We start from the raw sequence: 178,642 nt of genomic DNA, 5'->3' as shown, positions 1-178,642 counted from the left end.
AGGCCGCGCCTGAGGTCGGGGCCGAGTGTGTGGATCACACCGGAGACCTCGTGGCCGACGGTGACCGTGTCGGAGGTGGCGAACAGCGGGACGAGGGAGCCGTCGAGGAGGTGGACGTCGGAGAGGCAGACGCCGGCGGCCTTGACCTCGATGAGGACCTCGCCCGGGCCCGGCACGGGGATCGGGACCTCTTCCACGGCGAACTTCTTGCTGTCCAGGTGGAAGCGTCCGGCGAGCATGGTGTCCATGGTGATCTGCTTTCTGTGAGAGGCACCGCCCGGTGGTTCGGGCCAGTGGGTGCTGTGTGGTGTCTGGGGGCTTGGGTAGCCGGGAGGCGTACGGCCGGCAGCGGGGGGTGCCGCACGCCTCCCGGCGGCTGGGGGACAGCGCGCCTTGACGGCGTGCGACGGTCAGGCGAAGACGTCCTGCTGGTAGCGCTCGTCCGCTTCGAGCTGGGCGAGCCACTGCTGGGCGGTCTCGTCGTCGCTGCCGGTCTTCTGACGGTGGATGGCGGCGAGTGCCTCGCGGACGGCGGGGGCCATGCGGCGGCCGTCACCGCAGACGTAGATGTACGCGCCGTCCTCGATGGCCTGCCACACCGTGTCGGCGGCGTTCGCGATGGCGTTCTGCACGAACCGGGCCGGGTGGCCGGTCACCGCGGAATAGGCGGTGTGCACCTGGGCGATCCCGGCCTGCTGCCAGTCCTGCATCTCCTGCTTGTAGAAGTAGTCGTGCTCCGGGTGGCGGCAGCCGACGAACACCTGGGACAGGCCGACCTGGGTGCCGTTCGCGTGCTGTGTCGCCCGCTCCTCCAGGAAGCCGCGCAGTGGAGCGATGCCGGTGCCCGGTCCGATGAGGATCAGCGGCGTGGCGGGGTCGGCCGGCGGGGCGAACGTCGGGGAGGGCACGCGGACGTAGCCGTAGACGACGTCCCCGGGCTCCAGGCCCGCGATGTAGGCGGAGCAGGTGCCGCGGTACTGGCCGTCGCCGGACAGGGCCGGGCCCTCCAGCAGGCCGACGGTCAGGCGCACATGGCGCGGGTTGGCCGACGGGGCGGAGGAGATGGAGTAGAAGCGCGGGCGGATCGGGCCCGTCATCTCCAGGAACACCGCCAGCGGCAGCTCGACCGCGGGGAAGCGCTCCAGCAGGCCCAGCACCGAGAGCCGCTTGCCGAGGATTTCCTTGCTGTAGCGCTCCTCGGCCTCCTCCGTGTCAGCGGTGTACGCCTGGAGCTGCGGCCGGGTCCACGGGCACTCGGTGTACTCGGCCAGCGTCTGGATCTGGGACCGGGTGGCCACGTCCTGCAGCTCCAGGAACTCGGTGAGCAGGATGCCGGCGGTGACCGGAGTCCCTACCGGCAGGTGGGTGCGGCCACCGGCCGGCTGGTCGAGCCGGAGCACCTGGTCGTAGTCGACGCCGAGGCGCCTCAGCGCACGCTCCACCAGGGCGAGTTCGTTCTTGGCGAAGACGGCCAGGTGGTTGCCGGTGTCGTAGGTGACGCCCTCGGGCAGCTCGAAGGTGATGGACTTCGCGGACGGGCGCGGCGGCTCGATGCTGAAGTCCCACAGTCCGGTCGCGTCGGCCACGAGCTCGTCGTTGGTCACCACGGTGAGCGGGTACGCCTGCTCGGAGACGATGGCGGGACGTATGTCGGACTCGGTGAGCAGCTGGACCTGGTAACGGGGGCCGCTTGCCTGGGAGGTGTCGGCGGCGTACTCCTCGGCAAGGGTGGCCCACAGGTTGCCCATCCACCGCGTGGCCATGCCGTCGAAGTCACCGGCGGCGTCCGCGATGCCGCGCTCGACGACCGGGGTGGCGCCGGCGGCCAGCAGACCTTCCTCGATCCGCTTGGGGAATGCCTGGTAGGTGGCCACCCATTGGGTGTTGCCGGCGCCCAGCAGCGCGTACCGCACATTCGACAGCGAGCCCTCGGGCAGCCCGGCGGCGAGCAGGTCGTCGAAGCGCTGGGCGTTGTCGGGAGCCTTGCCGTTGTAGCTGGCGGCGACGACGGCGAGCAGGCCCTCGGAGGGCAGGTTGTCACCCAGCTCGTCCAGGCTCACCAGCGTTGTGCCGAAGCCGGAGCGCTCGCCGCGGTCGGCGATGGTGCGCGCCAGGTCCTCGCACGAGCCGAGGCTGGAGCCGTAGGCGACGGTCAGGTTCACCCCGACACCGCTGACCGCTGCCTGCGCCTGCGTGTCGCCGGTCTGCAGGTCGGCGGCGCCGAAGTCGGTCCGCTGGTGGTCCTGACGCTTGCGGACGACCAACTGAAAGTCGCCGGGCTTGCGCGTCAGCGCCTCGCGGACGTCCATCTTGTAGTCGGTGGTGTCGGAGAACCTGAACTTCTGCAGCACGAGCGCCAGGGCCAGGCGGGCCTCGGTGAGCGCGAACTGCCGGCCGATGCAGGCACGCACACCGTTGCCGAACGGCTTGTAGGCGTGCGGGTGCTGCTGGGCGCGGTTCTCCGGCAGCCACCGGTCGATGTCGAACTCCTCCGGCCGGTCCCACGCCTTGGGGTGGGAGTGCAGCGCGCCCATGAGGATGTTGGCCCTGGTTCCCTTCTTCAGCTCGTACCGGTCGCCGATGACGGTGTCGTCGATGGGCGCCTTGGCGATCAGCGGGATCGGAGCCCACAGGCGCAGGGTCTCCTCCAGGATCCGCGGGATCACGTCGAGCTGCATGATCGTGTCGTAGTCCGGGACCGTGTCACCGGGCAGCAGGCGGTCGACCTCGGCGTACGCCTGCGCCAGCACGTGCGGGTTGCGCATCAGCGAGTATGTGGCGAACGACAGCAGGCCACTGGTGGTCTCGTGACCGGCGATCAGGAAGGTCACCACCTGGTCGCGGACGTTGTCGTCCGCCAGGAGCTTGCCGGTCTCCGGGTCGGTGGCCTCCAGCATCAGGCCGAGCAGGTCCTCCTCGCCGGTGCCCTTCCCCTCGCGGCGCTCCTTGATCACGCTCTCGACCAGGTCGCGCATCAGCTGGATGTTCTGGCGGTACTTCCTGTCGTCCGCCTTGCGGAGCTTGGTCATCATCGGCAGCTCCTGGGAGCGCCGCATCGACTCGATCAGCGCCTCCAGCAGCGAGTTGAGGAAGGGGTGCAGTTCCTCCTTGTCGAAGGACTTGAACCGGTAGCCGAAGCCGGACAGGGCGATGGTGTCCAGGGTGAGCCGGGTGTAGTCGTCGGTGATGTTGACCGGCTGACCCTCCCGGCGCTCCCACTTGCCGACGAGGTTCTGGGCGATCTCCAGCATCTGCCCGAAGTAGGTCTTCATGGCCCGCTGGCTGAAGGCCGGCAGCAGGATCCGGTGGGCCATGGCCCATTCCTCTTCGTGCTGGTGGGCCGTGAACAGGCCCGCCCCCGTGTAGTCCCGCACATGGCTCAGCGGCGTCTTGTCGATCTGCTTGAAGAACCGCGTCTCGTCGCAGACCTCGGCCACCAGGTCCGGGTCGTAGACGAAGACCTGCTCGATGCCGGCGATGTCCATGCCATAGATGCCCTCGGGGAACTGCTTGGACAGCTCACCGAAGTACTCCACCGGATTGGTGTCGGGGATCTGCGGCGTGTTGCCGAGGAGGGGGGTCCCCCGCGGGGACCGGATGGGGCGAAGGTCGTTCGCGGAGTGCGTGGTCATGTCTTGCTCCTCTGCGTGGAGGGGTGGGCAAGGGCGCGCTGCGCAGGTCGATGCTGTGGCGCCGTACGGAAACATACGCCGTACGGAATTAGTACCGTACGGCGTATGGAAATGTGAAGCAAGCCCGGCCGCCCTAGCGGGCGCTGTGATTCAGGTCATTTCCATACGGCGTACGAAACTGATACCGTACGAGGTATGGAAAATAAGGTGAGACGCCCCCCGCGGGGAACGAGGAAGAGAGACGTGCCTCTGACCGAGGCCGGGATCTACGCCGCCGCCCTGCGGCTCATCGACGAGGACGGGGTCGAGGCGCTCACCATGCGCAAACTCGCCACCGAGCTCGACGCGAACCCGATGTCGCTGTACCACCACGTGCCGAACAAGGAAGCCGTGCTGCGTGGCGTGACGAGAATGGTCGGCGCCCAGTTCCGCACCGTGACACTGGAGGACGCGCCCTGGCAGGAGCGGATCCGCCTGCTCGCAACGGACTTCCGGACCCTGGCGCACCGTCACCCCAAGCTGATGGCCTACTCGTTCAGCCACCAGCCGGACTTCATCCAGCCCGACGACCCGTTCTGGACCGCGCTCACCGCGATCGTGGCGGCCGCCGGGGTACCGCGGTCGAAGGCCCCGGAGATCGCCGCGCTGATCGCCGCCGTCGTCGTCGGTGTCCTCGCCGCCGAACTCAACGGCGCTCTCCGCCAGTGGTCGACCCTCAAGCCCCACGGCCCTGAAGCCGACGAAGACGGGGCCGCGGACGCACACCCTGGCTCTACGAGTGCGGCCCCTGAAGGCCCTGACCAGGACCACATGTTCCGCCTCGTGATGGACACGCTGATCACGGGCCTGGAAAGCCGGCTCGCCGGCGATCCGGACGGCCGGGGCGCCGACCTCTGAGCCAGTCATCCTGAGGCGCTGCGCCCAGGCACTGCCGCCTGAGGCGCGCCCGCGGTCGGGCGATCTCAGGCTGCGACACACGGGAGCCCCCCCGTCACATCGGGTGAGACCGCCCGGCGGGGTGGTTCCATATCGAGCCTCTACACGGCAGCCGTATGCCGGCGCTGCACCGTGAAATGGCCGTGGTCGTCGGCTTGTTCCTGGTCTCTCTCCTGAAGGGGGAGACCGTCGGCCGTTCTTTTCTCTCTTCCTCCGTCCCCCATCCGCTGTTCGGAGGGCTGCCCCCATGTCCCAGAACGCCACGGTCGCTGCTTGCGGCGCCGAGACCACAGCTGAGAATGTGCCCGACCTGTCGCACCAGCGCCGCTGGTGGATTCTGTTGGTCATTTCCCTGTCGATGCTGATAGGTGTCCTCGACGGCACCATCGTGAACATCGCCCTGCCGTCCGCCCAGCACGACCTGGGCTTCTCGGACGCCGACCGGCAGTGGGTGGTCACCGCCTATGCGCTGGCCTTCGGCAGCCTGCTGTTGCTCGGCGGCCGGGTCGCGGACCTGGTCGGGCAGAAGGTCACATTCCTGGTGGGGCTGGCCGGCTTCGCGACCGCTTCCATGGTCGCAGGCGCGGCGAACGGTTTCCTCATGCTCGTCATCGCGCGCGCCGTCCAGGGCCTGTTCGCCGCACTGCTGGCCCCGTCCGCCCTGTCGCTCCTGATGACCACCTTCACCGAGCCGCGCGAGCGGGCGAAGGCATTCACCGTCGCGGGCTCGATCGCCGGTGCAGGCGGAGCCATCGGCCTGATCCTCGGCGGCGTGCTGACCCAGTACCTGGACTGGCGCTGGACCATGTACGTCAACGTGATCTTCGCGGGGTTGGCGTTCGTCGGCGGTGTAGCCCTGCTGCACCGCACCCCGCGCGATACGTCCTCGAAGCTCGATGTCCCCGGCACCGTGCTGGTTACCATAGGGCTGTTCTGCCTGGTCTACGGATTCTCGAACGCCGAGACGCACGGCTGGGGTTCGCCGGCGACCTGGGGCATGCTGGCGGTCGGTGCCGTACTGGTGGCCGTCTTCGTGTGGTGGCAGACCAGGGCGGCGTATCCGCTGCTGCCGCTGCGGGTCTTGCTGGACCGCAACCGCGGCGCCTCCTTCGCAGCCCTCTTCGTCAGCGGCGCGGGCATGTTCGGCGTGTTCCTGTTCCTGACCTACTACCTGCAGCAGAGCCTCGGTTACAGCGCCCTGAAGACGGGCTTCGCCTTCCTGCCCATGATCGTGGCCTCGTCGTCCGCCTCCGCCGTGGCCAACAACGTCCTGGTGCGGCGCATAGGACCGAAGCCGGTGGTCCCGCTGGGCATGGCCATTGCGGCCGCCGGGCTGATCTGGATGACCAAGCTGGACCTGAACAGCGGATACGTGGCGCAGGTACTGCCCCAGCTGGTGCTCGTCGGCATCGGGCTGGGCACGGTCATCGCGCCCGCGATGAGCCTGGCCACCTCCGGTGTGGAAGCGGCCGACGCCGGAGTCGCGTCCGCCGCCGTCAACACCGTCCAGCAGGTGGGTGGGTCCATCGGTATCGCCCTGCTCAGCACGATGGCATCCGACGCAGCCACCGGCTACCTCGCCGGCCGCAACCGCAAGGATCCCGGCGTCCTGGCGCAGGCCGGCCTCGCGGGCTATTCCACGGCCTACTGGTGGTCGGCGGCCGTCTTCGTCACCGGCCTGGTCGTCACAGCCCTGCTCTACCGCCGGGGTGTGCCCCAGCAGGGCGAGAACGCCGCACCTGTCGTGCACATGTAGGGGGCAGGAAGTGCCGACGGTATCAAGCATCCCGACGGGATGCCCGGCTGGCCCGCGTGGAGCGTCGCAGATCATCTCGGCATGATGCCGTGCCCAGGGATCGACAGGTCCTACCTGTCGATCTCCTCGCCTGGCGTGCACTTCGGGGACCACAAGAAGGCCCGCGCCCTCGCAAGTGAGGTCGATTAGTTCGGCGCCCGGGTCCGCAGGGAGGACCCGAAGCGGTTCGGTCTCTCCGCCTCCTTGCCCCTGCCGGACGTCGAGGGCTCGCTTGCAGAGGCCGCCCACGCGCTCGACGTCGTCGGTGCGGGCGGATTGGTGGTGGAACCAACCACCATGCCCACTACCTCGGTGACCCCGGTTCGAGCCGCTCTGGGAGGAACTCGACCGCCGCAGCGCCGTCGTCCACGTTCACCCCACCTCAGCGCCCCACGCCGACGAGCTTGCTCTTGGCCGGCCACGACCGATGCTGGAGTTCCTCTTCGACATCGCCCGCACTATAAGCGACCTGCTCCTGCAAGGAGTCCTCGCCCGCCGTCCGCGGATCAGCTGGATCTTGACACACGGCGGAGGTGTGCTGCCGCTGCTCGCCGACCGGATGGAACTCTTCCGCGCGCACGTCGGCGGAGGCGCCGTCGACGCGCCGAGCGCCGTCCAGCAGCTCGGCCTCCTCTGGTACGACGTGGCCGGCACGCCCTTTCCGCGCCAGATCCCGGCCTTCGACGCGACCTTCGGCACCGAGCGTCTCCTGCATGGCTGCGACTATTGCTGGACACCCATCGACGCGGTGCTCGCTCAGGTCGCCACCGTCGACTCCGCGCTGCAGCTGTCCGCCACGTCACTACCTCACCTCACCACCGGCAACGCCGGCAACTTGTGCGGCACCGGTCATGAGCAATTGGGTCTGACGACCGCGGTCGCCACGACAGCACCGCGGTCCGCGCCGGGTCGCCGCAACGGTGCACGACGCCGACGAGCACTTCATCACCGCTGCCCTGCTAGACATCCCCGATCAGGGCCCGCAGGCCGAGACGCTTAGCTGCGGCCATCCCCCGCCCTGCTGATCTGTGGAGACCAGGTGACCGTCTTGCACTCCCGCAGGCCCGGGCCTCCGTTGGGCCTGTGCGCCCTCTGTGTCAGGAAGGACAGCACCGACCCGTTCACCTTGGAACCTGGTGACATGGTGCTGCTCTACACCGACGGCGTGATCGAAGCCCGCTCACCCGCCGGAGCCTTCTACACGCTCGCCAACGGGTCGCCTTCTTTCCCGCCTCAAGCCCCGACGCGCTGCTGCACCACATTCACCACGACCTGCTCGCATACACCGCAGGGCGACTCACCGACGACGACGCTTTCCTGATCATCGAACGCACCCCCTCGCGTCATCTGCACCGGCCGCACCTCATGTCAGGTGCCGAGGGAACTGCTCCCGTGATGAGACCTGTTGGACGCCGGCCGCCATGGCCGAAGCATCCGGTCGCGCGAGAACCCTCAGCGCAAGGGTGAGTCGGCGGTGGGCGTCAGTGCGGTATCGGTGACGCCGACGATCTGGCTGAGGTCGAAGCCCTCCATGTCGGCGCGGAATTCCGGGCTGGCCAGATACGCCAGCAGCCGCTCCTGCACGTCGTCGCCGTCCCGGTAGGAGACGAGGGCGTACAGCTGGGGCGTCTCACTGCCGGGAGCAGCGGGTACCGTCCAGATGCCGTGCGTGGTGATCCGGTGCTTCGACATGCCGGGGATGTGCTTGGACCAGATGTTCTCGTAGGCGACGAGCGCCTCAGGGCTGCACAGCGTGTAGACACGAAGCTGGTACTGGGACATGAACAGTCGATCCTTTTCTGTCTGAGCATGATGATCAGTGGTCAGCTTTGCGAGAGCAGGTATGCCAGTTCGGCCTCCCAGTCGATGCGCTCCGACTCGGTGCCCCGTGGCACCACGGTCTCCGTGCGCTCCAGGAAGGTCTTGACGTCGTGTACGGGGACCTCGACAAGGGCGGTGCCCGCGCGAGACCCCAGAGCGATGTACATCGCGGGGTCACCACGGTTGGCGGCCGACCAGATACGGACGTCCCCATGACCTGCGAAACCGTTCAGGCCGTCGGCCAGAAGGTCACGCCCCAGGACCCATTCGACCGGCTCGTCGCTGTGGACGAAAAAAGCGGCACGGACGACGTAGGGATCAGCAGGCTCGTACCGCAGCCGCATGCACAAGGGCTGTGAGTAGGTGCGCGAGACGACGAGCTGCGCGGTCACCGCCCGAACCACGGTCCTCGAAGACTCCATGGGCATTCACTCCAAGGCACCCCCCTTGCCTCGGCTGCGGCTCCGGCGCTCGTGGCGACAAGCACGCATCGAATCAGGAGGTGTTCAGCGGGGCCCGGGCGCCGGACGGCATCGGCGGACCGTGCGGGTCGTGGCGTCGCAGCAGTTGAAGCGACGCGCGCCTGTGGCACGTGGTGGTGCCGCAGGCAGGTTCAGAGGGGGCAGGGAGCAGGCCCTCGCTCAATCGGCCGCCTGGGCGGCGGGCAGGGGACCACTGATCCGTGACCAGCGGTCGCATCCCCGCCGCCGACAGGCATCAAGGTGAGAGAACCAGCCTCCGCTCAGGGGCACAGACGGGACCTGTCTTACCAGTCACCGTGGTTCCGGCCGTAGTGGTCCCATCCGTAGGAGTCCCAGCCACCGTGGTTCCGGTAGTAGTGGTCCCAGTCGAAGTAGTCCCGGTCACCGCGGTTCCAGTCGTGCTGGTCCCAGCCCCGGCCGTCGCTCTCGTAGCGGTTCCAGTCGTACCGGTAGGACCTGTCGGACTTCCACTCGCGCCGCTCGTCGTCCCAGCGGTAGCAGCGACCGTCGCGGCTGTGCCAGAGGGAGCCGGCGACATGGTCGTCGTGGTGCCAGCCACGCTCTGCGTCCCAGCAGTAGCCCTGCTCGATCAGGTAGCCCACGCCGTGGTCCCAGCGGTAGTCGGCGGGGTTGACCTCGGCCGACCGCTGGACGTGTACGGAGGCGGGAGTCGCGGCCGAAGCGGTGCCCCCGGCACCGACAACGGCGACACCCGCGACCGCCACGGAGGAAACGGCGACAGCAATCCGCTTCGTGAGCTTCTTCATGATCTTTCCTTCCGGTTGGTGCGGTCTGCACCAACGGCTGCTTTTGCAGGCGATGTGTAGCGCCTGGCGTTGTGTGGCGTTGTCCGTCAAGCAGTTCCATACGTTGTACGGAATCACCCTGCCAGGATAACCATACGACGTATGGAAATGGCCTGGCGGTGACAGTGACGCGGGTCACTCGGACCACTCCTCTCCTTCCCCCTCGCCCTGCTGGCCCGAATACCAGCTCCCGACTACAAGGCATGCAGGCACCCGGGTCTGGCCCCATGCTGGAGAGGAGGGGGGTGTGACAACGGAGGAAGAAGTGGTGGAGATGCGGACCGTTGTCGACCTCACACGTTGCCAGGGCTATGCGCAGTGCGTGTTCCTCGCCCCTGAGGTGTTCGAGCTGCACGGGGAGGAGGGGCTGCTGTACGCCACGGCCGTCCCGGACGACCAGGTGGAGCGGGTACGTCAGGCCGCGGCGGCGTGCCCGGTGCAGGCGATCCTCCTCGGGGAAGAGGTGAGCACCGGTGCCCGGTGACCTGAAAGACGGCCGCATTGTCATCGTCGGCGCGTCGCTGGCCGGGCTGAGAGCAGCGGAGGCGCTGCGCGAGGAAGGGTTCACGGGTTCACTGACGGTGGTGGGGGACGAGCCCCATGGGCCCTACGACCGGCCGCCGCTGTCCAAGCAGGTGCTGCTCGGGCAGGCGACGGCGGACACCCTCGAGCTGCCGATGCGCCGGGACCCGGACGCCGAGTGGCGCCTCGGCGTGCGCGCCACCGGTGTGGACCTGCTGGCGAAACGGGTACTGCTGGGAGACGGTGAGTCGCTGCCGTACGACCGGCTGCTGATCGCCACCGGGACCCGGGCACGGCCCTGGCCCAACCCGGAGGAAGGCGCCCTGGACGGGGTGTTCACCCTGCGCACGCGGGAGGACGGCGCGGGGCTGGCCGAGCGGCTGGCCGCGAGACCGGAGCGGGTACTGGTGATCGGCGGCGGCTTCACCGGCTCGGAGATCGCCTCGGCCTGTCGGGAACTGGGCCTTGAGGTGACCGTCGCCGAACGTGGTCCCGCACCCCTGGTGGGCGCGCTCGGCGGCACCCTGTCCAAGCTGGCCGCCGTCATGCAGCGCAACCACGGCGTGGACCTGCGCACCGGGGTGACGGTCACCGCCCTGAACGGCAACGGCAGCTTCACGGGCGCGCAGCTGTCCGACGGTAGCCGCGTCGAGGCGGACGTGTGCGTCGTGGCGCTGGGCGCGATCCGCAACGTGGAGTGGCTGGCGGAGTCCGGGCTGGCGGCGGGTCCACGCGGCATCGCCTGCGACGCAGGCTGCCGGGCCTTCAACATGTACGGGATCGTCACCGATGACGTCTTCGTGGCCGGTGACGTCTCGCGCTTCCCCCACCCGCTGTTCGGCTACCAGATGCTGTCCCTGGAACACTGGGGCAACGCCGTCGAGCAGGCCGAGGTGGCCGCCCACAACATGGTCAACCCGGGGCCGCTGCAGCGCCCGCACCTGGCCATCCCGGTCTTCTGGTCGACCCAGTTCGGACTCAACATCAAGTCGGTGGGCGTCCCCACCTACTCCGACCACGTGGTCATCGCCCAGGGCTCCCTGGAGGCACGCCGGCTCGCGATGGTCTACGGATACAAGGGCCGGGTCACCGCCGCCGTCACCGTCGACATGGCCAAGTCGCTCGACTACTACCGGCACCTGATCGAGACCGCCGCTCCCTTCCCGCCCCCGCCCGGCGCACAGGACCGTGCGATCGCCGCCGACATCACGATCCCCTCCGCCGTACCGGACCCCTCCGTGCTGTCCCACGGCCCGACCGTCGCACTCACCGGTCACCTTCCCGACCGCCGGCTGACGGTGGTGTAGCCCACATCCCGCCCCCTACGAGGAGCCACCATGGACTCCGCGACCTTGCTGGCACGGATCACCGACTACGCCAGCCGCCCCAACCCCTATCCGCTGTACGCGGAACTCCGCGAGGCCGGTCCTGTGGTGCCGCAGGCCGACGGCAGCTATCTGATCGGCACCTACCACCACATCGCCGCTCTGCTCCACGACCCACGGATGAGTGCCGATCCCCGCACCCGCGGCGAGGTGACCCACAAGCCGCCGTTCCTGCGGCTCGACGACCCCGAGCACCACAGGCTGCGCACGCTCGCCATGCGGCCCTTCGGGCCTCCGCACAGCCCAGGCCGGGTCGACGGCATGCGCGGTGAGATCGACCGGATCACCAAGGAACTGCTGGAGCCCTTCGAGGCGGGCCGGCAGATCGACATCGTCGACGACTTCGCCTACCCGCTGCCCGTCACCGTGATCTGCCGCCTGCTCGGCGTGCCGCACGAGGACGAGCCGCTCTTCCGGACCTGGTCCGACGCGATCGTCGCAGCCGCCGACGTCAGGCCCGACGACGACTCCACCGAGCCGGACAAGGCCGGCGACCAGGCACGGATGGAGATGGGCGGCTACCTTTTGAACCTGGCCGAGCAGCGGCGTGGCAAGCCAGGCGACGACATGCTCTCCGCCTTCGTCAACGAGCCGGACCCGGCCCTGCGGCTCACCCAGGAGGAACTCGCGGAAACCGCCGTACTGCTCCTCATCGCCGGACACGAGACCACGGTCAACCTGATCGCCAACGGCGCCCTCACCTTCCTACGCCAGCCCGAGCAATTGGACCGGCTGCGCCGGGAACCGGAGCTGCTACCGCGTGCGGTGGAGGAACTGCTGCGCTACGAGCCCCCGGTCCATATGCGCGAGCGCATCCCGCACGCCGACGTGGACGTCGCCGGTACGCCCGTCCCCCAAGGCGCCTCCGTGATCCTGGCCCTCGCCTCAGGCAACCGCGACCCCCAGCGGTTCCCCGACCCCGACCGGTTCGACCCCACCCGCCCAGACAACCAACACCTCGGCTTCGGCAGCGGTATCCACCTCTGCTACGGCGGCCCCTTGGCCCGTGTCGAGGCTTACGCCGCGCTCGGCGCGCTGCTTCCCTATCTCGCGACGGCAAGCCTGGTTCAGGACCCGCCCCCCTACCGCCAGAACGCTATGCTCCGCGGCCCCCGCCACCTGTCCATCCAACTGTGAGGCCGCGTCAACGGCAGACAGCACATCGCCTTCACGCCGCAGCGGGAAGCGGCCGCCGGGCGAGGTCACGGGCCTCGTCCGCGGAGACGCCAAGCATGTGCAGGAGCGTCTCGGCCATCTTTGCGGCTGCATGGTCCCTGTCGGCCTCGGGCTGATGGAACCAGAGCTGCAGGAGCGCCAGCAGGCTGCCGTTCAGCACGGTCAAGGCGATCATCGGGTCGACCACGGTGAAGCGGCCAGAAGTCATGCCCTGCTCCACGTCGTGTCTCGCGCGCGGAGCCAGTCCGCAGCCGGCGCATATGCGGCCGAGCCCGCTGTGGCAGAGAATCCGCATGATCTCCGGGTGTGAGCTGGCCATGCGTGCGCTGAGCCGCATGCCGGCGGCGAGGCGCTCGGCGGGGTCGTCGACGCCGTACAGATGTTTGTCGACGGCTCGGGCGAACTCCTCCAGTGCATCGGCCACGGCTGCGTCGAACAGGTCCGGCTTGGACGTGAAGTGGTTGTAGAACGAGCCGAAGCCCACGTCGGCGAGCTCCGCGATGGTCCGGATGCTGGCGCTCGTATCGCCCGAATCGGCCAGGAGCTGCCGCGCGGCGCGGACGAGTGCCTGCCGGGTCTCGGCCCGACGGCGTTCGAATCGATTCCTGGGTGAGGCTGACATCGGCATACACCGCACACAAGGTCACCAGTTCTGATGGATTCATCATCGCGCTGCCGCTGCGAATTGTCCAGCCGGAACCTTGCCGGACCCCAACTTCGCCGCCCCGGGGTCAGTGATTGCAGCGGCGACAGAGGCCGCCTCGCCTCCCCCGTCGCACTGCATGGCCATATTTGATTGAACAATCAGTTTCGGTGGCCTTGACGATGAAGCGGTCGTATCTGACTATTTCATCAGAAGTGGGCAAACGGTGTAAGGGTGGCGGATGCCGGGCTGCGGGTCACAGGGCAGCGGCGGAGGTCGCCCGCTGCACCGCAAGGCTCCCGCTACCCCCGGGGTCTCCGCCTCCTGCCCATCACCGTCCACCACGGCTACAGACCGGGCGGCCGCGCCCGCATGCCGGCACTCCCTCACCTCCGAACTGAAGGGGATCAACCACGATGACGCATACCGACCACACGCCACTCGCCAAGTCGGTGAGCCCCGGCGAGATACCGGACTCGGCGATAGCGGTGATCAATGCGGACGGGACGGTGGCGGCCTGGACGCAGGCCGCTGAGCGACTTGTCGGGTACTCGGCCGCGGAAGTGGTGGGCCGATCCGCCGCGCACGTGCTACCGCCCCCTGAGGAGGCCCGAATGGCTTCGCTGTTCGCCGAGCAGCGCCGTGCCCAAAGTGGCTGGTCCGGCACCGCCGCGGTCCGCCACCGCGACGGCCACACGCTCAAGATGTCGCTGCGGGTCTCGCTGTTGTGGGGACAGGACGCCGGCACCCGGTGGCTGGTATCCGTGACCGACATAGGCGCCCTGTCCTCGGAGCCTGCCAACGGACCGGTGCGGGAGTCGCTCCTCGCCCATGCACCGATCGGCATCGTGGTGTATGACCCACAGCTGCGCTGTACCTGGGTGAACGACGCCATGGAGCGCCACGACGGCATTCCCCGTGACCGGCGCTTCGGACGCCGTCTGAAGGACTCGCTGCCCGCCGTGGAGGCCGAAGCGCTCGAGGTGGTGATGCAGCAGGTGCTGCAGAGCGGTACCACCATGGTCCACGAATACCGGGCGTGGCCGCTGTCGGACGGGCGCCGCGAACATGCGTTCTCGGCCTCGTTCTTCTGCCTCCAGGACGCGGACGGCACGCCCCTGGGAGTGTGCTCCATGACCGTGGATGTCACCGGGAACCGGCGGGCGCGCGAACGCCTTGCCATCCTCAGCGAGGCGAGTACGCGCATCGGCAGCACCCTCGACGTGATGCAGACCGGGCAGGAACTGGCCGAGCTCGCCGTGCCCCTGCTGGCCGACCACGCCCTCGTCGATCTGGTCGAGTCGGTTCCCTTCGGCGTGGAACCCTCGGCACGGATCGGCACGACGAGCAGCCGCCCGCCGCTGCTGCGGCGTGCTGGTCTGGCCTCCATCGACCTGGGACTCCTGGAGTTGCCGTGGGTGAGGGAAGAGGTGATCCACACCCACCCGAGCTCATCGTTCGCCGTCGCCCTGCGCACGGGCAGGTCTCACCTGGAGCCGGTGCTCGACACCCAGGCCGGTCCGTGGGTCGACCACGACCCGGTGCGGGCGCAGAAGGTGCGGGACAGCGGCGTCCACTCCTTGATGGTCGTGCCCATCCGTGCGCGGCGCTGCGTGCTGGGCCTGGCGCTGTTCGGCCGCTCCGAGGAACAGACGCCGTTCCAGGAGGACGACCTGCTCCTCGCCGAGGAGCTCGTCACCCGGACCGCGCTCAGCCTGGACAACGCCCTGCAGTATGCGCGCGAGCGCACCGCGGCCCTCACCCTGCAACGCGACCTGCTGCCCCACCGGGTGCAGGGTGGTGCCGCCGTCGAGGTCGCCTCGCGCTATGTGCCGGCCGACATGGACCACGGCGTGGGCGGTGACTGGTTCGACGTGATCGAGCTGTCCGGCGCGCGGGTGGCCCTCGTCGTCGGCGATGTGGTCGGACACGGCATCAACGCCGCGGCGACCATGGGCAGGCTGCGCACGGCCGTGCGCACGCTCGCGGACCTCGACCTGCCCCCGGACGAGTTGCTGACGCACCTCGACGACACGGTCCGGCGGCTGAACGACGAGGACACCGACGACACCGACCAGGCCCCCGCGGTGGTGGGCGCCACCTGTCTGTACGCCGTCTACGACCCGGTCACCCGGCGGTGCACCATGGCGCGGGCCGGGCATCCGCCGCCCCTGATCGTCGGCGCACAGGGCCGGGTCACCGTCCCCGACCTGCCCGCCGGAGCCCCGCTCGGCCTCGGTCTCGGCCTGGTCCCCTTCGAGTCCGTGGAACTGGAACTGCCCGAGGGAAGCGTGCTCGCCCTCTACTCCGACGGGCTGGTCGAGTCCCGGGACGAGGACATCGACGCCGGCCTGCGCCGTCTGAGCGCCGCCCTGGCACAGCCGGGCGCATCCCCGGAGGACATGTGCTCGCGAGTGATGGAGACCTTGCGCAGTCACACACCGGCCGACGATGTCACCTTGCTCCTTGCCCGGACCCGCGCGCTCGAGCCCACCCAGGTCGCCTCCTGGGACCTGCCGAACGAACCGGTCACCGTCACAACAGCCCGGCACCTGGCCGCCCGTCAGCTCAGGGAATGGGGTCTGGAGCCGCTCGTGACGCCCGTGGAGTCGATCGTCAGCGAACTGGTCACCAACGCCATCCGCCACGGCGGCGGACCCAGCCGCCTACGGCTCATCCAGCACCGGGTGCTGACGTGCGAGGTCTTCGACAGCAACACCGGCCAGCCACGCTCCCGCCATCCCGGCGATCTCGACGAGCACGGCCGCGGCCTCCAGCTGGTCGCCCAGCTCTCGCGCCGGTGGGGCTCCCGCTGCGCAACGGACGGCAAGGTCGTCTGGGCTGAACAGGACCTGCCCGCCAGGGCCGGTGCCCTGTGACCCGTCGGCGAGCCGCGCGCGACAGGGGTCGTCCGCGCGTGTCGGTCTCTCGTAGCCGCAGGGCTCTTACCAGGAAGCCAGCGTTATGGATCACCCAGTGAATGGTGAAGACGCCGACTCGGTAGGCGCCTCCCAAGCAGCTATGAGTTGTCTTTGGTGCCGGTCCCGGCCGGGATGTCCCCCCTTACGGCCGGCAGTCGCGGTGCTGGACGACCGAGGCGTGGTGGTGGGGCGGACCAGGACAGCAGAGGATCTGACGGGGTTACACGCCGATGACGTCCACGGCCGCCCCGTGCGGCCCTGCTCTTCGCCGCAGTGGCCGCAGCCGTGGTGATGAGGCGACTTGCCAGGTCCTGAGCGTTGCCTCATCGCACGGTCCACCGTCCTCAGTGGGTTTCGGATTGAGGAGTCGGCCATGGAGCCTTCGGAGAGGTATCGAAGACCGGCCACTCCTCGTGAAGTTCGGCCGAAACCGCCTAGGCATCCACCTCGTGGCCGAGTCGAGGGGAAGCCGGCGAGGATCTCGCGCAGTGCCTACAGGATTTGTGACCAGCGGCTTACAAGGGAGGGTCTGAGGGCGTTCCTGCAATGGCCAACGAAGGACTGCCGGGATGGCGGACCACACGGCTGTCCGTCAAGGTCGGTCACGAGTGGACGAAGAGTCAACGTACTGTCAGCCGGTCCAGGCCAGGTTGAGCGCCGGTTCGTTCGAAGCCATCCGGCAGTGATCGAGTCACGCCGTTGTGCCGGGATCGATGGGACGGTGGCGCAGTGCCGTCCCGGACGGGGGTCTGACTCATGAGATCTATGACCGAAGTGTCCAGTCACAGGCTTGTCGACTGTCGTTGCGGGATGGCGCCTGCAGGTACCGAGCCACAGGGCGTGTCCCAATAGGGGCCTTACCGAGTTTCAGGCGCCATCACGGTTCAGACCGCCCGAGCAGGCCGGTGCCATCCACCCTAGCCAGCACGTCACCACGAGGGAGGCGAACCATCATGACGACCCGACAGCGCAGCACCTCCTCGAGCACGGATCCGCCCGTTCGGCGCGAGGTCGTCCTGGGCGTGGACACGCACGGCGAGGTGCATGTTGCCGCCGTGATCTCCCCGCTCGGGAAGATCCTGGGAACGGAGTCCTTTCCCGCGACGGCGGCCGGCTACCGGCAGTTGCTCGTGTGGGCCCGCAAGCGGGGTACGGTGCGCCGGGCCGGTGTGGAGGGCACCGGCACCTTCGGTGCGGGCCTGTCCCGCTACCTGCTGGCCCAGCAGATTCAGGTCTTCGAAGTGAACCGGCCCGACCGCTCGGCCCGCCGGCTGCTCGGGAAGTCGGACCCGCTCGACGCTCAGGCCGCCGCGCGAGCGGTGCTCAGTGGCCGCGCCCGGGCCCGGGCCAAGTCCGGCGACGGTCCGGTGCACAGCGCCCGGATCTTCAAGCTGGCCAAGGACTCCGCGGTCAAGGCCCGTACCCAGGCGATCAACCAGCTCAAAGCCGTTCTGGTTATCGCCGATCCCGCACTGCGGGAACGACTTTCCAGTCTGGGCAACCGCGAGCTGTTCCGCACCTGCGCACGCCTCGGGCCAAGCGACGGTGAGGACGGCGAGAACGCGGTGGCCCAGGCCACCCACATGACCCTGAGAATGCTCGCGGAGCGTATTGAACAGCTCACCGGGCAGATCAATGAGCTGAACCAACGCCTGACCCAGCTCGTCGAACACCACGCCCCGCAGCTGCTCGTACCGGTGGGCATCGGCCCGGACAGCGCAGTCACCTTGCTGATCACCATGGGAGACAACCCCGAGCGACTGAACACTGAGGCATCCTTTGCTGCCCTTTGCGGAGTCAGCCCCGTCGAGTATTCGTCGGGCCGTCGGAGCACGCGCCGGCTCAACTATGGCGGCGACCGGCAGGCCAACGCCGCCCTGCTCCGCATCGTCTTCACCCGCCTGCGCCACGACCCCCGTACCCAGGCGTACTACGAACGCCGCACCCAGGAAGGCAAGACCCGACGCGAGATCATCCGATGCCTCAAGCGATATGCCGCCCGCGAGGTATTCAACCTGGTCAGACCGGTTTCCCGCGCCCCCGCGTTATAGGGGCGTCCGTGAGACGTGAGAGGGTCTGGGGCGTGAGTGAGACACCCCCGAACACCCTGCAATACCGCTTTGACGGGCCAGAAGACGCTCCGGTCCTGATCCTGGGTCCCTCACTGGGTACCACATGGCACATGTGGGACCGCCAGGTACCGGAGCTGGCCAAGCAGTGGCGGGTCTTCCGGTTCGATCTGCCCGGTCACGGCGGCGCCCCCGCGTACCCGGCCGGATCGGTCGCCGAGCTGAGCGCCCGGCTGCTGGCGACGCTGGACGCGCTCGGCGTACAGCGGTTCGGCTACGCGGGCTGTGCGCTGGGCGGCGCGATCGGCATCGAGCTGGCCCTGCGCCACCCCGCCCGGCTCGCCTCCCTCGCGGTGGTCGCGGCCTCGCCCCGGTTCGGCACGGCCGACGAGTTCCGCCAGCGCGGGGTGGTCGTGCGGACCAACGGGCTCGACCCGATCGCCCGGACCGCGCCCGACCGCTGGTTCACCGGCGGGTTCGCCGCCGCGCAGCCCGCGATCACCGAGTGGGCCGTGCAGATGGTCCGCACCACCGATCCCGGCTGCTACATCGCCGCCTGCGAGGCCCTGGCGTCCTTCGACGTACGGCCCGAGCTGGGCCGGGTGGGGGTGCCGACCCTGGTGCTGGTCGGCTCCGACGACCAGGTCACCGGCCCGGCCGAGGCCCGCACCCTGGTCGCCGGCATCCCGGACGCCCGGCTCGCGGTCGTCCCCGGCGCCTCCCACCTGGTGCCGGTGGAGCAGCCCGCCGCCGTCACCGACCTGCTCGTCCACCACTTCTCCACCGCCTGGCAGCAGCCCTACGACACCGGCCAGACCGCCCTTCCGGGCATGCCGGCCGTCCCGGTCCCGGCCGCCGCGCCGCAGCCCGCGCCGGTCGCCGAGATCGCCCCCGCCGCCGTACCGGAGGGGCCCGCCGGGCAGCCGGACCGGTACCAGACCGGGCTGAAGGTCCGCCGCGAGGTGCTCGGCGACGCCCATGTGGACCGGGCGCTGGCACAGGCCGGCGAGTTCTCCGGGGACTTCCAGGAGTTCGTCACCCGCTACGCCTGGGGAGAGATCTGGGACCGGCCCGGCCTGGACCGCCGTACCCGCAGCTGCATCACGCTCACCGCGCTGGTCGCGGGCGGCCACCTGGAGGAGCTGGCCTTCCACACCCGGGCGGCCCTGCGCAACGGGCTCACCCCGGACGAGATCAAGGAAGTGCTGCTCCAGGCCGCCGTCTACTGCGGGGTGCCGGCCGCGAACAGCGCGTTCCGGGTGGCCCAGCAGGTGATCCGGGAGGAGACCACGCCCGCCGAGTAGCGCCGCGGGCGGCCGCAGACGGCAGGATGGGGAGACATGAAGCTCACGAAGAAGTCCCACGCCTGCGTCCGCCTGGAGAAAGAGGGGCAGACCCTCGTCATCGACCCGGGCGGGTTCTCGGAGGAGGACGCCGCCCTCGGCGCGGACGCGATCCTGGTCACGCACGAGCACCCGGACCACTTCGACGAGTTCCGGCTGCGAGCCGCCATGGAGAACAACCCGGCCGCCCGCATCTGGACGCTGAAGTCGGTCGCCGACCAGGTCGAGGCGGCCTTCCCGGGCCGGGTGCACACCGTCGGGCACGGCGACACCTTCACCGCCGCCGGTTTCGACGTCCAGGTCCACGGCGAGCTGCACGCGGTGATCCACCCGGACATCCCGCGCATCACCAACGTCGGCTACCTGATCGACGGCGGGAAGGTGTTCCACCCCGGCGACGCCCTCACCGTGCCCGGCCAGGCGGTCGAGACGCTGCTCGTGCCGGTGATGGCCCCCTGGAACAAGATCTCCGAGGTGATCGACTACGTCCGCGAGGTGGGCCCGCAGCGCGCGTACGACGTCCACGACGCCCTGCTCACCGACCTCGCCCTGCCGATCTACGAGGGTCACCTCGGCCGCCTGGGCGGCACGGAGCACCAGCGGCTCCACCCCGGGGCGTGGACCGAGGTCTGAGCACGCGGACCGGCGTTGTCGGACCCTCCAGGTAGGTTGTGAGGCATGCGCATCGCTACCTGGAACGTGAACTCGATCACCGCCCGCCTTCCCCGGCTGCTGGCCTGGCTGGAGAGCAGCGGCACCGACGTGCTCTGCCTCCAGGAGGCCAAGGTCGCCGAGGAGCAGTTCCCGTTCGACCAGCTCCGCGAGCTGGGCTACGAGGCCGCGGTCCACGCGACCGGCCGGTGGAACGGCGTGGCGGTGCTCTCCCGCGTCGGCATCGAGGACGTCGTCAAGGGCCTGCCCGGCGACCCGGGCTTCGACGGTGTGACCGAGCCGCGCGCCGTCTCGGCGACCTGCGGCCCGGTCCGCGTCTGGTCGGTGTACGTGCCCAACGGCCGCGAGGTCGGCCACCCGCACTACGCGTACAAGCTCCAGTGGTTCGAGGCGCTGAAGGCCGCCGTGTACGGCGACGCGCAGGGCAGCCGCCCGTTCGCGGTGCTGGGCGACTACAACGTCGCGCCGACGGACGACGACGTCTACGACCCTGCCGCCTTCGAGGGCTCCACCCATGTCACCCCGGCCGAGCGTGCCGCGCTGGCCGCCCTGCGCGAGGCGGGCCTGGACGACGTCGTGCCGCGCCCTCTGAAGTACGACCACCCGTTCACCTACTGGGACTACCGCCAGCTCTGCTTCCCGAAGAACCGGGGCATGCGCATCGACCTGGTGTACGGCAACCAGCCGTTCGCCAAGGCCGTCAAGGATGCCTACGTCGACCGCGAGGAGCGCAAGGGCAAGGGCGCCTCCGACCACGCGCCGGTAGTGGTCGACCTGGACGTGTGATGCCACGCTGGGTCCATGAACCTTCCGTTCCTGGGCCCCCGGCACGCGAAGAAGGCGGAAGAGGCGCTCCGCGCCGACCCCGAGGCGGTCGCCGCGCTGCTCTCCGAGTGCGAGCTGCTGCGCTCGCAGGCGGACCGGGCGGGCGTCCGTCTCGACGACACCCCGGCCTCCCTGGAGGCCCTGGACCAGATGGTCCCGCGCTGGCGGGACGACCCGGAGATCCTGCCCTGGCTGGGCCACGACGCCGGGCTGTACCTGGGCACGGTCGTCGTGCGCACCGTACCCGGCGCCGCCTGGCTGATCCGGCCCGACGGCGAGCCCGTCGTACGCCTCGCCTCCGGCCGTGCGGTGGAGGTGGTGCCGGCCGGGGAGGCGTGGGCGGTGAGCGGGGTTCCCGAGCTGTCCCAGTGGTACGCGGAGATCGCCGAGACCTGACACCCGCTGCCCCGGATGCCCCTGTTGGCGTAAATACGGCTATTGCCCGGAAGGTGCGTGTCGTTCCTCAGCTCCGCTGTCGTCTGGATAGGTTGCGCACCAGGACACAGCCGAGAGTGGGTGGGCCTGCGGATGGCCGTCGATCCGTTGATCGAACTGCGGAACGTCAACAGCACTACGGGGAGCTGCACGTCCTGCGGGACATCGACCTCACCGTCGGCCGGGGGGAGGTGGTCGTGGTCATCGGCCCGTCCGGATCGGGCAAGTCGACACTGTGCAGGACGATCAACCGGCTGGAGACCATCGAGTCCGGCACCATCCTGCTCGACGGGCAGCCGCTGCCCGCGGAGGGCAGGGCCCTCGCCCGGCTGCGCGCCGAGGTCGGCATGGTCTTCCAGTCGTTCAACCTCTTCGCCCACAGGACGGTCCTGCAGAACGTCTCCCTCGCCCAGGTCAAGGTCCGCAGGCGCGGCAAGGGCGACGCCGACCGCCGCTCCCGGGAGCTCCTCGACCGCGTGGGCCTGCTGAACCAGGCCGACAAGTACCCCGCCCAGCTCTCCGGCGGCCAGCAGCAGCGGGTGGCCATCGCCCGCGCGCTCGCCATGGAACCCAGGGCGATGCTCTTCGACGAGCCCACCTCAGCCCTGGACCCGGAGATGATCAACGAGGTGCTGGAGGTCATGCGGCAGCTCGCCCGGGACGGCATGACCATGATCGTCGTCACCCATGAGATGGGCTTCGCCCGTGCCTCCGCCAACCGCGTCGTCTTCATGGCCGACGGCCGGATCGTCGAGGACCGCAGCCCGGACGAGTTCTTCACCAACCCGCGCAGCGACCGCGCCAAGGACTTCCTCTCCAAGATCCTCACGCACTGACCGGGGGAGTGCCAGCCGTGTTCCGTCCCACCCGTGTGCCCCGCGCCCTGTGCGCCCTGCTGGCCGTGCTGGCCGCCGCCTGCGGCAAGGAGGGCAGCCCGCCCGGCAAGGGCCCGGCGCCCGAGAAGCTCCCGCACTACCAGGTGGCCCGGGATTTCCGCCTGCCCGCCTCTTTGACCTGGACCCGGGCGAAGAAGCGCGGTTACGTCGTCGTCGGCGCCAAGGAGGACCAGCCCTACCTCGCCGAGAAGGACCCGGCGACCGGCACCTACTCCGGCTTCGACATCGAGATCGCCAGAATGATGTCCGCCTCCCTCGGCTTCCCGCCGCAGACCGTCCGCTTCCGCACGATCGCCTCCGCCAATCGCGAGACCGCCCTGCAGAACGGCCAGATCGACTACTACGTCGGCACCTACACCATCAACGCGGGCCGCAAGAAGCTCGTCGGCTTCGCCGGCCCCTACTACCTGGCCGGTCAGTCGCTCCTGGTCCGCAGGGACGAGGACGACATCCACGGCCCGCAGGACCTGGCGGGCAAACGCGTCTGCTCGGCGGCCGGTTCCACGCCGTACCAGCGCGTCAAGGCCGACTACCCGCAGGCGGTCCTGGTCGCCTACGACACCTACTCGGTCTGTGTGGACAACCTGCTCACCTACCAGGTCGACGCCGTCACCACCGACGACGCCATCCTGATCGGCTACGCCGCCAAGGCCCCCCGCGAACTCAAGGTCGTCGGCAGGCCGTTCTCCGAGGAGCCGTACGGCATCGGCGTCCCGCACCGCGACAACGCGCTGCGCCTCGCCCTCGACGACGCCCTGGCGGCCCGGGAGAGGAACGGCGACTGGAAGAAGGCGTACGACGCCACGCTCGGCCTGTCCGGCGTGCCCGCACCCAGACCTCCCGCCATCGACCGCTACCCGGCGAGCTGACCGAGGACGGCATGAACGTACTGACCGACAACTTCTCCACCTACGGCGACGGTTTCCTCGGCACGCTCCAGCTGACCGTCTACGCCTCCCTGCTGGCCCTCGCCCTGGGCTTCCTGATGGCGTCCTTCCGGGTCGCCCCCGTCGCCTCGCTGCGGGTCTTCGGCACCGTGTGGGTCACGGTGCTGCGCAACACCCCGCTCACCCTGCTGTTCTTCGCGGTCCTGCTCGGCCTGCCCCGCTTCGGACTGGTCCTGCCCTTCCAGGTGTTCGCCGTCCTCGCCCTCGGCTGCTACACCTCGGCGTTCATCTGCGAGGCGCTGCGCTCCGGCATCAACACCGTGCCCAAGGGGCAAGGGGAGGCGGCCCGCAGCCTCGGGATGACCTTCGGGCAGACCCTGTCGCTGGTGGTGCTGCCGCAGGCGTTCCGGTCCGTGATCCCGCCCGTCGGCTCCACCCTCATCGCGCTCGCCAAGAACTCGGCGATCGCCGGCGCGTTCAGCGTCACCGAACTGCTCGGCACCTACAAGACGCTCAACGAACTCGGCTACGACATCGTCTGGACGTTCGTCTGGATCGCCGCCGGCTATCTCGTCATCACGCTCGCCATCAGCGCCCTGTTCAACGTGCTGGAGCGGACCTGGGGAGTGGTCCGATGACCGAGGCCACCGCGCTCTACGACGTCCCGGGCCCGCGCACCCGCCGCCGGCACGCCCTCTACGCCGTCCTGTCCACCGTCGTCATCCTCGCGCTCCTCGTCTGGATCCTGTACCTCCTCTTCGCCACCGGCCAGTTCACCTCCACCAAGTGGATGCCCTTCGCGTACGAAGGCATCCAGGAACTGCTGCTGCGCGGACTCGGCAACACCCTCAAGGCGTTCGCCCTCGCGGCCGTCCTCTCCCTCGCCCTCGGCGGGCTGCTGGCCACCGGCCGGCTGTCGGACCACCGGCCGGTGCGCCTGCTCGCCACGGTCGTCGTGGAGTTCTTCCGCGCGATGCCCGTCCTGGTGATGATCTTCTTCATCTTCGTGGCGCTGAAGGTGCAGCCGCTGCCCGCGCTGGTCACCGGGCTCACCCTCTACAACGGCTCGGTGCTCGCCGAGGTCCTCCGCTCGGGCGTGAACGCCGTCGAACGCGGCCAGGGCGAGGCCGCGTTCGCGCTCGGCATGCGCAAGACCCAGGTCATGGCGCACGTCCTCGTCCCGCAGGCGGTGCGTGCCATGCTGCCCGCCGTCATCAGCCAGCTGGTGGTCGCCCTGAAGGACACCTCCCTGGGCTTTCTCATCACCTACGAGGAGTTCCTCCACGCGGGGAAGCTCATCGCCTCCAACCTGGACTACGATTTGCCGTTCATCCCTGTGGTGATGGTGATCTCGCCGATCTACATCGGGATGTGCATGCTGCTCTCCTGGTTCGCCGACCGGGTGTCCCGGCGGGAGCGGCGCAGCCCCAGGACCAAGGGGGTGGCGGTCGCCGCTCCCGGGCCGGGGGCGCTGCTGCCGGGTGGGGTGCCCCCCACGGCCCCGAAGGCATGAGGGGGGCGGCAGTTCAACGGGCCAGGCTCGTCCGGCGGCAGCCGGAGATCACTGCTCGCCGAGCGGGACGGACACGTACGACGGGTCGTCCGAGGGCGAGGAGAAGGTCAGCTGCGCGCCGGACGGGTTGTGCTCGGCGTAGAGCGGGTCGACCGTGTCGACCACCAGCGCGAGGCGGTGCCCGGCGGGGACGTCGTAGGCCGTGGAGAACAGGTCCAGGTCGACGGCGAACGGCTCGCCGGGCGTCCGCCCGTGCCAGGTGAAGGGCGCGTGCGTGACGAGCTTGCCGATGCCGAGCGGGCCCACGTCGTACAGGTAGGCGATGAGCGTGCCGCTCTCGCGGGTCGGGGTGAGCGTGGTGTGCAGGGTGGCCGTGCCGCGCACCCGCTGCGCGGCGCCGTACCGCTCCGACTGCCACACGGCCGCCCAGCGGCGCGGCAGCAGCGGCAGGGAGGCGGTGGGCGGCAGCTGGGCGACCTGGTCCAGGATGCTGGAGAGGAAGACGATCCCGCCGTCCGCGCTGGAGTCGACGTTCGCGTGGATGGTGGGCGAGCCGGTGAGTGCGAGCTTGCGCCGGGTCGCGGTGACCGACTTCCAGTCCGGGTAGCCCTCGTACTCCCCCGCGCCACGGGACTTCAGCCGGACCGGCTGCTCGCGGGCGACGCCGTTGTCGGCGCCCGCGAGGTAGTGGTCGAACCAGCGCCGGGTGTCCGTCCACACGTCGTTGGGCAGCCCGAACAGACCGGTGAGCTCGGGTGTCGCGTGGTCGCCGGGGCGCAGTTCCAGCCGCTTGGGGACGGTCAGCCTCTCGTAGAAGGAGGCGTACTGGTTCGCCGGGAACACCGTGTCGCCCCAGGCGTTGGCCAGCATCACCGCGGCGCCGTTCTTGTTGAGCTGGTCCACATAGGTCGTGGCGGAACGTTTCCTCCCCCAGTCGATCATCTCCTGTTCCTTCGACAGGTTCGACGAGTACAGGTTGTCGAAGATGGCGCGCAGTTCGGGGCTCTCGCGGCCGGTGAGGGTGGCCGCGCCGTCCAGCACGGCCGCCGCCTGGAGGTGCTGGGTGCGGCCCGAGTAGATGGAGTCGATCAGGTCGGCCCACCCGCTGAGCGCGGCCACGGCCTTGACCCGCTTGTCGCGGGCGGCGGTGAGCAGGCTGATCCCGGCGCCGTACGACACCCCGGCCATGCCGATGTGCTCCGGGTCGGCCGGGGTGTGGGCGAGGGCCCAGTCGATCACCTTGGAGGCGTCCGCTGTGTCGGGCGGACCGGCCACTTCTATCCGGCCGCCGGACTGCCAGAATCCGCGCACGTTGTAGGTGAGCACCACATAGCCGGAGTCGGCCAGCTTCTGGGCCTGGGCCAGGTACTCCACCTGGGGCAGGCCCCAGCTCGTGGGCAGCACGATGAGCGGATAGCGGCGTGAGCCGTCGGCGCCCCCGGGCGTGAGGACGTTGGCCTTCAGTACGGTGCCGCCGTCGCCGGTGATGTCGACGAACCGGACGCTCGGGGCGGCCTCGGCGGCCGGCGCAAGTCCGACGGCGGAGCCGGCGAGCAGGGCCGCCGAGACGGCTCCGGCGGCGGAGGCGCGCAGCGCGGTGCGACCGTGTCCCATGGGTCACTCCTTCACTCGTGTCCGTGCAAAGTGACCTGACGGTAACCGCGCCCTCTTACCGCAAGTAACCCGTCGGTAAGTTACGTGCGGGTAAAGATTGTTGAAGCGTCACTCGGCGGTGGCGGGGGCGGGCTCCGGCAGCGGTGTCCGCGCCGCGCGCGTCACGTCCGCGACCAGCTCGACCACATCCGGGCCGTACGCCTGGGAGTTGACCACCTTCAGCAGCAACACGAACGAGCCGCCGCCGTACTTGCGGGCCAGCCGCTCGTGATGGCGGGCGAGATAGCGGGTGGCCGCCTGGTTGGTGATCGCCCGCTGGCCGCAGAAGAGGAACACCGGGCGGGTGTCCCGGCCGCCGTCCGCGGTGAGCCGGGCGAGCAGCACGTACTCGCTGCGGCCGCCGTCCATGCGGTACTCCTCGCCACCGATCCGGAAGGCGCCGACGTCCGGGCCCGTCGCGGCCTCCGCGTTCATCCGCACCCCGGGCAGCAGGGAGGACAGGTGGGCCTCCATCCGGCGGTTGGAGGCGGGACCGCCGAGGCAGAACTCCGTGCGCTCGCCGAACCCCTGCTGGGCGGCGTCGTGCGCCACCACCCGCGCGTGCGCGTTGCAGTCCTTGATGAGGGCCGACAGTTCCAGCAGGGCGAACACGTCGTGCCGCATCACCGACAGCTCCGGCCCGCCCGCGTTGCGGTTGACCACCAGCAGCGACTCGGCATGGTCCGGCAGCCCGAAGAAGGCCTGCTTGCGGCGCAGCCGGCGCTTCCACAGGTACGTCCGGGCGGCCCAGCCCAGCGCGGCCGAGACCCCCGCGGCTATCACCCCGAGGACGATGTTGCGCACGTCGTCGTTCATGGCCGCGCATGGTAGCGGGCCCGGGCGACGGCCACGGTGCGCAGGCGTACTGTCGGTAGTACCGGTCATCCGGTTACGCTGCGCGGACTTGTCCCGACGGGAGGTACGGATGGGTCGTCCAGGCACGCGGAAACTGGCGGTTCTGGCGGTCTCGGCCGCCGTGGTGTCGGTGGGGGCGGCGGCGCCACCCGGTGCGACGGCGAACAGGACGCCCGCGAAGGTCCCGGTGGCCGTCGGCTACGGCGGTGCCGTCGCCAGCGTCGACGCCGACGCCTCCGCCGCCGGCATCGAAGTGCTCAAGCACGGCGGCAACGCGGTGGACGCGGCCGTCGCCACCGCCGCCGCGCTCGGCGTCACCGAGCCCTACTCGGCCGGAATCGGCGGAGGCGGCTACTTCGTCTACTACGACGCCAAGTCCCGCACGGTGCACACCGTCGACGGGCGCGAGACCGCGCCGCTGAGCGCCGACGCCGACCTGTTCACGGAGAACGGCAAGCCGCTCGCCTTCGCCGACGCCGTCAGCAGCGGGCTGAGCGTCGGCACCCCGGGCACGCCCGCCACCTGGCAGAAGGCGCTGGACCAGTGGGGCAGCAAGCGGCTCGGCACGCTGCTGAAGCCCGCCGAGCGCCTGGCCCGCGACGGCTTCACGGTGGACGACACCTTCCGGGCGCAGACCGCGTCCAACGAGACCCGGTTCCGCTACTTCCCGGACACCGCCGAGCTGTTCCTGCCGAACGGCCGGCTGCCCGTCGTCGGTTCCACGTTCAAGAACCCCGAACTCGCCCGCACCTACGAGCAACTGGGCCGGCAGGGCATCGGCGCGGTCTACCGCGGCGACATCGGCGACGACATCGTCAAGACGGTCGAACACCCGCCCGTGGACCCCGCCTCCGGCTGGAACGCCCGCCCCGGCAAGCTGGCCGAGAAGGACTTCGCCGTCTACCGCGCCAAGCTCCAGGCGCCCACCAGGACGTGGTACCGCGGCCTGAACGTGTACTCCATCGCCCCCTCCTCCTCCGGCGGCACCACGGTCGGCGAGGCGCTCAACATCCTTCAGAACACCGACCTGTCCAAGGCGAGCGAGGTGCAGTACCTGCACCACTTCATCGAGGCCAGCCGGATCGCCTTCGCCGACCGCGGCCGCTGGGTCGGCGACCCCGCCTTCGAGGACGTGCCGACGAAGGAGCTGCTGTCCCAGCGGTACGCCGACTCCCGTGCCTGCCTGATCAAGGACGACGCGGTCCTCACCAGCCCGCTCGCGCCCGGCGACCCCCGGCACCCGGCACCCTGCGGCCAGGGCGGTACGGCGGCCCCGACGACGTACGAGGGGGAGAACACCACCCACCTCACCGTGGCCGACAAGTGGGGCAACGTCGTCGCCTACACGCTCACCATCGAGCAGACCGGTGGCAGCGGCATCACCGTCCCGGGCCGGGGCTTCCTGCTCAACAACGAGCTGACCGACTTCTCCTTCGCCCCGGCCAACCCGGCCGTGCACGACCCGAACCTGCCCGGCCCGGGCAAGCGCCCGCGCTCCTCGATCTCCCCGACGATCGTCCTGGACCGGCACAACAGGCCGGTCGTGGCGCTCGGTTCACCCGGCGGCGCGACCATCGTCACCACCGTGCTGCAGACGCTCACCGGATTCCTGGACCGAAAACTGCCCCTGGTGGACGCGATCGCCGCACCCCGCGCCAGCCAGCGCAACGCGGCCCGGACCGAGCTGGAACCCGGGCTCTACGACAGCGACCTGCGCAGGCAACTGGAGGCCATCGGGCACTCCTTCAGCCTCAACCCGGAGATCGGCGCGGCCACGGGCGTGCAGCGGCTGCCGGGCGGCAAGTGGCTGGCCGCCGCCGAGAAGGTACGGCGCGGCGGCGGTTCGGCGATGGTGGTGGACCCGACGCGCTGACGGCCGGGGCCGCCCGACTCAGAGTTCGGGCGCGGGCGGCCGGTCCGCTTCCGTGCGGAAGTCCAGCCGCCCGTCCCGCGCGTCCACCGTCACCCGGCTGCCCTCGGAGATCGTGCCGTCGAGCAGCAGCCGGGACAGCTGGTTGTCCACCTCCCGCTGGATGGTGCGGCGCAGTGGCCGGGCGCCGTACTCCGGCTGGTAGCCGCGCTCGGCGAGCCAGTCGACGGCCGCGCTCGTGAACTCGACCGAGACGCCCTGCCCGTCCATCAGCCGCCGGGTGGTCTCCAGCAGCAGATCGGTGATCTGCCGCAGCTGCTCGCCCGTCAACTGCCGGAACACCACGATCTCGTCGATCCGGTTCAGGAACTCCGGCCGGAAGTGCTCGCGCAGCGGCCGCAGGATCTGCTCGCGCCGCGCCTCCTCGTCGGCGTCCGCGCCACCCGGCCCGAACCCGATCCCGGCACCGCGCCGGGTGATCGCCTCCGAGCCGAGGTTGCTGGTCATCACGATGACCGTGTTGGTGAAGTCCACGGTCCGGCCCTGCGAGTCGGTGAGCCGGCCGTCGTCGAGCACCTGGAGCAGGATGTTGAAGACGTCCGGGTGCGCCTTCTCCACCTCGTCGAGCAGCAGCAGCGAGTACGGGTGCCGGCGCACCACCTCGGTGAGCTGACCGGCCTCCTCGTGGCCGACGTACCCGGGCGGGGCGCCCACCAGCCGGGAGACGGTGTGCCGCTCCTGGTACTCGCTCATGTCCAGCCGGACCATCCGGTCCTCGCTGCCGAACAGCGCCTCCGCCAGCGCCCGCGCCAGCTCGGTCTTGCCGACGCCGGTCGGGCCGAGGAAGAGGAAGCTGCCGATGGGCCGGTTCGGGCTGGCCAGCCCCGCGCGGGAGCGCAGCACCGCCTCGGACACCACGGCGACCGCCTCCTCCTGGCCCACCACCCGCTGGTGCAGGTGCTGCTCCAGGGCGAGCAGCCGCTCCTTCTCCTCCTGGGTCAGCCGGCTGACCGGAATGCCGGTCTGCCGGGACACCACCTCGGCGATGGCCTCCGCCGTCACCTCCAGGTCCTGGCCCTCGTCGGCCTTGTCCCCGCCGGTCACCTGGGCGATCCGCTGCTTCAGCTCACCGATCCGGTCGCGCAGCTGCTTCGCCTGCTCGTAGTCCTCGTCCGCGACCGCCTGGTCCTTGTCCCGGACCAGCTGCTCGATCTCGCGCTCCATCGCGCGCACGTCCGTGCCCTTGGTCCGGGCACCGAGCCGGACCCGCGCGCCCGCCTGGTCGATCAGGTCGATCGCCTTGTCCGGCAGCCGCCGGTCGGTGAGGTACCGGTCCGACAGCTCCACGGCGGCGACCAGCGCCTCGTCGGAGTAGCGGACCTGGTGGTGGGCCTCGTACCGGTCCCGCAGCCCGCGCAGGATCTCGATCGTGTCCTCGGCCGTCGGCTCGGGCACCAGCACCGGCTGGAAGCGGCGGGCCAGCGCCGCGTCCTTCTCGATCCGGCGGAACTCCTCCAGCGTGGTCGCGCCCACGATGTGCAGCTCGCCGCGGGCCAGCGCCGGCTTGAGGATGTTCCCGGCGTCCAGCGCGCCGCCCTCGCCGCCGGAGCCCGCGCCCACGACGGTGTGCAGCTCGTCGATGAACACGATCAGCCGGTCGGAGTGGGCGCGGATCTCCTCCACGATGGTGTTGAGGCGTTCCTCGAAGTCGCCGCGGTATCGGGTGCCGGCCACCACCCCGGTGAGGTCCAGGGCGACCACCCGGCGGCCCGCCAGCACGTCCGGGACCTCCCCGTCCGCGATCCGCTGGGCCAGGCCCTCCACGATCGCCGTCTTGCCGACGCCCGCGTCACCGATGAGCACCGGGTTGTTCTTGCCGCGCCGCGACAGCACCTCGATGGTCTGCTCGATCTCCGTCTCCCGGCCGATCACCGGGTCGATCCGGCCCTGCCGGGCCATGTCGGTCAGATCACGGCCGTACTTGTCCAGGGTCGGCGTGCCGGTGGGCCGCTGGCGCTGCCGCTCCGGGCGGGGCGGCGCGCTCTCCGGGGCCTCCGGCGGCAGGCCGCCCGCCGAGAACCGGGCCGCGTGCAGGATGTGCCCGGCCGCCGAGTCGGGATTCGCCGCCAGCGCGCTCAGCACGTGCTCCGGGCCGATGTACCCGGCGCCGCTCGCCCGCGCCATGTCGTGCGCGTCCAGCAGGGCGCGCTTGACCGCCGGGGTCAGCGACAGCGAGGTCGGCGGCGGTGCCTCGCCCGGCGGGTGCTGGACCGGGCCCGCCCGGTCGTCGATCTCGTGCGCGAGCGAGTCAGGGTCCGCGCCCGCCCGGCTCAGCAGGCTCCGGGTGGGCTCCGACGACACGGCCGCGCGCAGCAGGTGCTGGGTGTCCAGATCCCGGCTGCCGTGCTCGGCCGCGTACTGGGCGGCTCCTCTGACCAGCTCCCGGGCCGGCTGGCTGAGCAGGCGGCCGATGTCGATGTGGCGGGGCCCGGGGGCACCGGCACCGCCCGTGCCGCCGAAGAAGCGGGCCAGGAATTCACCGAAGGGGTCAGGAGGGTAGCCGTTGGTCATCGCGTGGGTTCCTTCGCTGACGACATGCGGAGCGGCCGGGTAACCCGGGGGCGGGTTGCTCATGCCCACGATGACACGATCCGTGGGGGTGGGCATGTTCGCCCAGTGGGGTGGGGGCCGGTCCGGGACGGCGGCCGCGCGAGCGTCGTGGTGGCCCGCGACCGCGAAGCGGAGCCGCACGCCGTGCACGGCCCCGCGCCTCTCCGGTGACTTCTCGTGCCGTCACGCCTCGGGGCCGGTTCTCCGTGACCGCCGTGCCAATTACCATACCGGTATTTGAATGGGGGAAGGGTGTGGGGTGGTATTAGAATGGGCCGCATGGTGCGCACCCCCCTCACCCCCGAAGAGCGTGAACGCGGCGAACGGCTCGGGCAGTTGCTGCGGACCGCGCGCGGCGACCGGAGCATGGTCGAGGTCGCCGCCGAGGCGGGCGTGTCGGCCGAGACGCTGCGCAAGATCGAGACGGGGCGGGCGCCGACGCCGGCGTTCTTCACCGTGGCCGCGCTGGCCCGCGTCCTCGGCCTGTCCATGGACGACCTGGTCGCCCGGTGTGCCCTGGTGGCCGTCTGAGGGGCCCGTGCGACGGGGTCGGACGCGCAACGGTCAAGATCCCGCAATGAGCGGTCCGCGTGCTGCCGGAAAACTCTCTGTAGCAAGCCCGTAACACGACTGGTGTTGCCTACCCGGACGAAAGTGCCGGCGGTCGGGCGGGAGCTGGACGATGGCTGTGGATCGACTCTCCGGTCGGGTACGGGAGTTCGCGAGCTACCTGGACGCTCTGCTGGCGCGCCTCGATCCGCGCGGCGGCTGGAACGGGGTCTTCTGGCAGCGGGACCCCGACGGCATGCGCGCCTGCCTGGACGGACGGGAAGTACCGCCGTGGGACGTGGTGGAGGCGCTGCTGGAGGACCTCGGCGCGCTGTACGGCCCCGCCGCCGCGGGGGCCGAGCGGGAACGGGCCCGCGCCCTGCACGCCGCCGCGGTCACCGCGTACGACGCCCGGCCCGGCGCCCGGGACGCCCTGGCCGACCGGCTCGACGTCATGCTCCGCGAGCAGCGGTACGCCGCGGAACGTCATGCCGGACTGAGCCGCCGGCTGTCCACGCCGGTCCCCGGGGACCAGGCCGACGCCCTCCGGCTCGACCTCGCCTGGGCCCACGACGACCACACCCGCGCCACGTCCCGCTGCGCGGAGCTCCGCGCCCGTTTGGAGGCGCTGGACCGGCGCACGGGCTCCGGGGGAGGGAGCGCGGCCGGGGGCTTGCGCGGGGCTGGGGAGTCGGGTGCCGGGCGGGGCGTAGGTGGGGAGTCGGGTGCCGGGTTGCCCGTGGGCCGTCCTCACGTCGCCGCCCCTGACGCCGCCGTCCGTCCTTCCCGCGCCGTTCCGCCCGCGGCTCCCCGTCCCCGGGCCGCAGTGGCCCCCCGAGGAGGCCCGCCACGGCGTCGTGCCGCCCGCTTCGGCCCCCTGGGCGCCCGCTCCTGACGTGCCCCCTGCACCGGCCCCCGGCGCAGGTGCCGGTGCCCGAGACGGAGGTTCCTCCTTGCCGGGTGCCTCGGCGCTCGTCTCGCCCGGCGCCACCCCCTCGCACACCCGCACCTCCGCCGGCCCCGTCCCCCGCCCCCCGAACCCCGCAAACGCCGCCGTGGCAGTGCCCGGTTCGCCGGGGTCGTCGAGGACGAGGAGGCCTCGCCCGTCGTCGTACCGCAGGCTTCCGGGGGTGTCGGGGCGGACGGCGGGGCGCGGTCACCGCGAGGGGCCAGGTTCGCCGGAGTCGGGGAGGTGGCGGAACCACCGGTGCCGGACGGAGCGGTCGTGGACGAGGGTGCCCGGGAGGCCGTCGACGGGGTCGTCGGGCGGCTGGCGCGGTTGCGGGCCGAGGGGCGGAGCGGTGAGGCCCACGTGGTGCTGGTCGAGGCCGCGCGGTGGCCCGTGGGCCGGCTGCCGCTGCTCGCGGACGCCCTGCACCGGGCCGGGCTCGGCGCCGACTGGGCCACGCTGCTGTGGGAGGCCGCCGCGCTGCCCGCCGAGCGGCTAGTCGCCGCCGCCGACGCGCTCACCGCGGCCGGCCGGGACGGCGACGGCCGGCAACTGCTGCGGCAGGGCGTGGCCCGGCCGGCGGAGCACATCGGCGCGGCCGTGCTGCGGCTGGAGGACGAGGGCAGACGGCGGGAGGCGCGGACCCTGCTCGACGCCCACGTGCGCGTCCGCACCGCCGAGGAGGCCGCCCGGTGTGTCGCCGCCGACCCCGGGCGCCTGGTGCCCCTGCTGCTGGAGGCCGCGCTCGCCGTCTCCGACGAACGGCACTGGGACCTCGTGCACGCCCTGCGTGTCGCCGGGTACCACGCGTGACGGGTCCGGGTGGGTAGTGTCCTGATGTGTCACGATCCGCGCCCCGGGCCGGGCCGGCGGCTCACCCGCAGGGGTGCGAATCGAGATCCACTCAGCGGGTTAACGGCGATGGTCTTGGCAAGGGCCGCGCGGAGGCTTACTTTCGTCCCTCTACGGCCTGCTCTACGGGCGTAGAGGCTCTGACGTCGTGTCGAAGGAGCAGCTCATGACCAACGTCGTCCGCGCCGCTCTGGTCCAGGCCACCTGGACCGGCGACACCGAGTCCATGGTCGCGAAACACGAGGAGCACGCCCGCGAGGCGGCCCGCCGGGGCGCGCGGGTCATCGGGTTCCAGGAAGTCTTCAACGCCCCCTACTTCTGCCAGGTCCAGGAGCCGGAGCACTACCGCTGGGCCGAGCCCGTGCCCGACGGCCCGACCGTGCGCCGGATGCGGGAGCTGGCGCGCGAGACCGGCATGGTGATCGTCGTCCCGGTCTTCGAGGTCGAGCAGTCCGGCTTCTACTACAACACCGCCGCCGTGATCGACGCCGACGGCACCTACCTCGGCAAGTACCGCAAGCACCACATCCCGCAGGTCAAGGGCTTCTGGGAGAAGTACTACTTCAAGCCCGGCAACCTCGGCTGGCCCGTCTTCGACACCGCCGTCGGCAAGGTCGGCGTCTACATCTGCTACGACCGCCACTTCCCCGAAGGCTGGCGGCAACTCGGGCTCAACGGCGCCCAGTTGGTCTACAACCCGTCCGCCACCCACCGGGGCCTGTCCGCCTACCTGTGGCAGCTGGAGCAGCCCGCCGCGGCCGTCGCCAACGAGTACTTCATCGCCGCCATCAACCGGGTCGGGCAGGAGGAGTACGGCGACAACGACTTCTACGGGACGTCGTACTTCGTCGATCCGCGCGGCCGGTTCGTGGGTGAGGTCGCGAGCGACAAGAGCGAGGAACTCCTCGTGCGCGACCTGGACTTCGACCTCATCGAGGAAGTGCGGCGGCAGTGGGCCTTCTACCGCGACCGCCGTCCCGACGCCTACGAAGGGCTGGTGCAGCCGTGACCGACCTCTACTCCCGCCACCGCAGAGTCCTGCCCGACTGGCTCGCCCTCTACTACGACGACCCGATCGAGATCAGCCATGGCGAGGGGCGCCACGTCTGGGACACCGCCGGCCGGCGGTACCTGGACTTCTTCGGCGGCATCCTGACCACGCTGACCGCGCACGCGCTGCCCGAGGTGACCAAGGCGGTCAGCGAGCAGGCCGGCCGGATCATCCACTCCTCCACCCTCTACCTCAACCGGCCGATGGTGGAACTCGCCGAGCGGGTCGCCCAGTTGAGCGGCATCCCGGACGCCCGGGTGTTCTTCACGACCTCCGGCACCGAGGCCAACGACACCGCCCTGCTGCTCGCCACCACCTACCGGCGCAGCAACACCGTCCTCGCCATGCGGAACAGCTACCACGGCCGGTCCTTCAGCGCGATCGGCGTCACCGGCAACCGCGGCTGGTCCCCGACCTCCCTCTCCCCGCTGCAGACCCTGTACGTCCACGGCGGCGTACGGACCCGGGGGCCGTTCGCCCACCTCGACGATCGGGCGTTCATCGACGCCTGTGTCGCCGACCTGAAGGACGTCCTCGGCCACACCCGGCCGCCGGCCGCGCTGATCGCCGAACCCGTCCAGGGCGTCGGCGGGTTCACCTCCCCGCCGGACAGCCTCTACGCCGCCTTCCGGGAGGTGCTGAAGGAGCACGGCGTCCTGTGGATCGCCGACGAGGTCCAGACCGGCTGGGGCCGCACCGGCGACCACTTCTGGGGCTGGCAGGCGCACGCCCGCAGCGGCCCGCCGGACATCGTCACCTTCGCCAAGGGGATCGGCAACGGCATGTCCATCGGCGGGGTCATCGCCCGCTCCGAGATCATGAACTGCCTGGACGCCAACAGCATCTCCACCTTCGGCGGCACCCAGATCACCATGGCCGCCGGCCTCGCCAACCTCACCTACCTGCTCGAACACGACCTCCAGGGCAACGCCCGGCGCGTCGGCGGCCTGCTCATCGAGCGGCTGCGGACGGTCGGCGCGCAGCTGCCCGGGGTGCGGGAGGTCCGCGGACGCGGGCTGATGATCGGTGTCGAGCTGGTCCGACCGGGCACGGACGAGGCCGACCCGCAGGCCGTCGCAGCGGTGCTGGAGGCGGCCCGGGAGGGCGGGCTGCTCCTCGGCAAGGGCGGCGGGCACAACACCAGCGCCCTGCGGATCAGCCCGCCGCTGTCGCTGACCGTCGCCGAGGCCGAGGAGGGCGCGGCGATCCTGGAACAGGCACTGAGGAGCACGTACTAGAGAACAGGTGTACCGCCATGAGCATCACCTCGGAGTCCCGGCACGTGCTCGAACCCGCCCTCTCCGTGCGCCAGGTGCTGACCCTGGAGCGCGTGCTCGCCGGGGAGCCCGAGGTGGTGGCCGGCGCCGCACAGCTCGACCGGCCGGTGCGCTGGGTGCACGTCGCCGAGGCCGCCGACGTCGGCGTCATGCTCAGCGGCGGGGAGATGGTCCTCACCACCGGTGTGCTGCTCGCCGGGGACGAGGCCCGGCAGGCCGAGTACGTCCGGTCCCTGCACCGGGCGGAGGCGGCGGCCGTCGTCCTCGGTCTCGGCAGGGCCTTCCCCGCGCCGCCCGAGGTGATGCGCCGGGCCGCCGAGCGGTGCGGGCTGCCCATGGTCGTACTGCACCGGCCGTTCCCCTTCGCCGAGCTCACGGAGGAGGTGCAGTCCCGGCTCGTGCGGCGCAAGTTCGCCGCGATCAGCCTGTCGGAGAGCGTACGCACCGCCCTCACCGGGCTGATCACGGCCGGCGCGCCGCTGCAACGGCTGCTCGACGAGGTCGCCCGGCACGGCGGCTGCCCGGTCGTCGTCACCAACCTCGCCCACCGCGTCCTCGGCACGGCGGGGGAGCGGTCCGCGGTGGACGACGTCCTGCGCGACTGGGAGCGGATCGCCCGGCAGGCCGGCGGCACCGCCGGCGACGGCTGGATCCGCGCCGAGCTGGGCGGACGCGGGGAACGGTGGGGCCGGCTGCTGCTGTGCGGCTACCGGGGCGACGCGGCCACCGGACGGCTGCTCGCGGACCGGGCCGCCGAGGCCCTGGTGCTGCACCGGATGCTCGGCGGCTCCCCCGTGCACAGCTGGGAGGAGCAGTCCGCGCAGAGCCTGCTGACCGACCTCGTCTCCGGGGTCGTACCGGCCCGGCAGCTCCTGCCGCGGGCCCGGGCGGCCGGGCTGCCGGTCAACCGGCGGACCTTCGTCCCGCTCGTCGTCCAGGGCCGCACACCCGACCAACTCGACCGGGTGCTGCGCCTGCTGGGGCTGCCCGGCCTCGTCGCAGAGCTCGCCGCCGGCACCGCCACCGTGCTGCTCAGCCTCGCCCGCGACCAGGACGCCGACGCCCTCACCCTCCACTTCGCGACCCGGCTGCGCGCGGCGTCCCCGGCCGTGGTCGCCGCCGCCGGTCCGCGCACCGCGTGGGACGACGTGCCCGCCGGGCTGCGCGAGGCGCGGCACGTCGCCGACGCCGTTGCCGGCTCCTCGGCCGCCCTCGACCTGCCGGCCGTCGTCCGCCTCAAGGACGTCCATCTGCGCGGGCTGATCCGCCTGCTGCGCGACGACCCGCAGGTGCAGTCCTTCGCCGAGCGCGAGCTGGACGGGCTGCTGTGCGACGCCGAACCGGAACTGCTGAACGTCCTGCGGACCTATCTCGCGACGGGCCGCAACAAGTCCCGCACCGCCCAGCTCCACCATGTCTCCCGGCCGGCCCTCTACCGCCGCCTGGAGGCCATACAGGCCCGCCTCGGCGTCGACCTGGACGACTTCGAACAAGCGGCCTCCGTGCACATCGCGCTCCTCGCGCATGACGCGCAACAGGAGTGAAACATGCGACGACCTGCGACAACGGCGGTGAAACATGGGACCGCGCACGCGTGACACGGTGGCACGCCGACCGCCCGCGGACGTGACACGCTGCCCGTCGAACCGGCCCTCCGGGCTTCCTACGCTCACCGCACACCGAGCTAACCGGAGGTCCCGATGAGCCGAGTGATCCGTGCCGCCCTCTTCCAGACCGCCTGGACCGGCGACAAGGAGTCCATGATCCAGGTGCACGAGCAGGCGGCCCGCGACGCCGCCGCGCAGGGCGCCCAAGTCCTCTGCTTCCAGGAGCTGTTCTACGGCCCCTACTTCTGCCAGGTCCAGGACAAGGCGTTCTACGAGTACGCCGAGCGGATCCCCGAGGGCCCGACCGTGCAGCGCTTCCAGGCCCTCGCCCGCGAGCTGGGCATCGTCCTGGTCCTGCCCATGTACGAGGAGGAGCAGCCGGGCGTCCTGTACAACACGGCCGCCGTGATCGACGCGGACGGCTCCTACCTCGGCAAGTACCGCAAGACCCACATCCCGCAGGTCCAGGGGTTCTGGGAGAAGTTCTACTTCCGCCCCGGCAACAGCGGCTGGCCCGTCTTCGACACCGCCGCCGGCCGGATCGGCGTGTACATCTGCTACGACCGCCACTTCCCGGAGGGCTGGCGGGCGCTCGGCCTCGCCGGCGCCGAGATCGTCTTCAACCCGTCGGCCACCTCGCGCGGCCTGTCCCGCTACCTCTGGCAGCTGGAGCAGCCGGCGGCGGCCGTCGCCAACGAGTACTTCGTCGGCGCGATCAACCGGGTCGGCGTGGAGGACCTGGGCGACAACGACTTCTACGGCACCACCTACTTCGTGGACCCGGAGGCCCAGTTCGTCGGCGAGGTCGCGAGCGACAAGGAGACCGAACTCGTCGTCCGCGACCTGGACCTGGCGGGGCTCCGCGAGGTCCGCGACCGCTGGCAGTTCTACCGCGACCGGGCGCCGGGGGCCTACGGACCGCTGACGGCGCCCTGACGGCAACGTTGACAGAAGGAGCAGCATGAGCAGCCGTACCGTCATCCACGGTGGCCTAGTCATCACCGCGTCCGACGAGATCCACGCCGACGTCCTCATCGAGGACTCCCGCATCGCCGCGCTCGCCACGCCCGGCTCACAGAGCTGGAGCGCGGACCGCACGATCGACGCCACCGGGAAGTACGTCATCCCGGGCGGCGTCGACGCCCACACCCACATGGAGTTGCCGTTCGGCGGCACCTTCGCCTCCGACACCTTCGAGACCGGCACCCGGGCCGCCGCCTGGGGCGGTACGACCACCATCGTGGACTTCGCGGTGCAGAGCGTCGGCCGCACCCTGCGCGAGGGCCTGGACACCTGGCACGCCAAGGCCGAGGGCAACTGCGCGATCGACTACGCCTTCCACATGATCGTCTCCGATGTGAACCCCGAGACGCTCAAGGAGATGGACCTGCTCATCGAGGAGGGGGTCACCAGCTTCAAGCAGTTCATGGCCTACCCCGGGGTCTTCTACAGCGACGACGGGCAGATCCTGCGCGCCATGCAGCGTTCCGCCGAGAACGGCGGGCTGATCATGATGCACGCCGAGAACGGCATCGCCATCGACGTGCTGGTCGAGCAGGCGCTCGCCCGGGGCGAGACCGATCCCCGCCACCACGGCGAGGTGCGCAAGGCCCTGCTGGAGGCGGAGGCCACCCACCGGGCCATCAAGCTCGCCCAGGTGGCCGGCGCGCCCCTGTACGTCGTGCACGTCTCCGCCATGGAGGCCGTGGCCGAGCTGTCGCGGGCGCGCGACGAGGGGCTGAACGTCTTCGGCGAGACCTGCCCGCAGTACCTGTTCCTGTCCACCGACAACCTGGCCGAGCCGGACTTCGAGGGCGCCAAGTACGTGTGCAGCACGCCCCTCAGGCCGAAGGAGCACCAGGCCAGGCTGTGGCAGGGCCTGAGGACCAACGACCTCCAGGTCGTCTCCACCGACCACTGCCCCTTCTGCTTCACCGGCCAGAAGGAACTGGGCCGCGGTGACTTCTCCAAGATCCCCAACGGACTGCCGGGCGTGGAGAACCGCATGGACCTGCTCCACCAGGCGGTCGTGGACGGACACATCTCCCGTCGCCGCTGGATCGAGATCGCCTGCGCCGCCCCGGCCCGGATGTTCGGCCTGTACCCGAAGAAGGGAACCATCACCCCGGGCGCCGACGCGGACGTCGTCATCTACGATCCGCACGCCGAACAGGTGATGTCCGCCGAGACCCACCACATGAACGTCGACTACTCGGCGTACGAGGGCAAGCGCGTCACCGGCCGCGTCGAGACGGTCCTGTCACGCGGCGAAGTCGTCATCGACCAGCGGGAGTACACCGGACGCGCCGGGCACGGCGTCTTCACCCCGCGCTCCACCTGTCAGTACCTCACCTAGGAGTGGCGCCCATGGACTTCGGACTCGTCCTCCAGACCGACCCGCCCGCCTCCCGGGTCGTCAGCCTGATGAAACGGGCGGAACGCAACGGCTTCCGCTACGGCTGGACCTTCGACTCCGCCGTGCTCTGGCAGGAACCGTTCGTGATCTACAGCCAGATCCTGGCGAACACCCAGAAGCTCACGGTCGGCCCGATGGTCACCAACCCTGGCACCCGCACCTGGGAGGTCACCGCCTCCACCTTCGCCACCCTCAACGACATGTTCGGCAACCGCACCGTCTGCGGCATCGGCCGCGGCGACTCCGCGATGCGCGTCGCGGGCCGCAGACCCAACACCCTCGCCCGGATCAGCGAGGCCATGAAGGTCATCCGCGCCCTCGGCCGGGGCGAGGAGGCCGACCTCGGCGGTACCAAGATCCGCTTCCCGTGGATCAAGGAGGGCGCCGAACTCCCCGTCTGGATGGCCGCGTACGGACCGAAGGCGCTGAAGATGACCGGCGAGGAGGCGGACGGGTTCATCCTCCAGCTCGCCGACCTGTACCTGACCGAGTACATGGTGAAGGCGGTCAAGGACGCGGCGGCCGAGGCCGGGCGTGACCCGTCCGAGGTGACGATCTGCGTCGCCGCCCCCGCCTATGTCACCGAGGACGACTCGCCCGAGGCCCTGGCGCACGCCCGCGACCAGTGCCGCTGGTTCGGCGGCATGGTCGGCAACCACGTCGCCGACCTGGTCGCCAGGTACGGCGAGCACTCCGCGCAGGTCCCCGCGGAACTCACCGACTACATCAGGGCCCGGCAGGGCTACGACTACGCCCACCACGGCCGCAGCGGCAACCCGGACACCGCGTTCGTGCCCGACGAGATCGTGGACCGGTTCTGCGTCATCGGCCCGGTCGAGAAGCACATCGAGAAGCTGACCGCGCTGCGCGCCCTGGGCGTCGACCAGTTCGCGGTGTACGACATGCACGACGCGCAGGAAGCCACCATCGAGGCCTACGGCCACCACGTCATCCCCGCCGTCAACTCCTGACCCCCGTCCACGCGCTACGAGTCCCCCCACGCCCCCTCTTGGTCTCCCCTCCCCGGCGCCTGGGGAGGGGGCTGGTGCCCGCACGGCCATCCCGATCCGCCTCTCCCCGATTGGCCAGCCCATGACCGACACCGCTCCCACGGCCAGACCGATATCCGGCCAGGTCACCCTTCCCGACGGGCGCGTGGAACTCGCCCCCGGCACCCCGCCGCCCAGCGGCCCCTACGCCAACCAGGACCTGCTCCCGGTCCCCGTGGCCGGGCGCACGTGGACGACGTACAACTTCTCCGCCCTGTGGGTCGGCATGGCCCACAACACCGCCTCCTGGACCCTCGCCTCCGGCCTGATCGCGGTCGGCATGGACTGGAAGCAGGCGGTGTTCACCATCGCCCTCGCCAACCTGATCGTGCTGGTGCCGATGCTGCTCACCGGGCACGCGGGCCCCAAGTACGGCATTCCCTTCCCGGTCTTCGCCCGCGCGTCCTTCGGCGTGCGCGGCGCCAACCTGCCCGCCGTCGTACGGGCGCTGGTGGCGTGCGGCTGGTTCGGCATCCAGACCTGGATCGGCGGCGAGGCGATCTACTTCCTCGCCGGGAAGCTGATCGGCGACGGCTGGAAGAACGCCGGGCACATCGGCGGCCACGCCTGGACGATGTGGCTGTCCTTCGCGATCTTCTGGGCGATCCAGGTGGCCATCATCCACCGCGGCATGGAGACCATCCGCCGCTTCGAGAACTGGGCCGCGCCGTTCGTCCTGGTCGGCGCGTTCGTGATGCTGTGGTGGATGAGCAGCAAGGCCGGCGGCGTCGGGCCGCTCTTCGACCAGCCGTCCGAGCTCGGCTGGGGCGGCGACTTCTGGAAGCTGTTCTGGCCCTCCCTCATGGGCATGATCGGCTTCTGGTCGACGCTGTCGCTCAACATCCCCGACTTCACCCGCTACGGCAGGAGCCAGCGCGCGCAGACCTGGGGCCAGGCCCTCGGCCTGCCGACCACGATGACCCTGTTCGCGTTCCTGTCCGTGCTGGTCACCTCCGGCTCGCAGGCCGTGTACGGCGAACCCGTCTGGGACCCGGTGCAGCTGGCGGCGAAGACGGACAACGTGGCCGGTCTGCTGTACGCGCTCGTGACCGTCCTGGTGGCCACGCTGTCCGTGAACATCGCCGCCAACCTGGTCTCCCCGGCCTTCGACTTCTCCAACGTCGCGCCCAGGAAGGTGAGTTTCCGCACCGGCGCCCTGATCACCGCCGTCCTCGCCGTGCTGATCTGCCCGTGGAAGCTGTACTCCGACCCGAGGGGCTACATCTTCACCTGGCTCGGCCTGGTCGGCGGCCTGCTCGGCACGGTCGCCGGCATTCTCGTCGCCGACTACTGGCTGCTGCGCCGCACCCGCCTGGACCTCGGCGACCTGTACCGTCCGGGCGGCCGGTACTGGTACGCGGCCGGCTGGAACTGGCGGGCGGTCGTCGCCTTCCTGGCGGGCGGTGTCCTCGCGATCGGCGGCGCGAGCCTCAAGCCCCTGGCCGACGGCCGCCCGATCCCCGCCCTGGCGCCCCTCGCGGACTACGGCTGGGCGGTGGGCCTCGGCACCTCCCTGGTGCTCTACCTGACCCTCACCCTGGCCTCGGGGCGGCGCGCCGACGGCTGAGCGGACCGGCATCGTCATGGGGGCGCGGCGCCCGGGCAGTCGTCGACCACGGTCAGGGCCTCGGCCCGGGCCGGCCGACCTGAACACCGGCGTACGGCGCAGGGACCGGGCTCGGGCCGGGACTCGACCACCGGCGTGCCGCGCACAGGGGCGGCCCCCATCACCGGCCACCGGCCGGGCTGGTCCGGACGGCGTCGCGGGATCAGCCCCGGTCGGCGCCCAGCGCGGCCACCGCCGACTTCGCCGCCTTGATGGCACCCTTGTTGATCTCGTCCGTACCGGGGGCTTTCTTGCTCTCGAAGTCGCTTCCGTTGTAGGTGACGACGACGAGGGCGTTGGCGGCGCGGACCAGCACCACGCCCTCACGGGTCTGCTGGCCGTCCTCCGTGGTGAGGTTCACGACGGAGTAGGCGCTTTCCCCGAGCCCGGGGACGACCCCGCCGCCGCTCTTCTCGGCGACCCGCTGCTCGTACTCCTTCTTCGCCTGCTGGTCCGACTCGCTGATCTCGAAGGACACGTCGAGCCAGCGGTAGTCGTAGCCCTGGAGCGCGTTCCAGGAGCAGGTGCGGCGCAGTGCGGTGTCCGTGGACGGGATCTCCTTGCCGGCCGTCTTCGCCCCGGGAACCAGGGACTTGACGGTGCCGGCGGGCACGGCGGAGCAGGGGGCGGGCGCGGTGCTGTACGTCTTCGCCGCCGTGGTGGACGACGGCGCGGCGGCGGAGGACCCGGCGGGCGTCTTCTGGGCCGTCTGGTGCCCGGCGGAGGCCGGCGGCGCGGCCGGGCCGGACGACAGCGCCCAGCCGGCGCACGCGAGCACCGCGACCGGCGTCAGGCGCGCGGTGAGAGCGAGCGGCAGAGGAAGGGAACGCACAGCGCACTTCTCGTGGGGGAGGGGGTGCGGAGGGGGTCCGCATGGTGGACGGGGACGACAGTGTCACACGACTCCCGGTGGGGCGGAAGTGCCAACTCGCTGCGTACCCGCCCGATCACGGCCGCGTGTTCACGAGGTACTGCTTGGCCCGTTATGCCCCCCGGCCGGCCGCGGGCACCACGAACCGCCGACGGCCGCCGGCACGGCACGGGGTGCGGTTACGGCACCCGCGCCGTCCACTCCGGCGACGAGAACTTGGTGCGCGCCAGCTCCTCTGCCCGCGCCAGCTCCTCGTCGGTGACCTTGCCCTGCGCCAGGCCGTAGCGCGCGCGGAAGGAGGCGATCATCCGGTCGATGACGGCCTCGCGCGGCAGCCCGGTCTGCCGCCGCAGCGGGTCGACCCGCTTCTTCGCGCTCCTCGTCCCCTTGTCGGACAGCTTCTCCCGCCCGATCCGCAGCACCTCGACCATCTTGTCCGCGTCGATGTCGTACGACATGGTCACGTGGTGCAGTACGGCACCCGGGCCGCCGCCGGGGCCGACGATCCGCTTCTGCGCCGCGCCCGCGATCTTGCCCTGGTCGGTCGCGATGTCGTTCAGCGGCTGGTACCAGGCCCGGATGCCCATGTCGCCGAGGGCGCCCAGCACCCAGTCGTCCAGATAGGCGTAGCTGTCCTGGAAGGACAGGCCCTGCACGAGGGACTCGGGCACCGACAGCGAGTAGGTGATCGTGTTGCCGGGCTCCACGAACATCGCGCCGCCCCCGGAGATCCGCCGCACGACCTCGATGCCGTGCCGGGCGGCGCCCTCCGGGTCCACCTCGTTGCGCAGCGACTGGAAGCTGCCGATGATCACCGCGGGGGCGCCCCACTCCCACACCCGCAGCGTCGGCGCCCGCCGGCCCGCGGCCACCTCGGCGGTCAGCACCTCGTCCAGCGCCATGTGCAGGGCGGGCGACTGCGGGGCCTCGTGGATCAGCTGCCAGTCGTAGTCCGTCCAGTCCGTCGCGTGCGCGAGCGCGCGGCGGACCGCCGTGCCGACGCCCTCCGACGTCAGCCCGTACATCACTGTCCCCGCCGGCAGTGCCGCCTCGATCCGTGCGGCCAGCCCCGCCGCGTCCGTGTCCGCCGGGGCGCCCTCCAGCGCGCGGTTCACCGCCTCCAGTGCCTCGTCCGGCTCCAGGAAGAAGTCACCCGCCACGCGGACGTGCCGCAGCACGCCGTCCTCGACGTCCACGTCCACGACGACGAGCTTGCCGCCGGGCACCTTGTACTCACCGTGCACTGCCTGGGCCTCCGTTCCTCCCGGACGAGATCAACGCGGGAGCCGGCCGCGGTGTTCCCCCGGGCGCCGGTCACGTCCATACGGTCACCCGGGAGAGGCGGCCCGCCAGGAGAGGGCCCGACGACCGGCAGGAGCGTCCGCCGGGCGCCGGGCCGGGAGGGCGCGGGGCACGGCCCGCCGGCCCCGGACGGAACGAATCCGCCGGTCCCGGTCGTCCGGCTCAGGCCGCTGTGAGGTGCACCGGGGGAGCCGGCGACCGGCGACGACGCTGCGGGGCCTCGCGCCTAGGCGGCGATGCGGTCGTTGACCAGGCGGAGCAGTTCGCCGAGGGTGCCCACCTCGGTGATCTGCTCGTCCGGCACGACCACCCCGTGCTCCACCTTGAGCCGGGTCGCCGTCTCGATGAGCGCCAGCGAGTCGTAGCCGAGGTCGTCCAGCGGCATGTCGGCGAGGTCGTCGGGCACCTCGGCGAACTCCCCGCCGCCGGCGCAGGAGACGAGGATGCCGTGCAGTTCGTCGATGGTCATCGGTTCGGGCATGGTCGGATTCCGTTCTGGGCGAGGTGGATGACGACTGCGGCGTTGAACCCCCAGCGGCCCCGGGCCAGGACCAGCGCGGTCTCGACCGCCGCCGGGCGGGGCTCACCGACGACGAGGTCGAGGCCGTAGTCGTCGGGCGGCGAAACGGCCTCGGAGGTCGGTGGGATCACCCCCTCCCGGATGCTCATCAGGGCCGCGACGACGTCGAGGACCCCGCCGCCGGAGAAGAGCCTGCCGGTCAGGGACTTGGGCGCGGTGACGGGAACGCCGCCGGCCCCGAAGAGGTCCCGCAGGGCCTCCGCCTCGGCCCGGTCCAGCGCGGGCAGGCCCGCCGCGTCGGCGAACACGACGTCCACCGCGTCCGGGCCGATCCCGGCGTCCGCCAGGGCGAGCCGCGCGGCCCGGCCGAGGCCCGGTGGGCGTCCGGTGCCGGGGGCCGGGTCGAACGTGGCCGCGTGGCCCGCGATCTCGCCGTAGACACGGGCCCCTCGGGCGCGGGCCGCCGCCGGGTCCTCCACGACGCAGATCGCGCCGCCCTCGCCGGGCACGTAACCGGCCGCGTGCCGGTCGAACGGCCGGTACGCGGTGGCCGGGTCGGGGTCGAGGCTGACCCGCCCGCCCGCCAGGTGCGAGGCCCAGCCCCACGGGTCGAAGGCGGAGTCGACCCCGCCGCACACCACGAGCGGCACACCGGTCCGGGCCACCCGCCTGGCCTGCCCCAGCGCGTCGAGCCCGCCCGCCTGTTCGGCGACCAGCGCGATGGACGGGCCGCGCATCTTGTGCCTGATGGAGATCTGGCCGGTGTTCACCGCGTAGAACCAGGCGAACGACTCGTACACGCTGACGTGTTCCGGCCCGAGGCTCCAGAGCTTCTTGAACTCCCGGTGGGTGAAGTCGAAGCCCCCGGAGGCGTTGGCCGTGACGACGCCCATGTCGTAGTCCCTCAGGGCGGACGTGTCCACTCCCGCGTCCTCGATGGCGTCCTGGGCGGCGATCAGCGCCAGGCGGGTGGAGACATCGGTCTGCGCCATCAGGGTGCTGGGCAGGTGCTGGGCCGGGTCCAGCCCCTCCACGAGGCCGGCCAGCCGCGCCGGATAGCCGGAGGTGTCGAACCGGTCCAGCTCCCTGATGCCGGTGCGGCCGGACAGGGTCGCCGCCCAGAACTCCTTGAGGCCGACACCGTTCGGTGCGACCACACCCACACCGGTGATCACGGTCATGACGCCTCCCGGTCCGGCCGGGTCAGGACCATCGCGCTCTGGAAGCCGCCGAAGCCGCTGCCGACCGTCAGCACGGTGTCGGTGCGGTGCTCGCGGGCCACGTTCGGCACATAGTCCAGATCGCACAGCGGATCGCTCACGTGCAGGTTCGCCGTCGGCGGCACCGTGTGGTGCGCCATCGCCAGCAGCGAGGCCGCGATCTCGACCGAGCCGACGGCGCCGAGCGAGTGCCCCACCATCGACTTGATCGAGCTGATCGGCGTCTTGTACGCGTACTCGCCGAGGCTCCGCTTGAACGCCGCCGTCTCGTGCCGGTCGTTCTGCTTCGTCCCCGAGCCGTGCGCGTTGATGTAGTCCACCTCGGACGGGTGAACCCGCGCCTGGCCGAGCGCGGCGCGGATCGCCTCCGCCATCTCCCGGCCGTCGGCCTTGAGGCCGGTCATGTGGTAGGCGTTGCAGCGGGTGGCGAAGCCGCCGACCTCCGCGTACGCCCGTGCGCCGCGCCGCCGGGCGGCGGTCAGCTCCTCCAGTACGAAGAAGGCCGCGCCCTCCGCGAGCACGAACCCGTTGCGGGTGCCGTCGAACGGCTTGGACGCGTGGGCGGGGTCGTCGTTGTAGGTGGTGGTCGCCTTGATCGCGTCGAAACAGGCGACCACGATCGGGGTGATGGGGGTGTCGGTGGCCCCCGCGATCATGACGTCGGCGCTGCCCTCGCGGATCAGCGAGACGGCGTGCCCGACGGAGTCGAGCCCGGAGGTGCAGCCGTCCGAGACCATCGTGACCGGCCCCTCGGCGCCGAACGCCCAGGCGATCTCGGCCGGCATGATGCTCGGCACCATGTGGTCGAACATGTGCGGCGAGAGGTGGTCGGGCGACATCTCCCAGTTCCTGCCCGCGTCGGACAGCACCAGGTACTCCTGCTCCAGGCTGGTCGCCGCCGCGACCGCGCTGCCCAGGCTGACCCCCGTCCGGTACGGCGACAGCGCGTCCAGATCGATGCCGCTGTCGGCCACCGCCTCCCTGGCGGCGACCACCGCGAGCTGCGTGGCGCGGTCCATCCGCCGTACCTCACGGGGGGTGAGCCCCTCCTCCGCCGCGTCGAAGTCCACCTCGGCCGCGACCTGGGACCGGTAGGGCGAGGGATCGAAGAACGAAATGCGGCGGGTCGCCGTACGGCCGGAGGACAGCAAATCCCAAAAGGCGCCCTTGCCTCGTGATCCTGGTGCCCGCACTCCCATCCCGGTGATGACGACTCGACGATTCATGAGGTGCCACCGGGCACTTTTATGCCGTTCATCTGCGTGGCCTCCGCGCTGTGATGAGGTCTCCGTACGAATTCGCGTCGCTCCGAAAGATAAAGTTCGCAGCTCAACGCTCGCTCAATCCGTGCTCTAAGGCGGGGAGCCGTGGAATGAGCCGGGTGAGACGGATTCCGGGCACGAGGAATCCGGCCGTGGCGGCACCCGGGTGCGCCCCTCGCCACCCGGGTGACGCCGGTCGGGTCACCCGGGCCCGCGGCCCGGCGAGGGCGGCACCGAGAGTCCGCGGGGGCCGGCGGGACGGCGGTCCGCGAGACCGTCAGGAGGTGACGGCCTCGCCGCCGGTGACGTACTCCGCCGCCGCCCGGGCCTGCGCGCGCACGGCCGCCAGGTCGTGGTGGAGCAGGACGCCGTTGCGCTTCACGGCCCGGCCGGCCACCAGCACCGTGTCGACGTTGCCGGGGTGCGCGGAGCTGACCACCGCGCCGATCGGGTCGTGCGCGCCGGCCAGGTTCACGTCGTCGGCCCGCAGCAGCACGATGTCCGCCTGCTTGCCGACCCGTAGCGAACCGACCTCGTCGCCGAGGCCGAGCGCCCGGGCCCCGTCCAGGGTGGCGATCCGGAGCAGATCCGCCGGGGTCAGGTGCGGACCCGGCGCCAGGTAGCTGGTCAGCAGGCCGGCGCGGATGACGGAGAAGAAGTCGCCGCCCACCGTGGTGACGACGTCCACGCCCAGGCCGGTGGTCGTACCGGCCGCACGCAGCCGGCCGATCAGCGGGCCGCCGTGGCCCAGCCGGGCCTCCACCGCCGGGGTGATGGAGACGGCGCCGCCGGAGTCCGCGATCATCGCCAGTTCGTCGTCGGCCAGCGAGTTGCCGTGCACGTAGAGGGTGTCCTGGCGGAGCAGCCCGTTGTCGCGCAGCAGCTCGATCGGCCGCTCGTTGACCGGTCCGCTGGCCACGTGCGTGACGATCGGCAGGCCCAGTTCGTCGGCGAGCTTCCAGTCCGCCTCGACCGCGTCCAGCTTCTGGTTCGACGGGCCGAGCGAGGCCGCCGCCATGCGCAGCAGCGTCTCGCCGGGCCGGATGAGCTCGCGGGCCCGGCGGACCTCGGCCTGGTACTGCGGGGTGAGGAGGTAGCCGAAGACGGCGCGGACGCCGGCCGCGCGCAGACCGTCCAGCGCGGCCTCGGCGTAGTCGAGGTCGAAGCCGGGCACGAAGCCGTCGGGCTTGATGCGGTCGGCACGGGCGTAGGCGAAGTCCTGCACGGTGGTGACGCCCGAGTCGAGGCACTCCAAGGCACCGATCAGGTTGGCCACCCGCACGTCCTCGGGCCGGAACCGGGGACCGATCTGCTGGCGCACCAGCTGGAAGTACTCGGGCAGGTCCACGTCGACCGCGATGGAGCGCAGCACGGCCTGCCAGACGTGGCGGTGGGTGTCCACGAAACCGGGCAGCACGATCCGGTCGGTGGCGTCGATGACGGTCGCCCCCTCGGGGGCGGACAGGTGCGGGCCGACCGCGGCGATGCGGCCGTCCTCGATCAGCAGGTCCCAGCCGGGATGGGCGACCGGCTCGGGCTCCGTGTCGATCACGAGCCCGTTGCGCAGCAGTACGGATTCCACGGCACGCCTCCAGCTCACGAGAAAATGTTTTCCCGGAATCTATAACGGAATTACTGACGCGGGGCAAGGTCGAATGTCCGCACGCCGACTGGTTAGCCATAATTGAGCCCCGCTTTAACGGACTGATCCACCATGTGACCGATGTGGCGAGGGTCGATTTTCCGGATGCCTGGACCGACCTCTTTCCAGCCGGGCGACAATTCCCCGTCGCGCGGCCTTCGGAATTCCTGGCCGTTGTTTCCGGCCGTCGCGTTCTCGGGCCCGCTCGCCGTCATGTCCCGTTCCGGCAGAACCGAGTGGCCGAAGAGGAAAACAGATGCCCGTCATCAGGAGCACACCGTCCGCCGCGGCCGGTGACCAGGGTCCCTCGCCCGTCACCGCACTGCGTGATCTGTCGCTCGCCTCCGCCGCGCCGGCGGCGCTGCGGGCCGCCGTCCGGATCGGGGTCGCCGACGCGCTCGGCGACACCCCCGTGCCGGTCGGCGACCTCGCGGCGGCACTGAAGGTCGACGCCGCGGTGCTGCTGCGCCTGCTGCGCAACCTGCGCTGCTACGGCGTCTTCGACGAGACCGCCGACGGTATCGTGCACACGGCCACCTCCCGGCTGCTGCGCGAGGACGACCCGCAGCGGCTGAAGTACTGGGTCCAGTGGGTCACCGAGCCGTGGGTGTGGGAGCTGTGGCCCGACCTGGAGGCGGCGGTGCGCGACGGCCGAGGCCACTTCGAGGACCGGTACGGCGAGGAGTTCTTCGCCCACCTGCACAGCCGGTGGCAGGAGTCCACCGAGATCTTCAACAAGTCGCAGACGGAGCTGTCCAGGCTGACCTCCGCGGCCATCGCCGAGTCGCTGGACCTGAGCGAGGTGAAGACCTTCGCCGACGTCGGCGGCGGGCGCGGTTTCACGCTCGCGGAGCTGCTGGAGGCGAACCCGCACCTGCACGGCACACTGGTCGACCTGCCGGCCGCGGTCGCCCACCCCGATCCGCGGCTGCGCCCCGGAGGCGCGCTCGCCGGACGCTCCAGTGTGGTGGCCGGCGACTGCCTGCGGGAGATCCCGGTCGAGGCGGACGTCTACCAGTTCAAGAGCATCCTCGAATGGGACGACGAGCGGACCGTGACCGCGCTGCGCAACGCCCGGCGGGCGGGCCGGCCCGGCAGCCGTGTCCTCGTCATCACCAACCTCGTCGACGACAGCCCGGAGATCCGCTATGCCACCGGCATCGACCTGCTGTTCCTGCTCAACACCAACGGCAGGCGGCACACCCGGGAGGGCGTGGCCGGACTCGTGGACCGGGCCGGACTGCGGCTGGAGGGCATCGCCCCGGTGGGCCGGCTCCTGCACGTGGTCGAGACGTCCGTCCCCGAGTGACCCGCGCGGCGCGAACGACCAGATCCGACCCCTCCCACGATCGAGGTGCCACGATGACCACTGACATCGCCCGGCCGGACGCCACGGCCGAGCACACCGCCGACGAGGCGTTCGCCGAGCTGCTGTTCTCCCCCGAGGGACTCGCGGACCCGTTCTCCCGGTACCACCGACTGCGTGAGGCCGCGCCGGTCCACCGCACCTCGATGGGCACCTGGGTGCTGACCCGCTACGACGACGTGGACGAGTTCCTGCGCAGCAAGCTGGTCAACAAGGACATCCAGGTCTACATGGCCGGACGGTTCAGCGGCGACTGGGAACAGCACCAGGCGCTGCGCAAGCTCGCCGCCAACATGCTGTGGACCAACCCGCCCGAGCACACCCGGCTGCGCCGGATCGCCAACCGGGCGTTCACCGAGAAGCGGGTGAACGAGCACCGGGCCTTCATCGAGCGCAGGTTCGACGAGCTGATCGAGCCGCTCGCCGCGGCGGGCGGCGGCGACATCTGCAACGACGTCTGCTTCCCGCTCGCCCTCAGCGTCGTGGCGAACCTCATCGGAGTCCCGCAGGAGGAGGCTCCGCTGCTGCGCGACAAGATCCGTGACTTCCAGCGCACCTTCGAGCCGGGCATGACCGCCACCGAGCTGCGCAAGGCCGACGAGGCGGCGAAGTTCCTGGACGACTACTTCGCCGACCACGTCCGCGGCAAGCAGCGCCGGCCGGGCGACGACCTGGTCTCGGCGCTGATCGACACCGAGGACGAGGGCGAACGTCTCGGTTTCGACGAGCTGGTGCAGATGTGCCACATGATCATCGCCGCGGGCAGCGAGACCACCACCTTCTTCATGACCAACGGCATCCGGCTCTTCGCCGAGCACCCGGACCAGGCGGACCTGGTGCGCGCCGACCCCTCGCTCCTCGACCGGGCGCGGGAGGAGGTGCTGCGCTACATGCCGTCGGCGCACATGATCCCTCGGACGACGACCGCGGCGGTGCGGGTCGGCGGCGTGGAGATCCCGGCCGGCGCGCGGGTCATGGTGTGGATCGCGGCGGCCAACCGCGACCCGGAGCGCTATCCGGACCCGGACAGGTTCGACATCCTGCGTGAGGGGCAGCCCGCGCCGCTGGCCTACGGGCTGGGCACGCACTTCTGCCTCGGCTGGCGGCTGGCGAACCTCCAGGCGCAGGTCGTCTTCTCGTCGCTGCTCACCCGCTTCTCCCGGCTGGAGATCACCGAACCGCTGCGCCACCGGGCGCGGGTCGCCTTCCCGCAGCTGGAGTCGCTGCGGATCCGGTTCCACGAGCACCCGGCGGAGCGTCCGGCGCCGTCCGGCTCGACCGTGCGGTTCCTGTCGGAGGAGTACCTGGCGGAGCTGGAGGCGCTGGCTCCGGCCAAGCAGCCGGAGATACCGCACGTGAACGTCCGGGTGCAGTTCCACGCCACGGACACGCCCGAGGGCCAGGTCGACTACCACCTGCTGATCCGACGGGGCGTCATCGTCAGGGCCGGCCGCGGTGTGATCGGCGACAGCGACCTCGCGATCACCGGGACCTACCGCGACCTGGTCGACTTCCAGGCCGGGGAGCTGCACGCCGCGACCGCCTTCGTCACCGGGCAGTTCCGGGTGACCGGTGACAAGGCGAAGCTGCTGGAGCTGATGCTGGTGCTCCAGTCCGGCTACTACCACCAGTTCGTGGCCGACCTGTGGGCGAAGACGTCATGGTGACGCACACGCTCGTCTTCCACTTCAGCGACGAGATGTCCGAAGCGGACCGCGCGCAGTTCTTCCGCGAGGGTTCCGCGCTGGTCCTCGCCTCCGGGCTGGCGGACTCCTACCGGCACTGGCCGCACGTGCCGCTGCACGACGACGTCGGTGCCGAGGTCGCCCCGGTCTTCGTCCCCTCCGCGATGGCCCGGATCACCTGCCGCGACCTCGGCACGATGCGCGAGCTCTTCGCCCACCCGCCACTGCTGGAGTTCGTCCGCCACTGGCAGTCCAGGTTCCCCTACCAGGCGGTCTCGGTGAACACCGAGGAGTAGGCCCTGTCGTCGAACTCCCGTCGTGCCGTCCGTCCCCCTCACCCACCGGAGCGTCAGACCATGCCGGTCAATCCTCATGCCCTGGGCAACCGCGATCCCCGCTTCGCCGATCAGCGCTGGCTGCTGGATCTGGCCATCGAGCAGTTCGGGCCGGAATGGGACCAGGACCGCCTGCACTACCTGTCGGCTCCGGTCAGCGCCGATCACAAGGGCGCGATCCTGGGGCTGGGGCGCTCGATCCGCAAACTGGACGACTTCACCCGTGAGATGGTCAACCTCGCCCGGCACTTCGAACTCCGCGGTGCGGGGCAGCGGCGGGCCGGGCACACCGCCTCCGCGAGCGACGACCACTTCGCGGCCGCCGTCCTCTACGGCGGCGCCCAGTGGCCCATCTTCGCCAACACCGAGCTCAACGTCGTCCTGGAACAGAAGAAGACCGACTGCTACACCGCCTACGCCGCCGGCGCGGACCACCTCGTGGAACCCGTCGAGGTGCCGTACGAGGGCCGGACGCTGGCCGGCTGGTTCCACCTGCCCCCGGGGCACGAGGAAGCCACCGGCCCGCTGCCGTGCGTGGTGCTGCTCTCCGGGATGGACGGCTTCAAGGAGATGAACGTCTTCGCGAGCGCCGACCGCCACCTGCGCCGCGGCATGGCCGTGCTCACCCTGGACGGTCCCGGCCAGGGCACGTCGCTGGTCCGGGAGATCTGGTACGACCCCGACCGCTACGGACAGGTCGGCACCGCGGCCTACGAGGCGGTCGCGGCCCGCCCGGAGGTCGACCCGGAGCGGGTCATGCTCTGCGGGGTGAGCCAGGGTTCGTTCTGGGTCACCCAGATGGCCGCGGCCGAGCCCCGGTACGCCGCCTGCGCCACGCTGTTCACCTGTTTCGACCCCGGCAACGCCGTCATGTTCGGCTCCGCCTCGCCGACCTTCCGCCAGCGCTTCATGTACATGACCGGCACGTCCGGTGTCGAGGAGCTGGAGGCCAAGGTCGGCACCATGACCGTCGCCGGGCTCAGCAAGCAGATCCACATGCCCTACCTGGCGGTCATGGGCGAGGACGACCCGCTGTGCGACCCCGCGGACACCTACCGGCACCTCAACGACGTGCCCGGCCCCAAGGAACTGCTGTTCTACGTCGGCGAGCACCACGCCCCGGTCACCCGCACCGCGGGCCGCCTCGGCCCCGCCGTCTTCGTCGCCGTCGCCGACTGGCTCGCCGAACGGGCGGCGGGAGAACCGCTCACGTCCCGGCACACCACCGTCGACGCCCGCGGCCGCTCCCACACCGAACCGTGGGGCGGCGAGCGGCACTACACCTACGGTGCCCCCCTCGACCCGCGCACCCTGCTCGGGGACGGCCCCGGCACCGGCCTGTCCTGACCCGACCGTCCCGACCCGGCACCCGATCCGCCCAGCCGTCCTCACCGCTGCCCTGGAGTGCTCATGTCCGCCGCCGCCACCACCGTCTCGGTCATGCTCGCCGCGGTGCTCCTCTTCACCTCCTACGCGACCTTCACCGGCAAGGAGGCCGTCCGCCGGGGCATCGTCGAGGTGGGCTTCCCGGCATCCCTCCTCTGGTTCCTGGGCCTGGCCCAGTGCGCCGGCGCCGTCGGCCTGATCGCGGGGCTGTACTGGTCGCCACTGGCCATCGCCGCCGCCACGGGCCTCGTGCTGTACTTCCTCGGCGCCGTCGGGTCGCACATCCGGGTCGGGCACCCGCGCCGCGCCGGCCTGTCCGCCGCCATCCTGCTCGGCTCCGTCACGGCACTCTGCCTGGTGACGCTGAGCGCCTGAGCGCCGGGTCCGGGCGGCCCCGCCGGTTAGCCAGGCTTGAGCCGGGATTTACGGCGGCCCCGGACCATCGACACGAGCGACGCCGGCACACAGGCGTTCGACCAGCGAATCCCCGATGCTGATGAGGTCATCGTGCACATCTCGAAACCCTTCGTGCTGAAGCCGTCCGAGGCCCGGCCCGGGGCGCCCAGCCCCGAGGACGCGGCCGGCACCGCCTTCAAGACGGCCTTCAAGCTCATCGCCAGCGACACCGACGCCCGGTTCAGCCTCCTCGAATGGCACCTCGACCCGTGGCAGACCGGTCCGGGGCTGCACCAGCACAACTTCGACGAGGCCTTCTACGTGCTGGAGGGCCACGTGGTCTTCCAGGTGGGGGAGGAGCGCCACGTCCTCGGCCCGCGGCAGCTGGCCTGGATGCCCCGGAACACCCCGCACTCCTTCTCCAACGCCGGTGGCGAGCCCGCCGCCGGACTGACCGTGTCCACCCCCGGCGGCCTGGAGAACGTCTTCGCCGCCGCGTCGAGCGACCCCGACGTGCCGCGCCCCGCGTTCCGGTTCGAGGTGGAGCGGCTCGGACCCCCGGTCCGCGCCGAGGGCGCGCCCGAGCAGCCCGAGTGAACGGCACGACCGAGCCAACCCCAGCCGAAGGGATCACTGCAATGACCGCGGACCTCACGTTCGAGCGCTTTCGCGACTACATGGTGGGCCCGGCCAGGTTCATGAACCTGCTGAGCGTCTTCGAACTCGGCCTCATCGACGAACTCCGGGAGCACGGCGCCCTGACCGCGGCCCAGCTCGGCGCCGCCGTCGGGACCCGCCCCGACGCCGTGGAACAACTGCTGCTCCTGCCGGTCAAGGAGGGCTTCGTCGCGCACGACGAGGCGTCCGGCCGGTACTCCCTCGACTCGCTCGCCCGCGTGGACCAGGCGGACGTGCAGCGCCTGCTGACCCTGATGAACATGATCAAGGTGGTCATGCTCCGGCAGGTCTTCTACCTCACCGAGAGCGTGCAGACCGGGACGGTCGTCGGCCTGGAGAAGCTCTACGGGTACCAGGGCAACCTGTACGGAGCCGTCGCCGAGCACAAGGACCTGCGCGAGTCGTGGGCGACGCTGATGGACAACGTCACCGAGTACATCGACACCTGGTTCTTCGCCAACGTCGACATCCCGGCCGGCTCCCGGGTGCTCGACGTCGCCGGCAACACCGGCCTGGGCGCCATCCTGACGTACCGCCGGAAGGAGTCGCCCGGACTGCACGTGACCACCTTCGACCTGCCCGAGAAGGAGAGCGAGTGCCTGGAGAACTTCCGGGCGCACGGCGTCGCCGAGCACTGCTCCTTCATCGGCGGTGACGTCTTCGAGTCCGTCCCCACGGGCTTCGACGTCGCTCTGGTCAAGCACTTCCTGGACATGTTCGACAAGGACCAGGTGTTCAAGATCCTGCGCGGGGTGCACGGGGCGCTGCCGGCCGGCGGGCAGGTCCACATCCTGGTCCCGGTCTACCCGGAGGACGTCAAGGGCGACGACAACGTCGACATCGACTTCTTCCCCGCCTTCTTCCTCGGCTGCACCATGGGCCAGGGCGGCCCGCAGAAGATGTCCACCTACCGCGCCTGGCTGGAGGAGTGCGGCTTCGAGGTGACCCGGACCCTCACCCAGGACCGCGCCACGATGCCGCCCGGCACGTTCGTCGTCCACGGCATCCTGTCCGCCACCAAGACCGCATGACCCGTCCCGTCCGCGTCGCCGCCCATCTGTGGCCCGGCGGCGCCCCCGACTACGCGACCTGGCGCGCGGCGGTGCTGCGGGCCGAGGAGATGGGCGCCGACGCCGTCTTCGGCTACGACCACTTCCACAAGCCGTGGGTGCGCCGCGGCCCGGAGGGCATCGAGATCGCCCCGGTGCAGCCCGACGTCACCAACTTCGAGGGCTGGACGTCGCTCGCGTCGTGGGCGGAGATCACCAGCCGGGTGGAGATCGGCCTGCTCGTCACCGGCATCGGCTACCGCAACCCCGACCTGCTCGCCGACATGGCCCGTACCGTCGACCACATCAGCGGCGGCCGGCTCGTCCTCGGCGTCGGCGCCGGCTGGTACGAGAAGGACTACACGGCCTACGGCTACTCCTACGGGACCCTCAGGTCCCGGATGGACCTCTTCACCGAGGGCGTCCGGCGCATCGAGCACCGGCTGGGACACCTGACCCCGCCACCCCTGCGGAAGATCCCGCTCCTCATCGGCGGCGGCGGTGAACGCCGTACCCTGCCGGTCGTCGGGCGGTACGCCGACATCTGGCACTGCGGACTGGACCTGGAGACCTTCCGCCGCAAGAACGACCTCGTCAAGCAGCACGCCGCGGCGGCCGGCCGGGACGCCGACGCGATCGAGCGGGCCGCCAACTGGAGCGGCCCCGCCCAGGCCGACGCGCTGCGGGCCGAAGGCGTCACCCTCTTCGTCACGGAGGTCAAGCCGACGGACGCCGGGTACGACCTGTCGTCCCTGAAGGACATGGTGAGCTGGCGGGACTCCGTCACCTGAGCCCCCGGCCCCCGCACACGACAGCGGCGCGCCGCCGGCACCGGGCCGGCGGCGCGCCGCTGTCACCACCCCGGTGCTACCGGCGCAGATAGGGGCCGAGCAGCGTCAGGTCGGCCGGGCCCAGCCGGTCGGAGGCGATCTTCGCCTGGTGCCAGTACGGGTACGGCAGCGGCGGGGCGCTCACCTCGTCCAGCCGCTCCAGCTCGGCAGGCTCCAGGACCAGGTCGGCGGCGCGCAGGTTCTGGTCGAGCTGCTCCTCGCTGCGCACACCGATCACCAGCGAGGTCACGGCCGGCCGGGACAGCAGCCAGGCGAGGGCCACCTGCGCCGGGGTCGCGTCCCGGTCCCGCGCGAGGGAAACCAGCGCGTCCACGACGGCGTACAGTCGGTCCTCGTCGCGCACCGGCGGCTCGTCCCAGCCGCTCAGGCGCCGGGAACCCGCGGGCGGCTCCACGCCCCGGCGGTACTTGCCGGACAGCAGCCCGCCGGCCAGCGGGCTCCACGCCAGGACGCCGAGGCCCTGGTCGACGGCGATCGGGAGCAGTTCGTACTCGGCTTCCCGGGCCTGGAGCGAGTAGTGGATCTGCTGGCTGACGAACCGCGCCGTGCCGGTCCGGTCGGAGACCCCGAGCGCCTTCATCAGGTGCCAGCCGGAGTAGTTGGAGCAGCCGACGTACCGGATCTTGCCGGCGCGCACCAGGGCGTCCAGGGCGGAGAGCGTCTCCTCCAGCGGCGTCAGGCCGTCCCACGCGTGCACCTGGTAGAGGTCGATGTGGTCGGTGCCCAGCCGGCGCAGGCTCGCCTCGCACGCCTGGATCAGGTGGTGGCGGGACAGGCCCGCGTCGTTGGGGCCGGTCCCGGTGGGCATGCGGGCCTTCGTGGCGATCAGGGCGCGGTCCAGGCGCCCCTTCATCGCCCGGCCGACGATCTCCTCCGACAGACCGCCGGAGTAGGAGTCGGCCGTGTCGATCAGGTTGACGCCCGCGTCCAGCGCGCGGTCGATCTGCCGGCTCGCCTCGGTGAGGTCGGCCCGGCCCACCTTCGCGAAAACACCGCGCCCGCCGAATGTCATCGTGCCCAGGGTCAGGACGGAAACCCGGAGACCGGAATTGCCGAGCTGTCGATATTCCATGCCCGAGATGCTAGCCGTACGGCCGGTGGACGCATTAAAGCGATGCTGCACGACGGCAATATTCTCGCTGGAGCGACCCCCCGGAACCGCCGCTCACCTGCGCTTCCGTCTCCGGCAGGCCGCTGAACCGCTTTCTGAGCCCTGCTATAGCGGGACCCGTTAGCGTCGTTCCGTCGTTCCGTCGAAAAGGGGCCCGACGTGCTGCGCCCACTGAAATCCATTGCCCTCGCCTGTCTGCGTTCCGTCTGGCGGAACGTGGTGGCCTACGGAGAAATGTGGATCGCCGTTCCGGAGGTTTCCGGGGCCGGGCCCGCGGGCGCGGCGCCCGGGGAGCGCCATCCGGAACGGGTACGCCCCGACATCCCCCTGAGCCGGGCCGAGAGGGCCTGGGAACGCCAGATACGCGACACGGCCTGACGCCCGGGGCGCGCCCGCCCGGGGAGAGAGGACGAGAGGTGGCACATGTGACGCCGGACGTCGGCAGCACGCGCGGACGGGTGGCCGAACTGGGTCTCCTGCGCGCGGAGGCGGAGCGCGGTCCCGGTGACAAGGCGACCGAGGCGCAACGGGCCAAGGGGAAGCTGACGGCGCGTGAGCGCATCGGCCTGCTGCTGGACGAGGGCTCCTTCCACGAGGTGGAGCAGTTGCGCCGGCACCGGGCGACCGGGTTCGGACTGGAGGCGAAGCGTCCCTACACCGACGGGGTGATCACGGGGTGGGGGACGGTGCACGGCCGCACGGTGTTCGTGTACGCGCACGACTTCCGGATCTTCGGCGGTGCGCTGGGCGAGGCGCACGCGGCGAAGATCCACAAGATCATGGACATGGCCGTGTCGGCCGGTGCGCCGCTGGTGTCGCTGAACGACGGTGCCGGGGCCCGCATCCAGGAGGGCGTGTCCGCGCTGGCCGGCTACGGAGGCATCTTCCGGCGGAACACCCGGGCGTCCGGCGTGATCCCGCAGATCTCGGTGATGCTGGGCCCGTGTGCGGGCGGGGCGGCGTACGCGCCGGCGCTGACGGACTTCGTGTTCATGGTCCGCGACACCTCGCAGATGTTCATCACCGGCCCCGACGTGGTGCAGGCCGTGACCGGGGAGCAGATCAGCCAGAACGGCCTGGGCGGTGCGGACGTGCACGCCGAGGTGTCGGGTGTGGCGCACTTCGTCCACGACGACGAGCCGACGTGTCTGGAGGAGGTGCGGTACCTGCTGTCGCTGCTGCCGGCCAACAACCGGGAGAACCCTCCGGCCGCGGACCCGGCGGACCCGGTGGACCGGCGCGCCGAGGCGCTGCTGGACCTGGTGCCCGCAGACGGCAACCGCTCCTACGACATGCGCCGGGTGATCGAGGAGATCGTCGACGAGGGGGAGTACCTGGAGGTCCACGAGCGGTGGGCCACCAACATCATCTGCGCGCTCGCCCGACTCGGCGGGCAGGTGGTCGGGCTGGTCGCCAACCAGCCCGCTTCGCTGGCGGGCGTGCTGGACATCGAGGCGTCCGAGAAGGCGGCGCGGTTCGTGCGGATGTGCGACGCCTTCAACGTTCCGATCGTCACCCTGCTGGACGTTCCCGGGTTCCTGCCGGGAGTGGAGCAGGAGCACGGCGGGATCATCCGGCACGGCGCCAAGCTGCTCTACGCGTACTGCGACGCGACCGTGCCGCGCGTCTCGGTGGTCCTGCGCAAGGCGTACGGCGGCGCGTACATCGTGATGGACTCGCAGTCGATCGGGGCGGACCTGACCTTCGCGTGGCCGACCAACGAGATCGCGGTCATGGGCGCCGAGGGCGCGGCGAACGTGATCTTCCGGCGGCAGATCGCGGAGGCGGACGACCCGGAGGTGATGCGGGCCCGGCTGGTCAAGGAGTACAAGGCCGAGCTGATGCACCCCTACTACGCCGCCGAGCGCGGCCTGGTCGACGACGTGATCGACCCGGCGCGGACGCGTGCCGTGCTGGCGTCCGCGCTGGCCGCGCTCCGCACCAAACACGCGGACCTGCCCTCCCGCAAACACGGCAACCCGCCCCAGTGACCCCCTCCCAGGAAGCCGCCATGCCCTCGTCGCACACGTCCCGAGCACATGCGTCGTCCCCGGCGCCCGAAGGGCGGGAGGCGTCCGCGTCCGCGGACGCGGGACCCGGCGCCGCCTCCGCGGTGGCCGAAGTGGGACCCCCCGCCCTCGCCCCCGCCGCCGGGCAGCCGCTCCTGCGCGTCGAGCGGGGCCACGCCGAGCCCGGTGAACTGGCCGCGGTGGTCGTGGCCCTGCTGGCCCTGGCCCACCCCGCCGGTGCCCGGCCGGTCGAGACCGTCGCGCTGCCGGCCGCCGCCCGGTGGAACCCCGTCCGGACGTTCGCCGCCCCCCACAGCTGGCAGACCGTCGTCTGACGCGCCGCGCACCCCGGCCGCCCCGGCGCCCGCCGACGCGGTGCGAAGCGTCACCTGACGCCCCACCACCCCTCGCCCGCCCGGGAGACGCCCGGTGCCCCGCCGCCCGTTCACCACCGGCCGGGTGCCCATCGCCGGGGCCGGCATCCGCCTCCTCCGGACAGCGACCGGAACCTGCTGCGACCCGTCCATGGACGGACCGCGGCGTGCGGCCCCCTCGGCCGCGGACTGCCCGGCGGCGTCGGGGAACGCGCCGACCGCGTCGGCGCCCCGCGGGCCGCCGCCGGAACCTGACCGGCCGCTCCACCGCCACCGGCCACCCCGCCGCGCCACGCCCCGGTCATCCCGAGTCACCCCGCGGGCAACGAAGTTCCGGCCGGACGCCGGTGCCGCGGCCCGCCCCCTCACCGACAGGAGCATCCCGTGCGGATCGCCGTAGCAGGGTCCATCGCGACCGACCACCTCATGACCTTCCCCGGCCGTTTCCCCGACCAGTTGCTCGCCGACCGGCTGGACAAGGTCTCGCTCTCCTTCCTCGCCGACCGGTTGGAGGTACGGCGCGGCGGCGTGGGCGCGAACATCGCCTACGGCCTGGCCCGGTTGGGGCTGACCCCGCTGCTCGTGGGCGCCGCGGGCCCCGACTTCGCCGAGTACAGCGCCTGGCTGCGGGCCGCCGGGGTGGACACCACGCCGGTGCGGCTCAGCGCCGCGCTGCACACCGCGCGTTTCATCTGCACCACCGACGCCGACCAGAACCAGATCGCCACGTTCTACGCCGGCGCCATGGCCGAAGCCCGCCACATCGACCTCGCCGCCGTCGCCGGGCGGGCAGCCCGTGGCCTGGACGTGGTGCTCGTCGGCGCGGACGACCCCGAGGCGATGCTCCGTCACACCCGCACCGCGCACCGCCTGGGCGTCGCCGTCGCGGCCGACCCCTCGCAGCAGCTCGCCCGGCTGGACCGCGAGCAGGTCCGCCGGCTGGTCGACGGTGCCTGGCTGCTGTTCACCAACGAGTACGAGGCCGCGCTGCTGCGGGAGCGCACCGGCTGGACCGAGCGGGAGGTCCTGGAGCGGGTCGGGCGGTGGGTGGTGACGCTCGGCGCGGGCGGGGTGTCCGTCGCCCGGAGCGGACGGCGCCCGACGACCGTTCCCGCGGTCCCCGTCCGGCGGATCGCCGACCCGACCGGGGCCGGTGACGCCTTCCGGGCCGGCTTCCTGGCCGGTCTCGCCTGGCAGTGGCCGCAGGAGCGGGCCGCCCGCCTGGGCTGTGCGATCGCCGCGGTCGTCCTGGAGTCGACCGGCACCCAGGAGTACGAGCTGGTGGCCGCCGACCTGATCGGCCGGGTCGAAGCCGCCTACGGCACCGCCGAGGCGCGCGCGATCGAGCCCCGTCTGGCCGGCGTCCGCTGATCGCCCCGGCCGCCGCGGCGGGCACGCGGACTGCCGTCTTCCGGTGATGCCCCCGGCGAGACGGCAGACGCGACGCGCTGTGCCGGCCGCTATGTGCTGACCAGGATCTCGTGCTGGAGCCTCCGCGCCTCCGGCGAGGGTTTCAGGCCGAGTTCGGCGTCGAGCACGCAGCGCAGATCGCGGTAGACGGTCAGCGCGTCCCCCCGGCGGCCCGACCGGTGTAACGCCTCCATGAGTTTGATGTAGAACGCCTCGTGCAGGCGGTGGGTGGCGACCAGGGACCTGAGTTCACCGACGATCTCCCGGTGCCGGTTGTTCGCCAGGTCGGCCTCGATCCGCAGCGACACCGCCTCCAGCCTGAGTTCCTCCAGGAGGACGGAGAGGCCGTACAGCGCCGGTCCGGAGGTGATGTCCGCGGGTATCGCGCCGCGGTACAGGTTCAGGGCCTCACGGAGCAGTTCCGCGGCCCGGGTGGGCTGCTTCCGGCGCAGCTCGTTCCTGCTGCGCTCCAGGAGGCTCTGGAACAGGAAGACGTCGACGTGGTCGGCCGGCATGGCCAGCATGTACCCGTCGGGCCGGGTGACCAGCAGCTCCGCGCCGCGGGCGGAGTGGAAGTTCTTGTCGAAGAGCTTGCGAAGCTGGTGGACGTACGTCTGCACGATCGTCTTGACCGTGTTGGGCGGACCGTCGGGCCACAGCTCGTCGATCACGCGCTCCACGCTCACCGTCGAGCCGGCGTTGACGGCCAGGAGTGCGAGGACCTGCCGGAGCTTGGTCGCGGTGATTCTGACGGGCAAGCGGGTGTCGTCGGTTCCCAGGGCGTGGCTCACCTCAAGCGGGCCGAGCAGATTGACCCATATCAGCTCCCCGAGCACTGTGGATTTCCCCCTAGACCTCGGCGTACGTACGGTCGTCCATTTCGGTGTTATGGCCGACCGGCCAAACGCAAAAATACGGAACGGACACGAACCGAGAATTCTGATCCACCATTGAATTCATCAACGGCTGACTGCTCGCTCAAGTATTCGTTTTCGGCTGGAGCCTAAGACCGTCCGAGTAGCCGTGTCAACGAGCGTTCCATGGCGTCGTCGCGGACTCTGTAAAGAGTTTGAAATACGACCAGAGTAGGCGCCTACCCCTGGAATGGTGTTTGCATTCCCATGGCTTCGCAAAGAGTTGGTCGACGGGGAGTGGGGGTCAGACGCGTCGCCAGTCCATCACCACAGAGGCGTGCGGACCCCCGAGGCGGCGCTGCAGCCGCAGCACGCCGTCGTGCAGGAGGGCCTCCCTGACCTGCTCGGTGTTCACCACCCGCCGGTGCGACCCGATGACCACGTGGTGGACGACCGCGTCGCCGCGCAGCCGCCAGCGCCCTGAATACCCGAGATAGTCGTCGGCGGAGCCGAGGTAGGTCGCCGGTGGCACGCCGTCGATTCCGGCCAGTGGCTCGTTCCGCATCAGGCTGGCCGCCATGTACCCATCCGCGTGATAAATCAGCAGACCGTCCGCTTCGTTGCCCAGCGGGCCTTCGCTCGTGGAACCGTCGTCTTCGAGGTAGAAGTGGGACACCAGTCGCCAGACTCCTATCAGGTCCTTTTCGGACAGCATGCGTGCTCCCTGCACCTGGACGAGCCCGACGCCCGCACCGGGAAAGACGGCTGGTGCGCCGGGCTGTCAATCCGAATCCCGATCCCTGACCGACCGGGGCGATCAAGCCACACTGGCGCGATGGGCTAAAAAACCGCTCAAAGAGTGTTAATCGCGTGCGCGGTGACCTTATTACAGTGGGACGGAATTCCGACCGCGGGTGGCACGGTACGCCTCCACATCACCGGCAGCCACCGAGGAGCACCGCATGATCGTCGTCACCACACCCACCGGAAATCTCGGAAGCCAGGTCCTCGCCGCCCTCCTCGGGGCCGGCGCACCCGTCCGCGTGATCGTCCGCGACCCCTCCCGCCTTCCGGCCCGCGTCCGGGCCCGCGTCGAGGTGGTGGCCGGCTCGCACGGCGACCCCGCCGTCGTCGACCGGGCGTTCGCCTCCGCCGACACCGTCTTCTGGGTGGTGCCGCCCGACCCGCGGGCCGAGAGCGTCGAGTCCGCCTTCACCGGCTTCACCCGCCCCGCCTGCGACGCCCTGATCCGCCATGGGGTCCGGCGGGTGGTCGGCATCTCCGCGCTGGGGCGCGGCTTCCCCGGGAAGGCGGGCCTCGCCACCGCCTCCCTGGCCATGGACGACCTCATCGCCGGCACCGGCGTCGGCTACCGCGCGCTGACCATGCCCGCGTTCATGGAGAACCTGCTCGCCCAGGTCCCGCTGATCAGGGCGGAGGGCAGGTTCTTCTCCCTGATCGACGGCGACCGCAGCCTGCCCACCGTCGCCTCCCGCGACATCGCGGCCGTCGCCGTCCGGCTGCTGCTCGACCGCACCTGGACCGGCCGGGACGATGTGCCCGTCCTCGGCCCGCGGGACCTGTCCTTCCACGACGTCGCCCGCATCATGTCCCAGGTCCTCGGCAGCCCCGTGCGCTACCAGCGCCTGGCGCCGGAGGAGTTCAAGGCGGCCATGCTCGCGGGCGGGATGTCCGACGCCATGGCGCAGGGCATGGTCGACATGCTGCTCGCCAAGGACGAGGGCCTCGACACCGTCGAGCCGCGCACCGCGCGGTCCGCCACGCCCACCGATTTCCGGAGCTGGTGCGAGGAGGTCCTGGCCCCCGCCGTGCGGGCCGGCTGACCGGCTCCGTCGGCGTGCAGAGCCGGTTGAGGATTCCTCTAGGCCCGCTGCCTAGCGTCGTTCCCCATGAGGGATGCCGCCCCGCGGCCCGCGGTCGGACGGAGGCGGCGGAGGGCGTCCCCCTTCCGGCGGTGCCGGCCGGCCACGGTCGGCCACCGCTTCCTTCGTGCCGCGGGACGCCGGTGGGCGCCGGGCCGCGGCTCACCGTGACGCGGGGGCCCGCCGTCCGGCCGGGGCACGACACCCCGTTCCGCCGGTCCACCGCCTTCAGCGCGCCCGCCGTGCAGCCCACTACCCGGAGGACAGCATGATCGTGCACACCCTCATCTACCGGTTCCCGCCGGAGGCCGACACGGACGGCATCCGGCAGTTCTTCGACGGGCTGCGCGATCTCGCGATCGGCTCCGGCCTGGTCACGGGCTTCGGCTGGAAGCCGCACGTCCTGCTGCCCGTCGACGAGAAGAGCAAGGGGATGACCGCGACCCACATCGCGCAGTTCTCCTGCGCCGACGTGGCGACCCTGAAGGAGTTCTCCGAGCGGCCCGCCGTGCACGAGTTCATCGGGAAATGGCGCGGAAAGCTCAACTACGAGGCCGCGTACGCGAACCACGAGCAGATGCTGCCGTCGAGCATCGGAAACGGACCTTCCATGTTCCACACCGAGCACACCGTGACCGTCGAGGCGCACGCGGACGTCGTCTACGCCGTGCTGGCGGACATCGAGCGCTACTCCGAGCTGTTCCCGCCCACCGAGTCCTCCACCATGCTGGAGGAGACCGACACCTACCAGATCGCCAGGCTGGTGGTCGACGTCAGCGGGCAGCGGCAGAGCTGGGTGACCCGCCGCGACCTCGACCGCGAGCGCCGCACCATCGCCTACCGGCAGTTGGAGAACGCCCCGATGATCGAGTTCATGGGCGGTGAGTGGCGCGCCCTGCCGCTGGACGAGAACCGCACCCAGCTCGTCATCACGCACGACTTCGCCGCCCGCCCCACCGACGCCGTGCCCAGCCAGGAGGAGGCGTCCCGGCTGCTGCGGGCCGCCGTCGACCGCAACAGCCACGCCGACCTCGACGCGGTCCGCAAGGAGGCCGAGCGGCGCGCCCAGTCCGTCGGAGCGCCCGCGTGAGCAGGCGCCTGATCGACCTGAGCGTGCCGGTGCTGGACGGCCCCAGCGAGGCGACACCGGTCGAGGTGGACCTCATCGACCACGCCTCCGCGCCGGCCGCCCTCGGCCTGACCCCCGAGGACTTCCCCGAGGGCGAGGCGATCACGAACGAGACCGTCACGCTCACCACGCACACCGGCACCCACATGGACGCGCCGCTGCACTACGGGGTCACCAGCGGGGGACGTCCGGCCGCGGCCATCGACGAGGTTCCGCTGGACTGGTGCTACGCGCCGGGGGTCCGGCTCGACCTGCGGCACGTCCCGCCCGGCGCCGGCATCACCGCCGCCGACGTCCAGGACGCGCTCGCGAAGATCCCGCACGAACTCCGCCCCGGGGACATCGTGTTGATCTGGACCGGTGCCGACCGGCTGTGGGGCACCGACGCCTACCGGGCCCACCACCCCGGTATGACACGGGAGTCCACGGCCTGGCTGGTCGAGCGCGGGGTCAAGGTGATAGGCATCGACAGCTGGGGCTTCGACCGGCCCTTCGGTGCCATGATCGGCGACTACCGGGAGACCGGGGACAACGCCTTCCTCTGGCCGGCCCACCTGTACGGACGTGAACAGGCGTACTGCCAGCTCGAAAAGCTCGCGCACCTGGACGAGCTGCCCACGGCCACCGGGTTCACCGTGGCCTGCTTCCCCGTCAAGCTCACCGGGCTCGGCGCGGGATGGACACGGGTGGTCGCGATCGTAGAGGAGCGGTGAGCCGCACCGGACAGGGGAGCGGGGCGCGGCCCGTGACGGGCCGCGCCCCGCTCCTTCGGTGTACGGCGGGCGGTGCGGAACCTCCTCAGCCGGCCTGCGTCTCCGGGAGCGGCACCCACAGCTGGTCGGCGTCACCGGCGGCGAGCCGGCCCCGGTAGACGTCGATCTTGTGGTCGAGGAGCGCCAGGTTCTCCTGCAACTCCGTTATCTTCGCGGCGACTTCGGCGCGGTGCGCCTCCATGAGAGCCAGGCGCTCCTCCTCGTTGCCGTACCCGGCGGCGACGAGTTCGGCGTACCGCCGGATGGTCTTGATGGGCATCCCGGTCGCCCGGAGCTTGGTGCACAGGGTGATCCAGGTCAGGTCCCGCTGGTGGTAGCGGCGCCGACCGCCGGGCGTTCGGTCGACGTCGGTGATGACCAGACCGACACGCTCGTAGTAGCGCAGCGTGTGGACACTGACGCCGGTGCGGCGCGCGGCCTCGGCGATGGTCAGACCTGGGTCGGGCTCGGCCTGCGGGCGAACGGACTGTGATCGCGTGAGCGGCTTGATTTCGAGCACGCTCTAAATTGTACCGTCGGGGACATGAGCGCTTCAACGCGGCCGCAGGCCGTCCCGGGAACGCCCGGAGCGGGGCCGCGAGCAGGGGCGGACTGACAGCGCCCGGGTTCGGTGTCCCGCGGCAGTTCCCGCTCCGGCGGGCCCGCGATCCCTGCGAAGTGTCCAGGAAATCCCGGCGGTACGGCAGTTCCGCCGGCCTGACCGTCGTGCCGGTGCGTCATCGGACCGGGTTCATCCCCCGTCCCCGTCCGACGCGCACCGGCACGGCCCTTGACCCACGTCACCCGCGCTGGTCTGCGGTGGCCTCCGAGTGGATTGGACCCACATGACCGAACTCAGTCCCCAGCGACGGTCGTTGGTGCTGGCTATCTGCTGCGCCAGCATGATCGTCGTCGTCATGGACATCTCCATCGTCAACGTCGCGCTGCCGAACATCCGTGACGACCTGAACGCCTCGGTGTCCAGCCTCCAGTGGACGGTCGACGCGTACACCCTGGTGCTGGCGAGCTTCCTGCTGCTGGCCGGTTCCACCGCCGACCGGATCGGCCGCAAGCGCGTCTTCCTGCTCGGACTCGCCGCGTTCGGGATCGGCTCGCTCCTGTGCGGCCTGGCGCCGGGCATCGGCTGGCTCATCGGTGCCCGCGCGGTGCAGGCCGTCGGCGGCACCATGCTCAATCCGGTGGCGATGGCGATCATCGCCACCACCTTCCCGGAGCCGAAGGAACGGGCCAAGGCCATCGGCGTGTTCGGCTCGATGTCCGGCCTGTCGCTCGCACTGGGCCCGATCCTCGGCGGCGCCCTGGTCGACGCCTTCGACTGGCGCTCCATCTTCTGGATCAACGTGCCGATCGTGGCGGTCGCGATCGTGATGACCGCCCTGTACGTCCCCGAGTCCCGCGCCCCGCGGGCCCGCCGCCCCGACCCCGTCGGGCAGCTCCTGGTGATCCTCATGCTGGGCAGCCTGGTCTACGCGATCATCGAGTCGAACAAGCTGGGCTGGGGCTCGCCGACCATCCTCGCGCTGCTCGCTGTCACCGTGGTCGCCGCGCTCGCCACGGTCGGCTACGAGCTGCGTCGCGCGGACCCGCTGCTGGAGCTCCGGCTCTTCCGCAGCGTGCCCTTCAGCTCGGCGATCCTCATGGCCTTCGGGGCCCTGTGCGCCTTCGGCGCGTTCCTCTTCGTCACCACCCTGTACCTCCAGGAGATCCGCGGCATGTCGGCGCTCAAGGCCGGGCTGTGCGTGCTGCCGGTCGGCCTGCTGATCGTGCTGCTCTCCCCGCGCACCGGCAAGTACGTCGGCGCGCACGGCCCCCGGCTGCCCCTGCTGGTGTCCGGGACCGCGCTGGCGGCCGGCGGCGCCGTGTCCCTGTTCATCGGGCCGTCCACCCCGCTGGTGGCCCTGCTCGCGATCTACCTGCTGATCGGCGTCTTCCAGGGCACCATCAACCCGCCGATCACCAACACCGCCGTCTCCGGCATGCCCCGGTCCATGGCGGGTGTGGCCACCTCCCTCGCCTCCGCCGGCCGGCAGACCGGCACCACCCTGGGCGTCGCCATCGCGGGCACGATCGTGGGCAGCTCGGTGGCCCACGGCGGCACCGCGTACACCCACGCCGAACACAGCGTCTGGTGGCTGCTGGTCGGCCTCGGCCTCGGCATCGTCGCCCTGGCGCTGCTCAGCACCGGCACCTGGGCCAAGGAGACCGCCGCCCGGGCGGCGGCGCTCTTCGAGGAGGTGGACCGGGGCGCGGCTCCCCAGCCGGCGGGCCGCCGCTGACCACCCGCGCGAGGACCGGCCGGGGAGGCACGCGGTGCACGAAAACGGCACCGCGCGCCTCCCCGGCCGTGCATGTCGAAAACGGTGCTGCGGTGCCTGTGGCGGGAGAGCCGGCCAGTAGGAACGGGCGCCGGCCGGAGAAGCGGGTGTTGGCCAGTGGAGCGGGCGCCGGCCAGTGGAGCGGGCGCCGGCCTTAGGAGCCGGTGTTGGCCAGAAGGGCGGGCGCGGCCGGAGGAGCCGGTGTTGGCCAGAAGGGCGGGTGCGGCCGGAGGAGCGGGTGTTGGCCGGAGGAACCGGTGTTGGCCGGAAGGGCGGGCGCGGCCGGAGGAGCGGGCGCCGGGGCACGTGGCGCTGGACGACAGCGCCACGGCGCCACCGTGCCGGGCGGGCCCCGCATCGTCGGTCCGCCCCGGAAGAGGTGCCGCGTCGGCGGCGGTTCGGCGGCGGGGCGCCGTCATGCCGGAGCGCCGTGCGCGAACCACGCCCGTCCCCGTCCGCCCGTCCGACCCTTCGCCCGGACGGTTCCATGCCACCGGCCCCCGCACCGCGTGGCGGACGCCAGCGGCACGGGGGCCGGTCGGGGTGTCGGTGCCTGCCCGCGGCGGACGGCGGCAGGGCTGCGGGGGCCGCGGAGCGGCGCGAGCCCGCCCAACCCGTCGGCGGCCCGCGCGCGGTCAACTGCCCTGGGAGGAGGTGCCGTCGCCGGGCCCGGTGGTGGGAGCATCGGCGCCCTCGGACCTCAGCCGCAGGGGGCGCAGCGCGGCTTCCACGCGCAGCAGTTCGTCCAGCATGGCGGCCGCCGCCTGCTCCATCTCCGCGGTGCCCCGGAACTGCCCGTCCGCGATGTACCGCGGGTGCCAGGGGATGTGGACCCCTTCGAACACCGGCAGCATCCGCAGCGTCGTCACGACCTGCTTGAGCTGCTGCACCGCCCGGGTGCCGGCGGCCACTCCGCCGTACGAGACGAACCCGACCGGCTTGTGGTGCCACTCCTGGTGGAGGTAGTCGATCGCGTTCTTGACGGTGGCCGGGTAGCCGAAGTTGTACTCCGGGGTGACGAAGACGACCGCGTCCGCCGCCTCCACGGTCGCGCTCCATTCCTTGGTGTGCCGCTGGGTGTACTGCCGGAGCCGGGGGATGTTCGGTTCGTCGAGGAGCGGCAGGTCGAGCTCCGCGAGGTCCGCCACGGTCGTGTCGAACCCACCGTGGGCCCGGGTCCGCTCGGCGAACCACCGGGTGATGGGAAGTCCGGCCCGGCCGGGGCGGGTCGAGCCGACGACGATCATCAAGCTGGGCATGGACCCTCGATCCTCCTGCCGGAGTGGCACGGCCCTGTCGCGCGTCACGCGCTGAGCGGGGAAGCGGCCGGCGATTTGCCCTCCGAGGCAGTCAGCACGTCGTGCCGGTAGCTCTCGATGATGTCCAGGTATTCCTTGGCCTCCTGCTGCGGCACCCCGCAGTAGCTCAGCGTGGCGGCTATCTCCAGGGCCACGATGTCGAAGTCCTCTTCCGTCGCGACCATGTCGGCGTGGGCTTCCCGCATATCACGCCCCGGATAGCACTTCGGCCCGCCCGTCTCCTGAATGGACCACGCCGTCACCATGAACTTGAACCCCGCCCGGGAATTCGTCTCGTGCAGTTTCTGCACGTACGGATTCCGGTTGGCGGAGACATTGTCGTAGAGCCTGTCCGTGAGGACGTCCATCACCGCGGCGATACCCATGGTCCCGCCCAGGCGCTCGTAGAGGGAGGGGCTCTGTGCTGACTCCGTCATGAAACTTCTCCTCACGTGATCCGTCGCTGGCACCACACTTCACCCGCCTGCTCAAAATCCGCTCAAGCACCCGGCAACGGCGGACCAGGCCGGTACGCGGGGGTCAGGGCACGAGTACGGTCCGGCGGCCCCGCTGGTCGAGATCCCAGACGTCCCGCACCCGGGCGAGCGGGACCCGGCTGACCTCCAGGCGCAGTTGGCCGCCGGCCAGCAGGTCCAGCACCCGGCCGAGTTCCCGGGCCAGCACCTCGGCGGGGGGAGCGTTGCCCGTACCGCTGCCCACGATCTCCAGCCCGCTGCTGCGCAGCACCTCGGCGGACAGGCTGAGCGTGGGCGCGGCCATCACACCGATCTGGACGAGGCGGGTACGGGAGAACCGCAGCTCCATGTCGGCGGAGCCGAGCGTGCTGATGAAGACCTCGGTGGGGTGCCCCCACAGGTAGTCGAGCACCACGTCGTAGTCGGTGCCGCCGGCGGCCTCGCGCAGTGCGCCGCGCAGCGCGTCGTCGGGCTGGTCGAGCCGGACGACGGCGTCCGCGCCCAGCGCGGGCAGCCCGGCCAGCACCCGCGGGTTGCGTCCTGCGGCCACCACCCGGCCGGCGCCGAGGTGCTTGGCGATCTGCACCGCGAGCTGCCCGGCCACACCGGTCGCACCCAGCACCAGCACGGACTCGCCCGGTCGCAGCTTCGCCCGCCACTCCAGCGCGTTCCACGCCGACACCCCGGGATTCTGCACCGCCGCCGCCAACGCGTCCTCCACGGCGTCGGGAATGGGCGAGCACCAGGCGCGCCGGGTCACCGCCCGCTCGGCCATGGTGCCGCCCGACGACCGGAACAGGACCCGGCTGCCGTCCTCCAGGCGGCCGGCGGCCAGGGAGGCGCCGCACACCGCCGGCAGAGTGGTGGGCGACGAGAAGTGCGTGCCCGCGGCCCGGGCCCGGTCCAGGTTGGTCAGTGGGCAGGCCGTCACCCGGACGACCTCCTCGCCCTCCGCCGCACGCGGTTCCGGCACCTCCTCGCAGCGCGGTGCTTCTCCCACCGCGTGCAGCACCGCCGCCCTCATGGCCGCTTCCGCCCGTCCTGCGAGGACCTGCTGCTCGACATCGTGATCCCTTCCGGACGCCTACAGGGTGCGCTCCGGATCACGGTGCCGCTCCGCGCTAGAAGGACGCTCTACGCACTCGCCAGCGGGACGCCGTACGCACGGGCCGGAACGGCGCGGTACGTGGTCAGCCCACCATCGCCGCCAGCCGCTCCCGGTACCACTCGCCCGGCGTCGTGGCGGTGCGGAACCGTGTCTCGGTGGTGGCGTCGGAGAAGGGGAAGAGCGGTTCGACCGGGGCGTCGTGGCGGGGCATGTGGAAGAACGGGATGCTGATCCGCGCCCCGGTGCGCCCCTCGGCGGGATTACGCACCCGGTGCAGCGTCGACACCCACCGCCCGGCGGTCCAGAACGCCATCAGGTCACCGATGTTGACGACGAAGCTGCCCTCGGTGAAGGGCACCTCGCGCCAGCCGCGCCGCCTCTGCTCGATCTCCAGCCCGCCGGCCCCGTCCTGGTGGAGGATCGTCAGCGTCCCCCAGTCCGTGTGGGCACTTTTGCGCAACTGCCCGGGCAGCGGCGGCTCGGTCAGCGGATAGTAGTAGTTCGCCGCGAGCGTCGACATGCCGTCGTCGATCTTGTCGTCGAAGAAGTGCCGGTCCAGGCCCAGGGCGAGGGCGAACAGGCGGATCACGTCCGTCGCGAGCCGCTCCATGGCCGCCATGTACGCGTGCCACACCGCCCGGAACTCCGGGGGCGTCCCTGGCCAGCGGTTCACGGCTCCCCACGGCGACGCCGTGTTCCCGTCCGGGGCCCGCGACTCCACGGGGCGGTCGCCCCGGACACCGGCGATGAAGACCTCGTTCAGGTCCGGGGGCGCGTTGTTCCCCAGGCTCTTCGCGGCGCTGCCGGCGTCGGCGTACAGGCCGTGCGTGCCCGGGGAGACGGCCACCTCGGCCTTCTCCCCGGCGGGCCGTTCGAAGAACGCGCGCGAGACGGCGTACATGCGGTCGATCAGATCCTGGTCCACACCGTGGCCGACGACGGTGAAGAACCCGGACGTCTCGCAGGCGCCGGTGATGGCCTGGGCGACGAGTAATTCCCCGGCCTTGGTCCGGGTCGCGGACAGATCGATGACCGGCACGTATCCGTCCACCGGTAAGAAGCGATCGGCTGAGCGGGACAATGCTGCTCCTTCTGCGAATGACGAGCCCGTGGCCGGCGCTCGCGGAACGGAACGGCCCGGCCCGCGCGGAGGACCGCCGTCGCTTTCCCGGACCGGCGGGAGGAGAAAGACAACTCCGGAGACAACTACGGATGTTTCCACGGCTGTTCGCGGTGCGTCCAGGCCGGATTTCTCCACGTGTCGGCAAAATGACCGCACCGCGCTCCCGTGCTCCGGCGGCTCCGTGTCCGGAACCCCGGAATCTCCCCACGGACTGTGTGATGGTGGGCGGGCCGACCGACGCCCCCGCACACCGAGGTGAGAGATGACGTTCACGACCCGGCCCACCCTCCAGGGCACCTTCGGCATGGTGTCCTCCACCCACTGGCTCGCCTCCCAGTCGGCGATGGCGGTGCTGGAGGACGGGGGCAACGCGTTCGACGCGGCGGTGGCCGGGGCGTTCGTGCTGCATGTAGTGGAGCCGCACCTCAACGGGCCGGCCGGCGAGGTGCCGATCCTGCTCGCCCCGGCGGGCGGCGCGGTGCGCGTGCTGTGCGGACAGGGCGTGGCCCCGGCGGGCGCGACGGCGGCCCACTACCGGGGGCTCGGGCTGGACCTCGTACCGGGCACCGGACCGCTCGCCGCCGCCGTGCCCGGTGCCTTCGACGCCTGGCTGCTGCTCCTGCGCGACCACGGCACCAAGTCCCTGGACGACGTCCTGAAGTACGCCATCGGCTACGCCGAACACGGACACGCGCCCGTGGAGAACGTCGGCCTGACCGTCGAGAGCGTACGGCGGCTGTTCGAGACGGAGTGGACCTCGTCGGCGGAGCTGTACCTGCCCGGCGGCCGGGCACCGCGCTCCGGCACGCTGCTGCGCAACCCCGCCCTGGCCGCCACCTGGAAGCGGCTGCTGGCCGACACCTCCCGCGCGGGCGGCCGGGAGGCCCGGATCGACGCCGCGCGCGAGATGTGGCGCTCCGGCTTCATCGCCGAGGCCCTGGTACGGCAGTCCCGCCGGCCCACCCTGGACACCAGCGGCGAGCGGCACACCGGCACCCTCACCGAGGCCGACCTCGCCGGCTGGTCGGCGACCTACGAGACACCGGTGACGTACGACTGGAACGGCTGGACGGTGTGCAAGGCCGGCCCCTGGAGCCAGGGACCGGTGCTGCTCCAGCAGCTCGCCCTGCTCCCGGACGAACTGCCCGCCCACGGCTCCGCCGACTACGTCCACCTGCTGATCGAGGGCTGCAAGCTCGCCATGGCCGACCGCGAGGCCTGGTACGGGGACGCCGCCGAGGTTCCCCTCGCCGACCTGCTGTCGGACGAGTACAACGCGGCCCGGCGGGCCCTCGTCGGCGAGAAGGCGGACCACGGGCTGCGCCCCGGCAGCCCCGGCGGCCGTACCCCGCGGCTGCCCGCACGGGCACACACGCGCGTGCCGGCCGGCGCGGAGCACGGCTTCGACCCGATGGGTGCCGGCGAACCGACCGTCGCGAGCCTGCCCGGCGAGCCCGAGGTCGCCGCCGACGGCACGACCCGGGGCGACACCTGCCACCTGGACGTCGTCGACCGCTGGGGCAACATGATCGCGGCCACGCCCAGCGGCGGCTGGCTCCAGTCCAACCCCGTCGTCCCCGAGCTCGGCTTCCCGCTCGGCACCCGTCTGCAGATGACCTGGCTGGAGGAGGGCCTGCCGGGCTCCCTCGCCCCCGGCCGCCGGCCCCGCACCACCCTCACCCCGTCCCTCGCGCTGCGCGACGGCGTGCCGGTCATGGCGTTCGGCACGCCCGGGGGCGACCAGCAGGACCAGTGGCAGCTGCACTTCTTCCTGGCCGCCGCCCAGCGCGCCCCCGTCCGCGGAGGCCTCGACCTCCAGGGCGCCGTCGACGCCCCCAACTGGCACAACGACAACCACCCCAGCTCCTTCCATCCGCGCGGCCGGCACGCCGGCGGCGTGACCGTGGAGTCCCGCATGGACGCCGGGGTGATCGACGAGCTGCGGCGGCGCGGCCACGACGTCACCGTCGGTCCCGCCTGGTCCGAGGGGCGGCTGTGCGCGGTGGCCCGGGACCCGGAGACCGGCGTGCTGTCGGCGGCGGCCAATCCGCGCGGCATGCAGGGGTACGCCGTCGGCCGCTGACGGCCGTGCCCGGGCCCGGCGGGCGGTGCCGATCCCTGCTGTTCACCCCGATTCCACCCCGAGTACACCGAATGCGGGCGGGGATTGTCAGTGGGACGTGCTCTCATGGGAGGCATGATCGAAGAGACGGAAACCACCGACGAGTTTCTCGCCCGCTGCTCGGCCGACGTGGAGGAAGCGGTCCGCAAGGCCGCAGCGGCCGAGATCCTGCCCCGCTTCCGCCGCCTCGCCGCGCACGAGGTCGACCAGAAGAGCGGCCCGCACGACCTGGTGACGGACGCCGACCGCCTCGCCGAGCTGCGGCTCACCGAGGACCTCGGCGCCCTGCTGCCCGGCTCGGTGGTCGTCGGCGAGGAGGCGGTGCACGCCGACCCGGCGGTGTACCGGGCGCTCCAGGACGACGTACCGGTGTGGATCGTCGACCCGGTCGACGGCACTCGCCAGTTCGTGCACGGCGACGACGGCTTCTGCACCCTGGTCGCGCTCGTTCAGCGGGGCGTCGTGATCGCCTCCTGGACCTACGCGGCGGCGCGCGACCAGTTCGCCACCGCCGTCCGCGGCCAGGGCGCCTTCCTCGACGGCGAACGGCTGTTCGCGGGCCCGCCCACCCCCGGCCGGGACCTCGTCGTCGCCACCTCCCACCCGGACTACACCACCGACGGGCAGAAGCGCGCCCTGCGGCCCCTGTGGGCCGACGGCCTCGCCCCGCGCGCGTGCGGCTCGGCGGGCCTGGAGTACCTCGCCGTGGCCCGGGGCGAGCTGGACGCCGTCGCGTTCTCCTGGGAGGCCGCCTGGGACCACGCGGCCGGTCTGCTCCTGGTCGAGGAGGCGGGCGGCACGCACCTCACCCTGACCGGCGAGCCGTTCCGCGTCACCGGCGGCAACGCACTGCCGTTCACCGCCGCCCGGGACGCCGCCACCGCCCGCCGGGTGGCGGACCTGCTGCGCACCGCGTCCTGAGCCCCGGGGCCACCCGGGCCGGGGCGGTGTCGGACCCCCGGCATATCCTGATCGCGAATGGCCATCGGCTGACGAAGGAGTCCGAAGGTGCCGTCGATGCTCGATGCGGTCGTGGTGGGTGCGGGACCGAACGGACTGACCGCAGCCGTGGAGCTGGCCCGCCGCGGCTTCTCCGTGGCCCTGTTCGAGGCGAAGCCCACCGTCGGCGGCGGTGCCCGCACCGAGGAGCTGACCCTGCCCGGCTTCCGGCACGACCCGTGCTCGGCCGCGCACCCCCTCGGCATCAACTCCCCGGCGTTCCGCGCCCTGCCGCTCGACCGGTACGGCCTCGAATGGCTGCACGCCCCGCTGCCCATGGCCCATCCGTTCCCGGACGGCACCGCGGCCGTGCTCTCCCGCTCGGTCGCCGAGACCGCCGCCTCCTTCGGACCGCGCGACGCGGGCGCGTACCGCAGGCTGGTCGAGCCGCTCCTCGCCCACTGGGACACCCTGGTCCGCGACTTCATGTCCCTGCCGCTGACGGCGCTGCCCCGCGACCCCGTCACCCTGGCCCGCTTCGGCCTGGCCGGGCTCCCGCCGTCCACCTGGCTGATGCGCCGCTTCAAGGACGAGCGGGTCAAGGCCCTCTTCGCGGGCCTGGTCGCCCATGTCATGGCGCCGCTGAACGGCCTGGCCACGGGCGCCATCGGACTGGTCTTCGCCCTGTCCGCCCACGCCCGCGGCTGGCCGGTGCCCCGCGGCGGCTCCCAGGCCATCTCCGACGCCCTCGCCGCCTACCTCACCGATCTCGGCGGCGCCGTGCACACCGACTACGAGGTCAAGCGCCTCGACGACCTGCCGCCCGCGCGCGCGTACGTCTTCGACACCTCGCCCGCCGCGCTCGCCCGGATCGCCGGCTTCGGCGACCACTACGCGCGCTACCGCTACGGCCCCAGCGTCTTCAAGATCGACTACGCGCTGGACGGCCCCGTGCCCTGGACCGCGCCCGAGGCCCGCACCGCCGGCACCGTCCAGATCGGCGCGAGCCAGGCCGAGATCGGCACCGCCCTGCGCGCCGCCTCCCGCGAGGGCCGCGCCCCCGACAGACCGTTCATGATCACCGTGCAGCCCAGCCTGGTCGACCCGACCCGCGCCCCCGAGGGCAAGCACGTCTTCTGGGCCTACGGCCATGTGCCGAACGGCTGGTCCGGCGACCTCACCGACGCCATAGAACGCCAGCTGGAGCGCTTCGCCCCCGGCTTCCGCGACCGCGTGCTCGCCCGCGCCACCGCCGGACCCGCCGAGATGGCCGCCCGCAACGCCAACTACGTCGGCGGCGACATCGCCTGCGGCGCGGCCTCCGGACTCCAGCTGCTGCTGCGCCCCAAGCCGACCCTGTTCCCGTACCACACCCCCCACCCGGCCGTCTTCATCTGCTCCTCGGCCACCCCGCCCGGGCCCGGCGTCCACGGCATGTCCGGACACAACGCGGCCAAGGCCGTCTGGCAAAGACTGAGACAGACATGACGGCCCCTCAGCTGAGGCAGACATGACCGCCATCACCCTCGTCCAGGGCGACATCACCCGGCAGCACGCCGACGCCATCGTCAACGCGGCGAACTCCTCCCTGCTCGGCGGCGGAGGCGTGGACGGCGCGATCCACCGCCGGGGCGGCCCCGCCATCCTGGAGGAGTGCCGCGCCCTGCGCGCCTCCCGGTACGGAAAGGGCCTCCCCACGGGCCGGGCGGTCGCCACCACGGCGGGCGAACTGGACGCCCGCTGGGTGATCCACACCGTGGGACCCGTCTGGTCGCCCACCGAGGACCGCTCCGACCTGCTCGCCTCCTGCTACCGCGAGTCACTGCGCGTCGCCGACGAACTCGGCGCCCGGACCGTCGCCTTCCCGGCCGTCTCCACCGGCGTCTACCGGTGGCCGATGGAGGACGCGGCCCGCATCGCGGTGGAGACCGTACGCAACACGCCGACGGCCGTGGAGGAGGCTCGGTTCGTGCTCTTCGACGAACGGGCGTACGAGGCGTTCGCCCGGCAGGCCGGCTGACGGACACCGCCGCCGACCGACCCGGCCGGTCGCCGGGGGGTCACCCGAACGGCGTATCCCTCGATGCGCCGGGCGGCTGCCTGGCCAACGCTCGGAGTGCCCCACGTGCTCCCCGCGAACGCGCGGGATCCGGACGAACGGGGAGGCAGAGAGGACACGCTCATGAGCCAGGCAGCACAGCCCACCGGACCGACCAGCTCGGGCGGCTCGTGGCCGCCGCGGCAGCCCGGCGCCCGCGGCGGCGCCTGGGCGACCGGCGGCGTCACGTTCGCCGGAGTCCTGATGATGTGCAGCGGTCTCCTCGCCCTCTTCCAGGGGATCGCCGCGGTCGCCGGGGACGCCGTCTACTACCGCATCGGCAGCTACATCTACAAAATGAACCTCACCGGCTGGGGCACGATCCACATCGTCATCGGCGCCCTGGTCCTGGCGACGGGCGTCGGCCTGCTCATGGGCATGGCCTGGGCCCGCATCGTCGGCATGGTCCTGGTGGCGTTCAGCCTCGTCACGCAGTTCCTGTTCCTGCCGTACGCGCCCGTCTGGTCACTGATCCTGCTGGCGATCGACGTCTTCGTGCTCTGGGCGCTGGCGTCGCACCGCGAAGCGCCGGCCTGAGACCCCGTAGGCGCCCGGCACGCCAGGCCGGCACGCCAGTCCGTCACGCCAGCTCCCGCAGGGTCCTGCCGAGCAGCGCCACGCCCTGCGCCACGACGCCCGGCGGGGTGGCCGCGTAACCGAGGACCAGACCGGGCGGGCCGGGCGACTGCCGGTGCCAGGACAGCGGCTGGCACTTGACACCGCGCGCGAGCGCCGCCGCCGCGAACTCGGTGTCGGGCGCGTCGGAGGCGTACGTCACCGTCAGGTGCAGGCCCGCCGCCGCCCCGTGCACCCGCGCCCCCGGCAGGTGCTCGGCGAGCGCGGCGATCATCGCGTCCCGGCGCCGGCGGTGGCGTCCGCGCACCAGCCGCAGGTGCCGCTCCAGTTCACCGGACTCCATCAGCCGGGCGAGCACGAGCTGCGGCAGCACCGCGTTGCCCAGGTCGTTGAAGCGCTTGGCGTCGGCCAGTGCCGTGCGGTACCGGGCCGGTGCCACCAGCCAGCCGATCCGCAGTGCCGGCGCGAGCAGCTTCGACACACTGCCCAGGTAGCAGACCCGGTCGGCCAGCAGGGCACGCAGCGCCGGGACCGGGGGCCGGTCGTAGCGGTGCTCCGCGTCGTAGTCGTCCTCCAGGATCAGCCCGCCGTCCCGCGCCCACTCCAGCAGCTCCCGCCGGCGCTCACCGCTGGTCACCACGCCGGTCGGGAACTGATGGGCGGGCGTGAGCAGGACGGCCCGGGCACCGGTCGCCCGCAGCGCGTCGACCCGTACGCCCTCCTCGTCGACCGGCACCGGCGGGGTGGCCAGGCCCCCGTTCCGCAGGTGCTGGCGGGCCCCCAGCGAGCCGGGGTCCTCCACCGCGACCGCCTGGACGCCGTCCGCCCACAGCACCGGGTGCAGTAGGGTGAGCGCCTGCGCGGTGCCCGCGACGATCAGCACCGCCTCCGGTTCCACGCGCACGCCCCGCACACGCGCGAGCCAGTCGGCGACGGCCCGCCGCAGCCGGGGCGCGCCGCGCGGGTCGCCGTAGCCGAGCTCCTCGGCGGACAGCTCGGCGAGCACGGCCCGCTCGGCGCGCAGCCAGGCGGCACGGGGAAAGGTGGTGAGGTCGGGCCGGCCAGGCGTGAAGTCGACGGCGGCCGGCGCGGCCCGCAACGCGTCGAACACTGCCGTACCGGGCTCCCCGCCGAACAGCCCACCGGGCCCACAGCCCCCCGGCCCACCGCGCTCACAGCCATACGACGGACTGCGCCCACCGGGGTCTGGACCGGGGGAGGGCTCAGCTCGTTGACCGACGTACGGCCCTGGCCCGCCGACGCGCCCAAGCACCGACGGCCCGGCCAGGCCGCCTGGGTCACCTGGACGACCCAGCCCACCGGCAACCCCGCCGGCGCTCCCAGCGGCGCCCCTGCTCCCGCCGCCGCGAACGCTCGCACCGCCGCCCGCACCCCCGCCATGCGCCCCGCGCACACGCACGTCCCCCGTGCCCGGCACGTCCCCCGTGCCCGGCACGTCCCCGTCCCCGCGCCGGTCAGCCGGAGCCGGCGGTGGCATGGCGGTGAAGGGCGCCGCCAGCACCACCGTGCCTCCTCGTCGGCGGCCCGCCACCTGGCCGTCCTCGGCGAGGCGCCGGTACGCCTCGGTCACCACGCCCCGCGACACGCGCAGTTCCGCGGCGAGCACCCGGGTCGGCGGCAGTCTGCTGCCCACCGTCAGCCGGCCGTCGGCTATGGCCTGCCGGAGCCGTCCGGCCAACCACTCCGCCTTCCCGCCGGCGGGCACGTCGGCGACCGACAGTTGCAGGAAGTCCGAGCCGCGCGCCGGCACCCCCACCGTGTCCCGCCCCTCGTCCACCCTGCCCATACTGCCCTCAGCCGGTCAGTCGCCGAAGACGAACTCCGGAGCGGCCGGGGTGAGCACGGCCGTCGCCGTGGTGGCTCCCCAGTGCGCCGCCACCTCCTCCTCGACCGTCTTCAGAACCTCGGCCACGCTCTCCGCGCCGCCCTCGTGCATCGCCTCCGTCACCACCAGCACGCGCCCGGTGTGCGCGCCGACCGCGGAGTGGCCGCTCTGCCGGTGGGTCCAGCGGCGGGCGTGGGCCCGGCCCGCGGAGTCGACGAAGGTCACCTCGCCGGGTGCCGGATGCTCGACGGCGCCACCGAACGCCGTGTACGTCTCGTCCCCGAGGGCCGGGCGCACCTCCAGCAGCGGCCCGGTGATCCGGTCGACGTCCAGGACCGCCACCGGAACCGCGTACGCCACCGAGATCGCGTTGCACAGGTCCACCAGCGGATGGATGCGCGGCAGCGCCCCCTCCTTCCGCAGCCGGCGCAGCAGCGACTCGGAGGCGGACCGGTACTGCGTCGGCTTCAGCCCCATCCGGGCGAAGGCCCGCCGCCAGGCCAGCACCTCGGGAAACTCGCCCTCGGTGGCCCCCGCCAGCCGTGCGGCGGCCCGGACGGTGTACGCGGCGGCGCGCGGCCCGGTGTCCACGGGGGCGTCGACGCCGGCGGCGTACAGCGCGCCGGCGGACAGGTCGGGGAAGGCGGCCCGGACCGGGTCGGCATGCCGGAATCGCACGGTCACGCCACCACCGCTCGGGCAGCCGGGTTCGACGGAACGCTCAACGGGACCTCCTCGATGATCGGGACCACCACCCTGCCCGCCCCTTGGCCCGGCGGCCAGGGCCAAACAGGACCCGGATCACCGGTCCATAACTCGCCGCCCGGAACCCCTGAACTCCGCGCCCGGAACCCCTGAACTCCGCGCCCGGAACCCTGAACTCCGCGCCCAGACCCTGAACTCAGCGCCCGGCACCCCGCCCCCGGAACCCCGAACTCCGCGCCCGGCACCCCGCCCCCGGTCCGCAGACCAGGACCCCGGCGCGCCCACGCAAGCCAGGACCCCGGCCCGCCGACACAAACCAGGACCCCAGCCCGCCGACACAAACCAGGACCCCAGCCCTGAGCCGCGTGCGGCGCCGGCCCACTGGCCGCACCCCGAGCGCCGCCCACCGGCTGCCCCCGGCCCCTGCCCGCGGACCCCACCTCCGCCACGTGACATCATCGGCCCGGCCCGATCACAGCCGTGGCCCGACCACAGCCGTGGCGGCCGCGGTGAGCCGTGTCACAGCACGACGAGTACGAGGAGTACGAGGAGCACGATGGACCCCGCGCTGCTGGACGACTTCTCTCTGGAGATGACCGGCAAGGACGTGCCCGGGCTGGAGGAGGCGCGGGACAGTGTCCCGCCCGGCACCCGGATCAACATCACGTTCCTCGCCGGAGAGGACACCGCTACGCGGCTGACGGCCGCCCGCGCGGTCAGGCGGCTCGGTTTCGTCCCCGTACCGCACATCTCCGCGCGCCGCCTGCCCTCCCGCACAGCCCTGGAGGAGTTCCTCGCCGGGCTGGCGGCCGACGGCACCGCGGAGAACGTGTTCGTCGTCGGCGGCGACCCGGCCCGGCCCGAGGGGCCCTACGAGGACGCCCTCGCCGTGCTGCGCACCGGACTGCTGCGGCGCCACGGCGTCCGGCACATCGGTGTCGCCGGCTATCCCGAGGGCCACCCCGGCATAGCCGACCGGGTCTTGTGGTCGGCGCTCACGGACAAGGCGGCGGCCATCGGGGCCGGCCGGTTCACCGGCGACGTCATCACCCAGTTCGGCTTCGACGCCGCCCCGGTGCTCGCCTGGCTGGAGGCCCTCCGCGCGCGGGGCGTGCACCTGCCCGTCCGCGTCGGCGTCCCCGGACCCGCGGGGGTGCGCCGACTGCTGCGCTACGCCGGCCGGTTCGGCGTCGGCACCAGCGCCTCCGTGGCCCGCAAGTACGGCTTCTCGCTGACCAACCTCGTGGATACGGCCGGCCCGGACCGCTTCCTGCACGCACTGGCCGACCGGTACGACCCGGCCCGGCACGGCACGGTGAAGGTGCACTTCTACACGTTCGGCGGCCTGCGGACCACCGCCGACTGGATCACCCGCTTCCGCCACGGATCCGAACGGATCAGCGAGGAGCGCCAGACCGCTCGATCATGAATGGCGCGGTCGGGAGTCCTGGCCAGGCCCACGTAGATGTCGGATTTTCGCCAGCGGCCGGGGCGTGCGGTGGGCCATGCTGGGCGCATGCAGACAGGGATGCACCTTGACCGGGAGCACTGCGTACGCGCCGTGCAGTCCAAGGACGCTCGGTTCGACGGATGGTTCTTCACGGCCGTCCTGACCACCCGGATCTACTGCCGGCCGAGCTGCCCGGTCGTGCCGCCCAAGCCGGAGAACATGACGTTCTACCCGAGCGCCGCCGCCTGCCAGCAGGCCGGGTTCCGGGCCTGCAAGCGCTGCCGCCCCGACACCAGCCCCGGCTCCCCGGAGTGGAACGCGCGCGCCGACCTCGTGGCCCGGGCCATGCGGCTGATCGCCGACGGGGTCGTGGACCGCGAGGGCGTGCCCGGACTCGCCGCCCGGCTCGGCTACAGCACCCGGCAGGTGGAGCGCCAGCTGCTCGCCGAGCTGGGGGCCGGCCCCCTCGCGCTCGCCCGGGCGCAGCGGGCCCAGACCGCGCGGCTGCTCATCGAGACGACGGCCCTGCCGATGGCGGAGATCGCGTTCGCGGCCGGTTTCGCCTCCGTCCGCGCCTTCAACGACACCGTCCGCGAGGTCTTCGCCCTGTCCCCGAGCGAGCTGCGCGCCCGGGCGCCGAAGAGCGGCGTGGGCACCCCCGGCGTGGTGACCCTGCGGCTGCCGTTCCGCGCCCCGCTCAACCCGTCCAACCTCTTCGGCCACCTCGCCGCCACCGCCGTCCCCGGGGTCGAGGAGTGGCGCGACGGCGCCTACCGCCGCACCCTGCGGCTGCCGTACGGCCACGGCATCGCCGCGCTGGCACCCCGCCCCGACCACATCGCCTGCCGCCTCACCCTGAGCGACCTGCGCGATCTGACCGTGGCCATCAGCCGCTGCCGCCGCCTGCTCGACCTGGACGCCGACCCGGTGGCGGTCGACGGCCATCTGCGCACCGACCCGTCCCTCGCGCCCCTGGTCGACCGCGCCCCGGGCCGCCGGGTGCCGCGCACGGTCGACGAGGCCGAGTTCGCCGTCCGGGCCGTGCTCGGGCAGCAGGTCTCCACGGCCGCCGCCCGCACCCACGCGGCCCGCCTGGTCACCGCGCACGGCAAGCCCCTGGACGACCCCGAAGGCGGCCTCACGCACCTCTTCCCCTCACCCGAGGCGCTGGCTGGCATCGACCCGGAGACCCTGGCGATGCCCCGGACCCGGCGCACCACCTTCACCACCCTCGTCCGCGAACTCGCCGACGGCGGCCTGCACCTGGGCGTGGAGGCCGACTGGGCGAAGGCGCGGGCCCGGCTCCTCGCGCTGCCCGGCTTCGGGCCCTGGACGGTGGACGTCATCGCCATGCGCGCCCTCGGTGACCCCGACGCCTTCCTCCCCACCGACCTCGGCATCCGGCGCGCGGCGAAGGAGCTGGGCCTGCCGGCCACGCCGGCCGCGCTCACCGCCCGCGCGGAGATGTGGCGGCCCTGGCGGTCGTACGCCGTGCAGTACCTGTGGGCGACGGACAGCCACCCGATCAACTTCCTCCCGGCCTGAAGGACCCCGATGAACCACCACACCGTGATCGACAGCCCCTACGGGCCGCTCACCCTCGTCGCCGACGCCGACGACGCCCTGTGCGGCCTGTACATGGTGGACCAGCGGCACCGCCCCGGCGAGGAGAGGTTCGGGCCGCGCGACGACACCCTGCCCGTCTTCGCCGAGACGGCCGAGCAGCTGACGGCGTACTTCTCGGGCGAGACCAAGCAGTTCACCGTCCGGCTCGGCCTGCACGGCACACCGTTCCAGCGCAGCGTCTGGCAGCAGCTGACCGCCATCCCGTACGGCGAGACCCGTACCTACGGCGAACTGGCCGACGCCCTCGGCAACCCGCGGGCCTCCCGCGCCGTCGGCCTCGCCAACGGCCGCAATCCCGTGGGCATCATCGTCCCCTGCCACCGCGTGATCGGCTCCGACGGCAGCCTCACCGGCTACGGCGGCGGCCTCCACCGCAAGCGCCGCCTGCTGGACTTCGAACAGGGAACCGCGCTGTTCTGACCTCCCTGACCGGCGCCGGCCGGGCGGTCAGCCGCTCAGGGTGCGCAGGAGTGCGGGCAGCGCGGTGCCGATCGGCTCCCGGACGATCTCGTCGGCCAGGTCGTCGTAGGGCGTGGGTTCGGCGTTCACGATGACGAGGCGTGCGCCGTGGTCGGCGGCCACGCCGGCGAGGCCGGCCGCGGGCTGCACCTGGAGGCTGCTGCCCACGGCTATGAACACCTGGCAGGCCTTGGTGACGGCCACGGCCTGTCCGAGGACCACCGGATCCAGCCGCTCGCCGAACATCACGGTCGCCGACTTCAGGATGCCGCCGCACTCCAGGCACGGCGGGTCCGCCTCGCCGGCGTCCACCCGGGCGAGGGCGTCCTCCATCGGTCCGCGGGCCCCGCACCCGGTGCACACCACGCTGCGGGCGCTGCCGTGCAGTTCCAGCACCTTGCGGGCGGGCATGCCGGCGAGCTGGTGCAGGCCGTCCACGTTCTGGGTGATGACCCGGACCGGGACGCCGGACTTCTCCAGCTCGGCGACGGCGCGGTGCGCCGCGTTCGGCTCGGCCTGGAGCGTCCGGTTCTCGCGGCGCATCTGCCAGGACCGCCGGCGGATCTCCGGGTCCGTCATGTAGTACTCGTACGTCACGAGCTTCTCGGCCTCCGGGGCCCGCCGCCAGAGGCCGTTGGGCCCGCGGTAGTCCGGGATGCCGGAGTCGGTGGAGATACCGGCCCCGCTGAGCAGGGCGACGAGAGGCTTGGCCATGGCATCGAGGGTAGGGCGGGCGGCGTGGCTGCCGCATGCGGATAACCGCTGGGACGGGTCCGGCGGGACGGTCCCGCGGCGCGGCCCCCGGTGCTAGCGTCCCCGCATGGCCAAGGTGACTGTCTCGCTCGATGCCCAGCTCGTCGTGGAGGTCATGGTGCTCGCGGGGGTGGGGAATCCGCAGGACGCCGTCGAGCTCGTCGTCCGGGACTACATCGAGCGCGGGCACCGTACGGAGGCACGCGTCGCCGCCCGGGACGACGCGCTGCGCGAGGTCGACGCCAAGCCGCGCGATCAGGAGGGCTGAGCGGCACGCGGCGGGCCGGGCGGTCAGGCCACCCGGTGGCCGTTCTCCAGTTCCGCCGTCCCGGAGCCGGCCGCGAGGACGTCCAGCGCTGCCAGCACCCGGCGGCCGAGCGCCCCGGGCAGATGGGCGGTGAGGTCGTCGCGGGCGACCAGCCGCCAGGAGAGCAGTTCCTCCTCCTGGAGACGGATGGCCTTCAGCTCGTCCCCGGTCAGGACACCGCCGTCGTACAGGTACGCCACCAACGGCGGCCGGCCCGTGCCGTGCACCCAGTCCACGGCCAGCAGCCGGCCGGGTTCCCGGTCGAGCCCGATCTCCTCCAGCGTCTCCCGGCGGGCGCCCTGGCGCGGTGTCTCCCCGTCGTCGGACTCGACGGTCCCGCCCGGAAGGGCCCAGCCGTCCCGGTAGTTGGGTTCGACGAGCAGCACCCGCCCCTCGGCGTCCCGGAAGAGGGCGGCGGCCCCGGCGAGGACGCGGGGCAGGCTCGCGATGTACGCGGCGAAATCCTGGGTCGTGGTCATTGAGGAAGGGTAACCAGCCGGCCGCCGGCTACGTCCCGCTCGTCGCCAGCCGCAGGGTGCGTTCGGCCAGCGCGCTGATCCGTACGCCGTCGAAGCCGAACACCGCGCTGCGCACCGTGTCCTCCAGCGGGTCCCGCCAGCTCGCCGGAATGGCCTCCGCCCCGGTGAGGACCCCGGCCACCGAACCGGCCGTCGCCCCGTTGGAGTCGGTGTCCAGGCCGCCCCGCACGGTCAGGGCGACGGTCCGGGTGAAGTCGCCGTCGCCGTACAGCAGTCCGGCGACGAGGACGGCGACGTTCGGGACCGTGTGGATCCAGCCGAGCCCCGCGGTCTCCGTGGACACCGTGGCCAGGGTCTCCTCCCACGGCAGCCGTGCCTCGTGCAGGCTCGCCACCCGCCGCACGGTCCGGGCCAGACGGCTGCTCGCCGGAACGACCGAGAGCGCGGTGTCCAGGGCGTCCCGCACGGTCGGGGCGGTGAAGGCCGCCGAGATCAGCGCGGCGGCCCACATGGCGCCGTACACGCCGTTGCCGGTGTGCGAGAGCACCGCGTCCCGGCGGGCCAGCCCGGCGGCCCGGACGGGGTCTGCGGGGCAGGTCCAGCCGTAGACGTCGGCGCGGATCAACGCGCCGATCCACTCCTGGTACGGGTTGTCGTACGTCGCCGTCAGCGGCGGTTTCAGCCCGTTCGCGAGGTTCCGGTACGCGGCCCGTTCCGCCGTGAACGTCTGCAGGTACGGCAGTCTGAGCAGCCACAGGTCGCCGACCTGCTCGGTGCTGAAGCCGAAGCCGTGGGTCTCCAGCAGGTGCAGGCCGAGGATCGCGTAGTCGACGTCGTCGTCCCGGCAGCTGCCGTGGATCCGGCCGCGCACGCAACAGCGCCACTCCGGGCGCAGTACGGCGGCCTCCTCGGCGTCGGCCGGCTCGGGCAGGTAGTCGGTCAGCGGCAGGGCGGCGGCCCGGCGCAGATAGCGGTCGATGCGGTCGCGCGTCCACACCTCGCCCTGCTCGACCGGCTTGCCGAGCATGTTGCCCGCGATCCGGCCGAGCCAGCCGCCGTGGACGCGGTCGGCGAGGTCCGGACCGGTGCGCTGGGTGCTCATGGCAGGGGTGTACCCACTTTGCCCGGCCGGCTCCCAGCGGCCTGACCGGGTCCTGATCCGGGGTTGTGACCAGGGTTCGGGCGGGGCATGACGGCGGGGGTGTCCTGCGGTTATGGTCACAGCGGCGCGACTGGCCCCGACATGTGCGGGGCCCGGAGAGCAAGGGGAAGACAAGGTGGCGGACGCTGCAGTGAACGGGACCCGTCGGGTGCTCATCGCCGCGGACAAGTTCAAGGGCTCGCTGACGGCCGTGCAGGTCGCCGAGCGGGTGACGGCCGGGCTGCGCCGGGTCGTGCCGGACCTCCGGGTGGAGGGGCTGCCCGTGGCCGACGGCGGCGACGGAACGGTGGACGCGGCGGTCGCGGCCGGTTTCGAGCGCCGGGAGGTACGGGTTGCCGGGCCGCTCGGCGCGGAGGTCACGGCCGCGTTCGCGCTGCGCGACGGCACCGCGGTGGTGGAGATGGCCGAGGCGAGCGGCTTGCAGCGGCTGCCGACCGGGGTCTTCGCGCCGCTGACTGCCTCGACGTACGGCTCCGGGGAGCTGCTGCGCGCCGCGCTGGACGCGGGCGCGCGGACGATCGTGTTCGGCGTCGGCGGCAGCGCCACGACGGACGGCGGCGCCGGCATGCTGTCCGCGCTGGGCGCGCGGTTCCTGACCGAGGAGGGCGAGCCGGTGCCGCCGGGCGGCGGCGGACTCGCCGGCCTCGCCCGGGCGGACCTGTCCGGCCTCGACCCGCGGCTGTCCTCGGTCGAGCTGGTGCTGGCCAGCGACGTCGACAACCCGTTGACCGGGCCGAAGGGCGCGCCGGCGGTGTACGGCCCGCAGAAGGGGGCCTCGCCGGACGACGTGGAGACGCTGGACGCCGCGCTGGCCCACTTCGCGAAGGTGCTGGAGGCCGAGGCCGGGTCGCGGGCCGCCGAGTACGCGGCGGCGCCGGGGGCGGGGGCCGCCGGGGGCATCGGCTACGGGGCCCTGTTGCTCGGTGCGCGGTTCCGGCCCGGCATCGAGGTGATGCTGGACGTGCTGGGCTTCGCGCCCGCCCTGGAGCGGGCCTCGCTGGTGATCACCGGCGAGGGGTCGCTGGACGAGCAGACGCTGCACGGCAAGGCACCGGCGGGGGTCGCCGCGGCGGCACGGGCGGCCGGCAAGGAGGTCGTGGCGGTGTGCGGGCGGCTGGCACTGCCGACGGAGGCGCTGCTGCGGGCCGGGATCTCCCAGGCGTACCCGCTGACGTCCGTCGAGCCGGACGTGGCCAGGTGCATCGCGGACGCCGGGCCGATCCTGGAGCGGGTCGCCGCGCGGATCGCCGAGGACCACCTGAGCTGACGACCCCTGGTCCACCCGAGCGGGAGTCTGGGGCGGAGCCCTCAGGTGGTCCGCACGAGCAAAGGGCCCCCTACCCGCACCGGGTAAGGGGCCCTCGTCGTACGCCGGGCTACGGCAGCTGCGCCGCTCGCGCCTCGCGGCGGTTGTCGCGGAAGTTGTTCACCCGCCGGGCCGTGGCGAACAGCGGAATCACCGCGCCCATCACCAGCTGCAGCGCACAGCCGGTCTGGAGGAGCAGCTGTCCGCTGGGCGCGTCGAAGGCCCATGCCGCCAGCAGCCCCATCGACAGCACGATCCAGGAGAGCATCGCGCCGGCGAGACGGCCCCGCGGCTTCGGGTACTCCACCCGGCTCACCATCAGCCACGCGGTCCCGAGGATCGCCAGCAGGGTCGCCACGAACGGCAGCTCCAGCAGCACGATCGAGACGACCGTCAGCGCGCCGAACGGCGAGGGCATGCCCTGGAACATGCCGTCCTTCATGGTCACGCAGCTGAAGCGGGCCAGTCTCAGCACCACGGCCAGCAGCACCACGATCGCGCCCACCGCCGCCACCCGCTGGTGCGCGTCGTCCGCGACCATGCCGTAGACGAGGACGAAGTACGCGGGGGCCAGCCCGAAGCTGATCAGGTCGGACAGGTTGTCCAGCTCCGCGCCCATCGGCGACGAGCGCAGCTTGCGGGCCACCAGCCCGTCGAACAGGTCGAAGACCGCCGCGCAGAGCATCAGGATGACCGCCGTGGCCGCGCTGTGGCGGGCCATGCCGGACTCCTGGCTGCCGGTGAGGTGCGGGATCAGGATGCCGGTGGTGGTGAAGTACACCGCCATGAAGCCGCACGTGGCGTTGCCCAGCGTGAGGGTGTCCGCTATCGACAGGCGGAGAGAAAGAGGCATCTCCTCCTCGTCGTCCACCTCGTCGGCCTCGGGCACCCAGCCCGCCTGGGTCTCCGGATCAATCACGGTCAATGCGAGTCACCCCAGCCACGGTCTTCTGGCCGACCTCGACCGCGACCTCCACGCCCTCGGGCAGGTAGAGGTCGACACGCGAGCCGAAGCGGATCAGACCGATACGGTCGCCCTGCTCGACCTTCGTGCCCTGGGGGATGTAGGGCACGATGCGGCGGGCCACCGCGCCGGCGATCTGGATCATCTCGATGTCGCCGAGTTCGGTGTCGAAGTGCCAGACTACGCGCTCGTTGTTCTCGCTCTCCTTGTTGAAAGCCGGAACAAAGCCGCCGGGGATGTGCTCGACGGACGTCACGGTGCCCGCGAGGGGCGCGCGGTTGACGTGGACGTTGAGCGGGCTCATGAAGATGGCGACGCGGGTACGCCCGTCCTTCCACGGCATGATGCTCTGCACCACACCGTCGGCGGGCGAGATGACCCGGCCCGGGGCGATCTCGCGCTCGGGGTCGCGGAAGAACCACAGCATGCCCGCCGCGAGCGCGGTGGTGGGCACGGCGACGGCCTTGGCGACGCCCGAGCGGCGAGCGCGGACCAGGCTGAGGGCTGCGGTGGCGACGGTCGGGAGAAGCCACGGCGATGCTCCGCGCGCGAGGCGTACGCCGGCTCGGCTGTCGCGAGGTGCAGAGGTTTGGCTGTGGGGCATGGATGACCTTCGTAGCGGATGATGCCGCGCTCTGACGGGGGACGGCGGCTTTCCCGGGATCGTACCGGTCGCGGGCCACAACTGGGCAAGCCAGGAAGCCGAGTCGGCGGCCGAAGAGTGTCTACGGGGTGTGATCTTCTTCTCGAAGAAAACACCCCGTATCCGGACAATCAGCCCTGGAATCGATACTCTTCGAGCAGCCTGCGCCCGATGATCATTTTCTGGATCTCGGCGGTACCTTCACCGATGAGCAGCATCGGGGCCTCACGGTAGAGGCGCTCGATCTCGTACTCCTTGGAGAAGCCGTAGCCGCCGTGGATCCGGAAGGCATCCTCCACGACCTCCTTGCAGTACTCGGAGGCGAGGTACTTCGCCATCCCCGCTTCGAGGTCGTTTCGTTCCCCAGAGTCCTTTTTGCGTGCCGCGTTGACCATCATCGCATGCGCGGCCTCGACCTTGGTCGCCATCTCCGCCAGCTTGAACTGGATGGCCTGGTGCTGGGCGATCGGCTTGCCGAACGTGTGCCTCTGCTGGGCGTACCGGACCCCCAGCTCGAAGGCGCGCTGGGCGACGCCACAGCCACGCGCCGCCACGTTGACCCGGCCGACCTCGACGCCGTCCATCATTTGGTAAAAACCTCGGCCGGTGACCCCGCCGAGCACCCGATCGGCCGGAACGCGCAGTCCGTCCATGATCAGCTCGGTCGTGTCGACGCCCTTGTAGCCCATCTTGTCGATCTTGCCGGGGATGGTGAGGCCCGGGCGGACCTCGCCGAAGCCCGGCTCCTTCTCGATCAGGAAGGTCGTCATCGACTTGTGCGGCGCCGTGCCCTCGGGGTGTCCTTCGTCACTCCGGACCAGCACGGCCACGAGGGACGACGTGCCGCCGTTCGTCAGCCACATCTTCTGACCGTTCAGGACGTACTCGTCGCCGTCCCTGACCGCCTTCGACGTGATCGCCGACACGTCGGAGCCCAGGCCCGGCTCCGACATCGAGAAGGCGCCCCGGATGTCGCCGGCCGCCATCCTCGGCAGGAAGTGGTCCTTCTGCTCCTGCGTGCCGTGCTGCTTGAGCATGTACGCGACGATGAAGTGGGTGTTGATGATGCCGGACACCGACATCCAGCCGCGGGCGATCTCCTCCACGCACAGCGCGTAGGTGAGCAGCGACTCGCCCAGGCCCCCGTACTCCTCGGGGATCATCAGGCCGAAGAGGCCGAGTTCCTTCAGGCCGTCCACGATCTGCTGCGGGTACTCGTCGCGGTGCTCCAGCTCGGTCGCGACCGGAATGATCTCTTTGTCGACAAAGTCCCGGACGGTGGAGAGGATCTCCTGCTGGACGTCGGTCAGACCGGCGGTCTGGGCGAGACGGGCCATGGCTACTTCTCCTGCTCCTTGAGCTCGGGGCGGCCCGGCTGCTCGCCGCCGCGCTCCTTGATGTACGTCTCGGTGGGCACCATCACCTTGCGGCGGAAGACGCACACCAGGGTGCCGTCCTGCTTGTAGCCCTTGGTCTCGACGTAGACGATCCCGCGGTCGTTCTTGGACTTCGACGGCCACTTGTCCAGCACGGTCGTCTCGCCGTAGACCGTGTCGCCGTGGAAGGTCGGCGCCACGTGCCTGAGCGACTCGATCTCCAGGTTGGCGATGGCCTTGCCGGAGATGTCCGGGACGGACATGCCGAGCAGGAGGGAGTAGATGTAGTTCCCGACCACCACGTTCTTGCCGAAGTCCGTCGTCTTCTCGGCGTAGTTGGTGTCCATGTGGAGCGGGTGGTGGTTCATGGTGAGGAGACAGAACAGGTGGTCGTCGTACTCCGTGACCGTCTTGCCCGGCCAGTGCTTGTACGTCGCCCCGACCTCGAACTCCTCGTACGTGCGTCCGAACTGCATCGCCGTCACGCCTCCGGGATCTCGAACGTGCTGGTGCGCTGCATGCCGGCGGCACGGCCCTTGCCGGCGATGACCAGGGCCATCTTGCGGCTGGCCTCGTCGATCATCTCGTCGCCGAGCATCGCGGAGCCCTTCTTGCCGCCCGCCTCGGACGTGTAGTAGTCGTACGCGTCCAGGATCAGCTCGGCGTGGTCGTAGTCCTCCTGCGAGGGCGAGAACACCTCGTTCGCGGCGTCGACCTGGCCCGGGTGCAGCACCCACTTGCCGTCGAAGCCCAGCGCGGCGGCGCGGCCGGCGACCTCGCGGAAGCCGTCGACGTTGCGGATCTGCAGGTAGGGGCCGTCGATCGCCTGGAGGTTGTTGGCGCGGGCGGCCATCAGGATCTTCATCAGGATGTAGTGGTAGGCGTCCGCCGGGTAGCCGGGCGGCTGCTCGCCCACGACCAGGGACTTCATGTTGATCGACGCCATGAAGTCGGCCGGGCCGAAGATGATGGTCTCCACGCGCGGGGAGGCCTGCGCGATCTCGTTGACGTTGTTCAGGCCCTGCGCGTTCTCGATCTGCGCCTCGATGCCGATCCGGCCGACCTCGAAGCCCATCGTCTTCTCGATCTGCGTCAGCAGCAGGTCCAGGGCGACGACCTGCTGGGCGTTCTGCACCTTCGGCAGCATGATGCAGTCCAGGTTCGGGCCCGCGCCCTCCACCACCGTGACGACGTCCCGGTACGTCCATTCGGTCGTCCAGTCGTTGACCCGGACCACGCGCGTCTTGCCCGTCCAGTCACCCTCGTTGAGGAACTTGACGATGGTGTGCCGGGCCTCGGGCTTGGCGAGCGGCGCGCACGCGTCCTCCAGGTCCAGGAAGACCTGGTCCGCGGGGAGGCCCTGCGCCTTCTCCAGGAAGCGCGGGTTGCTGCCCGGTACGGCCAGGCAGGAACGCCGCGGGCGAAGGCGGTTGACGGTGGTCATGCGGGGACCTCCAGGGGGTCGAGCTTGTTCGCTTTCCGGATCTCGTCGACGATGCGGCCGATGATCCCGGTGATGTCGAAGTCCTTCGGGGTGAAGACGGCGGCCACTCCGGCTTCCCTCAGCTGCTCGGCGTCACCGTTGGGGATGATGCCACCGGCGATCACCGGTATATCTGTGGCACCGGCCACACGCAGCCGCTGGAGCACATCGGGGACCAGCTGGGCGTGCGAGCCGGACAGGATCGACAGGCCCACGGCGTGCACGTCCTCGGCCAGGGCCGCGTCCACTATCTGCTCGGGGGTGAGCCGGATGCCCTGGTAGACCACCTCGAAGCCGGCGTCCCGGGCGCGGACGGCGATCTGCTCGGCGCCGTTGGAGTGCCCGTCCAGGCCGGGCTTGCCGACCAGGAAGCGCAGTTTGCCGACGCCCAGCTCACGGGCGGTGGCGTCCACCCTGGCGCGGACCTCGGCGAGCGCCGAGCCGGCCTCGGCGGCGACGGCCACCGGCGCGGAGGAGACCCCGGTGGGTGCCCGGTACTCGCCGAACACCTCGCGCAGGGCGCCCGCCCACTCGCCGGTGGTGACCCCGGCGCGGGCGCACTCCAGCGTGGCCTCCATCAGGTTGTCGGTGCCCTTGGCGGCCTCCTTCAGCCGCTCCAGCGCCTTGCAGGGACGTGGGTGGTTGAAGGGCGGCTGGTAGCGGGTGTCCCGCCAGCGCTGGAGCGAGTCGATGACGCGGGCCTCGACCGCCGGGTCGACCGTCATGATGGCCGTGTCCAGGTCGGCCGTGAGCGGGTTCGGCTCGGTGCCCTCGAAGATGTTGACGCCGACGATCTTCTCCTCGCCGGACTCGATCCGGGCCCGGCGCTCGGCGTGCGAGGCGACCAGCTGCGACTTGAGGTAGCCGGACTCCACGGCGGCCAGCGCGCCGCCCATCTCCTGGATGCGGTCGATCTCCGCGAGGGTGTCCTCGACCAGCCGGTCCACCTTCGCCTCGATCACCTTCGAGCCCTCGAAGATGTCGTCGTACTCCAGCAGGTCGCTCTCGTAGGCGAGCACCTGCTGGATGCGCAGGCTCCACTGCTGGTCCCAGGGCCGGGGCAGGCCCAGCGCCTCGTTCCAGGCGGGGAGCTGCACGGCACGCGCGCGTGCGTCCTTGGAGAGGGTGACCGCCAGCATCTCCAGCACGATCCGCTGGACGTTGTTCTCCGGCTGCGCCTCGGTCAGGCCGAGCGAGTTGACCTGGACGCCGTACCGGAACCGGCGCTGCTTGGGGTCCTCGATGCCGTACCGCTCACGGGTGACCTTGTCCCAGATGCGGCCGAAGGCGCGCATCTTGCACATCTCCTCGATGAAGCGGACGCCCGCGTTCACGAAGAAGGAGATACGGGCGACCACGTCACCCATGCGCTCCTGCGGCACCTGGCCGGAGTCGCGCACGGCGTCGAGGACGGCGATCGCGGTGGACATCGCGTACGCGATCTCCTGCACCGGTGTGGCGCCGGCCTCCTGCAGGTGGTAGCTGCAGATGTTGATCGGGTTCCACTTCGGGATGTGGGAGACCGTGTACGCGATCATGTCCGTCGTCAGGCGGAGCGAGGGCTCCGGCGGGAAGACGTGCGTCCCGCGGGACAGGTACTCCTTGACGATGTCGTTCTGGGTCGTGCCCTGGAGCTTGGTGATGTCCGCGCCCTGCTCCTCCGCGACGACCTGGTAGAGCGCCAGCAGCCACATGGCGGTGGCGTTGATCGTCATCGAGGTGTTCATCTGCTCCAGGGGGATGTCCTGGAACAGCCGGCGCATGTCACCGAGGTGCGCGACGGGCACGCCCACCCGGCCGACCTCGCCGCGCGCGAGGATGTGGTCGGGGTCGTAGCCGGTCTGCGTCGGCAGGTCGAACGCCACCGACAGACCGGTCTGGCCCTTGGCGAGGTTGCGCCGGTACAGCTCGTTGGACGCCTCGGCCGTGGAGTGACCGGCGTACGTCCGCATGAGCCACGGCCGGTCCCTTTCCTTTCGCGCCGCAGGCGCTGTCTGACGCTCTGTCATCTATGACCTCCCGGCTCTCAGACGTTCCGGAAGCGGTTGATGGCGTCGATGTGCTTCGCGCGCATCTCCTCGTCACGCACGCCCAGGCCCTCCTCGGGGGCGAGGCAGAGCACGCCGACCTTGCCCTGGTGCAGGTTGCGGTGGACGTCGTACGCCGCCTGGCCGGTCTCCTCCAGGGAGTACGTCTTCGACAGCGTCGGGTGGATCTTGCCCTTGGCGATCAGGCGGTTGGCCTCGTACGCCTCGCGGTAGTTGGCGAAGTGCGAGCCGATGATCCGCTTCAGGGACATCCACAGGTACCGGTTGTCGTACTCGTGCATGTAGCCCGAGGTCGAGGCACAGGTGGTGATGGTGCCGCCCTTGCGGGTGACGTAGACGGAGGCGCCGAAGGTCTCGCGGCCGGGGTGCTCGAAGACGATGTCGATGTCCTCGCCGCCGGTGAGTTCGCGGATGCGCTTGCCGAAGCGCTTCCACTCCTTGGGGTCCTGGGTGTGCTCGTCCTTCCAGAACTTGTAGCCCTCGGCGTTGCGGTCGATGATCGCCGTGGCGCCCATCGAGCGGCAGATCTCCGCCTTCTGGGGCGAGGAGACGACACAGATCGGGTTGGCGCCGCCCGCGAGCGCGAACTGCGTGGCGTACGAGCCGAGCCCGCCGCTTGCGCCCCAGATCAGGACGTTGTCGCCCTGCTTCATGGCGGCGCCGTTGCGGGAGACCAGCTGGCGGTAGGCGGTGGAGTTCACCAGGCCCGGGGCCGCGGCCTCCTCCCAGGTGAGGTGCTTCGGCTTCGGCATCAGCTGGTTCGTCTTGACCAGCGCTATCTCCGCGAGGCCGCCGAAGTTGGTCTCGAAGCCCCAGATGCGCTGCTCGGGGTCGAGCATGGTGTCGTCGTGGCCGTCGGGCGACTCCAGCTCGACGCTGAGGCAGTGCGCGACGACCTCGTCACCGGGCCGCCAGGCGTTGACGCCGGGGCCGGTGCGCAGGACGACGCCCGCGAGGTCGGAGCCGATGATGTGGTACGGCAGGTCGTGGCGCTTGGTCAGCGGCGACAGCTTGCCGTAGCGCTCCAGGAAGGCGAACGTCGACACCGGCTCGAAGATCGAGGTCCACACCGAGTTGTAGTTCACCGAGGAGGCCATGACGGCCACCAGGGCCTCGCCCGGGCCCAGCTCGGGCACGGGGACCTCGTCCAGGTGGATCGACTTGCGCGGGTCCTTGTCGCGGGTCTCCAGGCCCGCGAACATCTCCGTCTCGTCCTTGTGGACGGTGATCGCACGGTACGACTCGGGGAGCTGCAGGGCGGCGAAGTCGGCGGACGTGGCGTCCTTCGACTGGATCGCGTCCAGGATGTCCTTCACGGTCACGGTGTTGCCTCCGGCGGGTGAGCGCCCTGAGGGAGGGGCGCCTATGGGTTCGTCGGTGCTGTCAGTGCTGCTGAGGGTGGTGAGGGTGTGCCGTCGGTTCGGCTCGGTGGTGCTTCGGCAGCGCTTTGTGGCGCGGGAGGTTGCCTGTGACGCAGGCGTTCGGGCGCGCAGGTGATGGTCTGCGGGGACAGCCCGGACACCTTCAACGTATGACACCGCGTGTCACCCCGCAAGGCACTGAGTGCCAGAACTTCCTCTCAAATGAAATCTTTACTTGACAGATGAGCGATGATCGATCGAATGGGCCTGTCCCGGCTGGTCAAAAAGGGCGCTGACATGCAAAAACGGCCACCCGGAGGGTGGCCGTTGTCACAGCGGAAAGAGCGGGTCAGCGCTCCTTGAGGGCCTGTTCGATGGTGCGCATGACCTCTTCCAGAGGTGCGTCGGTGCGTGCGACGGTCACCAGCACCTCGCCCTCGACGGAGGCTGCCGCCGGCGAGGGGGCGGACGACCGGGGCGCCGTGCCGCGGCCGGCCCCGATCCCCGTACCGAAGGTCTTGCGCACGATGGCGAAGGCGTGGTCCAGCTGGGCCTCCACGTCCCCCTGGCCGCCCGCCCGCAGCCAGCGCCTGAGCACGTGGTTGTGCGCGGTGACCACGGCGGAGGCGGCGACCTCGGCCAGCAGCGGATCGTCGTTGGCGTCGTCGGCGTGCGCGTGCTCGTCGAAATGGCCGAGCAGATACCGCGTGAACAGGCGCTCGTAGCGGGCCACGGAGGCGATCTCGGCCTCGCGCAGGGTGGGCACCTCACGCGTGAGCTTGTAGCGGGCGACCGAGATGTCCGGCCGCGCCGCGTACATCTTCATGACCTCCTTGATGCCCCGGCACACGGTGTCGAGCGGGTGCTCGTGCGCGGGCGCGGCGTTGAGGACCGCCTCCGCGCGGATCAGCGTGTCGTCGTGGTCCGGGAAGATCGCCTCTTCCTTGGAGCGGAAGTGGCGGAAGAAGGTGCGCCGGGCGACGCCGGCGGCGGCGGCGATCTCGTCGACGGTGGTGGCCTCGTACCCCTTGGTCGCGAACAGCTCCATGGCTGCTGCCGCCAGTTCCCGGCGCATCTTGAGCCGCTGGGCGGCCGCGCGGCTGCCTGCGGCACTTTCCGGCGCGTCGGGCGTAGCTGGTGTACGTGAGGACTTGGCGGGCTGGGACATGACCCGAACGTACTGCATGCGCGCAGCTCGATGCGCAGGTCCGGGGTGTCCCCCGCCCCGGGAGGGCGGGGGACCACCGGGCCGGGCGGGCGGGGGAGAGCCGCCCGGGTCGAGCAGTCCGCCCCAGTCCGGCTCCGTCCGGGACCAGTCGCCGACGCCGTCAGCGGCGGGCATACTCGCGGAAGCCGCGGCCGGTCTTGCGGCCGAGGCAGCCCGCGGCCACCAGGTGCTCCAGCAGCGGAGCCGGGGCGAGACCGGGGTCGCGGAACTCGCGGTGCAGCACCTTCTCGATGGCCAGCGAGACGTCCAGCCCGACCACGTCCAGCAGCTCGAAGGGGCCCATCGGGTAGCCGCCGCCCAGCTTCATCGCCGCGTCGATGTCGTCGAGGGACGCGTAGTGCTCCTGCACCATCTTGATCGCGTTGTTGAGGTACGGGAACAGCAGCGCGTTCACGATGAAGCCGGCGCGGTCGCCGCAGTCCACCGCGTGCTTCTTGATCTTCGCGCAGACCTCGCGCACGGTCGCGTGGACGTCGTCCGCCGTCAGCACCGTCCGCACGACCTCGACGAGCTTCATCGCCGGTGCCGGGTTGAAGAAGTGCATGCCGATCACGTCCTGCGGGCGCGAGGTGGCGCGGGCGCAGGCGACGACGGGCAGCGACGAGGTCGTGGTGGCCAGGACCGCGCCCGGCTTGCACACCTTGTCCAGCGTGGCGAACAGCTGCCGCTTGATCTCCAGGTCCTCGGCGACCGCCTCGACCGCCAGGTCGACCTCGGCGAAGGCGTCGTAGGAGCCCGCCGGCGTGATCCGGTCCAGGACCAGGGCCGCGGCCTCGGCGGTCAGCCGGCCCTTGTCGACGGAGCGGGAGAGCGACTTGCCGACACGGGCCTTGGCGGCCTGCGCCTTCTCCTCGCTGCGGGCGGCCAGGACGACGTCGTAGCCCGCCTTGGCGAACACCTCGGCGATGCCGGAGGCCATGGTGCCGGAGCCGGCCACGCCCACCGAGCGCACCTCGCGGCCCGCGACCGGGGAGGTGCCCGCCGCCGGGGTCAGCGCGTCCGGCACGACCGTCCCGCTGCCCGGCGCCTCGTAGGTGTAGAAACCGCGCCCCGACTTGCGGCCGGTCAGACCCGCCTCGCTGAGCTGCTTGAGGATCGGGGCGGGGGCGTGCAGCCGGTCCCGGGACTCGGCGTACATCGCCTCCAGGACCGTCCGCGCGGTGTCCACGCCGATCAGGTCCAGCAGGGCGAGCGGGCCCATGGGCAGGCCGCAGCCGAGCCGCATCGCGGCGTCGATGTCCTCCCGGGAGGCGTACTTGGCCTCGTACATGGCGGCGGCCTGGTTGAGGTAGCCGAAGAGCAGCCCGTCCGCGACGAAGCCGGGGCGGTCGCCGACCGCGACCGGCTCCTTGCCCAGCTCGATCGCGAGGTCGGTGACGGCCGCCACGGCCTGCGGCGCGGTCAGCACCGAGGAGACGACCTCCACCAGCCGCATCGCCGGTGCCGGGTTGAAGAAGTGCAGGCCGAGCACGCGCTCGGGACGGGCCGAGTCGGCCGCCAGCCGGGTCACCGACAGCGCGTTGGTGCCGGTCGCCAGGATCGTCTCCGGGCGGACGATGCCGTCCAGCTCGCGGAAGATCTGGTGCTTGATCTCGTACGACTCCGGGGCCACCTCGATGACGAGGTCGGCGTCGGCCGCCGCGGTGAGGTCGGTGGCGGTACGGACCCGGGCCAGTGCCCGGGCACGCTCCTCCTCGGTGAGCCGGCCGCGCGCCACGGCGCGGGCGGTGGCGGCCTCCAGGGTGGCGAGCGCCTGAGCGGTCCGCGCCTCGCTGATGTCGATGCCGATCACCTCGCGGCCGGCCTTCGCGAGGACCTCGGCGATGCCGGTGCCCATGGTGCCGAGGCCGACCACGGCGATCGTCTTGAGCGGGGACGGGGACAGAGCTGAGTCGGACAGGGGAGTGGCCATCGCGGGACTCCAGGAATGAGGGTGACGACAAGGGGCGCGCCGGGTGCGCCGGAGGGCGCACCACGGGGCGAGAGGGTGCGGGTGTTGCCGGGCTGCGAGCGCACACGCCCGGGGGCGCCGGTGCCACGGGCGCGCACGCGCCCGGGAACGGCGGAACGTCCGACCGGCTCTGTCCCGAAGCCGGGTCGTACTGCGGTACACATGGCGTACCGAACCGACCTGCTCGCTCGCGACGGCCGCGTCACCAGACCGTCGCCAGCGGAAGTGCGAGAGGGTTACTCGCTCGTATGAGCTTAACCGGCGGGTAACGAGCGCGCTAGTCCCCGGAGGGCGACCGACTTTGTGATGTAGCTCCCCCGGCCGCCGCGACCCGCCTACGCTGGACCTCGTGGACGAAGAGTTGCGATCGCTCACGGAACGCTTACGGCAGGAGTCGGGCGGCTCGGCCGCGTTCGAGCACCTGCTGGCCACCGGTGACCACGACGAACTCGCGGAGGTGCTCACCGCGCCCGGACAGCCGCTCTGGGCCAGGGAGCTGGCCGCGTTCCGCCTCGGCCGGGCCGGTGACCGGCGCGCCTTCGAGTCCCTGGTGCTGCTGCTCAACCACCGCGACCCGCCGCGCTGTGCCTCCGCCGCGCACGCCCTCGCCCGGCTCGGCGACCCGCGCACGGCCCGGGCCGCCGCGGCCCTCGCCACCAACGAACTCCGCGTCGCCTACGCCCTGCACCCGGTACGGCTCCTGGTCGCGCTGCGCGCCCCGGAGTCCGTGCCCGCGCTGATCACCACGCTGGAGCGGCGACTGCGCCCGCACGACCCCTACCGGCGGGTGGCCCTCGCCTGCGTGGAGGGCCTGGGCGCGCTCGGCGACGCCCGCGCCCGGCGGGTCCTCACCGAGGCCCTCGCGCACCCCGCGCTCGCCGAGGCCGCGGTGCACGCGCTCGCGCGGATACCGGAGCAGCAGCCGAGTTGACGCCCGGTCAGCCGCCCAGCGTCTTCACGTACCGCACCTCGGGCACCGGTACGCCGTCCACCTCGAAGGGCTCCTCGGCCCCGTCGGGGCGGAACCCGGCGCGCTCGTAGAAGCGGCGGGCGGGCGCGTTCTCCTTCAGGACCCACAGGAGCATGCGGGGATACGCCCGGCACAGCTCGGTCGTCGCGGCCAGCAGCGCCCGCCCGGTCCCGCCGCCCAGCCGGGCCGGGTCGACGTAGATCGCGTACAGCTCGGCGTCGCCGGTGCGCGTCCCGCCGTCCCGGTACGGCCCGTGCGCCGCCCACCCGACCACCGTGCCGGCCCGCTCGGCGACCAGGTTCACCACGGAGCCGTTCCCCTCGGCGAACCGGGCCCGCCGCCGCTCGGCGTCCGCGGTGACGCTGAGCCCGTCGAGGTACGGCTGCGGCATGAGCCCCCGGTAGGCGTGCTGCCAGCCGCGGATCCGTATCTCCGAGACGCGGTCGCAGTCGGCGAGGGTCATCTGACGGACCGTCAGGGCACTCACGCGGCGACCACCGCGAGAGCCTCGACCTCCAGCAGGAACTCCGGCGCCACCAGCCCGGCCACCTGGATCGCGGAGGAGGCGGGCAGGCGGTCGTCGGGTATGTGGGCGGCGCGGGCCGCGCGGATCGCCGGCATGTGGGCCATGTCCGTGACGAAGTACGTCAGCTTCACCACGTCCTCGAAACCGGCTCCCGCCGCGGCCAGGCAGCGCCGGAGATTCGCGAAGACCTGCCGCGCCTGGGCCGCCGGATCGCCCGCGCCGACCAGCTCGCCGTCCTTGTCGAGGGGAAGCTGGCCGGAGACCGCGACGAGGCGGCCCGTCGCGGTCACCACATGGGTGTACTGGGCGGCGGGGAACACCCCGGCCGGCGCGGGGATGCGGGTCGGTCCACGACCGGCCCGGGTGGGTTCGCTCATGGCCCCCATGATGACCCACCCCACTGACAACGCCCTGGGCGGCCGGGCCCGTTGCCTGACACAGCCGGGTGAGGTGCCGGGCGCCTGACGCGTCGTCTGCCGTGTCGGCTACCCGTGGAAGCCCAGCAAGCCGTGCAGGGTCGAGCCGCTGGACGTCGGCGACGCCGCCTTGCTCTTCGGTGGCGTCGGGTCGGGGGTCTTCGGGCAGACCGCGTCCACCGCGCCGCCGCCGCGCGGGACCCTGCCCTCGCCGAGGTACGCGGCCAGGTGCTGGTCCAGGCACGTGTTGCCGCTCAGCGTGACGCCGTGGTTGCCGCCGCCCTCCTCGACCACGAGGCTGGAGCGGGCCAGCAGCCGGTGGGCCGTGGCGCCGCCGGAGTAGGGGGTCGCCGCGTCGTCGGTCGCCTGGAAGAGCAGCGCCGGCGGCAGCGTGCCGTTGGTGACGTCCACCGGCCGCAGCGGGGCCGTGGGCCAGAAGGCGCACGGCGCGTTGTACCAGGCGTTGCTCCACGCCATCACGGGCGCCTTCGCGTACACGTCCCAGGCGTCCGCGCGCCACCTGTTCCAGCCGCGCGGCCAGGCCGCGTCCCGGCACTGCACCGCCGCGTAGACGCTGTAGCCGTTGTCTCCCGCGGCGTCCACGGCACCGAACTTCCGGTACGCCTCCACCAGCGGCCCGGTGTCCCCGTGGTGGACCCAGGCCGCGAACGCCTCGGCGAGGCGGGGCCAGTAGCCGTTGTAGTAGGCGCCGGGCGTGAAGGTGTCCTCCAGCTCGGCGGCGCCGACCCGGCCCCCGGCCGGCTTCTTCGCCAGGGACGCCCGCATCGCGTACCAGCGGGCCTCGATCTTCGCGGGGTCCTTGCCCAGCCCGTACCTGGAGTCGTATGTGGCGATCCAGGCCATCAGCGCCCGGTGGCGGTCGTCGAAGGCGTAGTCCTGGCCGAGGTTGTCCTCGTACCAGACGCCCTTCGGGTCGACGATCGAGTCCAGCACCAGGCGGTGCACCCGCCCCGGAAACAGCTTCGCGTACACCGCGCCCAGATAGGTGCCGTAGGAGTAGCCGAAGTAGCTGATCTTCGGCGCGCCGAGCGCTCGGCGGACGGCCTCCAGGTCCCGGGCCGAGCTGACCGTGTCCAGGTACGGCAGCAGGTCGCCGTACTTCCGGCCGCAGGCCGCGGCGAAGGACCTGGCGCGGTCCAGATTGGCCCGCTCCAGCGCGGGCGTGGCCGGTACGGAGTCGGGGCGCACCGGTTTGAAGTGGCCGGGCACGCAGTCCAGGGCCGGCCGGCTGCGGCCGACCCCGCGCGGGTCGAAGCCGATGACGTCGTACCGGGCCGCCACGCTCTTCGGCAGCGACGAGGCGACGAACCCGGCGAGCGTCAGTCCGCTGCCGCCGGGACCGCCGGGGTTGACCAGCAGCGGGCCCTGCGAGGCCCGCGCGGTGTGCGGGACGCGGGACAGCGCGATGGTGATCCGCCGCCCCGACGGGTCGGCGTGGTTCAGCGGCACCGTCAGGGACGCGCACTGGAGCCTGGGGAAGTCGGTGGTGCCGCACTTCTTCCAGCCGAGCTGCGCGGGCCGGGCGGCCTGCGCGGGTGCGGCGGTGACCGAGCCCGCCAGCACGGTGACGGCCGCGGCCGCGCACAGCAGGGCTGCGCGTGTTCTCATACGGGTCCTCCCGGGACGGAGGTCTTCGGCGAACCGCGGGGTTCACGGTTCTCGCCGGATCGTCCCGGAGCCGGGGCCCTGAGGAACGTGTTGCGGGGATACGTGACCCGATTGGGCCGTGGGATGCCCTCGAACGACCCTGGGCGTCCTCACATGAGGCTGAGCTGGACCGGCTCCGGCTCGGTGGGGGCCGGTGCCGGCTCGGCCGGGCGGATCCGGCGGGCCAGCCCGGCGCGCGCGGGCCCGATGCCGTACTCCTGCGCCAGCTCGTGCACCTGGCGGGTGATCCGGCGCTGGTACCACTTGGGCGCGTAGGCGCCCTCCGCGTACAGCCGTTCGTACCGCCGCACCAGGTGCGGGTGGTGCTGTCCGAGCCAGGCCATGAACCACTCCCGGGCGCCGGGGCGCAGATGCAGCACCAGGGGTGTGACGGAGGTGGCCCCGGCCGCCGCGATGGCCCGTACCGTGGCCCGCAGTTGCGCCGGGTCGTCGCTCAGGAACGGGATCACCGGCGCCATCAGCACCCCGCAGCCGATCCCGTGCTCCCCGAAGGCGCGGACGACGTCCAGCCGGCGCTCGGGCGCGGGCGTGCCCGGCTCCACCGTGCGCCACAGCCCGGTGTCCAGGAAGCCGACGGAGACCGAGACGCCCACGTCGGTCACCTCCGCCGCCCGCACCAGCAGGTCCAGGTCGCGCAGGATCAGGGTGCCCTTGGTGAGGATCGAGAACGGGTTCGCGTGATCGGTGAGCGCGGAGATGATGCCCGGCATCAGCCGGTAGCGGCCCTCGGCGCGCTGGTAGCAGTCGACGTTGGTGCCCATCGCCACGTGGTCGCCCTGCCAGCGGCGGGAGCCGAGCTGGCGGCGCAGCACCTCGGGGGCGTTCACCTTGACCACGATCTGGGTGTCGAAGCCGATGCCGGTGTCCAGGTCCAGGTAGCTGTGCGTCTTGCGGGCGAAACAGTAGACGCACGCGTGCGTGCAGCCCCGGTAGGGGTTGACCGTCCATTCGAACGGCATGCGCGAGGCACCCGGCACGCGGTTCAGCACCGAGCGCGCCCGGACCTCGTGGAAGGTGATCCCCGCGAACTCGGGCGTGTCGAACGTCCGTGTGGTGACGGCGTCCGCGCCGAACAGCACGGCATCGGCGGCCCGGCCGTGTTCGCTCTCGTCTGTGAGGTTCTCCCAGCGCATGACGCCTCCTCGCTCGCACTGCCCACAGAATAGAACACATGTTCCCATGATCGTGCGAGCCCCGATTTGGGCGGCCGGGCGCCGGGGTGGTTGGCTTGCCCCAACCCCGAGGAACCAGGTCGTGGAGGAACGCAATGGCGCAGGTCGAGGCCACTACGGAGCGGGTCGTCGCGGCGGACGCGGAGAAGGTGTTCGACGCCCTCGCCGACTACCGCGGCACGCGGCAGAAGCTGCTGCCCGAGCAGTTCAGCGAGTACGAGGTGCGCGAGGGCGGCGACGGCGAGGGCACCCTCGTCCACTGGAAGCTCCAGGCCACCAGCAAGCGGGTGCGCGACTGCCTGCTGGAGGTCAGCGAGCCCACGGACGGCGAGCTGGTCGAGAAGGACCGCAACTCCTCCATGGTCACCACCTGGCGCGTCACCCCCGCCGGTGAGGGCAGGTCCCGCGTGGTCGTCACCACCACCTGGCAGGGCGCCGGCGGCATCGGCGGCTTCTTCGAGAAGACCTTCGCGCCCAAGGGCCTCGGCCGGATCTACGACGCCCTGCTCGCCCGGCTCGCCGCCGAGGTCGAGAAGTAGTCCAAGCACCCGCCGGTGAAGGGGGGTTGACCGCCGGTCGGCCCCTTCACCGGTTCGAGTGCATCTCCGGGCCGTACCGGATCGTGCCGTAACTCGCCGCAGTTGTTCGCAGTTGTCGCCTTACGCGGGAAATGTGAACGGGTGTGACGAGGGGAGCGGTACGTGGGCGGGACGACACTGGTGAAGCGCGAGCCGGTCGTGGCACCGGTCCCCGGCGAGCAGACCACGGCCGCACCGCCGCCTCCCGCGCCGCCCGCCGGAATCGGGCCCCGCCGGGTGCGGTTGGTGTTCTTCGGGCTGATGCTGGCCCTGCTGCTGGCCGCCCTCGACCAGATGATCGTCGCCACCGCCCTGCCGAAGATCGTCGGCGAACTGCACGGCCTGGACAAGATGTCCTGGGCGATCACCTCCTACCTGCTCACCTCCACCATCGGCCTGCCGGTCTACGGCAAACTCGGCGACCTGGTCGGCCGCAAGGGCGTCTTCCAGTTCGCCATCGCCGTCTTCGTCGTCGGCTCCGCCCTCGCCGGCCGGGCCGGGACCATGGACCAGCTCATCGCCTTCCGCGCGGTCCAGGGCGTCGGCGCCGGCGGCCTCATGATCGGTGTGCAGGCGATCATCGCCGACATCGTGCCGCCCCGGGAGCGCGGCCGGTACATGGGCCTGATCGGCGCCGTCTTCGGTCTCGCCTCCGTCGCCGGACCGCTGCTCGGCGGCTACTTCACCGACCACCTCTCCTGGCGCTGGTGCTTCTACGTCAACGTCCCCTTCGGACTGGTCACCCTCGCCGTCATCGCCGTCGTCCTCAAACTCCCGAGGCCGCGCACACGCGCCCGGCTCGACGTCCTCGGCACCCTGCTGCTCGCCGCCGCCTCGACCTGCCTGGTCCTGCTCACCAGCTGGGGCGGCACCGAGTACGCCTGGAGCTCCCGGCAGATCCTCGGCCTCGGCGCCGGCGCCCTCGTCGCCACCGCCCTCTTCCTGGTCGCCGAGCGCTTCGCGGCCGAACCCCTCATCCCGCTGAGACTGTTCCGCGACCCCGTGTTCACCCTCAGCGGCCTGGTCGGCCTCGTGATCGGCGTCGCCCTGTTCGGCGCCGCCAGCTATCTGCCGACCTTCCTGCAGATGGTCGACGGCGCCAGCGCCACCGAGTCCGGGCTGCTGATGCTGCCCATGATGGCCGGGATCGTCGGCGCCTCCATCATCGGCGGACAGCTCATCAGCCACACCGGGCGCTACAAGATCTACCCCGTGCTCGGCTGCGCCGTCGCCACCGTCGGCATGTGGCTGCTGTCCCGGCTGCAGACCGACACGCCCCGGCTGCACTACAGCGTCTGGATGGCCGTCCTCGGCGCCGGGATCGGCCTGGTCATGCCGGTCCTCGTCCTCGCCGTGCAGAACTCCGTCCGCCCCGCCGACCTCGGCACCGCCACCAGCGCCAACAACTACTTCCGGCAGATCGGCGGCAGCGTCGGCGCCGCCGTCTTCGGCACGCTCTTCGCCGACCGGCTCGCCTCCTCGCTGCGCGAGGAGCTGCCCCCGCGCGCGGGTACCGGACTGCCCGCCGCCGACTCGATCACCCCGCAGCTCGTCCACGCGCTGCCCCCGGCCCTGCGCGACGCCTACATCCGCGCCTACGCCGACGCGATGCCCCGGATCTTCCTCTACCTGGTCCCGGTGCTCGCCCTCGGCCTGCTCATCGCCTTCTTCCTCAAGGAGAAACCACTGGTGTCCCACAACACCGCCGAAACGGAGCCGCAGACCGTGACCGCCTCGATCCCCGGTGCCCGGGCGCCCTACGCCGCCGGGGTCCCCGTCTGCGGCACCGTGCAGCACCCCGACGGCACCGTGGTGCCCCGCGCGGCCCTCACCCTCATCGACGTCGCCGGACAGCAGATCGGTCGGGGCGCCAGCGGCGACGACGGGCGGTACGCGCTCAGCACGCCCGGCTCCGGGTCGTACGTGCTGATCGCCGCCGCCGGCGGGCACCAGCCGCAGGCCGTCTCCGTCACCGTCGGCGAACGCCCCGTCGAGCTCGACGTCGTCCTCAGCGGCGCCGGCCGCCTCGCCGGCAGCGTGCTCACCGCCGACGGCACCCCCGTCCGGGACGCCACCGTCACCCTCACCAACGTGCACGGCGAGGTCGTCGCGAGCACCCGCAGCGGGCGCGAGGGCGGCTACGTCATCACCGAACTGGTCGCGGGCGAGTACACCCTCGCCGCCAGCGCCCCCGCCTTCCGGCCCGCCGCGCTCCCGGTCACCGTGCAGGCATCCCGGGAGACCCGGCAGGACGTCGAACTCGCGGGCGGCGCCGTGCTGCGGGGCACCGTCCGGGCCAGCGGCGGGCGGCCCGTGGAGGACGCGCGCGTGACCCTGCTCGACGCCGCCGGCAACGTCGTCGACACGCTCACCACCGGAGCCGACGGAACGTTCCGGTTCGTCGATCTCTCCTCCGGCGAGTACACCGTCATCGCCGCAGGTTACCCGCCGGTCGCCACGGTGTTGCAGGTCGCGGGGGGTGGCCGGACGGAACGGGATCTCCAACTGGGCCACGAGGACTGAGCGGGGCGCCCGCCCGCCGCGCCGGAGCGATCCGCTGCAACCAATTCCAGGATTGCCACACATCGCGACTGGTGGTCGTCTTACCGTAGTGGCGGGCGGCACAGATCGTTTGCGGACAGCCGTGGGGAGAGAGGGCCTGGGCCATGGACCGTGGCAGCGAGCGGGACACAGCTCCCGGGCGCGGCATCGGCGACACCGCCGCGGGCCGGATTCCGCTGGCCGTGGTCGTCGTCGACCGGGCCGGACGGGTGTCCCACTGGAGCACCGGCGCGCGGCGCCTGTTCGGCGTCAGCCGTGAGGACGCCGTCGGACAGCCCGCGGCCGACCTGCTGCCCGTCTCCGGTGCCCTGCCGGAGGACCTCCAGGACGGCGCGCTGCCGGACGCGTACGAGACGTACGACGGGCCCGGCCCCGACCTGGAGAACTCGCTCGGCGGGCACACCGGCTACGCCACGGCCGGGCGCGCCCGCCTGCGCCCGCCCCCGCAGACGCCCGACGGGGAGCGGCTGGACGTGCTGTGGTGGGCCTACCCGCTGGTCGGCCCGGGCCCCGCCCGGCTGCTCGTGCTCGCCGCCGACGCCACCCGGCTGCGCGACGAACGCGGCTACGACGACGAGACCGCCGAACGCATCTCGCCCGGCTTCGCCCGCCACACCGAACTGCCCGCCCCCGACGAACTCGAACGGCGGCTGCCCGAGATCCTGCCCAGCATGGGTCCGGGACTCAGCGCCCGCATCGTCGCGCAGGTCCTCGAACTCGGCTATCCGGTCCTGGAGTTCAGCCAGTACGACCGGGTGCCCGTGACCCCGTACTGGGGCGTGCCCCGCCGCCCCGGGCGCACCCGCGCCGAGGAAGCCGTCGCACCGCGGCAGCGGGCCGTGGCCGTGGTCCCGGCCGGCGCCGAACAGGACCTGGAGTACGCCGCCGTCCGCGAGCGGCTGGAGTTCCTCAACGAGGTCAGCTCCCGCATCGGCTCCTCCCTGGACCTCGGCGAGACCATCCGCGAGGTCACCAGCGCCGCCGTGCCCCGGTTCGCGGACTTCGCCGGCACCCATCTGCGCGCCGCGGTGCTGGCCGGCGAAGGCTTCCCGGACGGCCCGCCGGACGCCAGCACCGTGATGTTCCGCGTCTGGGTAGAGCACAACGACGAACCGGGCCGCTGGGACGACACCGTGCCAGTCGGCGAGGCCTTCGCCTTCCCCGAGCACACCCCCTTCTACCAGTGCATGGTCACCGGCGAGCCGGTGCTCGTCCCCAGGGTCACCGAGGAGCTGTCCGAGCGCATCTCCGGCGAGTTCGAGAAGCGCGACCTGCGGCCCCTGATCGGCGGCCGGTCGCTGCTCATCGTCCCGCTCAAGGCGCGCAACGTCGTCCTCGGCTTCATGGTGCTGATGCGCCGCCCCGACCGGCCGCAGTTCGACGACATGGACCGCACCACCGGCGCCGAACTCGCCGCCCGCGCGGGCCTCGTGCTCGACAACGCCCGTATGTACACCTACCAGGAGAACGTGGCCGACACCCTCCAGGACAGCATGCTGCCGCAGGTCACCCCGCGGATGCCCGGCTGCGACATCGCCACCCGCTATCTGCCCGGCACCCGGCTCGGCCGGATCGGCGGCGACTGGTTCGACACCATCAAACTGCCCGGCTCCCGCACCGCCCTCGTGGTCGGCGACGTCATGGGACACGGTCTCAACTCGGCCGCGATGATGGGCCAGTTGCGCACTGCCGTGCAGACCATGGCCGCAATGGAGACCCCGCCCGCCCAACTGCTGCGCAACCTGGACGACCTGGCCCGCAGGCTCGGCGACACCTACCTCGCCACCTGCCTGTACGCCGTGTACGACCCGATCCGCGGCGACCTGACCCTCGCCAACGCCGGCCACATCCCGCCCGTGCTGGTCCGTGCCGAGGACGGCAGCAGCGAACTCCTCGAACTGCCCACCGGAGCGCCGATCGGCGTCGGCGGCGTCCCCTTCGAGGTCAGGCGGGTCAAGGTCGCGCCCGGCGACCGGCTGGTGCTGTGCACCGACGGCCTGGTCGAGGTGCGCGGCTCCGACATCGGCGAGGGCCTCGCCGCGCTCTGCGAGTCCGCCGCCCACCCCGCGGCCTCCATGGACGACGCCTGCGACACCATCATCCGCGCCCTGAACACCCGCGGCGGACGCAAGGACGACGTCGCCCTGCTCATGGCCCGCCTCAACGGCATCCCCGACGAGCACGTCGCCGAGTGGCGGCTCGACGCCGACCCGCGTGAGGTGGCCCGGGCCCGCCGACTGGTCCGCGAACGGCTCCTGGAGTGGGGCCTGCCGCAGGCCGTGGAGACGGCCGAGCTGCTGGTCAGCGAGGTGGTCACCAACGCCGTCCGGCACGCGGAGAGCGACCGGATCGGGCTGCGGGTGGTCCGCACGGACGCGCTGCTGTTCGAGGTCACCGACGACGAACCCGCCCTGCCCGCCATGCTGAGCGCCGGCCCCCACGACGAGTCGGGCCGTGGCCTGCGCGTGGTCAGCCGGCTGGCCCGGGAGTGGGGCGCCAGCGCCAGCGGACACCGCAAGACCGTCTGGTTCGAGCAGGCCGTCACCACCCGCGACTGACGGCAGGACGGCACGCGGACCGCGCGCCCGGAGCGACCAGGGGCCGTACATCTCGTGAAGGTGACCGCCCGGCTCTTGCCCTGCTCCCGGTCCCCGCGATATTCCGATCACGGAACCGACCCGTGGGGAGATCGTATGAACGTCTCGGAGAACTACCGCAACGCCTGGGAGAGTTACTGGCGTGAAACCTCCGACGGCCGGGGCGAGGCGATCTGGGACGCCGACCCCTCCCTGAGCGCCGCACCGCACAGCGAACTGCTCCTGGCCCACGCCGACACCGGCCGGACGATCGTCGACCTCGGCTGCGGCAACGGCACCCAGACCCGCTACCTGGCCACCCGCTTCGCCCGCGCCGTCGGCGTCGACCTCTCGCACGCCGCCGTCGAGCACGCCCGCCGCGCCGCGAACGGCGACCCCGTCGAGTTCCAGCAGCTCGACCTCACCGACACGGACGCCGTCCGCGCCCTGCACCAGCGGCTCGGCGACAGCCACGTCTACATGCGGGCCGTCATCCACCAGAGCGAACCGGCCGCGCGCCCCGCGGTGGCCGCCGCCGTCGCCGAACTCATCGGCGCCGAAGGCCGGGCCTTCGTGGTCGAGCTCACCTCCGGCTCCCGCGACGTGCTGCGGCGGGCGGCGTCCGAGCCGGGCGGCCCGGGGCCCAAGCTCCAGCGCGTCTTCCACCACGGCCTCAAGCCCGCCGACGCACCCGACGAGGAGATCCCGCGGCTGCTCGGCAAGGCCGGTCTCGCCGTCCTGGCCGACGGTGAAACGGTACTGCCGCAGACCGAGCACCTCGCGGACGGCACCCGCATCGACCTGCCGGCCCGCTGGTTCGTCCTCGCCAGGGCCTGACCGGACCCGAGATCGCCTCCCCGGGCGAGGTCGTAGCCTGTCCGCCGCTCGACGCGTAACGTGACCGACCATGAAGATCCTCATCAGTGCCGACATGGAGGGGGCCACGGGCGTCACCTGGCCCGCCGACGTGCTGCCGGGGACGCCGCAGTGGGAGCGGTGCCGCTCCATGTTCACCTCGGACGTGAACGCCGCCGTGGAGGGCTTCTTCGACGGCGGCGCCGACCATGTGCTCGTCAACGAGGCCCACTGGACCATGCGCAACCTCCTCCTGGAGCGGCTCGACGAGCGGGTCGAGATGCTCACCGGCCGGCACAAGGCGCTGTCCATGGTGGAGGGCGTCCAGCACGGTGACGTCGACGGCATCGCGTTCGTCGGCTACCACGCGGGCGCCGGCATGGAGGGCGTCCTCGCCCACACCTACCTGGCCAACCAGATCACCGGGGTGTGGCTGAACGACGTCCGCGCCAGCGAGGGTCTGCTCAACGCGCGCGTCGTCGCCGAGTACGGGGTCCCCGTCGTCCTCGTCACCGGCGACGACGTGGCCTGCGAGGACGCCCTCGGCTACGCGCCCGAGGCCCCGAAGGTCGCCGTCAAGGACCATGTGTCGCGGTACGCGGCCGTGTGCCGGACCCCGGCCCGGACCGCGGCCGACATCCGCGCGGCGGCCAAAGAGGCGGCCCAGCTGGCGGTCCGTCACGAACCGGTCGAGGCCGGCCCGTTCACGGTCGCCGTCGAGTTCGACGCCGAACATCTCGCCATGGCCGCGACCGTCGTGCCCGGCGTGGCGCGGACCGGGGAGCGGAAGGTGGCGTACACCAGCGCCACGATGTACGAGGGGATCAGGACGTTCAAGGCGGTCACCACGATCGTCTCTGCCGCCGTGGAGGAGCAGTATGGCTGACCAGCAGGCCGACGAACTGGCCCTGGCCGAGGTCGTGGAGTTCACCTCCGGCCTGATCCGCATCGACACCACCAACCGGGGCGGCGGGGACTGCCGGGAGCGGCCCGCCGCCGAGTACGCGGCCGAACGGCTGGCGGGGGCGGGCCTGGACCCGCTGCTGCTGGAGCGCACCCAGGGCCGCACCAACGTGGTGGCCCGGATCGAGGGCACCGACCCGTCCGCCGACGCGCTGCTGGTGCACGGGCATCTCGACGTGGTGCCGGCCGAGGCCGCCGACTGGACCGTGCACCCGTTCTCCGGCGAGGTCCGGGACGGCGTGGTGTGGGGGCGGGGCGCCGTCGACATGAAGAACATGGACGCGATGATCCTGGCCGTGGTCCGGTCCTGGGCCCGGCAGGGTGTGCGGCCCCGCCGGGACATCGTCCTCGCGTTCACCGCCGACGAGGAGGCCAGCGCCGAGGACGGCTCCGGGTTCCTCGCCGACCGGCACCCCGAACTCTTCGAGGGCTGCACGGAGGGCATCAGCGAGTCGGGCGCCTTCACCTTCCACGACGGGTCCGGGCGGGAGATCTACCCGATCGCCGCGGGGGAGCGGGGCACCGCCTGGCTGAAGCTCACCGCGCGGGGCAGGGCCGGGCACGGCTCCAAGGTGAACACGGAGAACGCGGTGACCCGGCTCGCCGCCGCCGTCACCCGCATCGGCGAGCACGAGTGGCCGCTGCGGCTCACGCCCACCGTACGGGCCGCCCTCACCGAACTCGCCGCGCTGTACGGCATCGACCCCGACTTCACCGACGTGGACCGGCTGCTGGAGAAGCTCGGCCCGGCCGCGAAGCTGGTCGAGTCGACCGTGCGCAACAGCGCGAACCCCACCATGCTGGACGCCGGTTACAAGCTCAACGTCATCCCGGGCGAGGCGGTCGCCCACGTGGACGGGCGGTATCTGGCGGGCGGGGAGCAGGAGTTCACCGCCACGCTGGACGAGCTGACGGGGCCGGACGTCGACTGGGAGTTCGCGCATCGCGAAGTGGCCCTCCAGGCACCGGTGGACGCGCCGGTGTTCGCGAGGATGCGGGCAGCGGTGGAGGAGTTCGCGCCGGGCGGGCACGTGGTGCCGTACTGCATGTCGGGCGGCACGGACGCCAAGCAGTTCTCCCGGCTCGGCATCACCGGCTACGGCTTCGCCCCGCTGAAGCTGCCCGTGGACCTCGACTACCAGGCGCTGTTCCACGGCGTGGACGAGCGGGTGCCCGTGGAGGCGCTGCACTTCGGGGTCCGCGTCCTGGACCGGTTCCTGCGGACGGCCTAGACGATGGGGGAGCGGATGCAGAGCGCGCCGTACGGATCGTGGCCCTCGCCGATCGACGCGGCCCTCGCCGCCGCGCACGACGGGCGGCCGGACTGGGTGGGGTTCGTCGGGGACGAGGTCTGGTGGACCGAGCCCCGGCCGGCCGAGGGCGGCCGGCGGGCCCTGGTGCGGCGGCGGACCGACGGGGGCGAGGAGTCCGTGCTGCCCGCGCCGTGGAACGTGCGCAGCCGGGTCATCGAGTACGGCGGCCGGCCCTGGACCGGGGTGGTCCACGACGGCCGGCCGCTGATCGTCTTCGTGCACTTCGCCGACCAGCGGCTGTACCGGTACGAGCCCGGCGGCGAGCCCGCCCCGCTCACCCCGGTCTCCCCGGTGGGCGGCGGCCTGCGCTGGGCCGAGCCCCGGATCGACCTCGCCCGCGGTGAGGTCTGGTGCGTGCTGGAGGAGTCCACCGGGGACGGCCCCGACGACATCCGGCGGGTGCAGGCCGCCGTACCGCTGGACGGTTCGGCCGCCGACGACCGCGCCGCCGTCCGCGAGCTGATCGGGCCCCGGCACCGGTTCCTCACCGGTGCCCGGCTCTCCCCGGACGGCCGGCGGGCCGCCTGGCTGGCCTGGGACCACCCACGGATGCCGTGGGACGGGACGGAGCTGCTGGTCGCCGACGTGACGGAGGACGGCCTGCTGAAGGACGCGCGGACCGTCGCCGGCGGCCCGGACGAGGCCGTCGCCCAGGTCGAGTGGTCGGCGGACGGCGGCCTGCTGTATGCCGGCGACCGCAGCGGCTGGTGGAACCTCTACCGCGACGGCACCCCTCTGTGCCCGCGCGAGGAGGAGTTCGGCGGACCGCTGTGGCAGCTCGGGCTGCGCTGGTTCGCGCCCCTGGACAACGGTCTCCTGGCCGTCGCCCACGGTCGGGGGCCGACCGCGCTCGGGATACTCGACCCGGAGTCCGGCGAGATCGTGGACGCCGTCGGACCGTGGACGGAGTGCGCCGCCGGCCTCGCGACCCACGGCACACGCGTCGTCACGGTCGCGGCCGGTCCCCGCACCGCCTACGAAGTGGTCGAACTGGACACCGCCACCGGCCGCACCCGGGTGATCGGCTGCCGGCACCAGGACCCCGTCGACCCCGCCTACTACCCGGAGCCGCAGACCCGCACCTTCACCGGCCCAGGCGGCCGCGAGGTGCACGCCCACCTCTACCCGCCGCACCACCCCGCCCGCACCGCGCCCGACGGCGAGCTGCCGCCCTACGTCATCTGGGCGCACGGCGGCCCCACCAGCCGGGTGCCGCTCGTGCTGGACCTGGAGATCGCCTACTTCACCTCGCGGGGCATCGGCGTCGCCGAGGTGAACTACGGCGGCTCCACCGGGTACGGCCGGGCCTACCGGGAGCGGCTGCGCGAGCAGTGGGGCGTGGTCGACGTCGAGGACTGCGCGGCCGTCGCCCGGGCCCTCGCCGAGGAGGGCACCGCCGACCCCGCCCGGCTGGCGATCCGGGGCGGCAGCGCGGGCGGCTGGACCGCCGCCGCCTCCCTGACCACGACCGACGTCTACGCCTGCGGCACCGTCATCTACCCGGTGCTCGACCTCGCAACCTGGGGCCCCGGCGAGACCCACGACTTCGAGTCCCGCTACCTGGAGTCGCTGATCGGCCCGCGCGACGAGGTGCCCGCCCGGTACGCCGAACGTTCACCGACCACGCACGCCGACCGGCTCACCGCGCCGTTCCTGCTCCTCCAGGGCCTGGACGACGTCATCTGCCCGCCCGCCCAGTGCGAACGCTTCCTCGCCCGGATCGCGGGCCGGGGTGTGCCGCACGCCTACCTCACCTTCGCGGGGGAGGGGCACGGGTTCCGCCGGGCCGACACCATGATCCGCGCCCTGGAGGCCGAACTATCCCTGTACGCCCAGGTGTTCGGGCTGGACCCGACACCGCCGGTGCCGAAGGTGGAGCTGAACCCGTGAAGGAACTCCTGCGACCGCGCCGGCTGGCCCCGGGCGCCCGGGTCGCCGTCGTCGCCACCAGCGGACCGGTGCCCGAGGAGCGGCTCCAGGCGGGCTTGGACGTGCTGCGCGGCTGGGACCTCGACCCGGTGGTCGGACCCCATGTCCTGGACCGGCACCCCGAGTTCGGCTACCTGGCCGGCACGGACGCCGACCGCGCCGCCGACCTCCAGAACGCCTGGTGCGACTCCGCCGTGGACGCCGTGCTGTGCGCCCGCGGCGGCTACGGCGCGCAGCGCGTGGTCGACCTGCTCGACTGGGACGCGCTGCGGGCGGCCGGGCCCAAGGTCTTCGTCGGGTTCAGCGATCTCACCGTCCTGCACGAGGCCTTCGCGACCCGCCTGGGCCTCGCCACCCTGCACGGGCCGATGGCGGCCGGCATCGACTTCATCAAGAACGCGCGGGCCCAGGAGCACCTGCGGGCCACGCTGTTCGCCCCCGAGACCGTCCGCACGATCGCCTCCGGCGGTACCGCCCTCGTCCCCGGCCGGGCCCGGGGCGTCACCCTCGGCGGCTGCCTCTCCCTGCTCGCCGCCGAACTCGGCACCCCGCACGCCCGGCCCTCCGCGCGCGGCGGACTGCTCTGCCTGGAGGACGTGGGCGAGGAGACGTACCGGCTGGACCGGTACCTCACCCAGCTGTTGCGCTCCGGCTGGCTGGAGGGCGTGCGCGGGGTGCTGCTCGGCTCCTGGGAACGCTGCGCGGACTACGACGGGCTGCGGCCCCTGCTGGCCGACCGGCTCGGCGGACTCGGGGTCCCGGTAGCGGAGAACGTCGGATTCGGTCACGGCGAAGGGGCGTTGACGATCCCGCTCGGAGTCGCGGCCACGCTGGACGCGGAGACGGGCACGCTGACACTGGACGAGCCGGCGCTGCGCTGAGGCGGGCGGTCAGGCTGAAGTGCCAGGAGCAGGCGTCGCACCGAGGTGGGGCGGGCACGCTGATGCCGGACCGGGCGGCGCCGGCGTGGGGCGGGCGGGCTGACGTTGGACGAACCGGCGCTGACGCGGGGGCCGGCCGGACGAGCCGGCGCCACGCGGACGCCGTAGGCTGGCCGGATGCCGCACCCGCCGTCCCGTCCCCTCGCCGAGGGCCCGCGCGTCGCCATCCGCCCCTTCACCCTCGCCGACGGCCCCGAGTTCACCGCACGGGCCCGGGAGAGCAAGGACCTGCACCGGCCCTGGCTGTTCCCGCCGGACACCGACGAGGCGTACGCCGACTACGCCGGCCGGCTCATCGAGGACCCGGCCCGGGCCGGCTTCCTGGTGTGCGAGAAGGACAGCGGGGCCATCGCCGGCTTCATCAACATCAACAACATCGTGCGCGGCGGCTTCCAGTGCGGCGCCCTCGGCTACGGCGCCTTCGCGCACGCGGCCGGGCGGGGCCTGATGCGCGAAGGGCTGGAGCTGGTGATCGGGTACGCCTTCGGGCCGCTCGGCCTGCACCGGCTGGAGATCAACGTCCAGCCGGGCAACGCGGCCTCCATCGCCCTCGCCCGGGGCGCCGGGTTCCGCCTGGAGGGCTTCTCACCCGACATGATCTACGTCGACGGGGCCTGGCGCGATCACGAACGCTGGGCCCTCACCACCGAGATGCGCGGCTGAACCGGCTCAGCCCCGCTGGTCCACGTACTCGAAGACCGACCCGTCCGGGTGCACCGCGAGCAGGTTCCGGCCCACCGGCGTCGGCACCGGCCCCGCGACGATCGTGGCGCCCAGCCCGGTCAGCAGCCGGTGGGCCTCGTCGACGTCCTTCACGGCGATCGTCGCCGTCACCTTGCGCAGGATCTCCAGCTCCGACTCGGGGCCGCTCATGAGCAGGAAGGAACCGACCGCGGCGACCTGGACGCCGCCGCGCTGGTAGCGCAGGGCCGTGCCGCCCGCCAGGCTCTCGTAGAAGGGGATCGCGGCTTCGAGGTCGTCGACGCAGATGCGCAGCGAGGCGCCCAGAATCTCCATGCTCCCGAGCCTAGTTGGGGCCGCCGGGCGCGCGCAGGCCCCTCGGCGTTACCCGCTGTGCCCGGCGGGTACCCGCAGGGTATGGACCGTTTGGATCACCTGGAACATCTGGACAGGCACCTCGTCGAAGAGCTGGCGCAGGTGGCACGCGAGACGGTACGCGACGAGCTGCGCGAGCAGTCCCGCAAACAGCGCCGCACCGCCGTGCTCTACGCCGCCTCGGGTGCCGCCGCCCTGTACGCGGGCGGCGCGGTGGCCCTCGCCGTGGGCCTGGCCCTGGCGATCGGCCTGCCCGGCTGGGCCGCGGCGCTGATCACCGCGGCGCTCCTGGGCGCGGTGGCCTACTTCCTGCGCGGCGCCGCCCACTCCGGGCACGGACCCCACGCCCCGCACCGCGTGGTCGGCGGCACCCCGCCGGCCGCCCCGCCGGGCGGTCTGGGGATGCCGTACCCCCCGATGCCGGAGACTCCCCCGACGCCGGAGACTCCTTCGACGCCGGGGACACCGCCGGACGCACCCCACCACCGGGCCTGACGGCGCGGTGGCGGGGCCGCCGGCCCCGCCCCGCCCCATCAGCCGAGCTGCGGCAGCACCTTCGTCCGGTAGAAGTCGAAGAACCCCCGCTGGTCCGGCCCGATCTGGTTCACGTACACCCGGTCGAACCCGGCGTCGGCGAACGCCTTCAGCGCCGAGACGTGCTCGTCCACGTCGTCCCCGCACACCGACTTCTCCCGCACCATGTCCTCGGTCACCAGCTCCTGCAACTGCTCGAAGTGCCGCGGCGAGGGCAGCACCTGCCCCATCTCGCCGGGCAGCAGCTCGTTGTACCAGAGCCGGTGCACCGTACGAACGCACTCGTCGCGGTCGGCGCCGTAGCAGACCTTCGTGCCGCCGCTGACCAGCTTGGCCCCGCCGCCGCCCTTGCGGAACTGGGTGACCATCTCCTCCTCCGGCATCATCGTGATGTAGCCGTCGCCCACGCGGGCGGCCAGCGAGGTCGCCTTCGGGCCGAAGCCGGAGACGTCGATCGGGACGGGCTCCTCGGGGACGGTGTAGAGACGGGCGTTCTCCACGGTGTAGTGCGTGCCGTGGTGGTTGACCTCCTCGCCGCTGAAGAGGCGGCGCATCACCTGGATCGCCTCCTCCAGCATCTCCAGGCGCACGTGCAGCGGCGGCCACGGGTCGCCGAGGATGTGTTCGTTCAGCGCCTCGCCGGTGCCGAGGCCGAGCCGGAAGCGGCCCTCCGTCATCACCGCGCTGGTCGCCGCGGCCTGCGCCACGACCGCCGGGTGCATCCGCACGGTCGGACAGGTCACCGCGGTCTCGATGGGCAGCGACACCGCCTCCGACAGCGCGCCGATCACCGACCACACGAACGCGCTCTGTCCCTGCGCGTCGTTCCACGGATGGTAGTGGTCGGAGATCCACAGCGCCTGGAAACCGGCCTGCTCGGCCATCCGGGCCTGTTCGACGAGGGCTGCGGGGTCGTGTTCCTCGCTCGCCAGGAAATAGCCGTACTCGGGCATGGGGGGAACCTCCGCGCGGGCGACGCTGCTGATCTGATCCGGACGCGGCCCGGGTAACCGGGGCCGACAGCGCGAAACGCCGGTACGGCCGTGCGCGATGGGCCCCGGCGGTATGGCCGGGCGCAGGCGTTCGGGTGACCGGCCCGGCGTTTGGGTGCCCCGGCCCCGGTTACGCGGAAGACCTCGGACGAGCCACACCGCCGGAGGCGCACCGTGAGCCGACCTCGCGTCGTGATCGTCGGCGCCGGTTTCGCCGGGTACCGGGCTGCGCGCACCCTGGCCCGGCTGACCCGCGACCGGGCCGACATCACCCTGCTGAACCCGACCGACTACTTCCTGTACCTGCCGCTGCTGCCGCAGGTCGCCGCCGGGGTCCTGGAGGCCCGCCGGGTCACCGTGTCGCTGCCCGGCACGCTGCGCGGGGTGCGCCTGGTGCTCGGCGAGGCGGACGGTGTCGACCTGGACGCGCGGACCGTGAGCTACTCCGACCCCGAGGGCGGTGCGGGCACCCTCGGCTACGACCGGCTGGTGCTGGCCGTCGGCAGCGTCAACAAGCTGCTGCCGATCCCCGGTGTCGCCGAGCACGCGCACGGCTTCCGCGGACTGCCCGAGGCGCTGTACCTGCGCGACCACGTCACCCGGCAGGTGGAACTCGCCGCCGCCGAGGAGGACCCGAAGAGCTGCGCCGCCCGGTGCACCTTCGTGGTGGTCGGCGCCGGCTACACCGGCACCGAGGTGGCCGCCCATCTGCAGATGCTCACCGACCGCCTGGTCCGCCGGCACCCGCTGCCCGGCGGACTGCGGCCCCGCTGGATGCTGCTGGACGTGGCGCCGCGCGTGCTGCCGGAGATGGACGAGCGGATGTCCCGCACGGCCGACCGGGTGCTGCGGGCCCGGGGCGTCGACGTACGGATGGGCACGTCGGTGCAGGAGGCCACCCGGGACGGGGTGCTGCTCACCGACGGGGAGGTCGTCGCGTCCCGGACGCTGGTGTGGTGCGTGGGCGTACGGCCGGACCCGCTGGTGGAGTCCGTCCGGCAGCCGCTGGAGCGCGGCCGGCTGATCGTCGACCCCTATCTGCAGATGCCGGGCCGCATCGACGTGTTCGCCTGCGGGGACGCGGCCGCCGTGCCCGACCTGGAGCGTCCGGGGAAGTTCACGCCCATGACGGCCCAGCACGCCTGGCGGCAGGGCCGGGTGGCCGGGGAGAACGTGGCCGGTTCGCTCGGCCTCGGCCGGCGCCGGCGCCCGTACCGCCACCGGGACCTGGGCTTCGCCGTCGACCTCGGTGGTATCCGGGCCGCCGCCAACCCGTTCGGCATCCCGCTGTCCGGCCCGGCGGCCGGTGCCGTCACCCGCGGCTACCACCTGGCGGCGCTGCCCGGCAACCGCGTCCGGGTCGCTGCCGACTGGCTGCTGGACGCCGTACTCCCGCGCCAGGGCGTCCAGTTGGGCCTGGTACGAGCCTGGTCGGTCCCGCTGGACACCGCCTCGCCGGAGCTGGCGCGGGTACCGGGCGGCCCGGAGTGGACGGCCGCACAGGCAGGAGAGGAACTCATGACGCACAAGCCGAGGCCCGAGGAACCGGTGAAGCCACAGCCGGGCGGTGAGCCTGCCAGGAACCAGCCGGGCGGTGAGCCTGCCAGGAACCAGCCCGGTGGTGAGCCCGCGAAGAACCAGCCCGGCGGCGAGTCCGCCGGTGCCGGCCCGGACCATCAGGCCCCCGGACCCGTCCAGCGCACGGACCCCGCCGATCCCGCGGACCGCGCGAACGAAACCGACTGACCGCGCCGGAGCGCGACCGACCGCCATCGACCGCGACCGAGCGCAAGGAGACCGAGGAGACTCATGAACACCGACGAACTCGTCGAACTGGGACAGCAGTTGCGCGTGGACAGCGTGCGGGCGTCCGCCGCCGCGGGATCCGGGCACCCCACGTCCTCGATGTCCGCCGCCGATCTGCTGGCCGTCCTGCTCGCGAACCACATGCGCTACGACTTCGAGCGCCCCGAGCACCCCGCGAACGACCGCTTCGTGCTGTCCAAGGGACACGCCTCACCCCTGCTGTACGCCGCGTACAAGGCGGTCGGGGCGATCGAGGACGGCGAGCTGGTCACCTTCCGCAAGCTCGGCAGCCGCCTGGAGGGCCATCCGACGCCCCGTCGGCTGCCCTGGGTGGAGACGGCCACCGGCTCGCTCGGCCAGGGCCTGCCGGTCGGGGTCGGCATCGCGCTCGCCGGGCAACGGCTGGACCGCACCGACTACCGGGTGTGGGTGCTGTGCGGCGACAGCGAGCTGGCGGAGGGCTCGGTGTGGGAGGCCGCCGAACACGCCGGCTACGAGAACCTGGACAACCTCGTCGCCGTCGTGGACGTCAACCGGCTCGGCCAGCGCGGCCCGACCCGGCACGGCCACGACCTGGACGCCTACGCCCGCCGCTTCCAGGCCTTCGACTGGCACACCATCGAGATCGACGGCCATGACGTCGACGCGATCGACCGGGCCTACGGGGAGGCGCTGTCCACCACCGGGCAGCCCACCGTGATCCTCGCCCGCACCCTGAAGGGCAAGGGCGTGGCCGCCGTCGAGGACCGCGAGGGCCTGCACGGCAAGCCGCTGCCCGAGGCCGAGGACGCCATCGCCGAACTCGGCGGGCCGCGCTCGCTGCACGTCCGCGTGTCCGAGCCGCAGGCCGCCGCCGCGCTGCGCTCGCTCACCACCGAGGTGGTCCAGTTGCCGCGCTTCGAGCTGGGCGAGGAGGCCGCGACGCGGGATGCCTTCGGCAAGGCCCTCGCCGCGCTCGGCACGGCCCGCGGCGATGTCGTCGCCCTGGACGGCGAGGTCGGCGACTCCACCCGTACCGAGGAGTTCGGCAAGGCGCACCCCGACCGGTTCTTCGAGTGCTACATCGCCGAGCAGCAGCTCGTCGCCACGGCCGTCGGCATGGCGGCGCGCGGCTGGGTGCCGTACGCCTCCACGTTCGCCGCGTTCCTGACCCGCGCCCACGACTTCGTGCGCATGGCGTCGATCAGCGGCTCCGGGATCAACCTGGTCGGTTCGCACGCGGGCGTCGCGATCGGGCAGGACGGGCCGTCCCAGATGGGTCTGGAGGACCTGGCGATGTTCCGGTCCGTGCACGGCTCCACGGTGCTGTACCCGTGCGACGCCAACCAGACCGCCCGGCTCGTCGCGGCCATGGCCGGCCTCGACGGCATCCGCTACCTGCGCACCTCCCGCGGCAAGACACCGGTGATCTACGGCCCCGACGAGGAGTTCCCGGTCGGCGGCAGCAAGACGCTGCGCGCCGGCGAGGAGGACCGGCTGACCGTCGTGGCCGCCGGGGTGACCGTGCCCGAGGCGCTGGCCGCCGCCGACCGGCTCGCCGCGGACGGCATCCGGGTCAGGGTGATCGACCTGTACTCGGTCAAGCCCGTCGACGCCGAGACCCTGCACCGGGCCGCCGAGGAGACCGGCTGCCTGCTCACGGTGGAGGACCACCACCCGGAGGGCGGCCTCGGCGACGCCGTCGCGGAGGTGTTCGGTGACGGCCGGCCGGTGCCCCGTCTGGTCCGGCTCGCGGTGCGCACCATGCCGGGTTCGGCCGCGCCCGACGAGCAGCTGTACGCGGCCGGCATCGACGCCCTGGGCATCACGGCGGCGGCCAGGATGCTGGTCGAGGAGGCGGTCGTGCGATGAGCCCCGACGACGCGCGGACCCTGCGCGCGGGCCGCCGCACGGTGGAGATCAAGCGGCCGGGGAAGGTGCTCTTCCCCGGCGGCGGGGGCGCGAAGGAGTACACCAAGGGCGACCTCGCGGACTACTACCGGTCCGTCGCGCCGTACCTGCTGCCGCACCTGCGGGGCCGTCCGCTGATGCTGGAGCGGTATCCGGACGGCCTCGGCGGCCAGCGGTTCATGCAGAAGAACACCCCGGAGCACTACCCGGAGTGGATCACCCGCGCCGAGGTCGCCAAGGAGGGCGGCACGGTCACGCACGTCGTCTGCGACGACACCGCGACGCTCCTGTACCTCGCCGACCAGGCCTGCCTCACCCTGCACCGCTGGCTCTCGCGCACCGACCGGGCCGGCGGCCTCGACCAGCCCGACCGGCTGGTCTTCGACCTCGATCCCCCCGGTGACGACTTCGGCGCCGTCCGCGAGGCCGCCGCCTGGCTGCGCGTGCTGCTGGACGAACTCGGGCTGCCCGCCGCCCCGATGACCACGGGCTCGCGCGGACTGCACCTCGTCGTCCCGCTCGACGGTCGCCAGGACTTCGACGCCGTACGGGAGTTCGCGCACGACGTCGCCGAACTCGCCGCGGCACGGCGCCCCGACCGGCTCACCACCGCCGTCCGCAAACAGGACCGCGGCGACCGCCTGTACCTCGACGTGCAGCGCAACGGGTACGCCCAGACCGCCGTCGCGCCCTTCAGCGTCCGCGCCCGCCCCGGCGCCCCGGTCGCCGTCCCCCTCACCTGGGAGCAGCTCGACGACCCCGGGCTCGACGCCCGCCGCTGGACCCTCGCCGACGCCGTCGACCAGGCCCGCAGCGACCCCTGGGCCGGGCTGCCGGCCCGCGGGCGCTCCCTGGGCCCCGCCCGGCGCCGTCTCGCCGACATGCGTTCCTGAAGGTTTGGCCAAGGAATGAGGGGCCACCCGCAGGAAGAGGTGGCCATGTCGAACACACACAGCACATCACAGTCACAGAATTCACAGAAATCTCAGAAGTCGGACAACACCGATCAGACGCACGACACCCCACAGAACGAGACGGAAGCCCGGCGGCCGACCCTCATGGAGGTGCTGCGCGAGGCGCGCAGCCAGCTCGCCGAACTGACGGGACTCGTCCCGGAGACCGTGTCCTCCTTCGTGCAGACCGAGGACGGCTGGTCGCTGGAGGTCGAGGTGATGGAACTCGCACGGGTCCCGGACACCATGAGCCTGATGGCGAGCTACCAGGTCGACCTGGACCCCGAGGGTCAGCTCACCGGCTACCGGCGCGTTCGCCGATACGAGCGCGGGCGGGCCGACGCACGCCGATCCGGCGGCTAGGCACCCCGCGTCCGGCGGCCACGCGACCCGCGTGGCGCCGAACACCGATCATTCTCACGAGGAGGAGCGGCCGGCATGACCGTTGTTCCGGCACAGCAGTCCGGCGGCGGAGGCGGCACCAGTGGCCTCTACGACGTCCTGGAGCTGGTTCTCGACCGGGGACTCGTCATCGACGCGTTCGTACGTGTCTCCCTGGTCGGCATCGAAATCCTGAAGATCGACGTCCGGGTCGTGGTGGCCAGCGTCGACACCTATCTGCGCTTCGCCGAGGCGTGCAACCGCCTCGACCTGGAGGCAGGGCCCCACAGGTCCCCCGGGCTGCCCGATCTCGTCGGCGAGATCACCGAGAGCGGAGCCCGCGGCAAGTCCAAGGGCGCGCTGTCCGGCGCCGCGCAGACCATATCCGACGCGTTCAAGCAGGCCCGGGAGGAAGGCGAGGCCGAGTCCCGGCGCCCCCGTAAGACCGCGGCCCGCCGGAAGGAGGAAGAGGAGTGAGCACGTACGTCTACGGCATCACCGCGCGCTCGCACCCGGCGCTCCCCGAGGGGATGACCGGGGTGGGTGAACCGCCCCGGCCCGTCCGGGTCCTCACCGCGGGAGAGCTCGCCGCCGTCGTCAGCGACGCCCCGGAGGGCCTGCGCCCCAAGCGCCGGGACCTCCTCGCGCACCAGAACGTGCTCGCCGAGGCGGGCGCGGCCGGCTGTGTGCTGCCCATGCGCTTCGGCAGCGTCTCGCCCGACGACGACACCGTCACCTCGGTGCTGGCCGAGCGGGCCGAGCACTACCTGGAGCGGCTGCGCGAGCTGGAGGGCAAGGTCGAGTACAACGTCAAGGCCACCCACATCGAGGAGGCCGTCCTGCACCGCGTGATGGCCGAGAACGCGGAGGTCCGCGCCCTCGCCGAGGCCAACCGGCAGGCGGGCGGCGGCAGCTACGACGACCGGATCCGCCTCGGCGAGATGGTCGCCGGCGCCGTCAAGGCCAAGGAGGCCGAGGACGCCGCCGAGGTGCAGCGTCTGCTCCAGCCGTGCGCCGCGGCGGTCAGCGTGGGCCCCGAGTCCACCGGCTGGTTGCTCAACGTCTCGTTCCTGGTGTCCCGCGACTCGGCCGAGGACTTCCTGGCCGCCGCCGAGCGGGTGCGCAAGAGCCATGCCCATCTCGAACTGCGGGTCAACGGCCCGCTGCCGCCGTACAGCTTCGTCGAACCCGGCCCGACCGCGTCCGCGGGCGCCACGGCCGGCGCTGACGCCGGAGCGTCATAGCGGCCGGGGCCCGGACGGAAGGAGGAGATCCGTGGGACTGATCTCGGAGGTGCTGCTGCTGCCCTTCGCACCGGCACGCGGCAGCGTGTGGGCGATTCGGCAGGTGCTCCGGGAGGCGGAGCGGATCTACTACGACCCGGCCACCGTCCGGGCCGAGCTGGCCCGCCTCGAGGAGCAGCTTCAGGCGGGCGAGATCACCGAGGAGGAGTTCGACCGGCGCGAGGACGAACTGCTCGACCGGCTGGAGATCGCCCTGCATCACGGGGACACGACAGGCACTGGGACGTGACCATGAACCGAACCGCACTGGGCCTCGCGGTAGGGGCCGGATATCTGCTCGGACGCACGAAGAAGCTGAAGATGGCGCTCGCGGTCGGCTCCCTGGCCGCCGGGAAGAAGATGAACCTCAGCCCGCGCGCGCTCGCGGAGCAGCTGAACCGGCAACTGCTGGACAACCCGCAGTTCAAGGAGATCGGCGACCAGCTCCGCCAGGACCTGCGGGGTGTCGGCAAGGCCGCCACCGGCGCGATGGTCGAGCGGCAGATGAACACACTCGCCGACCGGCTGCACGGCCGTACGACGAAGGTGCGCGACGAGTTGTCCGGAGTCGCGCCGACCGGCTCCGACGAGGAGGAGGACGAGGAGCGGGACGAGGACGAGGAGCAGGAGGGGCGGGCAGAGCGGGGCGAGCAGCGGGGGGAGCGAAAACGGCCGAGGGGGGACGCCCGGGGCGACGCGGACGAGGCGCCCCGGAAGCAGGCGGGCAAGAAGCCGGGCAAGAAGGCCCCGGCGAAGAAGGCCCCCGCCAAGAAGGCTCCCGGTGGGACGGCAGCCGACAAGGCCCCGGCCAAGAAGGCGGCGGCCAAGAAGACGAGCGCGGCCCGTGATACGGCCGCGAGGAAGACGGCCGCGGCCGGAGGCGCCGCCCGCAGCGCCGTCTCCCGGCAGTCGAAGGGCGGCGATGACCGATGACCGAGACCCTCGGAAGAGTGACCTCGAAGGCCGGCAAGGGCCTGACGGCACCGCTGGCCGGCCTCGCGCAGAGCGAGGCGGCCGACCGGCTGAAGGAAGAGGCCCAGGAGTACCTGAACGCACAGGCCCAGCGGCTGCTGGTCGGGCTCGGCCGCAAGCTCGGCGAGACCACCGGCAAGCTGAACGACATCGCCGAGGGCAGGAGCCCGGGCTTCGCCAAACTGGCGCTGGAGGGCGGGCGCAAGCTCGCCGAGGGCAAGGGACCGCTGCGCTCCGCGGTGGAGCTGGGTGCCTCCCACGCCAAGGACAAGGTGCTGGACACGGTGCGCAGCCTCGGCGGCAGCAAGGGCAAGAAGGGCGGCGCGGGCAAGAAGCCCACCGTCATCATGGAGTCCGTCGACGTCGGCGTACCGCTGCGCACGGCCTACGACCAGTGGACCCAGTACCAGTCCTTCTCCACCTTCGCCAAGGGCGTCAAGAGCGCGAGCCGCGCCGACGACACCCAGTCCGACTGGACGGCGAAGGTCTTCTGGTCCACCCGGAGCTGGAAGGCGAAGACGACCGAGCAGATACCCGACTACCGCATCCAGTGGACGTCGGAGGGCGCCAAGGGCACCACCAGGGGCGTGGTCTCCTTCCACCGCCTTGAGGAGAACCTCACCCGGGTCCTGCTGGTCATGGAGTACTACCCGACCGGCCTCTTCGAGAAGACCGGCAACATCTGGCGCGCCCAGGGCCGCCGGGCCAGGCTGGACCTGAAGAACTTCGCCCGCTTCATCACCCTCAAGGGAGAGGCGGAGGACAGCTGGCGCGGCGAGATCCGCGACGGCGAGGTGGTCCGCAGCCACGAGGACGCCCTCGCGGAGGAGGAGGAGGAGCCCCGGGCAGAGGACGAGGAAGAAGAGGAAGAGGAAGAAGAAGAGGGCGAAGAGGAGCCCGAGGGCCGGGAGGGCCCGGAAGAGGAGGAAGAAGAGGAGGAAGAGGAGGAAGAGGAACCCTACGAGGGCGAGTACGAGGACGAGAACGAGGAAGGTGACGAGGAGGGCGACGAGGACTCGTACGAGACCGAGGCCGAGGAGCCCGCTGAGGACGAGGAAGGCGAGGAAGGCGAGGAAGGCGAGTACGAGGAAGAGGAGCCTGAGTTCGCCGAGCGCGGGAGCCGTCGATGACGACACCCAGCCGCTTTCCCGAGCCCTATGGCCAGGGCTCGGGGGCGAACCTCGCGGACATCCTGGAACGGGTACTCGACAAGGGTGTCGTCATCGCGGGGGACATCAGGATCAACCTGCTCGACATCGAACTGCTCACCGTCAAGCTGCGCCTCATCGTCGCCTCGGTCGACAAGGCCAAGGAGATGGGCATCGACTGGTGGGAGAGCGACCCGGCCCTCTCCTCCCGGGCCCGCCGGGACGAGCTCACCCGGGAGAACGCCGAGCTGCGAGAACGGCTTGCCCGGCTGGAGGAACTGGAGCCGGGCCGCGCCCCGAAGGAGGCACCATGACGACCGGACTGCGGTACGTGTACGCCGTCTGCCGCCCCTTCGGGACGCCCTTGCAGGCCGAGTTGCGGGGCGTCGGCGGCGCCCCGCCGGCGCTGCTGCACCATCACGGGCTCGTCGCGGTGGTCAGTACGGTCCCCGAGGCCGACTTCTGCGAGGACGCGCTGAAGGCCCACCTGGAGGACCTGGACTGGCTGGCCTCGACCGCCCGCGCCCACCAGGGGGTGGTCGACGCGCTCACCACGGTCACCACCCCGCTGCCGCTGCGGCTCGCGACCGTCTTCCGCGACGACAGCGCCGTCCGCATGATGATCGAGGCCCGTGAGGAGGACTTCCGGCGCCTGCTCGACCGGCTGCACGGTCGCGTGGAGTGGGGCGTGAAGGTGTATCTGGAACCCGAGCCCGCCGAGTCGGAGCCCGAGCCCGCCGCGGCGGCCCGGCCGGTCAGCGGGCGGGACTATCTGCGCCGGCGGCGCCAGCACAGCCACGCACAGGAGGAGAAGTGGCAGCGGGCCGAGCGGTTCGCCCACTCCCTCCACGAGCGCCTCGCGGAGCGCGCCGAGGATTTCCGGATGCATCCCCCACAGAATTCCGCGCTCTCCGGAACGCCGGGACGAAATGTGCTCAACGCGGCCTATCTGGTGTCCCGGGCGCATTCCGAGGAATTCGTGGAACTGGTCGACCGGACCAAGGACGAGGCACCCGGAATCCGGGTGGAACTCACCGGTCCGTGGGCCGCGTACTCCTTTTCCGGTGAGGAATCGGCAGCGGAACCGGGTGTGGAAGCGGGGGAGGGGCGGTGACCGTAGTCGAACGCCGCGAGATCGCGCTGGTCGACCTCCTGGACCGGCTGCTGGCCGGCGGAGTCGTCATCACCGGCGACATCACCCTGCGCATCGCGGACGTCGACCTCGTCCGCATCGACCTGAACGCGCTGATCAGTTCCGTGAACGCGCAGGTCCCGTCGCCCTTCGAGGAGCTCCTATGACCGCGCGGCAGCGCCGCAACCGGCTCGACCTGGAACCCGACACGGTCGAACGCGACCTGGTGAAGCTCGTGCTCACCGTGGTGGAGCTGCTGCGCCAGCTGATGGAGCGGCAGGCCGTGCGCCGCTTCGACACCGGTGAGCTGACCGAGGAGCAGGAGGAGCGGATCGGGCTGACCCTGATGCTCCTGGAGGAGCGGATGGGCGAGCTGCGGGACCGGTACGGACTGCGGCCCGAGGACCTCAACCTGGACCTCGGGCCGCTCGGGCCGCTGCTTCCGCGCGATGGGCACTAGTGCGGTGGATGGGCACCCGATGTGAACTTCCGGCGGTCACGTGTTTCCCGGAATTCGCGAATCAGGCTTCTTTCCGGCACAGGATTTCCCCGTGCAGGACGGCGAACCAGCCGTCCTCCCGCCGGCCCCAGTCCCGCCAGGCCTCCGACACGGCCCGCAACCGCTCCGCCGTCGCGTGACCTCCCCGTGTGGCGCGGTCGGCGTAGTCGGAGGCGAGGGTGCGGTCCGCCCACAGGCCGCTCCACCAGGCCCGCTCCTCGGGCGTGGCGAACGTCCAGGTGCTGGAGCCGGCCGTGACGTCCCGCAGGCCCGCGGCCCGCGCCCAGGCCGCCAGCCGGCGCCCGGCATCGGGTTCGCCGCCGTTGGCCCGGGCCACCCGCTCGTACAGGTCCAGCCAGTCGTCCAGGCCGGGCACCGCCGGATACCAGGTCATCGCCGCGTAGTCCGCGTCCCGTACGGCGATGAACCCGCCCGGCTTCGTCACCCGGCGCATCTCGCGCAGTGCCCGCACGGGGTCGCCGACGTGCTGGAGCACCTGGTGGGCGTGGACGACGCAGAAGGTGTCGTCCGGGTAGTCCAGGGCGTGGACGTCGGCCACCGCGAAGTCGACGTTCGTCAGACCGCGTCCGGCAGCGGTGGCCCGGGCCTGCTCCAGGACGCCTGGTGCCCGGTCGACGCCGGTGACCCGACCGTCGGGGACCAGTTCCGCCAGGTCGGCGGTGATGGTCCCGGGGCCGCAGCCGATGTCCAGGATCCTCATGTGGGGCTTCAGCACGCCGAGCAGGTAGGCCGCGGAGTTGGCGGCGGTCCGCCAGGTGTGCGAACGCAGCACGGACTCGTGGTGCCCGTGCGTGTAGACGGCGGTCTCCTGCGCTTTCGGCATGGCTGAACCCCTTCACCTCGTCGGCGGACCGGCCGGACCCGCCCGCCGGTACGGCTCAACCGTACGCGCATGTGCCGAATTATGAGACCGTGGTTTCAGTATGTGGACCAGGAGGTGGTCTCGACTGCCTCAACGGGTGGCCGGGAGAGGGCGGTAGACCGTCAGTGCCTCCGGGAGCTTCTCCAGGGTCATCTCGCCCGACACGGCCGTCACCTCGCCGTCGTACGCCAGCGGGGTGCCCGGGGCGATGCCGGTCAGCCGCAACCGGTTCACCTGGACCGCCGCGTGCCCGGGCGAGCGGGTCAGCGGACCGGCGACCGCCGCCGTGAGCAGCCGCAGCGCGGGCCTGCCGTTGCCGTGCACCACCCGCACGTCCAGCAGGCCGTCCGCCAGATCGGTGCGGCGGCCCGGGGTGAGGCCCATGCGGTGGTAGACGCCGTTGCCGACGAACAGCAGCCACAGGGGCCGGCGCTCGCCGCCCAGCTCCACCTCCAGCGGGTGCCGGCCGGCGCGCAGCACGCGGAGCGCGCCGAGCACCCCGGCCGGCCAGCCGCCGATCCGGTTCGACCAGCTGTCCCGAGCGCGCACCAGCTCCGGGTACACGCCCAGGCTCAGCGTGTTCAGGAAGAGTCCCCGCGTCTCCGGGGTGGTGAACCGGACCGCGTCCACCCGGACCGCCTCGCCGTACCGGACGGCCTGGGCCAGCTGGCGTTCGTCCTCGACGCCCAGGTCGTAGGCGAAGTGGTTGAGGGTGCCGCCCGGCAGTACCGCGAGCGGCAGCCCGTGCCGCAGCGCGACCACGGCGGCCGCGTTCACCGTGCCGTCGCCCCCGCACACCCCGAGCACCCGGGCCCGGGCCGCCGCCTTCTCCAGCTCGTCCCCGACCTCCTCCGGCGCGCACTCGACGATCTCCGCCCTCGGCAGCGCGTCGTGCAGCGCCCGCACCCGGTCCGCCGTCCCCGACGCCCGGTTCGCGACCACCACCAGGCCGTCGCCCTCGGGCAGCGCGGGGACCGCGGCGCGCGGCCGGGCGGGCCGCCGGATCTGCGAGCGGGTCGGCACCAGACGCCGTACGAGGAAGGCGGCGCCCGCGCCGAGTGCCGCCCCGGCCAGTACGTCGCTCGGGAAGTGCACCCCCGTGTACACACGTGACATCGCCACCGAGAACGCCACCGGTGCCACCGCCGCACCCCACGCCGGGGACTCCAGGGCGACACCGGTCGCGAAGGCGGCGGCGGACGCCGCGTGGCCGGACGGGAAGGACGTGGTGATCGGCTGCCGCTTGAGCTGCCGTACCAGCGGCACCGGGTCCAGCACCGGCCGGGCCCGGCGTACCGAGCGCTTGCCGAGCGTGTTGATCGTCAGCGAGGCCAGGCCGAGCGAGACCAGTCCGCGGGCCGCCGCCCGGCGCGCCCGGGGTGTGCGGCTCGCTGCCATCGCGGCGGCCGTCGCGAACCACAGCACCCCGTGGTTCGCGCTGCGGCTCAGGCGGGGCAGGACGCGTTCGGCGCCGGGCCAGTGCCAGGCGGCGGCGGCGTTGAACAGGCGGCCGTCGAGGTCGAGCAGCGTGCGCACCGGGGCGCGGGCGGCGGTCGCGGGGGCAGTCAGGTCCACGTCTGGGCTCATGGGATGCGGTTACCCGCAAGGGCCCGTTTCTTGTCCCGCGCGCCGGCAACCGGCCCGGTACGGGGGAGAACCGATGCGCCTGTCCGGCGTCCGCCGCCCGTGACCCGTGCCTCGCGCCATGCCCGGCGCGAGGAGAATGTCGGGCCGGGCCCCGCGTCGGCCCGTGCCTCTCGCCATGCCCGGGGCGAGGAGGACGTCGGGCCGTGGCCCCGCGTCGGCCCGTGCCTCTCGCCATGCCCGGGGCGAGGAGGACGTCGGGCCGTGGCCCCGCGTCGGCCCGTGCCTCTCGCCATGCCCGGGGCGAGGAGGACGTCGGGCCGTGGTCCCGCGTCGGACCGTACCTCGCGCCATGCCCGGCGCGAGGAGAATGTCGGGCCGTGGCCCCGCGTCGGCCCGTGCCTCTCCCCATGCCCGGCGCGAGGAGGACGTCGAGCCGTGGCCCCCCGCCTCGGCCCGTGCCTCCGGGCGGGCCCGCTCGCGCCGGCCCGCCGGGACCGCGGGCCAGGGCTGTTGGATAACGGTTTGCCCCGGGCGTGGGGTGGCTCGGAGAATGCCTGGCCATGGGACATCTGGAAGCCGCGCACCTGGAGTACTACCTCCCCGACGGGAGGGCGCTGCTCGGCGATGTGTCCTTCCGGGTGGGCGAAGGGGCCGCCGTCGCCCTGGTCGGCCCGAACGGCGCCGGCAAGACCACGTTGCTGCGGCTGATCTCCGGCGAGCTGAAACCGCACGGCGGCAGTGTGACCGTCAGCGGCGGCCTCGGCGTCATGCGCCAGTTCGTCGGCTCCGTACGGGACGAGACGACCGTGCGCGACCTCCTCGTCTCCGTCGCCCCGCCCCGCATCCGCGAGGCGGCGAAGGCGGTCGACGAGGCCGAGCACGCCATCATGACCGTCGACGACGAAGCGGCCCAGCTCCGGTACGCGCAGGCCCTCGCCGACTGGGCCGAGGTGCGCGGCTACGAGGCCGAGACCCTTTGGGACATGTGCACCACCGCGGCCCTCGGCGTGCCCTACGAGCGCGCCCAGTGGCGGCAGGTGCGCACCCTCTCCGGCGGTGAGCAGAAGCGCCTCGTGCTGGAGGCGCTGCTGCGCGGCACCGACGAGGTGCTGCTGCTGGACGAGCCGGACAACTACCTCGACGTGCCCGGCAAGCGGTGGCTGGAGGAACAGCTCAAGGAGACCCGGAAGACGGTCCTGTTCGTCTCCCACGACCGCGAACTCCTCGCCCGCGCCGCCGAGAAGATCGTCTCCGTCGAACCGGGCCCGGCCGGCGCCGACGCCTGGGTGCACGGCGGCGGCTTCGCCACCTACCACGAGGCCCGCCGCGAACGCTTCGCCCGCTTCGAGGAGCTGCGCCGCCGCTGGGACGAGAAGCACGCCCAGCTGAAGAAGCTCGTCCTGACACTCCGTCAGGCAGCCGCCGTCAGCCATGAGATGGCCTCCCGCTACCAGGCCGCCCAGACCCGCCTGCGCAAGTTCGAGGAGGCCGGCCCGCCGCCGGAGCCGCCCCGCGAGCAGGACATCACCATGCGGCTGAAGGGCGGCCGCACCGGCGTACGGGCCGTCACCTGCGCGGGACTCGAACTGACCGGGCTGATGAAGCCGTTCGACCTGGAGGTCTTCTACGGCGAACGGGTCGCCGTCCTCGGCTCCAACGGCTCCGGCAAGTCACACTTCCTCAGGCTCCTCGCCGGCGAGGACGTCGCCCACGCGGGGCAGTGGAAGCTGGGCGCCCGGGTCGTGCCCGGCCACTTCGCCCAGACCCACGCCCACCCCGAGCTCCAGGGCCGCACCCTCCTCGACATCCTCTGGAAGGAACACGCCCAGGACCGGGGCGCCGCCATGTCGCGGCTGCGCCGCTACGAGCTCACCCAGCAGGCCGAACAGAGCTTCGACCGGCTCTCCGGTGGACAGCAGGCCCGCTTCCAGATCCTGCTGCTGGAACTGGCCGGCGCCACCGCGCTGCTCCTGGACGAGCCCACCGACAACCTCGACCTGGAGTCGGCCGAGGCCCTCCAGGAGGGGCTGGAGGCGTTCCAGGGCACGGTCCTCGCGGTCACCCACGACCGCTGGTTCGCCCGCTCCTTCGACCGCTTCCTGGTCTTCGGCTCCGACGGCCGGGTCCGCGAGACACCGGAACCGGTCTGGGACGAACGGCGCGTGGAGCGGGCCCGGTAACCCGACCCGCCCACCCGCCGCCCGGCCGGCCCGCCGCGCCGGGGCCGTCACTTCCAGCGCAGCAGCGCGCCCATGCCGCCCGCCGCGATCTCGTCGCCGGTCTCCTCCAGTACCGGCGTCAGCGAGACGACCGGCGCGTCCGTCACCACGGCCGCCCGCACCAGCGCGTCATCGGCGCGGGCCGGCCAGGCGTGCTGCTCGCCGATGCTCCTCAGCTCCGTACGGCGGGCCGCGAGCTGGTCCGGGTCCTCGCCGATCCACACCTCGCGGCGCGTGTCCGGAGCGTCCGGGCGGATCAGCAGCTCGGCCAGCCGGTGCTCGCGCGCCGCCTCGATCAACTGGGGCACACCCTCGATCGCCGCGGCCCGCCGCTCCTCGTCGGGCGCCCGGGCCGCCCGGTACCGGTCCACCTCGGCCAGCAACCGCTCCCGGACGTGCCGGGCCCGGATGTCCTCCACCTCCCGCGGCAGCAGCCTGCTGCCGATGCCGTGCGCGGCCTCCACGGTCCGGTCCCGCAGCTGCTGGGGAAGCCGCTCGTGCACGGACCGGCACTCACGCTCCTCCCCGCACAGGATCAGCAGGTCGGCCCCGGTCTCGGCCTGGTAGGCCGCGAGGGCGTCCGCGACCTCCCGGGCGTTGTGCTCCCAGGTGTTCTCCACCTTCAGCTGGAAGTGCCGCTCGGACCAGTCGGAGGCCTTCGCCCGGTGCATCGGCCACTGCCGGCTGCCCATCACATGCCCCGCGTCCTCCTGGAGCACCGCGCTGCGCAGCTCGAAGTCGGCACCGGTGCGGTCGATGTACGCCACCAGCGACACCGGGTCCTCCCCGGCCAGGTCCAGCAGCGGCGTGACGTGCGGCAGGGTGCCCCAGCGCACCAGGCCCTGCGGCGGGGCCTGGGTCAGCGGCACCTGGAGCACGACCTCGCCGTTGCGGGCGAAGACGGCCCGCCCGTACGGCTCCGTGCTGTGCCGCAGCGCGTCCACGGTGTCGTACACCGTCCGGCAGGTGGCCTCGTCGGCGCCCTGCTCGCGCAGCTGCCGGGCCACCGCCTCCGCCGTCAGATGCCGCCGGTGCTCCATGTCCTCGTCGTGCTGTGACAGGTCGACGTACGCAGAGGCCCAGGACCCCGGATGTTCGTACAGTGGACTCAGGAACGCGAGCTCCATGGATTCCCCTCCCGGAAATCGCTCGGGGGCAGTGCGTGCCGGGCGGGTACCCGTAGCCCATGAACGAACACGACGAGCGGGGCACCACCATGACCGGAGTCGACCCCAGCCGGCTGGACGACCAGCAGCTCATGAAGGAGCTGGAGACGATCCACCGCACGCGCCACGACACTCTCCTGTACGGCTCGAACGACGCACTGCGGGCCCACAACGAGCGCATGGCGCAGCTGGAGGGCGAGTACCTGCGCCGCAACCCCCGCCGCCTGGTGAGCGCCGCCCGCACCCGGGAGGGTGCCCGTGAGCGCGGCTGCGGCGAGGCGGCGACTCCGGGCACGACCGGCACCTGACGCCGCCCACCGGGACACCCGCGGGACGGCACCCTCACCGGACAAGACCGGAAAGGCACCCACACGAAAGGGCCGGCCCCTGACGGGCCGGCCCCCTCACTCCGCGTCCGGTCAGCCGGCGGCGCCGGCGAACACGTGCAGGAACGCGTCGCAGAACGCCTTCAGGTCGTCCGGCTTGCGGCTGGTCACCAGCTGGTTGGAGCCGTGGTCGCAGATCTTCACCTGCTCGTCCACCCAGGTGCCGCCGGCGTTCTGGATGTCCGTGCGCAGACTCGGCCAGGAGGTCAGCACCCGGCCGCGTACGACGTCCGCCTCCACCAGCGTCCACGGCGCGTGGCATATCGCCGCGACCGGACGGCCCCGCTCGAAGAAGTCCTTCACGAACGCGACGGCCTTCTCGTCCATCCGCAGGAAGTCCGGGTTGGCCACCCCGCCCGGCAGGACGAGACCGCCGAACGACACGGACGACGCCTCACCCACCACCTCGTCCACGGGGAAGGTGTCCGCCTTGTCGAGGTGGTTGAACGCCTGGATCTTCCCGGACTGGGTCGACACCAGCACCGGCTCGTGCCCGGCACCGGAGGCCGCCTGCCACGGCTCGGTCAGCTCGACCTGCTCGACGCCCTCGGGTGCCACCAGAAACGCGATACGCATGATTGCTCAGCTTCCTTTCACTTTCCGCAGCGTGGCCCGGTGGGCCCGGGCCCGGCGCTTCCTCGCCCGGGCCGCCCGCCGGCAGCGCACCAGCTCCTCGCCGTACGGCAGCAGCACGCACGCGCCGATCGCGAGACCGATGCCCGCCAGGTAACCCGGCGACAGCGGGCGCCGGCGCGGCACCAGACGCCACGCGTCCGGGTCCCCGCGCCCCCCACGCAGGAGCGACCGCACCTGATCGGCGTGCAGGCACATCAGCGAGGCCAGCCCGCCGAACGGCAGCGACTCCAGAAAACTGTGGATGTGCTGCTCGACGGGCTTGACCTCACGGTCGCTGTGGACGGCGGTCCGCACATCCCACAGCGCCGTCGCCTCGTGCACCGCCGCCGCGCCGAGCTGCACGGACAGCAGCAGCGGATTGACCTCGTAGCGCAGGGTGAGCGCGATGGGCAGGCCCACCTCGGCCATCATCAACGAATGGATCAGGGACTCCCTCGTCCCCGCCGTGTCCTCGATCCGGGTCCGCCGGTGCATCGCCCAGTCGGCGAGCCCCGGCACGAACCAGCCGGGCAGCAGCCCGTACAGCAGAAACCGCGTGGTGGCGTCCCCCACGTCGACCGTGGCACCGCGCGCGATGTCGGCCGCCTGGTCCTGGCTCATGCGCCGCCCACCACGGCCTCGGCCAGCTGCTGCATGTTCTCGTACCGGCCGCCGTGCGGCAGCGCGGCCACCGCGTCGATCAGCCCGCCGGGCGCGTTGCTCCGGCGCAGCGCCCGCGCCAGCTCGCCCGGCTTCGCGGGGAAGGCGTGCCGGCTCAGGTGCCGGGCCAGCTCCAGCCGGGTCCGCTCCAGCGATGCCGGAGACCCCAGACCGCCCACCGGTCCGCTCCACACCTCCGGATCGTCGTCCGCGGCCGGCTCCGGGTCGTGCCACTCCTCCACGCGCGTGGGATGGCCGGACCGGAGCAGACCCTTCAGTTCGTGCTTCATCTCGTCGTCCCGGTGGACGCTCAGCCGGTCACTGCCTCGCTGCATGTCTCCCTCCAGAGGGTCGAAGGTCCGCACCGCGTACCCGGTACCGCACGTCCGACACGGGGTCGGCACCGCCCGGCCACCGCTCGGCCTAGTGCTTCTGCCGGCCCGGCAGGAACTCCTGCACCTTCGCCTTCAGCCCCTGCTTGACCATCGAGCCCCGGTCGGCGTCGCCCTTGAGGATCGACGCGGCCGTGGCCTCCATCTGCTCCCAGCTGGCGTGCGGCGGGATCGGCGGCACGGCGGGGTCGGTGAGGAACTCGATCACCGCCGGCCCGTCGGCGTCCAGGGCGGCCCGCCAGCCCGCCTCCACGTCCTCCGGCTTCTCCACCCGGATCCCGGTCAGACCGAGCGACCGGGCGAACGCCGCGTACTGCACGTCCGGGATCGACTGCGACGGCAGGAACGACGGGGCGCCCTCCATCGCCCGCATCTCCCAGGTCACCTGGTTCAGGTCCTGGTTGTTCCACACGGCCACCACGAGCCGCGGATCCGACCAGCGGTCCCGGTACTTCGCCGCCGTGATCATCTCCGCCAGGCCGTTCATCTGCATGGCCCCGTCCCCGACCAGCGCGAACACCGGCCGGTCCGGGTGCGCGAACTTCGCCCCGATCGCGTACGGCACCCCCGGGCCCATCGTCGCCAGCGTCCCGGACAGCGAACCGCGCATGCCCGGCCGCATCGTGATGTGCCGCGCGTACCAGTTGGCCACCGACCCCGAGTCCGAGGTGAGGATCGCGTTGTCCGGCAGCAGCGGGTCCAGCGCGCGGGCCACGTGCTCCGGGTTGATCGGATCGGCCGACAGCCCGGCCCGCCGCTCCATCGTCTCGTGCCAGCGCTTCACGTTCGCGCACACCGTGTCGTACCACTCGCGCCCGCGGCCCTCCGCCTTCAGCAGCGGGATCAGCCGCCGCAGCGTGGCCCGGGCGTCACCGACCAGGTTCACCTCGTACGGATAGCGCATGCCGATCATGTGCGGGTCGATGTCGATCTGCACCCCGCGCGCCTTGCCGAAGTCCGGCATGAACTGCGTGTACGGGAAGGACGAGCCGATCGTCAGCAGCGTGTCGCAGTCCCGCATCATCTCGTACGACGGCCGGCTGCCCAGCAGCCCGATCGGCCCGGTGACGTACGGCAGCTCGTCGCTCAGCACGTCCTTGCCGAGCAGCGCCTTCGCCACCCCCGCGCCGAGCATCTCGGCGACCTCCCGGACCTCCGCGACCGCGCCCGAGGCACCCTGCCCGATCAGGATGGCCACCTTGTCGCCCGCGTTGAGCACGTCAGCGGCCCGGCGCAGCGCCTCGTCCGTCGGGGTCGCCGTGCACTCGCTCATCCCCAGGCTGGAGGGCACCATCTTGAACTCGTGCGTCGGTGGCGAGTAGTCCAGCTCCTGCACATCACCCGGGATGATCAGCGCGGTCGGGCAGCGCCGGGCGTACGCCGTCCGGATCGCCCGGTCCAGCACGTTCGGCAGCTGCTCCGGCACGGTCACCGTCTCGACGAACTCCGAGGCGACGTCCTTGTACAGCGTGTGCAGGTCGACCTCCTGCTGGTACGAACCGCCCATCGCCGTCCGGTTGGTCTGCCCGACGATCGCCAGCACCGGCACATGGTCCAGCTTCGCGTCGTACAGACCGTTGAGCAGATGGATGGCCCCCGGCCCCGACGTCGCCGCGCAGACCCCGATCCGGCCGCTGAACTTCGCGTACCCGACCGCCTCGAACGCGGACATCTCCTCGTGCCGGGACTGGATGAACCGCGGCTGGTCCTCGGCGCGGCCCCAGGCGGCGAGCAGCCCGTTGATGCCGTCACCCGGGTAGCCGAAAACCTGTTCCACCCCCCAAGCGCGCAGGCGCTCAAGGATGTGGTCCGAGACCTTGGTGCTCATGGAGAGACCTCCCGGTGCAGTGCGAAGCGGACGATCCGGTCAGCGGTTACCGAGTCACCTGCGCGGGGGACGGAAAACCTCCGCGGGCGGGTACGGGGGCGGGTTCCGGGGCCCTTCAGCGTGCCGACGGCCGGTCTGTCACCCGGCCGGCCCCGCGTGTCCCGCGAATGGGCTCCGGCCGCGCGCGGTACGGCGGCACGCGGGCTGTCATGGCAGCGAGGGCACGGCCCCGTGCCCCCGTCACGCGGGCACCGCAGGGTGTCGCCGACGCCCCGTACGACGGTCACACCGCGCGCGACCGGCGTGACCGGTACGCCGGTGAACGCCGCACCGCGTACCGACGTCCGGCCGTCCCGCCGCTGCCCGTTGTCTGCCCGTTGTCCGCCGCCCGCCGAGGAGCCCCTTCCATGCGCCGCACCGCACGCGCCCTGTCCACCGCCCTCGCCGCCGGCGCCGTGCTCGCCCTGGCCGGCCCCGCCGCCGTCGCGGACCCCGTCTTCGGCACCCGTACCGTGTCCGCGCTCTGCGACCCCGTCGGCGGGCCGACGCCGGTCGCCCCGGGCGCCGTCCCAGGCGCCGTCCGCACCACTGCCCTGGACCACACCGGGAGCGCTTCTCCGGCCGTCGGCCCCGCCGCGGCCCGGACCGCCGACGGCCCCTGTCCGTCCCGCTCCGCGGCCCCGGGCAAGCCGTCCACCGGTGGTTCCCCCCTCACCCGGAGCGGCGAGGCCCCCACCGCGCCGACCACGGCCTGCGTGGACGGCACGCCGTGCGGTCAGGACAGCCCCCAGAACGCCGGGCGGGAGGGCCGCGCGGCGGCCGTGCCCGGACTGGACGGCCTCGGAGACCCGGACGCCGGGGACGGGGCGGGCGACGGGTGGGACGGTGTTGGCCCGGACGGTGTGGGCGCGGACGGTGCCGGCCCGGACGGTGCCGGCCGGGTGGGCGCGGGCGAGGTGGGGCCCGGACAGGTGACCGGACCGGACGACGGCGGCCAGGACGGGTATGGGACGGGAGCCGGGCGGGACTCCGCCGGGCGGGACGGCACGGGCAAGGACGCCGCCGGGACGGGCAAGGACTCCAGCGGCTCGGGCAAGGACCCCGCCGGGCAGGACGGTTCCGGGCGGGAGTGCGCGGGGGCGGGAGCCGGTGCGGGGGCGGGCTCCTGCGGCCATGACGAGCACTGGTGCGCGGAGGCCCGGGAAGGGGGCTGCTCGGACGGCCGTACCTGTCGCGAGTCCCAGGGCTCCGACACCTGCGCGCCCGCCGGCGTCCAGCACGGCGTGGACGCGGGACAGGGCGGCACCTTCGACGACTCGGTCCCCGCACTGGCCGCCGGCGCCGCCCTCATCGCCGCCGCGTGCGCGGGCGCCGTCTACCGGCTGTCCGGCCACCGGCGGTTCCGGGAGGGCGAACCCGCGGGGATGTGATCCGGGCAACTTCCGGCGCCGCCCATGGAGCGCCGTCCGGCGGGTACACACCTCCCGAGGACACCGCCGGGGGACCTCACCACAACCGCCCGCCGCACAGCCGGCCCGGGACACCACACGACACGGCACGACACGGACGACGAGACGGACACCCGCCCGGACAGGACGGAGACCCACACGGCACACGCGCACGCACAGCAGCCCACGAGGACAGCACGGCCTGCAACGGGCGGCACGACGGACAGACGGCCCGCAACGGGCGGCACGACGGCACCACGGACTGCGCGGAGGCGACATGCGGCGGACGGACCCCGGAGAAGGCCACGGCCCCGTCCGCTACGGCCCGCCGCTCCCCGGCGACGGCCTGCCCGTGCTCCCCGAACTGTCCGCCGTGCTCTCCGCCGCCGCGAGCCGCGCCGACGCCCATCCCGTCGGCGGCGCCCCCGCCCTGCTGGAGGCGGCGTGCGGCTACTGGACCCGGCGCGGCCTGCCCTGCGTCCCCGACCAGGTGGCCGCCGGACCCGGCGCCCCCGCCCTGCTGCTCGCCCTCACCGCCGCGCTCGCCGGCGACGGTTCGGACGTCCTCGTACCCCGGCCCTGCCCCGCCTGGTGGGCCCCGTACGCCCGCATCCTCGGCCGGCCCGCCTTCCATGTGCCGACCCCGGCCGAGGGCGGCGGGGTCCCCGACCCGTACGCCCTGCTGGAGACCGTCCGCCGGGTCCGCGCCGAGGGCGGTGACCCCCGGCTGCTGGTGCTGTCCGTCGCCGACGACCCCACCGCCACCGTCACCCCGCCCGAACTGCTGCACGAGACCGTCGAGGCCGCCACCGCGGAGGGCCTGCACCTGGTCAGCGACGAGACCTGGCGGGACACCCTGCACGCCCCGCACGACACCGTCCTGCTCAGCCCCGCCGAGATGTGGCCCGACCAGGTCACCGTCGTCACCGACCTGGCCGGCGCCCTGCTGCCCCCCGGCTGGCCCGCCGCCGTCGCCCGCTTCCCGGCCACCGACCGCGGACGGCACCTCCACGCGCGCGTGCTCGACATCCTCACCGCCCTCGGCGCCCGCCTCCCCGCACCGGTCGCGGCGGCCGCCGGCTACGCCCTGGACGAACCCCCGCCCGTCATCGAACGCCGCGAGGCCACCGTACGGCTGCACGCGCGCGTGGCCGCCGCCGCGCACGCCGCCGTGGTCGCCGCCGGCGCGCTCGCCCGGCCCCCGCAGGCCGGCCGGCACCTGTACGTCGACCTCGGCCCGCTGCGTGAACCGCTCGCCGCCCAGGGCGTCGGCGACGCCCAGGAACTGGAGGACCTCCTCACCGCACGGCTCGGCATGCCCGCGCCCGGCGGCCACCGCTTCGGCGACGACCTCGGAGCGCTGCGCGTCCGGCTCGCCACCGGACCCCTGCTGGGCGTCACGGACGAGGAACGCACGGAATGCCTCACGTCCCCCGAACCGTTGGAACTGCCACACGTGCAACGCGCGTTGATCTCCTTGAGGTCGGCTTTCGACGATCTCCGCGACGACGCTCAGCGATGGGAGCCTCCTCGATGACGCAGCAGACGCAGCAGACGCATGACCCCGGCCCGGCCACGACGACGACCATGGCAGCCGGCGAACCCGGCACGCCACCCCGCCCCGCGCCCCCTTTCCCGCCCCTGGCCGAGCCCCGCCCGCTGGGCGAACACCGGGTCTGGCCCCGCACGTTCCACGACCGGCTCACCGCCCCGCTGCCCGGTCTGAAGGCCATGGCCCGCTTCGCGCGCGAAGGCGCCGTGCGCCCCGGACCCGAAGGCCTGGCCGACATCCCGCGTCTGCCCTACGCACCGGCCCCGCTGCCCCGCGTCGACACCCGCACCCTCGCCGTCACCTGGGCGGGACACGCCAGCTGGATCGTCCGCATCGGCGGCCTGACCGTCCTCACCGACCCCGTCTGGTCCCGCCGCATACTCGGCACCCCGGCCCGCATCACCCCCGTGGGCGTGCCCTGGGAGAGCCTGCCCCGCGTCGACGCCGTCGTCATCAGCCACAACCACTACGACCACCTGGACGCGCCCACCCTGCGCCGACTCCCGCGCGACACCCCGGTCTTCGCGCCCGCCGGCCTCGGCCGCTGGTTCCGCCGCCGCCGGTTCACCCGCGTCACCGAACTCGACTGGTGGGAGGGCGCCGAACTCTCCGGCGTCCGCTTCGACTTCGTCCCCGCCCACCACTGGTCCAAGCGCACCCTCACCGACACCTGCCACAGCCTGTGGGGCGGCTGGGTCCTGACCGACTCCGACGGACAGCGCCTCTACTTCGCCGGCGACACCGGTTACGGCCACTGGTTCTCCCGCATCGGCCGCCGCTACCCCGGCATCGACCTCGCCTTGATGCCCATCGGCGCCTACGACCCCCGCTGGTGGCTCAGCGACGTCCACTGCGACCCCGAGGAAGCGGTCCAGGCCACCCTCGACCTCGGCGCCCGCCGCATGGCCCCCATGCACTGGGCCACGTTCGTCCTCTCCGCGGAACCGGTCCTGGAGCCCCTCACCAGAGTGCGGACGGCCTGGGAGAAGGCGGGGCTTCAGCGCGAGGACCTGTGGGACCTGCCGGTCGGCGCCTCAGGAGTGCTGGACTGACGCCGCGTCCCGGCGCGCCCTCACCCGGCAGCCCGGACCCGCCGCCACAGGCCGGGCGCCGCGCTGATCAGGACCGTCAGGACCACCGCCACGACGACCCCCTCCCACGGCTCGGCGAACAGGGAACCCCCCAGTATCCCGATCACCTGGTACGTGGCCGCCCAGGCGAGACAGGCGGGCAGATTGCCCCGCGCGAACCGCCTCAGCGGCCACTCCGCCATCAGACAGGCCAGCATCACCGGTATCCGCCCGGCGGGCACGAGCCGGGACAGCACCAGCACCGCCACCCCGTGCTCGGCCAGCTTCTGGCGCGCCTGCGCGAGCCGTTCCTCCGGCGCCCGCGACCGTATCGCCTCCAGCCACCGCGACCCGTTCTTCGACCGCATCCCGCGCCGCCCCAGCCAGTACAGCGCCGCGTCCCCCAGGAACGCGGCCAGCGACGCCGTCCCGAACACCAACGCCAGCGACAGCGGCGCCGTCTGATGGAACGCCACCACCGCCGCGGAACTCACCAGCGCGCCCGTCGGTACGACCGGCACCAGCGCTCCGATCAGCACGAGCAGGAACAGCGAGGGATAGCCCATCACTTGCTGCGTCGACCCGGGCGTCACCGCCCGCGACGCGTCGGCGAGCCAGGTCACCGCGCGACCTCCAGCCGCACGCTCTCCCCGTGCCCCAGCTTGTGCACCGCCACCCCCGGCGCGGCCACCGCCGCCAGCCGCACGAACTCGTCGCCCGGCGCGTGGAACTCGTGCGGGCGCACCGCGTCCATGCCGATCGGCCAGTACGTGCCGTAGTGCACCGGCACCGCGATCCGCGGCGCCAGCCGGGCCAGCGCGCGTGCCGCGCGGCCCGCGTCCAGATGGCCCTCCCCGAGATACGGCCCCCAGCCGCCCACCGGCAGCAGCGCCACGTCCACCGGCCCCACCCGCTCGGCCATGTCGTCGAACAGCCCGGTGTCCCCGGCGAAGTACGTGCGCGCCTCGCCCTCGATGACGTAGCCCAGCGCGGGCGAGCGGTGCGGGCCCACCGGCAGCCGCCGCCCGTCGTGCAGGGCCGGAACCACACGCACCAGCAGCTCGCCGATCCGCACCTCGTCCCCGGGAACCACCTCGGTGATCCGTAGCCGTCGCAGCCGGCGCAGACCGGGTACCGCCCGTGGTGCGCCCCGGGGCACGAGCAGGCGCGTGCCCGGGTCGAGGCCGGCGAGCGACGGCAGGTGCAGATGGTCGGCGTGCAGGTGGGAGACCAGCGCCACGTCCGCGCGGCGCGCCTCGGGGGGCGGCACGTCACCCCGGCGGCGTCGCAGGTGCGCCAGCCGGCGGGCGAACAGGGGGTCGGTCAGCAGGCGTACGTTCGCATCCTCCAGCGCACAGGTGGCGTGACCCCACCACGTGATCTCCACCGGCACCTTCTTCGCCTCCTTCACGCGACTCCCCGAAGCCTACGGGCAGGAGTAGGGTCGGCGGCGAAACCCGGAGGTGAGGGGGACGCCATGGGACAGCCGCGGGGTGCCTTCGGGGCGCTCACGACCGTGCGGGTCACCGCCATCGCCAGCCTCACACCCCTGGAGGAGCTGGAGGCCGACCCCTTCCTGGTGGACTCGCGCAGCCAGCACGCGATGTGCGCCCGCTGGGCCGCCGAGCGCGGCTACGTGATCGCCCGGGAACTTCTCGTCGGCGGGCTGCGTTTCGACCACTGCGCGCTCTGGGACGGGGTGCGTCCCGGGGTGGACGTGTTCGTCGCGCCCAGCCTCCGGGTGCTGCGCCGAGCCCTGTCGTCGGTGGAGGAGTTCACCGCCGAGTGCGCGCGCCGGGGCGTGCGCGTGGAGACGGTGGGGCGGGCCGAGCCGGCGTACGACGCGCAGATGAAGGCCCGGGTGCACCGCCGGCTGTCGATGCCGACGGCCGGCTACGACGGGCGGTGACCCGGCCCCCGTCCGCGTCCCCTGTCCGACGGCCCGTCCGGGCGGACGCCCGCGCGTGTGACAAGGTGGAGCCGGCCCGATCGGGCCGGTGAAGCGAGAGGAGGCCCCCCCGGCCACCGGGTGGGGGAGGGCCGGGACGTGAGGTGTGCGGGGCGTGCGCGGGGTGCGGTGGCGACGGATCGCCAGTCAGGTCGGGCGGAGCGTCGCCGTATGGGCGGTCTCCACGGTCACCATGCTGGTCCTCGCGGCGATCCTGCCCGACTTCCAGCTCCAGTCCGCCGACGGCGACAGCGCCACCCGCATCGCCGTGGCCGCCGCCTGCGGTGCCGGCGCCTTCGGCATCCTCTCGGCCGTGGTCTGGCCGCTCCTGGTCCGCCTGTTGCTGCTCGTCCCCGCCCTCGTCCTCGGCCTGCTGGTCTTCTTCCTCAACGGCTCCCTGCTGCTGGTCGCCCTGCGCATCAACCCCTCCGGGCGCGGCGAGGCCGCGCCCGAGACCGCCGTCATCGTGGCCGCCGTGATGTCCGCCGTCGCCTCCGCCACCGGCGCGGCCCTCGCCGTGCGCGACGACGAGACCTACCGGCGCCGCCTGCACCGCCTGGCCACCCGCGGCCGCCGGGACCATCCGTCCTGCCCCACCGCGCCCGGACTGCTGTGCGTGCAGCTCGACGGCGTCGGCCACGACGTCCTGGTCGACGCGGTCCGCAAGGGGCTGATGCCGACGGTGGGCCGCTGGCTGTCCGGCGGCGACGGCGTACGGCCGGCGAGCGGGAGCGAGCGCACACCACCGGCGGCCGGCACCCCGCGACCGGCGGCCGGCCGCGCCCGGCCCACCCACCGCCTCACGCCCTGGCGCACCGACTGGTCCAGCCAGACCGGCGCCAGCCAGCTCGGCATCCTGCACGGCAGCACCTTCGACGTGCCGGCGTTCCGCTGGTACGAGAAGGAACGGGGCGAGGTGATGGTCTGCAACCGGCCGACGAGCGCCGCCGAACTGCAACGCCGGGCCATACGGCACACCGGCGACGGCGGACTGCTCACCGTCGACGGCGCCAGCCGGGGCAACCTGTTCAGCGGCGGCGCCGGCGAGCAGGCCCTCGTCCTGTCGATCGCCACCCGCCGCCGCGGCCCGGGGAACCGTTCCCGCGCCGGGTACTTCGCCTACTTCCGCGACCCGGCGGGCGCCGTCCGCACCGCACTGTCGTTCGTCGCCGAGGTGGGCCGCGAGATCGGCCAGTCCACCCGCGCCCGGCTGCGCGGACAGCGCCCGCGCGTCGGCCGGGGCGGCCTCTACCCGTTCGTCCGCGCCTTCGCCACCGTCGTCGAACGGGACGTCGTCGTCGCCGCGGTCATGGGCGACATGCTCGCCGGCCGCACCGCCGTCTACGCCGACCTCGTCGCCTACGACGAGGTCGCCCACCACTCCGGCCCGCGCAGCCGCGACGCCGAGAAGGTCCTGCAACGCCTCGACCGCTCCCTCGCCCTCCTCGAACGGGTCGCCGAACACGCCCCGCGCCCCTACCGGATCGTCGTCCTCTCCGATCACGGGCAGAGCCCCGGCGAGACGTTCCACGCCCGCTACGGCCTCACCCTCGGCGACCTGGTCCGGGCCGGCTGCGGACTGCCCGTCCCGCGCCGGGCCCAGCGCACCCGCAGCGGCGCCGAGGCCCGCGCCGCCGTCCGCGCCGCCCTGCGCCGCCCGGTGGAAGAGAAGGGCGAGCACCACCGCCCCTCCCGCCGCTCCGAGCCGATCGTGCTGGCCTCCGGCAACCTCGGCCTCATCTCCTTCCCGGACGTCCCGCACCGCATGACCAAGGAGGAGATCGACGCCCGCCACCCCGCCCTGCTCACCACCCTCGCCAACCACCCCGGCATCGGCTTCCTCCTGGTGCGCAGCGAGGAGCACGACGGCGTCGTCCTCGGTGCCTACGGTGCCGAGATCCCCCTGGCCGAGCTGGACGACGAGCCCGGCCCGCTGGCCCGCTTCGGCCCCGGCGCCGCCGACGCCGTCCGCCGCACCCACTCCTTCCCGCACACCGCCGACATCATGGTGAACTCCGCCTACGACCCCGCCGACGGCGAGGTCCTCGCCTTCGAGGAACAGATCGGCTCGCACGGCGGCCTCGGCGGCGCCCAGTCCCACCCGTTCCTGCTCTCCCCGCACGAGCTGTCCGCACCGGCCGGGGACGGGGAGGAACTGACCGGCGCCGAGCACGTCCACCATGTGCTGCGCCGCTGGCTGAGCGAGCTGGACGGGCCCCAGGTACCGCTCACCCCGGACGTGGAGGAGGAGCGGGCCGCCTGAGATCCGGCCGCGCCCGCACCGCCGCCGCGGGGAGCACGCCTGTCCGATCGCGCGGGGACGTCACCTGCCGTTCACGGCCCGTGGGCCGGTCTGCGGAGTGCGACGAGCCCGGATGTGATCGGATAGGGACATCCGGGAACCCCGGAACCGCGACACTCGCGAAAGGAAGCATCGTGGCAACCACGCGCACCGCGCACACCGTCTGGGAAGGCAACCTGCTCGAAGGCAACGGCATCGTCACCTTCGACTCCTCCGGCATCGGCCAGCAGCCGGTCACGTGGGCTTCGCGCGCCCAGGACGCGAACGGCAGGACCAGCCCCGAGGAGCTGATCGCCGCCGCCCACTCCAGCTGCTTCTCCATGGCCCTCTCGCACGCCCTGGCCGGCGCCGGCACCCCGCCCACCCGGCTGGAGACCAACGCCGACGTCACCTTCCAGCCCGGCGAGGGCATCACCGGCATCCACCTCACCGTGCGCGGCGAGGTGCCCGGCCTGGACGCGGACGGCTTCCGGTCCGCCGCCGAGGACGCCAAGAAGAACTGCCCGGTCAGCCAGGCCCTGACCGGTACGACGATCACCCTGACGGCCGAGCTGGTCTGACGCCCGCCGGCAGTCGGTGCACCCCGGCCGCCCGGCCGGGGTGCACGGTCATGGCGGGGTTGCGGTGGGTGCGGCCGGCAGGGTGGCGCAGACAGCGTCCAGGACGTCCGCGTACGGCGTGCCGTAGTCGGTCAACCGCGTACGCAGCCGCTCCAGGCCGTCGCGGTACTCGGTCAGCAGGCTGGTGTCGCCGGTCCGCGCGGTGAACTCCAGCACCGCCGGCAGGAAGTCCGGCAGCTCCTCGCCGCTGCACTCCAGGCCGTGCCGGCGGTAGAGGTCCTGGAAGCGCACCAGGGACGTCCCGCGCCGGGTGCCGTCGTCGTGCCACCGGCTCAGGTACAGGCTGTGCCGGTTCCCGACGTCGAAGACCCGCACATAGTGCGCGGCCAGCTCCCGCCGCGGGGTGACGGCCGCGTGGTCGGTGAACGCCCGCAGCGGCGGGGCGGCCTCGCGCAGCAGCGGCAGCCGGGCGACCAGGCCGTCGTCCGGGTAGGTCAGGCACAGCGCCGCCGCCTGGTGGAGCACCGCGTCCGAGGGCATCGGGCCTCCTTCGCGTCGCCGGGGCGGGCCCGCCCGCGTGGTCGGGGCCGCACCCCTCGGGCACTACTCAGAACCTAGGGGCGGCCCCGGCGACGCACCTGTCCGCAGACCCGTACGGGTCACGCCCGCATCAGGCGCGGCACCAGCGGGCCCCTGCGGGTCACCCGGGACTCAGAGGCTCTCGCGGTGCTCCCGGAGCAGCTTCAGCGTGCGCTGGGCGGACGCGGCCCGGGCCGTCATGTGGTCCAGCACCTCCAGGTGCGCGGCGACCTCCTGGCGCGAGTCCAGATAGAGGGCGCCGGTCAGGTACTCGGTGAACACCATGTCCGGCAGCTCCGGCTCGGCGAACCGGAACAACGTGAACGGCGCGTACGTCCCCGGGTGCGGGCCCGCCGCGAACTCGGCGATCTGCAAGGTGACCCGGTCCCGCCCGGCGTACTCCAGCAGCCGGTCGAGCTGGTCCCGCAGCACCTCGGGCCGCATGCTCACCGGGCGCCTGAGCACCGTCTCGTCCATGATCACCCACAGGTGGGGCGGATCCTCACGCTCCAGCAGCCGCTGCCGCTCCATGCGCAGCGAGACGTGCCGCTCGACCGTCTCCGGCGAGGTCTGCCCGATCGTCCCCGCCTCCAGCACCGCGCGCGCATAGTCCTCGGTCTGCAGCAGACCGGGCACGAAGTGCGGTTCGTAGGAACGGATGACCCGGGCGGCGCCCTCCAGGCTGACGTACAGGCTGAACCAGTCCGGCAGCACGTCGTGGAACCGCTGCCACCAGCCCGGCTGGTTCGCCTCCTCGGCCAGCCGCACGAACGCGTCGGCCTCCTCCTCGGGCACCCCGTAGGTGGTCACCAGGACCTGCACGTAAGGGATCTTCAGCGCGACCTCGGCCATCTCCATCCGCCGTACGGTCGCCGACGCCACCCGCAGGACCCGGGCGGCCTCCTCACGGCTCAGGCCCGCCGCCTCCCGCAGCTCCTGCAACCGCTTGCCCAGCACCACCTGGCCCACGGTGGGCGCAGCCCGCCGCTCACTCACCGCCACGCCCTCCCCTGCGCACCGATTCACGCGGGGAGCAGTCTGTCACGTGTTGCCGCCTCGCACACGTGCCCGAGGCAATGAACCTCAACCGGACTGCGTGTGCAGGTACTTGGCGGTCGCCGGGTCGGCCGGCAGGAACGTCTCGATGGCGAGTTCGGCGACCGTGACGTCCATCGGCGTGTTGAACGTGGAGATCGAGGACACGAACGACAGGACCCGCCCGGCGTGCTCGATGCGCAGCGGCAGCGCGAAGTACGGCACGGGCTCGGCCGGTTCGCCGCCGGCCGGCTCCTCGGGCACCGGATAGGCCGCCACCTCCTCGTACAGGGCGCGCAGCCGGTCGGAGCGGTGCAGGGCGATCTCCCGCTCCATCTGGGCCAGCAGATGCCCGCGCCACTCCCGCAGGTTCCGGATGCGCGGTGCCAGCCCCTCCGGGTGCAGGGTCAGCCGCATCGCGTTCGGTGCCGGTTCCATCAGTTCCTCCGGCACACCCTCCAGCAGCAGGGCGATGCCCCGGTTCGCGGCGACCACCGTGTAGCCGGCGTCCACCACCAGCGCGGGGTAGGGCTCGTAGCCCCTGATGAGCCGCTCCATGCCGTCGCGCAGCGCGTCCAGCGCCGGGTCGTCCAGCGGGGTCTCCGGATAACGCGGCGCGTAACCGGCCGCCAGCAGCAGGGCGTTGCGCTCCCGCACCGGCACGTCGAGCTGCTCGGCGAGCCGCAGCACCATCTCCTCGCTCGGCCGGGACCGGCCGGTCTCGATGAAGCTGATGTGCCGCGCGGAGGAGTCGGCGCGCAGCGCCAGGTCCAGCTGCGAGATCCGGCGCCGCTCCCGCCAGGCGCGCAACAGCGGGCCGACGCCCTTGCCGGTGACGTCGACGGAGGCGGTGGGACCGGACGCAGGCAGAGGCATGCCGCCGACCCTAGTCGAGCCCGGGGCGGGGGAACGAGCGGATTGTGCCCGGGCCGCGCCGGTGTGCCGAGCCCCCGGCCGACGTGGCAGTCTGAGCCCGTACCCGCCACGCCCCGCAGGGGGCACGCAGCGAAGGGAGCCCGGGCCATGGCCGTCGAACCGCTGTCGCAGAAGGAGATCGAGGACCGGCTGGCCGAGCTGCCCGGCTGGTCGGTGGACGGCGACCGTCTCACCCGTTCCTACCGGCTGGGCTCCCACTTCGCAGCGGCGGCTCTCGTCATGCACATCGCCGGCATCCAGGACGAGCTGGACCACCACTCCGACCTCACCCTCGGCTACGACACCGTCTCCCTCAGCGTGCACACCCACAGCGCGGGCGGCGCCGTCACCGCGAAGGACTTCGCCCTCGCCCGCAGGGTGGAGGACATCGCCCCAGGTCACGGAGCACACTGAGTGATGTGCTCGACTACGACAAGGAAGCCGGCGACTACGACGCCTCGCGCGGCGGCGAGGCCCGCGCCCAGGAGGCCGCACAGGCCGTCCTCGGTCTGATACCCGGGGGTCCGGGCCGTCTCCTCGACGTCGCCTGCGGCACCGGCATCGTCACCCGGAGGCTCGCCGCCGCACGCCCCGGGCTGCGGGTGACCGGCGCGGACCTCTCCCCGGCCATGGTCCGCAGGGCGTCGGCCCGGCTGCCCGGCGCGATCGTACGGGCCGACAGCCGCCGGCTGCCCTTCCCGGACGGCGCCTTCGACGCGGTCACCAGCATCTGGCTGCTGCACCTGCTGGACCCCGAGGACGTGGGCGCGGTCGTCGGCGAGTGCGCCCGCGTGCTGCGGCCCGGCGGGGTGTACGTCACCACGGTCGACAAGGCCGCCGCGCACGACGTCGGCAGCGACATCGACACCGTCCTCGCCGCCCGCCCGCGCCGTCCCGCCGCCGACGCCGCCGGAACCGTCACCGCCCACGCCGCCCGGCACGGACTCCGGCCCGCCGGACACGGTTCCTTCCGCGGCTCCGGGCAGGGGCGCAGCCCCCGCACCACCATCGCCGACCTGCGCCGCGGCTGGTTCACCCTGCTGCCGCCCGGTGAGCCGCGCACCGAGGAGTTCGCCACCCGCCTGGCCGGGCTCCCCGACCAGGACCGCCCGCGCCCCGACCCCCGCTTCAGTCTGAGAGCCTTCCGCAAGCCGGCGCCGACTCCTTCCGGGACACCGTGATTCGAGCGCGCGCCCCGACCGCCTCTGCGCGACGAGCGTCCTTCCGGCGCCTGTCGGCCGAGACGGGAGGCGAGGACCGCGGCCTGGACCCGGCGCTGCACCCCCGGTTCGGCCGGCAGGGGAACAGCGAGGCCCCGGACCGCGCGGCACGGGGGCGGCGTGCGCGGCGGCCCCGGCACGACAGGACGGGAAGGGCGTCACCCGCTTCTCGCGGATCAGGATTGCGCGGTGCGCGGCTGCCGGCCGCTTCCCCGCGTCTGCAACGCGTCCTTCCCGTCACCACCAGGACACCACGGGAACCGCCGCCGCACCAGTGCCGCGAGGTCAGCCGGCCGCGCAGGTCCGGCCGCCCAGAGTGAACACCGCCGGCTTCGTGTTCGCGCCCGACCGGCTTCCCGTGAAGCCGAAGGCGACCGAGGAGCCCGCCGTCACGGTGCCGTTCCAGCTCACGTTCTTCGTCGTGACCGCCGAACCCGACTGCGTGTGGTCGGCGTTCCACAGTTGCGTGATCTTCTGGCCGTCCGGGAACGTCCAGCCGAGGGACCAGCCGTTCCAGGCCGTGGTGCCGGTGTTGGTCAGCCGTACGTCCGCCTGGAAACCGTCGGCCCACTGGTTGGTGATCTTGTAGCTGACCGTGCAGGCCCCGGCAGGAGGCGGATTCGTACCACCGCCACCGCTCCCGCCGCCGCTCGTGTCGGACGTGTCGCCGTACACGACGCCCCGGCCGTTGGTCGCGAGGTACACCCGGCCGTAGACCCGCGGGTCGCCGGTGATCGCCGCCCCCGTCCAGCCCCACTGGTGGGTGTCGTCGTTGATGCGGGTCCAGCTCGCCCCCTGGTCCGTGGAGCGGAAGATGCCGCGCACTCCGCCGATCTTCGCGCTGGTGTAGAGCGTCTGGTAGGCGGCTCCCGCCGCGGCCTTGCCGAAGCCGATCGTGTCGGCCTGCTCGACGTTCGGCAGCCTGGCGAAGCCGGCGCCGCCGTCCGTGGAGTGCCACAGGCCGTACGGGCCGTCCGTCGCCCCGCCCGCCAGCCAGATGTCGCCCTTCGTGCCGGGCAGCGCCTTGAAGCGCACGCTGTCCCCGCTCGGCAGACCCGAAGCGGAGGAGGCGGTGAAGGTCGCGCCGCCGTCCGAACTGACGTAGAACTTCCCGGACTTGAAGCCGTAGAAGGTCTTGGGGTCGACGCGGTCCGACTCGACGAGCGCGCCGGCCGGGATGCCGCTCGACGCCGACCAGGACGTGCCGAAGCCCGTCGCGTACCGCACACCGGTGCCCTCCGGGCTCCACACGAACCGGCTGCCGTCCGCCGCCGCGGCCACCGTGCCACCGCCCGAGACGCCCGGGGGATCGGTCCCGGCGAACCAGTCGGCACCGTTGTCCGTGGAGAACGCGATGTGCGGGCCCGAGTCCAGGTCGCCGACCCGGACCACCGTGGCGGGGTCCGACTCCGCGAAGTCCAGGCTCGTGGTCGTCGTGAAGGTGGGGGAGGTGTACATCATCGACGGCACCTCGGTGAGGTCCGTGTGCCGGAAGCCGCCGATGTCACCGAGCGCGCTGAACAGCCGGGCGTCCCCGGAGGGCGGTGCCGCGACGTCGTTGACCGCTGTCTCCTCCAGGCCCCGCACCACCGGCTTCACCGTGAACCGGCCGCCGCTGTCCCACTCGGCGAGGTTCTCGGTGCCGTAGAGGGTGGCGCCCGTCCCGTACATCATCCGGGAGGAGTCGAACGGGTCGATCTCCAGGGCCTCCGTCATCCAGCCCAGTTTCGGCGTCTGTTCGGGTGGGGAGGGGTGCGCGCCGAAGGTGAGCCAGGGGGAGGAGGACACGTCGATGGTGTACCGGTTCGCGCGGTCGGGGTACGACGTGTAGTCCCAGGCCTTCGTCCAGGTGGCGCCGCTGTCGGTGGAGCGGAAGAGCTGGGTGTCCGGCCACCAGGAGCTGTACGCGGTCGCCATGACGGTGGACGGGTGCCGGCGGTCCACCGTCAGCCCGCTGAAGCCGTAGGAGGTGTCCGCCTCCGCTGCCGGGCTGATGTCCGTCCAGGTGCCGGTGGCCGTCGCGTACCGCCACAGCCGGCCCTTGCCGCCGTCGTAGGGACCGCCCTTGTCGCTGTAGGCGAGGTACAGGAACCCGTTCTCCGTGTCCAGCACGCCCTTGTGCGCGAGGTATCCGGTCGGCTGGCCGGCCAGCCGGGTCCAGGTGGCGCCCGCGTCCGTCGAGCGGTAGACCGCGTTGTCCAGGTCGGCGACCCCGACGTAGATCGTCTTCGTCGCGCTCCCGGAGGTCCCCGTGGTCTCGTCGAAGGTGACCCAGACGATGCCCTGGTTGTCGCTCGCGTACCCGCTCGTGTCGCTCGGGTCCTGCCGGTAGGTGCCGGGGTTCGGGAAGCTCGTCACCTGCGACCAGGTCGCCCCCGAGTCCGTCGACCGCCACAGGCCCTTTCCGCTGGGCGCGCCCAGGTACAGCACGCTGCTGCGGTTCGGGTCGATCGCCAGCCGCTCGCCCATGCCCCGGCCGGGCATGTTGCCGCCCAGCTTGAACGGCAGGTCGGCCTTCCGCCAGCTCGCGCCCCGGTCGGCGGAGCGCAGCACCGCGCCGTTCGTCGGGTCCCAGCTGTTGGTGTACGTCCCGACGGCCGCGTACACCTTGTCCGGGTCGACCGGGTCGGAGGCAAGGCTCACCACGCCGGTGTGGCCCCATTCGTTCCAGCCGACCGAGTCCAGCAGCGGTGTCCACGTCTTCGTCGGCTCCTGCCAGCGGTAGGCGCCGCCGATGTCGGTGCGGGCGTAGACCAGGTTCTTCTCGGAGCGGTTGAAGACGATCCCGGGGACGAAGCCGCCGCCGTCGATCCGGGCGTTCTTCCAGGTGTAGGTGTCCGCCGCGAGGGCCGTGCGCGGTGCGGAGCCGGCGAGTGCGGGCGGGGTGCCGGACAGCAGGCCGGCGGCGAGGGCCAGCACGGCGGTGAGGATGCGGGTTCTGAGCATGGCGGGAGTCCTCTCATGACGGGGGGCGGCCCCCGGTGTGGGTGGGGGCCGCCCGTGAAGAGGTGCCGGTCTATTCCAGGAGCTCCGCGTACGAGCCCATGGCCAGGGCGATGTCCGCCTGGGCCCAGAAGCGGTGGTACGTGAAGACGGGCGCGGCGCCGCCCTTGAGGTAGGCCTCGATCTTCGACCAGTTCGGGTCGCTCTTGTAGAAGGACCGCAGCGAGGCGAAGGTGGACGAGGAGTTGATCGCGTCGCCGTTCGGCATGGTGCCGGTCCAGCCGCTCGGCACGTACACGCTGTCGCCGAACCGGCTGTAGTCGGTGCGGGTCTCGGGGACGGCGATGCCGAGGCTGTCCTGGTGGTTGTTCCACATGCCGTCCAGCAGCGCCTTCGCCGTGGACTTGGCGGTGGTGTCACCGGACCTGGCGGCGTAGTACGTCAGTGTCTTGGCGTAGGCGGCGGCCACGCCGACGTCGTCGGTGTAGTCCGCGACGGTGACGTGCAGTCCGCTGTTGCCGCCGGGACTCGACGCGTTCCAGGTGTCGGGCTGGCCCGACCACTGGAGGGTGGAGGGGACGCGGTAGGTGCCGTCCGGGTTGATCGTGGTCTTGGACAGCGCCCACTTTACCCACTTGTCGAGGATCGCCTTCGCCGAGGCGTTCCCGGTCTGCTGGTAGTACTCGGCGACCCGCTCCATCGACCACGCCTGGAACCCGAACCACTGGTTGGACGGCGGGTCGTGGTAGACGGGCTGCGAGTCGTAGTACATGCCGTAGAAGGTGGACGCGCCGGCCGGAGGCGAGGCGTACCGGCCCTGCCAGCTGTTGGTCGCGCCGCCCGCGATGGCACCCTCGGACGACTGGAGCCACTGGTAGAACTCCAGCTGGCGCTGGAGCGACTTGCCCCAGTCCGTCGCGCCCGTCGCCGACTTGGGCTTCAGGTCGGCGACCGAGCTGAGCGCGTAGGCGGCGAGGGGGTTCTGGTAGCCGCCGTGGACATGGCTGGAGCCGATCCGCCAGGCCCAGCCGGCGGAGGTGTCGGTGGCGCCGCCCCAGGCGTAGTACCAGGACAGCAGGTAGTGCGAGGCGTCCTTGCCGGTGCCGGCCGGGCAGGACGGGCTCGTGCAGTTGCCGATCTTCTTGAAGTACTTGTCGTACATCGCGTACCGCAGGTAGTCGCCCATCTTGGCGGCCTTGGCGACCGTCGCGGACACGTCGGCGCTCTTGCCCTGCGCCTTCGCCCACACGTCCGCCCAGTACGCGGCCTGCACGGCGCGGGAGTCCGCGTCCGGGGCGTCCGTGTACTTCCACTGCTTGGCGTAGGAGGAGTCGCCGGTGAACAGGTCCAGGTAGCCGTTCCTGCCGCCGTACTTGAAGGCGTCGCAGGTGGGCTGCGGGACCGTCTCCCAGACGGACTCCTGCGAGCCGCGCTGGAAGGTGTTGATGTACGACGGTCCGGTGGCCGTCGGACCGGCCTCGCACTTGCCGGGCTCGTTGCCGTAGCCGTAGACGTTGTCCACGTCCTGGATCCAGTGCATGCCGTAGACGTCGTCCGTGCCGTAGGCCGACTTCAGCTCACCGGCGATCGGGTCCGGGCCGACCGACACCGACGCATCCAGCTTCGCCGGGTACTCGTTCGGGGTGTCCAGCTCGGGCGCGTACGTGGCCGGCTTGGAGGCGTTGTAGAAGGAGTTCGTCGGCTGGTCGGCGTGGGTGGGGATCATGTACTTCTCCATGATGTCCCACGCGCCGTTGAACTTCGACCAGTCGCCGGTCACCTTGCCGTACATCGCCTGGAGCCAGAGCAGATAGCTGTACGCCTCCGAGGTGGTCTCGTGACCCTGGTCCGGGGCCTCGACGATCAGCGTCTCCACCGAGTGGTACGGGACGCCCTCGGGGGAGAAGTAGCCGTTCGCCGGGTTGGTGATCTTTCCGTACAGGTCCAGGAAGCGGGCGTCGTACGCCTTCGACGCGGGCAGCTCCGTGACCGTGACCGTCGCCTTGGTGTGGCCGGTGGCCGACGCGGTGAAGGTCGCGCTGCCGGTGCCGGAGGAGTCCGCCGTGACGGTGACCGTCTGGGCGGTGTTCCAGTTCGACGGGGTGAAGGTCAGCGAGGAACCACCCGTCACGGACAGGCCGGTGTTGCCGCTGGTGCGGCTGGTGCTCACCGTCACGTTCGCGCTCGGCTGGGTCGACAGCTTCACCGAGAACGTGCCCGACTTGCCCTGCTGGACGCCTAGCTGGGACGGCGAGGCGACCACGGCGGGCCCGGAGGCGACCGTGATGCCGACCGGGGTGGAGGCTGCGGACGCGCCCAGGCTGTCGTACGCCTTCGCCACCAGGGAATGACTGCCCACGGTCAAACTGGAGACCGAGAGCGAGTACGGCGCGCTCGTGTCGGTGCCCAGGAGCGTGGTGTCGTCGTAGAACTCCACCTTGCCGATGGTCGCGTTGTCGGCCGCCGCCGCGGTCGCCGCGAGGGGCACCGCCTCACCCTGCGAGTAGACCGCGCCCGCGCTCGGGCTGGTCAGCACGGTCACCGGCGGCTGGTGCGCGCCGGCGCAGGTGGTGCCGTTGACGGCGAAGGACGTGGGGGCGGTGTTGCTGCCGCTGTAGGTGAACTGGCCGCCGGTGGAGACGGCCGAGCCCGCCGCGATCGTGCCGTTGTACGAGGCGTTCTTCACGGTGACCGTCTGGCCCGACTGGGACCAGGTGCCGTTCCAGCCGTTGGTCAGCTTCTGGTTGCCCGTGTAGGCGTACGTCAGCGTCCAGCCGTCGACGGCGTCGGTACCGCGGTTGGTGATCGTGAGGTCGGCGGTGAAGCCCGAGCCCCAGTCGTTGGTCTTGTAGTCGACGCTGCACTGCACGGACGCCGCGTGCGCGGCGGGGGTGCCGGTGGCGAGCATCGTCAGGGGCAGGGCGAACGCGGCGGCCGCCGCGGTCCACAACCGACGCACAGCTGTGCGTCTGCGTCCGGGATCCATGTGCTGGTTCCTCCTTGCGGGCGTGCGGCTCGGGAGAAGTCAAGGCTTGAACCAGTGGGAGCGCTCCCATAGTGGGGACGGCGCCCGGAGCGGTCAAGGTGCTTGAAGAGTCGAAAAGATTCGACGGACCCGGCTGAGGAAAAGTCAGGCGACTCCCCTGGGCAGACCGGCCACTTGGCGCTACCTTCACTCGCACCAGTGGGAGCGGTTCCGTTCAGTCGACGCGTCCGTCACGACGCGCCAAGCTGCAAGGAGTCGCTCATGCGACACCCCCCGCGTTCAGTACTTTTAGCCGCCGCCGGTGCGGTCGCGCTCGTCGGGAGCGTGGTCGTGCCGGTGGTGGCGGCCCAGGGAGCCACGCCCGCCTGCACGGTGGAGTACGCCGTCACCGGCCAGTGGGACAGCGGCTTCCAGGGCTCGGTGAAGGTCACCAACAACCAAGCCGCACTGAGCGGTTGGAAGCTCACCTTCGACTTCACCGGCGGACAGCAGGTCAGCCAGGGCTGGAACGCCGAGTGGTCCCAGTCCGGCGCCACCGTGACCGCGGCGAACGAGGGCTGGAACGGCGCGCTCGGCACCGGTGCGAGCGTCAGCGCCGGCTTCCTCGCCTCCTGGTCGGGGGGCAACCCCGCGCCTGCCGCGTTCAAGCTCAACGGCACCACCTGCAACGTCGACGCGGAGCCGACCACCCCGCCGCCGACGACCCCGCCGCCGCCCGGCGGCACCCCGCCCGCGCTGCGGGTCTCCGGCAACAAGCTCGTGGACGCCGACGGCACCACCCGCCGCCTGCTCGGCGTCAACCGGTCCGGCGGCGAGTTCATGTGCGTACAGGGCTACGGCATCTGGGACGGACCCGTCGACGACGCGGCCATCAAGGCGATCGCCGACTGGAAGGCCAACACCGTCCGCATCCCGCTCAACGAGGAGTGCTGGCTGGGCCTGTCCAACGTCAAGCCCGAGTACGGCGGCGCGAACTACATCGCCGCCGTCAAGGAACTGGTGGCACGCGTCGAGGCCCACGGCATGACCCCGGTCCTCGAACTGCACTGGTCCTACGGCCAGTACACCGGGAACTCGGCCGGCTGCTCCGACGTGCACGCCACCTGCCAGAAGCCGATGCCCGACATGCGGTACTCCCCGGCGTTCTGGTCCTCGGTGGCGAGCACCTTCAAGGACGACCGGGCGGCCGTGTTCGACCTGTTCAACGAGCCGTACCCGGACCGGGCGGCCTCCAGCACCACGGACGCCTGGACGTGCTGGCGGGACGGGGGCACCTGCCCCGGGATCTCCTACGAGGTCGCCGGCATGCAGGACCTCGTCGACAGCGTCCGGGCCACCGGCGCCAGGAACGTCATCCTGGCCGGCGGCCTGGCGTACTCGAACGACCTGAGCCAGTGGACCGCGTACAAGCCCACCGACCCGGCCGGCAATCTCGCCGCCGCGTACCACGTCTACAACTTCAACTCCTGCGCGAGCGAGAGCTGCTGGAACTCCACCCTCGCCCCGGTCGCCGCCCAAGTGCCCCTGGTGGCCGGGGAGATCGGCGAGAACACCTGCTCGCACGGGTTCACCGACCGGGTCATGGGGTGGTTCGACGACCACGACCTGTCCTACCTCGGCTGGACCTGGAATACCTGGGACTGCTCCTCCGGGCCGTCCCTGATCTCCGCCTACGACGGCACTCCCACCGCGTACGGCGCCGGGCTGCGTGACCATCTGCGCGCCCTCAACCCGTAGATCCACCCGTAGATCCAACCCGTAGATCCCACGGAACACCGAAGGAACCCGCACTCATGACTCGTACCAAGACAACACTGCTGGTGGCCCTGGGGCTTCTCGCCGGCGCCTCCGGAACGGCGTTCGCGGCCCTGCCCGCCGGCCCGGGCGCCGCCGTCGCCGCCGTGCCCTGTGCCGTCGACTACAAGATCCAGAGCCAGTGGGACACCGGCTTCACCGCCGCCGTGACCATCACGAACAACGGCGCCGCCAAGTCGGCGTGGTCGCTGAAGTGGTCGTACGGCGGCACCCAGAAGGTCACGAGCGGCTGGAACGCGAAGATCAGCCAGAGCGGCACCGCGGTCACCGCGGCCAACGAGAGCTACAACGGGGCGCTCGCGACCGGCGGCACGGTCAGCTTCGGCTTCAACGGCACGTTCAGCGGCACCAACTCCGTCCCCGCGACCTTCACGCTCGACGGCGTCACCTGCAACGTGGACGACGGCAGCGGCGGCAGTGGCGGCGGCACCGGTGGGGACACCGGTGGCGGAACCGGTGGCGGAACCGGCGGAGACACCGGTGGGGGCACGGGGGGCGGAGACGGTGGTGGAGGCACCGGCAACCGCGTCGACAACCCCTACAGCGGGGCCAAGGGTTACGTGAACCCGGAGTGGTCGGCGCACGCCGCCGCCGAACCCGGCGGCAGCCGCATCGCCAACCAGCCCACCGCCGTGTGGCTCGACCGGATCGCCGCCATCAACGGCGTGAACGGCGGGATGGGCCTGCGCGCCCACCTGGACGAGGCACTGAAGCAGAAGGGCTCGGGCGAACTCGTCGTCCAGCTGGTCATCTACGACCTTCCCGGCCGCGACTGCTCCGCCCTCGCCTCCAACGGCGAACTGGGTCCGAACGACATCGACAAGTACAAGACCCAGTACATCGACCCGATCGCGTCGATCCTCTCCGACGCCAAGTACGCGGGCCTGCGCATCGCCACCGTCATCGAGCCGGACTCGCTGCCCAACCTGGTCACCAACGCGGGCGGCACCGCCGGCAGCACCGACGCCTGCGCGACCATGAAGGCCAACGGCAACTACGAGAAGGGCGTCAGCTACGCCCTCGACAAGCTGGGCGCCATCCCGAACGTCTACAACTACATCGACGCCGGCCACCACGCCTGGCTCGGCTGGGACTCCAACCTCGGGCCCACCGTCCAGGAGTTCTACAAGGTCGCCACCACCAACGGCGCGAGCGTGAACGACGTGACGGGCTTCATCGTCAACACGGCCAACTACAGCGCCACCAAGGAGCCGTACTTCAAGGTCACCGACAGCGTCAACGGGCAGACCGTGCGCCAGTCGAAGTGGGTCGACTGGAACCAGTACGTGGACGAGCAGTCCTTCGCCCAGGCACTGCGCGACAAGCTGGTCGCGTCCGGGTTCAACAGCAACCTCGGCATGCTGATCGACACCTCCCGCAACGGCTGGGGCGGCTCCGCCCGGCCCACCAAGTCCGGCCCGCTGACCTCCGTCGACGACTACGTCAACGGCAGCCGCATCGACCGGCGCATCCACGCCGGCAACTGGTGCAACCAGAGCGGCGCCGGCCTCGGTGAACGGCCGACCGCCGCCCCGGCGGCCGGGATCGACGCCTACGTCTGGGTCAAGCCCCCGGGGGAGTCCGACGGAGCCAGCTCCGCCATCTCCAACGACGAGGGCAAGGGCTTCGACCGGATGTGCGACCCGACCTACGGCGGCAACGCCCGCAACGGCAACAACCCCACGGGCGCGCTGCCGAACTCGCCGCTGGCCGGGCACTGGTTCTCCGCCCAGTTCCAGCAGCTCATGCAGAACGCCTACCCGCCGCTGCCGTAGCGGGGTGAGCGACCGCCGGGGCCGGACCGCAGCGGTTCAGACCGCGCCGGTCAGGCCCCGGCGGATCGCACGCTCCACCGGTGAGTACGCTCCGTCCGCCCGGTCCAGCTCGTACGGCACGGCCGGGAGCAGCGGGGGCTGCGCCAGGAAGCGGGGCCGGGTGCCGTGGTGCGGCTGGGCCGCGTGCACCAGGAACGGGTGACAGAGGTAGACGTCACCGGGGCGGCCCGTGGCGTGGGCGAGGGGGCGGTGGGCCGAGGCCGCCGCCACCCGGGGGCCGAGCTCCAGGAAGGAGGCCCCCGCCTCGCCGTACGGCCGGAGCACCGCGGGCACGTCCAGGTGCGAGCCGACCCGGATCCGGGTCGGGGCATCGTCCCGTGTGACCTCGCTGAACAGGAACAGCATCAGCAGCGCTCGGTCCCGGGAGCGCAGGTTGGTGTGGTAGTGCGCCCGGCCCTCGGGGAGGTAGCTGCCTTCGATGTGCCACCCGGCGTCGTCGGGTTCCTCGGGGTGCGGGAAGCGCAGCGGGAAGGTGCCCAGCGAGTAGCGCGTCTCCCAGCGTCCGGCGCCCACCAGCGCGTCGAACGCGTCGTGCAGCACCGGGGAGTTGGCCGCCGCCGCGAACGGGCCCTGGGCCATGCCGCCCACCCACACCACAGGGTCCTTCCAGGTGCTGCGGTCCTCGGGGTCGTAGCCCGTCTCCCGCCACAGCAGCCGCCCGCAGTCCGCGGCGACCCGTGACGGGACGGCTCCCTCGATCTTCACGAAGCCGTCTTCGACGAAGCGTTCCACCAGGTTGTCGTCCACGGGCCCATCGTCGCCGGTGACCTTGCCGGGACGCACCTCGTTTTTTGCCGCATCGGCAACGCCGCTGGCCTCCGTCCGGTATGCCGTCGCACCCTGACCGCAACCGGAGGAGAGGCTGACCACCATGGCACACGACCACCACCACGACACCGCGCACCGGCAGGGCCACGGGCACGGCCACGGGCACCACGGCACCGACATCGACTGGAACGAGATGGGCCCCCTGCTGGAGGCGCAGGCGGAGCTGTTCACCCCGGTGTACGAGCGGGCCATGGCGTGGCTCGCGCGGGAAGTGACCGAGCCGGGGCTGATCGTGGACGCGGGCAGCGGACCCGGAGTGGTGTCCTGCCTGTTCGCCGAGGTGTTCCCCGGGGCCCGGGTCGTCGCCGTCGACGCCACCGCGCCCCTGCTGGAGCGCGCCCGCGCCCGGGCGGTCCGCCGGGGCGTCGCCGACCGCTTCGACACCGTCACCGGCGAGCTGCCCGAGGTGCTGGACCAGTTGGAGTACCCGGCCGACCTGCTGTGGGCCAGCCGCAGTCTGCACCACCTCGGTGACCAGCGGGCGGCTCTCACCGCGTTCGGCGAACGGCTCGCCCCCGGCGGCACCCTGGCCCTCCAGGAAGGCGGTCTGCCCTCCCGCTTCCTGCCCCGGGACATCGGGATCGGCCGCCCCGGACTCCAGGCGCGGCTGGACGCCCTGGAGGAGGAGTGGTTCGGCCGGATGCGCGCCGACCTGCCGGGCTCCGTCGCCGAGACCGAGGACTGGCCAGCGCTCCTGACCGCCGCCGGCCTCAAGCACGCCCGTACCCGCACCTTCCTGCTCGACCTGCCGGCCCCCGTCACCGACCCGGCCCGCGCCTACGTCGTCGCGCACCTGTCCCGGCTGCGCGAGGGCATCGGCGACGCGCTGGACGCCGACGACCGCGCCACCCTCGACCGGCTGCTCGACCCGTCCGACCCGGCGAGCGTCCACGTCAGGCCGGACGTGTTCGTGCTGGGCGCGTACACCGTGCACACGGCGGTCCGCCGGGGCTAGTGCCATGACCGGGAAGGTTCACCGGGTCTGGTCGTGGAGTCTGTCCTGTGTCAGTTGACCTGGGACAAGGTCCGCGACCTATCGACCAGTGCCAGGATGTCCATGACGTCCTGGACCGGATCCGGCTGCGTCCCTTCTGCTACAGCTGGACATCCAACCGCTGCAACCACCCAGCCGGCGAACCCACGTGCTCACAGCGCCAGGCGCCTGCGGTGGTGTTCGCCGCGCCCCCTGCGAGCGGCTGCTGAACCGCTCGGGTCCTGTCATCCGGCTCGTCGCCCTGGTGCCCGGTACAACCATAAGTCCGCCCGGCGGGTCCTCTCACCTGCAAGGGGGTGCCGGGTTCGCCGATACATTCGCGGTGCCCGGGTTGCTGTGGTGCCTGGTCCGTTCGGACGGGCCGGAGGAGGGTGCATGATCAGGCGGGTCGGGTTCGGCCGGGTGCTCGCGGTGACGGCCGCCGTGCTGGGCGGGGTGCTGTTCCCGGGCGTATCTGTGGCGTCCGGTTCGTCCTCGGCGAACGTGCGGCCGCTGTCCGCGGGGAGCAGCCATGCGCTCCGGGAGGAGGGCGCGGGACATGAGGAGCTGCTGACGATCGACCGTTTGGAACGGGACGGTGGCGACCTTTTGCGCGAGGGGTCGAGGTTCGACGTGCGCGCCGGGTTCAAGCACAAGGGCGAACGGGTGCTACACAAAAAGGCGTTCTCCATCACTGTGTCTGAGCGGCTCTCGTTCGCGACGGAGTACAGCAACTGCGAGTACGGCGAGGAGGTGCCGACCTCCCCGGTGAACCGGTCGTTCCGTACGGCGGTGTGCTGGATCGACATGCGGATCGAGCCGGGCGAGTCCGTCGACCTCGCGCCCTTCGCCCTGAAGGTGGATCGCTGGGCGAACGACGAAACGGTGTCCGTGGCGGATTCAGGACTGGGAAAGCACTGGGCGGCACCGGGCGTCGTGTGGCGGGACCGGCACTGGGGCCGGGGCGGGAAGCTGACTCTCGCGAAGCGGACCGGGGACGTGCCTCCCGCCGCCCGCGTGAAAGCCGGTGTCGATCTGTCGTACTACAAGTTGGACGTGGACGTGGACAGCTCGTGGGACATCGAGGTGACGGGAGCCGCGCTCAAGGGCAGGAAGGGCGAGACGGTCACGGCGCACCTGGCCATGGACTTCCACGGTTCCGACGTCCAGGCCCAGCACGACGCCGAGAACAGCGTTCCGTTCGCCCGGATCCGGGTGCAGTTCCCCCAGGGCGTCACCGTACTGAAGAGTCCGAAGCAGTGCGGGAACAGAGTGACGAAGAGGCCCTACTACCAGTGTGAGTACAACCTGTACACCAACAGCTTCGACGTACCGATGCTCCGCGACGGGTACCACGAGGACTTCCCCTTCGAGCTGCGGATCGACGACACGTCCGAGCTCACCGGAGGCTCCATCCGTCTCGACGCCCCGACGGAGGTGCTGCAGGCGGACGCAGACCACGTGAACAGCACCGCGCGCATCACCGTCGACGCCGTCGGCGGACCGGACCGGACGGACCGGACCGCTTGGACCGTCGCCGCAGGAGCCGGGGCGCTGGCGGTGACCGGACTCCTTGCCGCCGCTCTCCTGCGCGCCCGCCGACGTGCGGACTGACGCCGGCTGGACGGGCCCGAGAGTGGAGGGCAACCCAGTCCGGCCTCTTTCCCGCGGCTACCGAGAACTCCTTTCCGAAACCGGCAATCCATCGATGTACTTCCGAGTCGCGGCGCGAACTGCCCTTCCTGGTCGGTAAGTCCGCGCACACGGACGGACTGGGCCACCGCGCCTTCAGCGGTCGGATCGGACGTCACCGCACATCCAACCGTCACGACCACCGACCCGGCGAACCTATGCGGTCAGAGCACTAGCCGGCCCGGCGGGGCTGGGGCTTGACTTCGAGTGGTCTCCAAGTGATGGACTCCGGGCGTCTCGACACCGCGGGACACACACACCACAGGGGGACCTCATGAACGACGCTCCGGTCGCGCTCATCACGGGCGGGGGCAGTGGTATCGGTGCCGCTGTGGCGCGGCAACTGCTGAATGCCGGACACCGGGTCACCGTCACCGGGCGCGGGGAGCGGCGGTTGCGGGAATTCGCCGAGACCCTGGGGGATCCGGAGGGACTGCTGACGGTCGCCGGTGACGCGTCGGCGTACGACGACGTGCAGAACGCGGTCGACCGCACGCTCAAGGCGTACGGCCGGCTGGACACCGTCGTCGCCAACGCCGGCTTCGCCACCCATGACACCGTGGCGGAGGGCGACCCGTCCGGCTGGACCGAGATGGTCCTCACCAACGTCCTCGGTCCCGCACTCCTCGTCCGCGCCTCCGTCGACGCGCTGAAGGAGACCCGCGGCCGGATCGTCCTCGTCGGCAGCGTGGCCGGGTTCGTGAACACTCCGGGCAACCTCTACGGCGCCACCAAGTGGGCGGTGACCGGTCTCGCCGAGAACACCCGGCGCCAGGTCACGGAGTTCGGCATCGGTGTCACGCTGGTCGCCCCCGGCCGGGTGGAGACCCCCTTCTGGGACGGCCACGGCAGCCTGCCCCCGGGGCATCTCCTCACCGCCGGCCAGATCGCCGACTCGGTCGTGTGGGCGATCCGGCAACCGGCCGGGGTCGATGTCAACACCGTCGTCATCCGCCCGCTCGGCCAGCCCAACTGACCGAGGTCCGCCTCAGTTGCTGGCGATGAACTGCTTGGCCAGCTGGTCTCCGAGGGAGACCGCCGCGCTGTGGCTCTCGATGGGGGAGACCTTGGAGTTCTTGAACAGGATGTAGGTCACGCCCGAGTCGGCGCCGCCGGTGGCCGGGTCCGGGTCGATGCCGAGCGCCTTGGCGGTGGCGTACGACGCCTCGCCGATGATCTGCGTGGGGCCGGTGTCGCCGACGACGGCGTACTCGACCTTGTTGTTGTAGATGACGGCGACCACACCGCCGCCCTTGATGCCGGCGTTGGAGTAGTTCCAGATGCTGCTGGTGCTGGGCACGACGACGTACGGCAGGGTCTCCGCCTTCAGCGGCTTGCCGTCGGACTGGTGGAAGGCGGTGTCGTCCTGGTACCAGGGGTCGCGGTCCTCGTTGCAGTTGGTGGTGCGCTGGCCGTCGCAGTCGATGTCCATGTCGGCCTTCCAGAACACCGCGCCGTTCTTGCCGCACACCGGGACCGTGGCCGACGTCTCCTCGTCCGTCCGGTACTTGCCGTTGGATATCTGCGAACAGGACGTCACCTTGGCGAGCAGGTCGGCGGCGCTGACCGTGCCCTCCTGTGCGGACCTGGGGGAGGCGGCGGCGGAGGCGTGCGCGGGCAGCAGGCCGGCGGCGAGCAGGGCGGTGCCGGAGGCCGCGGCGAGGGTGAGGGTTCGGAAACGCATGTGGGGGACCCTTCTGTTAGGAAAGTTTCCTTACCGGGTGCCGTACACGGTGGCCTCTTCGCCATGCTCCCGTCAACCCTGGTGTTGCGAACGGCCGAAACCCGTGCGTATTGCGGTGAGTTCCCTCGACGGTAAGACTGGACGAGACGGATGTATCCGTTCTGTCCGGCACTGTCGGAGGTAGGTCCCCTTCCCCCGGAGGTGAGGCTCATGTTCGTCCGTGCGGTGTACGCGACCGGTGATCCGGCACTGCTGGACGCGGCCATCCGGTCGGTGAACAGCGAGGGGCGGGACCTGCTGGAGGAACGCCCCGGCTACCGTGGCGCGGGCGTGTTCGCGGACCGGGAACTCGGCAAGCTCCTCACGGTGAGCTGGTGGGAGACCGAGGAGGCGCGGCAGAACAGCGACGAGGTGATGCGCGAGCGGCGCAGGGGGCTCCTGGAGCCCTTCGCCGGCACCATGGCGGTCGCCAACTACGAGGCCGCCGTGTTCCATGAGGTCAGGCACCCCCGGCACGGCGGGGGACTGCGCGTCACCAGGATGGAGTTCGACCCGCGCGACGCCGATCTGGTCGTCGACACCTTCCGGGCCACGGTGGTGCCGAGGTCCGAGTCGCTGCCGGGACTCGCCGAGACGACCCTGCTGATCGACCGGGACCGCGGACGGGCCATGACCGGCTCCCTCTTCCTCGACCGCGCTTCCCTGGCCGCCTCACGCGCGGCCGTCGCGGGCCTGCGGCACGCGGCGTCGGCCAAGGCGCACGCGGACGTGGTCGGCCTGGAGGAGTTCGAGGTCGTGCACGCGGACGTGCGCTTCGACTGAGCGGCCGGTTGACGCGGGGTGCCGGGCGGCACACGGCGGTGCGCCCCGCTGTGGTGCGGGGCGCACGGTCGAGCCGGGTGGTGCGGGGCGTGTGTCCGGGCCCGGCTTTCAGCCCACGTCGAAGGTGGCCGGGTCGGGACCCAGGCGCCGGTCCTCGTTGAGCGCGCTGATCGCGGCGAGGTCCTCGTCGTCCAGGCTGAAGTCGAAGACCTCGATGTTCTCCTTGATCCGGGACGGCGTCACGGACTTCGGGATCACGACGTTGCCGAGCTGGATGTGCCAGCGCAGCACGACCTGGGCCGGGGTGCGGTTGTGCTTCTGCGCGATGGCGACGATCGCCGGCACCTCCAGCAGGCCCTTGCCCTGGCCGAGCGGCGACCAGGCCTCCGTGGCGATGCCCTGCTCCGCGTGGAACTCGCGCGCCTCGCGCTGCTGGAGGTGCGGGTGCAGCTCGATCTGGTTGACCGCGGGGATGACCGAGGTCTCCGCGATCAGCCGCCGCAGGTGCTCGGGAAGGAAGTTCGAGACGCCGATGGTGCGGACGCGGCCGTCGGCGTGCAGCTTCTCGAACGCCTTGTAGGTGTCGATGTACGTGCCCCGGGACGGCAGCGGCCAGTGGATCAGGTAGAGGTCGACGTAGTCGAGCCCCAGCTTCTCCAGTGACGTGTCGAACGCGCGCAGCGTGGAGTCGTAACCGTGGTCGCTGTTCCAGAGCTTGGTGGTGACGAAGATGTCCTCGCGGGGCAGGCCGGAGGCGGCGATGGCCTTGCCGGTGCCCTCTTCGTTGCCGTAGATCGCAGCGGTGTCGATGCTGCGGTACCCGGCCTCCAGCGCCGTGGCGACGGCCCGCTCGGCCTCGTCGTCCGGCACCTGCCAGACGCCGTAGCCCAGCTGGGGCATCTCGACGCCGTTGTTGAGGATGATCGGGGGGACCTTGCTGCTCACGAGCCTCTTGATCCTTCGGTTGTCGACAAGGTGGTACTCCTATCGTCAACGATCACGGCCCGCTTTGCATTCCTGACCGCGGAATCCGCCGCGACTGACCGGTGAGTCAGCGTCCCGGGCGGAGAATGGCCGGAAATGCATCCGACGTTCTCGGTCCGGACCATTGACCGGTGACCGTGGTGCCGCGACTCTGTATCGCGCCACCGGACGTCTTCCTGAACCTGGTGCATGCATGTGAACGGCCCCTGACCACGGCCGTTGTCTACCCCTCTGAGATTCGTCACCCTCAGGAAAGCGGGTGCACCCACAGAACGAGAGCCCAGCCATGCCGTATCGATCTCGCTCTTCCAGCGCGCAGACATCGGATGAAAAGGTCTGGCAAAGCCCTGGTCGCCACCTCCTGGAGACCGCACGAGGAGATGCCCGCGCGCACCCACCGTCAAGGAGGGCCATGAGACGCCGACGCCTGCGGGCGGCGCCGACGGCCGACCGCGAGCGGAACTCCTGGGCGGCTTCAGGCGGTTGGCCGGGGGGCCGGGCCGCCGGCGACTTCCACGGCCGCCGGGCCGTTCCGATCACGAACGAACAACTGCGAGGAGAAGGAGTGTCATGAGCACATCCAGAAGAGCGGTACTCGGAGCCGCGTTCGGCGGTGCCGCGGCGGCGATCGTCCCCTCGACCGGCGCCCACGCGGCGTCCTGGCAGCTGAAGTGGTCACCCTCGGCGCGCTCCGACGGGCTCGGCGCCTTCGAGACCATCGAGGACGACCGCGCGGACTCCCATCCGGCCGGCCACCCCCACATCCACCCCACGGGCGACAACTGGCGCTTCGACATGCACAAGGTCGACCGGGACACCTCGGACGACCGCCAGCGGCAGGAGGTCACCGGGCTGCGCACGAGCGGCAGCAGCTATCTGAAGTGGACCGAGGGCCAGACCTGGCGGATCACCTACTCGATGTACATCCCCAGCAGCCTGAAGGCCACCACCACCTTCACGCACATCATGCAGATGAAACAGCCCGGCGCCGGTTCCTCGCCGATCGTCGTGCAGTCCCTGCGCCGGGTGGACGGCAAGCAGACCATCGAGCTGAAGATCGTCGAGGGCGACGTGCTCGTCGGCCGGGCGGACCTGGACCCGCTGCACGACAAGTGGACCGACGTGGACTTCCAGATCAAGATCGGCAACGGCTCGGCCGGCTCCGTCCGCTGGATCCTCAAGAGCGGTTCCACCACGGTCCTCGACAAGTCGAAGACCGGGGACACCTTCCTGGCCGACCGCGTCCGCCCCAAGTGGGGCATCTACCGCTCCCTCGGCGACACCTCCGGCTCGCTCCAGGACACCTACCTGCTCCTCACCAACCTCCGCGGCTACCAACTCGTCTGAGGGGTCGTCATGCTTTCGCCGAATCGTCAGGCGCGCCTCCCGGGCGCGCACGGAAGGCCGGCGGCGGCCGTCGTGCTCTGCGTCCTCGCCGTCGTCCTGGGACTCGCCCACCCGTCGGCCCTCGCGGCCCCGCAGCGGCACACGGCCGCCGTCTACGACGTGCGCGACTACGGCGCCAAGGGCGACGGGTCCACCAACGACACCCCCGCCGTCGACAAGGCCATCACGGCGGCCAACGCGGCCGGCGGCGGCACCGTCCGCTTCCCGGCCGGCACCTACAAGTCCAAGAACACCATCCACATGAAGAGCGACGTGACGCTCCAGCTCGACAGGGGCGCCACCCTCCAGGGCTCCTCGGCCGACACCTACGACGCCCCGGAGCCCAACCCGAACGACGCGTACCAGGACTACGGGCACAGCCACTTCCACAACGCCATGATCTACGGCGACCGGCTGACGAACATCGGCTTCACCGGCGAGGGAGTCATCGACGGCGCCGGCAACCTGATCACCGGCAACCCCAGGTCCGGTGAGGCCGACAAGATCCTGTCCCTGACCCGGTGCGACGGACTGCGGCTCGGCGACGGCCTCACCCTGCGCCGCGGCGGCCACTTCGCCGCCCTGATCAACGGCTGCGAGAACGTCGTCTCCGACCGTCTGACCATCGACACCGCGAGCGACCGCGACGGCTGGAACATCATCTCCACCACCGACGTCACGGTCACCAACGCGCACATCGAGGCCAACGACGACGCCCTGGTCTTCAAGAGCGACTACGCCCTCGGCGCCGAGCTCCCCAACGGCCACGTCCGGGTCAGCGACTCCTACCTGTCCGCGCGCTGCTGCAACGCCGTGATGTTCGGCTCCGAGACCTGCGGCGACTTCTCCGACTACCGGTTCGAGAAGATCCGCATCGAGGGCGCCGGCAAGTCCGGGCTCGGCATGGTCTCCATGGACGGCGCGAAGATCTCCGACGTCCACTACCGCGACATCACCATGACGGACGTCCACTCGCCGATCATGCAGAAGACCGGCACCCGGAAACGGTGCGGGAACAGTCCCGGTGTCGGCTCGATCAGCGACATCACCTACGAGCACGTCACGGCCACCGGCAGCAGCCCGTCCTTCAGCCCGACCCTGTGGGGCGAGAGCGGCCACCGGATCAGCCACGTGCGGTTCGACGACGTCGACATCACCGTGCCCGGCGGCAACGGCACCATGTCCACCGGCGTGCCCGACAACGACCCCACCGACTACAACCCGAAGAGCATCGGGACCCGGCCCGCCTACGGCTGGTACCTGCACAACGCCGACGACGTGCGCTTCACCGACAGCAGGGTGCGCTTCGCCGCCGATGACGGCCGCCCCGCCGTCATCGCCGACGCGGCGAGCGGCCTGCGCTTCACCCGGTTCACCGCCCAGAAGGGCGACGGCTCCCCGTACGACATCGGCTTGCGCAACGTCACCGGCTACTGCCTGAGCGACAGCCGCACCACCTCCGGCGGCGCCCTGCGGGTCTCGGCGAGCGGCTCCGGCCGGGACTGCTCCACGCCGGTGCGCCCGCGTGCGGCGGACGACTCCCGCCAGGCCTTCCTCCGCGCCTCCGTCGGCGGCCTCTTCCTGCACTGGGGCCTGCGCACCGCGCCCGCCCACACGAGCTGCACCGCCTGGGAGAAGGACGTCACCAACGGCGGCTGGACGCCGGACTACTGGGTGAACGAGGCCAGGAAACTGCACACGCAGTACCTGGTCCTGGCGACCTTCCACAGCCGGCTGGGCTACGGCCGCCCCTGGCCGTCCGGGATCCCCGGCTCCTGCTCCACCCGGCGGGACTTCCTCGGTGAACTGATCGGCGCCGCCAAGGCCAAGGGCATGAAGGTCATCCTCTACATGACCGACGACCCCCAGTGGCACGCCGAGGGCGGCCACGAATGGCTCGACTCGGCCGCGTACTCCGCCTACAAGGGGGAGGACGTGGACCTGACCACCCGCGACGGCTTCGGCCGGTTCTCCTACGACAACTTCTTCGAGGTCATGGACCGCTACCCGGACCTCGGCGGCTTCTGGATCGACAACGACAACGCCTACTGGGAGAGCCACCACCTCTACGAGCAGATCCGCGAGAAGCGCCCCTCGTACACGCTCAGCAACAACAACGAGGACACGCCGATCATGGACATGATCAGCAATGAGCAGAAGACGGGGATGACGCCGGCGTACGACTATCCGCAAGCCGTGTACACCGCCCAGCCTCGCCTGACCGAGGCGGACTTCAAACTGCCGTCGACCGGCGCCTGGTGGTACGACGGATCCGACCCCGCGGTCGACCGGGGGCTCACCCTCGGCCGGCTGATCACCAACGCCGGTTCCTCGGTGAAGGCCCTGATGGCCGAGACCGCGCAGGTCAACGGCAAGTTCCCGGCGAACCAGACCGCCTTCAACACCTTTGCGGACAGCTACCTCGCTCCCGTCTGGGAGTCCCTGCACGGCACGGAGGGCGGCGGCTACATGTACGGGGGCCTCAAGCCCGGCTTCTGGAACGACGGCGCCCACGGCGTGACCACCATCGCCAAGGACGACCCCGACCGGCAGTACGTCCACGTCCTGACCCCGCCCAGCACCAGCACCCTGCGCATCCGCGACAACGGCTACCGCGTCGCGTCCGTGACCGACCTCCGTACCGGCAAGGCGGTCTCGTGGTCGCAGTCCGGCGGTGTGCTCACGCTCACCGGGCTCGGCGCCTGGGACCCGTACGACACCGTCTTCAAGGTGACCACGGCAGGCCGGCAGGGCATCCTGTCCGGCGTCACCGTGACCGCGAGCACCTCGGCGAGCGGCCACCCCGGCTCCGCCGCCGGCGACGGCGACCACCTCACCTACTGGGACAACGGCAAGACCCTGCCCGTCGCCCTCACCTTCGACCTCGGCTCGGCGAAGAAGGTGCGGTACCTCGGGCTCAACCAGCGCGAGGACTCCGTCGCCTACGCCCGCTCCGACACCGAGCAGTCGGCCCGGATCAGGGCGTACAAGGTGTTCCTGAGCGACGACGGCACGCACTGGGGGAGTGCCGTGAAGACGGGCCGACTGCCGAGCGCCCGCGGCATCCAGGTCATCGACCTGACCGCCGCCACCGCCCGGTACGTCCGCCTGGAGGTCGACTCCACCTGGGCCGCCGCCACCGACACCACCCGCTACCAGCGGCTGCGGATCGACGAGGCCTGGGTCGGCACCTCGTACGCCACCCCGGCGACCGCCGTGCGCGTCCGCCCGGACAACGGGCAGGCCGCCCTGCGCCCCGCCATGGGCCGGAGCAGCCGGAGCTTCGCGCGGCGGCAGCCGGCGGGCGAAGACCGAGGCGCAGGCCGACGCGTCGGCCACGCCCGCTCCGAAGGACCAGGGCTTCGTCCAGGCCGGCCGTCGGGTCAGCCCCGGTAGAGGGCCTCGACCTCGGTCGCGTACACCTTCTCGATGGCCTTCCGCTTCAGCTTCAGCGACGGCGTCAGCAGGCCGTGTTCCTCGGTGAACGGCTGGGCCAGGATGCGGAAGGTGCGGATCGACTCGGCCTGGGAGACGAGGGTGTTGGCGGCGACCACCGCCCGCCGCACCTCCGTCTCCAGGTCCGGGTCGTGCACCAGCTCGGCCGGGGTCATCCTCGGCTTGCCGCGCATCTGGAGCCAGTGTTCGACCGCCTCCTGGTCGAGGGTGACCAGGGCCGCGATGTACGGCCGGTCGTTGCCGACGACGATGCACTGGTTGACCAGCGGGTGTTCGCGGACCCGCTCCTCCAGCACGCCCGGGGAGACGCTCTTGCCGCCGGAGGTCACCAGGATCTCCTTCTTGCGGCCGGTGATCGTCAGGTAGCCGTCCTCGTCCAGGGAGCCGAGGTCGCCGGTGGCGAGCCAGCCGTCGTGCAGGGTCTGGTCGGTGGCCTTGGGGTTGTTCAGGTACCCCTGGAAGACGTTCGCGCCGTGCAGCCAGATCTCCCCGTCGTCGGCGATGTGCACGGTCATGCCCGGGATGGCCTGGCCCACGGTGCCGTAGCGGGTGCGCTCGGGCGGGTTGGCGGTCGCCGCGGCCGTCGACTCGGTCAGGCCGTACCCCTCGTAGATCTGCACGCCCGCGCCCGCGAAGAACAGCCCCAGCCGGCGGTCCATCGCCGATCCCCCCGACATCGCGTTCCGGATCCGGCCGCCCATCGCGGCCCGGATCTTCGCGTACACCAGCTTGTCGAAGAACTGGTGCTGCATCCGCAGCCCCGCCGACGGGCCGGGCCCGGTGCCCCACGCCTTCGCCTCGACCGCCTCCGCGTACCTGACAGCGATGTCGACGGCCTTCTCGAACGGCCCCGCCTTGCCCTCCTTCTCGGCCTTGCGGCGGGCCGCGTTGAACACCTTCTCGAAGATGTACGGCACCGCGAGGATGAACGTCGGCTGGAAGGCGGCGAGGTCGGACAGGAGGGCGGCGGCGTGCAGCTGCGGCTGGTGCCCGAAGCGGACCCGGCCCCGGATCGCGGCGACCTCCACCATCCGGCCGAAGACGTGCGCCAGCGGCAGGAACAGCAGCGTCGACGCCTCGTCGCCCTTCTTCGAGTGGAACACCGGCTCCCAGCGCTGGATCACGGTGTCCGCCTCGGACATGAAGTTGCCGTGGGAGATCACACAGCCCTTGGGGCGGCCGGTGGTGCCGGAGGTGTAGATGACGGTGGCCACCGAGTCCGGGGTGACCGCCTCCCGGTGCCGGTGCACCACCTCGTCGTCCAGGTGGGCCCCGGCGTCGTACAGCTCCTGCACACAGCCCGCGTCGAGCTGCCAGAGCTGGCGCAGCCGCGGCAGCCGGTCGATGACGGTGGCGATGGTCATCGCGTGGTCCTCGTGCTCCACGATCGCCGCGGCGACCTCGGCGTCGTAGAGCATCCAGAAGCACTGCTCGGCCGAGGAGGTGGGGTAGACGGGCACCACCTGGGCGCCGATGGTCCACAGCGCGAAGTCGAACAGGGTCCACTCGTAGCGGGTGCGGGACATGATCGCGACCCGGTCGCCGAAGCGGATGCCGCGGGCCAGCAGCCCCTTGGCGAGGGCCATGACCTCGTCGCGGAACTCGGCGGCGGTGACGTCCCGCCACTGCCCCGAGGCGTCCTTGCGGCCGAGCGCGATGTGCAGCGGGTCGGTCCGGGCATGGTCGAAGACGACGTCTGCCAGACCGCCCACCGGCGGCGGCGACGCCAACGGAGGGTTGGTGAACTCGCGCAACCTCGCTCCCCGTGTTCGCGCCTCAGTGACGTTGGTCCACGCACCGCACAGCGCCGTGAAAGCTACCCCACCCGATCGGTGTGCGGGAGGGGTGCGGAAACCGAGCAAACCTCACGTTCCGCCGGGGCGGGGACCCTGAAATGCCCGCACATGGGGAAGGGCCGGACACAACTACTGACGGGTCAGTAAGTTTCGGTGCCGTAATCTCCACCGAATCTGTACGCGCCGATTACGGCACCACGTGCGCGGGACGGCCCCGGAACACGCCTCGGCCGCGGGCCGCGGGAAGCCGCCCGGCGCGGGAGCCGTGGGTCAGCCGTTCGTGCGTCGCAGTCGCTCGCCGCCCGCCAGGACCGCCGCCGCCAGCGCGTCCGCGGCGGCCTCGGCCGGGCCCCGGCGGTGGCCGTGGACGAGGACGAAGTCGACCTTGCCCAGCTCGGGCAGGCCGGCCCGGTCGGGCAGCCGGAACAGGCCCGGCGGGATCAGCCGCCGGGAGTGGGCCATCACCCCGAGGCCGGCGCGGGCCGCCGCGATCAGCCCGCTCAGGCTGCCGCTCGTGCACACGATCCGCCAGTCACGGCCCTGCCGCTCCAGCACCTCCAGCGCGCGGGCCCGGGTGATGCCCGGCGGCGGGTACACGATCAGCGGAACGGGCCGGTCGGGCTCCAGCCGCAGCGGCTCGGCGCCGATCCACACCAGGTCGTCGCGCCAGACCAGCTCGCCGCGCGGATCCTCCGGGAGCCGCTTGGCCAGCACCAGGTCCAGCTTCCCGGCGGCCAGCCGCTCGTGCAGGGTGCCGGACAGCTCGACGGTGAGCTCCAGGTCGACCTCCGGGTGGTCGTAGCGGAACGCCTCCAGGATCTCCGGCAGCCGGGTCAGGACGAAGTCCTCCGAGGCGCCGAAGCGCAGCCGGCCACGCACGCGCGTGCCGCTGAAGAACGCCGTCGCCTGCTCGTGCACCTCCAGGATGCGACGGGCGAACCCCAGCATCGCCTCGCCGTCCTCGGTCAGCTCCACCGAATGGGTGTCCCGGGAGAAGAGCTGCCGGCCGGCCGCGTCCTCCAGCCGCCGCACATGCTGGCTGACCGTGGACTGGCGCAGCCCCAGCCGCCGGGCGGCCTGTGTGAAGCTCAGCGTCTGGGCGACCGCCAGGAACGTGCGCAGGTGCGTCGGTTCGTACACCGTCCGAGCCTAGCCGCTCATCGCGGAACATGATGACAGTGAGAGCGGCATCCGGGATTCCCGATCAACGGCCGGAGGAGGAGAATCGACGGGGGCCCTACGGGCCCGCGACCGTACGTCACCCACAGCAATCGGAGCACCGTGAAACGCCTGCGCTGGCCGGCCTGGATGCCGATCGACCCGTACATCGTGCTGCTGCTCGGCACGGTCGGTCTCGCCGCGCTCCTGCCGGCCCGGGGCACCGCCGCCGATGTGACCTCGGGTGCCTCCACGGCCGCGATCGGCTTCCTCTTCTTCCTCTACGGCGCCCGGCTGTCCACTCGTGAGGCGCTGGACGGGCTCAAGCACTGGCGGCTGCACGTCACCGTGCTGACCTGCACCTTCGTCGTCTTCCCGGTGTTCGGGCTCGCCGCGCGCGGACTGGTGCCGGTCCTGCTGACCCAGCCCCTCTACCAGGGCCTGCTGTTCCTGACGCTGGTGCCGTCCACCATCCAGTCGTCCATCGCGTTCACCTCGATCGCCCGGGGAAACGTGCCCGCCGCGATCTGCGCCGGGTCCTTCTCCTCCCTCGCCGGCATCGTCCTCACGCCGCTGCTCGCGGCGGGGCTGCTCGGCGGTGAGGCGGTCGGGTTCTCCGCCGACTCGGTGGTGAAGATCGTGCTCCAGCTGCTGGTGCCGTTCCTCGCCGGGCAACTGCTGCGCCGCTGGATCGGCGGGTTCGTCACCCGGCACAAGAAGGTCCTCGGGCTGGTCGACCGCGGCTCGATCCTGCTGGTCGTCTACACCGCGTTCAGCGAGGGCATGAACCAGGGCATCTGGCACCAGGTCAGCCCCGTGCGGCTGGCCGGACTGCTCGGCGTCGAGGCCGTCCTGCTGGCCCTGATGCTGGTGCTGACCTGGTACGGCGCCAAGGCGCTCGGCTTCGGCCGGGAGGACCGGATCGCCATCCAGTTCGCCGGGTCGAAGAAGTCCCTCGCCTCCGGGCTGCCGATGGCGAGCGTCCTGTTCGGCAGCCACGCCTCGCTGGCCGTCCTGCCGCTGATGCTCTTCCACCAGATGCAGCTGATGGTGTGCGCGGTCATCGCCAAGCGGCGCGCCCGTGACCCGGAGGCGGCCACGGACGGCCCCGGCGCGTCAGCCGCGCACGCGGTCCAGGGGCAGCCACAGCACCGTGTCCTGCGGTGACCGCAGCACCCGCGGGTCGGCGAGTTCCGCGTCGGTGAGCGCCCGGTCCCAGACGCGCACCTCGTCCAGCGCGCCGGTGAGGAAGGCACGGCTGTCCATGCGCTGACCGAGGTGCACGCCGAAGGGGGAGTTGCGGCTGACGGAGCCCGGCACGTCGGCGGCGGAGGACGGCGCACCGTCGACGGACAGCGACAGCAGGCCCCCGCCGCGGCGGAGCACGGCGTGGTGCCACCGGCCGTCGTTGTACGCGGTGTCCGTGCGCACGGACACCGTCTGCGGCGGGGCGGCTCCGTTCCGCACGGTGATCAGCCCCCGCACCCGGTGGTCCGCCGGCTCCCCGCGCAGCCACACCTGCGGCTGGGTGGTGCCGATCCCGCCCATCCACAGCATCGGCTGCTCCCCGGCCGTCGCCGTGTACCGGAACCACAGCGACACCGTGAAGTCCTCCGCGCCCAGCGGGAGCCCGGTGCGGTACGGCAGGCGTACGGCGTCGTCGGCGCCGTCGAACTCCAGCGCGCCCCCGGACACCCCGTCCGTCTGCTCCGGCCCGCCCAGCACCGCCGCCGGGCGGGCGCGCGGGGCGAGGTCGGCGGTGACCGGATCGGGGCCGCGGCGCGCTCCGAGCCAGTCCTCGGTGATGCGGGCGAAGCGGATCTCGTCGCGGGCGTCCACCGCGCCGCCCTCGTACAGCAGGCCGACCGTGCCGGCGCCGACGCGGACCAGGTCGGAGTAGCCGGACCAGTCCGTGGTGACCACCGCGGCGCGGTCGGTGCCGTCCCAGGTCCGGCCGCCGTCGTAGGAGGAGCGGATCATCATCGTGCGGCGCCGGTCGGGATCGCCGGGGCAGGCGAGCAGGAGGCGGTCGCCCAGCCGCAGCAGCGACCCCTGCACCTGCGGGGTGTACAGATCCGGCAGGCCGCGGAAGGGCGCGGTGAAGCTGCCTCCGCCGTCGCGGCTGACGGCCTGGGTGCGGTGACCGAGGTCGGTGCCGTCCTGCTCCCGTCCGCTGACCAGGACCGAACCGTCGCCGCGCTCGGCGAGCGTGAGCTCGGAGGGCTTCTGCCGGAAGGTGCCGTCGGCGGCGATGGGCCAGGTGTCGGTGGCGCCGATCCGCCAGTGGCCGCCGTGGTCGTCGCTGACGATCAGGGCCGCGTGGTCGGCGCTGACCCGGCTGCCGTCCCAGGTCTCGGTGTTCACCCCGAGGA

General features: G+C 72.0%; 158 protein-coding genes and 3 pseudogenes (1 of these 161 cut by a window edge). 97 read left to right on the top strand and 64 right to left on the bottom strand.

The genetic code is table 11. From position 1 onward, the window contains the following. On the bottom strand, positions 1 to 248 hold a 248-nt coding region (locus tag C3492_RS22100), incomplete at its 3' end, for an alcohol dehydrogenase catalytic domain-containing protein (RefSeq protein WP_181140487.1). Positions 249 to 410: 162 nt separating this feature from the next. Next, positions 411 to 3,632, bottom strand: coding sequence for a bifunctional cytochrome P450/NADPH--P450 reductase (locus C3492_RS22095; RefSeq protein WP_103813488.1), 3,222 nt, complete (start codon positions 3,630 to 3,632; stop codon positions 411 to 413). 243 nt (positions 3,633 to 3,875) lie between these two features. Here C3492_RS22095 and C3492_RS22090 point away from each other — a divergent pair, with 243 nt between their 5' ends. The 4 genes and pseudogenes from C3492_RS22090 to C3492_RS22075 all read left to right on the top strand — a co-directional run bounded on the left by C3492_RS22090 (position 3,876) and on the right by C3492_RS22075 (position 7,684). Continuing rightward, entirely contained in the window at positions 3,876 to 4,529 is a 654-nt protein-coding gene (locus tag C3492_RS22090) for a TetR/AcrR family transcriptional regulator (RefSeq protein ID WP_258055817.1), read from the top strand. 286 nt (positions 4,530 to 4,815) lie between these two features. After that, positions 4,816 to 6,324: an MFS transporter gene (locus C3492_RS22085; protein WP_103813486.1), complete on the top strand. Its 1,509-nt coding sequence runs from the start codon at positions 4,816 to 4,818 to the stop codon at positions 6,322 to 6,324. Between the two features lie 424 nt (positions 6,325 to 6,748). Further along, positions 6,749 to 7,363 (top strand): annotated as a pseudogene (locus tag C3492_RS45925) (hypothetical protein); the annotation flags it as partial. A 39-nt stretch (positions 7,364 to 7,402) separates the two neighbouring features. Then, the gene (locus tag C3492_RS22075; protein ID WP_181140486.1) at positions 7,403 to 7,684 is read left to right on the top strand and encodes a SpoIIE family protein phosphatase; all 282 of its coding nucleotides are present in this window, start codon (positions 7,403 to 7,405) and stop codon (positions 7,682 to 7,684) included. Positions 7,685 to 7,815: 131 nt separating this feature from the next. Here C3492_RS22075 and C3492_RS22070 read toward each other — a convergent pair whose 3' ends face one another. The 3 genes from C3492_RS22070 to C3492_RS22060 form a co-directional block, all read right to left on the bottom strand. Beyond that, a complete protein-coding gene (locus tag C3492_RS22070; RefSeq protein ID WP_103813484.1) occupies positions 7,816 to 8,145 on the bottom strand; it encodes an NIPSNAP family protein in 330 nt (109 codons plus the stop codon). A 41-nt stretch (positions 8,146 to 8,186) separates the two neighbouring features. Beyond that, positions 8,187 to 8,606, bottom strand: a complete 420-nt coding sequence (locus C3492_RS22065; protein ID WP_103813483.1) for an SsgA family sporulation/cell division regulator — start codon at positions 8,604 to 8,606, stop codon at positions 8,187 to 8,189. A 344-nt stretch (positions 8,607 to 8,950) separates the two neighbouring features. Continuing rightward, positions 8,951 to 9,433, bottom strand: coding sequence for a hypothetical protein (locus C3492_RS22060; protein ID WP_103813482.1), 483 nt, complete (start codon positions 9,431 to 9,433; stop codon positions 8,951 to 8,953). Between the two features lie 313 nt (positions 9,434 to 9,746). Here C3492_RS22060 and C3492_RS22055 point away from each other — a divergent pair, with 313 nt between their 5' ends. From C3492_RS22055 to C3492_RS22045, 3 genes are read left to right on the top strand one after another with little or no spacing between them, the layout of a single operon-like run. Beyond that, entirely contained in the window at positions 9,747 to 9,956 is a 210-nt protein-coding gene (locus C3492_RS22055) for a ferredoxin (protein WP_030176846.1), read from the top strand. Next, complete coding sequence (locus C3492_RS22050) at positions 9,946 to 11,301, top strand: NAD(P)/FAD-dependent oxidoreductase (protein ID WP_103813481.1); 1,356 nt, start codon at positions 9,946 to 9,948, stop codon at positions 11,299 to 11,301. The genes C3492_RS22055 and C3492_RS22050 overlap by 11 nt, the downstream gene beginning before the upstream one ends. Before the next feature lie 30 nt (positions 11,302 to 11,331). Next, positions 11,332 to 12,516, top strand: coding sequence for a cytochrome P450 (locus tag C3492_RS22045; protein WP_103813480.1), 1,185 nt, complete (start codon positions 11,332 to 11,334; stop codon positions 12,514 to 12,516). Positions 12,517 to 12,547: 31 nt separating this feature from the next. On the opposite strand, the gene C3492_RS22040 is transcribed toward C3492_RS22045, so the two are convergent. Further along, positions 12,548 to 13,183 carry a TetR/AcrR family transcriptional regulator gene (locus tag C3492_RS22040; RefSeq protein ID WP_055706088.1) on the bottom strand — a complete coding sequence of 212 codons (636 nt, stop codon included), beginning with the start codon at positions 13,181 to 13,183 and terminating at the stop codon, positions 12,548 to 12,550. Positions 13,184 to 13,614: 431 nt separating this feature from the next. On the opposite strand from C3492_RS22040, the gene C3492_RS22035 reads away from it, so the two are divergent. The 10 genes from C3492_RS22035 to C3492_RS21990 all read left to right on the top strand — a co-directional run bounded on the left by C3492_RS22035 (position 13,615) and on the right by C3492_RS21990 (position 24,759). Beyond that, positions 13,615 to 16,077, top strand: a complete 2,463-nt coding sequence (locus tag C3492_RS22035; RefSeq protein WP_103813479.1) for a SpoIIE family protein phosphatase — start codon at positions 13,615 to 13,617, stop codon at positions 16,075 to 16,077. A 995-nt stretch (positions 16,078 to 17,072) separates the two neighbouring features. Beyond that, complete coding sequence (locus C3492_RS22030; RefSeq protein WP_258055816.1) at positions 17,073 to 18,170, top strand: IS110 family transposase; 1,098 nt, start codon at positions 17,073 to 17,075, stop codon at positions 18,168 to 18,170. Between the two features lie 32 nt (positions 18,171 to 18,202). Next, positions 18,203 to 19,492 (top strand): 4-carboxymuconolactone decarboxylase, encoded by a 1,290-nt coding sequence (gene pcaC, locus C3492_RS22025; RefSeq protein WP_103813478.1) that lies wholly within the window; start codon positions 18,203 to 18,205, stop codon positions 19,490 to 19,492. Positions 19,493 to 19,528: 36 nt separating this feature from the next. Next, positions 19,529 to 20,164, top strand: a complete 636-nt coding sequence (locus C3492_RS22020; RefSeq protein WP_103813477.1) for an MBL fold metallo-hydrolase — start codon at positions 19,529 to 19,531, stop codon at positions 20,162 to 20,164. A gap of 45 nt (positions 20,165 to 20,209) precedes the next feature. After that, the gene (locus C3492_RS22015; RefSeq protein ID WP_103813476.1) at positions 20,210 to 20,989 is read left to right on the top strand and encodes an exodeoxyribonuclease III; all 780 of its coding nucleotides are present in this window, start codon (positions 20,210 to 20,212) and stop codon (positions 20,987 to 20,989) included. Positions 20,990 to 21,004: 15 nt separating this feature from the next. Then, positions 21,005 to 21,424 (top strand): DUF6278 family protein, encoded by a 420-nt coding sequence (locus C3492_RS22010; protein WP_103813475.1) that lies wholly within the window; start codon positions 21,005 to 21,007, stop codon positions 21,422 to 21,424. Positions 21,425 to 21,609: 185 nt separating this feature from the next. Further along, complete coding sequence (locus C3492_RS22005; protein ID WP_374938358.1) at positions 21,610 to 22,299, top strand: amino acid ABC transporter ATP-binding protein; 690 nt, start codon at positions 21,610 to 21,612, stop codon at positions 22,297 to 22,299. Between the two features lie 17 nt (positions 22,300 to 22,316). After that, positions 22,317 to 23,228, top strand: coding sequence for a glutamate ABC transporter substrate-binding protein (locus tag C3492_RS22000; protein ID WP_103813473.1), 912 nt, complete (start codon positions 22,317 to 22,319; stop codon positions 23,226 to 23,228). Positions 23,229 to 23,239: 11 nt separating this feature from the next. Beyond that, positions 23,240 to 23,884 carry an amino acid ABC transporter permease gene (locus C3492_RS21995; protein ID WP_103813472.1) on the top strand — a complete coding sequence of 215 codons (645 nt, stop codon included), beginning with the start codon at positions 23,240 to 23,242 and terminating at the stop codon, positions 23,882 to 23,884. Next, the gene (locus C3492_RS21990; RefSeq protein WP_103813471.1) at positions 23,881 to 24,759 is read left to right on the top strand and encodes an amino acid ABC transporter permease; all 879 of its coding nucleotides are present in this window, start codon (positions 23,881 to 23,883) and stop codon (positions 24,757 to 24,759) included. Before C3492_RS21995 ends, C3492_RS21990 begins: the two co-directional genes overlap by 4 nt. Before the next feature lie 48 nt (positions 24,760 to 24,807). Here C3492_RS21990 and C3492_RS21985 read toward each other — a convergent pair whose 3' ends face one another. Both C3492_RS21985 and C3492_RS21980 read right to left on the bottom strand, forming a co-directional pair. Beyond that, complete coding sequence (locus C3492_RS21985) at positions 24,808 to 26,373, bottom strand: CocE/NonD family hydrolase (protein WP_103813470.1); 1,566 nt, start codon at positions 26,371 to 26,373, stop codon at positions 24,808 to 24,810. Positions 26,374 to 26,481: 108 nt separating this feature from the next. Then, positions 26,482 to 27,228, bottom strand: coding sequence for a hypothetical protein (locus C3492_RS21980; protein WP_103813469.1), 747 nt, complete (start codon positions 27,226 to 27,228; stop codon positions 26,482 to 26,484). A gap of 109 nt (positions 27,229 to 27,337) precedes the next feature. On the opposite strand from C3492_RS21980, the gene ggt reads away from it, so the two are divergent. Continuing rightward, positions 27,338 to 29,140, top strand: a complete 1,803-nt coding sequence (ggt, locus tag C3492_RS21975) for a gamma-glutamyltransferase (RefSeq protein WP_103813468.1) — start codon at positions 27,338 to 27,340, stop codon at positions 29,138 to 29,140. 18 nt (positions 29,141 to 29,158) lie between these two features. On the opposite strand, the gene C3492_RS21970 is transcribed toward ggt, so the two are convergent. Then, positions 29,159 to 31,708 carry an ATP-dependent Clp protease ATP-binding subunit gene (locus C3492_RS21970; protein WP_103813502.1) on the bottom strand — a complete coding sequence of 850 codons (2,550 nt, stop codon included), beginning with the start codon at positions 31,706 to 31,708 and terminating at the stop codon, positions 29,159 to 29,161. A 318-nt stretch (positions 31,709 to 32,026) separates the two neighbouring features. Here C3492_RS21970 and C3492_RS21965 point away from each other — a divergent pair, with 318 nt between their 5' ends. The 10 genes from C3492_RS21965 to C3492_RS21925 all read left to right on the top strand — a co-directional run bounded on the left by C3492_RS21965 (position 32,027) and on the right by C3492_RS21925 (position 43,064). Further along, on the top strand, positions 32,027 to 32,278 hold the full coding sequence (locus tag C3492_RS21965) for a helix-turn-helix domain-containing protein (protein WP_103813501.1): 252 nt from the start codon (positions 32,027 to 32,029) through the stop codon (positions 32,276 to 32,278). Between the two features lie 151 nt (positions 32,279 to 32,429). Further along, positions 32,430 to 33,191, top strand: a complete 762-nt coding sequence (locus C3492_RS46930; RefSeq protein ID WP_258055813.1) for a hypothetical protein — start codon at positions 32,430 to 32,432, stop codon at positions 33,189 to 33,191. Between the two features lie 297 nt (positions 33,192 to 33,488). Beyond that, positions 33,489 to 34,058, top strand: a complete 570-nt coding sequence (locus C3492_RS46925) for a hypothetical protein (protein ID WP_258055812.1) — start codon at positions 33,489 to 33,491, stop codon at positions 34,056 to 34,058. 205 nt (positions 34,059 to 34,263) lie between these two features. Next, the gene (locus tag C3492_RS21955; protein WP_103813467.1) at positions 34,264 to 35,106 is read left to right on the top strand and encodes a nitrilase-related carbon-nitrogen hydrolase; all 843 of its coding nucleotides are present in this window, start codon (positions 34,264 to 34,266) and stop codon (positions 35,104 to 35,106) included. Next, the gene (locus C3492_RS21950) at positions 35,103 to 36,386 is read left to right on the top strand and encodes an aspartate aminotransferase family protein (protein WP_103813466.1); all 1,284 of its coding nucleotides are present in this window, start codon (positions 35,103 to 35,105) and stop codon (positions 36,384 to 36,386) included. The genes C3492_RS21955 and C3492_RS21950 overlap by 4 nt, the downstream gene beginning before the upstream one ends. A 17-nt stretch (positions 36,387 to 36,403) precedes the next feature. Then, entirely contained in the window at positions 36,404 to 37,969 is a 1,566-nt protein-coding gene (locus C3492_RS21945) for a PucR family transcriptional regulator (RefSeq protein ID WP_103813465.1), read from the top strand. Between the two features lie 156 nt (positions 37,970 to 38,125). Next, entirely contained in the window at positions 38,126 to 38,968 is an 843-nt protein-coding gene (locus C3492_RS21940) for a nitrilase-related carbon-nitrogen hydrolase (RefSeq protein WP_103813464.1), read from the top strand. A gap of 25 nt (positions 38,969 to 38,993) precedes the next feature. Continuing rightward, a complete protein-coding gene (hydA, locus tag C3492_RS21935) occupies positions 38,994 to 40,388 on the top strand; it encodes a dihydropyrimidinase (protein ID WP_103813463.1) in 1,395 nt (464 codons plus the stop codon). A gap of 11 nt (positions 40,389 to 40,399) precedes the next feature. Next, positions 40,400 to 41,419, top strand: a complete 1,020-nt coding sequence (locus C3492_RS21930; protein WP_103813462.1) for a TIGR03842 family LLM class F420-dependent oxidoreductase — start codon at positions 40,400 to 40,402, stop codon at positions 41,417 to 41,419. Between the two features lie 121 nt (positions 41,420 to 41,540). Further along, positions 41,541 to 43,064 carry an NCS1 family nucleobase:cation symporter-1 gene (locus C3492_RS21925; protein WP_103813461.1) on the top strand — a complete coding sequence of 508 codons (1,524 nt, stop codon included), beginning with the start codon at positions 41,541 to 41,543 and terminating at the stop codon, positions 43,062 to 43,064. Between the two features lie 202 nt (positions 43,065 to 43,266). Here the strand turns inward: C3492_RS21925 and C3492_RS21920 are convergent, their stop codons facing one another. The 6 genes from C3492_RS21920 to C3492_RS21895 form a co-directional block, all read right to left on the bottom strand. After that, positions 43,267 to 43,935, bottom strand: coding sequence for a hypothetical protein (locus C3492_RS21920; RefSeq protein WP_103813460.1), 669 nt, complete (start codon positions 43,933 to 43,935; stop codon positions 43,267 to 43,269). Positions 43,936 to 44,153: 218 nt separating this feature from the next. After that, entirely contained in the window at positions 44,154 to 45,218 is a 1,065-nt protein-coding gene (locus tag C3492_RS21915; protein WP_103813459.1) for a biotin/lipoate A/B protein ligase family protein, read from the bottom strand. Positions 45,219 to 45,502: 284 nt separating this feature from the next. Then, positions 45,503 to 45,757, bottom strand: coding sequence for an acyl carrier protein (locus C3492_RS21910; RefSeq protein ID WP_258055811.1), 255 nt, complete (start codon positions 45,755 to 45,757; stop codon positions 45,503 to 45,505). Further along, positions 45,742 to 46,977, bottom strand: a complete 1,236-nt coding sequence (locus tag C3492_RS21905; RefSeq protein WP_103813458.1) for a ketosynthase chain-length factor — start codon at positions 46,975 to 46,977, stop codon at positions 45,742 to 45,744. Before C3492_RS21905 ends, C3492_RS21910 begins: the two co-directional genes overlap by 16 nt. Continuing rightward, positions 46,974 to 48,242 carry a beta-ketoacyl synthase gene (locus C3492_RS21900; protein WP_103813457.1) on the bottom strand — a complete coding sequence of 423 codons (1,269 nt, stop codon included), beginning with the start codon at positions 48,240 to 48,242 and terminating at the stop codon, positions 46,974 to 46,976. Before C3492_RS21900 ends, C3492_RS21905 begins: the two co-directional genes overlap by 4 nt. A 313-nt stretch (positions 48,243 to 48,555) precedes the next feature. Further along, positions 48,556 to 49,878 carry an amidohydrolase family protein gene (locus tag C3492_RS21895; RefSeq protein WP_258055810.1) on the bottom strand — a complete coding sequence of 441 codons (1,323 nt, stop codon included), beginning with the start codon at positions 49,876 to 49,878 and terminating at the stop codon, positions 48,556 to 48,558. Positions 49,879 to 50,176: 298 nt separating this feature from the next. Here C3492_RS21895 and C3492_RS21890 point away from each other — a divergent pair, with 298 nt between their 5' ends. From C3492_RS21890 to C3492_RS21855, 8 genes are all read left to right on the top strand, one after another. After that, on the top strand, positions 50,177 to 51,229 hold the full coding sequence (locus tag C3492_RS21890; protein WP_103813455.1) for a methyltransferase: 1,053 nt from the start codon (positions 50,177 to 50,179) through the stop codon (positions 51,227 to 51,229). 53 nt (positions 51,230 to 51,282) lie between these two features. After that, on the top strand, positions 51,283 to 52,953 hold the full coding sequence (locus C3492_RS21885; protein WP_103813454.1) for a cytochrome P450: 1,671 nt from the start codon (positions 51,283 to 51,285) through the stop codon (positions 52,951 to 52,953). Beyond that, positions 52,947 to 53,267, top strand: a complete 321-nt coding sequence (locus C3492_RS21880) for a hypothetical protein (protein ID WP_103813453.1) — start codon at positions 52,947 to 52,949, stop codon at positions 53,265 to 53,267. Before C3492_RS21885 ends, C3492_RS21880 begins: the two co-directional genes overlap by 7 nt. A gap of 60 nt (positions 53,268 to 53,327) precedes the next feature. After that, entirely contained in the window at positions 53,328 to 54,653 is a 1,326-nt protein-coding gene (locus C3492_RS21875) for an alpha/beta hydrolase (protein ID WP_103813452.1), read from the top strand. 63 nt (positions 54,654 to 54,716) lie between these two features. Beyond that, complete coding sequence (locus tag C3492_RS21870; RefSeq protein ID WP_103813451.1) at positions 54,717 to 55,067, top strand: DoxX family protein; 351 nt, start codon at positions 54,717 to 54,719, stop codon at positions 55,065 to 55,067. Positions 55,068 to 55,199: 132 nt separating this feature from the next. Continuing rightward, positions 55,200 to 55,685, top strand: coding sequence for a cupin domain-containing protein (locus tag C3492_RS21865; protein WP_181140485.1), 486 nt, complete (start codon positions 55,200 to 55,202; stop codon positions 55,683 to 55,685). 41 nt (positions 55,686 to 55,726) lie between these two features. Continuing rightward, the gene (locus C3492_RS21860) at positions 55,727 to 56,797 is read left to right on the top strand and encodes an acetylserotonin O-methyltransferase (protein WP_258055809.1); all 1,071 of its coding nucleotides are present in this window, start codon (positions 55,727 to 55,729) and stop codon (positions 56,795 to 56,797) included. Beyond that, positions 56,794 to 57,606, top strand: coding sequence for an LLM class F420-dependent oxidoreductase (locus tag C3492_RS21855; protein ID WP_103813449.1), 813 nt, complete (start codon positions 56,794 to 56,796; stop codon positions 57,604 to 57,606). The genes C3492_RS21860 and C3492_RS21855 overlap by 4 nt, the downstream gene beginning before the upstream one ends. Before the next feature lie 76 nt (positions 57,607 to 57,682). Here C3492_RS21855 and C3492_RS21850 read toward each other — a convergent pair whose 3' ends face one another. Beyond that, entirely contained in the window at positions 57,683 to 58,738 is a 1,056-nt protein-coding gene (locus C3492_RS21850; protein WP_103813448.1) for an aldo/keto reductase, read from the bottom strand. 273 nt (positions 58,739 to 59,011) lie between these two features. Between C3492_RS21850 and C3492_RS45140 the strand changes: the two genes are divergently transcribed. The 4 genes from C3492_RS45140 to C3492_RS21835 all read left to right on the top strand — a co-directional run bounded on the left by C3492_RS45140 (position 59,012) and on the right by C3492_RS21835 (position 62,531). After that, a complete protein-coding gene (locus C3492_RS45140) occupies positions 59,012 to 59,155 on the top strand; it encodes a DUF6059 family protein (RefSeq protein ID WP_219822088.1) in 144 nt (47 codons plus the stop codon). A gap of 38 nt (positions 59,156 to 59,193) precedes the next feature. Continuing rightward, positions 59,194 to 60,768: an acyl-CoA carboxylase subunit beta gene (locus C3492_RS21845; protein WP_103813447.1), complete on the top strand. Its 1,575-nt coding sequence runs from the start codon at positions 59,194 to 59,196 to the stop codon at positions 60,766 to 60,768. Between the two features lie 20 nt (positions 60,769 to 60,788). Further along, a complete protein-coding gene (locus C3492_RS21840; protein WP_103813446.1) occupies positions 60,789 to 61,121 on the top strand; it encodes an acyl-CoA carboxylase epsilon subunit in 333 nt (110 codons plus the stop codon). Positions 61,122 to 61,544: 423 nt separating this feature from the next. Next, positions 61,545 to 62,531, top strand: coding sequence for a carbohydrate kinase family protein (locus tag C3492_RS21835; protein WP_103813445.1), 987 nt, complete (start codon positions 61,545 to 61,547; stop codon positions 62,529 to 62,531). An 89-nt stretch (positions 62,532 to 62,620) separates the two neighbouring features. On the opposite strand, the gene C3492_RS21830 is transcribed toward C3492_RS21835, so the two are convergent. Then, positions 62,621 to 63,406 (bottom strand): AfsR/SARP family transcriptional regulator, encoded by a 786-nt coding sequence (locus tag C3492_RS21830; RefSeq protein ID WP_103813444.1) that lies wholly within the window; start codon positions 63,404 to 63,406, stop codon positions 62,621 to 62,623. Positions 63,407 to 63,728: 322 nt separating this feature from the next. Continuing rightward, a complete protein-coding gene (locus tag C3492_RS21825; protein WP_103813443.1) occupies positions 63,729 to 64,139 on the bottom strand; it encodes a lipocalin-like domain-containing protein in 411 nt (136 codons plus the stop codon). 247 nt (positions 64,140 to 64,386) lie between these two features. Between C3492_RS21825 and C3492_RS21820 the strand changes: the two genes are divergently transcribed. From C3492_RS21820 to C3492_RS21810, 3 genes are all read left to right on the top strand, one after another. Next, a complete protein-coding gene (locus C3492_RS21820; protein ID WP_103813442.1) occupies positions 64,387 to 65,268 on the top strand; it encodes an NAD(P)H-binding protein in 882 nt (293 codons plus the stop codon). 307 nt (positions 65,269 to 65,575) lie between these two features. Then, a complete protein-coding gene (locus C3492_RS21815; protein ID WP_181140484.1) occupies positions 65,576 to 66,397 on the top strand; it encodes an aromatase/cyclase in 822 nt (273 codons plus the stop codon). Next, positions 66,394 to 67,149: a cyclase family protein gene (locus C3492_RS21810; RefSeq protein ID WP_103813440.1), complete on the top strand. Its 756-nt coding sequence runs from the start codon at positions 66,394 to 66,396 to the stop codon at positions 67,147 to 67,149. Before C3492_RS21815 ends, C3492_RS21810 begins: the two co-directional genes overlap by 4 nt. Positions 67,150 to 67,234: 85 nt before the next feature. On the opposite strand, the gene C3492_RS21805 is transcribed toward C3492_RS21810, so the two are convergent. Further along, the gene (locus C3492_RS21805) at positions 67,235 to 67,708 is read right to left on the bottom strand and encodes a MerR family transcriptional regulator (RefSeq protein ID WP_103813439.1); all 474 of its coding nucleotides are present in this window, start codon (positions 67,706 to 67,708) and stop codon (positions 67,235 to 67,237) included. A 325-nt stretch (positions 67,709 to 68,033) separates the two neighbouring features. Here C3492_RS21805 and C3492_RS21800 point away from each other — a divergent pair, with 325 nt between their 5' ends. Then, positions 68,034 to 69,485 carry an MFS transporter gene (locus C3492_RS21800; RefSeq protein WP_103813438.1) on the top strand — a complete coding sequence of 484 codons (1,452 nt, stop codon included), beginning with the start codon at positions 68,034 to 68,036 and terminating at the stop codon, positions 69,483 to 69,485. 674 nt (positions 69,486 to 70,159) lie between these two features. Here the strand turns inward: C3492_RS21800 and C3492_RS21795 are convergent. The 4 genes from C3492_RS21795 to C3492_RS45910 all read right to left on the bottom strand — a co-directional run bounded on the left by C3492_RS21795 (position 70,160) and on the right by C3492_RS45910 (position 73,445). Beyond that, positions 70,160 to 70,783, bottom strand: a complete 624-nt coding sequence (locus tag C3492_RS21795; RefSeq protein WP_103813437.1) for an NADPH-dependent FMN reductase — start codon at positions 70,781 to 70,783, stop codon at positions 70,160 to 70,162. 44 nt (positions 70,784 to 70,827) lie between these two features. After that, a complete protein-coding gene (locus tag C3492_RS21790) occupies positions 70,828 to 71,259 on the bottom strand; it encodes a group 1 truncated hemoglobin (RefSeq protein ID WP_103813436.1) in 432 nt (143 codons plus the stop codon). 103 nt (positions 71,260 to 71,362) lie between these two features. Further along, positions 71,363 to 72,322: a zinc-binding alcohol dehydrogenase family protein gene (locus tag C3492_RS21785; protein WP_103813435.1), complete on the bottom strand. Its 960-nt coding sequence runs from the start codon at positions 72,320 to 72,322 to the stop codon at positions 71,363 to 71,365. 166 nt (positions 72,323 to 72,488) lie between these two features. Next, positions 72,489 to 73,445, bottom strand: coding sequence for an isopenicillin N synthase family oxygenase (locus C3492_RS45910; protein ID WP_258055808.1), 957 nt, complete (start codon positions 73,443 to 73,445; stop codon positions 72,489 to 72,491). Positions 73,446 to 73,791: 346 nt separating this feature from the next. Here C3492_RS45910 and C3492_RS21775 point away from each other — a divergent pair, with 346 nt between their 5' ends. From C3492_RS21775 to C3492_RS21755, 5 genes are all read left to right on the top strand, one after another. Then, a complete protein-coding gene (locus C3492_RS21775) occupies positions 73,792 to 75,612 on the top strand; it encodes a gamma-glutamyltransferase family protein (RefSeq protein WP_103813433.1) in 1,821 nt (606 codons plus the stop codon). 114 nt (positions 75,613 to 75,726) lie between these two features. Continuing rightward, the gene (locus C3492_RS21770) at positions 75,727 to 76,572 is read left to right on the top strand and encodes an inositol monophosphatase family protein (RefSeq protein ID WP_103813432.1); all 846 of its coding nucleotides are present in this window, start codon (positions 75,727 to 75,729) and stop codon (positions 76,570 to 76,572) included. 87 nt (positions 76,573 to 76,659) lie between these two features. After that, positions 76,660 to 78,078: an NAD(P)/FAD-dependent oxidoreductase gene (locus C3492_RS21765; RefSeq protein ID WP_181140483.1), complete on the top strand. Its 1,419-nt coding sequence runs from the start codon at positions 76,660 to 76,662 to the stop codon at positions 78,076 to 78,078. 22 nt (positions 78,079 to 78,100) lie between these two features. Next, positions 78,101 to 78,610 carry an O-acetyl-ADP-ribose deacetylase gene (locus C3492_RS21760; RefSeq protein ID WP_103813430.1) on the top strand — a complete coding sequence of 170 codons (510 nt, stop codon included), beginning with the start codon at positions 78,101 to 78,103 and terminating at the stop codon, positions 78,608 to 78,610. A gap of 162 nt (positions 78,611 to 78,772) precedes the next feature. Continuing rightward, positions 78,773 to 79,225, top strand: a complete 453-nt coding sequence (locus C3492_RS21755) for a hypothetical protein (RefSeq protein WP_103813429.1) — start codon at positions 78,773 to 78,775, stop codon at positions 79,223 to 79,225. Between the two features lie 43 nt (positions 79,226 to 79,268). On the opposite strand, the pseudogene C3492_RS21750 reads toward C3492_RS21755, so the two are convergent. The 3 genes and pseudogenes from C3492_RS21750 to C3492_RS21740 all read right to left on the bottom strand — a co-directional run. Beyond that, positions 79,269 to 80,495, bottom strand: a pseudogene (locus C3492_RS21750) (PLP-dependent aminotransferase family protein); the annotation flags it as partial. Positions 80,496 to 80,753: 258 nt separating this feature from the next. After that, a pseudogene (locus tag C3492_RS21745) lies at positions 80,754 to 81,071 on the bottom strand (GntR family transcriptional regulator); the annotation flags it as partial. Positions 81,072 to 81,086: 15 nt separating this feature from the next. After that, complete coding sequence (locus C3492_RS21740; protein WP_258055807.1) at positions 81,087 to 81,794, bottom strand: B3/4 domain-containing protein; 708 nt, start codon at positions 81,792 to 81,794, stop codon at positions 81,087 to 81,089. 577 nt (positions 81,795 to 82,371) lie between these two features. Here C3492_RS21740 and C3492_RS21735 point away from each other — a divergent pair. The 3 genes from C3492_RS21735 to C3492_RS21725 all read left to right on the top strand — a co-directional run bounded on the left by C3492_RS21735 (position 82,372) and on the right by C3492_RS21725 (position 85,311). Beyond that, a complete protein-coding gene (locus C3492_RS21735) occupies positions 82,372 to 83,244 on the top strand; it encodes a methylenetetrahydrofolate reductase (RefSeq protein ID WP_103813428.1) in 873 nt (290 codons plus the stop codon). An 87-nt stretch (positions 83,245 to 83,331) separates the two neighbouring features. Further along, entirely contained in the window at positions 83,332 to 84,810 is a 1,479-nt protein-coding gene (locus tag C3492_RS21730; protein ID WP_308461155.1) for an AlkA N-terminal domain-containing protein, read from the top strand. Positions 84,811 to 84,819: 9 nt separating this feature from the next. After that, positions 84,820 to 85,311 (top strand): methylated-DNA--[protein]-cysteine S-methyltransferase, encoded by a 492-nt coding sequence (locus C3492_RS21725; RefSeq protein WP_103813426.1) that lies wholly within the window; start codon positions 84,820 to 84,822, stop codon positions 85,309 to 85,311. A 27-nt stretch (positions 85,312 to 85,338) separates the two neighbouring features. Here C3492_RS21725 and C3492_RS21720 read toward each other — a convergent pair whose 3' ends face one another. Beyond that, positions 85,339 to 86,064, bottom strand: coding sequence for a Sir2 family NAD-dependent protein deacetylase (locus C3492_RS21720; protein ID WP_103813425.1), 726 nt, complete (start codon positions 86,062 to 86,064; stop codon positions 85,339 to 85,341). Positions 86,065 to 86,170: 106 nt separating this feature from the next. Between C3492_RS21720 and C3492_RS21715 the strand changes: the two genes are divergently transcribed. After that, entirely contained in the window at positions 86,171 to 86,371 is a 201-nt protein-coding gene (locus C3492_RS21715) for a type II toxin-antitoxin system VapB family antitoxin (protein ID WP_103813424.1), read from the top strand. Positions 86,372 to 86,394: 23 nt separating this feature from the next. Here the strand turns inward: C3492_RS21715 and C3492_RS21710 are convergent, their stop codons facing one another. Further along, positions 86,395 to 86,889 (bottom strand): NUDIX hydrolase, encoded by a 495-nt coding sequence (locus tag C3492_RS21710; RefSeq protein ID WP_103813423.1) that lies wholly within the window; start codon positions 86,887 to 86,889, stop codon positions 86,395 to 86,397. A gap of 28 nt (positions 86,890 to 86,917) precedes the next feature. After that, positions 86,918 to 87,991: an ADP-ribosylglycohydrolase family protein gene (locus C3492_RS21705; RefSeq protein WP_103813422.1), complete on the bottom strand. Its 1,074-nt coding sequence runs from the start codon at positions 87,989 to 87,991 to the stop codon at positions 86,918 to 86,920. A gap of 190 nt (positions 87,992 to 88,181) precedes the next feature. On the opposite strand from C3492_RS21705, the gene C3492_RS21700 reads away from it, so the two are divergent. Continuing rightward, positions 88,182 to 89,318, top strand: coding sequence for a glycerate kinase (locus tag C3492_RS21700; RefSeq protein WP_103813421.1), 1,137 nt, complete (start codon positions 88,182 to 88,184; stop codon positions 89,316 to 89,318). A 109-nt stretch (positions 89,319 to 89,427) separates the two neighbouring features. Here C3492_RS21700 and pssA read toward each other — a convergent pair whose 3' ends face one another. The 9 genes from pssA to C3492_RS21655 form a co-directional block, all read right to left on the bottom strand. Further along, entirely contained in the window at positions 89,428 to 90,246 is an 819-nt protein-coding gene (gene pssA, locus C3492_RS21695; protein WP_014675980.1) for a CDP-diacylglycerol--serine O-phosphatidyltransferase, read from the bottom strand. A 22-nt stretch (positions 90,247 to 90,268) separates the two neighbouring features. Further along, complete coding sequence (locus C3492_RS21690; protein WP_103813420.1) at positions 90,269 to 90,925, bottom strand: phosphatidylserine decarboxylase; 657 nt, start codon at positions 90,923 to 90,925, stop codon at positions 90,269 to 90,271. 170 nt (positions 90,926 to 91,095) lie between these two features. Beyond that, positions 91,096 to 92,301, bottom strand: a complete 1,206-nt coding sequence (locus C3492_RS21685; RefSeq protein WP_031096077.1) for an acyl-CoA dehydrogenase family protein — start codon at positions 92,299 to 92,301, stop codon at positions 91,096 to 91,098. 2 nt (positions 92,302 to 92,303) lie between these two features. Beyond that, positions 92,304 to 92,816, bottom strand: coding sequence for a MaoC family dehydratase (locus C3492_RS21680; protein WP_103813419.1), 513 nt, complete (start codon positions 92,814 to 92,816; stop codon positions 92,304 to 92,306). A 5-nt stretch (positions 92,817 to 92,821) separates the two neighbouring features. Beyond that, on the bottom strand, positions 92,822 to 93,784 hold the full coding sequence (locus C3492_RS21675) for a CoA ester lyase (protein WP_103813418.1): 963 nt from the start codon (positions 93,782 to 93,784) through the stop codon (positions 92,822 to 92,824). Further along, positions 93,781 to 95,832, bottom strand: a complete 2,052-nt coding sequence (locus C3492_RS21670) for a protein meaA (RefSeq protein ID WP_103813417.1) — start codon at positions 95,830 to 95,832, stop codon at positions 93,781 to 93,783. Before C3492_RS21670 ends, C3492_RS21675 begins: the two co-directional genes overlap by 4 nt. A 17-nt stretch (positions 95,833 to 95,849) precedes the next feature. Beyond that, positions 95,850 to 97,187: a crotonyl-CoA carboxylase/reductase gene (ccrA, locus tag C3492_RS21665; RefSeq protein WP_181140489.1), complete on the bottom strand. Its 1,338-nt coding sequence runs from the start codon at positions 97,185 to 97,187 to the stop codon at positions 95,850 to 95,852. Between the two features lie 394 nt (positions 97,188 to 97,581). Further along, a complete protein-coding gene (locus C3492_RS21660; protein ID WP_181140482.1) occupies positions 97,582 to 98,400 on the bottom strand; it encodes a TetR family transcriptional regulator in 819 nt (272 codons plus the stop codon). A 160-nt stretch (positions 98,401 to 98,560) separates the two neighbouring features. Beyond that, a complete protein-coding gene (locus C3492_RS21655) occupies positions 98,561 to 100,372 on the bottom strand; it encodes a 3-hydroxyacyl-CoA dehydrogenase family protein (RefSeq protein WP_103813414.1) in 1,812 nt (603 codons plus the stop codon). Positions 100,373 to 100,760: 388 nt separating this feature from the next. On the opposite strand from C3492_RS21655, the gene C3492_RS21650 reads away from it, so the two are divergent. Then, complete coding sequence (locus C3492_RS21650) at positions 100,761 to 101,342, top strand: adenylosuccinate lyase (RefSeq protein WP_103813413.1); 582 nt, start codon at positions 100,761 to 100,763, stop codon at positions 101,340 to 101,342. 7 nt (positions 101,343 to 101,349) lie between these two features. Here the strand turns inward: C3492_RS21650 and C3492_RS21645 are convergent, their stop codons facing one another. The 4 genes from C3492_RS21645 to C3492_RS21630 form a co-directional block, all read right to left on the bottom strand. After that, on the bottom strand, positions 101,350 to 101,868 hold the full coding sequence (locus tag C3492_RS21645) for a GNAT family N-acetyltransferase (RefSeq protein ID WP_103813412.1): 519 nt from the start codon (positions 101,866 to 101,868) through the stop codon (positions 101,350 to 101,352). Next, the gene (locus C3492_RS21640) at positions 101,865 to 102,284 is read right to left on the bottom strand and encodes a RidA family protein (RefSeq protein ID WP_103813411.1); all 420 of its coding nucleotides are present in this window, start codon (positions 102,282 to 102,284) and stop codon (positions 101,865 to 101,867) included. Before C3492_RS21640 ends, C3492_RS21645 begins: the two co-directional genes overlap by 4 nt. Before the next feature lie 108 nt (positions 102,285 to 102,392). Further along, complete coding sequence (locus C3492_RS21635; protein ID WP_103813410.1) at positions 102,393 to 103,952, bottom strand: alpha/beta hydrolase; 1,560 nt, start codon at positions 103,950 to 103,952, stop codon at positions 102,393 to 102,395. Between the two features lie 149 nt (positions 103,953 to 104,101). Beyond that, a complete protein-coding gene (locus C3492_RS21630) occupies positions 104,102 to 105,145 on the bottom strand; it encodes an Rv2578c family radical SAM protein (protein WP_103813409.1) in 1,044 nt (347 codons plus the stop codon). Between the two features lie 134 nt (positions 105,146 to 105,279). On the opposite strand from C3492_RS21630, the gene C3492_RS21625 reads away from it, so the two are divergent. The 9 genes from C3492_RS21625 (at position 105,280) to C3492_RS21585 (ending at position 117,564) form a co-directional block, all read left to right on the top strand. After that, positions 105,280 to 105,723, top strand: a complete 444-nt coding sequence (locus C3492_RS21625; protein ID WP_103813408.1) for an SRPBCC family protein — start codon at positions 105,280 to 105,282, stop codon at positions 105,721 to 105,723. Positions 105,724 to 105,885: 162 nt separating this feature from the next. Beyond that, positions 105,886 to 108,285, top strand: coding sequence for an MFS transporter (locus C3492_RS21620; RefSeq protein WP_103813407.1), 2,400 nt, complete (start codon positions 105,886 to 105,888; stop codon positions 108,283 to 108,285). Between the two features lie 143 nt (positions 108,286 to 108,428). Further along, positions 108,429 to 110,882, top strand: a complete 2,454-nt coding sequence (locus C3492_RS21615) for a SpoIIE family protein phosphatase (RefSeq protein ID WP_103813406.1) — start codon at positions 108,429 to 108,431, stop codon at positions 110,880 to 110,882. A 135-nt stretch (positions 110,883 to 111,017) separates the two neighbouring features. Further along, the gene (locus tag C3492_RS21610) at positions 111,018 to 111,737 is read left to right on the top strand and encodes a bifunctional 2-polyprenyl-6-hydroxyphenol methylase/3-demethylubiquinol 3-O-methyltransferase UbiG (protein ID WP_103813405.1); all 720 of its coding nucleotides are present in this window, start codon (positions 111,018 to 111,020) and stop codon (positions 111,735 to 111,737) included. 70 nt (positions 111,738 to 111,807) lie between these two features. After that, entirely contained in the window at positions 111,808 to 112,641 is an 834-nt protein-coding gene (locus C3492_RS21605) for a M55 family metallopeptidase (protein ID WP_103813404.1), read from the top strand. Further along, the gene (locus tag C3492_RS21600; protein ID WP_103813403.1) at positions 112,634 to 113,950 is read left to right on the top strand and encodes a M20/M25/M40 family metallo-hydrolase; all 1,317 of its coding nucleotides are present in this window, start codon (positions 112,634 to 112,636) and stop codon (positions 113,948 to 113,950) included. Before C3492_RS21605 ends, C3492_RS21600 begins: the two co-directional genes overlap by 8 nt. A 3-nt stretch (positions 113,951 to 113,953) precedes the next feature. Beyond that, positions 113,954 to 115,921 (top strand): prolyl oligopeptidase family serine peptidase, encoded by a 1,968-nt coding sequence (locus tag C3492_RS21595; protein ID WP_103813402.1) that lies wholly within the window; start codon positions 113,954 to 113,956, stop codon positions 115,919 to 115,921. Continuing rightward, positions 115,918 to 116,841, top strand: coding sequence for an LD-carboxypeptidase (locus C3492_RS21590; RefSeq protein ID WP_103813401.1), 924 nt, complete (start codon positions 115,918 to 115,920; stop codon positions 116,839 to 116,841). The genes C3492_RS21595 and C3492_RS21590 overlap by 4 nt, the downstream gene beginning before the upstream one ends. 177 nt (positions 116,842 to 117,018) lie before the next feature. Then, complete coding sequence (locus tag C3492_RS21585) at positions 117,019 to 117,564, top strand: GNAT family N-acetyltransferase (RefSeq protein WP_103813400.1); 546 nt, start codon at positions 117,019 to 117,021, stop codon at positions 117,562 to 117,564. A 6-nt stretch (positions 117,565 to 117,570) separates the two neighbouring features. Here C3492_RS21585 and C3492_RS21580 read toward each other — a convergent pair whose 3' ends face one another. Continuing rightward, on the bottom strand, positions 117,571 to 117,918 hold the full coding sequence (locus C3492_RS21580; RefSeq protein WP_103813399.1) for a VOC family protein: 348 nt from the start codon (positions 117,916 to 117,918) through the stop codon (positions 117,571 to 117,573). An 81-nt stretch (positions 117,919 to 117,999) separates the two neighbouring features. On the opposite strand from C3492_RS21580, the gene C3492_RS21575 reads away from it, so the two are divergent. Further along, entirely contained in the window at positions 118,000 to 118,452 is a 453-nt protein-coding gene (locus C3492_RS21575; RefSeq protein WP_103813398.1) for a phage holin family protein, read from the top strand. A 38-nt stretch (positions 118,453 to 118,490) separates the two neighbouring features. On the opposite strand, the gene C3492_RS21570 is transcribed toward C3492_RS21575, so the two are convergent. Next, a complete protein-coding gene (locus C3492_RS21570) occupies positions 118,491 to 119,444 on the bottom strand; it encodes an LLM class F420-dependent oxidoreductase (protein WP_103813397.1) in 954 nt (317 codons plus the stop codon). Between the two features lie 213 nt (positions 119,445 to 119,657). On the opposite strand from C3492_RS21570, the gene C3492_RS21565 reads away from it, so the two are divergent. From C3492_RS21565 to C3492_RS21505, 13 genes are all read left to right on the top strand, one after another. After that, the gene (locus tag C3492_RS21565; RefSeq protein WP_103813396.1) at positions 119,658 to 121,229 is read left to right on the top strand and encodes an NAD(P)/FAD-dependent oxidoreductase; all 1,572 of its coding nucleotides are present in this window, start codon (positions 119,658 to 119,660) and stop codon (positions 121,227 to 121,229) included. Between the two features lie 63 nt (positions 121,230 to 121,292). After that, the gene (locus C3492_RS21560; RefSeq protein ID WP_103813395.1) at positions 121,293 to 123,140 is read left to right on the top strand and encodes a transketolase; all 1,848 of its coding nucleotides are present in this window, start codon (positions 121,293 to 121,295) and stop codon (positions 123,138 to 123,140) included. Then, positions 123,137 to 124,072 carry a non-homologous end-joining DNA ligase gene (ligD, locus tag C3492_RS21555; protein ID WP_103813394.1) on the top strand — a complete coding sequence of 312 codons (936 nt, stop codon included), beginning with the start codon at positions 123,137 to 123,139 and terminating at the stop codon, positions 124,070 to 124,072. The genes C3492_RS21560 and ligD overlap by 4 nt, the downstream gene beginning before the upstream one ends. A 45-nt stretch (positions 124,073 to 124,117) precedes the next feature. Continuing rightward, a complete protein-coding gene (locus tag C3492_RS21550) occupies positions 124,118 to 124,495 on the top strand; it encodes a gas vesicle protein (protein ID WP_103813393.1) in 378 nt (125 codons plus the stop codon). Between the two features lie 75 nt (positions 124,496 to 124,570). Next, on the top strand, positions 124,571 to 124,990 hold the full coding sequence (locus C3492_RS21545; protein ID WP_103813392.1) for a gas vesicle structural protein GvpA: 420 nt from the start codon (positions 124,571 to 124,573) through the stop codon (positions 124,988 to 124,990). Continuing rightward, complete coding sequence (locus C3492_RS21540; protein WP_103813391.1) at positions 124,987 to 125,757, top strand: GvpL/GvpF family gas vesicle protein; 771 nt, start codon at positions 124,987 to 124,989, stop codon at positions 125,755 to 125,757. The genes C3492_RS21545 and C3492_RS21540 overlap by 4 nt, the downstream gene beginning before the upstream one ends. A 31-nt stretch (positions 125,758 to 125,788) precedes the next feature. After that, positions 125,789 to 126,046: a gas vesicle protein GvpG gene (locus C3492_RS21535; protein WP_103813390.1), complete on the top strand. Its 258-nt coding sequence runs from the start codon at positions 125,789 to 125,791 to the stop codon at positions 126,044 to 126,046. 2 nt (positions 126,047 to 126,048) lie between these two features. Further along, positions 126,049 to 126,729, top strand: coding sequence for a DNA primase (locus C3492_RS21530; RefSeq protein ID WP_181140481.1), 681 nt, complete (start codon positions 126,049 to 126,051; stop codon positions 126,727 to 126,729). Beyond that, positions 126,726 to 127,898, top strand: a complete 1,173-nt coding sequence (locus C3492_RS21525) for an SRPBCC family protein (protein ID WP_103813388.1) — start codon at positions 126,726 to 126,728, stop codon at positions 127,896 to 127,898. The genes C3492_RS21530 and C3492_RS21525 overlap by 4 nt, the downstream gene beginning before the upstream one ends. Further along, positions 127,895 to 128,230: a gas vesicle protein gene (locus C3492_RS21520; protein ID WP_030983990.1), complete on the top strand. Its 336-nt coding sequence runs from the start codon at positions 127,895 to 127,897 to the stop codon at positions 128,228 to 128,230. Before C3492_RS21525 ends, C3492_RS21520 begins: the two co-directional genes overlap by 4 nt. Then, on the top strand, positions 128,227 to 129,030 hold the full coding sequence (locus C3492_RS21515) for a GvpL/GvpF family gas vesicle protein (protein ID WP_103813387.1): 804 nt from the start codon (positions 128,227 to 128,229) through the stop codon (positions 129,028 to 129,030). Before C3492_RS21520 ends, C3492_RS21515 begins: the two co-directional genes overlap by 4 nt. Beyond that, the gene (locus C3492_RS21510) at positions 129,027 to 129,215 is read left to right on the top strand and encodes a gas vesicle protein (protein ID WP_103813386.1); all 189 of its coding nucleotides are present in this window, start codon (positions 129,027 to 129,029) and stop codon (positions 129,213 to 129,215) included. Before C3492_RS21515 ends, C3492_RS21510 begins: the two co-directional genes overlap by 4 nt. Then, positions 129,212 to 129,508, top strand: coding sequence for a gas vesicle protein K (locus C3492_RS21505; RefSeq protein WP_014676018.1), 297 nt, complete (start codon positions 129,212 to 129,214; stop codon positions 129,506 to 129,508). Before C3492_RS21510 ends, C3492_RS21505 begins: the two co-directional genes overlap by 4 nt. 61 nt (positions 129,509 to 129,569) lie before the next feature. On the opposite strand, the gene C3492_RS21500 is transcribed toward C3492_RS21505, so the two are convergent. Continuing rightward, positions 129,570 to 130,391, bottom strand: coding sequence for a class I SAM-dependent methyltransferase (locus tag C3492_RS21500; RefSeq protein WP_103813385.1), 822 nt, complete (start codon positions 130,389 to 130,391; stop codon positions 129,570 to 129,572). Between the two features lie 129 nt (positions 130,392 to 130,520). Beyond that, positions 130,521 to 132,017, bottom strand: coding sequence for a bifunctional phosphatase PAP2/diacylglycerol kinase family protein (locus C3492_RS21495; protein WP_181140480.1), 1,497 nt, complete (start codon positions 132,015 to 132,017; stop codon positions 130,521 to 130,523). Between the two features lie 560 nt (positions 132,018 to 132,577). On the opposite strand from C3492_RS21495, the gene C3492_RS21490 reads away from it, so the two are divergent. Beyond that, the gene (locus C3492_RS21490) at positions 132,578 to 134,197 is read left to right on the top strand and encodes an ABC-F family ATP-binding cassette domain-containing protein (RefSeq protein ID WP_103813383.1); all 1,620 of its coding nucleotides are present in this window, start codon (positions 132,578 to 132,580) and stop codon (positions 134,195 to 134,197) included. 47 nt (positions 134,198 to 134,244) lie between these two features. Here the strand turns inward: C3492_RS21490 and C3492_RS21485 are convergent, their stop codons facing one another. Beyond that, positions 134,245 to 135,363, bottom strand: coding sequence for a Vms1/Ankzf1 family peptidyl-tRNA hydrolase (locus C3492_RS21485; protein WP_103813382.1), 1,119 nt, complete (start codon positions 135,361 to 135,363; stop codon positions 134,245 to 134,247). Between the two features lie 59 nt (positions 135,364 to 135,422). Here C3492_RS21485 and C3492_RS21480 point away from each other — a divergent pair, with 59 nt between their 5' ends. Next, positions 135,423 to 135,710, top strand: coding sequence for a DUF6158 family protein (locus tag C3492_RS21480; protein WP_103813381.1), 288 nt, complete (start codon positions 135,423 to 135,425; stop codon positions 135,708 to 135,710). Positions 135,711 to 135,821: 111 nt separating this feature from the next. Here the strand turns inward: C3492_RS21480 and C3492_RS21475 are convergent, their stop codons facing one another. The 4 genes from C3492_RS21475 to C3492_RS21460 form a co-directional block, all read right to left on the bottom strand. Continuing rightward, positions 135,822 to 136,364, bottom strand: a complete 543-nt coding sequence (locus C3492_RS21475; protein ID WP_103813380.1) for a type 1 glutamine amidotransferase domain-containing protein — start codon at positions 136,362 to 136,364, stop codon at positions 135,822 to 135,824. Positions 136,365 to 136,370: 6 nt separating this feature from the next. Continuing rightward, the gene (locus tag C3492_RS21470) at positions 136,371 to 137,024 is read right to left on the bottom strand and encodes a diguanylate cyclase (RefSeq protein ID WP_103813379.1); all 654 of its coding nucleotides are present in this window, start codon (positions 137,022 to 137,024) and stop codon (positions 136,371 to 136,373) included. Further along, entirely contained in the window at positions 137,021 to 137,398 is a 378-nt protein-coding gene (locus tag C3492_RS21465) for a DUF2795 domain-containing protein (RefSeq protein ID WP_103813378.1), read from the bottom strand. Before C3492_RS21465 ends, C3492_RS21470 begins: the two co-directional genes overlap by 4 nt. A gap of 88 nt (positions 137,399 to 137,486) precedes the next feature. Continuing rightward, entirely contained in the window at positions 137,487 to 139,283 is a 1,797-nt protein-coding gene (locus C3492_RS21460) for a thiamine pyrophosphate-requiring protein (RefSeq protein ID WP_103813377.1), read from the bottom strand. 407 nt (positions 139,284 to 139,690) lie between these two features. Between C3492_RS21460 and C3492_RS46665 the strand changes: the two genes are divergently transcribed. The 3 genes from C3492_RS46665 to C3492_RS21445 all read left to right on the top strand — a co-directional run bounded on the left by C3492_RS46665 (position 139,691) and on the right by C3492_RS21445 (position 143,335). After that, a complete protein-coding gene (locus C3492_RS46665) occupies positions 139,691 to 140,713 on the top strand; it encodes a hypothetical protein (RefSeq protein WP_103813376.1) in 1,023 nt (340 codons plus the stop codon). A gap of 295 nt (positions 140,714 to 141,008) precedes the next feature. Next, positions 141,009 to 142,268 carry an aminotransferase class I/II-fold pyridoxal phosphate-dependent enzyme gene (locus C3492_RS21450; RefSeq protein ID WP_103813375.1) on the top strand — a complete coding sequence of 420 codons (1,260 nt, stop codon included), beginning with the start codon at positions 141,009 to 141,011 and terminating at the stop codon, positions 142,266 to 142,268. Further along, positions 142,265 to 143,335 carry an MBL fold metallo-hydrolase gene (locus tag C3492_RS21445; RefSeq protein WP_103813374.1) on the top strand — a complete coding sequence of 357 codons (1,071 nt, stop codon included), beginning with the start codon at positions 142,265 to 142,267 and terminating at the stop codon, positions 143,333 to 143,335. The genes C3492_RS21450 and C3492_RS21445 overlap by 4 nt, the downstream gene beginning before the upstream one ends. Before the next feature lie 20 nt (positions 143,336 to 143,355). Here the strand turns inward: C3492_RS21445 and C3492_RS21440 are convergent, their stop codons facing one another. After that, a complete protein-coding gene (locus C3492_RS21440; protein ID WP_258055819.1) occupies positions 143,356 to 143,919 on the bottom strand; it encodes a DedA family protein in 564 nt (187 codons plus the stop codon). A gap of 53 nt (positions 143,920 to 143,972) precedes the next feature. After that, positions 143,973 to 144,746 (bottom strand): MBL fold metallo-hydrolase, encoded by a 774-nt coding sequence (locus C3492_RS21435; protein WP_103813497.1) that lies wholly within the window; start codon positions 144,744 to 144,746, stop codon positions 143,973 to 143,975. Positions 144,747 to 144,830: 84 nt separating this feature from the next. Here C3492_RS21435 and C3492_RS21430 point away from each other — a divergent pair, with 84 nt between their 5' ends. From C3492_RS21430 to C3492_RS21420, 3 genes are all read left to right on the top strand, one after another. Further along, positions 144,831 to 145,262, top strand: a complete 432-nt coding sequence (locus C3492_RS21430) for a hypothetical protein (RefSeq protein WP_103813372.1) — start codon at positions 144,831 to 144,833, stop codon at positions 145,260 to 145,262. A 154-nt stretch (positions 145,263 to 145,416) separates the two neighbouring features. Next, a complete protein-coding gene (locus tag C3492_RS21425; RefSeq protein WP_103813371.1) occupies positions 145,417 to 147,564 on the top strand; it encodes a phage holin family protein in 2,148 nt (715 codons plus the stop codon). Between the two features lie 173 nt (positions 147,565 to 147,737). Next, positions 147,738 to 148,163, top strand: coding sequence for an OsmC family protein (locus tag C3492_RS21420; protein ID WP_103813370.1), 426 nt, complete (start codon positions 147,738 to 147,740; stop codon positions 148,161 to 148,163). Positions 148,164 to 148,211: 48 nt separating this feature from the next. Here C3492_RS21420 and narJ read toward each other — a convergent pair whose 3' ends face one another. The 3 genes from narJ to C3492_RS21405 form a co-directional block, all read right to left on the bottom strand. Then, on the bottom strand, positions 148,212 to 148,703 hold the full coding sequence (narJ, locus tag C3492_RS21415) for a nitrate reductase molybdenum cofactor assembly chaperone (RefSeq protein WP_103813369.1): 492 nt from the start codon (positions 148,701 to 148,703) through the stop codon (positions 148,212 to 148,214). Positions 148,704 to 148,874: 171 nt separating this feature from the next. Next, a complete protein-coding gene (locus C3492_RS21410) occupies positions 148,875 to 149,738 on the bottom strand; it encodes a helix-turn-helix transcriptional regulator (RefSeq protein ID WP_103813496.1) in 864 nt (287 codons plus the stop codon). 87 nt (positions 149,739 to 149,825) lie between these two features. Continuing rightward, a complete protein-coding gene (locus C3492_RS21405) occupies positions 149,826 to 150,653 on the bottom strand; it encodes a helix-turn-helix domain-containing protein (protein WP_103813368.1) in 828 nt (275 codons plus the stop codon). Between the two features lie 147 nt (positions 150,654 to 150,800). Between C3492_RS21405 and C3492_RS21400 the strand changes: the two genes are divergently transcribed. Together C3492_RS21400 and C3492_RS21395 are read left to right on the top strand one after the other, a co-directional pair. Further along, positions 150,801 to 151,106 (top strand): 4a-hydroxytetrahydrobiopterin dehydratase, encoded by a 306-nt coding sequence (locus tag C3492_RS21400; RefSeq protein WP_103813367.1) that lies wholly within the window; start codon positions 150,801 to 150,803, stop codon positions 151,104 to 151,106. 5 nt (positions 151,107 to 151,111) lie between these two features. After that, complete coding sequence (locus tag C3492_RS21395; protein WP_103813366.1) at positions 151,112 to 151,873, top strand: class I SAM-dependent methyltransferase; 762 nt, start codon at positions 151,112 to 151,114, stop codon at positions 151,871 to 151,873. A gap of 324 nt (positions 151,874 to 152,197) precedes the next feature. Here C3492_RS21395 and C3492_RS21390 read toward each other — a convergent pair whose 3' ends face one another. Both C3492_RS21390 and C3492_RS21385 read right to left on the bottom strand, forming a co-directional pair. Continuing rightward, on the bottom strand, positions 152,198 to 154,858 hold the full coding sequence (locus C3492_RS21390) for a cellulose-binding domain-containing protein (protein ID WP_103813365.1): 2,661 nt from the start codon (positions 154,856 to 154,858) through the stop codon (positions 152,198 to 152,200). A 70-nt stretch (positions 154,859 to 154,928) separates the two neighbouring features. Beyond that, a complete protein-coding gene (locus tag C3492_RS21385) occupies positions 154,929 to 157,841 on the bottom strand; it encodes a glycoside hydrolase family 48 protein (protein ID WP_103813364.1) in 2,913 nt (970 codons plus the stop codon). Positions 157,842 to 158,102: 261 nt separating this feature from the next. Between C3492_RS21385 and C3492_RS21380 the strand changes: the two genes are divergently transcribed. Then, positions 158,103 to 159,578 carry a cellulose binding domain-containing protein gene (locus C3492_RS21380; protein WP_181140479.1) on the top strand — a complete coding sequence of 492 codons (1,476 nt, stop codon included), beginning with the start codon at positions 158,103 to 158,105 and terminating at the stop codon, positions 159,576 to 159,578. 56 nt (positions 159,579 to 159,634) lie between these two features. Further along, on the top strand, positions 159,635 to 161,431 hold the full coding sequence (locus C3492_RS21375; protein WP_103813363.1) for a glycoside hydrolase family 6 protein: 1,797 nt from the start codon (positions 159,635 to 159,637) through the stop codon (positions 161,429 to 161,431). Between the two features lie 36 nt (positions 161,432 to 161,467). Here the strand turns inward: C3492_RS21375 and C3492_RS21370 are convergent, their stop codons facing one another. Then, positions 161,468 to 162,238: a phytanoyl-CoA dioxygenase family protein gene (locus tag C3492_RS21370; RefSeq protein WP_103813494.1), complete on the bottom strand. Its 771-nt coding sequence runs from the start codon at positions 162,236 to 162,238 to the stop codon at positions 161,468 to 161,470. Between the two features lie 124 nt (positions 162,239 to 162,362). Here C3492_RS21370 and C3492_RS21365 point away from each other — a divergent pair, with 124 nt between their 5' ends. The 3 genes from C3492_RS21365 to C3492_RS21350 all read left to right on the top strand — a co-directional run bounded on the left by C3492_RS21365 (position 162,363) and on the right by C3492_RS21350 (position 165,960). Continuing rightward, positions 162,363 to 163,274, top strand: coding sequence for a trans-aconitate 2-methyltransferase (locus C3492_RS21365; RefSeq protein ID WP_103813362.1), 912 nt, complete (start codon positions 162,363 to 162,365; stop codon positions 163,272 to 163,274). Between the two features lie 414 nt (positions 163,275 to 163,688). Then, positions 163,689 to 164,906 (top strand): hypothetical protein, encoded by a 1,218-nt coding sequence (locus C3492_RS21360; RefSeq protein ID WP_103813361.1) that lies wholly within the window; start codon positions 163,689 to 163,691, stop codon positions 164,904 to 164,906. A gap of 352 nt (positions 164,907 to 165,258) precedes the next feature. Next, positions 165,259 to 165,960: an SDR family oxidoreductase gene (locus tag C3492_RS21350; RefSeq protein ID WP_103813360.1), complete on the top strand. Its 702-nt coding sequence runs from the start codon at positions 165,259 to 165,261 to the stop codon at positions 165,958 to 165,960. Positions 165,961 to 165,972: 12 nt separating this feature from the next. Here C3492_RS21350 and C3492_RS21345 read toward each other — a convergent pair whose 3' ends face one another. Then, positions 165,973 to 166,668 carry a glycoside hydrolase family 75 protein gene (locus C3492_RS21345; protein ID WP_103813359.1) on the bottom strand — a complete coding sequence of 232 codons (696 nt, stop codon included), beginning with the start codon at positions 166,666 to 166,668 and terminating at the stop codon, positions 165,973 to 165,975. A 210-nt stretch (positions 166,669 to 166,878) separates the two neighbouring features. Here C3492_RS21345 and C3492_RS21340 point away from each other — a divergent pair, with 210 nt between their 5' ends. Next, positions 166,879 to 167,490, top strand: coding sequence for a hypothetical protein (locus tag C3492_RS21340; RefSeq protein ID WP_103813358.1), 612 nt, complete (start codon positions 166,879 to 166,881; stop codon positions 167,488 to 167,490). Between the two features lie 108 nt (positions 167,491 to 167,598). Here the strand turns inward: C3492_RS21340 and C3492_RS21335 are convergent, their stop codons facing one another. After that, positions 167,599 to 168,435 carry an aldo/keto reductase gene (locus C3492_RS21335; RefSeq protein ID WP_103813357.1) on the bottom strand — a complete coding sequence of 279 codons (837 nt, stop codon included), beginning with the start codon at positions 168,433 to 168,435 and terminating at the stop codon, positions 167,599 to 167,601. A gap of 609 nt (positions 168,436 to 169,044) precedes the next feature. Between C3492_RS21335 and C3492_RS21330 the strand changes: the two genes are divergently transcribed. Together C3492_RS21330 and C3492_RS44695 are read left to right on the top strand one after the other, a co-directional pair. Next, positions 169,045 to 169,821 (top strand): heparin lyase I family protein, encoded by a 777-nt coding sequence (locus C3492_RS21330; RefSeq protein WP_103813356.1) that lies wholly within the window; start codon positions 169,045 to 169,047, stop codon positions 169,819 to 169,821. Between the two features lie 9 nt (positions 169,822 to 169,830). Then, a complete protein-coding gene (locus C3492_RS44695) occupies positions 169,831 to 173,256 on the top strand; it encodes a glycosyl hydrolase family 28 protein (protein ID WP_258055805.1) in 3,426 nt (1,141 codons plus the stop codon). Here the strand turns inward: C3492_RS44695 and C3492_RS21320 are convergent. Next, entirely contained in the window at positions 173,244 to 175,070 is a 1,827-nt protein-coding gene (locus C3492_RS21320; protein ID WP_103813355.1) for a long-chain fatty acid--CoA ligase, read from the bottom strand. The two genes, C3492_RS44695 and C3492_RS21320, sit on opposite strands and share 13 nt — an antisense overlap. 312 nt (positions 175,071 to 175,382) lie before the next feature. Then, positions 175,383 to 176,252 carry a LysR substrate-binding domain-containing protein gene (locus C3492_RS21315; protein ID WP_103813354.1) on the bottom strand — a complete coding sequence of 290 codons (870 nt, stop codon included), beginning with the start codon at positions 176,250 to 176,252 and terminating at the stop codon, positions 175,383 to 175,385. Between the two features lie 141 nt (positions 176,253 to 176,393). Between C3492_RS21315 and C3492_RS21310 the strand changes: the two genes are divergently transcribed. After that, a complete protein-coding gene (locus C3492_RS21310) occupies positions 176,394 to 177,437 on the top strand; it encodes a bile acid:sodium symporter family protein (protein WP_258055804.1) in 1,044 nt (347 codons plus the stop codon). Here the strand turns inward: C3492_RS21310 and C3492_RS21305 are convergent. Next, on the bottom strand, positions 177,387 to 178,642 hold the 3' portion of the coding sequence (locus C3492_RS21305) for a sialidase family protein (protein ID WP_103813353.1). The gene runs 610 nt beyond the window's last position; 1,256 of the gene's 1,866 nt are visible here — the last part of the coding sequence; its start codon lies beyond the right edge, outside the window; the stop codon is at positions 177,387 to 177,389. The two genes, C3492_RS21310 and C3492_RS21305, sit on opposite strands and share 51 nt — an antisense overlap.

The sequence above is a fragment of the Streptomyces sp. Ru62 genome (genome assembly GCF_002920615.1).
Lineage (GTDB): Bacteria > Actinomycetota > Actinomycetes > Streptomycetales > Streptomycetaceae > Streptomyces.
This window is presented reverse-complemented; position numbering and strand designations above follow the sequence as displayed.

What these genes read in the sequence shown, in the direction of transcription:
- C3492_RS22095 (WP_103813488.1), bottom strand. Translation starts at nt 3,632, where the DNA reads ATGACCACGCACTCCGCGAACGACCTTCGCCCCATCCGGTCCCCGCGG.
- C3492_RS22085 (WP_103813486.1), top strand. Translation starts at nt 4,816, where the DNA reads ATGTCCCAGAACGCCACGGTCGCTGCTTGCGGCGCCGAGACCACAGCT.
- C3492_RS22070 (WP_103813484.1), bottom strand. Translation starts at nt 8,145, where the DNA reads ATGTCCCAGTACCAGCTTCGTGTCTACACGCTGTGCAGCCCTGAGGCG.
- C3492_RS22065 (WP_103813483.1), bottom strand. Translation starts at nt 8,606, where the DNA reads ATGGAGTCTTCGAGGACCGTGGTTCGGGCGGTGACCGCGCAGCTCGTC.
- C3492_RS22060 (WP_103813482.1), bottom strand. Translation starts at nt 9,433, where the DNA reads ATGAAGAAGCTCACGAAGCGGATTGCTGTCGCCGTTTCCTCCGTGGCG.
- C3492_RS22055 (WP_030176846.1), top strand. Translation starts at nt 9,747, where the DNA reads ATGCGGACCGTTGTCGACCTCACACGTTGCCAGGGCTATGCGCAGTGC.
- C3492_RS22045 (WP_103813480.1), top strand. Translation starts at nt 11,332, where the DNA reads ATGGACTCCGCGACCTTGCTGGCACGGATCACCGACTACGCCAGCCGC.
- C3492_RS22040 (WP_055706088.1), bottom strand. Translation starts at nt 13,183, where the DNA reads ATGCCGATGTCAGCCTCACCCAGGAATCGATTCGAACGCCGTCGGGCC.
- C3492_RS22035 (WP_103813479.1), top strand. Translation starts at nt 13,615, where the DNA reads ATGACGCATACCGACCACACGCCACTCGCCAAGTCGGTGAGCCCCGGC.
- C3492_RS22030 (WP_258055816.1), top strand. Translation starts at nt 17,073, where the DNA reads ATGACGACCCGACAGCGCAGCACCTCCTCGAGCACGGATCCGCCCGTT.
- C3492_RS22020 (WP_103813477.1), top strand. Translation starts at nt 19,529, where the DNA reads ATGAAGCTCACGAAGAAGTCCCACGCCTGCGTCCGCCTGGAGAAAGAG.
- C3492_RS22015 (WP_103813476.1), top strand. Translation starts at nt 20,210, where the DNA reads ATGCGCATCGCTACCTGGAACGTGAACTCGATCACCGCCCGCCTTCCC.
- C3492_RS22010 (WP_103813475.1), top strand. Translation starts at nt 21,005, where the DNA reads ATGAACCTTCCGTTCCTGGGCCCCCGGCACGCGAAGAAGGCGGAAGAG.
- C3492_RS21995 (WP_103813472.1), top strand. Translation starts at nt 23,240, where the DNA reads ATGAACGTACTGACCGACAACTTCTCCACCTACGGCGACGGTTTCCTC.
- C3492_RS21990 (WP_103813471.1), top strand. Translation starts at nt 23,881, where the DNA reads ATGACCGAGGCCACCGCGCTCTACGACGTCCCGGGCCCGCGCACCCGC.
- C3492_RS21985 (WP_103813470.1), bottom strand. Translation starts at nt 26,373, where the DNA reads ATGGGACACGGTCGCACCGCGCTGCGCGCCTCCGCCGCCGGAGCCGTC.
- C3492_RS21980 (WP_103813469.1), bottom strand. Translation starts at nt 27,228, where the DNA reads ATGAACGACGACGTGCGCAACATCGTCCTCGGGGTGATAGCCGCGGGG.
- ggt (WP_103813468.1), top strand. Translation starts at nt 27,338, where the DNA reads ATGGGTCGTCCAGGCACGCGGAAACTGGCGGTTCTGGCGGTCTCGGCC.
- C3492_RS21970 (WP_103813502.1), bottom strand. Translation starts at nt 31,708, where the DNA reads ATGACCAACGGCTACCCTCCTGACCCCTTCGGTGAATTCCTGGCCCGC.
- C3492_RS21965 (WP_103813501.1), top strand. Translation starts at nt 32,027, where the DNA reads ATGGTGCGCACCCCCCTCACCCCCGAAGAGCGTGAACGCGGCGAACGG.
- C3492_RS46930 (WP_258055813.1), top strand. Translation starts at nt 32,430, where the DNA reads ATGGCTGTGGATCGACTCTCCGGTCGGGTACGGGAGTTCGCGAGCTAC.
- C3492_RS21955 (WP_103813467.1), top strand. Translation starts at nt 34,264, where the DNA reads ATGACCAACGTCGTCCGCGCCGCTCTGGTCCAGGCCACCTGGACCGGC.
- C3492_RS21945 (WP_103813465.1), top strand. Translation starts at nt 36,404, where the DNA reads ATGAGCATCACCTCGGAGTCCCGGCACGTGCTCGAACCCGCCCTCTCC.
- C3492_RS21940 (WP_103813464.1), top strand. Translation starts at nt 38,126, where the DNA reads ATGAGCCGAGTGATCCGTGCCGCCCTCTTCCAGACCGCCTGGACCGGC.
- hydA (WP_103813463.1), top strand. Translation starts at nt 38,994, where the DNA reads ATGAGCAGCCGTACCGTCATCCACGGTGGCCTAGTCATCACCGCGTCC.
- C3492_RS21930 (WP_103813462.1), top strand. Translation starts at nt 40,400, where the DNA reads ATGGACTTCGGACTCGTCCTCCAGACCGACCCGCCCGCCTCCCGGGTC.
- C3492_RS21925 (WP_103813461.1), top strand. Translation starts at nt 41,541, where the DNA reads ATGACCGACACCGCTCCCACGGCCAGACCGATATCCGGCCAGGTCACC.
- C3492_RS21910 (WP_258055811.1), bottom strand. Translation starts at nt 45,757, where the DNA reads ATGCCCGAACCGATGACCATCGACGAACTGCACGGCATCCTCGTCTCC.
- C3492_RS21905 (WP_103813458.1), bottom strand. Translation starts at nt 46,977, where the DNA reads ATGACCGTGATCACCGGTGTGGGTGTGGTCGCACCGAACGGTGTCGGC.
- C3492_RS21900 (WP_103813457.1), bottom strand. Translation starts at nt 48,242, where the DNA reads ATGAATCGTCGAGTCGTCATCACCGGGATGGGAGTGCGGGCACCAGGA.
- C3492_RS21890 (WP_103813455.1), top strand. Translation starts at nt 50,177, where the DNA reads ATGCCCGTCATCAGGAGCACACCGTCCGCCGCGGCCGGTGACCAGGGT.
- C3492_RS21885 (WP_103813454.1), top strand. Translation starts at nt 51,283, where the DNA reads ATGACCACTGACATCGCCCGGCCGGACGCCACGGCCGAGCACACCGCC.
- C3492_RS21880 (WP_103813453.1), top strand. Translation starts at nt 52,947, where the DNA reads ATGGTGACGCACACGCTCGTCTTCCACTTCAGCGACGAGATGTCCGAA.
- C3492_RS21875 (WP_103813452.1), top strand. Translation starts at nt 53,328, where the DNA reads ATGCCGGTCAATCCTCATGCCCTGGGCAACCGCGATCCCCGCTTCGCC.
- C3492_RS21870 (WP_103813451.1), top strand. Translation starts at nt 54,717, where the DNA reads ATGTCCGCCGCCGCCACCACCGTCTCGGTCATGCTCGCCGCGGTGCTC.
- C3492_RS21860 (WP_258055809.1), top strand. Translation starts at nt 55,727, where the DNA reads ATGACCGCGGACCTCACGTTCGAGCGCTTTCGCGACTACATGGTGGGC.
- C3492_RS21855 (WP_103813449.1), top strand. Translation starts at nt 56,794, where the DNA reads ATGACCCGTCCCGTCCGCGTCGCCGCCCATCTGTGGCCCGGCGGCGCC.
- C3492_RS21850 (WP_103813448.1), bottom strand. Translation starts at nt 58,738, where the DNA reads ATGGAATATCGACAGCTCGGCAATTCCGGTCTCCGGGTTTCCGTCCTG.
- C3492_RS45140 (WP_219822088.1), top strand. Translation starts at nt 59,012, where the DNA reads ATGTGGATCGCCGTTCCGGAGGTTTCCGGGGCCGGGCCCGCGGGCGCG.
- C3492_RS21840 (WP_103813446.1), top strand. Translation starts at nt 60,789, where the DNA reads ATGCCCTCGTCGCACACGTCCCGAGCACATGCGTCGTCCCCGGCGCCC.
- C3492_RS21825 (WP_103813443.1), bottom strand. Translation starts at nt 64,139, where the DNA reads ATGCTGTCCGAAAAGGACCTGATAGGAGTCTGGCGACTGGTGTCCCAC.
- C3492_RS21820 (WP_103813442.1), top strand. Translation starts at nt 64,387, where the DNA reads ATGATCGTCGTCACCACACCCACCGGAAATCTCGGAAGCCAGGTCCTC.
- C3492_RS21815 (WP_181140484.1), top strand. Translation starts at nt 65,576, where the DNA reads ATGATCGTGCACACCCTCATCTACCGGTTCCCGCCGGAGGCCGACACG.
- C3492_RS21800 (WP_103813438.1), top strand. Translation starts at nt 68,034, where the DNA reads ATGACCGAACTCAGTCCCCAGCGACGGTCGTTGGTGCTGGCTATCTGC.
- C3492_RS21795 (WP_103813437.1), bottom strand. Translation starts at nt 70,783, where the DNA reads ATGCCCAGCTTGATGATCGTCGTCGGCTCGACCCGCCCCGGCCGGGCC.
- C3492_RS21790 (WP_103813436.1), bottom strand. Translation starts at nt 71,259, where the DNA reads ATGACGGAGTCAGCACAGAGCCCCTCCCTCTACGAGCGCCTGGGCGGG.
- C3492_RS21785 (WP_103813435.1), bottom strand. Translation starts at nt 72,322, where the DNA reads ATGAGGGCGGCGGTGCTGCACGCGGTGGGAGAAGCACCGCGCTGCGAG.
- C3492_RS21775 (WP_103813433.1), top strand. Translation starts at nt 73,792, where the DNA reads ATGACGTTCACGACCCGGCCCACCCTCCAGGGCACCTTCGGCATGGTG.
- C3492_RS21770 (WP_103813432.1), top strand. Translation starts at nt 75,727, where the DNA reads ATGATCGAAGAGACGGAAACCACCGACGAGTTTCTCGCCCGCTGCTCG.
- C3492_RS21760 (WP_103813430.1), top strand. Translation starts at nt 78,101, where the DNA reads ATGACCGCCATCACCCTCGTCCAGGGCGACATCACCCGGCAGCACGCC.
- C3492_RS21755 (WP_103813429.1), top strand. Translation starts at nt 78,773, where the DNA reads ATGAGCCAGGCAGCACAGCCCACCGGACCGACCAGCTCGGGCGGCTCG.
- C3492_RS21735 (WP_103813428.1), top strand. Translation starts at nt 82,372, where the DNA reads ATGGACCCCGCGCTGCTGGACGACTTCTCTCTGGAGATGACCGGCAAG.
- C3492_RS21730 (WP_308461155.1), top strand. Translation starts at nt 83,332, where the DNA reads ATGCAGACAGGGATGCACCTTGACCGGGAGCACTGCGTACGCGCCGTG.
- C3492_RS21725 (WP_103813426.1), top strand. Translation starts at nt 84,820, where the DNA reads ATGAACCACCACACCGTGATCGACAGCCCCTACGGGCCGCTCACCCTC.
- C3492_RS21720 (WP_103813425.1), bottom strand. Translation starts at nt 86,064, where the DNA reads ATGGCCAAGCCTCTCGTCGCCCTGCTCAGCGGGGCCGGTATCTCCACC.
- C3492_RS21715 (WP_103813424.1), top strand. Translation starts at nt 86,171, where the DNA reads ATGGCCAAGGTGACTGTCTCGCTCGATGCCCAGCTCGTCGTGGAGGTC.
- C3492_RS21710 (WP_103813423.1), bottom strand. Translation starts at nt 86,889, where the DNA reads ATGACCACGACCCAGGATTTCGCCGCGTACATCGCGAGCCTGCCCCGC.
- C3492_RS21705 (WP_103813422.1), bottom strand. Translation starts at nt 87,991, where the DNA reads ATGAGCACCCAGCGCACCGGTCCGGACCTCGCCGACCGCGTCCACGGC.
- C3492_RS21690 (WP_103813420.1), bottom strand. Translation starts at nt 90,925, where the DNA reads ATGCCCCACAGCCAAACCTCTGCACCTCGCGACAGCCGAGCCGGCGTA.
- C3492_RS21685 (WP_031096077.1), bottom strand. Translation starts at nt 92,301, where the DNA reads ATGGCCCGTCTCGCCCAGACCGCCGGTCTGACCGACGTCCAGCAGGAG.
- C3492_RS21680 (WP_103813419.1), bottom strand. Translation starts at nt 92,816, where the DNA reads ATGCAGTTCGGACGCACGTACGAGGAGTTCGAGGTCGGGGCGACGTAC.
- C3492_RS21675 (WP_103813418.1), bottom strand. Translation starts at nt 93,784, where the DNA reads ATGACCACCGTCAACCGCCTTCGCCCGCGGCGTTCCTGCCTGGCCGTA.
- C3492_RS21670 (WP_103813417.1), bottom strand. Translation starts at nt 95,832, where the DNA reads ATGACAGAGCGTCAGACAGCGCCTGCGGCGCGAAAGGAAAGGGACCGG.
- C3492_RS21660 (WP_181140482.1), bottom strand. Translation starts at nt 98,400, where the DNA reads ATGTCCCAGCCCGCCAAGTCCTCACGTACACCAGCTACGCCCGACGCG.
- C3492_RS21655 (WP_103813414.1), bottom strand. Translation starts at nt 100,372, where the DNA reads ATGGCCACTCCCCTGTCCGACTCAGCTCTGTCCCCGTCCCCGCTCAAG.
- C3492_RS21640 (WP_103813411.1), bottom strand. Translation starts at nt 102,284, where the DNA reads ATGAGCGAACCCACCCGGGCCGGTCGTGGACCGACCCGCATCCCCGCG.
- C3492_RS21635 (WP_103813410.1), bottom strand. Translation starts at nt 103,952, where the DNA reads ATGAGAACACGCGCAGCCCTGCTGTGCGCGGCCGCGGCCGTCACCGTG.
- C3492_RS21630 (WP_103813409.1), bottom strand. Translation starts at nt 105,145, where the DNA reads ATGCGCTGGGAGAACCTCACAGACGAGAGCGAACACGGCCGGGCCGCC.
- C3492_RS21625 (WP_103813408.1), top strand. Translation starts at nt 105,280, where the DNA reads ATGGCGCAGGTCGAGGCCACTACGGAGCGGGTCGTCGCGGCGGACGCG.
- C3492_RS21615 (WP_103813406.1), top strand. Translation starts at nt 108,429, where the DNA reads ATGGACCGTGGCAGCGAGCGGGACACAGCTCCCGGGCGCGGCATCGGC.
- C3492_RS21610 (WP_103813405.1), top strand. Translation starts at nt 111,018, where the DNA reads ATGAACGTCTCGGAGAACTACCGCAACGCCTGGGAGAGTTACTGGCGT.
- C3492_RS21605 (WP_103813404.1), top strand. Translation starts at nt 111,808, where the DNA reads ATGAAGATCCTCATCAGTGCCGACATGGAGGGGGCCACGGGCGTCACC.
- C3492_RS21600 (WP_103813403.1), top strand. Translation starts at nt 112,634, where the DNA reads ATGGCTGACCAGCAGGCCGACGAACTGGCCCTGGCCGAGGTCGTGGAG.
- C3492_RS21595 (WP_103813402.1), top strand. Translation starts at nt 113,954, where the DNA reads ATGGGGGAGCGGATGCAGAGCGCGCCGTACGGATCGTGGCCCTCGCCG.
- C3492_RS21585 (WP_103813400.1), top strand. Translation starts at nt 117,019, where the DNA reads ATGCCGCACCCGCCGTCCCGTCCCCTCGCCGAGGGCCCGCGCGTCGCC.
- C3492_RS21580 (WP_103813399.1), bottom strand. Translation starts at nt 117,918, where the DNA reads ATGGAGATTCTGGGCGCCTCGCTGCGCATCTGCGTCGACGACCTCGAA.
- C3492_RS21575 (WP_103813398.1), top strand. Translation starts at nt 118,000, where the DNA reads ATGGACCGTTTGGATCACCTGGAACATCTGGACAGGCACCTCGTCGAA.
- C3492_RS21570 (WP_103813397.1), bottom strand. Translation starts at nt 119,444, where the DNA reads ATGCCCGAGTACGGCTATTTCCTGGCGAGCGAGGAACACGACCCCGCA.
- C3492_RS21560 (WP_103813395.1), top strand. Translation starts at nt 121,293, where the DNA reads ATGAACACCGACGAACTCGTCGAACTGGGACAGCAGTTGCGCGTGGAC.
- ligD (WP_103813394.1), top strand. Translation starts at nt 123,137, where the DNA reads ATGAGCCCCGACGACGCGCGGACCCTGCGCGCGGGCCGCCGCACGGTG.
- C3492_RS21550 (WP_103813393.1), top strand. Translation starts at nt 124,118, where the DNA reads ATGTCGAACACACACAGCACATCACAGTCACAGAATTCACAGAAATCT.
- C3492_RS21545 (WP_103813392.1), top strand. Translation starts at nt 124,571, where the DNA reads ATGACCGTTGTTCCGGCACAGCAGTCCGGCGGCGGAGGCGGCACCAGT.
- C3492_RS21530 (WP_181140481.1), top strand. Translation starts at nt 126,049, where the DNA reads ATGAACCGAACCGCACTGGGCCTCGCGGTAGGGGCCGGATATCTGCTC.
- C3492_RS21525 (WP_103813388.1), top strand. Translation starts at nt 126,726, where the DNA reads ATGACCGAGACCCTCGGAAGAGTGACCTCGAAGGCCGGCAAGGGCCTG.
- C3492_RS21520 (WP_030983990.1), top strand. Translation starts at nt 127,895, where the DNA reads ATGACGACACCCAGCCGCTTTCCCGAGCCCTATGGCCAGGGCTCGGGG.
- C3492_RS21515 (WP_103813387.1), top strand. Translation starts at nt 128,227, where the DNA reads ATGACGACCGGACTGCGGTACGTGTACGCCGTCTGCCGCCCCTTCGGG.
- C3492_RS21505 (WP_014676018.1), top strand. Translation starts at nt 129,212, where the DNA reads ATGACCGCGCGGCAGCGCCGCAACCGGCTCGACCTGGAACCCGACACG.
- C3492_RS21500 (WP_103813385.1), bottom strand. Translation starts at nt 130,391, where the DNA reads ATGCCGAAAGCGCAGGAGACCGCCGTCTACACGCACGGGCACCACGAG.
- C3492_RS21495 (WP_181140480.1), bottom strand. Translation starts at nt 132,017, where the DNA reads ATGAGCCCAGACGTGGACCTGACTGCCCCCGCGACCGCCGCCCGCGCC.
- C3492_RS21490 (WP_103813383.1), top strand. Translation starts at nt 132,578, where the DNA reads ATGGGACATCTGGAAGCCGCGCACCTGGAGTACTACCTCCCCGACGGG.
- C3492_RS21485 (WP_103813382.1), bottom strand. Translation starts at nt 135,363, where the DNA reads ATGGAGCTCGCGTTCCTGAGTCCACTGTACGAACATCCGGGGTCCTGG.
- C3492_RS21480 (WP_103813381.1), top strand. Translation starts at nt 135,423, where the DNA reads ATGAACGAACACGACGAGCGGGGCACCACCATGACCGGAGTCGACCCC.
- C3492_RS21475 (WP_103813380.1), bottom strand. Translation starts at nt 136,364, where the DNA reads ATGCGTATCGCGTTTCTGGTGGCACCCGAGGGCGTCGAGCAGGTCGAG.
- C3492_RS21470 (WP_103813379.1), bottom strand. Translation starts at nt 137,024, where the DNA reads ATGAGCCAGGACCAGGCGGCCGACATCGCGCGCGGTGCCACGGTCGAC.
- C3492_RS21465 (WP_103813378.1), bottom strand. Translation starts at nt 137,398, where the DNA reads ATGCAGCGAGGCAGTGACCGGCTGAGCGTCCACCGGGACGACGAGATG.
- C3492_RS21460 (WP_103813377.1), bottom strand. Translation starts at nt 139,283, where the DNA reads ATGAGCACCAAGGTCTCGGACCACATCCTTGAGCGCCTGCGCGCTTGG.
- C3492_RS46665 (WP_103813376.1), top strand. Translation starts at nt 139,691, where the DNA reads ATGCGCCGCACCGCACGCGCCCTGTCCACCGCCCTCGCCGCCGGCGCC.
- C3492_RS21450 (WP_103813375.1), top strand. Translation starts at nt 141,009, where the DNA reads ATGCGGCGGACGGACCCCGGAGAAGGCCACGGCCCCGTCCGCTACGGC.
- C3492_RS21445 (WP_103813374.1), top strand. Translation starts at nt 142,265, where the DNA reads ATGACGCAGCAGACGCAGCAGACGCATGACCCCGGCCCGGCCACGACG.
- C3492_RS21440 (WP_258055819.1), bottom strand. Translation starts at nt 143,919, where the DNA reads ATGGGCTATCCCTCGCTGTTCCTGCTCGTGCTGATCGGAGCGCTGGTG.
- C3492_RS21430 (WP_103813372.1), top strand. Translation starts at nt 144,831, where the DNA reads ATGGGACAGCCGCGGGGTGCCTTCGGGGCGCTCACGACCGTGCGGGTC.
- narJ (WP_103813369.1), bottom strand. Translation starts at nt 148,703, where the DNA reads ATGCCCTCGGACGCGGTGCTCCACCAGGCGGCGGCGCTGTGCCTGACC.
- C3492_RS21405 (WP_103813368.1), bottom strand. Translation starts at nt 150,653, where the DNA reads ATGCCTCTGCCTGCGTCCGGTCCCACCGCCTCCGTCGACGTCACCGGC.
- C3492_RS21400 (WP_103813367.1), top strand. Translation starts at nt 150,801, where the DNA reads ATGGCCGTCGAACCGCTGTCGCAGAAGGAGATCGAGGACCGGCTGGCC.
- C3492_RS21390 (WP_103813365.1), bottom strand. Translation starts at nt 154,858, where the DNA reads ATGCTCAGAACCCGCATCCTCACCGCCGTGCTGGCCCTCGCCGCCGGC.
- C3492_RS21385 (WP_103813364.1), bottom strand. Translation starts at nt 157,841, where the DNA reads ATGGATCCCGGACGCAGACGCACAGCTGTGCGTCGGTTGTGGACCGCG.
- C3492_RS21380 (WP_181140479.1), top strand. Translation starts at nt 158,103, where the DNA reads ATGCGACACCCCCCGCGTTCAGTACTTTTAGCCGCCGCCGGTGCGGTC.
- C3492_RS21375 (WP_103813363.1), top strand. Translation starts at nt 159,635, where the DNA reads ATGACTCGTACCAAGACAACACTGCTGGTGGCCCTGGGGCTTCTCGCC.
- C3492_RS21365 (WP_103813362.1), top strand. Translation starts at nt 162,363, where the DNA reads ATGGCACACGACCACCACCACGACACCGCGCACCGGCAGGGCCACGGG.
- C3492_RS21360 (WP_103813361.1), top strand. Translation starts at nt 163,689, where the DNA reads ATGATCAGGCGGGTCGGGTTCGGCCGGGTGCTCGCGGTGACGGCCGCC.
- C3492_RS21350 (WP_103813360.1), top strand. Translation starts at nt 165,259, where the DNA reads ATGAACGACGCTCCGGTCGCGCTCATCACGGGCGGGGGCAGTGGTATC.
- C3492_RS21345 (WP_103813359.1), bottom strand. Translation starts at nt 166,668, where the DNA reads ATGCGTTTCCGAACCCTCACCCTCGCCGCGGCCTCCGGCACCGCCCTG.
- C3492_RS21340 (WP_103813358.1), top strand. Translation starts at nt 166,879, where the DNA reads ATGTTCGTCCGTGCGGTGTACGCGACCGGTGATCCGGCACTGCTGGAC.
- C3492_RS21330 (WP_103813356.1), top strand. Translation starts at nt 169,045, where the DNA reads ATGAGCACATCCAGAAGAGCGGTACTCGGAGCCGCGTTCGGCGGTGCC.
- C3492_RS44695 (WP_258055805.1), top strand. Translation starts at nt 169,831, where the DNA reads ATGCTTTCGCCGAATCGTCAGGCGCGCCTCCCGGGCGCGCACGGAAGG.